Below are 230,042 nucleotides of genomic sequence, written 5' to 3'. Positions count from 1 at the left end.
CGCCGCTACTATCACTCAAACAACCTGCAAGCGACAGCGTCGCAACCGATACCCCACTGACAAGCACCCGTCTTCGATGCATAGAACGAATTACGACTGGACCACTAAATGTATTCTGACAACGTGACAGTTCACTCGAATATAATTACTCCTCGAGCAACTCGTCGCGAAGCATCGGGATGAACGTCCCGATGTCGGTGACCATGCCGATAGCCTGTGCGCTGCCGCGGTCGAGTAACTGTGTAACGGTGGCCGGGTTGATGTCCACGCAGACGGTCTTCGTGGTCGAGGGAAGACAGTTACCGACGGCGACGGAGTGTAACAGCGTCGAGAGCATGAGCACGATATCGGCGTCGTGAGCCTGCTCGCGAATCGCGTCCTGGGCCTCGATTGCGTCGGTGATCGTATCCGGAAGCGGACCGTCGTCACGGATCGAGCCGGCGAGGACGAACGGGACGTCGTTGTCGATACACTCGTACATCACGCCCTCGTCGACGATTCCCTCGTCGACGGCGGCCTCGATGCTGCCGAGGCGAGCGATCTCGCTGATCGTGTAGATGTGGTGTTTGTGTCCTTTCCGAGGGTGCTCGAGGCTCTCCGTGTCGACGCCCAGCGAGGTGCCATAGAGGTCCCGCTCTAAGTCGTGTACGGCAAAGCCGTTGCCGGCACTCAGGTTGTCGATGAAGCCCGCACGGACGAGGTCCGCAAGGGCGTCTCGGCCGCCGGAGTGGACGATCGCCGGCCCACAGACGACGAGGACGTTCCCGTCGTTCTCGCGCACCTCGCGCATCTCGTCCGCGATTTCCTCGATCAGCGACGCAGAGGGTCGTTCGCTCGAGACGCCGCCCTGCATGAAGCCAAAGGAACCGCCGCCGTTCCGGGGTCGCTCGGGCGGTTCGACGCGAATGCCCGTCTCGCCGGTGACGACGAGGTCGCCTTCCTCCACGGCGTTGAGCACTTTCGTGAGCACGCGGGTTTTGCCGTCACCGTTTCTCCTATCGTCGGTGTTACCGACTCCCTGCGGATCCGCTGGATCCGCTCTTTCTACAACGAGCGCGCAGTCCATCTCCGGATCCTCGATTTCGACCCACTCGCCGTCGACGCGCACGTACGTCGGGTGGTTCGTCGTCGAGTAGAAATCGACCGGGACGACGCCGTCTTCGGGAGCGTTCTCGAGCGTCGCATCCCGCGGATCGGCGACGGTCGCTCCTTGTTGATTGAGTTCGTGGAGAATCGCTCGCAAGTCCTCTTCGGACTCGGCCATGACTCGCATCCGGCAGTACGTCTCGGCGTGTTTGTGACGGCCAACTTCGAAGTCTTCGACCTCGAACTCACCGCCCATATCCATCACGACCCCGAAACACATGCCCATCGTCCCCGAGTCGATGATGTGCCCCTCGAGTTCGACGGTTCGCGCAACTGTCATTGCTATGGCGTTGGCGACCGGGGACCGTGAATGTGTGCGTTATCGACCGGGTCTCTCGGAGGTTCTGAACCCGAGACAGATCTAATTCCCTACTCGTCGCTCAACGGCTGGCAACTCGTTCTCGAGCGAACAGTCACGACCGTTCGGAACAACGCCTATGCGAGTGTATCCCATACTCGAGCGTATGACGAGTGGATCAATTACTGCCGGGCAGTCTCGCTGTCGACGATGCGGGTTCGAAGCACCTGGTGGCGACGAGGCTTGGCGACGAATCGACGTACCGAAACTGGGCCGAATGACTCAGTGTCCCGACTGTGAGAGCACGGACGTCATCACGAGTCGGTAGCACGAACCGAACTCGAGTGAGGACCGTCGAGTGGGGACCGACGACTCGCACCCGGCGAACGCACAACAGACTCTTGGGTGACTCGTCCGTAGTCCCCTCCTATGGAACACGAGACAGACGAAACCCCTCGAGAGGGCACCGACCTCCCCACGAGCGACGAGGAGTGGCGCGAGGAACTCGACGACGAGGAGTATCGAATCCTGCGAGAAGCCGGAACCGAGCCCGCGTTCAGCGGCGAGTACGTCGACCACAAAGACGACGGAAGCTACGTCTGTGCCGGCTGTGGGGCCGAACTGTTCGACTCCGAGACGAAGTTCGACTCCGGCTGTGGCTGGCCGAGTTTCTACGATACGGACACCGACCGCGTCGAAACTCGACTCGACACCAGCCACGGGATGCGCCGCACCGAAGTGCTGTGTGCCGAATGCGGCGGCCACCTCGGCCACGTCTTCGAGGACGGCCCCGAACCGACCGGCAAGCGCTACTGTATCAACTCCGCCGCCCTCGACTTCGACGAGTAAGACGGCCGTCCGAATCCGCCGCTGTGAATGCTCGGACGACGAGGACGAATGTACAGGCACCATCGTTCTTCTATTCACTGGCACACGTTCGTCCATGTCTAACGAACGATCAGCTGCGTCCGACCTCCGGCAGGGGATCACCGTCGAAATCGTGCAGGGCGATCAGGACGTCGAATCCGAAGATCGAGAGTCCCTCATCGGGGAAGTGGCGACCGTCTACGAAGACGACCCGAAGGGATTACAGGTCGAACTGAAAAACGGCGTCGTCGGGCACGTCCAGTCGGTCGTCCACGACGAATAGTACGCGGTACCGTTCTCGCATCGATTACGTATCGGCTCCGTCAAGCGCCCGATTACGTATCGGCTCCATCAAGCACCCCTTCCCCCAATTCGTGTGTTCTCTCCGCAGTCATATACACCAGGCCCCGATGCCGGCCAAACCACTATCCGCGACGCCGCCGATATCGAGACATGGCCGACTCGAGTCTCCTCTCGCTCGCCGGCGACGTCGCTGCCGTCTCCCGCGAACGCCAGATCAGCGTCAAGTCCGCCGGGCTGGCTTACCACGCGTTCAACACCCTCGTTCCGCTGGTCATCCTCGCGCTCGTCGGTGCCACGCTCACGGATTCGCTCGAGCCGCTGGTCTCGACGTTCGAGTCAGCGGCCGGCCTCGACGGTATCGTGACCGACGGCGGACTCGAGGAGGCGGCCGGCAACAGCGGCGACAGGATACGGGCTGCGATTCTCGCACTCCTCATTTTGCTGTGGAGCGCTGCTCGCTTGTTTCAGGCAGTCAACAGCGCGTTTACGGACGTCTACGGCTCTCGGAAGGACGAATCGTACGTGAACACGGCGACGACGGTAACGCTCGTCACGGTGCTCAACGCGGCGCTCGTGACGGCGACGGTCGCGCTGGCCGTCGCGTTGGTCAGCGTCGTCGGAATCAGTCTCTCGGTTCTACTCGGCGGGGTCGTAGCGACGGCAGCCAGCGCCGTCCTCCTCGCGATTCTCCTCGTGGCCGTCTTCACGCCGATGTACTACCTCTTTCCACAACCGGACGTCGCCGTCGTCGAGGTGCTGCCGGGGGTTGCGTTCGCCGCCCTCTCGTGGACCGCGTTGGCCGTCAGCTTCAGGATATACGTCGCCACCTCCGAGAGCATCGCGCTCTTTGGAATCGCCGGCGCAATCTTGCTCGTCCTCACCTGGGTGTACCTCGGTGGCTTCTGTCTCCTGTTGGGTGCCGTTTTGAACGCCGTCCTCTCCGGCCACGTCGATCCCGACGAGGGCTGGATCCCGATGCAGGCCGTCTGGACGGAGTCGAATCCCTAAATCGGACGCGTTGCACCGCGGTTTTCTGCTGGCTCGAGTGACCCGCCCCCCGACTCCTCGAACGACGTTACACACTTCTCACGCTGAAACAATCCGATGGCTTCTATCATCACGGGGCCCTACGGGTATCGAATGGCAACTGCACGGACACTCGACGACGCCCATCTCCTCGTCGTCGAGTCGGCAGACGACCGGGCCGAGGGGCGCTCGCCCACCCTCTCGGATCGACTCTCAGTCGGGGGCGAGGGCGCGACCGACGCCGACTCCTCGGAACCGAGCGCAGCGCAACTCGCGGGAGCCCTCACGACGGCCTCGAGCGTAGAGACGGCGCTCGAGACCCTCGAGACGGATTCGATCGACTGCGTGGTGAGCGCGCAGTCGCTCACCGACGGGACCGGAACCGAACTCGTCGAACGCGTTCGCGAGCGTGACGTCGCACTCCCGTTCGTACTCGCGCCCCGCGACGGCGACGAGGTACTCGCGAGCGAAGCGATCACTGCAGGCGTCACGGAGTACGTCCCGGCTGCGGACTCGAGTAAGCCCCTTACCGAGACGCTCGAGCGAGCGCTCGAACAGGGAGACGACTGCAGACACGCTCGCGTGCAGGCTCGACAGTTTCGAGCCGTGTTCAACGATCCGGAGACGTACGCGTGGGTCGTCGATCGCGATGGTAACATCTGCCAAGCGAACGACCGCGCGCTCGAGACCGTTCACGGGGGCGACGATGCCACCTGCGGAGGGCAGTTCGCGGCGCTTCCGTGGTGGGACGCCGCCGACTCGGGAGGCGAGTCGATCCGAACGGCGATCGACACGGCGGCGGCCGGCACGGTCGCACACCGCGAACTCACGCTGGCGCAGGGGCCTCCACTCGAGGCCGACACCGAAAGCGCCGCGGAGCGCACCGTTCCACGGACGCTCGAGGTGACGGTCAGACCGGTTCGAGACGAATCGGGGACCGTCGTCTCCGTCCTCGCACAGGTGACCGACGTCACTGATCGGGCGCGACTCGAGCAGGAGGTCCGCGAATCGGAGGAACTCCACCGGGTGACGCTCAACAACATGACCGACACCGTCTTGATCACGGACGACTCCGGCGAGTTCACCTACGTCTGTCCGAACGTCCACTTCATCTTCGGCTACTCGGACGACGAAATCCACGAAATGGGCTCGATCGACGACCTCCTCGGGCCGGAGCTCTTCGACCGCGAGGAACTCGAGTCGGAGGGCGTGTTGACCAACATCGAGTGTACGGCGACCGACCGCGCGGGCCGGGAGCACACGCTGTTAGTCAACGTTCGTACCGTCTCGATTCAGGGCGGAACGACCCTCTATAGCTGTCGTGACGTGACGAAGCGAAAGCGCCGCGAGGAGGCCCTGACGGCGCTTCACCGAACGACGCGACAACTGTTGTACGCCGAGAGCGAACGCGAGATTGCCGAAATCGTCGTCGACGACGCGACGGACGTACTCGACCTCGAGAACACCGGGGCGTACCTGTTCGATACCGACGAAAACGTGCTCAGTCCGGCGGCCGCATCGCCAGCGATGAAGCGAAATCACGGTCCTCTGCCGGAGCGGCGAGCGGCGGACGGCAGCCTCGCGGGACAGGTGTTCGTCGACGGCGACGCGACGTTTTTCCCCGACGTCCACGACGCATCGGCCGTCTCGAACCCGGCGACTGATCTCACAAGCGTCGGTCTCGTCCCGCTCGGTGACCACGGCGTTTTCGTCGTCGGCTCACCCGACGCCGACGCGTTCGACGACGTGACTCGAGAACTGACCGATCTGCTCGCGACGACGGCCGAGGCCGCACTCGATCGAGTGCGCCGAGAACAGACGCTCCGAGAGCGTGACCGCGAACTCAAACAGCAAAACCGGAAACTCTCCCGACTCAATCAGGTCAACGAGATCATCCGCGAGATTGACACGGCGCTCGTCCGAGCGGAGACGCGCGAGGAAATCGAAGCCGCCGTCTGCGAGCGACTCACGTCCGCCGATCGGTTCTCCTTCGCCTGGATTGGGACGACGGACGTCACGGGAGAGCGCCTCGAGACGAACACGCACGGCGGGACGGGCCGCGGGCGTGACTACCTGGACAGTATCCCACACACCCTTTCGGAGACGAGTGAGCCTGCTGCTCGAACCGCCGCGACGAACGACGTCACGGTCGTTTCGAACGTTGCGGAGCGTCTACGCGATGAACCGTGGCGCTCCGAAGCGCTCTCTCGAGAGTACCAATCCGTCGCGGGCGTCCCGCTGGCCTACGACGAGTTCACCTACGGCGTGTTGACCGTCTACGCAGACGAACCGGACGCGTTCGAGGGCGTCATCCGCTCCGTGCTGATCGAACTGGGCGAAACGATCGCGTCCGCAATCGCCGCCGTCGAACGCAAACAGGCCCTGCTGACCGACTCTCGGACTCGCCTCGAGTTCGAGGTGATCGACGACAGCTTCATCTTTACCAGACTCGCGACGCGTGCGGAGTGTACGCTCTCCTTCGACGGCGGCATTCAGCTTCACGAAGACGGCGCAGCCGTGTTCGCCACCGTCGAGGGAGCGCCCGCCACCGACGTCGTCGACGCGGCCGCGGATCTCGTCGCCGTCGAAGATATCCAGCACCTCGGTGACGGTGAGGATGTCGACGACCCCGCGTCGGGCGAGACTGTCCTCATCAACCTCGCACCACCGTTTTTGGCCCTCCAGCTTGCAGACCACGGCGTCGTCTTACGAAGCGTCGAGGCGACGCCGACTGACACACACGTCGTCGTCGACGTCCCCCGAACCGTCGACGCCAGCGAGAGCATCGACATCGTCTCGAACGCGTTCTCGGACGTTTCACTCGTCGCCAAGCGAACCGTCGACCGGACGACTGCACGCACCCTTCGCGCTCAACTCCTCGAGCGACTGACGGACCGCCAACTCGAGGTCGTCCAACTAGCGTATTACGGCGGCTACTTCGAGTCGCCGCGAGAGCGTTCGGGCGAGGAAATCGCCACGACGCTCGAGATTTCGCCGGCTGCGTTCTACCGCCACATTCGGACGATTCAGCGGAAACTGTTCACCATTCTGTTCGACGAAATCGGCCTTCCGGCAAAAACGACGGCGCCCGTTGAATAGTGAACGTCTGTCCGATCCCCGACGCTAGTTATCTGATGGATACCACTATCCTAATATCCCTATTATTCCTAAATGGAGAAACCTTCGTCACATGAAAGACATTCGTTTCAACCCTGAGGACGAATCGACCTACGAGTGTTTCAACTGTGGGACGCTCGTTCGGACGACAGCGCCCGCCCAGTGTCCCGACTGCGGGACGGACATGCGTAATCGACGGACGCCAATCGAGTAATCACCGCTTCTTGTATGGCCCCAGAACTCACACCAGATGAATCTTCGACGAACCGACAGGTGACCGACGACGAACCCGAAACCGCACTCGAGACCGCGCGTCTTCAACTCGAGCGTGCCGCGACACACCTCGATATCGGCGACTCCGTCATCGAGCGTCTCAAACACCCGGCAAAAGTCCACGAGGTCACCATTCCACTCGAGCGTGACGACGGGTCGGTCGACGTTTACACCGGCTACCGGGCCCAACACGACAGCGTCCGCGGCCCGTACAAGGGCGGCCTTCGTTATCACCCCGGCGTCACTCGAGACGAGTGCGTCGGCCTGTCGATGTGGATGACCTGGAAGTGCGCCGTCATGGACCTCCCCTTCGGTGGCGCGAAAGGTGGGGTCGTCGTCGATCCGAAGTCGCTCTCGACGGACGAAACCGAACGCCTGACTCGCCGATTCATGCAAGAAATTCGGCCGGTTGTGGGGCCGACGACGGACATTCCGGCACCGGACATGGGAACGGATCCCGCGACGATGGCCTGGTTGATGGACGCCTACAGCATGCAGGAAGGCGAGACCATCCCGGGCGTCGTCACCGGAAAACCACCCGTTATCGGTGGCTCGGCGGGTCGCGAGGAGGCTCCTGGACGGAGCGTCGCTATCGTCACCCGCGAAACCTGTCAGTACTACGATCGCCCGTTAGCGGACGTGACGGTCGCCGTCCAGGGCTTTGGCAGCGTCGGTGCGAACGCCGCCCGATTGCTCGACGAGTGGGGAGCGACCGTCGTCGCCGTCAGCGACGTCAACGGTGGCGTCCACGACCCCGATGGAATCGACGTCGAGACCATCCCGTCACACGATGAGGAGCCAGAGGCCGTCACCCGATACGCCGAATCCGCCGCTGGCACGGGCTCGCTGACCCGACTGTCGAACGCGGACCTGCTCGAGCTCGACGTCGACGTGTTGATTCCGGCTGCCGTCGGGAACGTCATCACCGACGAGAACGCGGCAGCGATCGACGCGGACATCGTCATCGAAGGCGCGAACGGCCCGACGACGTTCGGCGCAGACGCCATCCTCGAGGAACGCGGTATCCCCGTGATTCCCGATATCCTCGCTAACGCCGGCGGCGTCACCGTCAGCTACTTCGAGTGGCTCCAGGACATCAACCGCCGAACGTGGTCACTCGAGCGCGTGCACGAAGAACTCGAGACGGAGATGGTCGACGCCTGGACCGGTTTGCGAGAGACGGTGGACGAACGCGACGTCAGTTGGCGTGACGCGGCGTACATCGTCGCGCTCTCTCGCGTCGCAGCGGCCCACGACGCACGCGGGTTGTGGCCCTGATCGAGCGCGTTTACGATTTTCACGTCGACGAGTCCGTGTTTTATTCGAGGTACCCGATCGCCTCCTCGTCGCTCACCTGATCGAACACGCGATAGTACTGTCCGACGGCACGAAACGACTGTGGCGTCTCGAGGGCGATCACCTCGTCCGCTTCGTCTCGGAGGTCGTCGACGCCACGGGGTGAGCCGACCGGCACTGCGAGTACGACGGACGCTGCGTCGCTCGCTTGCACCTGTCGAAGGCAAGCCGTTGCAGTCGCACCCGTTGCAACGCCGTCGTCGACGACGATCACTCGCTTTCCCTCGAGATCCGGCAATCCCTCGATCTCTCGATATCGATCCGCTTTCTCGCTCGCGTTCGCCGCCTCCCGTTCCCGAACGGTCTCGAGGTACTCGTTACCGACCGAAAGTCGCCCGAGGAGGTCGTCGTTGTACCAGACGCTGCCGTCGCTCGCGACGGCACCGATCGCCAACTCCGGATTGCTCGGCGCACCCATCTTCCGGGCGACGACCACGTCGAGGTCGGCATCCAGTGCGTCCGCGACCGGTCTGGCGACGGGGAGTGCACCGCGGGGAATTCCGAGGACGATATCGGCCTCGAGCCCGCGGGACTCGAGTTCGGCAGCGAGTCGCTCGCCCGCGTCGGTTCTGTCGGCGAACATGGCTCTAGTTACGCGGCCGATCACCTATGTTTTGGTGTAGCATACGACGGGACGGTGGTATAACGGATCCGCGGTGGCGACTCGAGAATTTGTGGGTATACCCGTCCAAACCAGAACTCGCCTGCCGAAGGGCTACCTCGCGGGGCTTTCGACGTGTCGTATGAGCAGACTCCAGCGAACGCTGTCGAATATTTCAGAAGAGACCGGCACCGACAACGGGCGCGTGGGCATCGTTGCGGGGGCGACCGAGTATCCGAATCAGCCCGCGCTGGTCGGGCGCGCAGCGCTCCGAAGCGGGTCCGATCACGTCCGAGCGTTCGTGCCCGATCCGATATACGAAATCGTCGCGAGTCACGACCCGAACCTGCTCGTCGACCGATACGCGGGCGAACAGTTCGAACAGACCGCCGTCGAACGCACTCGCGAGATGTGTGAGTGGGCCGACGCCCTCGTCGTCGGGCCCGGACTCGTCGACGCCGAACCGGTCGCCGTTCGGGAGGTGATCGACACCGTCGACATCCCGATTGTCGTCGACGCCCTCGCCATCGAACCCGCACTCGAGGTGGACCTCTCGAATTCGATTCTCACGCCGAGCGGGTCGGAAGACGACCCGATTCGGGAGGAGTACGGCTCGCTCGAGGCGTTTTCGACGGAAACGGGTGCCGTGTTGACGTTGACCGGCGACACCGACGAAATCGTTGCAAACGGGGACCGCATCCGCAACGAGACGGGGACGTCGGCGCTGACGGTCGCCGGAACCGGGGATACGCTGGCCGGAATCACCGCGTCGCTGCTCGGACAGGGGGCTGATCGCAGCGACGCCGCGGAATTGGGCGCGTGGGTCCTCGGCAAGAGCGGCGAGTTAGCCACCGCCGAGTACGGCCCGGGCGTGCTCGCGACCGACGTCATCGACCGCATTCCGGACACGATTCGGTAATTCGAGAGCGGCGAGCCTATTCGAGCGAGGATCTGTTGTGTCACGGCCCGCATCTGTCGCGTTCACCGTCCTCGAATCGGGGAAACGAGTATCAGGCACTCGGCCGTTACTTCGAACGAGATGTCCGACTCGAGTACACGGCCGGCCGAACACGCGGACGACGAAATCTCACACCCACTCTTCGCGAAACTCTACGACGTCCTTCCCCAGTCGATTCTGTTCGAACCCCACCGCGAGTACCTCGCTCGCGACCTCTCGGGTCGCGTCCTCGAACTCGGCTGCGGGACGGGCGACATGTTTCCGTCCATCGTCGAACACGCGACTGCCTCCCTCGAGTATCACGCGATCGAACCCGACCCACATATGCGTAAACGTGCCCGCAAACGGGCGGGTGAAACTGGTCTCGCGGTCGACCTTCGCGGCGCTCGTGCCGAGTCACTCCCCTATCCCGACGACTACTTCGACGTCGTGATCGCCAGCCTCGTCTTCTGTACGATTCAGGATCCAGACGCTGCACTCGAGGAAGCCCTGCGAGTGCTCGAACCTGGCGGCGAGTTTCGCTTTCTCGAGCACGTCCACGCCGACGGCTGGCGAGGGTCCGGCCAGGAACTGCTCAACCCACTCTGGGCACACACCGCGGGCGGCTGTCAGCTCACGCGCGAAACGATCCCTCGGTTCGTCTCCCACGAAGCGGTTACCGTCGAGGAAATCGAGCGACTCGACCTCGGTTTCTTCCCGGTCGCCCCGTTCATTCGCGGAACGCTTCGTCGAAAACGAGGGAGTACGCTTGAGTAGGGTTCTCGGTGACTGTCTCGAGTGACTCCCCCACCCGTCGTTCACCACCCGGAACCTGCAGGTGCAACCGTTTCCCGCCAGTCCCTTCAAGCGTAATATATGTCCGAACCGGACCGAGAACCAACGGAAAAGCCCACCACCTCACAGGAGGAAGCCGAGGCGGAAGGGCACTGGATGGCCCGATACGGGATCGGGATCGCCGTCGTCTCGATCTTCACGTTACTGTTGATCGTCATCGCGGCGATGCAGTTTACCGGCGTCGTCGACGTGTTCGCACCGATCGCCGACACCGAAGGCCAACAGTGGGGCGTCTTCTTCGTCCTCGCACTGATCGTGCTCATCGTCGGTGGCTGGAGCTGGAAGGCGATCATCAGCTAAGCACAGCCTCTCTCAGCCCTTTTTTCAGCGTTAGTGTTCTTCAGCCTCGAGAACCTCTCGGTCGCGAATCCACGCGTCCGAACCGAACTTCCGATCCGCTAAGTCGCGCGCTGCCTCGATTTCGCTAGATCGCCACGTCCCTTCTTCGGCCCCACACCACTCGGCCAGTGCCGTCGCGAGCGCGTCGACAGCCGCGTCGCGATCGATACCGACCTCGTCCCGAATGCTCGTAACTCGCTCGTCGAACGCGCCCGTCTCGAGGTCCGTGTCGAACACTCCGACGTGGTGGTCGCTCTCGAGGTCGTAACTGATCGATCCGTGCTGGATGACGACATCTCGCTGGCGATACTGGGCATTGCCGCTGATTTTCTTCGCGTCTGCACCGGTACTCGCCGGCGCAACGACGTCGTGAGCCGGGTTGATGTCCCGGAGGTAACAGGAGGGCTGGTAGATCGACGGCTGTTCGGCGCTCGCGAAGTCCGCGTCGACACCCATCCGTCTGAGTCCCTCGAGAATCGGTTCGCAAAACAGTTCGTAACACGCCATCAGATCGCCGGGGACCTCCGCTGCGGGCGCGACGATCGTGTAGGAAATATCTGCGTCGCGATCGTGGTAGATCCCGCCGCCACCCGTCTGTCGTCGAGTGACGTCGATCCCATTTCGCTCGCAGTACTCCCAGTCTACCGTCTCCGGGTCCTGTCGATAGCCAAGCGAGAGCGTACTTGGCTCCCACGAGTAGACGCGAACGGTTCGGAGGTCGTCCTCGAGGGCAGTTCGTGCGGCCACCTCTTCGACGGCCATCTGGAGTGGTCCCTCACGCGGATCATCCCGGATTAGCCGCCAATTTTCCTCGGCGAGGTCGCTCATACTACGGTACTCGCGAGCGAGCGAGTTAGGAATTGCGACGAGCGGTGCTGTCCGGCCGGCGTTCGTAACGCACTGATAGTCGGAGGCCGAGTCGCATTTAATATCTTCATATTTGGTTTATCGGTGTGGTCCGTCGGCAGACTATTCGACTCGAAGCCGCCCTTAAAGGGCGAGAGATGGTCGAATGCACACGACCGGCAGAAAAATCGAACGCGCTCGGGCTCGCACTCGAGGGCCACGTCACGACGCTTTTACGTACTCGCCGGCTATCAGGCGGATATGGTCCGGAACGTTGCCGGTCTTCTACCGGAACTCGAGGCCGAAGACTACTATCTCCTCTCTGGGGTCGAACAGGGAATGCGCTTTTCCGAGTGGGTCCAACGGGGGAAGCTACCGAAGTTCGCGAATCTAACCGAAGAGGAAGTCGACTATCGACTCGAGCGCTGTCTCAAACGGGGGTTAGTCGAGAAGAAGACGATCCAGTACGAGGGGTACACGCTCCAGTTCGAGGGCTACGATACCCTCGCCTTACGTGCACTCGTCGAACGCGATACGATCAGCGAGTTCGGTGCGCCACTGGGCGTCGGCAAGGAAAGTGACGTCTACGAGGTCAAATCCTACAAACCACACGCGCTGAAGTATCACCGCGAGGGCTACACGAACTTCCGCGAGGTGCACAAAGAACGCGATTACACGTCGGACAACGACCACGTCTCCTGGATGTACACCGCGCGCAAGGCCGCCGAGCGAGAGTACGGTATCCTCGAGGAACTCTATCCTGACGTCTCGGTTCCACGTCCCATCGATCAGAACCGTCACGCAATCGTGATGGAGAAGATGGACGGCGTCGAGCTTTCCCAGACGAAACTCGAGACTGATCAGGTACTCGGCGTCCTCGACTTACTCCTCTCCGAAGTTGCCAACGCGTACGCGAACGGGTACGTCCACGCGGACATGAGCGAGTACAACGTCTTCGTCAGCGAAGAGGGCGTGAAAATCTTCGACTGGCCACAGGCCGTTCCGACCGACCACGAAAATGCAGCCGAGTTTCTCCGACGCGACTTGCGTAATATTGTCGGATACTTCCGACGGAAGTACCCTCAGCACGTTCCAGACGATATCGCTACCGACGAACTGGCTGAGTCGGTCGCCGACGAATCGTTCGTGACGGTGACCAATCTCGGCGCGTAAACGAAGAAAAACGAGCCATCACTGCCCTGATCGAGCCACGCACCCCGACGTTGACATTCGACGGCTCTCGGTGGCTGAATTTGGTTTCGAAACGAGTACTCGAGCGGTGTCTTCGACCGCGACGGGACGGTCATCACAGTGTCTTCTCGTGACGGGGATATCGACGAGGAGACAAAGGGGAAGTGGTGACGAGTGCCCTATCAACGGCTAGAGTAGCCACTGCACGTCAGTGTACACCAGGTCGCTGGACACGTCGACGATCAGGCGTACATGGGTTCAGGTATTCTTCTCGCCGTTCCGATCGTGAGTCTACGACAGTTTTCTCGAAGGCGACCCTGCATTGTTGTGCTGTTGGTGACGTGCCTGAGCCAATCTGTGTCTTGTTGGTCCGCCAATTTAGACTATAGATGATTTCACCCATGAGAGGGGCTGCACGGCGAGGTTTGTAGCGATAGAATATCGGCTGGTCAGCCAACATAAATCATATAATGCAATATGGAATCGAGGGACACTACACGTTCGGAGGGACGAGTGTACAAAACGATACGTGATTTACACTAGCGCTGTTAGCTACGGCTCAAACTATGACACCACTCCCCCAACAATCACATGTTGAACGTACTACCGGGTCGAATGCGGAACCTCTGTCTCTCACCTCACCTGTCGCACATCTTCTCGACAGATATCGTTCAGTCGTACCCCTACAGCCGGTTTTGCGAGGAATTTAGTTTCTTTACAGTAAGGAGTCTGCTCATATTCCCTGTGATGTCAACCGTATCAGACGCGAAATGAAGAGCACGCGTGGTGACTGTCGTCGGACCCCCACCAGGGCTACAAACCCCACAGAATCCGTTACGTGGGTAGATGCAAGCATTATCGGTCTGAGGCTGGGCGGAAGTCTCTCCACCGTAGGTTCATCTGTGCCGTCATCAATTTCTACGGGAAACAGATGCGAGTCACGTGAATCTTACGGCTGGTGTCCAAAGGTGAACGGAGTTATGCGACTCGTTCTATGACAGGGGGTATTCAATTTACCTCTCCAACCTTTGGTATTATATTGTTTCATTTGAATCGATCATTAAATGTCTAGTAAGAAACTGGCTAAGGAAGATGCGACGGAAGTCCTCTTCGTGAAAGAGGCATTAGGCAATGATCCTACCTTCGGTGTTAACGTGGAACGCCTGCTGCACCATCCAGAAATGGGCTGGGTACTATTTGAATTTCTGAAACTCGGCGGACCGTTTTCTGATCCACCATACAAATGGAGGGACCGACTCGACATTCATGCAAGCCACCCGAACAATTATTGGCACAAAAACGGACGAAAGTTCGTGTCGCTGTGGCAGCTGACAAAAGCACTTGACGGCGTGCTCTTTCTCGTGAACTACTCGGTAAGAGAGGCTGAATCAGAAGACGGTGTACCGGACGATTGTATCCCCCAGCCCTATATCCGAATTCCCCCAGGAACCGACGAGGAGGAGAAAGTTTACTACTACATTGCGAAAGATAAGGGAGCTCACGTCATACAAGTCAACGACATTGACCTCAGCGCTGATTTCGATGATTACCATGCTGAACCCATCGATACACAGCCAATTCCAGAATCAGAGAACGGGATGGATTGGGATGAGTTTAGCACGTGGTTCCGGAAGATCAACCGCGAAAGTAGTAGTGACCCTCGAGACGTCATTAATCTCCGCTGAGGACTTTAGAGGACTTCCTCGATGATCTCTCTCTCGTGTGAATTCGATATTTGTTCAGTATCCCATTGCGAGACAGCGTTGGCTGTTGAGTCCACTACGGTTTCGATTTCGTCCCAGTACTGTTCTGGACTGCCGTTCCGGTTGGCGAACTGTTCAGTATAGAACTGGTTAAACAATTCCTGAAGCCGTTTAGTCTCTGCCCCTTCGCCTCCGACAGTAGTACACCAACGGTTGATCGTTTCTGAGTGGATGTCTAAGTACAGAGAGCTGAGAATTGCGTTCAGACTGGTCTGTAGGGTTGTTATTTGTTCTGAAAGATCCCGGTTGGAGTCGTGGTTCAGTTGTTTGGCTAGCGTAAGTGCCCACGCGAGATGTGCTACTGGGGTTTCGATGTTAGAGGGAACCGCTGGGATCGGGATCGGTTTAGAGTACTGCCCGTCCATCACCCGTGCACTCTCCGTTGTTTCTGAGAAAATTGCTTTCTGTAGGTAGTAGGAGGCACACGGGTGGTTGAGTGCTGCGTATACGAATGCGACCTCCTCCGGACTGCTGTCTGCGAGGGGCACATTTACGAGCTTCTCCGTACCCACTACCTCTCCATTTGCGTCGATCCACGCCCGGAGTCGGGTGCCACGGAGTACCTTCAACATGACGCGAGGAACGGCGTACTCGGTAACGGAGTCCTGGTAGTCACTGAGGTCCTTGTGCCAGATATCCTCCAAGTAGAACTCCTGAACCCACGGGTTTTTGTTGATGTAGTGGTCGTCGCCATCGGCCAACTTCTTTTTCTTGCTATCCGGGATGTACAACTGCCTCGTCGTGTCTTCGGTAGACATTACGTCGCCAAGACGACGGTCGTGAGAGCGCAGCCGTTCCAGAACGTCGTTCTGATCGTCGGTTATCGGTCGGAAAATGATGGTTTTCGAGTCCATCATAAATTCCTGGTCCACCCACCCAAGGTGGACTGGCTGGTTCGCAGTCGTACTTCGAAGGTCTCTACTCCGGTGTACAGTTGGGACACTTGTCCGGCCATTGCTGCCGAGAGTATTGACTATGGCAATGGTTTCGAGATTCACTCCGACGAACCCGAGTCCGACATCGAAGACATGCTTGAATTCGGTTTCTTCCAGCAGTCGTTCCCGAATGTCGGACCACGAACTGTAGAAGGCTATGCTCTTGTTGACGATGTAAGAGATGACTCCCTGTTCATGCACGAGGTCCAGTGCTCGTTCGTAGAACCACTCACAGGAGTCGTTCGTCCCTTGGCATTCGTAGTTAGCCTCGTTCTTCAACAAGGGTTCCTCTTCCGGGCTCACGGACGCCCCGTAGGGTGGATTGCTGATGATGACGTCGAACCCGCCGTCTTTCATGAACACGAGCGGGAATTCGAGCGGCCAGTGGCACGCATCCAGTTTGTCTTCTCGGAAGTCTTGTCCGGCGTACTCCCGTTCGATGAGAACACTCCAATCGTCTGGGTCTGAGAAGTGCTCCCGGAGTTGGTCGAAGATGTTCTCGACATCCTGCTTATTGAGTGTCGGGCTGTCCAACCGTGCCTTGTATTTGTACGTGGTGAACTCCTGACTTTCCAAATATTCGTCAACGGATTCGGGTATCCCGTCCGGGATTTTGATGCTGAGTGTCGTGGAGGATTGTGGGGCCGCATTCAGACTGTCCCATGCTGCACTCACGTCATCAACGTGATCAGAAATCGAGAGACGATTGTTGTTCGAATCGCTCTGAGCTCCTGCGTACCACGTATCGAGATCTTCTTTCAGGTCGTCGTGGCGACGTTCGAGCTTACGCTTCGTCTCTTTCTCGGGGTCAGTAGCTTCTCTATAGTCACGAACATCTTCCCCATATTGCCGTAGTTGGTTCTCCATCGTAGAAGAACCCAAAGTGTGCTGTTTCCCGGTTGCTGTAGCGGTTTCAGTGAACCCGAGCAGGCTGTTTCCGGTTCGGATGTTGAACGTGATGTCCGGCAAGGGTGGGATCTCGTCACGTTCGTCTACGGGTGCCCCTTCGGTTGTTGCTACTGGAGTCGCGCTTATCAGCCACAGCCACAGCCGTAGCTTACAGATTTCCGTTGCCCCCTCTAGGATGTCTACACCGAAGATGTTCTGAGCGATGATCTGTCGCCGGAGTACGTACTCATCGGTGTTAGGTCGGCACATCGACCGCCACCCGAACAGCGTGTTCGCTACTGCGAGAGCAAATGAGCCGCTCCCGACCGCGGGATCACACACTTTCAACTCTTGTAGCTTCAAATCTAGGTACTCCAAGACTTCCGGGGAGGCTTCGTAAGCCTCGTAAAGGACGTCGAAGCCGTCCTTCTGGTTAGATTCAACTGTCTCGGTTTGGTTCTCACCAGCCCGGTACAGGTCGTCAGGATTGAGGGCTGTCGGTGCTTTTCCTTCGTCGAGGTCTTCGTCAATCTTCTCCAGTAGGCCTTCCCACAGCGCACGGCGGGCTTTGAAGTCGGTTATGTCCTCACCGGTGTAGTACGCACCGACCTCACTGTTACCCTCGGAGAGCAGGTCGTTTCGCTCGGAAGCGTCTAAATCACTAAGCCGGACGTCATCGCCTACTTTACTCACCGAAATGACGAACTTCTCGTAGATGTACCCCAAGACGGCCGGGGTGAGGTTTCCGACGGTGTCTGCTTCATCTTCGTCTGTCCCCTCTAGTCCGTCCAGAAGCCAGTTGTACTCGTTGAGTTCGCTGATTAGTGCGTCCCAGTCAAAGTCTTCTACGACGAGTTCTTCATCCTCGAAGACGATGGTTCCGTCCGTAGTGGTGAGGTCCTGCGGCTGGAAGATCCCGCCGTTTAGGTACGGGACGTAGAGCCAGTAGGAACCGGTGAATTTGACGTCGTTGGTGTTTCGGGAGTTCAGTCGGTCGAAGAAGATGGTTTGGAGGAGCGTCCAGAAGTCATCGTGCTCGTCCACGAGCGTATTGAACACGCGGTCCGTTTTCCTTGGAACCATCTCCTTGGAATCGTTCACGGGGATAACGACGCCGCGTTCAACGAGGAAGTAGAGGAAAATCAAGCGGTCGATGATTCGTTGAGCGGAAAGGAGCTCCTCTTGCTTACTGAGCGTGTATCCGCTCTTAGTGGTGAGAGAACTTGCAAGGTTGGAGCGGTGGTCCCAGAGTTCTCGGTAGAAGCGGTCAACAACGTCCTTGTAGTCGAAAAGGACGTTGATGTCTCCAGAGACCTGTTCCAGTTTATCGAGTTTATTTCCTGCCGATGTACCGGTGTGGATGTTGGGGTTGTAGATGAACTGGAAGTTCCCCCGGGACGCACGGAATACTTGAACACGGTTGGTTTTCGGGTCAAAGAACCAGAAGTACTGCAGACGGGTTCTCCGCTTCAGTTCCTGCGCGATTTTCTTCGGCGTATCCTGGGGGACATCTGCCATCGGGAACTCGAAGTACGCGATCCGTACAGAGCCCTCAATACTGAATCGGTACTTGACATCGTGATCAGAGTCGTACGCGACGGTATCCGATGTAGGTTCCTCGAAGTACCCCGCACTCACCAAGTATTCATACCCATAATCACCGCCGACGTTTTCCGTAGGTGTCGCGTCCAGCGTATTCGAATAGCTCATTTCGCTAGTCATTGTTCTGGTATTCGATGACAGCCTTCACTTCGCTTTCTCCGGACTTGCCCGCCCCTTTCTCGGACATTTGAATAATTGTTTGCCATTCTGGTGAGTTGCGAATTTCGTTGTTCGGGTTCGCCGTCCAACTGTAATCCTCTTCTTGAATCGACGTTAGGTTGTCCACCAGGCTATTTCGTTGGGGGGACTGTGTACGTGTCTACTTCCAATCGTCCCCGGACAGCACTTAGTGTCTCTATCATTTCTTCGTCAGAAATCAGACCCGTTTTGGGTGGAACTTACGTTCGGTGATAACCCGGAAATCAACCAAGTCCCGTTTGATGAACTGTCGAAGAACTTTGATTGCTTCGTCATCGTACTCAATGACCTGATCGGTGACAAGAGAGAGCAAGATTGATTTCGTTGGGTTGGAGGTTTCTGGCCCCATTACAACCCTGATGGGTGCCTCAGTCCCCCAGTCTGGATATTCGATTTGACTGATGGCGTCCGTCTCAATCAATTCTTGAAAGGAGTCTGCGATCGTTTCAAATCCGGAGAAAAAGAGAAATCCCGTTCCAATATCCATTCGGAAACTGTTCGAACGGTCTTCCTCAATTGCCTTCTTCAGGTAGTGTTCAAAGACATCTTGGACACTGCCCTCCTTCTCATCCGTTAACAAGCCAGCATTGTTATCGATAACCCGGTTTCCAATATCCCTCATCGGTTCTCTTGCTCTTTTAGAAGTGACTTGATGACTGAATCAAGTGACGTGTGGTCTTCTTCGTCTTTGATTTCTTCCAGACGTTTTTTCGTCCACTCTTGGACTTTAATCGTTGGCATGAGTGTGAGATTGGAGGACCATTCCATAAATGTATTGTCGAGGTGTCATTCCAGTTCCTCGAGAGTATACCAGTAGTACACTTATGTGCCTCCCTTAGTTGTCCCCTCGACATTTATTACAAATTAAATAATTAGAAGGGAAAAGCGACAAATTATCATTCCTGGTGCCTGTGCCGGATAAATATTGGAAACTTGTAATGTGGTCTGTGCCGGGTGGCAGTTCATGCGTTGAAACGGCCTGCGTCCGAAGCGTTCGATAATTACGGTCGATTCAGTTTCGCTGACCGATTAGACCCGTTGGTGACGATGCTTGACTTCCTGACGTCAGCGTTGGTGCTGCTATTCTGTGATAGTGGGCTCGAACCGCTTGATTTCCGTGTTTTCCTGACTCTCGTTAGCGACGCGTATTTCGTTCTTACCGGCCATTCCTTGCTTTCTTATCAACTTCCATCAGTGATCTACGGATTCAGTGAGTTTCCTCCTGGCTGCGGGTTGAGGTCGACCACTACAAGCAATATTGTCAGCTAACTGGTTGTCCAGATTCTCCCCTCCGAACGTATCGGGATGCGCCGAGAACGGTTACTCGGCGTCGCTACTCGGTGCGATATCGATGTCGTCGAATGTCGCGAACGTTCCAGATTCGGTGTGTTCTATCGCCGCGAGCGCATCGACGTATCCTGCACCGACGGATTCGGCTGTGTAGGACTCGTGTCGTTGTTCGTCCGCGGTCGCCTCGAGCGTCACGAGAACGTCCATCGGATCGGGTGGCTCGTCGCCGTGTTCGATTGCCGCGTCGTAGACTAACGCGGCACAGCCAGCGGTGACGGGACAGGACATGCTAGTTCCGGACATTGGGCCGTAGTAGAGGTCTTCGTCTGGCTCGACGATGTTTAGCGGATCCACCGGGTTGAGCGTGCTCACCACGTCCTCACCCTTCGCGGTGACGCCGGTGCGGTAGAGACCTAGCGGACCGTCGATCTCGTCTTCGGGAACGTCGTCGAAGCGTTGCGTGAGGTTTTCGTATGCGAGCTCACGGTCGTGGTTGTCTTCGTCGAACGAGCCGTCTTGTGGTCGTCCGCGCGAAGAAAAGTCCGCGACGGCTTCCTCGTCGTCGGTTGCCCCAACGCCAAGGACGTGTGGTGCCTTCGCGAACTGGCTCAACGCCCCGTGGTCGGGGCCGTCGTTGCCCGCGGAGAACACCGGAAGGATCCCCGCGTCGTGAGCGTGCCACGTTGCAACGTTCGTCGGATCGTCGGGAACGAATGGTCGATCGTCTTCGACCGTCCCGTAGGAGTTCGAAATGACCTGGATATCGTGTTCCCCATCGCGCTGCCGGCTGAGAAGGTCGTCGTACGCTGCCACGACGAATACCATCAGGAGGCCAGCCAGCCCGGTCGAATACACCGTCAGATCGGCGTCCGGTGCCATCCCCGCGTACTCGCCGTCGCTCTTGCCACCGGTCGCGCCGACACTGCCGGCACAGTGCGTCCCGTGACCACTGCGATCGGTATCGAGGCTCCCGAGTTCTTCCCACCAGAGCGGTTCGTCCTGTACCTCGGGGATTCCGATGTATCGGTAGTTCGCTTCGAGATTGGCCTCGAGGTCCGAATGCGCACCATCGATACCCGAATCGATGATCGCGACGTGAACGTTCTCGCCGGTATAGCCCGTCTCGAGTCCGTCACCCGCCTGTACCGCGTCCGTGTCAGTGTCGCTCCGGGCATCGTCATTGTGGTACTCGAGTTCGTAATTCGAGGAGATGTATCGGACCTCGTCCCACTCGGCGACGAGTTCGATGAGTGATCCCGGTAGTTCAGCGTACGCGATCGGGAGGACGTCGAAGCCGATCGAGAGTTCCACATCGAGGGCCTCGAGACGGGTAACGTTCTCGTTTGACTCGAAGACGACGAGTACCTCCTGGAGTATCTCGCTACCGAGATCGAGGTCGTCGTCGACGAGCGTGTCACCGACGGCGGTGAGTCCCTCCAGTGCATCGCCGAGATTGAGGGCTGTTCCCGTGGCGGAGAGTGCAACGCTACCGGTAACTCCGGTACCGATTCCTGTGAGTACTGTACGTCGAGTTCGTCGATTGGTTGAGTCGTCGGGTTGCATCGTATCCCGTATCGCCTCCCTTGTTGTGACTTGGTAACTATTGTCTCAGTAACTAGTTTCAGACTGTACAAATCGGAACCGAGAACGTTCAGTTTTCGTCATCGGTTTCGAACTCGTTCTACTCGTGGTCGGTGGCTGTTCCGCCAGTATCGATGTGAGCACTACCGTTTTCGGAATTCGCGTTCTGACTGTCGACAGTAATCAACCACTGTCTCCGGCGAGCGTACTCGCTAGATCACTCCTTTGGTACGCGTACCGATAAGTAACCACTATCGACGAGTGATCAGTTTAATCCACCGTGGGGGCGTACGTCATAACATGGGTGTCAATAACATGCACACAACCGACGGTATCGGTACCTGGGGTGGTGGGTTCATTGGTGGCCTGGTTGCCGGAATCGCGATGGGACTTGTACTCCACTTCGGCGCGAACTTGGTCGAATTACTGGGTGGGCTTATTCCAGGAACGGGTGTGGCAGTCGCGGTCGGCTGGACCGTTCACCTGACGCTCAGCGTCGTCTTTGGACTGCTGTTCGCCGCTGTCGCCTCGAGGCCGATGGTGCAAGAACAGGTGACCACGTTCACCGACTACGTGATCGGGGGCTTACTCTTCGGGGCAGTCCTCGGTCTCTTTGCCGGGGGGCTCTTGTTTCCAGTCGCAATGCAGGGTGCCGGTATCGCGGCGTTTCCCCTTCCGTTCCTGCCAGTTCCGGGCGTCGCTGGAGAGTTGCTTAGTGCGCTCGTGTTTGCACTCGGTCACCTCGTTTACGGGTTGGTACTGGGCGCTGTGTTTGCGACGATCAACGGCGTCGCACCAGTTGGACTGCACAAGCGAGTCCCACTGGTACGTTGAACGGTTTATCGACACGTGCGGTGTGAGTCTCGGTGAATCCGTTCGCGGAGTTCGAAGCCCTTATACTCGAGAGTTGGCTACCAACACGTAGTCTCGCTGAGTCGCGGGCATCAGTGGGCACCTGTTCGGCGGTCGACGCCACCACAGGTCGGGATGTGATCCGCGGGGAATCGGCCCCGGTCGGGATTGAACCAGGAAACGCCCGCGGTGAATACCAATGGCAAAAAGCTTCTATTCCCACATCAAGGACGCGTGGAAAGACCCCGACGACGGCAAACTCGGCGAACTGCAGTGGCAGCGAAAACAGGAGTGGCGCGATCAGGGCGCAATCGAGCGCATCGATCGACCGACGCGCCTCGACAAGGCTCGAGAGCTCGGTTACAAGGCCAAACAGGGCATCATCGTGGTTCGCGTCTCGGTTCGGAAAGGGACGGCTCGCAAAGAGCGTTTCACCGCCGGCCGCCGAACGAAACGCCAGGGTGTCAACCGTATCGGACGGCGCAAGAACATCCAGCGTATCGGTGAGGAACGCGTCTCGCGAAAGTACCCCAACCTGCGCGTGCTCAACAGCTACTGGGTTGGCGAAGACGGCTCCCAGAAGTGGTTCGAAGCGATCCTCGTCGATCCGAACCACCCGGCGATCGAAAACGACGACGACCTCAACTGGATCTGTGGCAACAGCCACCAGAACCGTGCCTTCCGTGGCCTGACCAACGCGGGCAAGGCAAACCGCGGACTCAACAACCGTGGCACGGGTGCCGAGAAGGTCCGTCCGTCGAACAACGGCGGCAAGGGTCGCGGCAAGTAACGCCGTCGAGATTCCAGACTACTGCAGATTTCGTTTTTCGGACTCGAGAACGAATCAGCTTCGGCGAGATCCACCCGTAGCGAAACGAACGTATTCGACCGAAAGTGTCGAGTGTCGAAATGAACCCGAGGCTTATCTTGATGGACGGTCTATTTCTGGACACATGGCACAACATGTCCTCGTTCCCGTAGACGACTCGAATCGCTCGATGCAGGCACTCGAGTTTGCCTGTCGGGAGTATCCTGACGCCACGATCACGGCGTTGCACGTCCTCGACCCGGGTGATTTCTACGCCGCGACGGGGATCGAAGGCGGTGCGATGGCAAACTACGACGAGATCCAACAACATCACGAAACGCAAGCAGAGAACCTCTTAGAGCAAGCCCAAACGCAGGCGAGAGAGTACGGCGTCGATATCGAGACGGATCAGGTTATCGGCGGCATTTCCCGATCGATCGTCGAGTACGCCGACGAACACGACGTCGACCACGTCGCCGTCGGAAGCCACGGACGAACGGGTGCGAGTCGAATTCTCCTCGGAAGCGTCGCAGAAAAGGTTGCTCGTCGCTCACCGGTTCCAGTCACGATCGTCCGATAACACCGAATCCACCTACCGTTCGCGTCCTCTCTCCTAACGGACTCGAGGCGAGGTCGTACGCCTCGTTATGCGGAAATCGTTTGGCTTTCTCGTTCGGATTCCGAAGAGCGCATGTCCAGATCGGCACGCAGTGCTTCGATCGCGTCTTCGGGATCGGTTTCGGAGTTGAAGACCCGGTCGAAGCCCATCTCTCGGAAGTGTTTTCGAGTGTTCTCGAAGTCGTCCTGACCGACAGCGAGGTTGCCTCCGATGTAGGTCGTGACGTCTTCGAGTCCGGCGTCGACGATCTGCTGGTGAAAGCCCTCACAGTCCTGTTTCGCGTGACCGTAGAGTGAGGAGACGAGTACAGCCTCTGCGTCGTGCTTGGTCGCGGCATCGACGAAATCCTCTTGGGACGTTTGCACGCCGAGGTTGACGACGTCGAATCCGGCCGCCTCAAACGCTCGTTCTAAGATGGTAATTCCGACGACGTGGGCGTCGGACCCGATCACGCCGAGGATGACTGTCTTCGTCATGGTCGTACTCCTACCGAAGACGGGGACCACCATAAACCTAATGATTAATAATGTGCTAGCCGTTCGCACACTTCCCGTTCACGGTCGAAACGAGAACCAACGGTAATTCGACGGCGACCGAGACTCATGGCCCTGAATTGGCGGCCGCCGGTCGATTCGGGGTAACGATACGCGACGGCGTCGGTCAGTAGACGGTGGTCAGGGCACCGACTGGCGCATCAGTTTGCTCGCGTGCGCGTTGCATTCCTTCTTCACCCGCTGCGATGAGTGCGAACACGCCGGCGGCGTCGGCGTCGGCAGTCTCGACGATATCGAGCAACAGCTCTTGTGTCTCACCCGAGCGGATGAGGTCGTCGACGACGAGCACCGCGTCACCGTCGTCGATCGCGGATTCGGGGAGATAGTAGGTGAGTTCGATTCCGGATTGTAGGCGCTCTCGAGCCTCGATGAACTCCTCGACGGCGGTCTCCTTTCGCTTTTTCGCGTAGACACACCGAGTTCCGTAGTAGCTCGCGAGCGACGCAGCGAGCGTAATTCCGTCCGTTGCGGCCGTGAGAACCACGTCGGGTCGCTCGAAGTCGAACCCGTTGGCGACGACGGGGGCGACGAGGTCGAGAAACGGTTGATCGAAGACTGCGGCGGAGTTATCCACGTAGCCTTCGTCGTCGACGCGAATACGCGCCTCGAGTTCCCCACTCAGGGCTTCGTGGCCGAGTTCTTCGACGACGTCTCGTGCGCGTTCGGTTCCCGGAAGGACGTGGCCGTTGACGTAGCGGTTGAGATCTCCCGCCGGAAGCCCCGTCGTCTCGGCGAGTTCGTCGTAGGTTCGCGTCTCTTTCAACATTCGCAAGACATCGACAGCCCGCAACTGGAGGGCGGCCTTCTCAGCTCGGTTCATACTAGGTATGCACGATGCTGCAACTATGGGTATTTCGATCGAATCGTCCGCTCAGATCCTCACGTATGTGGTGTGTTCACTCGTGGACGGTTCGTTGTCCGGTAGAATCGGTATCGCTTCTTACTGAGAGCGTGAGTCGCGTCAGGGCATCCGTACGGCCGGTGAGCGTTTCACCGCAGTAGCGAACGGTCACATCGTGTTGGCGGACGTCTTACTCCTGCAGAAAGTCCGGTTCCGTCCGCTGCTCGTCGCGCTCGCTCTCGAGATGGGCTCTGAATTCCTCGATTTCGACGTCGTACTCCTGATCCTCGAAGCGATCCCGGACCGAGATGTTGCCGTCTTCTTCCTCGTTGTCGCCGACGATGATCTGATAGGGGACGCGGTCGTCGTGGGCCGCACGGATCTTGCGCTCGAGCGTGCTATCGCGGCCGTCGACTTCGACGCGGAAGTCGTCGAACTCGTTCGCGACTCGGTGGGCGTAGCCGAGGTTATTGTCCGAAATCGGGAGCACGCGAACCTGCTCGGGTGCGAGCCACAGCGGGAACCGTCCCTCGTAGTGCTCGATGAGCATCATGAAGAAGCGCTCGTAGCTGCCGTAGAGCGCGCGGTGGATCATGACGGGTTGGTGTTCCTCGTTGTCCTCGCCGACGTAGTCGAGGTCGAAGCGCTCGGGCATGTTGAAGTCGAGTTGGACCGTCGGGCCGTCCCACGAACGACCGATCGCGTCCTCGAACGCGAAGTCGATCTTCGGGCCGTAGAACGCGCCGTCACCCTCTTCGATCTCGTACTCCTGATTGCGCGCCTCGAGGACGTTCTCGAGTTGTTCCTCCGCGCGCTCCCAGATTTCGTCGCTGCCGACGGATTTCTCGGGGCGCGTCGCGAGCGCCATCTCGTAGTCGAGGTCGAACGTCTCTAAGACGTCCGTGATCATGTCCATGATCTGTTCGACTTCGCTGCGGATCTGGTTGGGACGGATGAACAGGTGGCCGTCGTCGATCGTAAAGGCCCAGACGCGCGAGAGGCCCGACAGCTCTCCGCGCTGTTCTTTTCGATACACTTTGCCGTTCTCGGCGTAGCGAATCGGTAGATCACGGTACGACCAGGATTGGTCCTGGAAGATCGCGGCGTGACCGGGGCAGTTCATCGGCTTCAGGCCGAATTCGTCGTCGCCGACGTCGAAGATGAACATGTCGTCGGCGTAGTTCTCGTAGTGACCAGAGCGGTGCCAGAGATCCGTCTTGAAAACGTGGGGCGTCTCGACGTAATCGTAGCCCGCGTCCTGGTTGAGTTCCTCGACGAAGTCCTCGAGTTCCTTCAGGACCGTCTTTCCCGGCGGGTGATAGAGCGGAAGGCCGGGGCCGGTCACGTCCTGAATCGAGAAGAGGTTCATCTCGTTACCGATGCGGCGGTGATCTCGCTTTTCGGCTTCTTCCTTGCGCTCGACGAACTCCTCGAGGTCGCTTTCGTCCTCGAAGGCCGTCCCGTAGATTCGCGTCTGCATCGTGTTCTCCTCGTCGCCGCGCCAGTACGCGCCGGCGATCTCGAGCAGTTTTACGACGCCGATTTCGCCGGTCGAGTCGACGTGCGGGCCGGCACAGAGGTCCTCCCACTCGCCCTGTTTGTAGAACGAGACGGTGTCGTTCTCGTCGGCGAACTCAGAGAGGAGTTCGAGTTTGTACGGTTCGTCGGCGAGTCGTTCCTCGGCCTCCTCGATCGAGACGTCCTCGCGTTCGATCTCGTAGTCTTTCGCGATGATCTCCTCGATCTCTCGCTCGAGGTCTGCGAGGTCTTCTTCGTCGATCTCGAGGTTGTCGAAGTCGTAGTAAAAGCCCTCGTCAGTCGGCGGGCCGATGGCCAGTTTGACCTCGTCTTCGTCGTACAGGCGTTCGACTGCCTGTGCGAGGCAGTGCGACGCCGAGTGACGCATGACCTCGAGGGCCTCCTCGCTTCCCTCGGTGACGATCTCGAGTTCGACGCCGTCGTAGACGGGTGCTTCCTTGGCGACGAGGTCGCCGTCGAGTTTCCCGGCGACCGTGTCGCGGCCGAGACCGGGACCGATCTCGTAGGCGCAGTCCTCGACCGTGGCGTCGGATGCGACGGCGAGTTCCGAGCCGTCTGGCAGTACGACCGTAATCTGTTCTTGGGAGTGGGAATCTGATTCTGACATTGGTATGGCTATCGCTGGGTGGTGAACTTCACAGAGAAGTTCGGTCGAGCGTCCGCGGGTACCGCTCGACTGTGAATCCGGCGTGACACAGCGAGCAGCAGGTGGGAGTTAGAAGCGGGCGAGAGCCCCTGTAAAGCGGACACCTACCATCGTAGCTACGAGTTGTCTCGAGCGGGATAAAAGCGTTGTGATGGTCTACGAGTCGACGTTTCGGACCGATACTCGTTTTTCGCCTCGTGACTCACTGGGGTGTATGATGGTAAACGCCGTGCTCTTCGATCTCGACGACACGTTGTATCCATACTCGCCCTGCCGGGATGCGGGCCTCGAGGCGGCCCGCAAAACCGCCCGCAAGTTAGGCTACGACTTCGACCGCGAGTCGTTCGACGAGTTCTACCAGACCGGACGCCTCGAGGTCAAACGCGAACTCTCGGGAACGGCGGCCACCCACGAGCGGTTCATCTACTTCAAGCGCGCGCTCGAGGAACGTACCGACGAATCGAGACCTAGTGACGCCCTGGCGCTCGGTGACGCGTTCTGGGAGTCCTACCTCGAGGAGATGGCGCTCTTCCCCGGCGTCGAGGAGACCCTCGAGACGCTGCAGTCGGCGGGAATCGACGTCGCTATCACGACCAACCTGACGACTCGAATTCAGCTCGCGAAGGTCGAGAAACTGGGACTCGAGCCGTACATCGACCTCCTGCTCACGTCCGAGGAGACGGGCCGGGAGAAGCCGGGATCGGTCATGTTCACCTTGCCGCTGGCCCGACTCGACCGTCGCGCCTCGGAGGCAGTGATGGTCGGCGACGACGTCCGAGCGGACATCGTCGGCGCGAACGCGGTCGGCCTCGAGACGGTACTGTGGAACGCCGACCCGGACGAATCGCTCGAGGGACGACGAGCGCCCGACCACAGGATAGATGCGTTCGAAGAGCTAACGGAGGTAGTACTGTGATTCTCGAGTCCGAGCGCCGACAGGTCGTCGAACACGCCGCTGAACTGGCCGAACTGACCCCCGCACGAACCGGGAATCTGAGCGTGCGTGAGGGTACTGACGGCGACGCCTTCGCAATCACGCCGACTGGGGTTCCCTACGACAGTTTTGACGCCACGGAGACGCCGGTCGTCGGCGTCGACGGTGAGCAACGCGACGGCGAGATGGCCCCCAGCAGCGAGGTCCCGATGCACAGCGCGATCTACCGACGGGAGGACGTGGGTGCGATCGTTCACACCCACTCGCCGTGGTCGACGGCGCTGGCGACCGCTCACCAGCCGCTACCGCCGATTCACTACATGATCGTCGCGGTCGGGAAACGGGTTCCCGTCGCCGAGTACGCCCCCTACGGAACCGACCAACTGGCCGAAAATATCGTCGAAGCCATGTCGGCGGCCGACTCGACCGCCGCGTTCATCGAAAACCATGGGTTGGTCGTCACCGCGCCGGATCTCGAGACCGCCCTCGAGAACACCCACCACGTCGAGAGTCTGGCACGACTGTACCTCGAGATCAGATCGGCGAGCCTCGAGCCCCGAACTTTGACCGACGAGCAACTCGAGACGGTCCTCGAGCAGTTCGAATCGTACGGGCAGTAACGGACGACGGCAAAGACGACAATTCGGTGGCGAGGATTCAGCCGCTTACTCACCTACTCGCTTACTCACTTACTCAGTCTCGATCCGCCAACAACTCGCTCGCCGTCACCAGCGACTCCATCTCGACATCGGCGGCTTCGACGTTCTCGCGACCGCCTTCTTCGCGGTCGACGACGACCAGTGCACGCTCGACGGTCGCACCCGCTTCTCGGAGCGCGTCGATGGCGTCGACGAGGCTCGTCCCCGTCGTCACGATGTCCTCGAGTACGACGACCTCTTCGCCGTCCTCGAGTCGTCCCTCGACGAGGTTGCCGGTGCCGTACTCTTTGCGCTGCTTGCGCGCGATGACGTAGGGAACTCCCGCTGCGACGCTCGTCGCTGCGGCGAGCGGAACGGCACCGAGTGCGACGCCGGCGAGTTTGTCGTCGTCGTCGACGCGCTCGGCGAAGGCTTCGGCGACGGTCTCGAGGCAGTCCGGGTCGGTCTCGAAGAGGTACTTGTCGACGTAGTACTCGCTCGTGTCTCCGTGGGCGAGGTCGAACTCGCCGAACTGGACGGCGTCTGCCTCGCGTAAGGCGTCGATGAGTGCCTGGTTCGTCATTGCTCGAAGGGCCGTTCCGCACCGAAATAAACGGTGTGGAACTCGCCGTCACCCTGAGTCCGGAGTATGCGGTGCGTTTCTACTCGCTCGAGCGTGACGCGGGTCGTCTCGCGAGGATATCTTTTTGTCGTCGTCGATGAAAATAGTGGGTTATGACACCATCTCGCGCACCGGAACCACACCCGAACATCAAGGCGTTCCTCGAAATGTACAACTCCCTCGACACGCCGGAGTTCACCGAGGTTTCACCACAGGAGGCTCGAGAGATGTTCGAGAAACTCCGCGTCGGCGGCGACCCCGTCTGCACGCTCGAGTCGGTCGACGACCGAACGATCGACGGACCCGATGGAGCGATCGACGTTCGGATTTACGAACCCGGACCGAGTGAAGGCGGACGCAATGGGCCTGAAGACGGCGACCGGCCACTGATCATGTACTTCCACGGCGGCGGCTGGGTCATCGGCAGTATCGACACGCACGATGACACCTGCCGAAAACTCGCGACGGAGACGGGGTATCCGGTCGTCAGCGTCGACTACCGACTCGCACCCGAACACCCGTTCCCGGCGGGTCTCACGGACTGTTACGCGGCGCTCGAGTGGGCGGTGGACGCAGCGCCGGCTCTCGGTGCCGATCCGGAGCGACTCGTACTGGCTGGCGACAGCGCGGGCGGGAATCTGGCGGCGGCGACGGCACTTCTCTCGCGGGACCGCGGCGGCCCCGACGTCGCCTATCAACTGCTGGTTTACCCCGGAACGGGCGACGTCACCAAGACGGCGGCCTACACCGAGAACGGCGAGGACTACTTCCTTACCACCGACGACATGACCTGGTTTCGCGAACACTACTTCGAGCACGAAATCGACCAAGGGAACGTCTACGCGATGCCACGCCTCGCGAACGATCTCTCCGGACTGCCGCCGGCGACGGTCGTCACGGCCGGCTTCGATCCGCTGCGCGACGACGGTGCGGCCTACGCCGACCGACTCGAGGAGGCGGGCGTCCCTGTCACCTATCGCAACTACGACGACATGATCCACGGCTTCTTCGGCATGATTTCGGATCCCGTCAACCTCGATCAGGCCCACGCGGCGTACGACGACGCCGTCGGTGACCTTCGCAGAAAGCTCGAGTAATCGACCGGTCGTCTCCGAACGTGCGATCTGGACTGGCGCTCAGAACACGATCTACGCTGGCTACCGACGCACGGTCCGATCCATCTACCCCGTGAGGTCCATATCGGGATTCCACGCGACTTCCCAGAGGAAGTCGTCGGGATCTGCGAAGTATCCCGAGTACCCGCCCCAATCGGTCTCGCGGGCGGGTTTACGGATCGTCGCCCCTGCGTCGCTCGCGTCCTCGAGGACGGTATCGACGTCCCGTTTCGACTCGACGTTGTGTGCGATGCTCATTCCTCGAAACCCGTCCCCGTCGGCGCAAACGGAGGCGTCCTCGGCGAGTGCAGTTCGCGGATACAACGCGAGCCACGCACCGGCGGTTTTGAAGAACGTCACGTCTCCGTCCGACTCGTACTCCGGTAACCCGAGACCGTCCCTGTAAAACTGCGTCGACGCTTCGAGGTCCGTCACGCCCAACGTGAGCATGCTGATTCGGGGATCCATGTGAGTCTATCACGCGGAGCGAACGCAAAAAGGAGTGGCCGACCTATCGGGCTGCCCATCCCCCGAGCGAAGCCAAAAACGTCTAACGACGGCCGTTCCTCGACACGCACATGCACGTTTCTATCGTCGGCAGCGGCTACGTCGGAACGACCGTCGCCGCCTGCCTCGCGGACCTCGGTCACGAGGTCGTTAACGTCGAAATCGACGAGGAGATCGTCGAGACGATCAACGCCGGCGAGGCCCCGATCCACGAGTCCGGACTCGAGGAGCGAATCGCCAAACACGCGGGCGAGAACCTGCGGGCGACGACCGACTACGACGCGGTCTGTGAGACTGACGTCACCTTCCTCTGTCTCCCGACGCCACAGGCCGACGACGGGAGCCTCGACCTGGCGATCATGCAAGCCGGGGCCGAATCGCTCGGCCGTGCACTCGCCGCGAAGGACGACGACCACCTCGTCGTGGTCAAGAGCACCGTTTTGCCCGGTACGACCGAGGACCTCGTCGGCCCGGTTCTCGAAGATCACGCCGAAACGGCAGTCGGCGAGGGCATCGAACTCGCCATGAATCCCGAGTTTCTCCGGATGGGAACGGCAGTCGAGGACTTCCTCGAGCCCGACAAGGTGGTCGTCGGAGCGACGAACGAGCCAGCCCGAGCGACGCTTCGCGAACTGTACGCCCCGATTCTCGAGCGCGAGGATACCGACCTCGTCGAGACCGACATCAGCGAAGCCGAACTCATCAAGTACGCGAACAACGCCTTCCTCGCGTCGAAAGTCTCGCTCGTGAACGAACTCGGAAACATCGCCAAGGCCTACGGCGCGGACGCCTACGAGGTGCTCGAGGCGGTCGGACTCGACGACCGGATTTCGGCCCAGTTCATGCGCTCGGGGCTCGGCTGGGGTGGCTCGTGTTTCCCGAAAGACGTCGCCGCCTTGCGCGCGGGGGCACGCGAACAGGAGTACGAACCGGAACTACTCGATGCCGTCGTCGCGGTCAACGACGCCCAGCCGAGACGGCTCGTCGACCTCCTCGAGCAGCACGTCTCGGGTGAAGCCGACGGTTCGCTCGAGGGGTCCCGAATCGCCGTATTGGGACTCTCGTTCAAGCCGGGAACCGACGACGTTCGGAAGTCGCGCGCGTTAGACGTCATCGAGACGCTACACGAGCGTGACGCCACCGTCGTCGCGTACGACCCGGTTGCAGTCGAGAACGTCCGTCCAGAGTACCCTTCCGTCGAGTTCGCCGGGTCTGGGAGTGACGCACTCGAGGGCGCAGACGGGGCTGTCGTGGCGACAGATTGGCCGGAGTTCGACGAGCTATCGTTCGAGGAAATGGCCCAGCGAATCGTCGTCGATGGGCGGCGAATCGATATCGACGAGTCGACGCTCGAGGCGTACGAAGGCCTGACCTGGTAATCTAGCGATCGAGATAGATCATCTTTCGCGACTTTCCACTCGAGAACTCGATCAGTATACTTTTGCAGTCACGGGGCAGAATACCTGCCGATGGATGATGATGCGGTTCGCGCGGGTCCGAATATCTCCGTGGGCGACGGCGAGGTTATCGCCATGACTCAGGAAACGCGCGACATCAGCACCGATGAGGTCTGTATCCTCATCCCGACGCTCGACGAGGCGGCCACGATCGGTGACGTCATCGACGGTTTTCACGACGAGGGATACACGAACGTCTTCGTCGTCGACGGCGACTCGAACGACGAAACGTGTGAGATCGCTCGCGACCGCGGCGCACACGTCCTCGTCCAGTCCGGCAACGGAAAGGGACAGGCCGTCCGCGAGGCGCTCGAGTACATCAACGTCCCCTACGTATTGATGCTCGACGGCGACGGCACGTACGACCCCGCCGACGCGGATCGCATGCTCGAGCCACTCTCACGGGGCTACGATCACGTGATCGGCAACCGTTTTGCGGACATGGACGACGACGCGATGAAGGCCCTGAACGGCTTCGGCAACCGGGTGATCAACAAGTCGTTTCGGTTCGTCCACGGGGCCGATTACGACGATATCCTCTCGGGGTACCGCGCGTTCACCGTCGACTCGTTCGAACGACTCTCGCTCGACTCGGACGGGTTTACGATCGAGACCGAACTCGCCGTCGAGTGCGTCAAACACGGCGTCGAGACGACGGTCGTCCCGGTCAGTTACGGCGCCAGGCCCGACGAATCGGAGACGAACCTTCACCCGGTCAAAGACGGCGGGACGATCATCGTCGCGCTCTACTCGCTCGCCAAGACGAACAACCCGCTATTCTACTTCGGAAGCCTCGGTATCGGCGGAATCGCCTCCGGTGGCATCATCGCGACGTACGTCCTCTGGCGATGGGTCCAATACGGCATCGGTCACGAAATCCTCGCGATGGTCTCGGCGGCCGCGGTGTTGTTAGGCGTGCAACTGCTCATGTTCGGCGTCCTCTCGGACATGCTCGTCACGCTCCATCGCGAACAACGCCGTCGCCTCGAGCAGATCACTCGCCGGAGCAGACAGCACGAGGACGACTAATATCCTGACAGTGTCCGACGGACCGTATCCAACGAACGCGTATCGCGTCTGAAGGTCTCGGTGCTGAACGTGGGCAAAAGGGTGGCGAAGAACGAGGTCACAGACGAATCGGCTACCCGTTCGAACGCAGCCTCTGAAAGTATTTCACAGAACGACCTCGAGTATCCTCGGAACGTCCTCGAGAGCCCTCAGAACGGAAGCATCGAGCGCATCTGTTGAAACATGCCACCGGAGTTGTTCTCTCGGTACTCCTCGAAGGGGCCGTGGAGTTCGTTGAGTAGTTCCTGGCGCGAGCGGAACTCTCCGGTCTCTACTCGGTCGAGCATTTCGCCGAGGGCGACGGTGTTGCCGTGGACGTCGTAGGCGATTTGTTCGTGACCGAGTTCCGCAGCGACGTCGTCTTTCGTCGCCGGAAACGAGAGGTCAGCGTATCTGAGTTGTGCGTCTACAGCAGCGATACCGAACTCGACGCTCTCGGGTTCGTCGTCGTCTCCGTTCGACGGTGGCCGGACTCCCATACGTAGGGGTAGCGAGTCCGCAAGCAAAACCGCTACGAAGACTGACGCGACTGTCACTGCTCCAGTACGCTCTCGCGTCGAGGTTCAGCCTCGAGTGTCGACACGCCTTTGGCGACGGCCACGGAGTATCCGACTATGACCGACTACACGACGGTGTCGATCCCGAAGGACCTCGCTGATCGCGTCGAAGACACGATCGAAGGAACCAGCTTTCAGAGCACGAGCGACCTCACGCGATTCTTGCTTCGCAGCATCGTCATCCAACACCAGAAACAGGGCGAACTCACGGAAGCCGAGTTCGAAGAGATCACCGAACAACTGCGCGGATTAGGCTACCTCGAGTGAGCGAGAATCGCGTTCGGGCGAGTCCGTTTTGCATGTAAGCCACCCGTTTATCCGAAGCGAGGGGACTAGGGTCGCCTGGAGGTCGAACCCGCATGCCACACATTCCTGATTTCCCTACTCGATCGAACGAGGACGACGAACGAGAGGAATCGAACCGTGGAAGCATCATCGACCAGCTAATCGGTGACGGGCCGTCGACGCCGAGTGGGTGAGCAGACACGGTCGTCCGCGTTGGCCGAAGATGTGCGTCGAGACTCGACTCTCCTATTTTCTGCCCACTCACCCGCCCAGCGACTGCTCCGGCGGATGTGCGTCGAGGACCTCGAGTGGCTGTCGATCGCCACGCCGGTCGAAGGCGGCGAACGTCCGTTCGCCGTACTCCCAGGGCGGAACGGCGACGAAGACGACTTCGGCGAGGTCGTCTCGTTTGGTTACCTCGAGTTCGCGAACTGGGTGCGAGACGAACCGGCCCTGAAACTGTCTCGCCGGTGTCGAGAGATCGACGCCGAAAACGGCGTTGACCGCGTTTCCCAGATTGGGGAGCATGAAGTCCGTGAATACGGGCGTCTCGGGTGGGAGTCCGTCGGCACCCTCGAGTTCGCCTGCCGGAGTGATGGAGACACCCGTCGTCACGCGATCCGGATCGGCGTCGCTCGCCAGATCGAGCAGTACGTCGACCAGTGCCCGCGTGATGTAAACCACATCGAACGTACACGCCGGTCGTAGTTAGCTGTGTTCCCTCACCCTGAAAACGGGCCGAGTCGCCAGAGTACCTCCACGGCGAGTCGCGGGGTGCGCCGACGCGAGGTCGAAAGTGCCGCCTCGAGCGCACCCGCTGCGTCCGTCGTAATGCCAGCTCCGTGACCCACGAGGATCCGTTCCGGTGAGAATCGCTCGAGTGGGTCTCTCGGCGGAACGAGTCGACGCATCGGATGAACGCCCAGACGCTCGGAACCGGCGAGGAAGTACGACGACGCGCCGACGGATTCGGGGACGACGAGCGTGCCTTCCTCGCGGTCGTACAACGCGGCTTCCTGCCAGAATCGGCTGTCGACGAGTTTGTACGCCTCGATACCGGTATCCGAAAGTTCGTCGGAGAAGCGAGCGACCGGTGCGTCGAGGTCTTCGGTGACACCGTCGAAGAACCGGGGAAGGTAGACGGGAACGTTGTGCCGATTCGCGATCGCCTCGGCGTCTCGCGTGTGTCGATCGAGCAAGACGACCACACCGGTGACGTCGCCGAGTTCTGCGAGCAGATTATCGACTCCCGGCGCGTCGACGGGGTCGATAACCCAGACGTCGCCATCTTTCTCGAGGGCGTGACTCGCCCGTTTCATCTGCTCTTCGGGGTGGGCAATCCAGCCGATACCACCGTCGAAGCGGTCGATCTCCTGAATCTCGCTCGCGTGCTCGTCGACGCGGAAGGTCATACCGTCGATACGGTCGTTTTGGCCATAAACGTACGTGCCCTCGGCGACGCTTCTATGACACTGTCTGATGTACTCCTGCCTACATGCTCACTGGCCTGTCCTGGCTCGCCCTCGAGGTCAAGTACCTCGAGCGAGCGCGGCCGTTCTACGAGGAGACGCTGGGATTGACACTCGAGGGGGAAACCGACTCGGAGTTGCGATTTCGATCGGGGCCAACCGATCTCGTTCTCAGACGACCGGATAGCGTTCCTCGGGGCGGATTGCACACCCACTACGCCTTCTCGATTCCGAGCGAGGAGTACGACGACTGGTGGGAGCAACTGAGCGAGAATCACGACCTCGAGGAAGCCCAGTTCGGGCCGAGTCGGTCGTTGTACCTGTACGATCCGGATGGCAACTGCGTCGAGTTGGGCCAACAGTCCGTGGACGGGCCGGGGATCGACGGCATCTTCGAAGTCGTCCTCGAAGTCGACGACCTCGAGCGATCGGCCGACCTGTACGGCGAATTAGGCTTCGAGACCGTCGACGTGGGTGACGATCGAAAACGCATTCGGATGGACGGGCCGATGGCCCTCGAGTTGTGGGAGCCACACCTCGGTATCGCGGACGCGAGAGGCGGCGTTCACGTGGACCTCGGCTTCGAAACCGACGATCTAGACGCGCTATGCGAGGTCGTCGAGGATCGCGTTTGCTCGCTCGAGCGAGCGTCCGAAACGACCGCTATCGTTCGAGATCCGGATGGTCACGTACTGACGCTCACGGACTCCTGAGGGCGGAATAGGGGCCCTCTAACGGCCGTAAACGGGATTATCGTCATATCCCGCCGAGTGCAAGCCAGCCGTTTATCGACTGCAGCGCTGTCGGCTCACACGGAGTCATGAGCATCGATTCAACCCAATCCCTCTTCGTGTCCGGCCTGCAACACGCGTACTACACCGAACAACGACTCCTCGACGCGCTCGAGGAACTCGAGACTTCCTCCTCGAACGAGGAACTGCAGAGCGGCTTCGCCGAGCACCGCGAGGAAACCCAGATCCACATCGACCGCATCGAGGACGTCTTCGAGCAACTCGACGCGGACGCCGAGGCGAAAGAAGACCCCGTTGTCGAAGGCATGATCGAGGCCCACGAGGAGTTCATGGACCAAGATCCGAGCGAGCAAGCCATCGACCGGTTCAACATCGCCGCGGGCCAAAAGTCAGAGCACTACGAGATCGCCGTCTACGGCAACCTCATCCCGATGGCCGACCAGATCGGGATGGACGACGCAGCCGAAACCTTAGAGCAGACGCTTCGCGAAGAACAGGACGAACTTGAGACGCTCTCGGAGATAGGCGAACAATTCGACTACGAGGAACTCGAGGCTGCGGGATAGCGCCCACAGCGGCGTACCAGCATTTGCTTTTTCGGCAGTGGTCGGATTAGAGACGGTCCGTACTGACGTCGACACCTGGCGGCGTTACGAGCAAGAAGCCACGAAAGTGCACGAGGTTCCCACCGGATTCTTTCACGTCGCGAGCGAAGCCGGCGGCCAGATCGTTGACGTTCCCGTCGACGTTGAGGACGAGGACGTTTCCTTTGGATATCGCTTCGATCCACTCGTCGGGGTCCGTCGTCCCATCGAGCACCCCGAGGATGATACTCCCCTCGAGGTCGAGTTCTTCGTCGATGTGTTCCTCGACCGTTCGAAGGTCGAGGTCGAAATCGCTCATACCGGGTGGGTCGAACCGGGACGAGAAAAACGTTCGCCTCCACCCGTTTGCGCTACGGTCTGCCATACTGATGGTCGTGGTACACAGCACGGTGTCTCTCGGGAAACGGGTGATCAAAAGTCTCCGCTCTCCGTTCTGAGCGCAAGCGCTCTTGGTTCACTCGCGAAGATTGTGAGTGGGTCCCGCAGATACCGCCGGGTACTGAACGGCTAATTCTGGGGAAACTCCTTGTGGAAACCCCGGAATTCGGTACGGTGGGCTTCCTCGTCCGAGAGGATCGAGACGGCGACGTCTTCGGTAACGGGGTCGTTCGCGTCCGACGCGGCCTCGTGGAGCGCTCGATAGGTCTCGATCGCGTCGTCTTCGGCCTCGAGTACCCCTTCAATGACCGACTGCACGTCGGTGGTGTCTTCGGGTGGCTGCAGACCCGACTGACTCGCCTCGAACGCGTCCGAACCGGGCGGCGAGTGCTCGAGTTGTTTCAACCGCTCGCCGAGCATCCGCGCGTGCTCGAGTTCCTCCTGAACGTCCTCCTCGAGGCTCTCTTTGACCTCCTCGGCGTGGACGCCGTCGAGGACGATGGCGTTCGTCAGGTAGTTCATCACGGTCTCGAGTTCGTCGACGTACGCCTCCGTCAGGAGGTCGGTGATCTCGTCGGTCGTCATACCGGCGAGGCTACCACGAGGAGCACCAAAGTCGGGACACCCGCGCGTGCGTGTTCGATCGAACGGCGAGCAATACGTTCGCTCCATACACTCTTGTCTCTCCCCACTCTACCGAACACGCATGCGCGACCTCGACGACACTGACCTCGAGATTCTCGAGTTACTATTCGCGGACGCGAGACGACCCTACAACGAGATCGCAGATCGGGTCGATCTCACGCCGCCGGCCGTCTCGGATCGTATTTCGCGACTCGAGGAACAGGGCGTTATCCGCGGGTTCACGATCGATGTCGATCGAGAGAAACTTCGGGACGACGTGCCCGTGTTGGTCGAACTCGAGGCCACCCCGGACGCGGTCGACGATGTCTACGCGGCCGCGAGCGAGTTGCCGGGCGTCGACACCGTCTTCGAGGGAATGGACGGGCGCATCATCGTTCACGCGACGGTCCCTGACTCGAGGGTTCGCCCGTGGCTCGAGTCCGAACTCGACTTCGCGTTACTCTCGGGGTACGACGTGACGCTCCTCGCTCGCTCGGGTCGTTTCACTGGGCTCTCGGCGTCGGGATTCTCACTCGAGTGCGTCGTCTGTGGTAAGCAGGTCAGTGGCGACGGCGTGACGACGACGGTCGACGGCGACGTGAAGACGTTCTGTTGTCCCTCCTGTGAAGCGCGCTACCTCGAGGAGTACGAATCCCATCGCGAGGCTCTCGAGCAGGGGTAGACGGTGGCCAGGGGTTCTCGACTAGTGTGGTGTCGTCGTCTATCCGCGACCGATCGGTGTCGACTCGTCCGAAGTGCGTCGTCGAAGTTGACGATCGGTGAATTATCTGTCCCCAATCTCGGATCTGAACTACTTCGGACGTATTCTTCTACGCGATCTGATCAACTGTCCACACCAGTGCGCGCGCCAGCGCTCGCTCGCGGAAATCAACGACGAGTTCGCCGACTCGAGCCTGGATTCACCCCGTTCTCGAAGGGATGATAATATTCGTTGGGTGCTTTCAATAGAATATTAGGACATCGATGTCTTGCGGTTTTCGTTCACAGCGACTCGAGCGATCGTGTGAGCGATCTGTCGAACCACGGTGACAGCACCAGAGTTATATACCTCGTCGCACGTCGGTTTCAGATACAATGTCTTCACAAGACAACCCGTCCTCTGACACCAGTCAGGGGGGTCGAGTTCTTCCAGGGCACGTTAGATTCCACTGACGAAATAGAGTCAGCACGTGTTTTCGATACGACCCTCCGGGACGGCGAACAGTCACCCGGTACTTCGTTCTCCTACGACGACAAACGGCAGATCGCGTCCATTCTGGACGATATGGGCACCCACGTCATCGAGGCAGGGTTCCCGGTCAACTCGGACGCCGAGTTCGAGGCCGTTCGTGATATCGCGTCATCGACCCAGACGACGACCTGCGGGTTAGCCCGTGTCGTCGACGGGGACATCGAAGCCGCACTCGATTCCGGCGTCGAAATGGTTCACACGTTCGTGAGCACCAGCGACGTTCAGATCGAGGATTCGATGCACGCGACACGGGAGGAAGTAGCACAGCGCGCAGTCGACTCCGTCGAACGCATCGTCGAGTCGGGAACGACCTGCATGTTCTCGCCGATGGATGCGACGCGGACGGACGAAGAGTTCCTGCTCGAAGTGATCGAAGCGGTCACTGAGGCAGGCGTCGACTGGATCAACATTCCGGACACCTGTGGCGTCGCCACCCCCGGTCGGTTCCGGGCCATGATCGAGAAGGTCTCTGCCCACACCGACGCGCGGATCGACGTCCACACTCACGACGACTTCGGACTGGCCACCGCAAACGCGCTGGCCGGCATCGAAGCCGGCGCGGACCAGGCGCAGGTGTCGGTCAACTCGATCGGCGAGCGGGCCGGAAACGCCGCCTACGAGGAGTACGTGATGGCCGTCGAGTCGCTCTACCAGACCGATACTGGAATCGACACGACGCGCATCACCGAACTCTCCGACATCGTCGAAGAGAAGAGTGCAATGGGAACGCCGGGCAACAAGCCCATCGTCGGCGACAACGCGTTCTCCCACGAGAGCGGGATTCACGCCGCGGGCGTGATCGAAAACTCGGACACGTTCGAACCCGGCGTCATGACGCCGGAGATGGTCGGTGCCGAACGCAAGCTCGTCATGGGCAAACACACCGGCACCCACTCGGTTCGCGAACGACTTCGCGAGCGCGGGTTCGCCCCGTCCGACGAGCAAGTCACGGCGGTCACTCGCCGAGTCAAAGATTACGGCGCTGAAAAGCGCCGGGTAACGGTGGACGACTTAGAGCGATTCGCCGAAGAAGCTGGCGTCGACCGCCAGAGCGAGGAGGAAGAGGAGGTGCGCATCTGAGGCATGTCCACTACGTTTGCTACCGGCCGCGAGCCTCTGCTGTGGCGCTCAAGCGGACGCGAAGCGAGTCACAACTACGGGCGGCGTCGCTCGACTCGCAAGCATTATGTTCCTCGAGCGAGCTACAGTATCAATAATGACGGTTGGCACACTCGATTCGGTTCATCCGCACGCAGACGCGGAGAGTGTGCACGCCCCGATTCGTATTGTAGGGGCGACTCTGCCCCTATTCTAGTACCTCGTCGATTCGGTTCGGAATTGGTCGCATCGGATTCACAGCGACACGCAACACAACAGATGACAGCAGAGCAGACACCGAACGCACGATCGGTGGGCCCCTCCACCGCGGCGGGAGGTAATCGATGAGCGAACGAGCAACCAAAATACCCCCAGCAGAGACGGAAGCACAGTCCGACGATCACCCCACTGAAGGGACACAGACGGAACCACCCGAGGAGGCCGACTCCGACGCCGAAGCGGCTGCGGAGACGACGCCCGAACCCGTGACGACCGGGGCGCAGGCGGTCGTTCGCGCCCTCGAGAACGCGGGCGTCGAGTACGCTTTCGGCGTGCAAGGTGGTGCGATCATGCCCGTCTACGACGCCCTGTACGATTCGGACATCTACCACGTGACGATGGCCCACGAACAGGGAGCCTCGCACGCGGCCGACGCTTACGGTATCGTCTCGGGCGAGCCGGGCGTCTGTCTGGCCACCTCTGGGCCCGGCGCGACGAACCTCGTGACGGGCATCGCGGACGCCGATATGGACTCGGATCCGATGCTCGCGCTGACGGGACAGGTTCCGACGGAGTTCGTCGGTAACGACGCGTTCCAGGAGACCGACACGACGGGCGTCACGACGCCGGTCACGAAGGACAACACGTTCTCGTCGGATCCGGATCTCGTCGGGAGCGACGTGAGCGAGGCGTTCGCGCTCGCCCGCGAAGGACGACCCGGGCCGACGCTGGTCGACCTGCCCAAGGACGTCACGAAAGCCGAGACTGACCGCGAACCCGATGCGCCGAAGACGCCCGACACCTACGAGGTCCAGACGAACGCGGATTCGGCCATCGTCGAGGCCGCAGCAGACCGCCTCGAGTCCGCGAACCGACCCGTGATGCTTCTGGGCGGCGGCGTCATCAAGGGCGAGGCCAGCGAGGTCTGTCGCGAGTTCGCGATCGAACACGAGATTCCAGTCGTCACGACGATGCCCGGAATCGGGGCGTTCCCCGAGGATCACGAACTCTCGATGGAGATGGCCGGCATGCACGGCACCGGCTACGCCAACATGGCGATTACGCACTGTGACACCATGCTGGCGATCGGAACCCGATTCGACGACCGCTTGACCGGCGGCATCGACACGTTCGCGCCCGACGCGGAGATCATCCACGTCGACATCGATCCCGCGGAGATTTCGAAGAACATCCACGCGGATTATCCGCTGATCGGGGACGCAGAAACCGTCGTCGAGCAACTGGCCGACGCCGTCCAGGCCTCACCACAGGCCAAAAAGTGGCGCGCACAGTGTCAGCAGTGGAAATCCGACTACTCGATGGCCTACGACGCACCCGAGGACGAACCGGTTCAACCGGAGTTCGTCGTCGAAGCGTTAGACGAGGCCACCGACGACGACACCATCGTCACCACCGGCGTCGGTCAACACCAGATGTGGGCCTGCCAGTACTGGACCTACACCGAGCCTCGAACGTGGGTCTCGAGTCACGGTCTCGGGACGATGGGGTACGGACTGCCAGCCGCCATCGGCGCGCGACTCGCAGCCGACGACGAGCAGACGGTCGTCTGTATCGACGGCGACGGCTCGTTCCTGATGACGATGCAGGGGCTCTCCGTGGCCGTTCGCGAGAACCTCGACATTACGGTCGCCGTGCTCAACAACGAGTACATCGGGATGGTTCGACAGTGGCAAGACGCCTTCTTCGAGGGCCGTCACTCCGCGTCGAACTACAACTGGATGCCCGAGTTCGACAAACTCGCCGAAGCGTTCGGCGCGGCCGGCTTCCGAATCGACGACTACGACGAAGTCGCCGACACGATCGAGGAGGCCATCGCGTACGACGGTCCGTCCGTGATCGACGTCCACATCGATCCGCAGGCGAACGTCTACCCGATGGTTCCGGCCGGCGGGGACAACGGTCAGTTCGCGCTGACGGAGGACCAACTATGAAACGGGGTCTCGACGGCCCGACCCCGGAGGAACGACCGACACCGGCCGGCCGGCGGAACAAACAGGGCATTCGTATCGACCCCGAAGTCGAGGCCAAACGCGAGCCCCGACGCACCGTCATCTCGGCGCTGGTCGAACACGAGCCCGGCGTGCTTTCCGACGTCTCGGGATTGTTCTCGAGGCGGCAGTTCAACATCGAGAGTCTGACCGTCGGGCCCACTGAGGATGAAGACGAGAACCGTGCTCGAATCACGGTCGTCGTCGAGGAGCCCGATCCCGGTATCGATCAGATCAAAAAACAGCTGCGAAAGCTCGTGCCGGTGATCGCCGTGCGCGAACTCGAGCCCGACGCGATGCGCCGGGAACTCGCGTTGATCAAGGTCAACGCCGAGCGTCCGGATCAGGTCGCCGCCGTCGCAGATATGTACGGCGCGAAGACGGTCGACTCGAGTCCCGAATCAGCCACGTTCGAGGTGACGGGTGCGCGCCAGAAGATCGACGCGGCGATCGAGACGTTCACCCAATTTGGAATCCGCGAGATTTCTCGGACGGGGATGACGGCGTTGGCACGGGGCACGGACGACACGGCTGCGGCCAGTTCGACGGTATTGACCGCCGACGAGGCGAACCAACAACCGAACACACAACCACAAACTGATGACTGACGAATTCACCACCGACATCTACTACGACGACGACGCAGACGTATCGACGCTCGACGACGAGACCGTGGCCGTGCTGGGATACGGCAGCCAGGGACACGCACACGCACTCAACCTTCACGAGAGCGGTATCGACGTGGTCGTCGGCCTGCGCGAGGACTCCTCTTCGCGCTCGGCCGCTGAAGCGGACGGCCTCGAGGTCGTGACGCCGGTCGAGGCGGCTTCGCGAGCGAGCGTGGTTTCGATGCTCGTTCCTGACACGGTCCAGCCTCACGTCTACGAACAGATTCAGGACGAACTCGAGTCCGGCGACACGCTCCAGTTCGCACACGGGTTCAACATCCACTACAACCAGATTCAGCCCGACGAAGACATCGACGTGACGATGATCGCGCCGAAGTCGCCGGGCCACCTCGTCCGCCGGAACTACGAGAACGGCGAGGGGACGCCGGGACTGCTCGCGGTCTATCAGGACGCGACCGGAAACGCGACGGAACGGGCACTGGCCTACGCGAAAGGAATTGGCTGTGCCCGTGCGGGCGTCGTCGAAACGACGTTCCGCGAGGAAACTGAGACGGACCTCTTCGGCGAGCAGGCCGTTCTCTGTGGCGGCATCGCCGAACTGATCAAGGTCGGCTACGAGACGCTGGTCGACGCCGGCTACAGCGAGGAGATGGCCTACTTCGAGTGCATGAACGAGATGAAGCTCATCGTCGACCTGATGTACGAAGGCGGCCTCGGCGCGATGTGGGATTCGGTCTCCGACACCGCGGAGTACGGTGGGCTCACCCGCGGCGATGCCGTCATCGACGATCACGCTCGAGAGAACATGGAAGAAGTCCTCGAGCAGGTCCAAAACGGTGAGTTCGCTACCGAGTGGATTGCCGAGAACCAGGCGAACCGACCGGTCTACACGCAACTCAACCAGGCCGAGAAGGACCACGAGATCGAAGAAGTCGGCGAGCGACTGCGCGATCTGTTCGCGTGGGCCGATGAAGACACTGAAACGGACGACGAAGACGAGTCCGTTCGCGTGCAGGCGGACGACTAGGGACTCGAGAACTGCGTTACAAGATCAGGAGACGACAATAACATGAGCCAGAACGAGCACACGGATGCGATGGCCGACGTCAGCCACACGAATCCCTATACGGGGAAGACGGCCGGCCAACTGTTCAGCCGAGGACCGATCGTCGCTGCAGATGGTGGCGAACCGGCTGCGACGCCGTCGGATTCGACCGACGAAGAAGAGACAGCGGACGAGCACGAACAGACGATGAAAGACGTAACACATACGCCGCCCCAACACGCCGACGACGCGAATCGCGTCTTCGAGCGTGGGCGCAACCCAACCGTAGAGGACGAGGAATGAGCGACGGAACACTGTACGACAAGGTCTGGGATCACCACAAGGTAACGACGCTGCCGACCGGACAGGACCAGCTGTTCGTCGGCTTGCACCTCATCCACGAGGTTACGAGTCCGCAGGCGTTCGGGATGCTCCGCGAGCGCGACCTCGAGGTCGCCTACCCGGAACTCACCCACGCGACGGTCGACCACATTATTCCGACAGCCGATCAGTCTCGTCCCTACGAAGAGGACGCGGCCGAAGAGATGATGAGCGAACTCGAGGAGAACGTCCGCGAGGCCGGCATCGAGTTCTCGGACCCGAACAGCGGCGATCAGGGGATCGTCCACGTTGTCGGTCCGGAGCAGGGCCTAACCCAACCCGGCAAAACGATCGTCTGTGGCGACAGCCACACCTCGACGCACGGCGCGTTCGGCGCGCTCGCGTTCGGGATCGGGACCAGCCAGATTCGGGACGTGCTCGCGACGGGCACCCTCGCCTTCGAGAAGCAGAAGGTCCGCAAGATCCAGATCGACGGCGAACTCGGCGACGGCGTCGAGGCGAAGGACGTCATCCTCGAGATCATCAGCCGACTGGGCACCGAAGGCGGCGTCGGCTACGTCTACGAGTACGCCGGCGAGGCGATCGAGAACCTCGGGATGGAGGGACGGATGTCGATCTGTAACATGTCGATCGAAGGCGGTGCACGCGCGGGCTACGTCAACCCCGACGAGACCACCTACGAGTGGCTCGAAGAGACCGACTATTTCCAGGAGAACCCCGAGGAGTTCGAGGAACTCAAACCCTACTGGGAGTCGATCGCGAGCGACGAGGACGCCGACTACGACGACGTCGTCCACATCGACGCGGACGAACTCGAGCCGGTCGTCACCTGGGGGACGACACCCGGCCAGGGAATCGGTATCACGGACCCGATTCCAGCGCCCGAGGACTTGCCCGCGGACAAGGAGGCCACGGCCGAACGCGCACAGGAACACATGCGCGTCGAACCCGGCGAAACGATGGCGGGCTACGACATCGACGTCGCCTTCCTCGGTTCCTGTACGAACGCTCGCCTGCCCGACCTGCGCCGCGCAGCCGAAATCGTCGAGGGTCGCCAGGTCGACGACGACGTCCGCGCGCTGGTCGTCCCCGGCAGCCAGCGCGTCCAGGAGACCGCCGAGAAGGAGGGGCTGAAGGACACCTTCGAGGAGGCCGGCTTCGAGTGGCGAAACGCCGGCTGTTCGATGTGTCTGGGTATGAACGAAGACCAACTCGAGGGCGACGAGGCCTGTGCCTCCTCCTCGAATCGCAACTTCGTCGGCCGGCAGGGCAGCAAGGACGGACGCACCGTCTTGATGAACCCGCGAATGGTCGCCGCGGCGGCGATCAACGGGGAAGTCTCTGACGTGCGCGACTTGAAGGGGGTGCAGACGGCATGACTGGAACTGACGAGGTCGACATTCCGGAAGTCGAGGCCGTCTCCGGCCCGGGCGTCCCGATTCGGGGCAACGACATCGACACCGACCAGATCATCCCCGCGCGGTTCATGAAGGTCGTCACGTTCGACGGACTCGGCGAGTTCGCGTTCTTCGACGTCCGGTTCGACGACGACGACAACCAGAAAGACCACCCATTCAACGAAGAGCGGTATCAGGACTCCTCGGTGATGGTCGTGAACTCGAACTTCGGCTGTGGCTCCTCGAGAGAGCACGCTCCCCAGGCCCTGATGCGCTGGGGAATCGACGCAATCATCGGCGAGAGCTTCGCCGAGATTTTCGCGGGCAACTGTCTGGCACTCGGCATTCCGACCGTAACCGCAGACAGCGAAACGATCGAGGAACTTCAGGCGTGGGTCGATGCGAATCCCGACGGTGAGATCGATATCGACGTGGAGGCCGAGGAGGTCACCTATGGCGAAGAGACGATCGACGTCACCGTCGACGACGCCCAGCGCAAGGCCCTCGTCGAGGGCGTCTGGGATACAACGGCGCTGATGAAGTCCAACGCCGGTGCGGTCCGCGAGAAGGCACGGGAGTTGCCGTACGTCACCGACGACGCGATCCCGGAAGCCGAATAGATTCGAGCGACGGACTCGATACGCGCTCGAGTTCGTTCATACTTTCCTTTTCACCGCTGTTGTCGTCCGCTCGAGACGCCTCGAGGTGGTGTGCACCTGCTCGAGACTGTCTCCAGTTCACTCGAGCGAGAGCGTCTCGAGCGTCACGATCTGTGGTAACACGCCGGAACCGGCAGAACGAGACACCCACCGACATCGATTTCGGCCGACCGACGAAATAGCGCGTGTGTCTCGGAACGCTGATATCACGTTGTTCCTGTCGTTGGCCGTTCTCTGGGGACTCTCCTTCCCGGCGATTTCGGTCGGTCTCGAGTCGCTCCCGCCGCTGCTCTTCGCCGCCGTGCGCTACGATATCGCAGCGGTGTTGTTGCTCACCGTGGCCGTCTTTCGCGTCGAGGACTGGTGGCCGTCTGCGCGAAACGATCTGGCGGCAATCGTCGGCGGCGGAATCTTCCTCGTCGCGGGCAACGGACTCCTCTTTCTCGGCCAGCAGACCGTTCCGAGCGGCGTCGCCGCGATCCTACAGGGGCTCGTACCGATCGTCACCGCGCTGTGGGCGATCCCGTTGCTCGGTGAACGCCTCTCGGGAGTCGGCGCCGCCGGCGCTGCAGTCGGCTTTCTGGGCGTCGGATTGATCGTCCAGCCCGATCCCGGCAATCTGCTGGCGGGCGATACGGCCGCGCGGCTGCTCGTCGTCGGACAGGTCTGTAGCGTCGCACTCGGCGGCGTCCTGATCCAGCGCGCCGGCCCGACGCTGCCACAGCTCCCGCTGGTCGGCTGGTCGATGCTCGTCGGTGCCGTCGTCCTCCACGTCGTGAGTTTGGGCGCAGGCGAGTTCCCCAGCACTGACGTGCTCGATGCGGCGTCGCTCGGCGCACTACTCTACCTAGGCGTCTTCGCGACCGCCGTCGCATTCGTGATCTATTTCTCGATCCTCGAGACCTACGGCGCGTTCGAGGCGGCGCTGATCGGCTATCTGGTGCCTATCGTGGCGACGGTCGCCGGCGTTGTCTTGCTCGGCGAGGAGATCAGCGCGCTGACGATCGGCGGCTTCGCGCTGGTCGCCGTCGGCTTCGTCCTGCTCAAGCGGCGTGCGATCGCAGCGGCGATGGGACTCGCGAGCGGCCACGGATACGCTTGAGCGTCGTGTCGTCGATAGTCACCTCGGTAGCGCTCACGATAGCGCGCTTGTCTCTTCTCGTCCGAACGTCGAGCGGTTCTTCACTCGAGTTCGGATCGCGGTATCGATACCCTCTTTTCGACCCCCGCGAGATGGTTGCACATGACTCACGAAATCGCCGTCATTCCGGGCGACGGAATCGGGCAGGAAGTCACGCCAGCCGCCGTCGAAGTACTCGAGGCACTCGAGATCGACTTCGAGTTCGTCGAGGCCGACGCGGGCGACGCGTTGAAAGAAGAGACCGGCGAAGCGCTGCCACAGGAGACCTACGACCTCGCGGCGTCGGCTGATGCGACACTATTTGGTGCGGCTGGCGAAACGGCTGCGGACGTCATCCTCCCGCTTCGGGATGCCGTGGACTCGTTCGTCAACATTCGCCCGGCGAAGGCGTATCCGGGGATCGACGCCGTCCGCCCCGAAACGGATCTCGTCTTCCTGCGTGAGAACACTGAGGGCGTCTACGCGGGTCACGAAGACCGACTCACCGAGGACGTCGCGACGCTGACGCGCGTCGTCACCGAGTCAGCCTCTGCGGAACTCGGCGAGTTCGCTTGCGAGTACGTGTCGGAGTCCGACGACCACGACGGCTTCACCATCGTTCACAAGGCGAACGTCATGCGAGAGACGGACGGCGTGTTCCGGGATACCATCAAATCCGTCGCCGACGAGAACAGCGTCGAGACCGACGAAGTGCTGATGGACGCCTTCGCGACGCGCGTCTGTCTCGACCCAGCACAGTTCGACGTGATCGCCTGTCCGAACCTCGCGGGCGACGTGCTCTCGGACCTCGCCGCCGGCCTCGTCGGTGGCCTCGGCTTGCTCCCCTCGGCGAACGTCGGCTCCGAGCGCGGCCTGTTCGAACCAGTCCACGGCACTGCACCCGACATCGCCGGCGAGGGCGTCGCGAACCCGGCCGCGACGATCATCTCGGCCGCGATGATGCTCGAGTTCCTGGGCTACGACGAGGACGCCGACGCGGTTCACGAAGCCGTCGAAGCGACGCTCGAGGAGGGGCCGCGGACGCCAGATCTCGGCGGCGACGCGTCGACCGACGACGTGACGGGCGCGATCATCGAGCGACTGTAGTCGGTTGGTTCGCGTTTCGATCTGTTGGATTGGTTCTCTTTCCTGACTCGTCGCTCGCTCACGACGGATAGCAAAGCAAGCAGGGTAGGGAGGGTGGGGCAGGGTGTTTCGGAGGTATCAACAGTGAAGTCACTGCGTCGTCTCTATGGTGATACTTCAACCAATGACGAGCGCGAACTTCGGTCGGATCGTCGAGGGCGAACCGCTCTTTGGAGCCTGTCGACCCGGCCACCTCGGGGGCGACCTCGAGCAGTGGCGCGAGATTCTCCGGACTCGGGACGTCTCCGGCGTCGTCTGTTTGCTCTCCGAGCGCGAGGCGGGTCGGTGGGGGTGTCCGGCGGCGTACGACGATGCATTCGAAACCGCCCACGTTCCGATTCGAGACCGTCATCTCCCCGATCTCGAGCGCCTCGAGCGCGCCGTCGATATCCTCGGCCGGCAAACGGCTGCAGGTGAGAACGTCGCGATTCACTGCAACGCTGGCCTCGGCCGGACGGGGGTCGTCGCCGCCGGATGGCTGGTCGGTGATCGAGGATACGCACCCGAGGCCGCGCTCGAGGCCGTCGAGACCAGACCGTGGCCACGGGCACCCAGAGAGGCGATTCGGGACGGAAACGCGACCGAAGCCGAACTGGTCGACTTACTCGACCGGCTGTAAAGACCAGCGCTCTGCCGGACGGAACGTTATCAGGGGGCACGTGGTATCGCGGGTATGACACGAACGCGAGACGATACCCTCGAGGGGGTTGCCTCACGCAGCGTCACTACCGACCGTCTCGAGACGCACTATCTCGAGTCGGGTGGGGGAACTGGATCCGGCGGAACAGCGAGCAAACACGGAGGAGCGAACAGCGCTCCGACAGTCGTCTTCCTCCACGGAAACGTCTCATCCTCTCGATTTTTCGAAGACATTCTGGTTTCGCTACCGGAACGGTATCGAGCGATCGCGCCGGATTTGCGAGGCTACGGCGATTCTGAGACGAAGTCGGTCGACGCCACCAACGGGTTAGGCGATTTCGGGGCCGACCTTCGAGCGTTGGTTTCGGAACTCGACCTCGAGACCCCGTTCACGCTCGTCGGCTGGTCCAACGGCGGCGGCGTCGCGATGCGATACGCGATCGACAATCCCGAGGCGGTGGACTCGCTCGTGCTCGTCAATCCCCTCTCGCCGTACGGGTTCGGTGGAACGAAAGGCACGGACGGAACGCCCTGTTTCGATGACTTCGCTGGCTGTGGTGGGGGACTCGGAAACGACGCCTTCGTCGGGGGGCTCGCAGATCGGGATCGAAGCGAAGGCGGCGAAGCCTCGCCCAGAAAGATTCTGCGGACGTACTACGTCGCTCCGAGTCACACGTTCGATTCCGAACGCGAGGAGTCGTACCTGACGGGCATGCTCGATACCGTCACCGGCGAGGAAAACTACCCCGGGAACGCGACGACGAGCGAGAACTGGCCCGGCGTCGCCCCAGGTGAAACCGGCGTGAACAACGCCATCTCGCCGAAGTACTGCTCGCTCGAGGAGATCACCGAAATCGACCCTGACGAGAAACCACCCGTGCTCTGGCTGCGCGGCGATTCGGACCAGATCGTCTCGAACGAGTCGCTGTTCGACGTGGGAACGCTCGGACAGATGGGCCAGTTGCCCGACTGGCCCGGCGAGGACGTGTTCCCACCCCAACCGATGGTCGAGCAGACGCGCGCCGTCCTCGAGGCGTACGCGGACGCCGGCGGCGAGTTCGAGGAGGTCGTTTTCGGGAAAACGGGCCACGCGCCACAGATCGAGGTTCCCGGCGACTTCCTGAATCGCCTCGAGTCGGTGCTTTCGGGGTGAGCCGAGCGGGCAAAGTCAGGCGTCGGTCGCCTCGAGCGACCAGTCGCCGTCGGCTTCGACGTTGATCCAGACGGTTCCGCCCGCACTGAACGATCGCGAACTGTCGAAGGATCCCGTGTCGCTCACGATCGATTCGCTACCGCCGTCCGCGTTGTAGCCGTCGACGAGGAACTCGCCGTCGCCGTCGTGTGCCACCTCGAGTCGGACGTCGTCTTCGGCCCAGATCGGACCGACGAACGACGAGCCGGTTCCGCTCGCTTCGACGCCGAGTTCGTCGAGGTCGTCCGCGTGAACTTCCGGTTGGGAGAGGTCGATGGTCCACTCGCCGTCGGCCTCGACCTCGAGGTCGTAGGAGCCCTCCTCGATCGCCGCGATGGACTCGCCGGCTGTGTTTCCGTCGGTGGTCACCAGCGTCACGTCGCTTCCCGCGCCACTCGCCACGAGTTCCACGACGAACTCGTCGTCACCGTCGTGCGTGAAGCTCGCGGACGCGATACCCTCCTCGAGGTCGACACCCGATTCGGTCGCCGAGCCGGTGTCGTCGAACTCGTAGGCCTGGCCCTCCTCGAGAATGGTTCCCTCTGGCCGGCCGTCGTCGTGGTCTTCGTCCGCCTCGTCGCTCTCGTACGTTCCGTCGACGAGATCCGAGGGCGTGATGACGTCGAGTCCGCGGTGTTCGATGTGATTGAGCAGGTGCTCGAAGTCGTCGAGGGACATCCGATTCTCGTCGACGTCGACGTCTTCCTCGTCCACGATTCGCGGAACCTCCATGACGGTCAGCTGGTTGTACTGATCGGCGAGGTTGATGTGTCGGCGAACGCCGTTGTGAAGCGCTGGTCCCCAGATGAGCGGAATCGTGTGCATGCCCGTCGGCGGGACGCCGCTCGGACAGGAGCCAAAGAGAAAGGCCGAGTCGTGTACGTCTCTGGCAACCTCGACGGTCGTCTCGTCCATTCGGTCGTCAGGCACGAACAGGTGTCTCGCGCCGTCTTCGAAGCCGTTGTCCTCGAGCAAGTCGCGATTCGTCTCGAGAACGTCCCGCTGGCGATCCTCGGGCATTTCGGGCAGCGGGGTCGAAATTTGGGGATGCGAGCAGATGTCCCAACCCCGGTCCTGGAGGTCCTGTAACTCCTCGAGGCCCATTCGGCCGTCCGCATCGATCTGGTCGGGACTCATCGGCACGGCGGCCGTCCAGTCGCGCTCTTCGAGCATCTCCGCGGCGATATCGTAGTGTGAGTCGTGGCCGCCGTAGAATGCGAGGATGGCTTTCCCGTTGTCGGCCGCCTCCGTCCGTCGGAGGTCGTCGACGAGCATCCGCGTCTCGCCGTCTTCCGAACCGACTGCGATGACGTTGATCCGACTGACATTCGAGAGATCGGGTTCGCCCTCGGGTTTGTGCTCGTAGCCACAGTCGAGGCGGAACCAGCCCTCGTAGCCGTCCGGAACCGTTCTGACGGTGTTGAGACGCGCGTCTCGATCCGGCGCGAGGAATTCGACGACGATCTGGTCTGCCGCTTCCGGCTTCACGGCCAGCGAGACGTCCCACTCCTCGAGATCGATCCCGTCGAGGCGCATGTCGATTCTGGCCTCGCGACCGTCGCTCTCGACGACGGCCGCCTGTGAACCGATTCGCGCCTCATCCTCGGCCGCCGAGAGTTCGCTGTTCTGTGGGAACCACTCGTCGAGATTCTCGAAATCGGAGAGCTGTTCGCCCGCCTCGATCGCGGGCCACTGTGCGGAGCCATCGCCGCTCGAGTCGCTCTCTGAGTCGTCAGACCCCTCGTCGTCTGCGTCGTCACCGGACCCCTCGTCGGACAATATGTCCGTGCACCCTGCAAGCGCGGCCGACGCCACGCCGACTGTGCTCAAGAGCCATCGTCGCGACGGGCCGCGTGAGTCGTGTTCCTTGTTCATGCTATCCGTACCTCTTCGCTGCGGTCACGGCTACTTGTTAATAGAGTGGATAAATCGCTCCCCATCCAAAACCGCCGCGCACGCCCGCGTTCGCGGGACTTATTGGTTCGATAACTAACCGTTTCACTCCGTTCGACGGCCGTGAACTGAACGAAAATTTCTCGCTCGCGACACTCACCAGCGACTCAGCAAATCTCCTCAGACGACGTCGAGCGTCGATCGGTCGGCACCGGCGAGTTCGACGACCGCGTCGGCCTCGAGCAGGTGACACTCACCCGGAACGACGAGTAAGTGCAGCGGGTCGCCGAACTCCCGCGTCGCGAGGTCGCTCATCGTCCCCGCTTCGACGAGCGGGTCCGGGCTTCCGGCGCGTGCCACGACGACGCCGACGAGGTCCGGGTACTCCTCGGCGAGGAGTTCCGCGCCGATATCCGCGGTCATGTACTCGTCTTCGTCCGCTCGCTCGTCTCCAACCTTGTCGTCAGCACGCGTCGCGTGCTGACTCCTGGTTGGGTCGTATCCCACCTTGATGTCGAGATAGACCACGGTGTGGAGGCCATCCTCGCGGTTGTCGTCGATGGTGTCGGTCACGCTCGCCGGGAGGCCGTCGGCTCCGTGGGCGTAGGGAAAGGGGAGCGTCGTCGCCTTGCCGAAGCGGTAGTTTTGCAACCCGGTGAGCGAACTCGTCGCCGTCTGGGCCGTGATGCCGTGGATAACCCGCGTCTCGATGCCCCGTTCGTGAGCGCGCAGCCGGAGGTCGACGTGGGTCGTCGAGATCATCGTATCGCCAGCAGTGAGGAAGGCAACGTCCTCGGTTTCGGCCTGCTCGAGGATGTCTTCCGGGTGTTGCTCGACTCCGGCCCGGTCGCGAACCTCGATATCGACGCCGTGGTTGGACTCGAGGTCGGCGACGGTTGTCCCGATCAATTTACTGGTGTAGAACTCCGCGTAGGCCCGGTCGGCGTTGCGCAGTGCCTCTTGGCCCTCGACGGTGATCGATCGCTCGTCGTAGAGGCCGAGGCCGATGAAGGTGAGCATGCGTTGGTGTAGTGAGAGTGGCGGGAATACGCTTTCGAGACGGGTATCGAATGCTGGCCTGAAGTGACATGCTAACCGATCGTCACAGTGAAATGTGCGACGTCGAGTCCGGGCCGTCGTCATCGTTGATCCCGCCCTCGTGTGCGAACGTCACGTCGTCGTCAGTGAGAAAGATCGTCCCGTCGGTGTGGACCGTAATATCGACCGCAGGGAGCGTCGTGTCGGCCGCTTCGCCGTTGTCACAGTGACCCGAACAGGAGTCGAACATCGACCCGTGGCGGGGACAAACGATCTGCCCGTTACGAATCGGTGCGCCACGGCCGGTATCGAATCGTTGGGATTCGTGCGTACAGCGGTTGACCCAGGCCTCGACCCCATCTTCACAGGGAACGAGAATCACCTCTTCTTCGTCGCCGAACCGGTCGCTCACCGTGAACAGCCACGAGCCCTCCTCGTGGACCGTGTCGACGGTCGTGAGTTGCTCCATGTCAGTGACTATCGCCGGCTACCTGAAAACTGTTCACGGAACGAACCGGCGGCGAGTCCTCGAGTCCAAAAACGTCACCGTTACGGCGGCCCGTCGGAGAGTAGCGGTATGGAAGTGCCGTGCGTCCGTGTCCCGCGCGAGGAAGGCGAAGCGACGCGTCGCCAACTGGCGGAGGCGGACCTGATCGACGACGAGTACGAGATCTCGGTCGCGGAGGGTGACCTCTACGTTCCGGTCGTCGATCCCGAAGCCGTTTCCGACGACCTCGAGGTCGTCTCCCGGCCTGTCTCCGAACGCGAGACGCAGACGACGCCCGCTGATCTGCTGGGATTCGAACCATCGTACGAACGACTCGGAACCGCAGCCTTGCTCGACGAGGACGACGGCGAGCGCGCTCGAGCGATCGCAGACGCCGTCGTCGAGTCGGATCTCCCCCTCGAGACGGTGGTGAACAAGGCCTCGAAGGTCAAAGGCGAGACGCGAGTGCGCGACTGGGATCTCCTCGCCGGCGAGGATACGACGGTCGTTCACCGCGAGTACGGCTGTGAGTTCGCGCTAGATCTCTCGGACGTCTACTTCTCGCCACGACTCGCGACCGAGCGTCATCGAGTCGCCGAGCAAGTCGGCGAGATTCAACGCGCTTCGGATAGTGAGAACGTGGAGACGCATGAACGGGCCGTCGACATGTTCGCCGGCGTCGGGCCGTTCGTGATTCCCTTCGCCAAACGCGGCGCGGAGTGCGTCGGCGTCGATATCAACGAGACCGCGATCGAGTACCTGCGCGAGAACGCGCGCCGGAACGGCGTCGAGGATCGCGTGACGGCGATCTGTGAGGACGTGCGCGAGGTCGCAGCCGAGTACGAGAACTGGGCCGACCGCCTCGTCATGAACCTCCCCCACAGCGCGGACGACTTTCTCGAGTCCGCCATTACCCTCGCGAGCGACGACTGCGTCATCCACTACTACGATATTCAGCACGAAGACGACCCGTTCGGGCCGGGCGAGCGAGCGATCCGCGAGGCAGCCGAACCCAAGTACGAGGTCAGCGTCGAGACGGAGCGCGTCGTTCGCTCCTACGCGCCACACGAACTCAACGTCTGTCTCGACGTCCGACTCGAGCGATAATCGGACTCGAGTCCGAGCGCGGGAACCGATCGCACGACAGCGCCGATTCGCAATCCTTATGGCTGACTTCGGCCCTACGATAGAATGCGCGTTAGTGTCGAGGCGACGACGCCGATGCGTGGCACGCGAACGCGCCGGTGTAGCTCAGACTGGCAGAGCGAATCCTTCGTAAGGATTAGGTCGAGGGTTCAAATCCCTCCACCGGCTTACTTCTGGCGAACAAATACGTGAGCGGAAGCACGTTCTGGTGGGATGTGAGCACGTTCTGGTGGATTTGAATTAGAGTACGAGCGAGCAACGCGATCGAAGTGGACGCAGTTTACAATCCTCCACCGATGTTCTTTCAGGGAACCAGTACGCGGGCCGGAAGAACGGTTTGACGAATTTGAATCGGGGGACAACATCGCATCACCCATCGTTTACAATTTCATCATCGCCGAATCGATCGAATGACTCGCTGTCGGAGTTCGGTGCCGGGCACTCTCGAGTGCGTGGTAGCACCGTTTGAACCGAGACCCCATCGATCCGACTCGCTCCGGTTTGGTGTCGAAACGGCCTACCCGCCTAGAGGACCACTCGAGGAGTCGAATTGTCTTCGATCGAGTATTAGCATTTTATCACACCATTTATCTATGGTGTTATGGTTATGTGGCCGGGTCGAATAGGTCGCTCAAATGGGTGACCACGTCGGGCAAGAAAGCAGTGCTAAGACCGGTCGATCTGCCCTGACGAGCCGAGGAACGACCGGTCTGGATCACGACGATTACGACGATCACGACGATCTCGAGTTCGCCTGTGAGCACGATCACGCCCGCTCGACCGATCACTACGCATTCATCTACGACAACGACGACGGTATCGACCAGTTGACGCTGGCAGCGTCGTTCGTTCGTCAGGGACTCGAGCGAGGCGAACGGTGTCTGTACGTCGCAGACGATAACTCGAGGGCAGATGTCCTCGCGGCGATGCGATCCAATGGCATCGACGTGGACGACGCCCTCGAGTCCGGATCGCTGTCCCTGCTCACGCCGGCCGAGATGTACAGTCAGGATGGCGAGTTCGACCCGGAGGCGATGCTCGAGTTCTGGGAGGAGACGCTCGCGGAATCGAAGGCGGACGGATTTACGGGTCTGCGGGCAACCGCAGAGATGACGTGGGCAGTGGGTGAACGGGCGAGTGACGAGGCGCTGGTCGAGTACGAGGCGTTGCTCAACCCGCTCTATCGGAACGAGGAGTACACCGTGTTGTGCCAGTACAACCGCGACGAGTTTTCGGACGCGGTCGTCGAGGACGTCCTCGAGACACACCCATACATCGCTCTCGAGGACGGCGTTTCTGAGAACGTCCACTACGAGCCACCCGACGCCGACGAAGACGAGACTGCCGTCGATCAGATGCTCGAGACGGCCGCGGAACGGACCAAGACGAAATCAGCGCTCCGATCGCACAAACGGTATCTTCGGGAACTCTACGAGGCGACTGCGAACGACACGAAATCGTTCGGGGAAACCGTCGAACAGTTCCTCGAACTCGGCTGTAAGCGATTCGGCGTCGAGATCGGTTTTTTCGCCCGGATCCACGACGACGAGTTCGAAATTCTTCACGCACGCGGTTCTCACGAGCACATCCAGCAGGGGTCTCGAGACGCGCTCGAGCGTTCCTATTGCCAGGCAGTCGTCGACTCCTCCGATCCGATCTGTACTGTCGACGCGCCTGCCGAGGAGTGGAACGACGACCTGGCGTACGAAACGTACGGACTGGATTGTTACATCGGAACGCAGATAGACGTTCGCGGGACGCCGTACGGCACCCTTTGCTTCGCGTCGACGTCGCCCCGCGAGCACTCGTTTGGCGAGGACGAAGTGACGTTCCTGGAGTTGATGGGCGAGTGGATCACTACCGAACTCGAGCGCGAGGATCGTGAGCGAGCACAGCGAAAACTGTACGAAATCGCGGCTGACACGGAACAGACGTTCGACGAGAAGATACAGTCGATGTTCGAACTCGGCTGTGATCGATTCGACATGGAGTTTGCCGGAATCGCGACCGTCGATCCGAATACGGATCGACTCGAGGTGGAGGTCACGAACGGTGGCCACGAGAGAATCGTCCCGGGGGCGCAGCTCCCACTTTCGGAAACGTACTGTCAGAAGACGGCGACCGTCGAGGAGACGTGTGCGGTCGTCGACCCGGTCGAGCGTGGGTTCGCGGACACGCTGACCTACGACCGATTCGATATCCAAGCGTATCTCGGGACGTACCTCGAACTCGAGGGCGAACCGGACAGAACGTTCTGGTTCGGCTCGAGCGAACCTCGCACTAGTGACTTCACAGAGTCCGAGCGGACGTTTCATCACTTGATGGGTCAGTGGGTGACGTACGAACTCGAACGACAACGGTACGAACGAAACCTCGAGCGAACGGTCGAACAACTCAGACGGTCGAACGATCGATTGAAACAGTTCGCGTACGCGGCCTCACACGACCTTCGAGAGCCGTTGCGGATGATCTCGAGTTACCTGCAGTTGCTCGAGAATCGCTACGGTGACGAACTCGACGAGGACGCCCACGAGTTCATCGGATTCGCGGTCGACGGTGCCGATCGAATGCGGGCGATGGTCGACGATCTGCTCGCGTTTTTGCGGGTCGAGCAGGCGGAGGGTTCGTTCGAGACCGTCGATTGTAACACCGTCGTCGAACGGGCGCTCAACGACCTGCAGGTCCAGATCAACGATCGCGAGGCGAGGATCACCGTCGATCCGTTGCCGCTCGTCGAGGGTGACCCCGAGCAACTCGAGCAACTGTTCCAGAACCTCGTTTCGAACGCGATCAAGTACAGCGGGGACGGCGAATCGAGAGTGGATATCACGGCGACCCAGCGCTCGGAGTGGTGGGAGATCGCGATTAGCGACAACGGAATCGGAATCGAGTCCGAGCAGACCGACCGGATCTTCGAGGTGTTCAGACGACTCCACCAGAACGACGAGTATCCGGGAACCGGAATCGGGCTCTCGTTATGTCAGAAGATCGTCGATAATCATGGCGGGGACATCTGGGTCGAATCAGAGCCCGGAGTCGGGTCGACGTTCTTCGTGACGCTGCCCTCGAACACGACCGATTGAGCACCCAGCGAAGAACTGGATGGTATCCGTCTGGTCGTCGGTGGTCGTCTCGACTTCGGCCACAGTCCGCTGCGGGCGGACGGGAACCATTTACGCCGCTTCGACTCGAAGTGGCCGACTATGAACGAGAGCTATCGCGACGCGCCCGATTGTGATCGAGTCACCACGGTGGTCGGCAGATGACGGAAACGCTCGTCGTCGTCGGAGGCGACGCAGCAGGCATGTCCGCCGCAAGTAAGGCCAAACGAGACGACCCTGATCTCGAGGTCGTCGTCTTCGAAAAGGGTGAGTGGGTCTCCTACGGCGCGTGCGGGTTGCCCTACTACGTCAAAGGGGAAATTCAATCGCTCGAGTCGCTCGTCTCGGTGACGCCCGAGGAGTTCAGAGAGCAACGCGATATCGACCTTCGGACGGGCCACGAGGTCATCTCGGTCGATCCGGACGAGCGAACGGTTACGGCCAAATCGGAGTCGGAGACGGTCGTTCAGTCGTACGATCACCTGTTGCTGGCGACCGGTGCGGAGCCAGTGATGCCGGATATCGAGGGCACAGAACGAGAGGGCGTCTACACGCTCGGGTCGATGAGCGACGGCAAGGAACTGCGCGAGTACGTCGCCCGCGCCCGCGACGGCGAGACGTTCTCGCAACCAGATCGCGGCCCAGCCTGTCAGTATCTCGAGGACTGTACCGGCCCCATCGGGATCGTCGGCGGTGGGTACATCGGCCTCGAGATGGCCGAGGCGTTGGCCGAACACGAGTTCGAGGTTCACCTCTTTCAGCGCGGCGAGCGCGTGCTGACCCAATTTAGCGAGCAGACGAGCGAGACGGTGGCGACGCACCTTCGAGAACAGGACGTCGTGGTTCACCTCGAGAGCGACGTTCGCGAACTGGCTGGCGGTAACGGTGGCGGTGGCGGTGACGGTAACGGTGGAGGCGACGGTGAAGACGGCACGGGGGAGGTCGATTCCGTCGTCACGGACGACGAGTCGGTCTCCGTCGACATGGTTCTGGTCGGGACTGGCGTAACGCCACGGACCGCACTCGCCGAGGCGGCCGGGATCGAGTGCGGCGAGACGGGGGCAATCGCGACGGACGCCTACTGCGAGACGAACGTCGGCGACGTCTATGCGGCAGGCGATTGTGCCGAAGCGACCCACACCGTCACCGGTGAGCCGGCTTACGTTCCCCTGGCGCTCACCGCGAATCGCCACGGCCGGGCGGTTGGCCAGACCGTCACGGGAACGCCAACGGAAGGTGGCTCCATCGCGGGAACGGCCGCCGTCAAGACGTTCGACATCGAGGCGGCTCGGACCGGCATTTTGGACCACGACGATGCGCGAGCAGCCGGATTCGACCCGGTTACGGAGACTGTCGACGCGAAATCTCGCGCGGGTTACTACCCCGAGGGCGGCACCGTCACCGTCACATTGTGTGCGGATCGCGACTCCGGACGCGTCCTCGGCGCGAGTCTCGTCAGCGAGTACGGGGAAGGCGCGGTTCATCGCAGTCACGCCATCGTCGGCGCACTCGAGGAAGGGGCGACCGTCTTCGACCTCGAGAACTACGACCTCGCGTACGCGCCGCCCTTCAATACGACGTGGGATCCGGTGCTCGTCGCCGCGAAGGTGCTCTCGGGAACGATCCGGGACGCCTGAGCGCTATCGCGGCGTACGTATTTGGTGGTCGACGTTCAACGGGGCGTATGCACGCAACAGGGACGGTCGAACGGATTTTCACCGCTCCGGAGGCTGAAGCCGAGATGTGCGAGCGCCGCGAGGTCGACGCCGTCGAAGCAAGTGGCTTGCGGGGGGATCGATACTTCAGCGAGATCGAGACGGGAACGTTCGTCAGTTGGGACGCTGACGAGCAACGACCGGACGGCTACGACCTCACGCTGATCGAACAGGAAGCCCTCGAGGCGATCGAACGAGAAGCGGACATCGACCTCGAACCCGGCGACCACCGACGCAACATCGAGACCAGCGGAACGCCGCTCAACCACCTCGTCGGCGAACGATTTCGGGTCGGAGACGTCGTCTGCGTGGGTGACCGACTCTGTGAACCGTGTGGCTTCCTCGAGCGTCACACCGAAAATGGGGTGGAAGCCGCCCTAACCCACCGCGGTGGGCTTCGGGCCGACGTTCTCGAGGGTGGGACCATCAGGGCTGGCGCGGAAATTTCTTTGCTCGAGTGAGGCTCAGATGACCGCGGACAGTCCGAATCCGACGGCGACCGCGAGGGCGACGTAGTCCGTTCGGGAAAACGAGAGCGGCGGCAGCGTCGGATTCCAGGCGAAACAGCGTGCCTGCATGGCGAGTGCGAGCCTGTCCGCGCGGTCGAACGCCCACGTGAGCCCGAGAATTCCGAGCGTGCTGGCGCGGTCGACGACGCGTCGTTGTCCGCCCAGTCGGGCCGCCATGGCGTCGCGGATCGTTCGGAGGTCGCCTCGGATGACCGGCAGGAATCGAAAGACGAGCGAGACGCCGATTCCGAGTATCTGGCCCGGTTTTCCGGGAATCGTGCGTTGAATTGCCGCTCGAGAGGCTCGGACCGGCGTCGAACGGATGTAGGCGGCACTGACGAGCAAGATGAGGAGCACCCGGTAGCTCGCTCGAGCCGAGTCGTTGGCGTCTGCGAGATCGAACCACGGCGAGCCGAGGGTGAGGCCAGCGATTAGCGGCGCGAGTACCAGAAAGACCAGCGCGAACCGATAGGCGGAGAGCGCCTCGAGGACGGGGACGCGAGCGACGAGCAGAATAATCGCCGTCACGACACTCAGCGCGAGCAGTGCGCGCAGGCTGGTGTGAGCCAGCGCGGTCGCTGCGAATCCGATCTGGACGGCCAGTTTGGACCGCGGATCGAGTCGGTGGGCGAACGTGTCGTCGGGGTCGTAGGTGAGCATCGGAGTGAGTACGGTGACTGAGCGAACTTACCGATCGGGAACGCGCACCTCGAGTGCGGCGAGGTCCGCGAGTGCAGCGTCGGGGTGGCCGTCCACGACAACCCGGCCGTCGCGCATGGCGACGATTCGGTCGGCGAGTTCGCGCACGTCCCGCAGGTCGTGGGTCGCGAGCAGGACGCCCGTCCCGTCGTCGACGAGCGACTCGAGGCGAGCGAGCACGGATCGGCGGGCGGGTGCGTCGAGGCCAGTAAACGGTTCGTCGAGGACGAGGTGAGTCGGATTCATCGCGAGTGCGCCCGCGATGGCGACGCGTGATTGCTCGCCGCCCGAGAGGTGCTCGATCCGTTCGTCTTCGCGACCGCCGAGGTTGACCGCCTCGAGTGCACCCTCGACCCGGCGATCGATCTCCTCGCGCGAGAGGCCGAGATTTTCGGGGCCGAAGGCGACGTCGGCACCGACCGTCGCGGCGACGAACTGATCCCGCGGGTGTTGAAAGACCATGCCGACGCTCGAGCGGGCACCGATCAGGTCGTCTTCGACGGGCGTTCCGTCGACGAGCACGGTGCCCGACTCCGGGGACAGGAGGCCGTTGCAGTGACGCAAGAGCGTCGTCTTGCCGCTGCCGTTGGCTCCCGCGAGGACGACGAACGTCCCGTCGTCGATCGATAGCGAGACGTCAGAGAGGACGGTGACGTCGTCGAAGGCGTGGGAGACGGAGTCGAATTCGATCATTGTGGTCTCGTGTACTGCGTTCTCGTTTTCGTGTGCCCCGTCACGATTGAATCGGCTCGAGGCGGCCACTTCTGACGATGGCAATCGCAGCGGCCATCTTGAGTAGCTCTCCGGGGACGAAAAAGAGCACGAAGGTGACGATCGCTTCCCAGGCCTCGAGTTCCAAGAGCCAGGCCGCGTAGGCGGCACCCATCGCGTAGATGAGAACCGTCGCGGCGACGAGTGCGACGATCACGGTCGGTAGCGCCACGGCGGCCGGATCGCGCAGGCTCGTCCCGCGGTGGACGATCAGTCCGATCAGGGCGGTGGCGAGTGGATACGACCAGAGGAAGCCCCCCGTCTGGCCGAACAACGTTCCGAGACCGGCCTCGAGCCCCGAGAAGACCGGCAATCCGATCGCCCCTGCGGTGAGGTACAAGAGGATCGAAATCGTCCCCCAGACCGGCCCCAGAACGAGGCCAGCGAGGAAGACGAACAGTACCTGCAAGGTGACTGGCGCTGGCGACAGCGGCAACGGAATCGCGATCGGAGCGACGGCACCGAGCAACGCGGCGAGTACCGCCGCTCGAGCGAACTGACGAACCACGTCGCCCTCGACGAGGTCCACCGAAGCCTGTTCAGTTTCCATGGCCGTCCTCTCTCGTAAACCAAGTTCAACACTTCGGTTTCCGAGATGTGTGATCGGTGAAATTCTGTCGTCTCGAGTCCGATCCAGGTGGTCGAATAGCCACTTGAAAGACACCAATTCCCGTCGACACGTGTCTGGTGGGAGTACTGTCACGAGCCCCTCGACGACTGTTATCAGTCTCCCTCGGATGTGCTTTTTCGAGTGATTTCGGCTGTCTCGGGGGCCGTAATGGGCGATTGTGCCAGCCACCTAACTGAAACGACCGGGGTAGCTTAAGCACGCGTTCGCCACGCTGTCAGAGAACCAGGGTAGAGTGTGACAATGAGAGACGATCACGGGTTCGATGGGGCGCATCGGGAGCGACAGCCGCGACAGCCGGAGCCGACGGGCGCTGGGTTCGCGAGCGGGACAGCGGGGAGACTCGAGCCATGACTGGTGAGCGAGGTGTGGCAGGGGCGGTGCTCGTCGTCGCGTTTTTGATGGTGACGAGCGTGCTGGCGATGCCCGTCATCAGCGGCAGTGTGTCGCCGTTTGCAGACGGTGAAGCCGCCGACAGTTCGGATGCTGGAGCGATCGACGCTGACGCCGGTGACCTGACGGCGACACCGACATCGTTCGCACAGGACGACACAGACGACCCCGTCGAAATCGACGGTGTCGACGAGACGGACGACACTGACGATGGAGCTGAGACGGACGATGGAGACGACGCCGATGATGGGGACGACATCGACACCGACGCCGACGATGACGCCGTCGAGGACGGCATCGACGAAGGCGTCGAACTGGCCCAATCGCAGGGCGTCGAGGTGAGTCAAGAACAGCGAGACGCCGCACTCGAGGCGGCGAGCGAGTCGGCGGCCCAACATCAAGACGCCGAGGCCGAACAGGTCCAGGAGGCGGCGAAAGGTGCGGTTCACGGCTCGCTAATGCAAGAACAGCGGGTCGACGTCGAGCAGATTCAGGCTGCCGTCGGCGGGTCGACCGACGGCGCGCTCGCCCAACACCAGACGGTCGAGGCGAGCCAGATGCAGGCGGCGACGTGGGGTGCGACACACGGCGCGCTCGCACAAGAACAGCGTGTTGCCGTCGAACAGATTCAGGTCGCGACCTTCGGCGGCGCTGCCGGTGCCGCCGCCGAGGCCGGCGAGAAGGAAATTGACGAGAAGCCCAAGATACAGGAAGCCGCACAGGGTGCCTCTTATGGCGTCCTCGAGCAACATCAACAGCTCACGGCCGAACAGCGCCAGCAGGTCACGCTCGAGCACGTCCAACACGCCGCGGCGGGGGCGTCGGCGGGTGCGCTCGACGGCTCGACCGAAACGGCGCTCGAGCAGGATCAGCGGATCGACGTCGAGCAAGAACAACGCGTGGACATCAAGCAAGTCCAGAAGGCCGCGACGGGCGGCGCGAAGGGCGCACTCGTCCAGCAACAGGAGGTGAGCGTCGAGCAGACCCAATCCGCGGCCCATGGCGCGAGCGCGGGCGCGTTGAAGCAGGTGCAGACGGTGAGCGTCGAGCAGGTCCAGCGGGTCTCGATCACGCAGATTCAGGAAGCCTCCTTCGGTGGGGCGAAGGGATCGATCTCCCAGAGTCAGGAGGCGACCGTCGAGCAGGTCCAGGCCGCGGCTGACGGGGCTGCGGGCGGCGTCCTCGTCCAGCAACAGGAGGTGTCGATTTCGCAGTTGCAGTATGCTGCGGTCGGTGCCGCCGAAGGGTCGATCGAAGGCGCGATACAGGAGCAAGTCGTCGAAGTCGAGCAGATTCAGGCCGCGGCGTTCGGTGCGGGCGAGGGCGCGGTCGTCCAACAACAGGTCGTCGACGTCACGCAGGTCCAGAAACTCGCGACCGGCAGCGCGAGCGGCGTTCTGGTCCAACACCAGGAGGCGACCGTCGAACAGCTACAGATCGCCGCGAGCAGCGCCTGCCAGGAGACTGCGAAGGTCGTCCAGTACCAACAGATCAGCATCACGCAACTGCAGGTGCTCACGCAGGACACGGCGAGCGACGCGACCGCATACGCCATCGCCGAAGGAATCGACGACGGCGTCGAACTCGCCCAGTACGTCGAGATCGAACTCGAGCAACGAATCGAAGTGATCGACGAACTCGAGGGCGAGGCATCGATCACCTTCGCCGATCAAGAGCGCGAGGACGGCGAACGCGTCGTCGTCGACAGCGTCGAACTCTCCGAAGGCGGCTTCGTCGCGATCTACGCCGGCGATTCGGTGGCCGATCCGGACGCCGTCCTCGGCGTCTCGGAGTTCCTCGAGTCCGGCGAGCACGCGGACGTCGAAATCGACCTCGAGGAGCCACTCGAGGACGACCAGACGCTCGTCGCGGTGGCTCACCACGATACCACCGACGACGGCTCGTTCGAGTACGCGGCGTCTGACGGCGTGGAGGACGAACCGTACGTGACGCCGAACGGCGCGCCGGTGCTCGACACGGCACTCGTGACGGTCGAGGAGGTCGACGATCCGGATCCCGAGGCCGTTCTCGAGGTGAGCGATCAGACGGGTGACGGCGAGACGCTCGTCGTCGACGAGGCAGGCGCTGACACGGACTTCGCCGTCACGGCCGAGTACGACGACGAACAGGTCGAGAGCGAACGCTTCGACGCGAACGACACGCAGACCGACTTCGCGCTCGCGCTCGAGCCACCGATCGAGAACGACACCATCGTCGACGTGGCCGTCGTCGACGACGAGGGCGAGGAACTCGCCACCGACTCGATCGAGTACGAACTCGAGGATGAGCCACCCGACCCCGACCCCGAGGCGACTCTCGAGGTGAGCGACCAGACGGGCGAGGGTGACTCGCTCGTGGTCGACGAAGCGAGCGCCGACGTTCCGTTCGCACTCACCGTGAGCGACGACGACGGCGAGCAACTGGGTGAAAGCGAGGCGTTCGAGGCGAACGACTCCGTCGGTCCAGAATCGATCGACCTCGAGCCACCGCTCGAGGAGGACGCCACGCTCGAGGTCGCTCTCGAGGCGGCCGACGGTGCAGACGATGACGAAGAGGCTGCGGACACCGACCTCGAGACGGATACGGAAACGGAGACGGCTGACGACGAGACAGACGATAACGAAACTGACGACGGCGTCCTCGCGTCCGAAACGGTCGAGTACACCGTCGACGACGACACGGAGCCGTTCGAGGCGACGTTCGTCGACTGCACGCAAGCCGAGGTGACCGGCTCGTTCGAGGACGGCGATACGATTATCGTCGCGACCTCGTTCTACGAGTCGAGTGGCATTGGAAACACGCTCGGCGAGTACGCGATCACGGTCGGCGAGGACACCGAAGAACCGCTCGAGGGCACGATCACCTACGAAACCGGCGACGAGTTCACCGTCGAGGAGACGGCAGACGGTGCGACCGTGACGGTCCCCGAAGGTGACTTCGGCGCGGCGATTACGGGCTTCTCCTCGCCAGATGCGGTGCCGGGCGAGATCAACCACCCGAACCCCGACGCGAGCGAGTGCGTCGAAGAGGTCCGACCCGATCTGCCAGACCTCACCGTCGAAGACACCGAAGCGAACGACGACAGTATCGCGGTGACGTTCGGCTACGAGAATCCAAACGACGGCGAACTCATCGTCGGCAGCGAGTTCCTCGAGGGAACGACCGACGACGAACCGCCAAGCGAACTCGAGCCCGGAACGGAGACGTTCACGGTCGAGTGGACGCCCGAAGACGACGACGAGCGACTCGTCTGGGGCGTCGACATGAGCATCTACGACTACGACGAGGACGCAGTCGAGCCCGCCGCGACGGATCCAGCGGGCGAGATTGCACCCGATGACCCCGAGGAAGCCGAGTTCGACGTGGAGATCGTCGACACGAACGATCCCGTCGAACCGGGTGAGCCACTCGAGATCGACGCCGCGATCGAAAACGTGGGCGACGATGCGGGTGAACAGGAGATCGAACTGGCACTCGAGGACGAACCCGTCGACGCGACCGACCTCGAACTCGAGCCAGAGGAGGGTGAGGAGGTGACGCTTTCGGCCGAGACCGACGATCTCGAAGCCGGTGAGTACGCTGTGACGGTTTCGAGCGACGACGACGCCGACGAGACGACGATAACGGTCGAGGAACCCGGCGAAGCCGAATTCGGTGTGGAGATCGTCGACACGAACGACCCTGTCGAACCGGGTGAGCCACTCGAGGTTACTGCCACCGTCGAGAACGTCGGCGACGCCGAGGACACCCAGAACATCGAACTGGCGCTCGAGGGCGACCTGGTCGACGAAACCGACCTCTCACTCGAGCCAGAGGACGGCGAAGAAGTGACCCTCACGGCCGAGACGGCCGATCTCGAGGCTGGCGAGTACACCGCGTCTGTCGCGAGCGAGGACGACACGGACGCCACGACGGTCGTGGTCGACGAACCCGGCGAAGCCGAGTTCGCCGTGAGTTCGCTCGAGGCACCCGAAACCGGTGAGCCCGGAGAGACTATCGACGTGAGTGCGACCATCGAGAACGTCGGCGACGATGCCGGCAGCCAGACGGTGACCTACAGCGTCGACGGTGACACGATCGACGAGCAGCCACTCGAACTCGAGGAAGGCGCGTCGGAGACGGTCGCGTTCCAATCGACGCTCCCCGAAGGCGAGTCGACGCACGCGGTGGCCACCGAAGACGACGAAGCGTCGGTGACGATCGAAGCGATCGACGACACTGACGAGGGGGTGCCTGAGGAAGATGAGGTACCGGATGAGGAGCTTCCGGACGAGGTGCCAGAAGACGAGGTCGGTCCACCGGAGGAAGTGCCGCCGGATGGCGTGCCGGGCGAGGAACCGGATGATGACGGTCCGCCGATCGATGTGCCGGATGACGACGTGCCGGATGACGACGTGCCGGATGACGACGGACCAGACGACGGACCACCGGATGATGTACCGACCGACGACGGACCGCCTGAAGACGTCCCACCTATCGATCCACCAGCGGAACCAGAATCGCCCGACACGGCAGACGACCCTGCGCCCGCCGAATCTCTCGGCTAACTCGTCGCCGTTGATTCTTCAGGTTCGAATTCGGAGTGGTGGCGCAGGCGAACATACTGACGAGTATCATCGTCCAGTAGCGAGGGCCACTCAACTGAGTGGGCGCTTGGCTGTTCTAGTCAAAACCGAGTGAAAAGTGCTTTCGAGTACGTCACGTAGCTGCGATCGAACGCTAATTCAGTGCTGGTGACCCGTCGCTTCGCCGTAGGTCACGCCGAATCGCTCCTCGAAGAGGTCCATGATACGCTGCTCCTGGGCCTCGAGTTCCTCGTCTGCGCCCTCACCGTGGTGGACGATGTGATGGGCGCGACTGGCGAAGGAGAGGAGCATCACGTCGCCGACGGTTTCGGCGTCAGACTGGTCGCCTTCGGCGACGAGATCGACGAGTCCGGACGGAATAGTCACGTCGTCGGTACTGTCGTCGGCGCTGATTTCGAACGTCGTCGTCTCGATATCGTCGGACATACCCCTATCGTCGGCAAGCGTCCCTAAAGATGCTGTGGCTTGCGACGGCGACGCCCGTGTTCACGCGTTCTCGCCGGTGAGTTCCGCACGTCTCTCAGACGAATCACAACAGACGAGATCACCAACTCACGGTGACTCGCGTCACTGCTCGGACGCCGCGGCCTGTCGTACCGTGTCCCAGCGTCCCTTCGACTCGAGTTCGGCCTGTAACTGCTCGGCGTACTCCTGTGTGAGCGATTCGGCCGCTCGCTCCTGTTCGGCGTGTGAGTTGTCGTCGCCATCGCCGCCGAGGCCGAGTGCACCGACAATCGAGTCGAGAATGCCACCACTCGAGGAGCCTCCTTGCTGACCGCCGGGGCCGCCGCCCATCGCACCCATCCCCGTCGGAATGTTCTCGAGTTCGGGGATGATCTGCTCGACGTTCTCCGTGTTGGCGACGATTCGGGCGTTCTCGGGATCTGTTGGCTGTTCGATTTCGAACTCCGTCGCGGTCATGATCAGACTCCACTGTTGGTTGCTAAAGCGAGAGTCTGCGATCCGCGAGGAGAACTCCTGATCGACGGTCATGCGCGCGCCGACGATCTGATCCGTCCACGAGGTGTCACTCATGGGATCCGATTAGACGGGTAACTGTATCAGGGTTTTCATCACTCGTAACGTGCCATCGCCGGGTAATTGCGACGTCAGATGACCCTCGCGTGGGGCGGCGTGGAGCCGTTACTCGAGTCGCTGTGACGTCTCGGCGTATCGACGTGAGAGTTCGACGTATCGGTCGGCCGTCGCCTCGAGGTGCGGATCGTCGATTTCGGTCTTTGTCTCTGCTGGGGAACCGGCGACGAGCGTCTTCGGTGGGATTTCAGTGCCCTCAGTGACGACGCTGCCTGCGGCGACGACGGCACCTTCGCCGACGTGTGCGCCGTCCAGGACGACCGCGTTCATGCCGACCAACGCGCGTTCGCCGACGGTCGCGTCGTGGACGATTGCGCTGTGGCCGACCGTCGAGTAGGCCTCGAGTTCGGCGTCTTCGTGGAGAACGGCGTTGTCCTGTACGTTCGCCCCTTCGCCGACGACGATCCGTCCGTGATCGCCCCGAAGCGTCGTGTTTGGCCAGACGCTCGCGTCCTCCTCGACAACGACGTTCCCGATGACGACTGCCGCCTCGTCGACGTACGCCGAGTCGGCAATCTGTGGTTCCACTCCGTCGAATGATCGTCTCATACCTGCCCGTGACTCGAGAATCGTCTTGAACCTGCTCATCATCGCCCGCATCGAACAGGGTTCAGCCCACGAGAGTGTTCGACTGGCGTGAGTTCCAACATGCTTTGGCAGTAGCGCTTTTACTACGACCCCAGTATTCGTAAGTGCCGACGACGTCCCGTCTTCAAAAACGGCATCTCGTCGTCGTGAACGCATCCCAACGCACCCAACCCAAGACCCCACTCCACCACTGGGGAATTCGACAACCGCTTCGTTTCACCACTTCCGTCCCACCCCTACCCCTTTCGACAGTCACCATCCGTTAGCGACGGTGAGAGCCAGTGTCCTCACTCGTCTGGCAGTCGGTCTGAGAGCCGATCGAATCGCTCTTGTGCCGTCTCTTTACGTTGCTCCTCGAGTTCCGGGCGATACCGTAACTCTCCCAGCGCATCATCCGCGTCCGCGAGTTCGACGTCGAAGACGGCACCCTCGTGGCGTCCGTCTTCGGGAAGCCGAGCGCACTCGAGCGTGTACTCGTCGACGACGGTTTCGTCTGCCTCGAGGAGGAGTACGGCTGTCGTTCCGTCGACGATTCGATCCACGACTGCGAGATCGACGTCGGTCATGGTGCGATGGTAGGCGCGACTGCCCTATCAACTAGTGGGCTCGACTCGACAGCCGACGGCTGGTCCGATTCGATAGCCGTCGACCGATCCAATATCGAGGATATCGGCTGTAAGGAGTCCGAACTATCGACTGCATCGTGTTTGAGATCGAGAAGGGCCGCAGGATCCGTCGACTCGTTGTGCTCGGCGCTCGTCGAGAGCGAGGCGTCGTCGCCCTCACTCGAGACGACGACATCGCCGTGGACGCCGGTCCAGTACGTCTCGATACCGCGATCGGCGAAGCTCTCGAGCACCTCGTCGTGTGGGTGGCCGTACTGCGACTCGAGGTCGCTCGAGACGACCGCGACGTCCGGTTCGACCTCATCGAGGAACGGCTCCGTCGAGGACGTCGAGGAGCCGTGATGGCCGGCCTGATACGCGTCGACGTCGAGCGAGTCGCCGTGCTCGTCGACCATGCGTTCTTCGGCGTCGTCTTCGGCGTCGCCGGTCGTCAGATACCCGAACTCGTCGAATTCAATGTGGAGCGCGATGCTGTTGTAGTGAAGGTCGTCGCCGCTTGATTCCTCGGGCGGGTTCAACACGGTCGCTTCGAGCGCCTCACCCTCGAGTCCCAGTGTGTGGCCCTCGGAGACCTCGAATAGCTGCACGTCGTACGCTTCGATCGCGTCGAGGTAGTCGTCGTAGGTCGCACTCGAGTGGACGACGCCCGAGTCGTAGGCTGCGCCGACGCCGTCGCCGTGTTCTTCGACGTGTTCGATCACGGCCGCGTGGCCACCGATGTGGTCGGCGTGTGCGTGTGTGGCGACGAGGTGGTCGATTCGGTCGATATTCTCTTCGTCGAGGTACTCGATAACGCCGTCGCCGTCCTGTCGCCAGTCACCCGTGTCGATCAAAATCGTCTCGTTCGCCGGCGTTTCCAGCAGCGTCGCATCAGCCTGTCCGACGTCGATGTGGTGAATCTCGAGTTCGCCCTCGAGTTCCGGTTCGGTCTCGTCGCTCTCGTTCCCGGCCCCGAATCCACCGAGACACCCCGAAAGGACAACGAGTGCCCCCACCGACACGATCAACAGCACCCGTCCCCGTGACATACGTGTTCTCTGGAAGCCGTGCAATATGTGGCTTGGGTTCGTTTATTCCACTCGCCGGACAGGAGAAGTCTGATGCGTCCTCGTTCCTCAGGCGGCGTCGCCTCGGATACTCGTCTCTGCGTGAAGGTCCGATTTCAACGCATCGTGAACTTTACACAGTTCGTTCGCGCGCTCGATAATCTCCGATCCCGTCTCGTCGTCGATCGAGGCTTCGACGCTGATGTCGAAGGAAATCGACTCGAGTTTGTCGTCGTCGTTGAGGTCACCCGTCGTCTCAATTTCGATCCGACCGAGGTCGTCGACGCCGCGTTGTTGGCCACCGACTCGGAGTGCAGGAACGTAGCAGGTTCCGTACGCAGAGAGCAGCGTCTCGAGCGTGTCCGGTGACTCCTCACCGTTCGGGTCGATCGTCGCCTCGAAATCGCGTACTTCGTTCGTCGCGGCGAATCCGTCGTCTGATACTGTCGTGACTTGTTTTGCCATCCCATTCGGTGGGTCGACAGCGAGCCGTGTAAACGTTGTTCACGCGTCGCAACACGTTTCCGAGAGCAATGGTCGGCTCGAAATCGACCTGCACGACTGATTCGACGATCACTCACGTCGGTGCTGAACGACGCAGAACGAAGAGCGGTTCGCGGGCAAACCGCTGTCGCCGATCGAGCGGAGAAGTCTGGTTCTCGAGGGTGAACGATACGTCTAGTTCCCGATCGTGACCGACTCGTCTCCCTCGAGTACGACGACCTCCGCGTCGCTGCCTGCGTCGGAAACTGCCTGCTCGAAGTCCGCCGGGTCCTGTTCGATCGGCGGGAACGTGTCGTAGTGTTGTGGCACTGCGGTGTCGACGTCGAGCCAGTCGACGGCGATTCCGGCCTGCGTGGGCCCCATGGTGAAGTGATCGCCGATGGGGACGATGGCGGCGTCCGGCTCGAGGTGCTCGCCGATGACGTCGCGCATCTCGCTCATGAGGCTAGTGTCGCCGGCGTTGTACAGCGTGGTCGCCTCCGAGTCGGCTACTGTTGGATCGGCGTCCGAGATCACGAATCCGGCGGGCATCCCGCCGCTCGCGTCGTTCTCGGTCATGATGCCGTTCGTGTGATCCGCACGGACCATCGTGACGAACGCGTCGCCACACTCGACGGTTCCCCCGAGGTTCATCCCCATCCCGCCGACGGCGTCCTCGAAGCCGAACTCCTCCTGACAGTAGGAAACGAGTTCGGGCGTCGCGACCAGCGTCGCCTCGGCAAACTCGCCGGCGTGGGCGATGTGGTCTGCGTGGCCGTGTGTCAACAGGACGTAATCGGGAGTCTCGAGGTCCGACGGATCGAGATCCGTCTTGGGGTTGTCGAAAAACGGGTCGATCAGCAGCTCCGTTTCTCCGACCGTAACGTGCCACGTCGAGTGGCCGTACCAGGTGAGCTCCATAGCGGGTCATTCGTTGGGTTGAGTGGAACTTAAAGGTAGCCGAGCGTGGTCCTCACGGGAGTCGAACCATCGATGGCGATGCCGTGTCGTTTTTTACCCGGAGTACGTACGACGACCATGCTCACCCTCTCGCTCGAGGAGTTCATGGTAGAGTTGAACGAAGGATCGATCAAGAACGTCGGCCCGACGAACAAGTCGGCGACCGTCAAACTGTTCGAGGTCGAAGACGCAGAGGCCCGAGAGTTCGGCGATAAACGCGTCAAACTCGTCTTCGAAGACGCTGACGGAAACGAAGTGCAAGTCTCGCTCTTTCCCGAAGACGTTCACAAAATCGTCCGCGACGTCGAGGCGCTCGAGGACGACTCGCCGGTGTTCGAGTAACACCGTCTCTCGGTTCGACGCGGACGTACAATACAGTCTACGTGTTTCGTTCAGACGCTCGAATATCCGAGCGCATTTCGACAACCGTTTTAGGGCGAAACTGCTTGGTTCGAGTAGATGGGTAACTGTATCATCTGTGGCACACCCGTTGACGGCGAAATCTGCGAGAGTCACGAGGAGGATGCTGTCTTCGAATTTGACGGCAACTCCCCTGCAGACCTCTCTCCCGGCCGGTATTACCGGGGAACCGTCGACGGCTACGCCGACTTCGGTGTCTTCATCGACATCGGAGATCACGTCACCGGATTGTTGCATAGAAGCGAACTAGACAAACGTCTCGAAAGTCTCGATTGGGAGGCTGGCGACGACGTCTACGTGCAGGTCCTCAGCGTTCGGGACAACGACAACGTCGACCTCGGCTGGTCGATCCGCCAGCGAGAACGAGAGTTCCGCGGCAAACTAATCGACACGGGATCCACCGAGACGCTCCCCGAAGACGACGAGAGCGAGCAGACCGAATCGACTGACGACGCCGACACATCGAACACCGACACCGCCGCATCCACCAGCGACTCCGATGCGAGCACGACCGATGGCGGCGCGAAACCCTCAGCCGGCGATCTCCAGGCTGCTGTCGACGAGACGAGTCAAGCGGACAACAGTACCAGCGCACCGGACGCGTCCGAAACCGTCTCGAACGCAAGCGGCTCCGTTGCAACCGAAAGCGCCGCCGCATCGACACCAGCGACCGACGACATCGCTGACGCCGACTCCGAAGTCGAGGCGGAAGCCGACGCCGAACCAGCCCTGAACCGAACGACCGTCGATTCGATCGACGATCAGGTCGGTAGCGTGGTCCGCCTCGAGGGCGAGATCACCGGCGTTCGCCAGACGAGCGGTCCGACCGTCTTCGAACTCCGCGACGAAACGGCGACCGTCGAGTGCGCCGCGTTCGAAGAAGCCGGCGTTCGTGCGTACCCTGACGTCTCGACCGACGACGCCGTCGCACTCGAGGGCGAAGTCGAGCGCCACTACGGCGACTTGCAGGTCGAAACCGAGACGCTCGAGGTCCTCTCGGGTGACGAATCTGAGACGGTTCGCGAGCGACTCGAGGAGGCGATCGAATCCGAAGCGCGACCCGCCGAGGTTTCGTTGCTCGCCGCACACGATCCCGTCGAGGCCGTCGAAGACGAACTCGTCGACGCCGCGACGGCGATCCGCCGAGCCGTCATGGAAGCGCGCCCTGTCATCGTTCGCCACGGCGCGACCGCCGACGGCTACGTTGCAGGCGCAGCGATCGAACGCGCCGTCTTGCCGCTGATCCGCGAGAAGCACACTCGCGAAGACGCCGAGTATCACTACTTCGAACGCCGACCGCTCGACGGCCGCGTCTACGACATGAACGCCGCCACGGACGACGTGACGTCCATGCTCGAAGCCCGCGACCGCCACGACGAGCAACTGCCGCTCGTCGTCTTGGTCGACGCTGGCTCGACCGCGGAATCCGTCGACGGCTACGATATGCTCTCGCTGTACGACGCGGAGACGATCGTCGTCGACGACAGTCGTGCCGACGCGGAGATCACCGACGCCGTCTCGACGGCCGTCACGCCGTCGCTCGCCGGCGTCTCCGTCGATGACCTCACCTCGAGCGCACTCGCCGCAAACGTCGCGGCACACGTTAACGACGACGTTCGCGACGACCTCGAGCACCTCCCTGCCGTCAGTTACTGGGAGGAGACCCCCGACGTGTACACCGACCTCGCGAGCGAGGCCGGCTACGACGAAACCGGCATCTCCGAACGCCGCGAAGCCGTCTCGCTCGAGGCGTTCTACCAGTCCTATAAGGACAAGCGCGAACTCGTAATCGACTTGCTATTCGAAGACGGTGGGGTTGGCGACGCACCTGGCGACGGCGACCTCGCAGCACACGTCTCCGAGCAGTTCCGTGCGAAACTCGAGACCGAACTCGAGACGGCCCAGGAGAACCTCACGGTTCGCGGGCAAAACGGCGTGACGATCACGCTGCTCGATACGGACGCGTTCACGCACCGCTATAACTTCCCGACGACGGTCTTGCTCCTCGACGAACTCCACCGTCAAGAGCGCGACCGCGCCGACTCGCCGTTCGTTACGCTCGGTCTCGGCGACGACGAACTACACGTCCGGACGACTGAGACGATCGACGTCCGCGAACTCGGCGAAGCGATCGAATCCGTCGCACCCGATGCGGGCGTTTCCGTCATCGGCGGTCAGGACGGCCACGTTGAATTCCTCCCCGGCGAACGCGATTCGGTCCGCGACGCTGCACTCGACGCACTCGGCGAAGCGCTCGCGTAACTTGCGCTAGTCGAACGCGCGCCAGTCCCGTTCCTCACCGCTCTACGCCTTCGATAGTGGCGATGCTCTCACTGATGAGACACTGAGTTGCCTGTTCGCACGCCCAACTTCTCGAACCGTTCGCCCCACCGAGGGACCCGTTGTGGCGTGCGTTTTGCACCCACAACAATTTCTTTATTCAGAGTAATTCGTAAAACTCGCGGGAAGTACAGGCAGTGTAGTTACCACCGCGAGTATCCACGAGCGAAGCGAGTGGTTTACCGCCGAAGCGGACGCAGTCCGCGAAGGCGGCCTTTTTAGCGTAGATTTTTGGAGGAGCGGTGAGCGAGCAACGCGAGCGAACCCGACGAGAAAAAGGTACGTGTGCACATGGAGTGACCGAATTGCCCCGATTCGGTTTCGGGTTCGATTCTGAATACCGAAATCGGGCTACTATCTACTGGTAACGTCGACGCCTTCGTCCCCACGCGAGCCAACACTCAATTATACTAGTTAGTTATAATATCGGTCCGGGGCTATACACACGCGAGATGGGATTCAGCGAGCAGCTTCTCGAGGACGGGACACACATCTGGGACGCACAGAAAGACCATCCCTTCGTTCGGGAACTCGCGGCGGGGACGCTCGAGGAATCGGCGTTCAAACACTGGGTGAGACAGGATTATCGGTACCTGCTCGATTACGCGCGGCTGTTCTCGATCGCTGGCGCGAAAGCCACTGACGAGGAGACGATGACGCACCTCCTCGGGGTGGCTCACGAGGTGCTCGAGGACGAAATGGACCTCCATCGCGAGTTCGCCGCCGACTACGGGATTTCTCAGGACGAACTCGAGGCCGTCGAGAAAGCGCCGACCTGCGTCGCGTACACGAGTTTTCTCGTCCGAACGGCCTACGAGGGCTCGATCGCTGAGATCGCAGCGGCGCTGTATCCGTGCATGCAGGGCTACCTCGACGTTGGCGACCATATGGCCGACCTCGCGACTGAAGAACACCGCTATACCCCGTTCATCGAACTGTACACGAGCGAGGAGTTTCGCGAGGCGACCGCGTGGTGTCGGGAGTTCGTCGACCACTGCGGCGAGGCGTATCCCGGCGAACACGACACCATGCGGGAGGCGTTCCTGACGAGCGCCAAACTCGAGTACCGATTTTGGGAGATGGCGTACACGCTCGAGGGCTGGGATCTCTAAGAGGCTGTTCGGTCAGTCGATCGAGACCTCGAGCTCGAGCATTCCGAGGTACGGTGGTGCGCCGCCGCCGTTCTGGCGCAACTCGGTCGCAGTCGAGCCGATGTAGTCGTAAAACTCCGAGGCGGTCTGGGGGATGATCGGTGTGCCGTCGTCGCGTTTGAGGTACGCTGGGGCGTCGGTTCGCTGGATTCGATCGACGCGTTCCTCCCAGTCGCTGCCGGCGTAACAGAAGACGCCGAACGAGAATCTGCCGGCCGCGAGGGCGTCTTGTTTCGTCTGGAAGTGTGTCGCCTCCTCGGTCTTGTACTCCTCGTCGCTCACCCACGCGAGCGCGGAGACGCCGTCGGTCTGTAAGAGGTAGAGGTCCCACGCGAGCTGGGCGTCGAAGACACCCCAGGTGTTTCGCGGCCCGATCGTGTTGACTTCGACGCTGAACGCCGGTCGGCTTCGATTCGGTTCGTGGACGAACGTCGCGTCGTACCCCGGCGCACGAATCCCGCGGTCGTGATAGACGATGCCGTCGAGGGGCACGTCGACCTCGAGTTGGTCGACGATCTCGCGGACCGAAAAGGCTCCCTCGTCCTCTAAGTGGTCGACGAACGTCGGAAACTTGGAGACGCGATCCCACGGTCGATCGGCCGACTGACTCATGGCACCTGCCCTCCGATGTGGTGGGTCCCAGACGGTGTCGGTGTCCTCGCTCGTCTGGTTCCATCGTCGGTCGTCACGCTCATACCATCAGCAAGGTGTCCGGCGGGGATTAGCCTTTCCGACTGCGAGCCCCGCTCGCCACGGTGGAGCGACACGTCTTTTTGACCGCGCGGGGCAGGGTATAGGTATGGATCCAAAGCGGGAGCTTACCAGCGTCGACCTCGCCGCCCTCGTCGGAGAGTTCGGAACCTACGAGGGAGCGAAGGTCGACAAGGCCTATCTCTACGGCGACGACCTGCTTCGCCTCAAGATGCGGGACTTCGATCGCGGGCGCATCGAACTCATCATCGAAGTCGGCGAGATCAAGCGCGCGCATACAGTCGCCCCCGAACGGGTGCCAGACGCCCCGGGCCGACCACCCCAGTTCGCGATGATGCTCCGAAATCGGCTCTCGGGGGCCGACTTCGCCGGCGTCGAACAGTTCGAATTCGACCGCATCCTCGAGTTCGTCTTCGAGCGCGAGGACGGGACGACGCGTATCATCGTCGAACTGTTCGGACAGGGGAACGTCGCCGTCACCGATGGCGAGTACGAGGTGATCGACTGTCTCGAGACCGTGCGACTCAAGTCCCGGACGGTGGTTCCAGGCTCGCGCTACGAGTTCCCCGACAGCAGGACGAACCCGCTCACCGTTCCTCGAGAGGCGTTCGACCGCGAGATGGAGGAGTCGGATACGGACGTCGTTCGAACCCTTGCGACGCAACTGAACTTCGGCGGACTCTACGCCGAAGAGGTCTGCACCCGTGCAGGCATCGAGAAAGGGATGGACATCGACGACGCCGACGAGGACGACTACGACCGCCTCTACGAGGCGATCGAGCGACTCGCACTGGACCTCCGAAATAGCAACTTCGAGCCGCGCATGTACTTCGCGGACGAGGGGGGAGACGAGCAAGATGGTGACTCCGAAGGTGGAGACGGCGACGGAGACGACGCTACCGACGCGAGTCCGGATCGCGTCGTCGACGCCACGCCGTTCCCGCTCGAGGAACACGTCGAACTGGCCGCCGAGCCCTACGATTCCTTCCTCGCCGCCCTCGACGACTACTTCTTCCGGCTCGAACTCGCCGACGAGCAGGAACCGGACCCGACCGATCAGCGTCCGGATTTCGAGGAGGAGATCGCCAAGTACGAACGGATTATCGACCAACAGCAAGGGGCAATCGACGGCTTCGAGCAGGAAGCCGACGCGCTCCGCGAGCAGGCCGAATCGCTGTACGCCGAGTACGGACTGATCGACGACATCCTCTCGACAATTCAGGACGCCCGCTCGCAGGATCGCCCGTGGGACGAGATCGAATCCCGCTTCGAGGAGGGTGCCGAGCGCGGGATCGACGCCGCACAAGCGGTCGTCGACGTCGACGGCAGCGAGGGCACGGTAACGATCGAGGTCGACGGCGAGTACGTCGATCTCGAGTCGGGCCGGGGCGTCGAGCAAAACGCAGACCGCCTCTACACCGAAGCCAAGCGCGTCGAGGAGAAAAAGGAGGGCGCGCTGGCCGCCATCGAAGACACTCGTGAGGATCTCGAGGACGCGAAAGCCCGCCGCGAGCGCTGGGAGGCGGACGACGGCGAGGACGAAACCGAGGAGACGGACGAGGAAGAGCGTGAGGATCGAGAGTGGCTCTCGATGCCTTCCGTTCCGATCCGTGAGAACGAGCCCTGGTACGATCGGTTCCGCTGGTTCCACACCAGCGACGGCTACCTCGTTATCGGCGGCCGAAACGCAGACCAGAACGAGGAACTGGTGAAGAAGTACTTAGAGCCCGGCGACACGGTGTTCCACACGCAGGCCCACGGCGGACCGGTCACCGTTCTCAAGGCGACGGATCCGAGCGAAGCGTCCTCCTCGGATATCGAACTTCCCGACTCGAGCCTCGAGGAGGCTGCCCAGTTCGCCGTCTCCTACGCGTCGGTCTGGAAGGACGGCCGCTATGCGGGCGACGTGTACGCCGTCGACTCCGATCAAGTCACCAAGACGCCCGAGAGCGGCGAGTATCTGGAAAAGGGCGGCTTCGCGATCCGCGGCGATCGAACCTACTACGACGACACGCCAGTCGACGTCGCCGTCGGCATCCAGTGTGAGCCCTACACCCGCGTCATCGGCGGCCCGTCGTCGGCGATCGAAGACCAAGCGGCGACCACGATTTCACTCGAGCCGGGTCGCTACGCCCAGGCCGACGCGGCCAAGCGGGTGTACCGACAGTTCCGCGAGCGATTCGAAGACGAATCGTTCGTCCGCAAAATTGCGAGTCCGGATCGGATTCAACACTTCATGCCGCCGGGTGGCAGTCGGATCGCCGAGGAGTAACCGCTGCAAAACGGGTTCTTCCGGCTTCGGGGGGTCTCCTTCGGCTACAGGGTGTTTTGGGCTTTGAGGCCTCCTGTCGCCTACAGGGTTGTTTTGGGCCTCGAGGTTCCTTCCGTCCACGAGGCCTGTGAGGGAATAGGGACGACGCGATGGGGCGATAAGTATGATGCAAGAGCAGGGCACGCTCATTTACTCGGCGCAACCGATGGAGGCAGTAGACGTCTTATGTCCGAGCAACAGCAGGGAAGACTCGAGGGATCGGTTTCGCTAATTACTGGCGGAGCGAACGGCATCGGTCGCGCGACCGCAGAACGCTTTCTGGAAGAAGGCGCAGTAGTCGTCGTCGGCGACATCGAAGAACCCGATTCGTACGAGGAGGGTGAGGTAGACTACGTCGAGTTGGACGTGAGCAGTCAGGACGACTGGGAGGACGCAATCACCCACATCGACGACGAGTACGGAGAGTTGGACGTGTTGTTCAACAACGCGGGTATCATCTCCTACGACTCGATCACGGAGATCGATGTAGAGACGTGGGAGCGAGACGTCAGCGTCAACCAGACCGGCGTGATGCTCGGCATGAAATATAGCGTCCCGCTCATGCGCGAAAGCGGCGGCGGATCGATCATCAACAGTTCCTCGATTTGGGGGAACGTCGGTGCCGAAGGGACGGCCGCCTACCAGGCGACGAAAGGCGCGGTTCGCAACATGTCCAAAAACGCAGCGATCACGTACGTCGACGACGACATCCGCGTGAATTCGCTTCACCCGGGGCCGATCGATACGCCGCTCATGCAAGCCCAAGACGATGCGATCAACGAGGAAGTCATCGAGGCGACACCGATGGGGCGCATGGCAGAGCCACGTGAGGTCGCCAACGCCGTGTTGTTCGCCGCGAGCGACGAATCGAGTTTCATGACTGGTTCGGAACTCGTTATCGACGGCGGGTATCTCGCCCAGTAACAACTCCGCCGTGCGTTCCTGCCCGCAGTGGCCACCACAGCGTCTCACGACGACGCGGTTCGATCGACCGCGACGACGTGGGCGTCCTCGGGGGCGAACCCGACGACGACGTCTCCGGAGAGCGGATCCGGAGTCCGGACGAGCAGTTCCTGGCCGGGCCACTCGAGGTGCACCCGCGTCGTCTCGCCGAGGAACTCCGCGCTCTCGACGCTCGCCGTCGTCGCGTTTTCCCCGCTCGAGGCTCCTCGTCCAGCCCCGACCTGCAGGTTTTCTGGACGGACACAGAACGTGATCGTGTCTCCGGTCTCGACTTCGCACTCGAGATCGATCGCGAGCGTCTCGGCACCGACCTCGAGCGTCGCCCGTTCGCCCTCGAGTGAGCGGACGGCTCCCTCGAAGACGTTGTTGTCACCGATGAATTCGGCGACGAAGCGCGTTTCGGGCCGACGGTAGATCTCGCGAGGGGTCGCGACCTGTTCGGGTGCGCCAGCATTCATCACGGCGACCCGATCGGAGATTGCGAGCGCTTCCTCCTGATCGTGGGTCACGTAGATCGTCGTAATCCCGAGTTCCGACTGGATCTCCTTGACCTGCAACCGGAGGCGTTCGCGCAGTCGTGCGTCGAGCGCGCTCATCGGCTCGTCGAGCAAGAGGACGTCGGGACCGGGAGCTAACGCGCGAGCGATCGCCACCCGCTGTTGTTGGCCACCGGAGAGTTGGTCCGGCTCTCGGTCGCCCATTCCCTCGAGGTCGATCAACTCGAGAAGCTCCGTCACTCGCTGGTCGTCGGAGACGCCCCCTGGCGGGTCTGCGAATTTGAGCCCGTACGCGATGTTTTCGGCGACGGTCATGTGCGGGAACAGCGCGTAGTTCTGGAAGACGACGCCGACGTCGCGACCTTCGGGTGGCACGCCGGTTACGTCCGTTCCGCCAAAGCGGATCGTCCCGCCCGAGAGCGTCTCGAAGCCGGCGATCGATCGAAGTGTTGTCGTCTTGCCACAGCCCGAGGGTCCGACGAGCGTGAAGAACTCGCCCTCGCGAACGGCGAGTGACACGTCGTCGACGGCCGTCGTCTCGCCGTAGCGTTTGGACACGCCCTCGAGTTCCAGCGCGATCGGTGCGTCCGCGGAGGGACGCGGCTGGTCGCTCGCCCTCGCAGTGCACTGATCCTCGAAACGAGATTCTTCAGAGGCCAACGTGATCACCTGCGAGTCGGTCGATGACGACGAAACTCACGCTCGTGACGACGAGCAAGACGACACCCATAGCGGTTGCCGGTCCGAGCCGACGGCCGATGAACCGTTCGATCGCGACTGGCATGGTGTACTGGTCGGTCCCCGTCGCGAGGACGACCGTCGAGGAGAACTCGCCCATCGAGATGGCGACGGCGAACGCCGCACCCGCGACGATCCCCGGCCAGACGAGGGGAAGTTCGATGTCGAGCAGCGCTCGCGTCCGGGACGCGCCGAGAGCCCGCGCAGACTCGATCAACGACCGGTCGATCGACTCGAGGCCGGGTGCGACCGTCCGGACGACGAAGGGATAACACGCCACGGCGTGGGCGGCAACGATGGCGAGCGAGCCGGCGACCGTGAGCCGAATGCTCCCGATCTCGATTCCGAAGACGGGCCCGCGAAGCAGACCGATTCCAACGATGACCCCCGAGACCGCGAGCGGTGCCATGAGGAGCGCGTCGACGAGTTTTCGCCCGCGATAGCGACGCGTCGTCAGGACGGAGATGACGACGCCCATCGGCACCGCGAGTGCAAGCGCGCCCGCGGCGAAGAGCAGCGAGTTCACGATCGCCTCTCCGGGTTGAACCTGAAACGCCGCGCCCGTCGCCTGACGCTCGAGGAGGAATCGGTAGTTCTCGAGCGTGAATCCGTTGGGCCCGTTCACGCTCGTGTAGATCATGCTCGCGATCGGGAAGACGAAGACGACCAGCGCGACGACGGCGTAGACGCCGATTCCGAGTCGCGGCAGGATTTCGCGGGGAGTGATCGTCGGCGGCGCGAGGGGGCGTCGCGGAAGGGGGCGAATGCCCCGCGAGCGAACGACGTGATTCGCCTCGTAGCGAAGGTAGGCGTAGAGGATCCCCAGCGAGATGGCGAGTTCGACGATCGCCAGCGCGGCCGCCTCGGCGTAGTTCAGGTCCTGAATCAGCTGGTAGACGAACACCTCGACCGTCGCGAGTTGGAACCCGCCCAGTGCGAGGACGATTGGGAACGTGCCGAACGTAAAGACGAACGTGAGTGCAGCCCCCATCAGGATGGCGGGATACAGCTGCGGTGCGACGATATCTCGGAACGCCCGCGTCGGACTCGCGCCGAGGCTGCGCGCGGTCTCGATCGCGCTCGCGTCGACGGACTCCCAGGCCGCCGTCGTCACCCGCGCGACGAGGGGCGCGTTGTAGAAGGCGTGGGCGATCACAATCGCCTCGAGCGAGAACATGAGGTCGACCGGGCCGAGGCCAAAGATGTCGAGGACGCCGTTGAGCGTTCCATTCTGCCCGAACGTCGCGACGAAGCCGATCGCGACCATGATCGAGGGGATCACGAAGGGAAGGATCGTGAGCGAGCGAAGCAGTCGGCGGCCGCGGAACTCGTAGCGCGCGAGGACGTACGCCGCGGGCAATCCGAGTGCGACGCTGAGGAGCGTCGAGAGAAACGCCTGATAGGCCGTGAAGCCGACGATTCCGAACCGCCGGTCGCTCGAGAGGAGGTCCCGGCCGACCTCGATCGGCGACTCGAAGGCGAACAGGCGAGCGAGATCACCGAAGTAAAACGGGTCGCGCAGGAGGTCGGCGAAGACGGAAAGCGTGAGTGCCCCTTCGACGACGATGGACTCGACGAAAACGGTCGCAACCGGGTAGTAGAACAACACCAGCAACAACAGGGCCGTCCCGACGCCGAAGACGGCGATCGCTCGACGCTCGAGGCGATCACTGATCCGGCTCGAGACGGGGCGTTCGTCGCTCATGCGTGGTTGGTGGGCGAATTAGGCGCGTTGCTCGCGCCCGCCGTTACGCGGGGGGTCGTCGCGAGAGAGGTACGAAGCCAGATCGGACGTCGTCGGTCACAATCGGATTCCGCGAACCCAACGGCTATCCGGCGCTCGTGTGAACGCAGAGCCATGTCGGTATTCGCATTGCTTCGCGTGACGCCAGTAACGGAAGACGACATCACCGCGGACGTCGCCGCGGCGATCGACGCACTCGAGGACCACGACGTCGAGTACGAGACGACACCGATGGCGACGATTCTCGAGGGCGACGACGTTCGCGAACTCTTCGCAGCCTGTGCGTCGGCCCACGAAGCCGTCGAGACGGCCGAGATCCAGACGCTCGTCCAGGTCGAGGAGAAACGAGACACGGAGTTGAGCACCGACGACAAGATCGACGCCGTCGAAGGCGAACTCGGACGCGACGCGCGCAGCCAACGGGAGTGACCCCGGTATCGACGGCGATACGGGGTTCGTGCTGGCACGTCAGAACCCACCCGCGACCTCGCGTTCCCACTCGTCGAGCCACGTCGAGAGGTTGCCCTCGAGTTCGTCGTAATCGAAGAAGACGACCTCCTCGGGTTCGATCATGTACTCCTCGATCTCTTCGGGGAGTTCGGTCTCCTCGTTGACGGGCCCGGTAACGTTTCGTTCAGCGATGACGGACTGGACCTCTGGCTCGAGGATGAAGTCCATGAACTCGTGTGCGAGGTCGTCGTCCGTCCCGTCCGCGAAGCGGGCCATTCCGGCCATGTTCGCGTAGCCCTGATCGTGGAGCGTCGCGACCTGGTGTTTCTCGAGGTCGTTTCCGTCCCGGCTCGCGTAGACGCGGTCGTCGGTGTAGGACACGACGACGGGGATCTCCTCTTCTTCGAACTGCGTGTAGACCTCGCCCCACTCGTCTAAGACCCGCGCATCGTTGTCCATCAGGTCGTTCCAGTACTCGAGGTAGCCATCCTCACCGAAGTGATCGACGGTCCAGAGGAAGAACAGGAGTCCGGTCGTCGAACTGTTTGGGTTCGACATCGCGAGATCGCCCTCGTACTCACTCGAAAGCAAGTCGTCGAACGTCTCGGGTTCCGAGACGTTGCGGCCGTCGTAGACGATGCCGCAGTGGCTGTGAAACGTCGGAATCGCTCGATCCTCCGGATCGAAGTAGAACTCGTCGTCGATATCCTCGGCGTTCGAGAGGACGCTCTCGTCCGTACTCGTGAAGAGGTCTCCCTCGAGTTGCTCGTCGGCCTGCACGAGGTTCTGCGGGCGAACCCCGAGGTAGAGTTCCGGTTCGACTTCGCTGCCGTCGTTGTGGCGTTCGACGTAGTACGTGAGTTCCTGATCTGGCGTGTGCCACTCGAATTCGACGTCGTGGCGTGATTCGAACTCGTCTTTGATCCACTCGCCGGGACTGTCACTCGGCGCGTCGACGAAGGACGTGTACGTTCCGACGGTGAACACGTCGTCGTCGGATCCCATGTCAGTTACCGAACAACCAGCGAGGCCTGCGGTGGCGAGAGCCGCTCCTGTCGAGAGAACCGTTCGTCGTCTCATTACCGGGTAATCTCATCCGGTGGTACGTAAGGGCCGCGCTTCTCGGTCGAAACCATTCACTCCGTCGACATCTCTACCCGTCCGTTCTCGGGTATCGATTCAGTCGGCTCCGAGAGGTTCAACCGGCCGGTTTCTGCCGCCGTCCGGAGGGCGTAGAACCCTCGAGAGTCGGGCACCCGCTCGAGTACCTCGTCGTCGATTGCCCCGTACCAGGCGAGGGGATGGCGGGTCGGGTCGTTCCACGCCGACCGGGGGGCGAGAAACGGCGGGAGCCAGTCACCGTCACGTTCACTGAACTGACGCACGGGCGTGTGTCTGAGCAACGAGAGGCAGCGATCGAATGGGGAAAGCGACCGATCAGTCTCTCTCGCACGCCGTTCGGAAACGTCGGTGGCGTTTCGATACGTTTCGGCCGCGAGCGACACGTGTGCCCCCTTCTCGCGGCGACGCTCGAGTGGCACCTGCTCCCACGCGCGGACGTATACCGGATCCCACAGCGGAAGCCACCAGTCCACGCCGGCGTCCTCGTAGGCTCGAAGGTCGCCGTTCGTGAACGTCGACATCCGCCCGCGCCACTCCCAGCGTTCGTACCCCGCGGCCAGACTCGCGGGGTCGGTGAGCTGTTCGGGTCGTCGACCGCCGAGTACTCCCCGTCGAATCCGCTCGAGCGCGGCCTCCCGAAACGCGTCGTCGTCCCACTCCCAGAGGCTGTAGTGGGTCTCGAGAACGTACTCAGTGAGCGCCTCGAGCGAGGCTTCGATACGGGATTCCGGTTCGGAATCGGGCCCTAACTCGGATTCGGACTCACCGTCGGGTCCGCCGGTCGCCGAAACACACCCGCCGCTGCGTCCGGTTCGTCCGCGACGCTGCTCTCCCTCGAAGACGGGGAGGCGCTCGCTCGGCGTCGCGACGGTGTGGCCGGGACAGTACAGCGCATCCTGGGGAATGCGCCCGCGCTCGAGCAGTTGCCGGAGGGCCGGCCACTCGGCGAGAAACGGGAGGGCGTCGCCGCCGAACGCGCGCTCGCGGTAGCGAACGCCACTCGAGGCGTGGTACCACTCGCGCCACGTGGCCTCGTCGTAGGGGAGGAACTCCCACTGAATCCCCAATCGCGAGGCGACCTCCCGGCTCACTTCGACGTCCGGATGGCCCGACCGACCGAACGTGAATCCGATCACCTCTCTGTCGCGGGCGACGAGCGACGAGGCCAGCAGCCGCGAGTCGTAGCCTCCCGACAGGGGGAGGACGACCGGTCGGTCGCCAGCGACGCGTTCGAGTCTGTCGAGGGCCGTCTCGAGTGCGGTCTCGAGTCGCGACTCCGGATCTTCGGCCCTGGCGGCGTCAGCCGGTTCCGTCGGCCAGTACTCGCGGTACGTTCGTCTCGTGACGTCCCCGTCCTCGAGCCCGACGACCTCGCCGGGTTGGGTCGCGAACACCGACTGCCAGATCGTCTCCGAACCGGTGACGTAGCGCGTCACGAGGAACTCGTTCTCGGTGACCGGGTCGCGTTCGGCCTCGATCGCATCGCGGACGACGCCTCCGCGATCGGAGACGATCGTTCCTGCCGCGTCGTAGTACAGCGGAATCGATCTGGCACCGTCTGCAACGAGTATCGTCACGTCTGGCGTCCTCACGACGGCGGCGTAGAACCCTTCGAGCGTCGCTGCTGCGTCCGCGATATCCTCGGACACGGACTCGAGGGGATCCGCTGATTCCGCACGCCCGACTGCGTCGTGGAACTGTCTCGCCAACGCCTCGCCCTCGAGTAGTGACTCCTCGGCGAACGCCCGGCCGCGAACCGAAATTCCATCCTCGTGCGTCCAGCCGTCTCCGCACAGCCGCGTCTGCATAGTCGTGCTTTCGCCGACGGGTATTTAGCAACGGCGGCTGGCGGTAGCGACAGTTGCACCTGCCGGCCCCAACCCTACACCGCCGACTATGGATCTCCCGGGCATGGTCGATATCGACACCGACACGGAATCCGACCTCGAGCTAGGGAAGGCCACTATCGTCTACGAGACGGCGACCGGCGACCTCGAGCGAGCCACCGTCGACAACGATCACATCGCCTACTTCCAGGGCCACTGGCTGTTCGCCTACGGCACGGATTCGGACGGTAACGATGTCGTTCGCCGGGTACCCAGAGAGCGCGTCCGTCTCGTCGAACGCTCCGTCGAGGAGATCGAAGAGCGATTCGAGACGGCCGTCGACGAGGCAAAGGGGAAACTCGAGAATCTGGTCGACTGAGCAGGGTACGTCCAGGTTCGACGGTGATCAGAGTCGCTCGAGCACTGTTCGGTGGGGGTCGTGCAAATAGAGGTCGACGTCAGTATCTCCGGAATCACCCGCTGTCCCCCGCCTTCAACACCTACTGAACAGCTGCGACGATCGCATCCAACTCGTCTTTTCGGAACGATGACGGGGCTTCCTCTGGATTCACTTTCGCTACGAGACCGATTTTCCACAGGATCCCCGCCCTCATTTCTGCTTTCGGAGGCAGACGCCCGCTCGTCTCAATCTCGTACCCAACCGCATCACAAACTGCGGCTAGGTCCTCTTTCGTGAACGGTGCCGATCGCTCTCGTTCAAACCGACCTACCGCGACCCTGATTTCGTTTCGACGTTCATCGACGGTTCGTGCCATACGTGCCTCGACACACACAGACACCGTCTTTGTTCCGGTCAGAAACCGTGTGCCGACAGCACTTCGGAATCAACGGGTGCCTTCAGTAGACCTTCACTAATGGTCCTCGAGATCGACGTGCTGGATACGACGGAGACACGCTGAACGGGGCTGTTGTTCGTTCCACACCCAAGCCAGCGTATCAACCGTCAGTGAAATCGCGGACTGATCGACGACCATCCACGACGCGCTGTCCTCTCTGACAGTCAGTAATGGTCGAAGGATGACACCTATATGTGCTATGTTAACGTATATAGGGTCGCCTCTGAACAGGCAGGGGTACGAGGGATCATGACTACAAAACTCACTCCAAAAGGAGGAATCCTGCGGAGAACAGTTCTCAAAGCCAGCGCGGTCGCGGCGGGGGCGGTCGCTCTGAGCGGGACAACGGCCGGGGACGAGCACGACGTGGACGACGACGAGAACGATGAAGCGGCCGAGGTAGACGAACCTGATGGTTTCGAGGTCGAGATCATCCAGGAACACGCGTCGTTCGCCGATAGCGTGGCCGCGGCGTTCGAGGTGACCTACGACGACGTCGACGAACCGATCGTCGTCGACCTCGAGGACGCCTCGACCGTCATCCTCGCCGAGGCGACGTGGGAGGAAGACGCGGAGTCCGGGTGGCACCGCCACCCAGGGATGTCGATCGTCCGAATGATCGAGGGCGAGATCGAGCACACGATGGAGGACGACTGCGTCTCGCGGACGTACTCGGCGGGCGACGCGTGGATCGACCCCGGTCACGTCCACAAGGCGGACAGCGAGGAGGGCGCGCTCGCACACGTTACCTTCCTCGGGATCCCCGACGGCGAACCCGCGACGGAGTGGGTCGAGGCGGTCGAGTGCTAACAGCCTGCACTCTATCGCTGGCGTTCGTCGGTCGAACCACAGTTTGTGCCCCGTTCGCGCTGTCTATTATCACAGCTTATCAACGGAAGACGCTACTCGGGAGGACTCTCAGCGGTCACGAGGCACCTGTCGTGTACAGCGGTGCAGTCTGACAAAATCACGGATGGGGACAGTATCGCCGTCCGAACGGGTCGTCTCTACCGCTGCTCCTCGAGGTCTGCACGCTGATGGCGGTCGACCTCGTCAGCCCAGTAGGCTTCCGACTCGTCGTAGGACGCCCCGAGGGCGATCAGGAACCCGGTGATCGCTGTCACGACGGCGATTGCACCGATGGCGACGACGGCGAGTGGGAGTACCGACCCAGGGAGAACCTGTGCCGAGGTCAGCAGCGAGACTGCCGTGACGGCGGCGATAAGCGCGAGCAGTCGACCGAAGCGGCCGGTATCGAGACCGGACGCATCGGTTTCGGTATCGGCTTCCCCAACGGTGTCGATATCGGCGTCAGAATCACTGGTACTGCCCAGTAGTTCGTTCAACACGCCGCTGTACTCGCTGTCGCTCGAGACGTTACCCAGCGAGTGAACTGAGTGAGCGACCCACAGCCCTGCGGTGAAGTTGAACAAGGCGACGAACGAGACGAGGCCGACCTGTCCGCCGACGACCAGCGCTGCGAGCACCGCGTTCACGAAGGCGAGCACCATGACCGCGTGAATGGCGAGGGATCGAGTGCCGAAGTCTTCGAAGAACGTGATGTGAGCGAGTCTCATACGTTCGCCTCGGTTCCGAATGGGGAAGTCTCACACGCCTGACTGTGCCATACTGTGCCAAACGCGATTGTCGCGGGGGCCGATACGAACGCTCGAGCGTGCCCGACTCGTCGCGGAATCGACCGCAGTCGACGCCCGCTCGAGGGATCGCAGCCCACTTACCCGTCCTCCTCGAATCGCCGCCCATGCAGATTAAAGACCGGGAGCAGGTCGAAGGCGGGCGCGAGCGGGTGACGGTCGTCCCCGAGAGCGTCGACGATCTCTGGCACCTGCAGTACGTCTTAGAGCCCGGCGACCGCGTTGCAGGCGATACGACCCGGCGCATCCAGCGCAACGACGAGCAGATGCGCGACACGGGCGGCGAACGCGAACCCATGTGGGTGGCTATCGCTGTCGACGACGTCGAGTTCCACAAGTTCGCCAACCGACTGCGCGTCGGCGGCGAGATCGTCGCCTGCTCGCGCGAGGACCAACTGGGCTTTCACCACACGCTCAACGTCGAAGAGCGCGAGGAACTTTCGATCGAGAAGCGCTTCAAACCCGATCAGGAAGCCCGACTCGAGGAGGCCGAGGAAGCGACCGAGAACCCCGACGTCGCCATCGCCACCGTCGAGGAAGGACAGGCCCACGTCCACACGGTCGCCCAGTACGGCACCGAAGAGCGAGCGACGATCACCGGCCCGACCGGCAAAGGCGAGTACGCCCGCGAACGCTCGGAACTGTTCTCGGAACTCGGCGATGTCCTGAAGCGCCAGGACGCCGACGCGATTATCCTCGCCGGCCCCGGCTTCACCAAGCAGGACGCACGGAAGTACCTCGAGGACAACCACCACGAGGTCGCCGAGAAGATCACGATGGTCGATACGGCGGCCGTCGGCGACCGCGGGGTCCACGAGGTGCTCAAGCGCGGTGCCGTCGCTGACGTCCAACAGGAGACGCGCATCGAGAGCGAGGCCGAGTACATCGACGAACTCACCCAGCGAATGGCCGACGGGGCCAAGGCCGCTTACGGACCGGATCAGGTCCAACAAGCCGCCGAATTCGGCGCGATCGAGCGACTGCTCGTCCTCGACGACCGATTGCAAAAAGAACGCGGGCCGGACGGCGAGTGGGCCATCAGCGTCGACGAGATCGTCCGCACGACCGAACAGAAAGGCGGCGACGTTACCGTCTTCTCGAGCGAGTTTCCACCCGGCCAGCAGCTATCGAATCTGGGCGGGATCGCGGCACTCTTGCGATATCGACTCGAGTGAGTCGTTCACCCGTCGAAAAGTTCGTCCGGACGGATTATGGGAACGACGACTCGATGTCGTCGCTCGCCTCGAGTAGTTGAATCAGGACATCGGCGAACAGCGAGCCAGCGCTCCAGATCGCGGTCTCGCTGCCGTCGTTGTCGACGACGCTCAACAGGAGACTATTGTCGTCGATGACGACGATCCGGCCCGAACGGTCGTCGCTCTCGCGCCGAGACGGCGGCAACGTGGTCGTGATTCTCTCGGTATCCTCGAACATCTCCCGTACTTCGTCGGTTCGGCTGATTACGATTACCGAGACGCCAGCCGCGGCCCGCTCTTGGATCGTTTCTTCGATCGCATCGGTGACGAATCCCGGCAGTCGCGTCCCGAAGATGATCCGCTCTTCGGCCTGCGAGAGGAGATCGACCGACCGGTTGTTGATCCGCTCTCGACTCCGGACGGTCCAGATATCCTCCTGGGTTTCTTCGGTCGTCGGCTCCTGTTTGACCGAGTCGACGTACTCGAACGCGCGCTCTTGTTCGCGCTCGAACCGGTTTCGGAGCGTCTCCTGTGCTTCCTCGATGCTGACCGGTCGATAGCGAATCGGGCTCGATTGTTGGACCTCGAGTAAGCCCCGTTCCTCGAGGCTTTCGGCCACGCTATAGACCTGTGAGCGAGGGACGTCGGTAGTGTTAGCGACGTCGCGTGCAGTGCCAGACCCGAGCTGGTGAAGTGCGATGAACACTTTGGATTCGTAGCTCGTGAGTCCGAGTCGTTCGAACGCGTCGATGGCCTCGCTCTCGTCGATCGTCACTCGTTGGTCCCTCGTTGGTCGTCGGAATCGGCTGTGGAAACCGTTTCGGTTTCGGTTCCGGTTTCGGTTCCGGTTCCGGTTTCAGTTTCGGTGTCAGTGTCGGTATCCTCATCGGTCGTCGTTCCGCCGTCGCTTGCAGTCGGCGCTCGTGACGTCGATCCGGCGGTGTCGAACGAGACTTCGGGGCCGAAGTATCGCGTCCAGAGGATCAACAGGGTCGGCAACACGATCACGCTCGCGAGGAACGAGTACGTGATCGTCAACCCAGTGATGATCCCGAACTGCTGGAGCGCCGGGAAGATCGCGAAGGCGAGCGTCCCGAAGCCACCGACCGTCGTCGCAGCGCTACCGAGCAACGCGCCGCCGGTTCCGCTTACGGTCGTGTGCATCGCCGACCAGGCGTTGCCCTGTCGCTCTAACTCGAGCGTGTATCGAGCACTGATGTGGATGCTGTAGGCGACTCCGAGCCCGATCGTGAGGCTGGTGATCATCCCCGTCAACACGTTGAACGGGATGTCGAGCAGGTACATCGTGCCGAGGATCCAGCTGACCGCGAACGCAACCGGGATTAGGGTTACCGTCCCGAGGGTCGCGCTGTTCCCGGTGAGCCAGTAGGCTGCCGTCAGGAACCCGAAGACGGCCACGAGCGTGATCAGCAGGCTCTGAAGCACCGTGTCGAGCAGGTCTTGCTCGACGATGTGGTTGACGATCGGATCGCCCGTTGCGATTGCGTTCAATTCGCCATCACCGGCGTCGAGATTGCGCTCGTCACCCGTTCCGCTGGCGTCAATCGTGCTCGCGATCGCTCGCAACTCGTCGGTCGTCTCGTCGAAGCCGGCGTCACCCTGCACGCCGACGATTAGCTGTGCGGCCTCGTACTCGCCGTCGTCGGTTCGGTGGATGACGTTGCTCGCTTCCTCTTCGTGCTCTTCGAACAGTTCGTCATAGAGTTCCTCGACGTTTTCGTCGGGGACGCCGTCACCGGTCGTATCCGCTTCGGTGAACGAGTCGTTGAACGAGTCGTTCTCGTCGGAATCGTTGTCCGAGTCGTTATCGTCGAAGTCGAACGAGTCGTCCTCACCGTCGTCTTCAGCGGCTGCGTCTTCCATTACGGTAAGCGGATCTTCGACGTCCGCATCGCCGTTTGGCAGCGTGTAGACGATATCACTCTCGGCTGCCTCGTCTTGTGCGTCGGCGAACTCCTGTAGGGTGTCGTCGTCGGTTATATCACCCTCAATTAAGATTTGGGCCTCGCTATCTTCGCGCTGGAAGTTCTCGTTGACGAACTCGAGGTCGTCAGCGGCCTGGTACTCACTCGGAGCCATGTCGCCGGGGAGGTTCTCGGTCCAGCCAGGTGGACTCTCAGCGAGGAAGTCTTCTTCCTCGAAACTGGTGTCGACCTGACTCGCGCCGTAGACGCCCCCAGCGGTGAGCAACAGGGCGGCAACGATGATGACGATCGGAATCCGTCGTGCTGCCGTCGAACCGACCGTCAAGACGTTGGTGAATCGGCCCTCACCGGTCCCGAACGCTCGCTTGCGTCGGCTCCACCCACGGGACTCGAGGAACGAGTCGATCTCGACTTTGAGCGCGGGGATCAGTCCGCCGAAGACGATCAAGGCGGCGAGGATCCCGACGGAACTGACGACGCCGAACTCCTGAATCGGGCCGATCGGGCTCACGAGATTCGCGAGGAAGCCGATGGCGGTGGTTGCGGTCACCCAGACGAGAGCGACTCCGACGCCTGCCAGCGCGATGGTCATCGATCCGCGGACCGTATCGTCTACACCTTCTTTTTCACGTTGCTCTCGATGGCGCATGAAGACGTGTATCGCGTAGTCGATCGAGAGCCCGATCAGGAGGACCGGGACGGCAATCATCATCTGGTTGAACGCGATCCCGGCCCAGCCCATGAAGCCGAACGTCCAGACTAACACCGCGATGATGCCGGCGACACCTAACACGATGTCGAGCGGGTCGCGGTAGGCGACTGCCAGTGCCGTGACGACGAACAGTAAGGCGAGTGGGCCGACGATCGCGAGACTGTCGTCCATCGAGTTCTCGATTTCGTCCGTCAGGACGCCCCCACCGAAGACGAGGTACTCTTGTTCGTCGTCCTCTGCGAGGTCGCGCAGATCGAGTTGGCTATCGAGGGCGTCGTCTCCGCTGCCGTCCATATCCTCACCACCCATCATATCGCCCATTTCGGACTCCTGGGTGATCATCGTCATCCGGGCATCCGCCTCGAGTGCACCCGGCTCGTAATCCGTCGACATGAAGTCCAATGCCGGCGCACTGTCCGTCTCGTCGTCCTCCGTCATCGCCTCCTCGATCGCCTCTTCGTACTCCTCGTCATCGAGGTCCTCGAGCGCCTCGATCTGTTCTTCGAGCGTTGGATCGAGGTCCTCGAGTGCTTCGGCGTCATCCTCGAGGGCGTCAGCGTCCTCCTCGAGTTCGTCACCGCGCTCCTCGAGTTCGTCACCGCGCTCTTCGAGTTCCTCTTCGCGTTCCTCGAGTTCGTCGCCGTCTTCCTCGAGCGTCTCTCCTCTGGACTCGAGCGAACTACCCTGGCTCTCGAGTTCTTCGAACTCTTCGGCGAAGACTCCCGCAGTTCCCTGTTCAAATGTTTGTTCCAGTGAAGGCAAGTTGACGAGGTTAGATTGAGTTTCTTGAATGTTGGAGCTGAGACCTTCAAACTCTTCCTCGCTTACATCGGTGTCTTGAACGGCATCTTCTGAGATTTGATCAATATCATCTTGAATCTCGTCACGCTCCTCATCTGACTCTGCATTTTCATACTCTTCCTGAAGTCCTTCAATTTCAGTTAATGAATCAGTGAGGATTGCTTGATATTGCTCGTCGTCAGTAACCTCCTCAACTCCTTGGTATGTGAGTTCCAACTCCGTCTGGTTATCGACAATATTGCGAACGTCCTCTACTGAGGAGGTGAACAGGCCTTGTTGATTCTCATCGAGATTAGCGTCGTCAATAGCAGTTGATTGATTTTCTTCAATCAGTTCTTCTTGTTCTTGTGGATCACCGACTCCAGTTTGCTCCGCTACTGTCTGATCCGCTTGCAGATCTGCTATATTTCCAAGCGTAGTGTTCAGTGTTTCAGTGTTCTCTTCGAGTTCTGCTTGATCCTCTTCGAGCGAAGCAGAATCGCTCTCGAGGCTGTCAGCGCGTGACTCGAGGTCTTCAGCGTCTTCCTCGAGTTCGTCACCCATCTCCTCGAGTTCGTCGCCTTCCTCCTCGAGTTCGTCTTGGCGTTCCTCGAGGTCGTCAGCCTGGTCCTCGAGATCGTCGATCATCTCGTCGGAGATGACGGAGATTGCGACTAAGTTTTCGACACCCATGATGGGGTCGTCGTCGACGAGCGTGTCGTTGATCGACTCGTTATCGTGAATGTCCTGTTGGAACTCGAGAGAACTGATCAACGACTCCTGTGCAATGACGTTGTCACCTTTGGCGATCAACTGCACCGACGTCGTATTCTCGTCGTCATCTTCGACGACGAAGTTGTCGTTGATGTCCTCGAGTGCCTCCGCTTCGTCGGATTCGCTCTCGAATTGATCGAGCGACGAATCGTCGTCGACCATCGGCATCCCGGCACCCGCGAGCGTCGTCACGAGAAGCAGTGCGACGATAACGATCTTGGAGTGTCCGGTGACGATATCCGCAATCCGGTTGGGGAGACTCATCCACCCACCTCTGTGAAACACGTCAGCTGAATACAGGGAACCATTTTGTTGTTATGATCCTACAAACTACCGCTATAAACTTGTTCGGATCTCTGCATCAGGGTGTGTTTAATTACCATAGGTAGGGGTCGTGATGGTATCACTCCCTGGTTTTGCTGAAATACGATTCAAAACCGACTGTTCGTGCTATTTTAGTCAAACGAGTCGCCTGCTTCCTGTTTCGACTGAGACGTGTGAACGGTTCGCTGACCGAACGTGACCAACTGTCAGTCGATAGAGATCGTTTTGAGATCCGATGCGAAGCGGACGTCGCCGTCGTAGTGGGCACCAATCGACTCGAGCATCTCGTCGTGGCGACCGTCCGTGTGCGGGTAGAGGTGTGTCAGGTAGACGCGACCGATTTCGCGGCCAGCCAGAGCTTTGCCGAGCGTCTCCGGCGTCGGGTGGTTCGAGACGTCGACGTCGTCGGGGAACGAACAGTCGTGTGCGAGGATCGCCGATCCTTCGGCGAAGTTCGCGAGCCCGGAGAACGCTTCGGTGTCGCCGCTGAATGTGAACAGATCGCCAAAGCGGTAGGCCAGACACGGCAGCGAGTGGCGGGTTTCGTACGCCGAGACGTCGAACCCGGCGACCGAAAACTCGCCGGGAACGATCTCCCGTACCTGCAAATCAAGTTTGCCTTGCATGTACTCGTGGACGTTCAGGAGGTCGTCGAGCAACGATTTCGTTCCCTGCGGGCCGACGACCTCGAGGTGTTCTTCGCCGGCCAGCCAGCGAGCTTTCATGAGCGGGAGCAGATCCGCGACGTGATCCAGGTGGTGGTGTGTCAGGAGGACGCTCGAGACGCTCTCGTAGCCGACGCCGGATTGCTGGAGTCGATGAAGCACACCGGAGCCACAGTCGACGAGAAGGGTTCTTCCGTCTTCCTGGACGAGAATGCCAGTCTGAAACCGTTCGCCCGTCGGCATCGCACTGCCGCTTCCGAGAAAGGTGACGCGCATACTGGCCTTTCGGACGGCCGCTCCGATAAGGCTAGCTGCTTCGACCGCGAGTTCGGGGGGCGCTCAAGCACTCTTGCTCCAGAGCTATTACCACCCCGCCACTCCTCACAGACGGTATGCGAGCAGCAGTACTCGAGGCCTACGGTGAGCACCTGTCCATCGAGTCGGTCGCCGAACCGGAGCTAGACCCCCACGGCGTGATCGTCGACGTCGAGGCCTGTGGCATCTGTCGAAGCGACTGGCACGCCTGGCAGGGCCACGGCGAGTGGGCCGACGACCAGGTCCCGATCGGCCAGATTCTGGGCCACGAACCCGCCGGACGCGTCGCGCGAGTCGGAGCGCGAGTCAACACGCTCGAGGTCGGCGAGCGCGTTGCCGTTCCGTTCAACCTCGGCGAGGGATCGTGCTACCAGTGTCGAAACGGCCACGGAAACGTTTGCGAGGACGGCTATGCGCTCGGATTCGAATCGAGCGCCCCCGGTGCATTCGCGGAGCAGATCCACGTTCCACACGCCGATTTCAACGTCGTGACGCTGCCGGATGGTGTCTCCGCGGAGGCCGTCGCGGCCCTAGGGTGTCGGTACGTGACGGCGTTTCACGCGCTCGCTCACCGGGCCGATATCGACGCGGGGGACTGGGTGGCCGTCCACGGCTGTGGCGGCCTCGGATTGGCCGGCGTCCAAATTGCGAGCGCGCTCGGCGCGCGGGTGATCGCCGTTGATGTTCGCGAGGAACCACTGTCGATGGCGAGTGACCTCGGCGCGGCGGAAACGATCGACGCGTCGGCACTCGAGGACGGAGCCACGGATGGGCCGGCTTCGGTTCCGGCTGCAATCGAAGAGAGCACAGCACACGGGGCACACGTCTCCGTCGATGCACTCGGGCGTGCCGAGACGTGTCGAAACAGCCTCGAGTGTCTTCGGATCCGAGGCACGCACGTCCAGATCGGGTTGACGACGGCTGCTGAGCGAGGTGAGGTATCCCTACCAATCGACGACGTGACGCGCTGGGACGTTACTATCGTCGGGTCCCGGGGAATGCCGCCCTCGCGCTACGACGAACTCCTTCGGATGATCGACGCGAGCATCCTTGAGCCCGAACGGCTGGTCACTCGCCGCGTCGCCCTCGAAGAGGTCTCCGAGCGACTCGCGGCGATGACGGACTACGAAACTCGGGGCGTCGAAGTCGTCACGTCGTTTTGAACGATCACGCACGCAGCAGTGTCCCTGGTTTCGAGAGGTATACGAGGTGTTTTCGATATCGAGCCCGTAGCTACTCACATGGCCTCGCTCGAGTACTACGACAAGCTCCTGTTGGCCATCGCGGGCAGTCTGGCCCTCGGGGTCGCGATCGGTGTCGTAACGTCCGTCGCGATCTCGACGGGTGTCGCCGGCGGCTCCGTCGTAGCGACGGTGTTCGTCTACGAGGCGATGTTTCGGAATCCACCGAGTCCGGTCACGTCCGCGCAGGTCAAGGTCGCGGCGGTCGTCTGGCACGCGTTTCTGGTGATCGCCATCGTCGCTGCGTTGCTCTGAAGTGCGACTCACACCGGACTCGAGACGGCAGTTGCGACGGAAGGACGCGGGCCGGGTGTACGCTCGGCCACCGGTAGACGCCGACCGCCGCAGTTCGTTCGACCCTCTTGCGCACGCGATCCTCGCGCCATCACTTTCACTACGGTGGGCAAACCCTCTTACACGCCGCCCCCCGAGACGAGGACAATGAGTCGAACCGACGGCCGCGAGTTGCCGGTCGGTGACGACGCCCTCCCTTTCGACCCCGACGATGTCGTCATCGAGGACCACGACGTCTTCGATCGCCTCGAGCCAGCGGTCCAAGAGTGGTGGCTCGAGGAGTTCGGGGAGTTCGTCCCCGAAAATGACGGCTTCTTCACGCCGCCCCAACGAGGGGCGATTCCGAAGATTCACGACGGGACCAACACCTTGATCTGTGCGCCAACTGGCAGCGGGAAGACGCTGGCCAGTTTCTGTTCGATCATCGACGAACTGTACCGGCGGGACAGAGAGTCTGCTGACGGCCTCGAGAACTCCGTCTACTGTCTGTACGTCTCGCCGCTCAAATCCCTCGCGAACGATATCCACCGAAATCTCGAGGTTCCTCTCGAGGGAATCGAGTCGATCATCGAGGGACGAGACGACGACGCGGAGATGGGCGAGATTCGCCACGCGATTCGCCACGGTGACACGACGTCTTACGAACGCCAGCAGATGCTCGAGGAGACGCCACACATCCTCAACACGACACCCGAGACGCTCGCGATTCTCCTCAACTCGCCGAAATTCCGCGAGAAACTCCGCACTATCGAGTACGTCATCGTCGACGAGATCCACGCGCTGGCGTCGGGGAAACGTGGAACCCACCTTTCGGTGAGCCTCGAGCGACTCGAGGCACTGGCCGACGACGAGATCACTCGAATCGGGTGCTCGGCAACTATCGACCCGCTCTCGGAGGTCGCGGAATTTCTGGTCGGTTGTGACGACCCGCGAGTCGGTAACGGTGATGGCGAGGGTGACAGTGATACTGCTGACGAAGCTACTGCTGACGGAGACGGTCCCGTTCACCGTCCCTACGAGATCGTCGACGCCCGCTTTGCGCGCGAGTTCGACGTGGAACTCGAGTGTCCGACGGACGACCTGATCAACACGTCCCGAGAGGTGGTCCAGGAGCGATTCTACCGACTGCTCCACGAGCACATTCAAGAACACACGAACACGATCGTTTTCACGAACACCCGATCCGGTGCCGAACGAGTCCTGCACAATCTCCGCGAGACCTTCTCCGACTACGACGAAGCGAACTCCGGCTGTCACCACGGTAGTCTCTCGAAGGAGGTCAGACAGGACGTCGAAGCGCGACTCAAAACGGGCGAACTCGACGTGGTGACGACCTCGACGAGCCTCGAGTTGGGAATCGACATGCCCCACGTCGACCTCGTCGTGCAGGTCGGTTCGCCCAAATCGGTCGCCTCGTTGCTCCAGCGCGTCGGTCGTGCAGGCCACCGCGTCGGCCAGACCGTGACCGGCCGGGTGATCGCCCTCGACCGGGACGAACTCCTCGAGTGTGCGGTAATGCTCCAGACGGCCGAGGCGGGATTCGTCGACTCGGTGTCGATCCCCGAGAACGCACACGACGTCGCCGCCCAGCACGTCTACGGGATGGCTATCGCCGAGATCCGTCCCGAAACCGAAGTCAAGTCGATTCTACGGCGCGCGTACCCGTATCGAAACTACGACGACGAAAAGTGGCAGTCCCTCGTCAGGTACCTCACCGCCGAATACGGCGGTCTCGAGGATCGCAACGTCTACGCAAAAATTTGGCGCGACGAGAACGATCCACCCGACGGCGAACACCACTACGAAAAGTATCCCGTCGGCGAGACGCTGATCGGTAAGCGAGGCCGATTAGCGCGCGTCATCTACATGACCAACATCGGCACCATTCCGGACTCGTTCACCTGCGAGGTGTTCACCCGCGCCGGCGACGAATGGGTCGGCCAACTCGACGAGAACTACCTCGATACGCTCGAGAAAGGCGACGTCTTCGTCCTCGGCGGCGACCACTTCGAGTACCGGTACCGACGCGGCTCGAAGGTGTACGTCGACCACACGAGCGCGCGACCGACCGTCCCCTCCTGGTTCTCCGAACGACTGCCGCTCTCGCCCGACCTCGGCCGGAAGATGCTCACCTTCCAGGAGACCCTGCTCGAGCACTACGGGGACGGTGGGCCCCCTCGAGTCCGCGCGTGGCTTCGCGACCTCCCTCTCGACGACGACAGCGTCCGCGCGCTCGCCCGACTCTTCGAACACCAACTCAGATACGCCGGACCTGAAAGCATTAGCACGAGCGAGCGCCTCGCTATCGAAGTCGTCCGCGACCGTGATGAGTACGAGCGCCACTACTACGTCCACTCGCTGTACGGCAGGCAGTTCAACGACGGCTTCTCGCGCCTGCTCGCCTACCGCTGTGCACAGGAGGCGACCGCCAACGTTCGCGTCGCCGTCGCCGACAACGGCTTCGTCCTCTCGATGCCGCTCAACCGGAAAGTCGACATCGAGGGCATCATCGACGACCTCGCGGCCGATGCCGTTCGCGAGGATCTGCGAGCGTCGCTCGCTGACACCGACCTCCTCCAGCGATACTTCCGCATCAACGCGACGCGTGCGCTGATGATCCTCAAACGGTACAAGGGCTACGAGAAATCGGCTAGCGAACAACAAGTCTCGAGTGAGATGCTCCTCGGTTTCGCGACAGACCTCGAGAACTTCGCCGTCATCGAAGAGACCTACCGTGAAATCCTCGAAGACAAACTCGACGTGGAAATGATCGAGTCGGTCGTCGCTGCGCTCGAGTCCGGAGACCTCTCCGTCGAGCGCCACCTCTTCGATTCACCCTCACCTCGGGCGTTCGGTCTGGCGACGCTGTCGGCGAGTGACGTCGTCCTGGCAGAAGACGAGAGCGCCGCGTTGCAGGCGTTTCACGACCACGTACTCGAGGAAATCGGCGAACAGTCGTTGCCCGACATTGCGACCGGCTCGAGTGACGAATAGTCGACATATCGGTAGTTCGCCACGTCTTCTGATCGCCGCCGAGGCCGTTCTATTTCAGTCACCGTGTCTAGGCGCGATCCGTTTGTCCGCTTAACAGCGGTAGCGTTCTCCCAAACAACCTTTATCTTGGAAACGAAACGGGGAGTACGTTGTCGCGGGGACTGCGAAACAGCGCCACTCAGTGTCGGAGTATCGGCAGATGCTTGCCGTTCTCACCTGAGTACGACGTGACCGGAGTTTCCGACCCGACTTCCCACGGGCATACGACGCACTTCGAACGCGAAAACTATACCCACTATGACAGATACTGAACCACCGAATTGGGACTTCAAGGACCGTGACATTGCTATCCTCTGTGAACTCTCGGACGACCCCCAACTCTCCTCGAGGGAGTTGACGTCCGTCCTCAAAGAGGAGTACGATATCGACGTCTCACACGTCACCGTCAGCGAATCGATTCGTCGGATGCGTGACGAAGGCGTGTTTCGGGAGGCGATCATCCCGAACGAAGAGTACTACACCTTCGCGCTCTTCGAGTTCAAGTTCAACACCGAACACTTCGCCGAGGGCTGGCGAGATGCGATGGAGTACATCGAGAGCGATAAGCACACGCTGTTTTTCTTCCTCTCTGACGGCGAGTACCAGTGGAAGACGGTCATGATGTTTCGTGGCCGACAGGAGGTCTCGAAGTGGATCCACGACTGCTACAAAGAACACGGGGACGTCATCGCGAACATCCGAAACTCGTCGGTCCACAACGTGTTGAAGTTCCAGACTGATCCGCAAATCTACAAAGACTTACGCGGCGAGTAAAGCGACTCGCCTACGAGTCCGTCTCGCCGTTCGGTCGAAACAGCCGATACGTCGTGCGTCCGACGGCCGCTTCTCCGTCGGCACCGCTAACGGAAACCTGCGTCACGCCTGTCGACCCACCGACACGAACGACTTCCGCGTCGGCGCGCAACGTCCCCGTTGCCGGGCGAAGGTACGAGACGTTGAGATCCGTCGTCGTCAGGTGCGTCTCGTTCGGTTTATCGAACGTCGTCCGGAGCGCGAACGCACTCGAGGTGTCGATCAACGTCGCGACGATGCCGCCGTGGACCGGGTCGTAGCCGTCGTTTCCGACCGGGTTCTCGAAGTCTTCGTCGCGTTCGATCGTCAGGACTGCACGACCGTCAGCGAGGTGCTCCGCGTCGATATCGAGCCACGAGAGGTAACCGTGGCGCTCGACGAACGATCGCCACTCGGGCCAACCGGTCGCGTCGTCCAGTGTGGTCATGTGTTACTTCCCTTCGAACTCGGGTTCTCGGTCTTCGGCGAACGCCATCGTCCCTTCGAGAACGTCTTCCGTGCTCGTGAGCAGGCCAAAGCCTTGACTCTCCATCGCGAGTGCGGCGTCGATACTGGCGTCCTGGCCCTCGTTCATGACCTGTTTGGCGATCTTGAGTGCGATCGGCGGGCCGCCGGCGAGGTCGGAGACGAACTCCTCGACGGTGTCGTCGAACGCCTCGCGGTCGACGGCGCGGTTGATCAGGCCCCACTCCTCGGCGCGCTCGGCGTCGATGTGGGTGCCACGGAAGACCAGTTCCTTCGCACGCGTCTCGCCGAGGATGCGCGTGAGTCGCTGCGTCCCACCGGCGCCGGGAATCAATCCGAGGTTGATCTCGGGTGCACCGAACTCGGAGCGGTCGGTCGCGACGCGAAGGTCACAGGCTAACGCGAGTTCGAGGCCGCCGCCGAGACAGAAGCCATCGATCTTGGCGAGGACGGGCCGTGGGAACTCGTTGACCGTCTCGAAGGCCTGGGAGACATCCATCAGGTCCGTCGGGTTCGCACTCGAGAACCCGCTGACGTCGGCACCGGCCGAAAAGGCGCGGTCGCCTGCGCCTTCGATCGTCGCACAGCGAACCTCGTCTGTGTCGACGCTCGAGAACAGGTCGTCGACTTCGGAGAGGAGGTCCTCCGAGAGTGCGTTCATGCGCGACGGTCGATCGAGTTCGACCTCCAGGACACCGTCTGCGAGTTCGACGTTGATGTTGTGATAGGAGTCGAAGCCACCGTCGTCGGCGTCGTACTCATAGAAGCCTTCGCCGGCGTCCTCGCCGGTCTTCCCGTCCTCGACGAGTTCTTCGAGGTAGGGGTGTGGCTCGAATCGATCGGAGCCGGTCTCCTCGTAGAGGGTCTCGAGTTTCTCGAGGACTTCGTCGAGCCCGATCTTGTCGGCGCGTCGGCAGATCCCTTCGGGGAAGCCGAGACCGAGTTGGACGCCGGTGTCAACTTCTTCGGGTTTGGCGACGTCCTCGCCGACGAGGAACGCCGCGCGGTTGATCATGCGTGCTTCGACGCGCAGCCAGTCGAAGCCGCCCGCGTCGTCGGGCTGGTAGTCCGCGCCGTCGCCGTCTTCGTAGTCGTAGAATCCTTTTCCGGTTTTCTGGCCGAGTTCTTCGGCCTCGACTTTCTCCTCGGTGATCGACGGAATGGGCGAGCCACCCTCCTTGCGGACGTGGTAGCCGACGTCGATGCCGGTCAGGTCGGCGAGTTCGAACGGCCCCATCGGGTAGCCCCGCTCGTGGGACATCGTGGCGTCGGCCTGTCGAATGTCGGCTTCGCCTTCCGAGACCATGAACGCCGGTTCGCCGCCGAATGGGCCGACGATAGTGTTGACGACGAAGCCGCGAACGTCCTTGCGGACGTAAATCGGCGTCTTGGCGATCGATTCGACCCACTCGTAGCCCGCTTCGGCCGCCTCGTCGCTCGTGTCGTTGCCGTAGATGACCTCGACGAGGTCCATCTTGACCGGCGGGTTGAAAAAGTGCAAGCCGAGGACGCGTTCGGAGGTGTCGACGACCTCCGCGATGTCCGAAATCGGCAGACTCGAGGTGTTCGTCGCGAGCAGCGTATCCCCGTCACAGAACTCCTCTAAGTCGGTGAAGATGTCGTGTTTCAAGTCGAGGTTCTCCGGTGCGGCCTCGATCACGAGGTCGGCGTCGGAGACGGCCGTCTCGAGGTCGGTCGTCGTGTCGATGCGCGAGAGGACGTCGTCGGCGGACTCGTCGATCAGTTCCTTCTCCTCGAGTTTCTCGAGGCTCCAGGCAATCGACTCGTAGCCGTCGTCGACGAACTCGTCTTTGATGTCGCGCATCGTGACGTCGTAGCCGGCCATCGCGGTCACTTCGGTAATTCCGTGCCCCATGTTGCCCGCGCCTAGGACGGCGACGCGGTCGATGCTGTCCAGTGACATGGACGGGAGGTCTACCGGCACCGTCTTAATACCACCGACACCGCTTTAGCAATGTTAAGCGTTTACTATTCGTACTGACTGTTCGTTCGTCGGCTCCCAGAGGATATAAACTTCGGTAATTGACGAAAGAGTTTCCGCCGCTGACGGGAGGGTGACCGGTCGTTAGACTTCGGTGTACTCGTAGACGTCACCCGAGTCATCGAAGGCATGAATCGTCAACGGATCGTCACCACGTGGCCCCATTCCGGGCGAGTACTCGGGCATTCCCGGTGCGGCGATACCCTCGATGTCGTCGTCATCGTCTTCGTACGCTTCTTCGACCGCCTCGAGTGGGACGTGCCCTTCGACGACGTAGTCGCCGAACTCGACGGTGTGACAGCTCTCGGCATCGCTGGGAACGCCTAACTCCTGCTTGACTGCCCCAGGATCCTCCGTTTCCTCGAGTTGGACCTCGAACCCGTTGTCCTCGAGGTATTCGACGTACTCCGCACAACAGCCACAGTTCGGATCGTGATGCTGGACAACCGAATCGACGGGAAGCGAGCCAGACCACTCCCAGTCGTCGATATCGCTCGAGCCACCGAGATCGAAACAGCCAGCGAGTCCGACCGCTGCGAGCGCCGACCCCGAGGCGCACAGTTTTCGCCGCGTCAGTTCCATAGCTGAATGTACTGGCTCAGCCACAAGATTCTGTCGACATGGTGGTTGATTTTGACACCCATGCTAGCCGACAAATAGCGACTGGCAGAACTGTACAGCCCACTGGGTCCACATCTGAAGCAGGATCGCCCAAACGGCCTACAACCGGTTCACAGTCGCTTGCTCACGTACGGGCCGTCCTGATGATAGCCGAGTTTGTTCCGGTAGTACTCTCGAGCCCCGATTCCCGAGATCACGCTCAGCTTATCGTAGCCGGCGTCGGCGGCCAGTTCCTCGGCGCGTTCCATCAGGCGTCGACCGTATCCCTTGTGCTGGTGCTGGTCGGTCTCGCCCTCGTCGCCCATGGTGACCTCGCTGCCGTACACGTGGAGTTCACGCACTAACGCCGCGTTCTCGAGTTCCGGGCGGACGGGTGTATTCGGGAACCGGAGCCGGCAAAAGCCGATCAGGAGGTCCTGCTCGAAGTCCTCGAACGAGATGAAGTGTTCCGTGCCACCACTGGCGTCGTAGGTCATGACGTCGAGGTCGATTTCGTCGGGTTCGGCGTCGTTCATCCCGACCTCGCGACAGCGGATGCACTCGCAGTTCCAGTCGTGGCCATCCATCTTCTGTCGCGCGAGCTGTCGGAGGTTCGACTTCCAGACGCCGGCGTCGATGAAGTCCGCGGGAATGTCTCGCTGAACGCGTTGGAGTCGCGTATAGCGCGGAATCATGTCCTTGATCTCGGCGACCAACTCGGCGGCTTCCTCGTTTTCGAGCGGGTCGTACTTGCCCTTGTGCCACCAGTCGTAGGTCGCCGTACCACGGACGATCAGCGTCGGATAGATCTTTAGGTAGTCCGGCTTCCACTGCTCTTCCTCGAAAATGCGCCGGAAGTCCTCGAGACACATCTCTTTGGACATGCCGGGCTGGCCGGGCATCATGTGGAAGCCGACTTTGAACGCCGAATCCCGCAGTCGCCGGTTGGCGTCGATCGACGCCTGCGCGCCGTGGCCGCGGTGCATCTCGCGGTTGATCCGCTCGAAGGTGGTCTGGACGCCGACCTCGACTTTCGTCCCGCCGAGATCGAGCATTCGGTCGATCTGTTCGGGATCGCACCAGTCGGGTTTCGTCTCGAAGGTCGTCCCGATGTTTCGGATCTCGTTCGTCTCGTTTTCGGCGATGACGTCCTCGAGATACGTCCACTCGTACTCCTCGGGGTCCTCGGCGAAGCTCACACCCTCCGCTGGCTCGGGTTCCTTGTCGACATCGTAGTCGTTCATCGCCTCGAGCGCGCGCTTGACGAACCACTCTTGATAGTCGTGGCTCCGGGCGGTCATCGTCCCGCCCATCAGGATAAGTTCGACCTTGTCGATGGGGTGGCCGATCTCGCGCAGTTGCTCGAGTCGCAGCGTCACCTGGCCGTAGGGATCGTAGTCGTTCTGGACGCCGCGAGCGGCGGCGGGTTCGTTGCCCGTGTAGCTCTGGGAGGAGGAAAACTCCGAATCCGGTCCGCCGGGGCAGTAGAGACACTTTCCGTGGGGACAGCGCTCGGGGGAGGTCATGATCGCGACTGGGGAGACACCCGAGGCCGTTCGAACCGGCTTGCGCTGGAGCACGGCTTCGAGTTCTTCGCGTCGCTCCTGTGGCGCGTAGTCGAGAATCTCGGAGTTTTTGGGCACTTTCGGTGCCGAGAACTCCGAACAGGCCTCGAGTTTGGCCTTCTCGACTTCGTCGCGCTCGAGATTGCCCGCGAGGATTCGCTCGACGAGCGTTTCACAGACCCGTTCGAACGCTTCGGTCTCGGTCGGTTCGGGCGTGTCGGTACTCACTACCCCGTTTTCGGGGCTGTCGGCGAATAAGCGTGTCGGAGTGTCCTCTCGCGCTCTCCGCTACCCCCGCGTGGATTCGATACGCCCCTCGAGTGTGGCAAATCTACACACAGACACGCACACGCTGCCACAGAGTAGCTGGGCCGTTCCCGCACTCGCTTCGCTCGCGCGAACGAGGGAGGGCAGGCCTGCGTTGTGGATGCGATATAGGGCCGAGTGGAGTGAAGGGGCTGCGGGCCTTCGGAGTACTCTCGGATCTCACTCGATGACGTATCACAGAGCGACCGACGCTCGCATTCTCGAGTCTCGTCCGTTCAGGTTTCGTACTCGAAATCTCGATCCTGGGTAGTACCCTCATCACGGTCGCCTGCTCCCGTTCGATCGGGTGGCTCTGTCGTCGATCCTCGCCACTGCTCGACGTCCTCGAGCGTCTCCGTCTCGAGTAAGCGCTCGAGTTTGCGTTCGAACTGCTCGTCGGTCAACTCGCCGGCGGCGTATCGGGTCCGGAGGGTCTCGAGGGCTTCGCGGTTGTCCTGTTTCGGCGTCGTTTCGAGCGCGGTGTGACGATCCGCCGCTTCGGGTGCGTCGCTCGAGTCCGATTCCTCGCGTTCCCGCTCGTCCCTGGACTCGCTTCCCCACCAGCCGTCCCACCACTCCGCTTTGTCCGCTTCGTCGCCGAACAACAGCGCGACCAGCGGGACGACGGCGACGTAACCGACGAGGAGGACGACGAGCCATAGGTTTCCGCCGACTCCCGCGAACATCAACCCTAGCCACAGGGCCGTGACGACCATCGAGGTGATCTCCGTGATGTTCTCACGGATTCGAGTCGCCGGATCGTCACTCATGGATGATACTTCTCGGGCGAAGACGAAAGTTGTTTCTTCCGATTACAGCGGTTCCTCTCCCTCGATAATCCGCTTCGCGCGCGCGGCGAGTGCCGGGACGCGCTCTTCCATCTTCGGGTACATCGGATTGTCGCTGTTGCCCTCGAGGTAGCGCCGGAAGAACATCTCGCCGAGGCCCGCGAGTTTGTAGACGGCGAGCGTCCGGTAGAATCGTTCGTGCTCGAACTCGAGGCCGGTAAGTTCCTCCCAGCGGTCGACGAGGTCGACACGACTCGAGTACCCCTCGCGTTCCATGAATCGGGTCGTCAGTTCGGGAATCGATGGCTCGGGGTCCTTCTCGTCGCGCCAGTAAGAGAGCATCCACCCCAGATCGGCCTGCGGATCGCCGAGGGTGGCCATCTCCCAGTCGAAGACAGCATTGAGTTCGGGAGGCGTGGCGGGGGCGAACATGACGTTGTCGAGTTTGTAGTCGCCGTGAACGAGCGTGTGGGGGTGGTCGTCGGGGACGTTGTCACGGAGCCAGTCGCCAACCTCGTGAAGGTCTGGGACCTCGCGCTCGTCTTCGGTGACGTCGAACGCCCACGAAAGCTGTTTCCCCCAGCGGTCGACCTGTCGCTGCGTGTAGCCTTCCGGGCGGCCGAACTCGCCGAGGCCGATTTCCTCGTAGTCGAGTCGGTGGATCTTCGCCAGTGTGTCGACGAGTTCCTCGCCGATTCGCTCGCGGTAGTCAGGGGCGGCGAAGCGCTCGGGTTCGCCCTCCCGGAGCACGTCACCCTCGAGGCGCTCCATGACGTAGAAATCGCTGCCGATGATATCGTGGTCTTCACAGCTGAGAACCGGCGTCGGGACCGGGACGTCTGTTTCCGCGACCGCGGCCATGACGCGATACTCGCGGATCACGTCGTGGGCCGTATCGGCCGTTTCACCCGGCGGCGGACGTCGGATGACCAACTCGCGGTCGCCCCACGTCACGAAGAGCGTCTCGTTCGAGTGTCCTTCCTGGTGCCGTTCGACGTCGTATTCGTCTGCCTCACCGAGGTGCTCCGCTAAGTGCGCGGCGAGTGCATCCTCGTCGACGAGGCGTTCGTAGTAGTTTTCGCTCATGGATGGGTTTCGAAACCGACGCTCGAGGCGGGATGGTCGTCGCCATCGGTTCTCGAACGTTGGTCGTTGGTCGACACGATGTTGTACAGGACTATTACTCCTTTCCTTAACGAAGATAGTTGTGGCTCGCCTACTATTTTACATCGTATGTGGGGTTGTAGTTAGCTAGTCACACGGTCCGTGATCGTCGAAATACGTGGTCTCAGGCAGTTTTGGTCCGGAATATGGGTGTGTCCGGCGACCGACAAACCCAACCTTTCGCTCGGTTCGGAGTAATCCACCTTCCACCGCCGCTGACCCTGCCACGGTATACATTCAGTCACACGGCTGCTGACTCGTTTCCAAACGTTTTTACGCAAGTCTGACTAACTGGTTAGTCAGATAGTGAGTGAGTTTCGAGCGATGACTGCTGTGCGTTCTACAGGCTGTTCACACGAGAAATCCGGACGATCGAAATCAGATTCCATTCTGCAGGCGGTCAGGAGGTGACGCCGTGAGTTCGAGTGGTGGCCTCTCTCAGCGCTGGCGTGAGACGATGAGTGCTGAGAACCCGAGCCAAGCCGTGGTAGTCGGCGCAGTTATCCTGAGTACGTTCTTCGTTGGCTTCGGCGGCGGCGTGATCTTTCCCATCCTCCCGAACCTGGGCCAGGTTCTGGGAATCTCACCGCTGCTCGTCGGGATCATCCTGAGTGCGAATCGGTTCTCGAGGCTGTTCGCGAACGCCCCCGCGGGCGTACTCGTCGACCGAATCGGCACCCGAACGCCGTTCGTCGTCGGGATGATTATCCAGGCCGGTGCGACGTTCGGGTACGTCGTCGCGATGATCGCGGCCCACCCCTCGATGTGGTTCGTTCCGGACGTTCCCGAAGGCTGGTTCCTCGGGTCTCGGATCATCTGGGGCGTCGGGAGCGCGGCCGTCTTCGCAACGGCGTACACGATCGCCGCGGACGTCAGCGAGGACGACTCTCGAGGCGCGAGCATGGGCCTCATTCGCGGTGGCGTGCTCTTTGGATTCCCGAGCGGTGTTGTCATCGGCGGCGTCATCAGCGAAGTGTCGACGACGGTCACGGCGTTCGCCGTCGCGACGCTCTTCGCGGTGGTAGCGAGCGTGATCGCCTACGTCACGATTCCTGAGACCCACGTCAGCGGGGACGGTCATCGATCGGTTTCGCTGACGGACATCGATACCACCCTTCCCTCGCTGACGGTTGGCTTCGTGAACTTCGCCGTCTTGTTCGCCTACATCGGCGCGTTGTTCGCGACGCTCGTGCTCTTTTTGGACCACAACAATCTCGGCGTGTTCGGGTTCGACGCGCAGGGCTCGTCGGGGATCTTTATGGCGATCACGGTCGTCGCTGCGGGCCTGTTCATGTTCGTTGGCGGCCACGTTAGCGACCGGACCGAGTCGCGGGTTCCGACGCTCCTGTTTTTCCTCGGGACGACGTTCGTCGGCTTCATCATGCTCGCGCTGGCCGACTCGATCGTGACGTTGACGGTCGCCTGTCTCCTCATCGGTGCCGGACAGGGTGGAACGAGTGGTCCGCTCATGGCGCTCCTCGCCGACCTCACGCCCGACGAGCGAATGGGACGGGCTGTCGGAACGAACAACGTCCTTGGCGACATCGGCGGCGGACTCGGTCCGATCGTCTCGCTCCCGCTCGTCGAACAGTTCGGCTTCCTGCCGATCTACGTCGTCTGCGCCGTCCTCCCACTCCTCGCGAGTGTGATCCTCCTCGCGGGCGTCCACCGAGAGACTGGACAGTACATGCCACGAGTCGACCTCCGCGATGATTCGTGCGCGCCGGGCTCAGCGTCGGATCATGCCGACTGAGAATCCGAGTACACCGACGCTCTCCGTTAATCCTCGCCGGCGTTTCCGTCCGCTTTGGACCCGGAATCGAGTTCGTCCGGACAGTAGAGCCAGTGTTCGAGAATCGCGTCGAGACTCGAGCGCGTCACTTCCGCGACGTCGTCTCGCTCGAGGGTAACCTGGTAGATCCGCGCGCCGTTGATGCTCGCGAGCAACAGCGTCGCGACCTGCTCCGGATCGACGTCGCGAAAGATTCCCTGTTCGATTCCCGCTTCGACGATGGCGACGACGGTCGCTTTGACGGTTTCGTGGTTTCGGCTCAATTGGCGGCGGAACTCCTCGTTGTGTGGCGCTTCCGAGCGAATCTCGAGCATCGCCGTCGTGAGTTCCCAGTGGTCGAATCTGCCGCGTTCTGGCGGCCCGAACAGCAGCGTCTCGATCAGCGCCTCGAGTCGTTCCGCCGGATCCGCGCCGTCGACGGCGATGTTCTCTTGAAACGCCGAGAGTAGGTACTCGAGAAACGAGACGAGCAGATCCTGTTTGGTGTCGTAGTGGTAGTGTAAGACCCCTTTCGTCTTGTCGAACTCGTCGGCGATGGCCTGCATCGTCAGGTTGGCGTAGCCGTGATTGCACAGCGCTCGATAGGTCGCCCGCATGATCGCCTCCTCGGTGTCGACGGGCGGGTCGTCGCTGTTTGCCCCCATATTAGTTCGTTCGTCGCAAAATATCCCAAAAAGCGTTTGGGTATCGGCCGTACGGGCACTCACCTCCGCAGCCGGTACCGACCTCGGGAGTGACGACGCGTTCCGTAGATGCTCGGCCCGTCGGCCTCGACGGTAGCTGTCCGTCCCGTCGTTCTCGATGTTAGACGCCCGGCTCAGTATCCTCGACGATCTCGAGGACCGCAGTGAGGTCGTCGATCCGATAGGAGACGGCCGGCCCGTCTTCGGCACCGAACGCGATCCCGTTGATGCCAACGTCGGCGGCCCCTTTCACGTCGTGATCGTAGCGATCACCGATCATGAGCGACCGTTCCGGAACCGCTCCGGCCTTCTCGAGTGCCGTCTCGAACATCGCGGGATCGGGTTTCGTCCGGCCGACCTCCTCGGAGGTCGTGATCGAGTCGAACGACTCGCGAACGCCGAAGCGCTCGAGCATTTGCTTGCCGGCGTCGTCGTCGACGTCGCTCAGAACCCCGACGTGGACGTCGCGTCGAGCGAGTTCGTGAATCGTCTCGACAGCGCCCGGAATCGGTTCGATCGAGGACGCGACGTGCTCGTCGAACGCGGGTTCCCAGCGCTCGCGCGGGATATCCTCGTCGACGAGGGCGTCGACGCCCGTCGCGTAGGCCTCGCGGGCCGACTGAAACTCGGTCCCCTCGCGCTCGCGGAACTGATTTCCGACGGCCGTCCGCCACGCGTCGACGGCGTCCTCGACCACCATCTCGAGGTCGTGTTCTTCGACGAGTTCCGCGACGAACGCGGCGTGTGCGCCCTGGACGGACTCGAGGTCGAGGATGACGCCGCCGATGTCCCAGAAGACGGCGTCCCACTCGGTCGCGTCAGTGCCGGATGCGCCGCTGCTGTCGCCGTCGTCGGCGAATCCGTCGCCACTCATCGCTCTGCCCTCCGTACCTTCGAGCGATCGACCTCGTCGACGCTCGCACAGCCCGAGAGGCCGACCGTCAGGTCGACGTCAGCCAGCAGGTTCTCGAGGACCGCTCGAACGCCGTCCTCGCCGCCGATACCGAGCCCCAGCGCGTAGGGTCGACCGAGCAACACCGCGTCGGCACCGAGCGCGACGGCTTGGAAGACGTCACTCCCCCGACGAATGCCGCTGTCGAACAGGACGGGGACGTCCTCGCCGTCGTCGGTCGCGTCCTCGACGGCGTCGACCACGTCCGGAAGCGCATCGAGCGCGGGAATCGCTCCGTCGACCTGTCGGCCGCCGTGGTTCGAGACGATCAGGCCGTCGACGCCGCGCTCGACGGCCTCGCGGGCGTCCTCGGGATGGAGGAGGCCTTTGACGAGGACCGGGAGGTCCGTCTGTTCGTCCAGCCACTCGAGGTCGTCCCAGGTGAGCGAGGCGTCGCCGAAACACTCGCTCCAGGACTCGATGGACGCCTCCGGGTCGGCCCACGGATCGTCGGCCTCGAGTCGGTCGCGAAAGGCGGGATCTTCGAAGTAGTTCTTCAGTCCCAGGCCCTGCAGGAAGGGGAGGTAGCCGAGTTCGATGTCGCGCTCGCGCCACCCCATCTTCGGCGTGTCGAGCGTGGCGACGACGGCCTCGTAGCCCGCCGCTTCGGCTCGCTCGAGGAAGCTGGCCGCAACCGACCGGTCGGAACTCCAGTAGAGCTGGAACCAGCCCGGACTGTCGCCGAGTTCGTCCGCCACCTCCTCGAACGTGAAAGAGGAGACGGAGCTCAGGATCATCGGGATCTCGAACTCGCTCGCCGCGCGGGCGACGGCGAGTTCGGCCTCGTCGTGGAGGATTCCCTGCACGCCGATGGGCGCGAGCATGACCGGAGCGGGATACTCGCGCCCGAAGAGTTCGACCGAGAGGTCGCGACTCGAGACGTCGCGCATCATTCGGGGAACGATCTGCCACTCGTCGAACGCCCGGTCGTTGGCCCGCACCGTCGACTCCGATCCCGCGCCCCCGGCGACGTAGGCGAACGCCTCGTCGCTCAGTTCCTCGCGGGCGCGCTCGACGAGGTCTTCGTAGGCGACCGGGAACTCGGGGGTCCGAGCCTCGAGCATTCCCTTCCGGTAGACATCCTGTTGGCGCTTCGGTCCGTACTGTGGGGTCTCTGATGGATTATCGTCTGTCATGGATCCCTCGGCGACGGATCGTCGACGCCGAGAGTCGGCGCGAGCCCGTCGCCGTCCGTGCGTCTGTGCCAGCGATTGCCACTCACTTAATCCTACGCTCTTCGGTAGTGATGCCCATCTTTATTAACAGTGTCTCCATATACTCGGCCGCATCTAACAATGGTAACAAACTGGCTGCAGTTCGCGGGTGACCACGCGTGAGTACCGCACAGTTCAGCGTCGACGGCGACGTCGCCATTATCACCGGTTCTTCGAGCGGAATCGGGAAGGGAATCGCCGAACGCTTCGCTGCCGACGGCGTCGACGTCGTCGTCTGTTCGCGCGAACAGGAGAACGTCGACCCCGTCGCCGAGGCGATCAACGAGAGCGAACGCCCCGGAACGGCGCTGGCACTCGAGTGTGACGTGACCGAGCGCGAGGCTGTCGACGCGCTCGTCGAGACGACCGTCGAGGAGTTCGGCGGCATCGACATTCTGGTCAACAACGCCGGTGCGTCGTTCATGGCCGACTTCGACGACATTTCCGAGAACGGCTGGAAGACCATCGTCGACATCAACCTCAACGGAACGTACAACTGCACGCACGCGGCGGCGGAACACCTCAAAGACGAGGGCGGCTCGGTCATCAACTTCGCGAGCGTCGCCGGCCAGCGCGGTTCGCCCCTGATGAGTCCCTACGGCGCGTCCAAGGCGGGGGTCGTTAACATGACGACGACGCTCTCCTACGAGTGGGCCGACGACGACGTCCGCGTCAACTGTATCGCCCCCGGTTTCGTCGCGACGCCCGGCGTCGAGAGTCAGATGGGTGTCTCCGCCGACAACATCGACCGCGAGGAGGTCGCTCGCCGAATCGGCACCGTCGAGGAAGTCGCCGACGTCACGCAGTTCCTCGCGAGCCCCGCCTCGTCGTACATCGTCGGCGAGACGATTACCGTCCAGGGCGTCCCACAGATCAGCGAAGAGCGCGACGTCTGAGCCACGGAGCGGGTGGGTCTCGCTCGGCTGACTCGAGGCGAGACAACTCCAATTCTGTCGTCGGCAATTCCCATACAGCCAAAAGGGGGCGGCTCATCTGTGAGTGATGATGACTGACAGAGATGTCCACTTGCCCGTGGCCGCTCAGCCGACGGTCGACTCGATCGTCGAATACACCCAGCGCGCAGAGGATGGCGGATACGACTGTGCGTGGCTTCCCGAAACGTGGGGACGAGACGCCGTTACCGTCCTAACCGCGATGGCCGAGCGAACCGAGACGATCGACATCGGCCCGAGCATCCTCAACACCTATTCGCGTACGCCGGCGCTGTTGGGTCAGACTGCGGCGACCTTACAGGAGGCTTCAGACGGGAGATTCCGACTCGGACTCGGTCCGAGTGGCCCCGTCGTCATCGAAAACTGGCACGGTGTCGAGTACGGCAATCCGCTCCGTCGAACCCGCGAAACCGTCGACATCGTCCGAGAGGTGCTCTCCGGCGAACCGGTCGACTACGACGGCGACGAGTTCCAACTGTCGGGCTTTCGCCTGCGCTGTGAGGCGCCGGACCCCGCCCCGCCGATCGAAGTCACCGGAATGGGTCCCAAAGCCGTCGAACTCGCCGGCCGGTTCGCCGACGGCTGGCACGGCATCATGCTCACGCCCGAGGGGACCGCAGAGCGAATCGAGGACATCGAACGGGGCGCGAAACTGGGCGACCGCGATCCCGACGACGTGCACGTCACCGCCGGCGTCACCTGCTGTGCCCTAGACGACGCCGAACAGGCCCGCGAACTCACCCGCCAGCACGTCGCCTTCTACGTCGGCGGAATGGGAACGTTCTACCGAGACGCCCTCGAGCGCCAGGGCTACGACGAGGCCGTCGACATCCACGACGCCTGGCAGGCGGGCGAACGCGAGCGCGCCCTCGAGTTACTCGGCGACGACCTGCTCGACGACCTCTGTGCAGCGGGGAGTCCTGAAACCGTGCGCGAGCAACTCGAGCGCTACGAAGCCGTCGACGGAATCGACGCCGTCGCCGTGAGTTTCCCGCGCGGTGCAGACGAAGACCAGATCTCCGAGACGATGGACGCCGTCGCGCCGAACGCGTCCTAACTGTACGCAGCGTTTGCTGGCCGAGTCGTCGTGGCCTCGAGCGCATCGCGGCCGTCACCTCGTTGTTTTTCCACTGTGCGTGCCCGTAGTTCCTCAGTCTGCAGTGACGTCTGATCTCGAGTTATCAGTATTTCCGACAGAATCAAAACACGTGGGTGTGAGGATCACGGACGAATGACAGCGACGTCCACGACGACACCGACACGGCACACGACCTCGAGTACGACGCTAACGCGTTCGATCGCGGCGATGACGCACCTTCTCGCGCTCGTGACGTGGATCGTCGGGCCGCTGATCGTCATGTGGCTCTCGCGAAGCGAGTACGTCAGCGAACACGCAAAAGACGCCCTCAACTGGCAACTGACCGTCGGCATCGTCGGATACCTCGCGGCGGCGCTCGTCGCCCTCACGGTCGTCACCGGCGATTCGACTCCTGTGCTCTGGAGTTCCGTCCTCGCGGTGGTCGTCCTCGGTGGCAACCTCCTGTTCTGTGTCGTCGCAGCGATCACGGCGATCCGTGGCGACCACTGGGAGTACCCGGTCGCGATTCGCGTCGTCGAAACGCCGACCGTCTCGCGGACGTTCTAACTGTATTTGTATTCGACCTCCCGAGTCGATGAATCGAACTGACGAACGCAGAATTGGTATTCGATACACTAAAGAAACTAACAGTTCTCGAGTCGACACAGAACATGTTCAGTGGGCAACAACATCCCGTGCTCGATCCCGAGATTCTCGAGGCGATCGTCGAGTCGATACCGGCGTGGCTCGGGGTCTTGCTCGTCCCGACGACGTACATCGGGAGCGTCTTCGTCATCGTACCGCTGATAATTCTTGCATACTGGTGGGCGCCGGATCGGTTCGGTGTCTGGATCCCCGCGTTCTTCGCGTACTACGGGCTAATGGCGAGCATCAAGTCACTTAACTCAGCAACCCGACCGGACATCGACCCGGCCGTCGGGCCAGAACTGTTTCCGGCCATCTTCTCGACCTGGTACGGCCACGCGACGGCGATCTCCTCGACGAGTTTTCCGAGTGGTAACGCGATGGTTCCGGCGGTGATCATCGGGTTGATGATCGTCGACCTTCGCATCAGTACACTCCCGCGTCGGGCACTCGTCGGCGGCTTCGCAATCGCCTTCGTCGGTTTCACCCGTCTCGGACTCGGCGTTCACTACCCGATCGACGTCGTCGGCGGCATCGCGTTGGGACTCGCCGTGCTCGGCGTCGTCCTGTGCTGTCGTCGCCACCTCGAGAACGACGTGACGGCGGTGTTCACGCTCGCGATCGTCCTCGCGCTCGCCAGCGTCTGGCTCCGAAGCGGCGGGACGGGCGTCCCAACGTGGGAGGGGATTCAGGGATCCAACCGCGTGCTCGCCTTCGGTGGGGCAGTCGGCGGACTCCTCGCCTGGCAGTGGGGAGAACGCTCGAGGTGGCGGTTTTCGACTTCACGTCTCGGTACCGTCGGTTCGTTCGCGGGCGTACTAGCCATCGTCGGCCTGACGTACGCGATTCACCTGTCGATCACGCATCCGCTCGTCTCGATGCTATGGGCCGGCGTCGTCTTCGGCGGCGTCATCGTCTTGCCACACGTCGTCCTGACTCGAGACGACGTGTTGGTGCCACTCGGCGTGACGAGCGCGTAGGGTGCGCCGTTTTTCCGTACTGTTTTTCGTCGGGTAGGCGCTCAAGTCGCTCAGTGCCCACGAGGGACAGCCGAACCCGACAACTACAAACCCCAGATCGTCCCAGTACCGCTATGCCCGGCAAGGTGAGTCCGGACGATCTACTCGCGCACGTCTTCGAGCGCACGGGGACTGCACGAGACGACGAGACGGTGCTTCAGGGACCCGCAGACGGGGAAGACGCTGCGGCGATTGCACTGCCAGAGTGCGACGAGACGCTCGTCGTCAGTTCGGATCCGATTTCGCTCGCAGCGGAGAGCGTCGGTACGCTGGCGGTTCCGGTGGCGTCGAACGATGTCGCCGCCTCCGGGGCCGACCCTCGGTGGCTCACGGCCGTTATCATGCTTCCCGGCGAGAACGAGTCGCTCGAGGCCATCACGCGAGATCTCGATAGCGCCGCAACGGAGGTTGGGGCCTCGATCGTCGGCGGCCACTCGGAGTACGTCGACCAACTCGAGCGCCCGCTCGTCTCGCTGACGGCGATCGGTACGGCCGACTCGTTCGTCCCGACTGGTGGGGCTGAACCCGGCGACACGGTCCTCATCACGAAGGCGGCGGGAATCGAAGGGACAGCAATTCTCGCGACCGACTTCGGCGACGAACTCGCGGTCGATGAGGGCGTCGTCGACAGCGCAGCCACGTTCGTCGAGGAGATCAGCGTCCTCCCCGATTCGCGAGCGATTCGAGCGTGGACGAGCGCGATGCACGACCCGACCGAAGGCGGCGTCGCTGCCGGCTTGCTCGAGGTCGCCCGCGCGTCGGACGTGCGCCTCGAGATCGATCGAGACGCCGTCCCGATTCGGGAGGAAACCCAGCAATTGTGTGCAGCAGCCGACGTCGACCCACTGCGAATTTTCGGATCGGGTGCCTTACTCGCAACCGTTCCGGACGCTGCGGTCGACGACTGCCTCGAGGCGCTCGCCGAGCGAGGGATCGACGGCGCGGCAATCGGTACGGTTCGGGACGGCCAGCCAGCCCTCGAACTCGGCGAGGAGACGATCACTGAGCCGATCCAGGACGATCTCTATCCGCTCTGGGAGCGAGCAGACACCGACGAATAGCGCTCGGGCGACGGTCGTCGATTTCGTAGACGGGGTGGGACTCCGTTTTCCGTGAATGGGCATACGAGTGCTATCCACAGGAATGCTCTACTTCACCAATCCGTGACGGTCAAATTTCTCTAAACGAGAGAATTTTCAACTAAAGTGACAATATATGGAAGCATTTACACGTCGTTCGAATATATTCTGAATAGAATGGAATCGACTTCCAACGCGACTGCAGAACTCCGTACACGCATTCGCCAGCAGGAAGTCGTCGCCGAACTTGGACAGCAGGCACTCGAGACGCGCGATATCGACCAGTTGCTATCGGAAACGTTGCGTGCAGTGACCGAGACACTCGAGACGGACTATGGGGAGATTCTCGAGTTTCGCCCGGAGAACGACGCGTTAGTCCTTCACAGCGGGTACGGGTGGGATGGTTTCGACGTCGGTGCGAGTATTCCTACCGGTGTCGACTCGCAAGCGGGGTATACGCTGCTCTCCGAACATCCGATTATCGTCGACGATTTGCAGGCTGAGGATCGATTTTCCGAACCGGCGTTACTCGCAGACCACGACGTTTCCGCCGGCGTGAGCGTAATTATCGGATCGATCGACTCTCCGTGGGGCGTTCTCGGCGTCTACACCGACGACACGTGTGAGTTCACCGAACACGACGCGAACTTCCTCCAGAGCGTCGCGAACGTCATCGGGACGGCCATCGAAACCGAACATACGCGACGTGAACTCGAGGAGAGCTACGGGCGCATCTCCGACGGATTCCTCGCAATCGACGAGGAGTGGACGTTCACCTACCTCAACGACCGCGCCAACCAGTTGATCAATCCCGAGGATCGCACGCTCGTCGGTCGGTCAGTGTGTGCGGCCGTTCCCGACGCCATCGCCAGCCAGTTCACCGAACACTTCGAGCGAGCGATGTACGAGCAAGAGACCGTCTCTTTCGAGGGCTACTACCCTGCCCCGCTCGAGCGATGGTTCGAGATTCGTGCGTACCCCTCAGACACCGGCATCTCCGTCTACTTTCGCGACATCTCCGAGCGAAAGCGTCGTGAGCGAGAGCGTGAACTGTTTCGGACACTTCTCGATTACTCGAACGACGGCCTGCTCGTCATCGATCCGCAGACGGCCCGATTCCTCGACGTCAACGAGACGGCCTGTCGACGACTCGGCTACGATCGAGACGAACTCCTCGAGATGACGGTGCCGGAGATGGAACACCTATTCGAGGATATCGACGACTGGCAATCCCACGTCAGCGACGTCAAAGCAGATGGATCGATGACGATCACCGGTGAACACGTCCGAAAGGACGGGACAACGTACCCCGCGGAGGTCAACATCGCACACGTCGAATTGGACCAGCCGTACATGATCGGAATCGCCCGAGACATCACCGAACGTCGCGAGCGCCAACGGGAACTCGAGGCCTCGAACGAGCGACTCGAGCAGTTCGCCTACGCTGCCTCACACGACCTCCAGGAACCGTTGCGGATGGTCTCGAGTTACCTCCAACTCGTCGAGAGTCGCTACGCCGACGAACTCGACGACGACGGCGAGGAGTTCATCGAGTACGCGATAAACGGCTCGGATCGAATGCGTGAGATGATCGATGGCTTACTCGAGTACTCGCGCGTCGAAACACGTGGCAACCCGTTCGAACCGGTGGCTCTCGAGTGTTTACTCGGCGACGTCCTCGAAGATCTGTCCGTACAAATCGAGGAGACGGACGCCGAGATCACGACGGGGCAGTTACCCCGCGTATCCGGGGACGCCAGTCAGTTGCGCCAGGTCTTTCAGAATTTGGTGGGGAACGCGTTGACGTACGCTGGCCCGGAGCGACCACGCGTCCACGTCAGCGCAGAGCGAACGGGGGCGACGTGGACGGTTGCGGTCCGCGATCAGGGAATCGGAATCGACCCCGACGATCTTGAGCGCGTCTTCGAAGTGTTCGAACGGCTCCACAGCCACGAGGAGCACCCTGGAACCGGTATCGGACTGGCGATCTGCCGTCGGATCGTCGAACGACACGACGGGGAAATCTGGGTCGACTCGGAGCCAGGGGCTGGGTCGACGTTTTCGGTGACGCTGCCTGCGGTCGAGCCAGACGGCTAAAAACGGGTTGGCGTCACACCATCTGCTGTAGCGAAACGATTCGGGACAGCGGTCCGCTGTGTCGACTTCGACGAACGTGCACCTCAGGATCCGTCAGCGACGCCGCCTCGAGTCGACCCGAAAAGCAGCGTCGAAAGTCGACCGACGACGGCCGGAGCGACGACGATCCAGCCGACGAGCGCCGCGTAGAGGACGACGAGTCCCGGCGTGAACGTTACCAGCGATTCGACGATGAGGAAGACGAGGGCGACCCCGCCGCCGACGGCGACGAGTGCGACGCCCTCGAGTCGCGAGTGAAGCCGCGGCAGTCGGTCGATCCAGCACGTCGCGAGCAGGCCGCCGATAGCACTGCCGAGTGCGAGAACGGCGTAGGGACTCGCGTCAGTGACGTAAACGGCAGGTGCCGAGAGGACGACGGCGAGGCCGAAGCCGACCGTCGGAATGCCGCGACTAATTCGGTTCATCGCGACGATGAAGGCGATGCCGAGTATCGCACCGACGATCACGTCGCCGAGGTAGTGGACGCCCAACACGACTCGTGAAAGCGAGACGGCGACGACGAGCGTGACGACGCCGAGGACGATCCACGGATCACGCAGACGGTCGTAGGCGACGGCGAGACCCCCGTAGACGACCATCGACGCGAAGGCGTGCCCGCTCGGGAAGCCGTATCCCTCGACCTCGAGAGAGGTGAGCATGATATCTTCGGGCGGGCGGGGGATTCCGAGTACCGTCTCGAGGGTCAGGATGAAGCCGAGGCCGGCGACGCCGTAGCTGATGACGAGTGCGCTCCGGCGGCGGTTGCCCCACCAGAACACGATGGCGAGGACAATCAACAACGGAGTCGGGCTCCCGAGTTCGGTGATCGCGACGACGAGATCCGCGTACGACGACGGAACCTCCTCGCGGATCAGCGCACTCTCGTCCTCGAGACGCATTACGTGAGGACTGGTCGCTCGAGATACATATATCTAGGTTACGGCGGAGGTGCGAGTGACGGCGTCACGGACGGTGAGAGCGTGGGCGGCCGCCACGCGAAAAGATGCGACCTCGACACACGAAGAGACGGAACTCGTCACGCGAAGGGATTGGCATCGACACACGAAGCTGTGAACGGCCGTCGCGGTCAGTCGTCGACTGCTATCTCGGCGATCACGGCTTCGTCGTCGAACACGAGCGACAGCGTTTCTCCCTCGGGAACGTCTTCGATGGTGACGACGTCGCCGACTGTTATCGAGTCCGTCTCGAACGAAACGTCGTGCGTGTCGCCGCCGACAATGGCGGTGAGCGAGTCCGTCTCGAGTTCGTCGCCACCCTCGTGGGCGAATTCGACGGTGTACGTCCCCTCCCCGTCGCTCTCGTGGGAACTATCGAAATAGACTTCTGGCGTGCTTATTTCGTTCTCCCCACCGAGCGATTCGCCGATAGCGACTGCCGTTACGTCGTCCTCGCCACGCTCGACCCTCTCGAGGTCGGCATCGGCGACGATCGCTCTCTCACTCGCTGTCGACAGTGAGACGGTGTCGTGGAAGATACCCTCCTCGAGTTCGTCGAACGAGAACGATTGCTCGTCGATTTCTTCGCCGTCTTCGGACGTAAACGCGTTCCACGCTTCGTCCGCCACGAACGCCTCGTTCGCGAAGACGTGGTGGGTAAACCCGTCGTCGTACGCCGGTGCGACGTAGACGGCACGCGCGTCGGTCGCCAACTCACGAGTAATGGAGACGTCTTCTTCACCAGACAACTCGACCTCGAGGACGAATTCGACGTCGGGATCAGGATATTCGATTCGTTGCTCGTCTTCGTCGACGGTGATATCGTCGTCGACGAACGCCGGATAGTCGACCGTTCCGTCGTCGGTGACGGCACCAGCTCGTTCGGAGTCGCTACCGCCCGAATCGGAATCATCGTCCCCGGTGTCGTCACTCGAGGCGGATAATTCGTCGAGACAGCCCGCGAGCGTCCCGACCGTCGCACATCCGGTTGCGAGCAGGAGGCGTCGTCTCGTCTGTTCGCTCATTGTTCGAAGATACACTCAAGATAAAATGAATGTTCTGATAGTCGAACTATTCGTCCGACCACCCTCACGCGTTCGCCCACTCGAGCAATCGGCTGTAGACCGGATCCGTCGCGAGTGCGTTCGGGTCACCGACGAGCACGAGTGCTCGTTTCGGACGCGTCAGCGCGACGTTGATCCGGCGATAATCTTCGAAGATCGGCCCCTCGAGCGTGCCGGTCGCGGTGAACGAGACGATGATGATCTCCTGACTCGAGCCCTGGAAACGGTCGACGGTGTCGACGGTGACGTCGTCGGGAACGTGCGAAGAGATTTCGGACACCTGCGCTCGGAAGGGGGCGATAACGCCGATATCGTCTCGCTCGAGTCCGGCGGCTTCGTAGGTCTCGATCAGGTCGACGATTCGGGCTGCCTCCTCGCTGTCGGTGTACTGGCTGGAATCGCCGTCGACGTCGACGAACGAGACTGGGTCCTGCAGGTCCTCGGGGAGGGCGTCGCGGGACACGCCCGCGAGGTCGTCGAGCGTCCGCGCCGCGACCGCCGGTTCGGCGGGACGAAGCTTCCCGTCGTAGAACTCCCTCGAGGCGAACGCCTGAATTCGCTGGTTCATTCGGTACTGGCGGTCGAGCATCACGCCGGCGTCCGGATGGCAGTTGACGAGTCGTTCGAACAGCGACTCGGTGAGGTCGTTTTCGGCTCTCACGACGGGTGGCAACTGCTCGTGATCGCCGACGAGGACGAACCGCTCGGCGAGGTTGATCGCCGCGCAGGTTCCCGGCTCCGTCAACTGGGCCGCCTCGTCGACCAGCGCGGCGTCGAACGCCTGCTCTTTCATCACTCGAGAGCCACACGTCGCCGTCGTCGCCGCGACGACCTGCGCGTTCTGGAGCGTCTCGACCCGGTCTTCCGGGTCCCCTGCTCGCTCGAGGCGGTAGGGTTGCATGTCCTCGCGAACGCCGCTCTCGCTGCCGACGCGAACGACACGATCCGCGTCGATCTCGCCGTGATTCTCGAGTTGCTCGAGGAGGGCCTCGAGGGCGTTGTCCACCGCCCGGTTCGTGAACGCCGAGAGCAGGACGCGTTCGCCGCGTTCGACCATCGCGCGGATCGCTCGAGCGATGGTGTACGTTTTCCCCGTGCCCGGCGGGCCGTGGATCAACGCGCAGTCTCGCGCGCCGACGGCTTTCGTGACGGCCTCGTTCTGGGCTGCGTTGTTGTCGATGAAGATTTCGGATACGGTGTCAAACTCCGGGTCGGTACGACCGAAGAGTACGTCTTTGCGACGTTCAGTGCCCTTCAAGAGCGCGTCGTGCATCGCCGCGAGCAGTCGGTCGGTGGTGAGTTCGGAGGGGTAGACGTCGAGTCGTGTGACCTCGACGGGTTCGTCGGCCGTGAGCACGACCTCCTCGTCTAGTCGTTCGATCGTCGCCAGTTCCGAATTTCCCCGCACCGGATGGCCGTCGCTCGCGAGGACGAAGTCGCCCTCTCGGATCTTCGAGTTCGCCCCGCTCGTCCGCTTCGCTCGCAGTTCCCAGCGACCTTCCTCGAGCGGGCGTTTTTCCACGAACTCGAGGTCGATCAGCGCGCGGTCGTCGTCGGCCCGTTCCTGGGCGTCTTGCTCCCAGAGTTTGGCGTACTCGTGGTGGACCTCTCGACGTTCTTCCTCGATCGCGCGGTAGAATCGCTCGAAGTACTCGCGTTCGTCCGCGGGGATCGGCTGGCCGATCTGACCGGCTTTGGACTCCTGATCGAGTCGCCCCGAGACGACCATGCAGGTGTCCTGTTCGAAACAGTACTCACACTTCGCCGAGCCCTCGTAGCCCGTCGGCACGTCGCCAGCAATCTCCATCGCCGCGAGTTCGTTTCGCAACCGGACGACGAACTTCAGGAGGCCGCCGCCCATCGAGAAGTCCTTCGCGGGGGTGAGGTCGCCCGTCTCCTCGTTTCGGTCGAGCGCGGAGTTCTTGGTGTAGAGCAAGGTTCCCGTATCCACGTTCCCGCCGTGTTCTTCGAGCATGAGCGCGTAGCAGGCGGCCTGCACCTTGTCCTTGAATCTGGGCTCTTTCTTCAGGTTCTTGCCAGTCTTGAGTTCGACGGGGGCGCCCCGCCGGACGGCGTCTGCGCGCCCGCGAATGCCGAACGTCTCACTGATGAGTAATTGCTCGGATCGCCAGCTACTCTCCGCGGGCGAAAACTCGCGCGTCGAGTCGTCGTCCGCCGTCGCTTCGCTATCGTCCTCAGTGAGGCGACCCTGCTCGAGCCAGCCTTCGATCGCCTGTGCGTTCTCTCGGACGTCCTCGGCGACCCCCTCGGCCGTCTCGCCGAGCAAGCCGAGTTCGAGACCGCGTTCCTCGACGCGGGCGTCGATGGACTCCTCGAGGTCCCGTCCCCGAAGCAGGTCGCCGAAGACCTCGTGGACGAGCGTCCCCTTGACGACGGGATAGTTGAGCGGAACGCCCGAGAGCTTGTTCAGGTAGTAGAGTCGGGGGCACTCGACCCAGTTGCGAATCGCCGTCACGTTCACCAGAAAGGTCGGCTCGACGACGACGTAGGAGTCGCCGGTCGTCGCGTAGCGCGTCTCGCCCTGGTACTCCTCTTCTTTCGCGTTCGTGACGAGGAGTTCCATCCCGGGTTCGACGTACTCGGCCGACTCGGTCCACTTGTTCCACAGCGTCACCGTTGTCGTCTCGTACTCGGGTTGCTGGTCGCTCGCGGCTTCGGCTTCGGACTCCTCACCCTCGAGTCGGAGAGGCACTTCGGCGAGGTCGCTCTCGCCGTAGCTCGTCGATACCGTCCTGACTTCGACCTCTCCGGCGACGGTTCCGCGTACGTACACGAGTGGTCATCACGGCCGAGCCATCAAAAACGCTATCGGTCGCGTGCGAGGTGGGTCGGTGTTACAGGAGAGTCATCACTCGAGACGTCTCCGGACCGCACCCTCGAGTTCGCGCCGGACCTGTCGGGCGACCGGGCGTGGGTCGTCCAGATGGAGGTAATCGAAGTCCGGCACCTCGTAGCACGAGTGCAGGATTTCGCTCGCGCGACTCGAGAGCGAGGGTCGTTCGACCAGCGGGGAGTCCTCGCGGACGACGCTCACGAGGTGCTCGAGTTCGCCGTAGAGGTAGTGCGTGCCGACGCCGGTCTCGTAGCCCGGTTCGATCAGGTCCTGGCGGCCGAGCGCCACGTCCCAGTACCACGCGGGGAAGTCGGCACCCGCGCGAGTCGCACACGCGAGTGACTGCCACATCCGCGGGTTGATCTCGACGATGGAGAACTCGCCCGTCTCCGCATCTTGGACGTACTCGATACAGGCGAGGCCGTGCCACTCGAGTTCGTCGAGAATTGCCAGACCCGCCTCCTCGAGGGCCGGAATATCGACTGACTGTCTGAAGACGCCGCCGCTGCCGGTGTAGGAGTCACCGCGAAGCTGTTTGTGCTGGAACGTCCCGACCGCCTCGCCGCGGTCGTAGAGGGCCCCGAAGAGGTACTCCTCGCCCTCGACGTACTCCTGGACGATCGGTTCGTGGTGCATCGTCTCGCGAAGCGCGTCGACGTCCGGTTCTTCGCCGGCCGAGACGTGCTCGACTGATTTGGCGATCTTCGAGTCCGCAAACGAGAAGTCGTCGAGGTACTCGTCGGTGAGCAGGTTGTAGCGAGATTTGACGATTCGGTCGCCGCACCAGTCTTCGACATCGCCGAGCAGTTTCGTGTCCGGGATCGCTACGTTTGCCCGGTCTGCGGCCTCCGCGAGCCGCTTTCGGTCGTGGACGTTACGCAGTTTCTCGAGGTCGGGAACGACAACGTCGACGTGGCGTTCGAACTCATCGGCGTACTTCGAGAGGATGTAGGGGTCGTGGGGTCGGTGTGGGACGATCGTTCGAACGTCCGGTCGAGCCGCGAGCCCCAAGAGGGCGTCTTTGTACGCCGTGATGTCACTCGGCGGCGGAACGAGCACCGATTCGTCGCAGTGGCGCGAGACGGTGACGCTCAGCGATTGGTCGTCGACCGCGGCGATGGTGTGAACGCCCTTTGCGGAGAGCGACCTGATCGACGCGTACCCGTGTGGGTAGCGCGAGGCGGTGACGACGACGGCGGGGCGATCGTTACGCAACGGAGACCACCTCGGGTTTGAGACAGCGCCCGCACTGATCGTGAAAGTCGTCTACTGGGTCACTCGTCTGATTTTCGAGGACGTGTTCCGTAACGGGCATCGTCAGGACGGTCAACAGCGTATAGAGTTCGCCGACGCGCTCTTCACCCCGTTGATGGGCGTGGTAGAGGTCGGAAACCGCGTGTGGATCGAGGCCGGGCAGCTCCTCGAGCAGGTCGTCGTTCGACTCGAGAACGTCGCCCGCGAAGTCGAACGAGCGAAGCAATTCGGCGTCGTCCAGCCACGGGCCGTTCGTCAGGTAGGGAGCCGGCGGCGACTGACGAGAGACGTGTTTCTGGTAGAACGCACGCAGGTGTTCGCCGACGTACGACTTCGCGAACGGCTGAGAGAGTGCCATGCCGGTACTCGCGTGTGGAATCGTCGCCAGCGACGGATCGAGGCGCTCGATCGCTTGCCCGACGAGATCCCGGCGGAGTCGGTAGCGAATCGGCACCGACAGCGAGAGGTCGAGCAACCGATTGTCGAGGAACGGTGACCGGTAGGGAAGCGTTCGCCGAAGGCCAGTGTGAAAGCGCATATCGTCGTCGTTCGACAGCGGGTAGCAGTTGCCGTAGTAGACGAGTTCCTCGAGCGAGTCGTAGGTGACGCCGTGGTGGACGACCGTCTCGCCGTCCCGGTAGATGTTCGCCTCGAGCACCGAGCGAAGGTCGGTCGGCATTTGGTGGCCGTCGTGGGCGTCCTCGAGTAAGAGGTCGATGTAGTCGTCGATGGTCTCGACCGATCGCTCGGTCGGGATCGTCATCGATCCCAGCGGGCCAAGTGATACTTCTGGAGACGGGATTCCGTAGTTGCCAAAGAGGGAATCGGCGTACAGCCCTGAGAGCACCCCATCGACCCGACCGGTCAACTCGGTGTTGAACCCGCTCGTGTATGGCTGGGTGAACCAGCCGTTGAACGAACCCGCACACCGGTTTCGCTCGAGCGAGCCGATGCGATACTCGGCGCCGCGCTCGAGGAGTTCGAATTCGACGTCCGCTTCGAGGGCGACTCGTTCGGCGACCTGCGCCTCACGGTTCATCCAGTCGTTCATGTGATACGCCGTCGCGTCGTCGAGAGCAGCCAGAACGAGTCGCGAGTCGCTGCCACCCGAGAGCAACACGCCGTAGTCGCGGTTGTCGCGAGTCCACTCGTCGACGATCGTCTGGAATCGGCTGGCGAGTTCGTCGACGAACCACTCGACGGATTCGTCGCGCGGCCGGTAGCGCGGCCGCCAGTACTGGTCGGTTCGCATCGAGCCGTCTTCGAGCGAAATCGTCGTAACCGTTCCCGGCTCGAGTTTTTCGATGCCCGTAAACGGCGTTTTCACGCCGAACGTTCGCCGGAAGGCGAGGTACTCGTGGAGATACGGCGCGTCGAACTCGGTCTCGACGTCCGGATGGAAGGGCAGAAACTGGATGTTACTCGAGAACACGAACGTTCCGTCGGTCGATTGGGTCCAATAGAGTGGAACCGTCCCGAACCGGTCGGTACAGAGCGCGAGTTCTCGACGAGCTTCGTCGTAGACGATCGCTGTGAAATTCCCGTTGAATCCGCTCAACGCGTCAAACCCGCGACGGTCGTAGTGTGACACGCAAAACTCCGCGGGCGTCACGTCTTCGGGGCGAGTCACGTACCCACCGAGGTGGTGCCCAGCGGCGGATCGGTCGTATCCGTAGATGTCGCCGATCACCCAGCATCGAATCGTGTCGTCGCCAGTTCCGGTTGCGACGGATCGATTGGCCGTCCGACACCCCTGTGGCGCGGTCGTGATTGCGACGTCTTCGGTCTCGTAGTGGACGCCTGCGTCGGACGAGAGCCACTCCTCGAGAAGGCCCGCTGGTGACGATCCGTCGACGCATACCACCCCGTGAGTGTTCCCCATTTTCACTCACCTCCACCCGAGGTAGGACGGACGTGTTCGGTCGATCCCTTTCACAGACGTTCTCTGTGGGAGCACCATCATGACTCGATGAAAGTGAGAGCAGCCAATTATTATACGTTCGATAGCACTCGAGTGATCGTCGAATGCGGTGAATTTAGTCAAAACGAGTGTTCTCGCAAATGCGCAACTCCCGCTACAATTCCTGAGCCTCGAAACATGTGCAAACCCCGGAGTTTCTCCGTGAGAATGATAACTGCCGTTCCCGACACGGAAATGTGGCTAACGAGTGCGAAACGAGTCGCCGATTGTACGCCACAAAACTGTCTATGCATCTGTAAGTTATATGGGGGAGCGTATCTGGCCGACGAATAGCTCTGATTTTATGTTAATTTACGCACGTCGGGCGACCTCGAGTGATGACTTTACTACACGAGGTTCGTCGCTTCTCGGGCACCGCTGGCGCACGTTCGAGCGGCTGACGTTCGGTGGCTCCGTTCTCGTCGGCCCAATCGGCGTCGATTGAGCGCCATTACTCTGTTTCACTCGCCGAACAATTCGTGATTACTCGAGACGGAAGGCGACGGGAACCGTAACAGTCGCCGACGTTTTTGCACGCATGCCGCCAGTTGGAACCCACCATGAGTGACTCGAATCGGGACGACGGTGATTCTCGACCGACAGCAGACGCCGGTTCGGAACCGGATCACCGGGACGAGACTGCTGGTCCCGAGCAGCCGCCGTCTCCCTCCGACACCGACTCGGGAACGGGTGTCGGCGACCGTGACGATACCGGTCGCGACCCGCGCGACGAGACGACCCAAATTGCGAACGAAGAACGACGACGCAAGGTTTCGGTCATCAGCGCTCTCGTCGCCGCCATCGGTGTCTGGGTCGCTCTCTCGGTGATCGCCATCTACGACGTGTCGGCGGCGTCGTTCTGGAACAACGTGCTCGTCGGCAGCGTCGTCTTTCTCGCCGGCGCGTACAACTATTACCGCGTCGTCAACGATATCCCACTCAGCGTCGGCATCTCGGGGCTCGTCGCGTTGCTCGGCATCTGGCTGATCGTCTCGCCCGCACTCCTCGAGATGCCGGTCGGACTCGGGCTAACCGAAAGTCCGTTCTGGAGCACGCTCGCCTCCGGTCTGCTCATCGCCGCGTTAGCCGGGTACAACGCCTACGACGCCCGTGACGCCCGACGCGTCGCAACCGAATCCGAGTCGCCACGAGCCTGAACAGCCACACCGAACTTACCGCGCTGAGCGACGCACCGTCTCGAGTTCGGCCTCGAGTCGTCGACGGCGGTACTCGGCGGCGTGGTGTCCGAGCGCGGTGACGGCGAAGGCGATCATCACGACGGCGAAGGCGAGCGAGACGGTCGGGGAGACGCCGTTGACGTAGCTATTGCCGAGTTGGCCGAGTGCGAGAGCCAGCGGTCCGAGTGTGAGAAGTGAGCTTTGAGCTGGTGTCTCCCAGAATAGTTCGACGAGCGTGAATGATCGCCTGGTGGACATGGTCAATTGTCGGTTATCCGTGCTGGGAAGAGCGTCGATGTATCCCTTTTGGTTCGAAAGTATCGGTTGGAACGTTGCGCTGGGGAGGGCGTTCAACTCGCAGACCCGGGTACCGTATGCGACTCGCCTATCCGACGAAACGGTGTGAAACGGTTCCGACACGCCACACTACGTTCGTGAAACAGTTTCGACACGACGGAATGGGCGCTGAAACGGTTTCCGTCCGCCGTCGGCCGCGTCGTTCGTCGGTACCGATACGTTCATTCGCTCCGGGATACTACAGCCGCCTATGCGGATTCGCGAGTGGAAAGACGTGCTTGCGGACGTCACGGACCGAGACGTCGACGCCGAACACTGGCGGGCGGTCGCGGGCGACCGAGCCGGCGGCGTCGGCGAAGACATGTATCTCGCACACCCTCGAGCCGGCGTGTTCTTCCTCAAAACGTACGCGAAAAACCCGTATCAGGTTCGGGGCGTCGGAACGCGAGTCGCTCGCAGCCTTGACGACGAAATCGGCTCGTTCCTCCCACAGGAGGACGCGGGTGGCCGCTTTGCCGTCCAGTCGCCTCCCGAAGACGAGTCCCACGCCGAGACGGTTTCGAAACGCCTCGAGACCGTTCTCGAGACCCACGCGGACGCCCCGACGCGGCCACAGGACCTCTTCGACGACGTCATGGACGCCCTCGAGAGCCCGGCGTTCGGGCCGATGGCGTACGATCAGTACGACCGTCCGGACGAACTCGAGGAACTCGGTGACTGCTTCGAGGAGGCTGACGAATTACTGAACGCGGAACTCGACGACCTCATCGAGACCGACGAGGTCGACCGCGGCTTCATGTGAGTTTCACCGGGCCTCCTGCGGTTACACGAGGGTTCCTGCGGCTACACGAGGGTTCATGGGTTATATCTGGATTCCCGCGGTTACGTCTGGGTTCCCACGATTACGTCAGGGTTCCCGCGACTACATCAGGTCTCCCGTACCCCGACCCGAGGGATTGGTCTCGAGGGAGGGCAGGTCTCCCGTTTCTGCGAGCGTTTTGAACCGCCGGAGCGACGTTCCGACAAGTGATTCAGGGACGACGCCGAGTCGCTGCATCACGGCGTTTCCGAGTTGGCCTCCCGGTGGGTCGTACCGAACCTCGAGGGAGACCTCAGTCCCTCGGTCGTCGGGTGCAGACCGAAAGCGGACTGTCGCCTCGTAGGGAATCGGTGCGCCCGACAGCGATTGCCAGGTCAGTCGACTCCGCGGCTGTTCGTCGACGAGTCGGGAGTCCCACTCGAACCGGCGACCGAAGGGGGCGTCGACCTGCCAGCGGTGTCGGTCGCTGTTCTCCTCATCCGGCTGAGATACCTCCGCGAACGCGCCGACGATCCGAGACAGTTGCTCGGGATCACGCCAGTAGGACTCGAGTTCCTCGGCCGGTTTCCCGACCGTGATCGAGCGCTCGACGGTCGGCTCTCGCCCCCTCGGGTCGGCCGTCCGCTCGTCGTGCGTCGGTGTCGTCTCCGGGTGAACGGGTGCGGATTCTCCTTCACGCTCGAGGCTTCGCGACGGACGGCTGCGCCCGGTCACGGCGCGATAGAGCAGGAGTCCGCCAGCGCCAGTCGTGAGCGCGCTGGTGAGCGAACGTCGCGTGAGGCCGTGCCAGAGGAGCGCGCCGCCTGCTGTCGCGCTCGCGATGCGCTCTCGTCGGCCGAGACCTCGGTTTGTGCCGGTTGCTGGTCGGTCGTCGCTCCTCGAGTGGGCGTCCGTCTGCGTGTTCGTTGGGGATGTCATCGTTCGAAGTGGCCGCTGGGGAGGTTGGCTGTGGGAAACGCCAGGAGTGCATCACTGCGTCGCGTCGCCGTGGTAGGCGTATACTCCGGTGCACTCGCTCATTGGATGTATGGGCTGCACGTGCAACGCTCGCCGTGAGGTCGGGGAGCAAACCGTCAGGCGGGCACGACCTGCGTACGCGTCCGGTGGGCATTTGCGGCCGCAGGTTGTCACTCCCGCCATGAGCGACGAACCGACGGCCGTCGTCCGCGACTATTACGAGGCCCTTCGAACCGGCGACCCACTCGAGGCGTACTTCGAGGAGGACAAATCGACCGTCAAATTCGGTATCAGCGAGGCGTTGTTCGGCTACGAGGAGGTGAGCGAAGCGCTCCGAAGCCAAACCGAGACGACCGCGGAGTGGTCCGTCGAGAGCGACCACCTCGTGGTTACGACCCACACGGATGCGGCGACGTTCGCAGACGAGGTGACGATGGCCTGGACGGACACGGAAAGCGGTGAACGCCGGCGATTCGAAACGCGCTGGAGCGGATCGCTCGTCCATCACCCTTCTGCGGAGTCGAGTGGGGGACCGGAGTGGCTGTTCAACACGATGCACGTCAGCACGGCCGACACCGTATGACGCCCGACGCAGACGGACTCGAGTCCACTGCTGGAGAGCGCGCAGCTGCATCTGACGCCGTCGATGGGGACAACCAGTGGAACACAGCCGAGCACGAATGCGTCCGTGCGAGTTCACAGACACAACTCTCCGATCGACTCAAAGGCGCGTTCGTCCTGCTCGTCGGGCTCTCGAGTGCCACGATGGCGCTCCAGGGAGGCGCGTCCGCGCTCTCGATCGGATTGGCGACGATCATCGGACTCGTCGCCGGAGCCGCGTTACTGTGGTATCTGCAGACGATTTTTGACTAACCGAACGCCGTCTCGAGTAGAGTGTGCAGTCAGCCGATCGATAGCTGACTGACGGTCGTCGTACTCGCCTGGCTAGGAATCGCTCCGCTCGCGGGAGTCAGCGGCTTCGGCTGGGCACTGCTCGTCTCGAGTCTATTCCTCGTCTCGGCGCTCGCACATCGCTATCGCGAACAGGCGATCGAACTGGACGAGTCTCCTACGTCACCGGAACACTCCTGAAACCGAAAAGAGGGAGGACCGATAGCGCGAACGGCGTCGTCACCGATCGACGCGCTGGAGCCACAGCGTCGGATCGTCGAGTTCGGTTTGCGTCGGTAACTGTGCTGGGCTCTCCCAGACGACGCTCGCCGTCTCGAGGTCGGCGCTCTCGACGACGGTCTCGAAGAAGTTCTTTCCGCGCTCGTACTGTCGCTCTTTGAGGCCAAGCCCGAGCAGTCGACGAAACAGTTGCTGAAGCGGGCCACGACCCTGCCGTCGCGCGTCGAGTTTTCGACGCAGATCCGCGTACTCGTCGTCGAAGGCGTGATCCATCAGCAGTTCCGCGTAGCCCTCGACGACCGTCATCGCGGCGTCGAGATCCCGGAACGCAGCGCGATCAAACGAGCCCTCCGTGAGCGTCGCGATGCCGGCTTCCATCCGCGACTCGAGGTGATCGGAGAGCCACGGCGCGGCGCCGAACTCCGCGGCGTGGGTCACTTCGTGGAAGGCGATCCAGCGGCGGAATCGGTCGGGGTCGACGTCCAACTTCTGGGCAGCCTTCAGGATGTTCGGTCTGACGAAGTACAGCGCGTGGTCGTCTTCGGGCGTCTCTGCGAGGAGCAGCGGATCGTACTGTCCGAGAACGTTCCGGCCAAGAAAGGCCAGAAGGACGGTCATCGTGCCCGTGTTGATCGTTCGGGCGACGCCGGGGAACGTGCCCGGAGGGACTTGCTGCTCGAGCGTTCCCATCACGCGTTCGAAGGTCGCGATGTTGGCGTCGATCCAGTGGTGGCGATTCTGGATCTCGACGGTGTCGGGCACGTCGAACTCGACGTTCGCCACCGTTCGCACGGCGTCTCGCGCCTCTCGCACGTCGCGAGCGTAGGCCTCGCGCTCGCCCGTCTCGAGCTCGAGCGAGCCGGGGTCGGTCACCGCCTTCGCGGCGTCGGCGGCCGACTCCCAATCGATGACGTCATCGCCGGATGCCCCGGCAACGGTCCGGGCGCTACGATAGAGGTTCACGAATACCGGATACGGGAAGCACGCGCAAAAGCGTTCGGCTGAGCGGGGTCGGTTCGCGCGTGATATGGGTCAGTTGACAATAACGTCCGGCTGTTCTTCTTCCTCGAGTTCTGGCTCGTCGTCACCGCGGAACTTCTTTGCGGCGACGCCCGCCGCGACGAGGACGACGAGGGCGACCAGTGCGCCAATGGCTTTTCCACCCGAGCCGTCTTCCGCTTCGGCGTCCGAAGCTTCGTCCGTGGCGTCGGCTGTCTCGTACTCCGACTCCGCCTCTGCGTCGTCGTCACTCGAGTCGAACGGAAGGGCGCTATCGATCGTTCCGAGTCCGAACTGGGTGTCTCCGTCAAGATGCAACTCGATGAGGGTAAATTTCTTCTCTCCCATGAGCGAGGGCTCAACGAGCGGGCACTTAGCCGTTGGGTTGGGTGTGTCGCCGAAGCGATGCAGTAGACGATCGGTCGTGGAATCAACGACTTCGTGGCAGACGGGTGCCACTATCGGTGTGCTACTCACTGGCGAAATCGAGCGATCACCGCCGTCCAAACCGGTCGTTGCGGACGCAGGACCGGTACGATTAAGTGTCCATCACCTGCGGTCTGTTATATGAGTGGACGACCGCTTGACGTCCTCGAGGCGTCGCTCGGCGACCGTGTGACGGTACGACTCAAGAGTGGCGACGAGTACGTCGGCGACCTCGCCGGCTACGATCAACACATGAATCTCGTCCTCGAGGACGTAACAATCCCGCTCGAGGGCGACACTGGCGAGACGTCGCCGGCCGAAGACACAACCATTATACGCGGCGATAACGTCGTTTCGATCACTCCATGACTGGTGCAGGAACCCCGAGCCAAGGAAAGAAGAACAAGACGACGCATACGAAGTGCCGTCGCTGCGGAGAGAAGTCGTATCACACCAAGAAGAAGGTCTGCTCGTCGTGTGGCTTTGGCAAATCGGCCAAACGCCGCGAGTACGAGTGGCAGTCGAAGACCGGCGACCACTAACGACGACTGACGCTTTTGGCGGTCTTCATCTCCTGCTTTCGGTGAATTCGAGTGACGACGCCTGCTTTCACGTCGGTACTCGCCCGCGCCCGCCGGTGATCACCTCTCTTCCGTCGATGAACACCCATTTGTTCAGCGCCGCGAACACTCGAGTATGGAACTGACGGACGCATTTCTCGGCCTCGAGTGTCTCGAGTGTGGATCGATCCACGACGGCCCCGACGTGCAGGCGTGTCCCGACTGCGGCGGGGCGCTCGACCCGGCCTACGACTACGACGCCATCGACGTGAGTCGCGAAACATTCGAGTCCCGACCGTTCGACTCGCAGTGGCGCTACGAAGAACTGCTCCCGTTCTCGCGTTCGTCCGCGGTGACGATGAACGAAGGGGCGACCGCGCTCGTTCCCTGTCCCTCCCTCGCGGACGAACTGGGCGTCGACTCCGTCTACCTCAAAGACGAGGGCCGAAATCCGACGGGATCGACGATGGACCGCGGCCAATCGCTCGCCGTCACTGCTGGCGCCGGTCGCGACGCGAACGACGTCGCACTGGCCTCGACGGGCAACGGCGGACAGTCGGCCGCTGCCTACGCCGGTCGGGCCGGCCTCGAGTCACACACCTACGTCCCCTCGCGCTCGAGTTTCTCGAACAAGGCGATGATCAACGTCCACGGCGGCGACATGAACGTCGTCGGTGGCCGCTACGACGACGCCGTCGGTGCCTTCGAGGAAGCGTGTAACGAACACGACGGCTGGTACTCTCTCCAGGCGTTCGACAACCCCTACCGCCACGAGGGCGCGAAGACGACGCTGTACGAACTCGTCGAGCAACTCGAGTGGTCGGTCCCCGACGTCGTCTGTTATCCGACCGGCCTCGGCCTCGGTCTCACGGGGGCGTACAAAGCCGCGACCGAACTCCGCGAACTCGGTCTCGTCGACGAACTCCCGGGCCTCTACGCCGCCCAACCGGCGGGCTGTGCACCCATCGTCGAGGCTAGCGAGGCCGACCGCGAGACGCACGAACCGGTCGAGACGCCAGACACGATCTGTGGCGAACTCGAGATTGCCGATCCGCCGGCGAGTTCACGCGTGCTCGAGGCGCTTGCGGCAACCGACGGCGGCGCAGTGGCCGTCGACGACACGGACATTCTCGAGGCTGGCGTGCAGGTCGCCGCCCACGAGGGTCTCGAGATGGCACCGAGTCCGGCCACGGCAGCCGCTGGCGTCTGGCAACTCGCCGAAAACGGCGCGTTCGACGGCGACGAGACGGTCGTCATCGTGAACACGACTGCCGGAAACAAGGAAGGCGACGTGTTGCGCAGTCACCTGATGAGTCAGGGAATCTAATTCTGCGGTCAGTCGTCGTCAGCGTTATCGGTAGGCTCTCGGTCGAACTCTCGTCGGGCAGATTCCTCGAGTGAGTCGACGTTCGTTTCGTCGACGACGTCGATGGAGACGCCGGCCTCCATTCCCCGCGTTCGGTTTGCGTCGCCGAATCCGGCGCTCAGGACGCGTGTGAGGGCGTCTTCGACGTCTTCTTCGAGGACGGTGATGCGATCGGATTCGACTTCGATGACGAATCCCGTCGTGATGTTCGGTGAGGTCGGCAAGAACAATACTTCGCGGCCGTCGTCGGTCGTTTTGCCGGTTTTGAACGCCGTCATTCGCAGCCCGTTCCACGTCTCGAGTTTGACGGGCGTCTGGAGTGATTCCTGTTCGCCAAAAGCAGTTTCGGCGGCCATCTTCGAGGCGTTGTAGACGACTCGCATAACAGGGACGCGGTTCGCAACGTTGTCGACGACCCGTTCGAAGAGGCCGCCGACGGCGGTTCGCATGAGGTAGCCGACGGAAAAGGTGAGGATGGTAAAGACGGTCAACGCGACGACGACGCGAAGGAACTGCGCGAGTTGCTCGCGTGACTGCTGGGCCTGTCCGGAGTCACCGGGAATCAGTGGCTCGAGGGCTTCTGCCTCGAGGATGAGTCCGGGTGTAATCCCGGCGATGAAGCCGTAGAGCCAGTAAATAACGTAGAGGGTGACGAGAATGGGGCCGAGGACGATCAGCCCACTCGCGAAATCCCGCTTCCACGAAGCCATGTACGCAGACTCACACCAAGGGCTAATGAGCCCTTCCCTTTAGCGTCCGACAATGGCCCGGAGGGCGAACCAGAGGTTTTCCTTCCGTTCCGTGACCCGTCGATAGAAGTACGACGACCACCGATCTCCGAAGGGGACGTACTGATAAACGGGATACTCACGGGCAAGCTCTTCCTGAGTGTCTTCGCGAACGCCCATGAGCAACTGGAGTTCGAACTCGGTGCCATACTCCTCGTGGAGCGAAATCGCGTAGTCGATCATCGCCGGATCGTGACTACCGACGGCGATTCCGCCGTCGAAGTGCTCGAAGGCGTACTCGAGCAACCTTCTGTACTCCTCGTTAACCCGCGTCGAATCCTGATAGGCGACGTCCGTTGGTTCGTCGTAGGCACCTTTGACGAAGCGGACCTTACCCGGCACGTCGGCGAGGCGTTCGACGTCCTCGCGGGTGCGTTTCAGATTCGCCTGAACGCAGAGGCCGAGGCGGGGATTCTCGTTATTGCCGTACTCGTTCGCGAGCGATTCGAACGCATCGAGCGTCGTATCGGTCGTCGTGTGGTCTTCCATGTCGATCCAGACGAAGCCGTCGTGTTCGACCGCGGCCTCGACGACGGTCTCGAGTTCGTCGCGAAAGACCTCTTCGCCAAGGCTGAGGCCGAGTTGCGTCGGCTTGACGGAGAGACAGGCCTCGAGATCGGCCCGAGCGATGTCTTCGAGCAGCGTGCGATACGTCTCGACGTCGGCGCGGACGTCCGCGCGGTCGTCGTAGTGTTCACCGAGCAGGTTGACGATGGCGCGGACGTTTCGGTCGTCGAGCCGTCGCACGTGCTCGAGGGCCGTCGCGGGGGACTCCCCGGCGACGAACCGATTCGCGATCGGCGGGATCATACCCGTCCCTTCGGTCGCGGATTATAAGGAATTTTGTTCCGTCTCGTGTATTGATCTGTTCATCGAGCGCCTACATTCGGCACAAATCATCGGTTCTTCGGCGACTGTCTTCGACGTTCGTTTACAACCCAGACTCGTGGCCACCACCTCGTGCTCGAGTTCAAACCTGTAATCAAAATCCGTATACACACTTCATGGATATTGTGGACAAATTATTAGTGCCTGTTTCACCTCGGGTCACGTATGACGGCAGGACCGCCGATAGACGAGATTCACTTCGACGACGCACCGAACGTCGACAACGTCCCGGGACCGAACACGCAGGCGTTACTCGAGAAACAGGCGGATATCGACAGTAGCGCGGTTGCCTATCCCAACGACATTCCAATCGCCTTCGAGGAGGGCAAAGGAGCGACCGTTCGGGACGCCGACGGCAACACCTACATCGACCTCTTCGCCGGTATCGGCGTGCTCAACGTCGGCCACTCGAACCCCTACGTGCTCGAGGCCGTCCACGAGCAAGCCGACAAGTTCGTCCACACGGTCGACTTCCCGACGGACGCGCGACTCGAGTTGATCGAGAAACTCGACGAAATCGCCCCGGAGGGGTTACAGGGCAACAACCGCGTCGTCTTCGGTGGCCCGACGGGCAGCGACGCCATCGAGGCCTCGATCAAGCTCTCGAAGTACAACTCTGAGGGTGACGGCCTCATCGCCTTCCGCGGCTCCTATCACGGCGCGACGACGGGTGCGATGAGCGTCACCTCGAACACGAAGCTGAAGAAACACTACGCGCCGTTGCTCTCCGACGTCGTTCACGCGCCCTACCCCTATCCGTTCCGAGACGGGAAGTCGCCCGAAGCGTCGGTCGACCACGCCCTCGAGGAGGTCCAGGCTATTCTCGAGGATCCATACGGTGGCCTCGCGAACCCGGCCGGAATCATCGTCGAACCGATTCAGGGAGAGGGCGGCATCGTCACCCCGCCGGCGGGCTTCCTGCAGGGCTTGCGCGACCTCGCCGACGACAACGACGTGACGCTCGTCTTCGACGAGATTCAGACCGGTCTCGGGCGCACCGGCGAGTGGTGGGCCAGCGACTGGGAGGGCGTCACGCCTGACGCGATGACCTCGGCGAAAGCACTGGGCGGCGTCGGTTTCCCGCTCTCGGCGACGATGTACAAAGAAGAACTCGACACCTGGGGTTCGGGAGACCACGCCGGAACCTACCGCGGCCACGTCGTCGGCATGCGTGCCGGTACTCGCGCCATCGAGTACATCCAGGACCACGACCTCCTCGCGCACGCTCGAGACCTCGGCGAGTACATTCAGGACCGACTGCTCGAGGCGGCGGACGAGACCGACCACCTCGCAGACGTGCGTGGAAAGGGACTGTTCATCGGGGCCGAGTTCGTCGACAGCGACGGCAACCCGGGCGACGACATTGTCGACGCGATTCAACAGTACTGTTTCGAACACGGCGTCCTCATCTGGACGGCCGGCCGTCACGGCAACATCCTGCGAATCATCCCGCCCCTCGTGCTCACCCGCGATCTGGCGGAGACGGCCCTGGATATCGTCCTTGAGGCGATCGATCACGCCGTCGAAGTCGAGGCCTGAGCACCGACGACTCGCGAGCGCGCGACCGACCGTTTGCCGACTGAGACGCGAATCACAATTCCATGTCCGACACGGAACCCATCGAAACTGACGGCGCACCGAGCAACGACAACCCATACTCCCAGGGCGTACTGGCCGGCGACACCCTCTACGTCTCGGGCTACGGCCCCGCCGATCCCGAGACGGGCGACGTCGTGGAAGGGGACATTCAGGCCCAGACCGACCGCGTCCTCGAGAACATCGCGAGCGTGGTCGAGGAAGCCGGCGGCGACGGCCTCGCGGACGTCGTCAAAGTCACCGTCTACCTGACCGACCTCGCGGACTACAAGCGGGTCAACGAGGCTTACGGCGAGAAATTCGGCGAGGCACCGCCTGCCCGCGTCTGCGTCGAGGTCTCGAGGCTTCCCGAAAACGTTCGTGTCGAACTGGACGCGACGGCGTACCTCGGCTGACTCGCTCACCGATCTCACCGGTATCTCCACGTTTCCGAGTCTTCTCCGCGTATTCGAGTATCGAGTACGATTAAGTGGGGTCCGTTCCTATCACCGCCAAGAATGTCCCACGACGTACGCACTGGGCTGTCGGAACTCCGTCGGGAGTTTCACCGCCATCCCGAACCCGGCTGGCGCGAGTTTCGGACGACCGACCGAATCGTCGCGGAACTCGAGCAGATCGGCGTCGACGAGATCGCCGTTGGCCGGGAGTGTCTCGCGAGCGACGCGCGGATGGCCGTTCCTGGCGAGGAAGAGATCGAGCCGTGGGCCGAGCGAGCCCGCGAGGCCGGCGTTCGGGACGAGATCCTCGAGTTGACAGCCGACGGCCACACGGGCGTCGTCGCGGTCCTCGAGTGCGGTGGTGGCCCCTCGGTCGGCCTCCGGGTCGATATGGACGCGACGGCGATCCCGGAGTCGACGGAGGGCGGCCACCGGCCGGCAGACGAGGGCTTTCGGTCGGAACACGACGGGTACATGCACGCCTGCGGGCACGACGCCCACATCACGATGGGATTGGGAACGCTCGAGGCGGTCAAAAACAGCGACTTCGAGGGAACGTTCACGGTGTTCTTCCAGCCCGCCGAGGAGATTTCGGGTGGTGGCAAGGCGATGGCCGAAGGCGGCTATCTCGAGGGAATCGACGACCTCTTCGCCGTTCACCTCGGATTGGGCCACCCCACGGGAACCGTCGTCGCCGGCGTCGAAAAACCGCTGGCGATGGCCCACATCACCGCCACGTTCGAGGGTGCGAGTGCCCACGCCGGCACGGCCCCGAACGAAGGGGCGAACGCCATGCAGGCGCTCGCGACGGCGATTCAAAACGGCTACGCGATTCCTCGACACAACGACGGCATGACGCGCGTGAACTTCGGTTCCGTCGAGGGCGGCACCGCGAGCAACGTCATCGCCGAGGAGATCACCCTCGAAGGCGAAGTTCGCGGGGAGACGACGGCGCTGATGGAGTACACGCGAACCGAACTCGAGCGCGTCTGTTACGCCGCCGCGGAGATGCACGACTGTGACGTGACGCCGCGCGTAATCAGCGAGTCGCCGAGCGTCGACAGCGACCCCGAACTTCGGGACCTCGTCGGCTCCGTCGCGCGACGAACCGACGGCGTCGATCGCGTCGTCGATACCGCAGAACTGGGTGCGAGCGAGGACGCGACGTACCTGATGGAACGCGTCCAGGAGTCGGGCGGCCTCGCGACATACGTTCTCGTCGGCACCGACCACCCGACGAACCACCAGACGCCGACGTTCGACGTCGACGAGGAGAGTCTCGAGATCGGCGTTTCAGTGCTTACGGAGGCCGCCCTCGAGTGCGAACGCCACCGATCGTGATCCGATCAGTGCCACAGACGCACCGGAGTGAAGGGCGGGTGACTCGCAGTAACTCGAGACATGTGGATCGAAACACATGTTCAGTAGATCAGAAACGTTAATTCGCGCGATACCCGTGTGTCCTGTATGAGCCAGGATGACGTGCCGGCGTCACTGCAGACGGCAGCCGATGCGGATCGACCGCGTGGGATTCTCACACCGTCCGATCGTGATTTTCTTCTCGGGCGGAAGACGGATTACACCGATCACTCGAAAAAGCAAAAGCGAAACCGCATTCGCCGGCGCGTTCGCAACGCGGTTCTCGATTTCAGTATCCTCTTCGAGTACCTCGAGGAACGGGATCGACAGACTGTCTTCGACCCGGACGACGACGAACGAGATGCCTATACGCAGGGGATTACGGATATGCTCGCCTTCCTCCATCTGGGGACGATGGGCTATCATACGCCCTTTAAAGACATGCTCTCGGAGGGTGTCGGGCAGGCCGAACAGCGACTGGCGGGGTCGAACTACCGAATGGTCAACGTCGAGTTCAACGTCGAACCCGTCGGCCAGATCGACGTCGACGAAGTGGTCGAAAAACTCGAGAACGAGGAGTTCGCCCAGCTCACCGACGAGGAACTCCGCGCGTTCGTCAGGCTGCTAACGATGTCCGAGGAGTTTTCCCCCGAGTCGGCCCGCGAGCAGATCAAAGATCGCGTCGACGAGTACACGAATCAGGTCAACGAGAGTGCCGACGCTCGCGACGGGAACCTCGAGGAACTCACGAACTGAGTCGCATGGGCGAGACGGATCTGTTTTCGAAAAACCGCGATCATCGTTTCCACGAGCCGTACTCGGAAAACCGCAATTCGCCACGAGTACGGCCGATGAAATCGTAAAGACGGCACGCACCCACCTACTTTTTGGTATTCGGTCGCTTTTTTCCGACCAGTGAATCGACCGTCCAGTTATTTCTATCATCGAGTCAATGTCAGTGGCGGATTTGAATAAACGACATCTGTGTATGTCGGTTACAAAAAGAAAATATTTATGCGGGAGACTCACGTTTGCTTCGGTATGCCATCACGCAGCATGGTTGCTGTTGACCGTGATCAGGGCAGCTACCGAGTGAATTGGGGAGTACTCGAGGGGGGTGACGTGTCATGAGCAGTGAAGAGCGAGGTGCGGTGGGTCGGTTCGTCGACGAACTCGATCCCGTCGTCTTCGTCTTCGGTGCGTTGCTTTCGGTGGGGGTGATCGCCGCGTTTTTCATCGATCAAGACGCCGTCGCGAGCGCGATCGATGCTGCGGAAGCCGAGATGCTCAGCTACCTGAGTTGGGCACTGTTGGTGATCGTCTTCCTGATCGTCCTGTTCTTACTGTTCTTGATCGTCGGCCCGTGGGGGAAGATCAAACTCGGGGACGAGGATCCCGAGTACAGCTTCCTTTCGTTTTTCGCGATGTTGTACTCGGCTGGATTCGCCGCCGGCGTCGTCTTCTGGGGTCCGACTGAAGGGTTGTTCTACTACGACGACCCGAATCCGCTATTCGGAGCCGAGGGCGGCTCCGCCGAAGCGATTCCGCTCGCGATTCAACAGACGCTGTTCCACTGGGCGCTGCCCCAACTCGCGGTGTTTACCATCATGGGCATCGCGATCGGTTACTTCGCGTACAACTACGATAAGGTCCCGTTGCGGGTCTCCTCGGCGCTCACGCCGATCCTCGGCAAGGAGAATCTCGACGGGCCGGCGGCGAAGGTCATCGACATTTTGGCCGTCTTCGCGACGATCGGTGGCGTCGCGACCTCGCTCGGCTTCATCGGGAGCCAGTTCGTCAGCGGGCTGGATTACCAGTGGGGGATCAGCATGGGCGATACCGGCATCTTGCTCGTGGTCACGACCATGACCATCCTCTTTACGATCTCGATGGTGCTCGGGATCGACAAGGGGATTCGTCGGCTGTCGAACTTCAACATGATCCTGTTCGTCGCGTTAATGCTCGTCACGTTTATCGTCGGTCCGACGATGTTCCTCCTCTTGCTCGGCTCGCAAGCCATGGGCGGGATGATCGGCGATTTCGTCTCGATGAGCCTCTACACTGGAGCCGGAACCGGAGAGGGTGGGACCGGATGGGTCGAAGACTGGACGGTCTTCTACTGGGCGTGGGCGCTCTCGTGGTCGCCGTTCGCTGGCCTGTTCATCGCCCGTATTTCGAAGGGCCGAACCGTTCGCGAAGTCGCATTTACGGGCATCGTCGCCACGTCCGCTGCGACCATCCCGTGGTTCACGTTCGTCGGCGGCACCGCCGTGTGGGCACAACACAACGGCATCGCCGACTTCGGTGAGGTGCTGGCAGGTGAGGCAGGCGCGGAAGTGTCCGGATTCATCCTGTTCGACGCGCTTTCGTTCTCGGTCGCTGGCATAACCATTCCGATCGGGTCGGCGCTGATCATCGGCTTCCTGATCCTGGTCACGTCGTTCTTCGTCACCTCCGCCGACTCCTCTACGCTCGCCGTCTCGATGATGACCACCGGCGGTAAAGCGTCACCGTCGACGATCAACCGCCTCTTCTGGGGCGTCGTCCTCGGACTGACCGCCGCGATCCTCATGATTCTCGGCGGTGACGAGGGAGCCGGCGCACTCGAGCAAGCAGTCGTCATTACGGGCGCACCGTTCGCGTTCGTCTGTCTGCTCGCCTTATTCGCACTCGTCCACGACTTCAGCACTACGAAGGGTCGAGTCCTGCTCCAAGAGAAGACGGTGCTCTTTGGCTCGAGTTCCACGCGAACCGACGACGAGCCGACGGCGTCACCGGAACCGGGAGACGACGACTAACGACGAACCTCGGCGGTATTCGATTTTCGTATTCGTGCGTCGATTTTCGAGTTTGGCTGTTTCTCGAGCACCGTGGCCCAGAGCGAGGGCGGAACTCACCGAGTCGCCGACTATCGTGCCCATCTATAACAACATTTAATGGATGACGTACACATATTCTGTGTATGGATAGGGATACTGCGGAACCGGACGTGGGTGCCTTCCCCGGCCCCAACGCCCGCGAATGGGTCGACTACCACGGGGAACACGCCGCACCCAGCGAGTACTCCCACGAGTTCGTCTGGGACGTGACTCGCGAGGCCGACGGCCCCTTCGTCGCCGACGTCGACGGAAACGTCTTGCTCGATTTCACCTGTCACATCGGCGCGGCACCCCTCGGCTACAACAACCCGAAAGTCACCGAGAAACTCCGCGAGTTCGACCTCGTCGAACCGATGAAGATCGCCGGCCAGGACATGTACTTCGGTGCCGGCCCAACCCCCGAGGAGTCGTCGGTTCCGGGCTCGAGTCACCTAATGGAGAAGTTGATCGAGGTCTCGAGTCAGTACGGCATGGACACGGTCTTCCTCTCAAACTCCGGTGCGGAGGCGATGGAGAACGCGATGAAAGTCACGCACGACTACCGGGCACCGGCGAAGTACGGCGTCTCGTTCGAGGGGAGCTTTCACGGCCGAACGCTCGGCACGCTCTCGATCACCAAATCCAAGGAAGTCTTCACGCGACACTACCCCGAGATCAGCGGCATCGAGACGATTCCTTTCTGTGCCGACCGCGCGTGTGACGCCGGAAGCTGTGACTGTGGCTTTTTCGCGGGCGGCGGCTCACAACTCCGAAACTCGCTCTCGCCCGAAGGCGGCCACATCAACCCCGACGAAATCGCGTTTCTCACCCTCGAGCCGATTCAGGGCGTCGGCGGCTATCGCTTCCCGAGCGAGACATTCATGCAGGAAATCGCGGACGTGACCGACGAGTACGACATCCCGCTCGTCGTCGACGAGATCCAATCAGGCGTCGGCCGGACGGGCGAAATCTGGGCGTCTGATCACTATCCCATCGAACCGGACGTCATCGCGAGCGCGAAGGCGCTGCGCGTCGGTGCCACCATCTCCCGGTCGGACCTCTTCCCCAGCGAGAAGAACCGACTCGGCTCGACCTTCGGCGGCGGCGACCTCCTCGGCTCGATGATGGGCGCGTTCACGCTTGAGGCCATCGAGGAGTACGACCTGCTCGAAAACGCCACGACGCGGGGCGAACACGCGAAGGAGTTGCTCCGGGACGATTCGCCCGAGTACGTCGAAGACGTGCGCGGCAAGGGCCTCATGCTCGCCGTCGAGTTCGACTCGCCCGGGCGACGAGACGCCGTCGTCGAGGAATCGCTCGAGCGCGGCCTCCTGACGCTTGGCTGTGGCAAGCAGACGATCCGCCTCCTGCCGCCGCTGGACTCGAGCGAGCGCGAAATCGAACTCGGGATCGGGATCTTCCTCGAGGCAATCGAAGCGGCTGGCGCGAGCGCGAAAGCGGCCTGAGGGACGGCGACAGCAACGGCGACGGCGTTCGGTTTTCTTCGAGCAAGTGGTTACTGCTCAGCCGCGATTTGCCTCACGTCGATTTGTTCGTGAGAAATAACCTCCGAACGAAACGGGGAGTTATTATACTGTTGACTATTTTGTGTTGATATGAGTCGGCGGAAACTGATCGTCCTCGCGTGCGTGCTGGGTGTCGTGCTCCTCGCGGGGTGTTTTGGCCCTTCGGAGGGAGAACTGGACGGCGACATGTCCGAAGACGAGTTCGACGCATTTCTCGAGGACCGCGAGGCGGCCGAACAGGAACTCGAGACGCACACGATGAGCATGGAGATGGACGTCTCGGTGGACGACGGACCGAGTACCGGGATGAGCGTCGACAGTGCCATCAACGATACGGCGACGGAAGGCTGGGCCGAGTACGACATGGCTGGCACCACTGGACCCGGTCAGCCCTCGAATTTCGAGGCGTACTTCGACGACGTGTTCATGTACATGGACAGCGGCGAGGACGAGTGGGAACGTCTCCGACTCGACGACCTCGAGGACGACACCACGGAGGAGTTCTGGGACGTGAACGAGACGACGGCGACCGAGGAGCACTATTACTACGGCGACGTCTCCGTCGAGGACGACGGCGACACGGTTTCCGTTACCACCGAACTCGAGGGCGACGAGATGGAAGCCGCGGTGGAAGAATCAGGTGAGGACGTTTCCGGACTTCAGGGATGGGGGAGCGCCTCGTTCGACGACGTAACGATCGAAGAGGAAGTCGACGCGGAGACGAATCTGCCCCTCACCGTCGACATGGAGGGCGAGATCAGCGAGGATGACGACACCGCGACGTTCTCGATGCAAAGTGAGTACGACGACCACGACGAGGACGTCGATGCGGAGATTCCGGACGACGTCCGGGACAAAGCGGAGGATGCGGGCGGTATTCACCATCCGATGACGTGAACTACCCCGATCACGTGAATTCATCTCGCTGTGGGTAGTGTGTTCGTCGATCGATCCGTGTTGGTAACTCGAGGGAGCGTGTGGTCTCGCCGTGGCTCCTCGAGTGTTCAAGGTGTGAATCTCCCCATCGTTCGATACAAATCGAGCACGCGACGCTCGAGTCGCAGTGTAGTGTCTCACGCATTCGTCAACTTGCCAGACTTCACGACAGCGATGAAGAAGGCGAAACTCGCCCCGGCGATCAGTGCAACGCTCCCAAGCGCGACGTTGTCCAAACGGATGAAGCCAACGACTCCGAGGGAGAGGAGAATCACCAGTAGCGTCCAATCTACCCAGGAAACGTCCCCCTCCCGATAATTCGACTGGAAGATAGCTCGTTTCATAGTCTCTCTGACACGCTGCAGTTTCATATATCATCCCCACACACTCCAGAATATTTTTGTCAAAATGGTCTCGATCAGCGGGGAGTAAGCACTCGAGGTGGTTACTCCAGCGAGTGCTCGAGCACCGACACGCCGTCCGTTCCGTCTAGTTCATCGAGCACCCCTTCCAGATGCGCTTTCCCACTGCCCTCGAGCCCCAGCGTTACGGGAACCCGATTCGGCTCGTCGCTGGGTCCGCGACGGGCGCGCTCGAGCACGTCGAGTTCGGCCCCTTCGGATTCGACGGTCTCGACCACGCGACCGACGGTGGTCGGCCAGCCCGAAACGGCCACTCGAGCGTCGACGTAGCGCTCGAGTTCGTGCAGTCCCGTTCGAGTCAGTTCGGCGTGTTCGGTGAGGTTCACGTTGCCCCCCGAGACGATCACACCGACGTGTTCGCCCTCGAGATCAAGCCCGGCCGACTCCGAGAGTGTGGCCGCCAGCGGGGCCGCACCAGCGCTTTCGACGACCGTCTTCGCCCGCTCGGCCAACAGGGTGACGGCGGTGGCGATCTCGCGGTCGCTGACGCTCACTACGTCGTCGACGACCTCGCGAGCGTTCGCGAAAGTGGTCTCGAGTAGTCGGGTGTCTGCGATGCCTTCCGCGACGGTGTCTACGCCCTCGAGTTCGTGAATCGCGTCGTTCTCGAGCGACGGCTTCGCGTGGAACGCACCCTCGGGCTGGACCCCGACGACCCGAATGTCGGGGTCGTGAGCCTTCAACACGGTGCCGATTCCTGAGATGAGCCCGCCACCACCGATCGCAACGAGGACGGTGTCGATCTCGGAATACTGCTCGAGCAACTCGAATCCGATCGTTCCCTGTCCCGCGATGATGGCCTCGTCGTCGAAGGGGTGGACGAACGTCTCGCCCGTCTCGTCGGCTCGCTCGAGGGCGTACTCGTAGGATCGTTCGTAGATGTCGCCCTCGACGACGACTTCGGCTCCGTAGCCCCGAGTCGCTTCGATTTTGGCGGCGGGGGTGACCTCCGGCACGACGATGGTGGTCTCGATATCGAGCAACTGGCCGGCCAGCGCGACTCCCTGTGCGTGGTTGCCCGCACTCGAGGAGATAACGCCGACCTCGCGCTCCGCGGGCGAGAGCTGAGCCATCGTGTTGTACGCGCCGCGAATCTTGAACGAGCCCGTTCGCTGGACGTTCTCGAGTTTGAGCCCGACGGAGGCGGCCCCGCTCAGGTCGGCGAACGTGGTGGACGTGTCGAGGGGTGTTCGATGAACGACCTCGTCGATTCGATCGCGTGCGGCCTCGACATCGTCGACGGTGACTCGGTGGTCCCTCATCGTTCGTCCTCTCGTTCGCTCCTGTTTCGTTCGTTGCCATTTCGCTCGTTCCCCTCTGGCTCGTTCCGCTCTCGTCCGCCTTCCGTCTCGTCGACCTGCGGAACCGGATGCCGGCGCTCGAGTTCTCGAATGGTCTCGACGAGCACGTCGACACCGTGTGCGAGGCTCGCCTCGTCGACGTCGAACGTCGGCGTGTGGTGGTTCGTCGGGTGGTCGGTGCCGACGATCAGGTACGTCGCGAGGCCGCCCTCGCGCTGGACGCGCTCCATCAGGAAGGTCGCGTCCTCGCTGGCTCCGAAGTCCGCGGCGGGCACGACGGACTCGGTTCCGGGCACGTCGGTTGCAACCTCGCTGAGGAGGGCCTGTAACTCGGGGTCGCTGTCGGCTCGAGGCGATTCGCTGACGACCTCGACGTCGGCCCGACAGCCGTGCATGGTCGCTGCAGATTCGACGGCCCGCTCGAGGCGGTCCTTCATGTATTCCATGAGTTCGGTCGTCTCACCACGCGCTTCGGCCTCCATGTGGGCTCGTTCGGCGATGACGTTGCTCGCGGAGCCCGCCTCCGCGTAGCCGACGTTGACTCGAGTCATCCCGTCGCGGTGGCGCGGAATCCCGTAGGCGTTTCCGATCGCCGTCCCCATCGCGTGCATGGCGTTGTCGCCCTCGTTGGGCTCCTTTCCGGCGTGTGCGGAGGTGCCGTGGATCGTCGCGTCGACGTGACACATCGCGAGTGGTTTCTCGATTCCAGCGACGACTTCGCCCGTCGGGTGATCGAGCCCGACGTGGACGGCGAGTAGGTAATCCAAATCGTCCGCGAACTCGCTTTTCGCCATCGGGCAGCCTCCGCCGCTCACCTCCTCTGCGGGCTGGAAGAAGACCACCAGTCGTCCCGAGAAGTCACCACTCTCAGCGATTGCCTCGAGGACGGCGAGCCCCCAGGTCATGTGTACGTCGTGGCCACAGGCGTGCATCGTGCCGTCGATTTCCGACCGAAAGCCCTCGGCGGCTGGCTCGTGGTCCTCGCTGGTCGATTCTTCGATGAACAGCCCATCGATGTCGACGCGTAATCCGATCGTTGGACCCACACCGCGCTCGAGGACGGCGATAGCTCCGGTGTTGCCACCGGCCATCGACTCGAGCAGAGCAGGGTCCGCGCCGCGCTCGCGAGCCCCCTCGATCCACGGCTCGAGGTCGCCCTCGGGGACGGCCATTCGGTCGGCGGGGTCGTAGGCGTCCGGACCGACTGCCAGTTCGTCGACGCCGATGGATTGGATTTCCTCGACGAGTTGGGCAGTCGTGGTGAACTCTCGCCACGCGGGTTCCGGGTGGCGGTGTAAACTCCGTCGGAGGGACACGAGGCGGTCCCGTATCGGCTCGGTCATGTCAGTAACTGACGTGTCCGACGACCTTAATTGTACACAATCAGTGTTAACGGCGGCTACACAAAAAGGGATAAGAGAGTCGATGACAACCGTAGGGTATAGATGCGTTGCACCGGCGATAACCCAGTGTAACGCGCGAACGCACTATGAGCACGAACCCAGATATCGTCGTTCTCCGAGAGGGGACGGAAGGACTGTCGATGGAATCGTACGCCGAAACCCTCCGGGAACAACTGCCAGAACGCACCGTCGCACTCGCACGAACGCCCGCCGACGAGCGAGAACTCGTCCCGCGGGCGCAGGTCGTCACCGGAATCTCGATCGACGAATCGCTCCTCGAGTCCGCCGACCGACTCGAGTTGTTCGCGTGTATCTTCGCCGGAACGGACCACCTCCCGATGGACGCGCTCGCAGACCGCGGCGTCACCGTCACGAACGCGGGCGGTATCCACGCCCCCGGCATCGCCGAGCAGTCGATCGCCAACATGCTCGTATTTGCGCGCAATCTCCACGAGGGCTGGCGACGCAAGCAACACAACGAGTGGCGTCACTTCCAGTCGCGGGAGTTCACCGACAGCACGGTCACCGTCGTCGGCCTCGGCTCGATTGGCCAGGAGATCGTCACCCGACTCGAGGGCTTTGGCGTCGAGACCATCGGCATTCGCTACACGCCGGAGAAGGGCGGCCCGACCGACGAGGTGCTCGGATTCGAGGAGGCTGATATTCACGAAGCCTTCTCGCGCAGCGAGTACGTCGTCCTCGCGTGTCCGCTCAACGACTTGACCCGGAACCTCGTCGACGCGGACGCGCTGGCCACGCTGCCGACCGACGCCGTTCTCGTCAACGCCGCCCGCGGCGGAATCGTCGACACCGACGCGCTCCTCTCGGCGCTGCAGGTAAACGGCATCCGCGGTGCGGCCCTCGACGTCACCGACCCTGAACCGCTGCCGAACGACCACGAACTCTGGGACCTCGAGAACTGCCTCATCACGCCCCACACGGGCGGCCACACGCCCAAACACTGGGATCGACTTGCCGACATCGTCGCGCACAACGTCGACGCGCTCGAGGCGGACGATGGAAGTACCCTCGAGAACATCGTCTACCAGCCCGACCTTTGACCATGGCCACTGACAATTCGCCGACCACGACCGACCACAGCGATCAGACGGAGACGCCCTCGGAGACCGACCTCGGCCCACCGTCGGATCCACGAGAGGAGGACCCCGCAGCGGACGCTCGAGCCGAATACGATTACGTCGCCGGCGACATCGACCGCCCGGCGCTCGTCTCGGCGCTTCGGGAACGTATCGACGGCGAAGTCAGGTTCGACGAACAGACGCGACGACTGTACGCGACCGACGCCAGCGCCTACGAACTGACGCCCATCGGGGTCGTCCTCCCACGCTCGAGCGACGACGTCGCGAGCGTCGTCAGCTACTGTGCGGAACACGAGATCCCAGTCTTGCCCCGCGGGGGCGGCACCAGCCTCGCCGGACAGGCCGTGAACGAGGCCGTCGTCCTCGATTTCACGACCCACATGGGGGAGTTGCACAGCGTCGACCCCAACGAGCGGCGGGCGACGGCCCAGGCCGGCGCAGTCCTCGAGAATGTTAACGACGAACTCGCTCCTCACGACCTGAAGTTCGCGCCGGATCCCGCCGCGGGCAACCGGAGCACGATCGGCGGCGCAATCGGCAACAACTCGACGGGCGCACACTCCCTGCAGTACGGCAAGACCGACGCCTACGTCGAGGCGTGTGAGGTCGTCCTCGCCGACGGCTCGGTCGAAGAATTCGGCGAGCTCACCGTCGCCGAACTCCGCGAACAGGCAGACCCGGACGGCGGACTCCTCGAGCGGATCTACGACTCCCTTCGGCGAGTAATCGACGAGGAAGCGGAGTCGATTCAGGCGGTGTTCCCACAGCTCAAACGGAACGTTTCGGGATACAATCTCGATCGACTCGTCGCGGAGGCCTACGGCGAGCCCAGCGCGTTCGACGAGAACACCGACGATGAGATCGAACTCGACGCCGACGCCGGCCCGGATCCCGACGCGACCGTCAACCTCGCGCGGGTGTTCGCGGGCAGCGAGGGAACGCTCGGCGTCGTCACGGAAGCGACCGTCTCGCTCGAGCCGGTGCCGGAGACTACGTCGGTCGCCTTGTTGACCTACCACGACCTGCTCGAGGCGATGGCCGACGTGGACACGATCGTTCGAACGCACGACCCGGCGGCCATCGAAGCCATCGACGACGTGTTGATCGACCTCGCGGAGAACACCGAGGAGTTCGCCCCCGTCGCCGAACAACTGCCCGCGGGAACCGAGACGGCGTTGCTCGTCGAGTTCTACGCCGAGAGCGACGACGACGGCCGCGAACAGGTCGCGGACCTGCTGGCCGACCGACTGCCCGACGAAGATGTTCCGGATCCGACAGCTGACGCCGAGGACGCGGACGAGGAGGGGAACGTCACCGAATCCGGACGCAAGGACGATCCGGTTCGGGCGTTCGACGCGCTCGAGGCCCACGACGAGGCCGGGAAGGCCGAACTCTGGAAGCTGCGAAAGAGCGCGGCCCCGATCCTCCTCTCGCGAACCTCCGACGCGAAGCACATCTCGTTCATCGAGGACACGGCCGTGCCGACGGAGAACCTCGCGGACTACGTGGCGGACTTCCAGGACGTCCTCGAGGAGTACGACACGTTCGCCAGCTTCTACGCCCACGCGGGGCCGGGGTGTATGCACATGCGCCCGCTCGTCGACACGAAGTCGGAGGCTGGCCTCGAGGAGTTCGAGGCCCTCTCGGACGCCGTCACCGACCTCGTCGTCGAGTACGGCGGCAGCGTTTCGGGCGAACACGGGGACGGCCGCGCTCGCACCCAGTGGAATCACAAACTCTACGGCGACGACGTCTGGGACCTCTTTCGCGACCTCAAGACGGCGTTCGACCCCGATTGGCTCCTGAATCCGGGGAACGTCTGTGGCGACCACGCCATGACCGAACACCTGCGCTTCGATCCCGACTACGCCTTCGATTCGGGCCTCGAGCCGGCGCTGAACTGGGAGAACGAGAACGGATTCCAGGGAATGGTCGAACTCTGTCACGGCTGTGCTGGCTGTCGCGGCGACCAGGAGACGACCGGCGGCGTGATGTGTCCGACCTACCGCGCAGCAGAAGAGGAGAGCCTGAGCACCCGCGGCCGGGCGAACATGCTCCGGGGCGCGATGAGTGGCGAACTCGACGCCGACGCCACCGACGAGGAATTCCTGACCGAGGTGATGGACCTCTGTATCGGCTGCAAGGGCTGCGCTCGAGACTGTCCCAGCGAAGTCGACATGGCGAAGCTCAAAGCCGAAGTCGAACACGCCGCCCACCAGCGAAACGGGGCGAGTCTCCGGGCTCGAGTGTTCGCGAACATCAACCGGTTGAACGCACTCGGCTCTACGCTCGCGCCGCTGTCGAACTGGGCGGCGTCGCTCCCCGGATCGGGATTCCTCGCCGAGAAGACGCTCGGAATCGCTCGCGAACGCGACCTGCCGACGTTCGCGAACGAGAGCTTCGAAGACTGGTTCGACGCCCGCGGTGGCTCCCGAATTCCACTCGAGGAGGCCGACCGTAAGGTCCTGCTCTTTCCCGACACGTACACGAACTACAACCACCCGCGGGCCGGGAAGGCGACCGTGCAGGTCCTCGAGACGGCCGGCGTTCACGTTCGGATTCCCGACGGCGTGACCTCGACGGGCCGACCGGCACACTCGAAGGGCTTTCTCGACGTCTCTCGAGAGCGCGCCCGGACGAACGTCGAGGCCCTCGCGCCCGAACTCGCGGACGGCTGGGAAGTCGTCCTCGTCGAGCCATCCGACGCCGTCATGCTCCAGTCGGACTACCTCGACCTCCTCTCGGGTCCCGACGTGGAACGCCTCGCGGCGAACACCTACGGCGCGCTCGAGTATCTCGAGCGATTCGATCTGGCGGCTGGACTGCCAACCGCGGACGCCACCGACCTCGACGAACGGCTGACCTACCACGGCCACTGCCACCAGAAAGCGACGAAGAACGACGGCCACGCGGCCAGCGTGCTCGAGACCGTCGGCTACGAAGTCGACGCGCTCGATTCGGGTTGCTGTGGCATGGCCGGTTCCTTCGGCTACGAGGCCGAACACTACTCGCTGAGTCAGGCGATCGGTGAGGTGCTCTTCGATCAGGTGGACTCGAGCGACGGCGAGACGGTCGTCGCCCCGGGTGCCTCCTGTCGGTCACAATTGGCGGAATACGACGGTTGTAACGACCCGCCGCATCCGATCGAGAAGGTGGCCGCGGCTCTGTCGGCGTAACGACGGGTGCTGAGTTCCGTCGGTCAGTATGATCGCCGGCCATCGTCGGGTTATTTTTCGAGGGGTCTCGAAGCGGAGTTCATGGAACGGCAACCAGCGACGCGAGGAGGACAGCGATGAAGCTCACCGGGATCGATCACTTCGTGCTTACGGTGGAGGACGTCGAGGCGACGTGTGCGTTCTACGAGGACCTAGGTGCTGAGATCGTAACCTTCGGTGACGATCGCAAAGCGCTCCGATTCGGCGAGCAGAAGATCAACCTCCACCCGATCGACAACGACGTTGACATCGTCGCGAGGGAACCGACGCCCGGCGGGGGCGACTGCTGTCTGGTGACCGAGACGCCCATCGAGGATGTCGAGCGCCGACTTCGGGAGCGAGACGTCGAGATCGTCATGGGCCCGGTCGAACGGACGGGAGCCGTCGGTCCGATTACGTCGGTGTACGTTCGAGATCCTGACGGAAATCTAATCGAGATCGGGCGCTACGACGACTGATCGATCGGAATACGTTGGTGAGAGGCAGTGCACCCAACGTGTGAAAATCGAATGTGTCGACTACCGCGCACTACGGCCAGAGCCCGCGTTTGGCCTTCGCCTCGGCGATCCGTGACAGTGCAACGACGTAGGCGGCGTCGCGCCACGTCAGATTCTGTTTCTCGACTTCCTCGCGGATGTCCGCCCAGGCGGCGAGCATCTTGTCCTCGAGTTCGGCGTTGACCTCGTCGAGCGTCCACTGGCGACGGTTGATGTCCTGAAGCCACTCGAAGTAGCTGACGGTGACGCCGCCGGCGTTGGCGAGAATGTCGGGGATAACCGTAATATCGCGTTCCTCGAGGATGGTGTCAGCGGCGAACGTCGTCGGGCCGTTCGCGCCCTCGACGACGATGTCGGCCTCGATGGCGTCGGCGTTGTCCGCGGTGATCACGTTCCCGACGGCGGCGGGGATCAATACATCGACATCGAGTTCGAGCACGTCCTCGTTGGCGATCGTTTCCGGAGCGTCTTGCTCGAGGACGGCCTCCGGCTCCTCGTCGTGGGTTGGAATGTCGTGGGTGTCGAGACCCGCGGGATCGTGGATGGCTCCGTTGACGTCGCTGACGGCGACGACGGTCGCTCCCCAGTCCTCGAGCAAGCGGGCGGCGTTCGCGCCGACGCTGCCGAAACCCTGGACGGCGACGGTGGTGTCCGAAACGTTGCGGTCCTCGTAGTCGATAGCTTCTCGCGTCGCGATCGCAGTGGATCGTCCGGGTGCTTCCTCGCGGCCGTAAGAGCCGCCGACGACGGGTGGTTTGCCGGTGACGACACCCGGGATGGTCTCGCCCTGTTGCATCGAGTAGGCGTCCATGAACCAGGCCATCGTCTGGGCATCGGTGCCCATATCGGGTGCTGGCACGTCTTTCGTGGGCCCGACGTCGTCGCGTAACTCTTCGGCAAACCGACGCGTGAGCCGTTCGGTCTCGCCTTCGGTCAGCGATTTCGGATCGACGGAGATACCGCCTTTACCGCCCCCGAATGGGAGGTCCATGACGGCGCACTTCCAGGTCATCCACATCGAGAGGCCGATGCACTCCTCGGCGTTCACCTCGGGGTGGTAGCGAAGGCCGCCCTTGTACGGCCCGCGCACGTCGTCGTGTTGGGCTCGATAGCCCGTGAACACGTCGACGGAGCCGTCCTCGCGCTCGAGTGGAACCGAAACGCGTGAAACCCGTGTCGGGTGTTTGAGTCGCTCGATGACGCCAGGATCGACGTCGACGTGTGCGGCCGCACGCTCGAGTTGGCGGCGTGCGGTAACCAATGCTGAATCGAGGTCGCTCTCTGCCGTTGGTTCGGTCTCGTGTGTTGTTGACGAAGTCATTGTGGGAGTGCGATCAGTATAGCGGTCCGTTAGGGATGGGTTACGCGCGGAACAGCTTTCGCGGGAAGTCTGCGAGCGTCTCCGCACCACTGGACGTGATGCGGAACGTCTCGCTCAGTTCCATCCCGATGTCTTCCGTCCAGATGCCGGGGATCATGTGGAACGTCATGTTCTCCTCGAGGACGGTCTCGTCGCCGGGGCGGATGCTCGCGGTGTGTTCGCCCCAGTCCGGCGGGTAGCCCAGTCCCATCGAGTAGCCGATTCGGTCCTCCTTTTCGATGTCGTACTTGGCGATGGTGTCGCGCCAGGCCTTTTCGACGGTCTCGCAGGTGACACCAGGCTCGGCAGCGTCGAGTGCGGCGTCGACGGCTTCGACGACGACATCGGCGGTGTGCTCGAGTTCTGCTGGTGGCTCACCGACGAACGTCGTCCGTGCGAGCGGCGAGTGATACCGGTGGCGACAGCCCGAGAGTTCGATGATAACCGGGTCGCCGTCCTCGAATTCTCGGTCCGTCCAGGTCAGGTGCGGGGTTCCGGTGTGCTCGCCCGAGGGCATCAGCGGAACGATCGACGGATAGTCACCGCCGTACTCGTCGGTGCCGGTGATCAGCGCCTCGTAAATCGCAGCGGCGGCTTCGTACTCCGGAACGCCGGCTTCGATGGCGTCTAATCCCGCTTGCATGGCGTTTTCCGAAATCCGGGCAGCCTGGCGCATGTACTCGAGTTCCTGGTCGGATTTTTTGACCCGGACCCAGCCGACGAGGAGCGTCGCGTCCTCGAACTCGGCCTCGGGAAGGTTTTGTTGGAGACGGGTATACGACTTGGCGGTGAAATAGTAAGCGTCCATCTCGAGACCGATTCGTCCGTCCGCGACCTCGAGGTCTTCTAAGACACCGGCGACGTAGTCCATCGGGTGGAGGTCGTGCGGAGAGTGAACGTGATCGTCGCTGTAGGCGCGGATATTCGGTTCAGAGAGAGTGGTCGTCGCCCGCGCGCCGTCGGCGTCCATCTGTCGGCCGACCCAGACGGGTTCCTCGTGCTCGAGGGTGACGATGACCGCCTGATGAACGTAGAACGACCAGCCGTCGTACCCCGTCAGGTAGTTCATATTGGCCGGATCGGCGACGACGATCGCGTCGAGGTCCTCCTCGCGCAATCGATCTCTCGTTCGGCTCAGTCGGCGCTCGTACGCTGCTTCGTCGAAGACAGCTCGTGACATGATAACAGGCCCTCTACGAGAACGATCGATCAGCAGTGCTAAAACTTTTTCGTGTACGTAGTTCACAGATACTGTGTATATCCTGTCGGTGAGCGACACGTCGCCGGACGCGAATGGGCGCAATCGGCTTTCGTCTGGCAACGCACTGTCCAGTCTGCAACCCAAAACACCGCCCGTTAAGAGACGGGGGTTCATTGGCGCGGATATGGCACTACTCGAGACGATCGTGATCGCGTTCTGGGCGATGTTGCCCGCCTACGTTCCGAACAATATTGCCGTCCTGGCGGGTGGCGGTCGACCGATCGACGGCGGTCGGACCATGGGTGGCAGCCGACTTCTCGGCGACGGAAAGACCTGGCGCGGCACGGCAGCGGGCACGACTGCTGGGCTCGCACTCGCGGGCGTACTGACGCTCGCCGCCGACGACGTGAGTGGCGCGCTCGGTGTCGACGTCCCGGAATTCACCCTGCTCGCGGCACTCGGACTCGCGGGCGGGGCGATGCTCGGCGACATCCTCGCGTCGTTTCTCAAACGTCGATCGGGACGCGAACGCGGCGCGATGTTCCCCGGACTCGACCAACTCGACTTCGTCGTCGTCTCGCTTCCGCTGACGGCGCTTCTGGCGAACGAGTGGTTCTTTACGTGGTTTACGTGGGACGTTATCGCGGTCGTCGTCGTGCTCACGCCGATCCTGCACGTGACGACGAACATGATCGCCTACCAACTCGGCTTGAAAAACGAACCCTGGTAACGCCACGAACCTCAACTCAGATACGGGACGTGAAGCGGGATATTCCGCTCGACCGTCGACCGGAATCGCGCAGAGAGTGCGAGCAACGTGAGGAAGTAAACGCCCGCTCCGAACCCGACGAGCGATACGACGATGAACGCGTTGTGCTCGACGATGGCGGTCGTTTCGACGGTCTCGAGTGCGCCGTAGACGACGACGCCCATCACCAGAGCGGCTGTAATTTGGCGTCCGATTTCGCCGAACGGCGTCCGGAAATCGACCAGTCTCGAGAGCGTGACATAGGCCAGAATCGTCGCGACGGCGACCGACGCGATACTCGCGATCGCTGCTCCCTCGAGACCGAATCGCGGGATGAGCACGACGTTCAGCCCCGCGTTGAGTACGATGAAGACCGCATTGATCCGGAACGCGAGGTCGGGTCGATCGATCCCGTTGAGGCCGTTCATTAGTTGCTTCTGATAGGAGTACAGTGTCGTCGCGACGATGAGCAGTGCGAGGACAGTCGCCCCGTCGACGAATTCCGGACCGTATAGCTCGAGGAGACGATCGGCGAGCAGTGTCCCGCCGACGATGCCCGGAATTGCAATGAGTCCGGTGAACGCGAGTGAATCCTCGACGAGGCCGGAGACGGCTTCTCGAGCGTTTTGGGCGGAAGTATGGCTAATTTCGGGAAACATCGTGGAACTCACGGCCCCCCCGAAGATATCGAGGAACTTCGCGATGGACCACGCAACGGAGTAGACACCGACGAGTGCCGACTGCGCGAAGACGCCGAGGAGGAGGATGTCGACCTCGTTGAACGTCCGGGACTTGAGCGACCCGAGCCACGAGAACTTCGCGTAGTCGAAGAGGCTCACGAAGTGACGTTTACTCGGCATCGATGGTTGGGTGGAGACCCAGTACAGGCCGACGATGCCGACGATGATCCCACCGAGGGCGTAGCCCACGAGCATCCCGAGGAGTCCGTAGCCGGCGATGACGAGCACGATCTGAATGAGGCTCTGGCCGCCGATTTTGACTGGCTCGAGCACCCCCTCGATGTGGACCTTTCGTTCCCCTTTGAGCGTCTTGTCGATCGTCCTGTAAAACAGCTTGATGAAGAGTAACGCGACGACGAACCAGACGACAGAGAGGGCGACGTAGTGATCGAACTCGGCGATGTAGGACTCGAGAATTGGTTGTGCGACAATGACTGCAAGAGAGAGGCAAACGGCGAATCCGGTGATCCACACGAGCGCGGCCGAAAGATACGCTCCCTGTTCTCGCCCTTCGCTGATCCGCTTCGTCGTCGCCTGACCGACACCGAACTCACCGGCCAAAATGAGCCAACTGACTACCGTGAGTACCAGGGTATAGACGCCCAGAACTTCTGCGCCGAGTTCTCGAGCGAAATAGAGCGTAGCGACGAAGCCGAGGGCAGACCCGAGGAGTTTAGAGAGAAAGACGATAAGAGAAGTTTGTCCAATATTCATGCGCAGTGGTGTCTATTCAACGAACGTTTAGAGTGTGGATTTAGGTACTTTTCTATTATTCCTGTAGCTTCACTTTAGACTACATAGCACACATTGTCTAATATCGGTTATATCTGCTATTGATTCTCGAAATGGTATGAAAATCATTCTATTCGAATTGACAAACCGAACTCACATCAAGGATATATGACTTTCGAACACCCTCGTGGGCTGAATCGATTGAGATAAATTTCCCATCCCGACTCCACCGGGGATGAAGGTCACACCGATACCCACCATCAAACTCGAATGGGGCTAAAAAATTCCCCAATTTGATACTCCGGCTGTTGTATATGTTGTAGAGCCAAAGCGTCCGTTTGCGGGTTCGGTCAGGATACGTATCGGTGACGACCCACTCGCCATCTGGTGACAACGTCGGATGACCATCGCCGTAACCGGAAAGTCCTTCTACGTAGTCGATCTCTCCACTTTCAGTATCTACGATGTGATAGCCACGACCGTGGGCCTTGGACCCTCCCCAGAGAAACAATCGCTTTGTATCTAGCCAACAGTAATGTGAGACGTACTCGTTCTCTAACAAGAGACGTCGCTTACCGAACCGATTCGAAACTAACAATCGCGTCTGGCGTTGCCCGTCGTCTACCCATCTGTGTAGAAATGCGAACTGATCGCCATCGGGTGCGTAGAGCCCATGATGAATATAATGATACTCAGAGTCGACTGCTGTTTCTACTTCACTGATCAAGGATCTAAAGGAAACGATCAACTCTGTATTCCCATCACGATCAATGCGGACTATGCCATCTTCGGCCGGAGTAGCTAACTCAGATCCATCGTCAGTTCCGTAGCCGTAGGCAGGACTGTTGTGATCCAGTCGACGGTAATTGATAGATAGGAAGTCCTCACCAGTCGGATTCATCGCTTGCATCGGTTGCTGATATCGATCGAGTTCCTCACCATCAGTATTAACGATCCGCGCCACAGCGTTACCGTTCTCGATATCGTTGAATATGAGCGCGTCTTTCTGTGTCGGGTGCCAACGTGTTCGAGCACCCTGCTGATAGTTCCAGGCATCAGTCGATGCGATACGTTCGGAACCGTCCTTGCCAAGCACGGAAATTGAGACGGTACCACTCGATTCATCTAGTTCGTGAACAACGTACTGGGTCTGGTCTTCGTTCCAAGGACAAACATCGTAGAAGCCCACAAAGAACTCGTCGAGAGTTCCGTCCTCGGCCCCGAACCACGTAGGCGCTGTATGAAGGGGTACATCGTCGTGAAGTTTATATTTAAAATCTCTATTTGCAAACAGGAGATAACTCGCTCGCTGATAGGTAGTTTCGACTGCTCCCTTTATTCGTGGAAAGTCGTTGAGGTAATGACCTACTGCTTGTTCAAGTCTATTGTATCCGCTCATAGTTCACAAGTGTTTGAAAAAATAGAGGTGAGTGATCCATCAAACTTTTCGTGAGTAGCTAAGACCAGAACTGGGATTGCATCGACACCGAGAATCTTCGAAATCGACAATCTATGACGGCCCTCGCAGTTATACAAGACGTCCCCATCACGGCCAACAGTCACCGTAACTTCATGGAGGGGATGACCGTTTAATTTTCGCTGAGACCGATAGCCATGTTCAGACATTCTATCGTGGAGCCAGTCGAGTTTCTGACACCTATTCATCGCCAACTCTTCCGCTTCCTCGTCATTCCATCCTCGTTTACAAAACCGATCACGGAGCTGTTGATAATAAACTGTTTTTTTCCAGTCTTGATCATCGACAAAGTGTTGGTGAGCACCACGATACAAAAGAAGTTGTGAAAACTGAGGTGAATCTTTATCCCACGATCCGAAACAAGAGTCGCCATATTCGACTTCTTTAGCGTATGATACCGACTTCCACTCTGACTCACGGGGTTTGAAGTGGGGGAAATAATCGAGATGTCCATCTTCCCGGCGTTCGTATTTTCCAGTTAACCCTGTGATATCTTTTGGCGAAATCCACACGGGTGTAATCGTCTCTGTGTTGTAGCGCCGACGGAGACATAGCATTTGACCTCGGTAGTACCCAGGTGAACCCTCGAGAAGATTAGCTACCGATCGTTCAGTGTGATCCACTACTACACCTGCTGTTTCAAATACTCCTTTGTCGTCAAGATGACGGACAAGCTTTCGAATTTTAATTTCCATCGACATATATAATATCTAAACTATCTATTTATGGTTTAATAAATTGAATTATCTGATTTCATCACAATCCATTATGTCTTGACCACGAGTCTCTGTGTCGATAATTGATTGTCAAAGGTATAAATTTGCCTTCTAGTAAAGAATAGGGAGTAATTGTCGTATCGGTACTGTATAGTCGGGTACCTCCTCAGCTGGCGTTCGACAATCGAGCGCTCAATTTGGCCGATTATGGTTATAGTGATGGTTGATGGATAGGAACTCGCGCTGAAGCGCTAGCGCGCGAGTGAGTTATTAGCCAGCGAGTGTGATTATGCTGTTAAAACCGGTGAGTTTCCATAACCGGTCGGATTTGATGGTTTCAATAGGTGTGGCCTCCATCCACAGTGGAGTCCTAATGAGCAAGTGGTGTCTATTGATTCAACTCACAGAAATACACGATTGACATATATTCTTGGCGTTGGTGATGTCCTAGGAGATCTACCCAACAATCCGCATTGAATTACTTACGTATTTTCTTGAACAATTGATGGTACCCATCAGCCACTCTTTCCCAACTATACTTTTTAGCAATGGTCTGAAGATTACGGCCGTATGTGTCCCTCATTTCACTATTCGAAGAGAGTTTATTGAGTTCTGCCGAGATTGAATTTGGGTCTGGCTCGACAAAAGCAAGCTCCTCGTCATTGTACCACCGCTCAAGTTCACCCGGCCGGACAATTGCAGGAATACCTGCAGCGCCATATTCTTTCAACTTGAGCGGTTGCTCAGCGTCTTTGAAGCAAAACCCGACGTCGGCCTGGTCAAGGAAGCCTGGCATCAATTGATACGGAAAAGCCCCCGGAAAATGTGCGTTTTCTATATCTGTTGTTCGCTGTTGCACCTCGCTTTCCAGTGGCCCTTCACCAAGAAATACGAATTCCCAGTCGGGAGTTACTTCTGCTGTATCGAGAATATTCCTTATTAAATAGCTCGGTGAGAGAACCCCGATATAGATTGCTATTGGCTTTTCGGGGTCAACAGTATTTTCTGTTAGGATTTTTTTAGCTTTCTCGATTACTTCTTCATCGGGGTCTGCAAATGCGTCGTAATTAACCGCATTTGGGAGTTTGACTGCATCGTTGATATTGCGTTTGAGGGCCTTTTGATGGGTTGATTCGTAAACGAACACAGTCGCATCAGCGCGTTGGAGGACTTTCCACTCGTACCACTCAAAAAAACGGAAAAGTGGTTCGGGTAGATAATTGATATCAGAGATAGGGTCACTAACATCTCCTAAAAATGGTTTGCGGAGTATTTGAGAAAGAGGATATCCAATATAGAGTCCGACACGAACATTTCCAGCGATCACATCGTAGTCGTTAGTTACAGCCTTCTTGATTGCACTGACAGCATCGAATCCAGTTGCATCGCATATGTCGATATCATATCCGCGTTCTCGAAGCTTTTCAGCGATACGCTCTCGGCGAACGCTAATATTATCACCTTTTGAGGGACGAAGCCAGAGTATCCTCATTGTCTGAACGACTTTTTATCACTTATTAACCTTTTCCAAGGAGAATGACCCTCTCAGATATCAGATAAATGGAAAGAAGTGTGGCAGGTATGTTCTCCGGATTAAATATATACTTCGAATGTGTATATGGTGAATAGTCTACATATCTACGTATGTGGCCGTAAGCTGACCAATAGTGTTTAAAAACTGTATGACGTAGTGGCATTATGGACGATCAGGACGTGATAGATTACTTCACCTCCCACCTTTCTTCTACAGATTACACAGCAAGTGCAACGAGTCAGTCACTCGAGCAAGTTGCACCACTTGTATCATCCTTAGCCAAACACCGAGGAGAAATTAATACAATCCTCGAGCTTGGAGTCGGCTACGGTGGATTGAGTGGGGCGCTCGCTGATATTCTTAACTGTAGTTCTGTCCACGGAATTGATGTAGATAAAGAACGTCTCAAGGTCGCAGAAAAAAGAGGCGTTGAAACTTACAATCTCGATCTCGAATCGGACCCATATCCATTCAAAGATGGCGAAGTGGATCTTGTCCTTTCGTTCGGTGTCTTCGAACATCTTAGATACTTCGACCACCCCCTCGAGGAATCGTATCGAATCCTCAGCCAGGATGGACATATGCTTCATTCGGTTCCAAACTTGGCAAGTTGGGTAAACCGAGTCGCCCTATTATTTGGGAAGCAACCTCGGGACGTCGAAATTTCACGAAACCGTGCGTTTGGAATCTCTGAATTCTATTCAGATACCGATTTCCTCAATCACGTACACTCTCCTACTCATGATGCTTTCTTGGAACTATTGGATTATCATGGATTCAGTGTTGACGAAGTGACTGGAATATACCCTTACCAGAACAAATGGTATGTCGAATTAGTAGATAGGATCACGTCTTTCCGTCCCAGTCTTTCCCGCCGAATTATCGTATTGGGTGCGAAGAAAAACCCTTAAATCTAGAGTCGAGTCCTGCATTTTCTCGGTTATCTCGTTACTCTCCAAAAAGCAGTTCGTACACGTACCCACTTCCCACAGCCCCAGTAAACACGAACAACATGACGAATTGCACGAATCCAGCCAAAGATGGGGACATGGCTAGTGACCGAAGCCGCCGGGGAACGAAACCACCGAGCAACTGCTGTAAATACGCCGTCTCTGAATCCTTCGAACCCGTCTCCCGACGCTCGAGTCGACGTTTCGATCGGCCCTGTTCGAACGCTCGAGCGAGGAGCCAGCGGAGTTTCGTTCGGTGTTCGAATACCTTGTGAGCGACGATAGCGTCGGGGTTGTAGACGACGCCGCGCCCGTAGCGGCGCTGGAGTCGGGTGCCGATTTCGGCCCCCTCTGAGTGGCTGTAGGAGTCGGCGTCGGGACCGAGTTCGGGGTCGAACCCGCCGAGATTCACGAAGACGTCACGGCGAAAGGAGATGTTTGATTCGAACGTGTTTCGAATTTCGTCGCCGCTCGAGGCGAATCCCGGGTACGTGACGCCGATCAGCCAGTAGAACTCTTCGGGGAGGACCGCTGGCTTTCCGGCGATCCAATCGGCGGTCATTTTTCCGCCAGCGGCGATCGCATCGGTTTGCTCGTATGTTTTTACCAGCTTCTCGATCCAGGTCGGCACTGCCGTAGCGTCGTCGTCGATGAACGCGACAACGTCCCCCGTCGCCAATTCGGCTCCTCGAGTGCGACTGTACGAGACGCCCCTGTTTTCGTCGTTGCAGTAAGCCGAAACGGCTGCGTTGTCTCCGAAGTCCGATCGAAACCGATCGAATACCTCGCGGTTTCCGTCGACGACGACTATAATCTCGATCTGGTCGTATGTTTGAGAGAGGAGACTGTCGATACACTCCGAGAAGTCGCCGTATCGATCCATCGCGTACGTGCAGGCGACGACGGAAACCTTCATTCGGCTCTCGTTTACTGTGAGCGGCGAATAAGCCTTTTCCTTCGCCCAGCGACGGTAATTCTTAGCTGTCTTCGGATAGTGAAGCGAGGCGATAACGAGTTGGAGAACGTTCTCGTCAGGTGGTTGTTCGACCTGCCAAACAAAAGTTGAGTGGCATATGACAAGGCTTATTCTTGACTTGTGTCTGGTGGAAGCTAATGAGTACGGATACCGAACACGTCGAAGAGGGTGCTGCGGCCTCGCCCTCCCTCCTCGAGACGTGGCGCGATTGGTATCACCTGCCGCTTATCGGCGTTGTGATACTGTTTATGTTCGTGACACGAGTGCTGTCGTACGGGAATTTCATCACCGACGACGGTCGGCCAGCGTTGAACGCCGTCGACTCGTGGTACCACTGGCGGACCGTCGAGTGGACGGCCGAAAACTACCCGAATACGATGCCCTACGAGATCTGGACAGGGTTTCCGACGGGGAACTACGCCGGTCAGTTCGGGACTTTGTTCGATCAGATTATCGTGACCATCGCGATGATCGTCGGTCTCGGTGATCCGTCCTCAAGCACGCTCTACTCCGTCGCACTGCTCACCGTGCCGGCGATGGCGGCACTCGTCGCGATTCCGGTCTTCTACATGGGTCGTCGACTCGGCGGTACGGTCGGTGGGCTCGTGTCGATCGCAGTCCTCGCGCTCGCACCAGGGACGTTCTTCTATCGGTCGACGGTCGGTCAGCTTCAACACCACGTTGCAGAGGTGCTGTTCATGGCACTCGCTGTCCTCTCGATGATGGTCGCGCTCCGTGTCGCTGAGCGCGAACAGCCGATTTACGAACTCGTCGCCGACAAGGACTGGGACGCGCTCCGGGAACCGGCGAAGTACAGCGCCCTCGCCGGTGTAGCACTCAGCTTGTATCTCTGGGTGTGGCCGCCTGGCGTCGTCCTCGTCGGTATCTTCGCCGTCTTCTTCACCGTTCAGCTCTGTCTCGATTACGTTCGTGGAACGTCGCCCGACCACCTCGCGTTCGTCGGTGCGATCAGCATGGCGATTCCCGCGCTCTTCATGCTCGTGATGATCGAGGAAGTTTCGCTGGGAAGTACGACCAGTTTCGGCCTCCTGCAGCCGATTGCTGCTGCCCTCGTCGCATTCGGTTGTCTGTTCATGGCCGGACTCGCTCGAGTCTGGAACAACCGGAATATCGACCGACGCTACTATCCGGCGGCGATCGGCGGATTGCTCCTCGGTGCATTCGTCGTGATGTGGCTCGCACTGCCGGATCTCTACGATACGTTCGTCGGCAACCTCACGGGGCGGCTCCTTCCGCTCGATCCATCTGACACGGGCCTCACCGTCTCGGAAGTCCAGCCGCCGGACGACTTCAACGCCCACGTCTTCGGCGAGTTCGGTGCGGCGTTTTACACGATGCTCGCCGGGCTCGCGTTCCTCGTCGCGCGGCCGTTCCTGGGGCGTGAGTTCCGTGCCGAGTACACGCTCGTCATCATCTGGTCGCTGTTCCTGATCAGCATGACGGCGACACAGGTCCGATTTAGCTACTATCTCGTGCTCGCAGTTGCCGTCGTCAACGCGATCTTCGTCGCCGACGTCGTTCGATTCTTCGACCTCGACATCCGCGGCGGCGTCGATTCGCTCCGCCAGGTCGAGACGTACCAGATTATCGTGCTCGTGTTAGTCGCGATGTTAGTGTTCGTTCCGCTGCTCACGCCGATGGCCGGCGGTGCGACCGCCTGGCAACAGGGTCAACACATGGGGCCACACCACGAGGCGATGACCTGGGAAGAGTCGAACCACTGGCTCGCCGAAAATACCCCCGAACCGGGTAACTGGGGCGAAGACGAGAATGCGGACCAACTCGACTACATGGGGACCTACGAGTATCCGGAGGACGGTGACTACGACTATCCGGCTGGCTCCTACGGCGTCATGTCGTGGTGGGACTACGGACATCTGATCACGACGCAGGGTGAACGGATGCCACACTCGAACCCGTTCCAGCAACACGCCGACTCGTCGTCGGCGTTCCTGACGGCCGAATCTGAGGATCGTGGTGAGTTAGTCCTCGATACGATCGCCGCTGGCGAAAACCCGACCGACCTCACCGACGAGGAACTCGAGACCTACGCCGAGGAGGCCGGTGACGAGGAGATGCGCTACGTCATGATCGACAGCGCGATGGCGAGTAGCAAGTTCAACGCCATTTCACAGTGGTCTGGTCCGGACTACGGCTACTACATGACGCCGCCGGATCACGACACCGATGAGCACCTCAACGTCGAGGACCTTCAGGAAGACTTCGACGAAGCACCGTTCCACGAGACGATGCTCGCACAGTTGTACTACGACGATGCGGACGGCATGGAACACTACCGCGCTGTCCACGAGAGCGAGGAGACGCCGCCGATGCTCCTCGGCACCACCGCCGAGGTGTACAACAGTCAGGTCATCGATCCACAGGCTGAAGCCGCCCAGGACCTCGAGGAGATGGGATACTCGGACGGTGACGTGATCCACATCGATGACGGCGAACTCGCACCGCCTGGTGAGGGTCAGCCGTCGATGACGATGGGCCCGATGACCGAAGCCGAAATCACTCAGATTCAGCAGGATCCGATGAACGAACTGGTCGACCTGCAAGCTGGCGTGCCGGTCCAAACGTTCGAGCGCGTCGACGGTGCGACCCTCTCCGGCGAAGTCGACGACGAAGACGAACTGCTCGGCGACAACGCGACGGCGACCGTCGACGTCGACCTCGAGACGAACGCCGATCGGACGTTCACGTACACGCAAGAAGTGGACGTCGACGACGACGGCTCCTTCGAACTGACGGTGCCGTACGCGACAGACAACGAACTCGGCGTCGAAGACGGCTACACCGACAGCGACGTGATGGCGACCGGCGACTACAACGTCTCGGTCGGCGAATTTGGAGAGGACGGCTACGAGACGCAGACCGAAGTGCCAGAAGAGGCCGTCGTCCACGGCGAGACGGTCACGCTCGAGGACTTCGAACAGACCGAACTCGAGGAGCCAGCGGAAGAAGATGACGAGGTCGACGACGAGCAAATCGACGAGGACGAGATGGAAGACGAACTCGAGATCGATGAGGACGAACTCGAAGACGAGATGGCTGACGCCGAGGACGATGGCGACGGTGCTGGCGAAGATCCCGCCGAGTAGGGATTACCACGTTTTGGCCGCTCGCCGGTTTCTGTACCTGGTTCTGATTCATCGGGCAGCGACCGAACTGTCGGCGGTGTCGTGGCTGTCACGATGCAGTCTGCTACAAAAGTAAGAAGGCTTTTGCACGCATCCGAAATACCCTCGAGTAATGCGGGAGCTTCTCGCCATCTATCTCAAGGGGTTTTCGATGGGGACGGCCGACGTCGTTCCGGGCGTCTCGGGCGCAACGATCGCGTTGATCGTCGGCATCTACGATCGATTGATTCAGGCGATTACGGCGATCGACCCGAGAGCGTTCCAGCCTGCGTTGAATCCAACCGATCCCGAGGCTCGTGCGGAGGTTCGGACGGCACTCGAGCGGATGGACGTCGTGTTCTTGCTCGCACTGGGACTCGGTATTTCGACGGCGATCGTGGTCCTCTCTCGAGTGATGCACGTCGCGGCGACGACGTATCCGGTGCCGACGTACGGCTTTTTCTTCGGCCTGATCGCCGCGTCGGCGATCGTCCTCTACAGACAGATCGATCGCTGGACGCGCGAGCGGATCTTCGTCTCGGCCGTTGCCATCGCAATCGCCTTTTTCGTCACGGGAGTGACGACGGGAGACGTCTCTCACGGGCCGTTGATGGTGTTCGTCGCCGGTGCGGTCGCGATCTGTGCGATGGTGTTGCCGGGCGTCTCAGGGGCGTTCTTCCTCCTGATTCTCGGCCAGTACGAGTACATGACGGGCGTTTTGAGCGAGTTCGTCGACGGCGTCCTCGGATTGGCGACCGGGAACGCACTCGCCCCCGTAATCGAGTCCGGCACGGTCGTCTCGATTTTCGGCGTCGGAGCGGTGATCGGTCTGTTCACGATGGCACACATCGTTGGGTACGCTCTGGAACGCTATCGAGCCGCGACGCTGGCCTTTCTGGTGAGTCTGATGGTCGGCGCGCTCCGGTTACCGGTCGAAGAAGTGGGCGGAAACCTCGGTGAAACACCCCTCGGGACGCCTGCAGTCGCCATCGTCGCAGCCGCAATCGGCGTCGGTGCCGTCCTGTTCGTCGATCGGTACACCGACGACCTCGAATACTGAGGGCCAATCGCTAACGACGACTGAGGGCCAATCGCCAATAACGACTGAGGACCACTCGAGTACTGAGAGAAAATCGGTGACTTCGGGCTAATCGGTGAGCCCTACTCCGTGAGTTCTTCGAACGCAATCGTCGGAAACCGTGGAACGACGGCACTGGGACGACGGCCGCTTCCCGTCGCTTCCAACGGCACCCGTTCGATAATTCCCTGATCGGCGAGTTCGTAGATGAATCGTTTGACCGTTCCCCTCGTCAGCTCCGAACGCTCGGCGATCTCCGTCGCGACGGCTCGAATCGGCTGCTCTTCGGAGTCGACGGTGACGAAATCGGCGAGCACTTGCTGGCGCGTCTCCGAGAGCGTGAGCACGCGATCCAAGTGGACACTCTCGTCAGGGACGTCGGCTCGAGCCGTCTCGAGGTGCTCGGGTTCGATTCGGTCGCTGCCTTCCTCGGTCGCGAGGCTGGCGGCGCTGAACAAGACCGCGAGCGCGTCGTGTGCGTTGCCATCCGCCCATATCGCAACGTCTCGAATCGTTTGATGATCGAGGCTGCCCGCCGCGAGGCCGGTCGAGACGCGGTCGGTTAGCACGTCGACGAGTTCGTGTTGTCGGTACGCTGGGACGGTGACGATTGGCTGGTCGTCCGTCCATTCGTCTGGTGGCTCCTGCCCGACCGCGACGGTCGAGACGCTGTCGGCGAGGGGCTCGAGTAACTCGCGAACGCGGCCGTAGGAGAGGGTTTGGGGTTCGTCGTGGTGATCGATTGCGACGATGGCTTTGCGGTCCGGTCGCGAGAGCCGCTCGGCGAGTCGATCCCGTAAATCGGCAGTTCCGACGCCGCTCTCGGGGACGTGGTTGTTCGAGACGACGGAGAGGACCGTTCGATAGAACGCGAAATCGCTCTCGACGCGCCGGCCGTCGACATGGATAAACCACGTTACCGGCTTCGAACTCGCGGCTCGCGTCGTCGTGCCGATCGCTCGAGTGGGTTCGCCGAGGCGTTCGTTGAGTGCACCGAAGAGCGCCGTGACGATCGCTGTCGTTCCGGATCCTGACGGGCCGACGACGGCGACTGGAGGTGGCAACTCGCCGTCGAAGACTGCCTCGAGTGCGTCGAGTAGCTGTTCTAACACGGGGCCGCGCCCGATCGGGTCCGGTCGGTGGACGACGGGGCTCAGTTGGTCGTGGTCGACGACGACAGCCCGTCCCTGTCGAGCCGACCGTCGTCGAGCGATTCGTTCCTCCAGATCCATCTCCTACTTCCCCTTGCGTTTGCGCTCTAGGCCATCACTGTCTGTTCCCACCAGCGCGGCCTCGAGCACCTCGAGCGTGTGTTTAATCTCGTAACCGGTGCCGTGGCCCATCTGCATTGAGCAGGTCGGGCACTCGGTGAGTCCGGTTTCGGCGTTCGAGTCCTCCATGTGTTCGAACATCTCCTCGCCGATTTTCATGGACGTCTCGTAGTTCTCTTCTTTCCACCCGTACGTGCCGGAGATTCCCGAACAGGAGTCGCCGACGTCGTGGGCATCGATGCCGTCAATCGCGTCGAGCACTGCTATCGTCTGTCCATCGAGTCCCTGGTTACGTGAATGACACGGTGCGTGATAGGCGAAATCGTCGTACTCATCGCCGACCGAGGTCCCCTCGAGTTCGGCCCGTAGATCCTCGTGAACGCGGAGGTACTCGACGGCGTCCCAGGTGTTCGAGGCGACGTCCTCGGTTCCATCGAAGTCGAACAGTTCGGGATACTCCTGGCGAAGCGACATCGAACAGGAGCTACAGGAGGCGATCACGTCCGCGCCGTCCTCGATGGCACTGGCGAGTTCGCGAACGTTCGTCTCGGCCGCGCGACGGGCGTCCTCGAGCATGCCGTTTGCGAACATCGGCGTGCCCGAACAGTCCTGTTCGGGCACCACGATCTCGTAGCCAAAGTGCTCGTAGACGCGGACGAGGGCTTTCGCGACCTCGGGCGTGTTGTAGTTCGAGTAACAGCCGTGGAAGTACGCGATTCGCTTGTCCTCGCTTTCGACTCGTGGCCCCCCTCGCTTTGCCCACCACTCGCGGAACGTCTCCGTGGCGAACTCCGGTAACTCCCGTTCGCTCGTGATGCCGAGAGTCTTCTCGCCCAGCCACTGCGTGATCGAAAGCCCCATCACGAAATTCGCCGTGCGGGGGAACATCGACGCCAGCGGGGCGAGACTCCGGTAGTTCGCGAGCATCCGGTTCCGGACGTACTCCCGAGAGAATTTGCTCATGTTCTCCTCGACGTACTCCCCTCGAGCCGTGTTGTGCATCTGTGAGAGGGGCACTTCGGAGGGGCAAGCGCTATCACAGCGCATGCAGTTCGAACACTTCATCACGGAGTCGTCGATGTCGTGGTCGTCCTGGCGCTTGAGTCGCCACTGCTCTGGCCCCTGGAACTTCGGTCCGGGGAACTCGTCGTCGACCTTCGCGACCGGACAGTTCGTGTCACACGTCGAGCACTTGTAACAGTCGTCCGCGCCCGGCCGGAGGTCCATCTCTTCGGCCTCCGGAAAGACCTGAATCGGTTCGAACTCGTCGTTTCCTGGCTGCTCGTCGCTCGGTTGTTCTGCGTTGCTCATGAGATCGAAATCACCACAGTCGGTTGCTCGCGTTCGAGACGGTCGCTCGAGTCGGCACGTCGGCGTCGGGTCTGGCTGTGATCGCGTCGCGATACGGGTTTTTGATCGGTCATCGTGTCGCCTCCTCTCCGGCCCGCGTGCCGGCGACGTAGCCCGTCGCGAGCGAGACGCCCGCGCCGGATTTCTCCGCGGCGTAGTCGTAGCCCCCCAGAACGGACCCAGCGGCTCGCAGATTCTCGAATTCGGGCTCGCCGTTGGGGTCGAGCGGGCGAAGCTCCCGGTCGGGGGAGAGACCGAACGCGGCGAAGGGCTGTTCGCCGAAGGCGTCGTCGACGAACCAGTCGTAGCGGTCCTCGGCGTGTGGAACGTGACAGTCGAAGATTGGCTCCGACACCTGCTCGCGGTCGGACTCGATTCCCTTCCCGACCAGTCCGCCGGTGGCCAGCACGTACTGGTCGGCTCGGTGGGGAATCTCGGCTCCGTGGCGGTCGACGACGACGTGATCGATGCGCCAGCCCCTGTCGTCGTCTCCGTCTGTCGTCTCGTACTCGACTACCGGTACGCCCGAGGTGACGCGAACACCAGCGTCCTCGAGCGCGTCGTACAGTCGCTCCTCGAGTCGCATTCCGGGCAGACTCGGAGGACCCATCGGGACCTCGAAGACGTCGACGCCGAGTTCGTCCGAGAGTGCGTTTCGGACCTCGTCGGCGTGTTCGTCGCCCAGCACGGCCGGGAACCCGACGCGCGGTTCGTCCTCGAGGTGACCCTCCACAGCAGTAACGAGCGCCGTTCGCGCGCCTGTCTCGCCACTTTCCGTCGATACCGTCTCGTCGTGATCGAGCAGGTGCGCGTAGCGCGTCACTTTGGCGTCGTCGCGGACGATGCCGGGGAACGAGAGCGTCACCCCGCGCGCCTCGAAGGGAGCACCCGCGGCCTCGAGGTGGCTCGCGGCGAGTGGGGCGTCGAAGTCCGGGAGCGTCTCGAAGCCGACGAGGAGGGTCTCTCGAGGGTCGCTCGCCAGCCCCTCGGCCGTCGAGACTGGATAGCGAGCGGTCGGTTTGACCGTCCCACCGTGGGTCGGGACGAGCGCGTTGGCGTCAGTGTGTCCACCCGCGTAGGCGTCGCCCGCGATTTCGTCGAAAAAGGCGAGCGCGTCGCGGACGGCCTGACTCCCCACGCGTTCGTAGGGATGGCCCTCGGGCAGGTCCTCGAGTGCGTCGAAGGGGTCGACGAGCGGCGCGTTCGCGTCGTCACCCGGCGCGTAGCCCAAAATATCGATCAGGCCGCTCGCGTGTCGCAGCGTGCTCTGTTTGTACGTGACGAGGCGGACTCGAGCGTCCTTCGCAGACGCCGCGGCCGCAAGCGCAGCCGTCGTGCCTGCGAGGCCGCCGCCGATTACGAGGACGTCGTCTTCGATGGCCATCTAGGCACCTCCGTCGAATCGGGCGTAGTCGACCCCAATCGATGCGTCGGCGGGATCCCGGTCTCGGTTCATCGTCGTCGCGTGGAGGGCGTAGTTGAGCATGGCCTGGGAGAGCTGTTCACCCCAGAGGGCGTGGCGCTCGCCCTTCCAGCGCTCCTGAAAGAGTTCGTCGAGTGCGGCCCGTACCGTCGCCTCGTCGTAGGTGGGGTGGAGTTCGTTCGCCATGTTCTGACAGCAAAAGCCGCCCTGACAGTTCCCCATCGAGGCGCGCGTGCGAATGCGAACGGCGTTCAGATCCGAACCCGACTGCTCGATCGCGTCACAGATCTCGGCCCGCGTAACGCCCTCGCACTGGCAGATGACCGGGTTCGCCTCGTTCGTCTCGAGGACCTCCTGTGCCCGACTGCCGAGTCGCTGCGTGCTTCGGCGAGCGACCGGTGATCGAAGCCCGAACTGGTCCATCCCGGCCTCGAGCGTTTCGATGTTCTCGCTCCCGGGGAGTGGCTCCTCGGCGGTCGCACACGACGCGCTGACGCCCAGTTTCGCACAGACGTGGTTCGAGATTTCCTCGGCCATCGCCCGGTAGGTCGTGAATTTGCCGCCGACGATGCTCGACATGCCCGAAACGCCGTCGCGCTCGGCGTGATCGAGCAGGAAGAAGTCTCGCGTGATGTCCGTTGGGTCCGTCGTTCCCGTTCCCGGCGGTTCGTACAGCGGACGAACGCCCCAGAACGAACGGATCGTCCGGGCCTCCTCGAGAATCGGGACGAGTTCCGAGAGGGTGTCGATCATCTGGTCGACCTCCCACTGTTCTTCGGGGTAGTCGTCCGGGTCCGAGACTTCCTCGTCCGTCGTGCCGAGAATCGCCGTCGTCTCGTGGGGAACGATTATGTCGGCGTCGCCTTTCGGCCGACAGCGGTTGATGACGGTGTCGACTTGCCGGACGTTCATGATGGTCATGACGCCCTTCGAGGGCCGAACCGCGACGTCGAGGTCGGCCATCGCTCCGATCTGGCCCGCCCACGCGCCCGTCGCGTTGACGACGTACTCGGCGGTGATCTCCTCGGTCGCTCCGGCGCTATTGTGCGTTCGCTTCCCGGGCCCTGACTCGTGGCGAACTGTAACGCCGTAGATGTCGTCGCCCTCACGCAGCAGGTCGATCACCTCGGCGTGAGTCTCGATGCGCGCGCCGTGATTTTGCGCGTCGAGTGCGTTCGCGACGCAGAGGCGGAACGGATCGACCGCGCCGTCGGGAACCTCAATCGCGCGCGAGATGTCGTCCGCGAGGTAGGGTTCGACCTCGCGGGCCTCGCGCCCCGAGAGCACCCGCGCGGGGATTCCACAGTCGCGACAGCCCTCGAGTTTCTCCTGAAAGTACTCGTCGGGATCCTCGGGTCGTTGGACGAACAAGCCACTGGTTTCCTCGACGCAGTGGCTCGCAACGTCTCGCAAAATTTCGTTCTCCTCGATACACTCGGTCGCACTGGCCTGATCGGAGACGGCGTATCGCCCGCCGCTGTGTAAGAGGCCGTGCATGCGGCCAGTCGTCCCGTCTGTCAGGGTCCCGCGCTCGAGGAGGGTGACCTCGAGGCCGCGCATCGCCAGATCTCGGGCGATACCACAGCCAGTCGAGCCACCGCCGAGCACGAGGACCTCGGTGTCGTCTGCCATCCCTTCGTTCGACTCTAGGTACCCCGATTCATTATTTTATCGACGCTCCTCGAACAGCCATAACATACAGCCGGGGACGGGATTCGACCGTCGAAAGTACTCGAATCGGGGCAACGCCGACACGTATTGGACTTCGCGACTGTTCGTTGGAACGGAGAATACGCTATTTTGGAGCCCTCTCGAGCAGGTCTCGATTTCTCGCAGTCGTAATGGTCAGCAACTTTTATAATGAACGTCGATATTGTTTACCAGTATCACGCGACCAGCAGTAAAATCATCGCGTGGCGACACCGAAGGGGTGAATACCAGTGACAGAAACCACATACGTCGGAGCGGTAGACCAGGGGACGACCGGCACGCGCTTTATCGTGTTCGATCACAGCGGGCAGGTTGTCGCGAATGCATACGAAACGCACGAACAGATCTATCCCGAACCGGGCTGGGTCGAACACGACCCGATGGAGATCTGGGAGAATACGAAAGCCGTCATCACGCAGGCGCTCGGGCAGGCCGGCATCAGTCCCGAGCAACTCGAGGCGATCGGCGTCACGAATCAGCGCGAGACGACGCTGCTGTGGAACGCCGATTCGGGCAAGCCCGTTCACAACGCCATCGTCTGGCAAGATCGGCGAACCACAGAACGCGTCGAAGCACTCGAGGAAGACGGGATGGTCGAGACGATCCGCGAGAAGACCGGGCTCGAGGCCGACGCCTACTTCTCGGCGACGAAAGCCGAGTGGTTGCTCGAGAACGCCGACCCGATCAAGATGGAACGCTCGCGTCCGGACGACATCCGCGACCGCGCGGAACGCGGCGACGTGCTCTTCGGCACGATCGACTCGTGGCTGATCTACAACCTCACGGGCAACCACATCACCGAGGTCACGAACGCCTCGCGGACGATGCTCTACAACATCCACGACCTCGAGTGGGACGACGACCTCCTCTCGGAGTTCGACATTCCCCGCGAGATGCTCCCCGAGGTTCGGCCCTCGAGCGACGACGATACGTACGGCTCGACGCACCCCGAAGGGTTCCTCGAGGCCGAAATTCCCGTCGCGGGCGCACTCGGCGATCAGCAGGCGGCCCTGTTCGGTCAGACCTGTTTCGACGCCGGCGACGCCAAGAACACCTACGGCACGGGCTCGTTCTTCCTGATGAACACCGGCAACGAAGCCGTCGAGAGCGACCACGGTCTGTTGACGACGATCGGTTTCCAGCGCTCCGGTGAACCCGCCCAGTACGCCCTCGAGGGATCGATATTCATCACCGGCGCGGCAGTCGAGTGGCTCGAGGACGTTTCGCTTATCGACAACCCGGCGCAGACGGCCGAACTGGCCCGAAGCGTCGATTCGACGGACGGCGTCTACGTCGTGCCCGCCTTTACGGGCCTCGGAGCTCCCCACTGGGATCAACGCGCCCGCGGGACCATCGTCGGGATGACCCGCGGCACGAAGAAAGAACACATCGTTCGCGCGACGCTCGAGTCGATCGCCTACCAGACACGAGACGTGGCGGAGGCGATGGTTGCCGATTCGGGCATCGAGATGCGTTCGCTGAAAGTCGACGGCGGCGCGGTCAAGAACAACTACCTCTGTCAGCTTCAGTCGGACATCATCGGCTCGGAGATCGTCAGGCCGGTCGTCGACGAGACGACGGCGCTCGGCTCGGCATACGCGGCCGGGCTCGCGGTGAACTACTGGGACGACGTCGACAGCCTGCGGAACAACTGGCAGGTCGACCGCGAGTTCGACCCCGAGATGGATAGCGACACGGCGGACGCGCGCTACGGGCGCTGGCAGGACGCCGTCGACCGATCGCTCGGGTGGGCTAACGACGGTGACGCAGAATGATCGAGGCGCTCACCGACCTCGCGTACATCATCGCTGCACTCGCCGGCGGCGCGTTCGGCGCGGCAATCGGTCCGCTTCCCGCATTCGTCTTCACCGGCTTCATGGTGATCGCCGGCGAGGCGTCCGCGATCGCCGGCGGGGGCGGCGCGATTACGAACGAGATCGCGTTCGGCCCGGCCTTTTCCCCCGCAGTGAGCTTCGCCGGTGGTGTGGCCGCGACGGCCTACGCCGCGAAGAAAGGGTATATGGACGGCTTCGAAGACGACTATCATCAGGCGAAAAACATCGCGCAAGCGCTCGGAACGAAACCCGACGTGCTCGTCGTCGGTGCGCTCTTCGGCGTCCTCGGCTACTGGTTGACCGTCGCGTCGGAGGGGCTTGGAATGCCCTACGATCCTATCGCGATGGGGGTCGTCCTCTCGGCGATTTTCCACCGACTCATCCTGGGATACAGCATCATCGGGAAGGTTCGAGGAAGCGGTATCCTCGACATGAGCCCCTTCGAACGCGGGGAACGCCGCACGTCTGCGGACGGCGGATCGAAAGTCGTCGACTCGAACGCCGCGACGGACGAGACACCCGAAGGTGGCGACGCCATCACGCCCGACAAAAAAGACGGAGTCGATGAGGCGAGCGCTGGTCGGTTCACCGTCGAACCGTGGCTTCCCCACCAGTACAAGTGGGGTCACGTTGCCACGCTCGGGCTCTTCGTCGGCATCCTCGGTGCGTGGATTGCGATCATGACGGAGAGTGCGTTCCTCGGATTCGGGATCAGCGCCGCGTCGCTGTTGTTCCTCAACCTCGGTATCGAGAAGGTTCCCGTTACTCACCACATCACGCTGCCCGCTGGCACCGCCGCAATGGCAGTCTACGACTTCGGTGGTAGCGACTTCTACGACACGGACCTCGTTAGTTACCAGGAAGGTGCGATATTGGCTGCCCAGTCCGCGGAAGTCGCGCTCGTCATCGGTCTCGTCTTCGGCGTGATCTGTGCCGTATTCGCCGAACTGTTCCAGCGGATCTTCTACGCCCACGGCGACACGCACGTGGACCCGCCCGCCGCAGCGATCGTGTTCGGAACGTTCCTAGTCGCGTTGCTGTACGTCGTAGGAGTCTTCCCGCACACGGTTTGGGTTCCGTGGTTCTGATCGCAAGCTCCTGACTTCTTCTCGCTTTCGGTAGATATTGCTTACTCGAGTCTCGTGCCGGGACCCGTCCGCTTTAGGCTACCCCACGCCCACAAGCAAGTATGACAACCGATCCGCCGCTCGTGCTCGATATCGACGGCACGCTGACCCGTCCCGAGGGCTGGGGAATCGATCCGCGCATCTTCGACCCGATCCGAGACTGGGAGGCACCCGTCGTCATCGCCACCGGGAAGGCCTTCCCCTACCCCGTCGCGCTCTGTCACTTCGCCGGCATTCCCGAACTCGTTGTGGCCGAAAACGGCGGCGTCGTCTACACCGGCGACGACGTCTTCTTCACCGCCGACCGGGAGGCTGCACAGGCCGTCGTCGAAGACTACCGTGCGGCCGGCTACTCGCCCGGCTGGGGCGAGGAGAATACGGTCAACCGCTGGCGCGAGACCGAAGTTGCAGTCAATCTTGACCAGCCCCTCGAGCCGCTGCGCGAGATCGCAGCCAGCCACGGACTCGAAGTCGTCGACACCGGCTACGCCTACCACGTCAAGGCCACCGAACCGAACAAAGGCGACGGCCTCGAGACGATCGCCGAACACGTCGGGATCGACCTCGAGACGGCTGTCGCGGTGGGCGACTCGGTCAACGACGTCTCGACGTTCGAGGCCGTCGATCGGAGCTTCGCCGTGAACAACGCCGACGAACTGGCGCGAGCGGCGGCAGACGAGGTCCTTGAGGCAAGTCACGCGGATGGAACCTTGGCGGTGCTCGAGCGAGTGGGCCGGGCCGTCTAGGAGGTACTCAGAACGCTTTTCTTCTGGACGACGAACTACGACGTATGGTCGTCGATATCCTCGTCACCGTGTTTGGCTCCGTGACGACGGTCGCGCTCTTCGTCGTGGCCTACTGGGACGCCTCGCGCGTGGACATCTCGAGGCCGGTGTTCTGGGCGGTCGTCGTCGCGGCTCCCTTCGCGGTCGGCGTCTGGTTGTATCTCTTCGTCCCGGCAGCGCCGATGACGGGCGTCATCATGACCGCGAACACGGGGCTGGTGTTGTACGGCTTCGAACGCGAAATCGTTTCCGAGGACGAGGAACCCGCCGAACCGGGAGAACTGCCTCACGACTGACGCGTAACCGTTTGATTTCGAGCGACTCGAGCATCGATTCACAGCGAAGACACCACACGGCTTTTGACTGCGCCCGTTCAAGCGAGGACAACATGAGTAACTCCGCCGAGACGGGCGTCGATTCTGGGACCGACGCCAAGGAAGGAGAAGACGACGGGGCGATGCAGGTCTCGAGCCCGGACTATCACAGCGAGAATCACACGGCCGCCCAGACGTGTGGGTGGACGGCGAATGCCCTTCGTGGCGAGGGGAAGTGTTACAAGTACATCTACTACGGCATCGAGTCCCATCGGTGCATCCAGATGACGCCGGTCGTCCGGTGTAACGAGCGCTGCGTCTTCTGCTGGCGGGACCATCAGGGCCACTCCTACGAGATGGACGGCGTTGAGTGGGACGACCCCGAAGCCGTCGTCGATGCCTCTATCGACCTGCAAAAGCGTCTCCTCTCGGGCTTCGGCGGCAACGACGAGGTTCCCCGTGAAGTCTTCGAGCAGTCGATGGAGCCACGCCACGTCGCGATTTCGCTCGACGGCGAACCGACGCTCTACCCCTACCTGCCCGAACTGATCGACGCGTTCCACGACCGAGACATCACGACCTTTCTCGTCTCGAATGGCACCCGTCCCGAGATGCTCCGGGAGTGCGACCCGACCCAACTGTACGTCAGCGTCGACGCACCCGAACGCCACACCTTCGACGAGGTCGTCGGCGCGATGGAAGACGACGCGTGGGACAAGTTACTCGAGACGATGAACGTGCTCGCCGAGAAGGACGAGACACGAACCGTCCTCCGGACGACGCTCGTCAAAGGCGAGAACATGCACCACCCGGACTGGTACGCTGGCTTCTACCAGCAGGCTGATCCGGACTTTATCGAACTCAAGGCCTACATGCACGTCGGCCACTCCCAGGGGCGTCTCGACCGGTCGGCGATGCCCGACCACGAGGAGGTCCTCGAGTTCGCCGAGGACGTCAAATCCTACATGCCCGAGTTCACCGAGTGTCGCGGCGTTCCGGAGTCTCGCGTCGCCTTGCTCGCGAAACAAAAAGACACCTGGGTGCCAAAACTGAAGAAGGGAAGTGAGTTCTGGGAGCGAGATCCGGTCGTCGGCGACTGAACCGCTCGAGTTGCGAATCTGTCCATCTCGGTCGAGTTGTGGATCGGTTCAATCCGCCCCGCCACTTTCGGAAACGCCGTTTGGCTCTCTGACACCGCCACGACCGATGGCTTTTTCACCCGCATCCACGACGATGAAGTACTGACGCGGCGTCTCGACGTCACTTACCTTCACAATTCTGTTACGCATGCCACATTCGGTATGCTTTTAGGGTCGTGTCTCAAACCAAGTGGTATGTCAATTACCGCCGCGGCTGCCGTCGGGCACGACGAACTCGCCGTGCTCAAACTGCTCGCCCTCGAGGGGGGTCTCGAAGGCGACGTCAAGATCTCCTGTTCTCACCTCGCAGATCGATTAGACGCCTCGAATCAGACCGCCTCGCGACGCCTCCAGCGCCTCGAGAGCGAGGGATTACTCGAGCGCGATACGGTCAGTGACGGCCAGTGGGTGGCAATCACCGACGACGGTGAACAGACGCTCCACGGCGAGTACGAGGATTACCGTCGCATCTTCGAGACGGACTCCGAGATCGAACTCGACGGCACCGTCACCAGCGGCATGGGCGAGGGCCGCCACTACATCTCGCTGTCGGGCTACATGCGCCAATTCGAGGACCGACTCGGCTACGAGCCCTTCCCCGGCACGCTGAACGTCGACCTTCGCGAGGACAGCGTCCGCCGACGCAGTGCAATCACCTCGCTCGAGCCGGTTCCGATCGACGGCTGGGAGGACGACGAACGGACGTACGGGCCTGCCGTCTGCCATCGTGCGACCATCGAGACGGCGACGGGCGAGCGCTACGAGGACGCCCACATCATCGCCCCGGAACGAACGCACCACGACGAGGACCAACTCGAGGTGATTGCCCCGGAGAAACTCCGCGAGGAACTCGGTCTCGAGGACGACGATCACGTCACCGTCTACGTGGGTGATCGACGATGACTGGCCACCACGCCGGGCCTCGCTCGAATGCGGGTGCAGACGGTGAGACGAACCCGGCGGTGACGACGGGGACCGTCGACGACGCGCTCGAGTCCCTTCGTGCCGGTGAGCCGGTGCTCGTACACGACGCAGCCGACCGCGAGGGCGAGACGGACCTGATCTACCACGCCGATAGCGTGACGCCGGAGGCGGTGGCTCGGATGCGAAACGACGCTGGCGGCCTCGTCTGCGTCGCGCTCGGCCACGAGACGGCGGACGCGTTCGACCTGCCGTTTTACACCGACGCGATCGATCACCCGGCCGCTGGCGACCACGAACTCGGCTACGACGAGCGCTCGTCGTTCTCGCTGACGGTCAACCACCGAGACACCTTCACCGGCATTACGGACGCCGATCGGTCGCTGACGATCCGCTCACTCGGCGAGGCGGCGGCGGCACCGACGGCGACCGACTTCGCCGAGACGTTTCGGGTCCCCGGCCACGTCCACCTGCTCAAAGCCGCACCCGACCTCCTCGAGCAGCGAGCGGGCCACACCGAACTGGGCGTCGCACTCGCCGACGCTGCCGGCCTCTCGTCCGCCGTCGTTGTCTGTGAGATGCTCGACGACGAAACCGGCGAGGCGCGAACCCCGGCCGACGCTCGAGCGTACGCCGAGCGCCACGGGTTCACCTATCTCGAGGGTCGTGACGTTCTCGACCGATTAGCATAGAACTGGTTTTCGCCGATTTCTGGTCGTCACTACTCGCTACTCGAATACTGGTTATTACTATCAGTCGTCGGAGCCGTTCCCGGAATTTCCTCTGTCCTCGGAGCTATTCTCGAGGTCGCGTCCGCCGTCGGACGTAATTTGACTCTCGGTGTACCCAACGGGGCCGCTTCGATAGACGGCATAGAGGATGAGTACGGCGATTGTAAAGTCAACGCTGTGCTCGACGAGGTGATGCAGTGTCATCGGTAACAGGCCGAAGACGGTCCCCAGCCCGATGAGTGATCGACCGACGAGCAGCCCCAACACGACCGTAATGAGGAGGTATCGCGTCGATCGGCGTCGAGAGTAGGCGACGACGCCGACACAAAAGAGGATCGTCGTCCCGATGACGGCGAGGACGATCACGGCGAGTAACACTGGAGCCAGCTGTGGATCCAACCACGCGATATCGAACGGGCTCGAGTGGTTCATCTACACAATTTTACATCGCGTCGGTGGGTATCTATGCTCTTCGGTCGACTCTGTGACTCGACGAGTGAGGGCTCGAGCAACCACCAGGAAGGTACGTCCGTTGTTCTTACTTGTCGGGAACGATCAAAAGGCGTTATCACCGTTGCTGTGCTAGCTGGTGATACGATCGACTCCCTGAAACAGGATTGGAAACGGACACAACTCTCGATTTCAATGAACTCCACTCGTCGACAGATTAGCACACACGTACACGAACACGCCGGCATTCACTTCAACGAACTCGTCAGACAGTCCGGATTCGCACCGGGGCAAGTGCAGTATCACATTCGACGACTCACCGACGCGGGCGACCTCGTCCGAGAGGAGTGGTACGGCCAGACACACTACTACCCGCCACAGTACGACGAGTGGGAGCGCGCGACCCTCGCACTGTTTCGCCGCGAGACGACGCGAGCAGTCGTCGTCTACCTCATCGAACACGAGCCGTCACGTCCGGAAGCCGTCGCCGAGGACCTCGACATCGCTCGCAGCACGCTCGAGTACCACCTCGATCACTTACTCGAGCAGGATGTCGTCGAGAAGCGCTACGATTCGCGAAATCGGGTCTCGCTCACACTCTCGAATCGGGAGCAAACCGCACCGTTGCTCTCCGAAGTGACGCCGACGGTTCCCGACCGACTGGTCGATCGGTTCACGCGACTCGTCGATAGCTTGCTCGAGACCCCGTCGTAAGAAGGCCTGTTTTAGATCATCTACGTTTGCTCGGCGACAGTAGCGATAGTCGATTCGACGATCGAACCATAATTTCGGCTACTGCACCAGAAGCACAAATGTGGCTGTCTACAAAGGGTCGCCCATGGCTCGACAGATGGATCGACGACGATACGTTCAATTGGCAAGTACCGGTCTCATCGTCGGTATTGCAGGCTGTACGAGTGGTGACGATGACGACGGTGAAGACGACGACTCAGGCGGTGACGACGGACACGATCACGACGACAACGGGGAGTCTGGCGGCGAGGAAAGCGAGGGACTCGCGTTCGCGTTCGGACCGACCGAGGTCGCGATCATCGATCCTGCGGACGGCGACGTGGTCGACGAAATCACGGACGATATCGACGACAATAGCTGGGGCGACGCGAAGATTACGACCGATCTCTCGGAGATTTACGTTATCGAGGAGTCACTCGATCAGGTGCTGGTAATCGACACCGAGGCTCGAGAAATCGTCGCGGAAGTCGACATCGGCCCCGACGCGACGCACATGTATCACCCAAACGATGACGAGATGTGGGCCCACTCGGACGACGAAGGCGCGTTTTACGTGATCGATACGAACGATCACCAAGTTATCGAGACCGTCCAGTCCGGGATGGACGACGAAGGCCACGGCAAGTTACTCTACCACGAGGACTTCGGCTCGATGGGGTACGCCACGAACGTCAACGATCCGGGTGCGCCGGTGATCGATCTGGACGAGTACGAGCGAAGCGACTTCATCGAGTTCGACGACGCCGACGAAGGAACTCACTACAAGGCCTACAGCCCGCAGACGGGACTGGCCTACTTCGAGTACGGCGACCAGACGGTCGTCGTCGACACCGACGACAACGACGTCGTCGACGAACTCGAGTTAGCGGGCGGCATGTACCTCACGCCCGACGAGGAACTGATGGGCGTCCTCGACGGCGACGATATTCGGTTCCTCGACGCGACGAGCGAGGACAGTGAGGAGGTCGGTTCGGTCTCCGTCGAGGGCGGCCCCGACGCGTTGCGCTACTACGACGGTGACGACGGACTCTACGCCTTTACGGCGAACACGATGAACGACGAGTCGGCCGTCATCGACGTCGAGGAGTTCGAGGTCGTCGATCACGTAGAGATCGGCGAAATCGAGCGACCGGAGGACGCCGATCACCTCCACCGATCCGGCGTCGCTGGCGACGAGTACTTCTTCACGCCCGCGCCGGCGGACGGCTTCGTCGCCGTCGTCGACATGGCCGAACAGGAGGTCGCGGAGGTCGATGTCGAAGACGGCGTCGATACGATACAGTACGTCGGCGACTCGGGCGTCGGCTACACTGGACAGATCCGGTAGCCGATGCGTTCGAACGAGTCCGCTCTCCACGACCACCGCACGCAATCTCGAGCCAAGAGAGGTCTCACCGTGCTCGCGATCGCGTTCGTCGTCGCGCTCGTCCTGGCGAGTGTCGCGACCCCAGTTGCCGCCCACGCGTACCTCAGCGAAACCGACCCCGAAAACGGCGAGCAACTCGAGTCCGCACCCGACGACATCACGCTCACGTTCTCCGGTGATGGCGTCCAAAACGCCGACATCAGTATCGTCGGACCCGACGGCGAGGATGTCAGCGGGGACGCCGAGATCGATCCCGACGATACGCAACTTGTCGACGTTCCATTCGAGACCGAAGACGACGCCGAAGGCATGTACACCGTCGAGTGGGAAGTCCTCGCCGACGACGGACACACCACCTCGGGCACGTTCTTCTTCAGCGTCGGCGACGAACCGCTCGATCGTGACTCGGTCCTCGAGACCTACGAGGACGAGGACGAGGTCGACGAATCGGTTCCGCCGCTCGAGAGCGCGGCGAGAGGACTGTTGCTCGTCTCGCTCGTCGGCCTCGTCGGTGCCCCGGTGACGGCTGCGATGGCAGTCTACCCGGTCGCCGACCGCGCCGGAGTATCGAAGCGAGCCGTCGATGACCGCCTCACCACCCTCCTCGCCGTGCTGGCAGCGGGGGTGCTCACGGCCGTCGCCCTCCTTGGTTACGTTCAGGCGACCTCGATTGGCTCGCCGTCGCTCGAGACGTTCGGCGAGTTCCTCGGGATGCCACTCGGTCAGGCGTGGCTCGTTCAGGCCGTCCTGGCGCTCGGCCTCGCCGTCGTTCTCGGGAGTGCCGTTGCAGGGAAGGTCCCGCGCTCGGTCTGGCTTGGGGGGACGTTCGTCGGCGCAATCGGCGTCGGCGGTGCGCTCAGCTGGACGAGTCACTCCGCAACGGCAATCGATCGCCTGCAGGGGACGGCCGTCGACTTCGCACACATCGCTGGCGCGGGGCTGTGGCTGGGCGGATTGGTCGTCCTCGCGCTGGTCGTCCCCGCCATGCTTCGTGACGCGCCCCCCGCGGATCGATCTGCACTCGCCGCCGGCACGATTCGGCGCTACTCGCTGCTCGCACTCGCCGGCGTGACGCTCGCCGGCGCGACCGGCCTCGCGCTCGCGGCGTGGCACGTGCCCGATCTCGAGGCGATCGGGGCGACCTTCTACGGGACGGTGCTCACCGCGAAGACGCTCCTGGTGATCGTCGCGCTCGGACTCGGCGGACTCACTCGGTTCGTCTTCCTTCGCCGACTCGAGTCCGACGGTGGCCGGAGCCGATTCGGATTCCTCGATCGATTCGGCGGGGGAGACGCCGGCGGGACAGATGCCGAGGTCCGCGAAGACGGCGGCCGCTCGTCGAATTCTACCGGCGCAATTTCGGCGTTCACTCGCACGGTCCGACTCGAGGTCGGCGTGATCGTCCTCGTCTTGCTCCTCACGGGACTGCTCACCTCCGTCCCGACGGCCGCCGTTGTCGGCGACGACGACGGTCCCGAGACGGCGACGATCGAACGCGAAGGCGACGTCGACCTCGAGTTGACGGCGATTCCAGCGGCGACCGACACCGGCGGCGACGACCGAATCCACGTCCAACAGGACGATCCGGTCGTCTTCGAAGTCACATTCCTGGACGACGGCGGGGAACCGGTCGAATCGGACCAGACCGTCCGGTTGACCGCAGACGGTGAGGACACGTTCGACGTCGACCTCGAGCAGAACGACGACGGCACGTACTCGACCGTCCAGCCGTTCCCGTCCGACGGTGACTGGGAACTCCGAATCACGGGCGAGCCGGACGGCGCGTTCGTCAGCGAGTGGGTCGACGTCTACGTCTCACCGGGTGACGATGCCGACGGTGAGCATGACGATGAGGGTCACGATCACGGGGACCACGACCACGGCGACGAAGCGGATTATTCGGCGTTCGCGACGCTATTGCAGTTCGGAGCTGTCGCGATCGGTGTCGTCGGCTCCGTCGCCGTAACGATGGAAGCGCTTCGCTTCCGAGGTCGGTCCGAGTAACGACTGTCGGATCTCTTCGGAACCACCCTTTCCATCTCCCCGCTGAAACTCCTGGCCTCCGATCGCGAAATCGCGAACACTTACTACGTTGGCTTTCAACACTCTCGATCATGGGATTCGACGAGATGGATGTCGACACGATCTGGATGGATGGCGAGTATGTCGACTGGGACGACGCGCAGATACACGTCCTCACACACGGACTTCACTACGGGAGCGGCGTCTTCGAGGGGGCACGCTGTTACGACACTGAGGAAGGGCCAGCGATCTTTCGCTGGGAGGAACACTTAGAGCGGCTCTTTCAGTCAGCAAAGCCCTACGAGATGGACATCGATCACTCGAAAGAAGAACTGACAGAGGCAACGAAAACCCTCATCCGCCAGCAGGACCTCGAGTCGTGTTACATCCGTCCGGTTGCATTCTACGGCTACAACTCACTCGGCGTGAGCCCCGAAGATTGCCCGACGAAGACGGCGATCGCCGTCTGGCCGTGGGGCGCGTACCTCGGCGAGGAGGCCCTCGAGGAAGGGATCGACGTGATGATTTCCTCGTGGCGAAAGCACGCCTCGAGTCAGATTCCGACGAACGCGAAGACGAACGGGCTCTACGTCAACAGCATGCTCGCGGGCGAGGAAGCCCGACGAAACGGCTACGCGGAAGCGATCGTCCTGAATAAGGAAGGAAACGTCGCGGAAGGCCCCGGCGAGAACGTCTTCCTCGTCCGCGACGACGAGATTTACACGCCCGGCCTCTCGGAGTCGATCCTCGACGGCATCACCCGGGATACGGTGATCACGCTCGCGGAGGACCTCGGCTACACCGTCCACGACACCGTCTCGATCTCTCGAGGCGAACTCAACACGGCCGACGAACTGTTCTTCACCGGCTCCGCAGCCGAAGTGACGCCGATCCGAAAAGTCGACAACGTCGTCATCGGTGACGGCTCGCGCGGTCCCGTGACCGAGGACATTCAACAGAAGTTCTTCGACGTCGTCGAGCGCAAGACCGACGAGTACGACGAGTGGTTCGACTACGTCTGAACGCTCTCACGCTCGGTTCTCGAATACTGTCTTCGAAGTGTTCACTTTCGTAGCGTTTTTGCCGGTTGTCGGGAAACGACGGGTATGACTACCTGCCCCTGGGACGATTGGAACCACGTTCTGAAGATCGATCCCGACAAGGACCTTCCCGAGGGCGTCACGTACGGCGATCTCTGTGCGACTGGAACCGACGCGATCGAAGTCGGCGGTACCATGGGTATCACCGAGGAGAACATGGAAGCCGTCGTCGACGCCTGCGCCGAACACGACGTGCCGCTCTATCAGGAACCCTCGAGTCCGGACGTCGTCATCGACAACCGGGCGCTCGAGGGCTACCTCATTCCGACCGTACTCAACGCCGGCTCTCCCTTCTGGATCACGGGCGCACACAAGGAGTGGGTCCGTCTCGACGGCGACATGGACTGGGACCGGACGTGGACGGAAGCCTACATCGTGATGAACCCCGACGCCGACGTCGCGACGTACACCGAAGCCGACTGCGACCTCAGCGCCGAAGATGTCGCCGCCTACGCCACAGTCGCGGAACGAATGTTCGGCCAGGAACTCGTCTACCTCGAGTACTCCGGCACGTTCGGTGACGAGGACATCGTCGAAGCCGCGAGCGAAGCGACCGACGAGTCGACGCTGTTCTATGGTGGCGGCATTCACGATTACGATTCCGCGGCGACGATGGCCACACACGCCGACGTGATCGTCGTTGGCGACCTCGCACACGACGAGGGCGTCGGTGCCGTTCGCGAGACGGTCGAAGCAGCGCGAGACGCATAACGCGAGGTCCAATTCTCCCCGCAATCAGTAATCGCCGTTCACGAGCGACTGGAGGTGGGGTAATACTTCGGTGACGTCCTCACGGATCACCACCTCGGCACTGCTATCGACCGGCGTCGACTCGAGGTTGACGATGCCGACCGTCGCGCCGTTCGACGCGGCGATTCGGGGGAGCGACGCCGCGGGTTCGACGACCAGCGACGACCCGATTGCGAGGAACACGTCGCTCTCTCGAGCCAGTGTGCGGGCTTGCTGGATGACTGCTCCCGGCAACTGTTCGCCAAAGAGGACGACGTCGGGTTTGTAGACGCCGCCACAGTCACACGTCGGCGGTAGTTCGCCGTCTGCCGCGCGCTCGAAAACCGGATCGCCGTCGATTCGCTTTCCACAGTCAGTACACCGCACTCGTTGGGAGTTGCCGTGTAACTCGAGGAGCGTCTGCTCGGCCGTTCCGGTCGTCGCGTCGTCCGTCGCCGCCACGTCGTCTGTCACCGCTACGTCGTCCGTCGACGACGCATCGTCTCTCACCGACTCGAGTGCATCCGCGTGAAGCCCGTCCGTGTTTTGCGTGAGGATGGCCTCGAGGTGTCCGTCCAGCCCCATCGACGCTAGCGCTTCGTGGGCTGCGTTTGGTTCGTACTCACCGCCGAATAGCTCTCGCTGGAGGTCGACGCGGTCGTCCCAGAATCCCTCCGGATCCCGCTGAAATCGTCCGTAAGCGAACTGTCCTTCGTCGAACTTCTCCCAAACGCCGTCGTCGCCGCGAAACGTGGGAACGCCCGACGGTGCGGAGATTCCCGCGCCCGTGAACGCGACGGCCGTCGCGTCGCGGTCGATTTGCTCGGCGAGTTCCTCGAGGTCGTTCATATCGAATGATTGGGCCGAAGGATCAAAACTCGTCGTGGTAGGGACTTCTCACACCGTGTGCTCGGCAGGCGTCGACGGTTCACGACTCTCACGTCGTGGGCTGTATTTCGACCGCGAACGATTGCGCTTAAGTCCCGCCTACGTGAATCGGGTGGTATGCAGGATAGAATTCACACTGCGGACGCCGAGCCGGGCGACGACGCGACCGTCGCTGGCTGGGTACACGAGATTCGTGACCTGGGCGGAATCGCCTTCCTGATTCTCCGGGACAGCTCGGGCAAGATTCAGATCAAGTTCGAAAAGGACGAGATGGACGAAGAGTTGGTCGAAACTGGCCTCAGCGTCTCTCGAGAGAGCGTCGTGAAGGTCTCCGGTGCAGTCGAAGAAGAGCCACGCGCACCGACGGGCGTCGAGGTCACGCCCGAGGAACTCGAGGTCGTCGCTCCTGCCGAACCCGAACTCCCACTCGATCCGTCCGGAAAGGTCGACGCGGAACTCTCGACGCGACTCGACAACCGGACGCTCGACCTCCGGAAAGACGAGGTTCAGGCAGTGTTCGAGATCCGCGCCGAAATCCTCCGCGCGGTCCGCGAGCAGTTCCGCGCGTTCGACTGTACGGAGATCAACACGCCGAAGATCGTTGCGACGGGGACCGAGGGTGGCACGGAACTGTTCCCAATCACCTACTTCGGCGAGGAGGCGTTCATGAACCAGTCGCCACAGCTGTTCAAACAGCTCATCGCCGGGTCGAACGTCGAGCGCGTCTTCGAGATCGGTCCGATCTTCCGCGCCGAAGAGCACAACACGCCGCGACACCTGAACGAAGCGACCTCGATCGACTTCGAGGGCGCCTTTTGCGACCAGAACGACGCGATGGACGTCGTCGAGGGCGTCGTCACGGCAGCCTACGAGGCTATCGTCGAGAACTGCCAGGACGAACTCGAGGCACTCGGTCTCGCCGCGGAGTTCGAGGTTCCGGACGAGGCGTTCCCACGTCTTAGCTACGAGGAAGCCATCGAGCGCATCAACGCGACGGGCGAACTCGACGAGCAACTCGTCTGGGGCGACGACCTGCCAACGGAAGGCGAGAAGGCACTCGGCGACGACGTCGGTGGCCACTACTTCATCACCGACTGGCCGAGCGAGATCAAGCCGTTCTACATCAAAGATCACGATGACGACGAGCAACTCTCGACCGGCTTCGACCTGATGCACCCGCGGATGGAACTCGTCTCGGGCGGCCAGCGTGAGCACCGACACGAGAAGCTCATCGAAGGCTTCGAGCAGCAGGGACTCGACCCGGAACAGTTCGAGTACTACACGAAAATGTTCAAGTACGGCATGCCGCCACACGCCGGCTTTGGACTCGGTGGCGAACGCCTCGTCATGACGATTCTCGGATTGGACAACATCCGAGAAGCAGTGCTCTTCCCGCGGGATCGTCAACGTCTGAGTCCGTAGACGAAGACGTTGAGAGCTGGCAAGTCGTTGCGAGCGTTATCGAGCAACGTCTTGCGAGACCGGCAGCGACTCAGTCCGTAGGACTGGTCGCTGACCGTTGAGTGGGTGCTCGTGGGATCTTTGATCCCGCGTTGTTCCCGAGAGATCGCCAGCGTTTGTCGCCGTAGACGAGGACGCGACCGGTGGGAGCGTCCTCAAAACTGCGAGCGGGAGCGCAGCGACACGCGAGCGGCGGCAAATCTGGGGGTTAGCGAGACGAACGGTGCGTAACTCTCCTTTCACTCGAACGACGAACACGAACGGCGAAGTCGTGAGCGAAGTGAGTTTACCGAACCGTCTGTTGTCTATCGAGTCATGTTACTGTTCAAAAACATTAACGTCGTATTCAGCGGATTCGATTGACCTATTATTCGTTGACGAGCAGAATCTTGCCCTGGAAGTCACCTGATTCGCCCAATCGATGTGCGTCAGTGACGTCTTCGAAGGCGAATCGCTCGTCAATGTGCGGTTCGACGACGCCGTCGTCGACCAGCGTCGCGATATCCGCGAGTTCGTCTCCGATCCGCTCCTGTCGCTCGCCGAGTAACACGGGGAGGATCACAAGCACGACGCCGAGCTCGAGCGACCGTTCGTGCATCGCCGAGATGTCCTGCGTCGAGCTCGATTCCGTCGTTACCACGGTTCCGAACGGCCCCACGGCGTCGAAGGCCGTCTGGAGATGGTCGTCGCCGATCGGATCGAAGACGACGTCGAAGCCGTCGCCGCCAGCGTGTTTCTCGACGTACGACTCGACGTCGGTCTCGGTGTAGTCGACCGTCGCGTCGGCACCGAACTCGTCGGCGAGAGCGCGTTTTTCTTCGCTCGAGGCCGTCGCGGTCACGTTGGCCCCGAACCAGTCGGCTAACTGGACGCCGATGTGCCCGACGCCGCCGGTCGCGCCGTAGACGAGCACCTCGTCGCCGAGGAAGACGGTCGTCTTGTCGACGAGCATCTCCCAGGCGGTGAGCGCGACGACTGGCAACGCCGCTGCGTCCTCGAGCGGGATCGACTCCGGCGCGTGGGCGAACGTCCCGACGTGGCCGACGACGTAATCCGCGAGCGAGCCCTGCTGGCCCGCGCCGCCGGGCATGCCGTACACCTCGTCGCCTTCGTCGAAGCGCGTGACGTTCGCGCCGACTTCGTCGACGACGCCCGACACGTCGCAGTGGAGCGTCGCGGGGAGTTCCGGCGCGAAATGGGGAATGGCTCCCTGTCGAATCTTGTAATCGACGGGATTGACGCTCGAGGCGACGACCTCGACGCGAACCTCGTCCGGATCAGGTTCGGGAACGTCGATGGTCGTCTCCGTGAGTACGTCCGGTTCTCCGTATTCTTCGATCACGTGGGATGTCATCTCGGAAGGCATACCGATTCAACAGTCGGTCGCCGACGGGGAATATGCGGCGGTTTCGGGGATCGGTGTGGGTGATTACTGAGACCGACGACGCCTACTCGACGCGAGCCACTCGAGACGAGTTCGGTGAAATAAGCTCACGATACGCCGGCTCGTTCACGGTAACTGAGAGCCAAATAATCACCCTATACAACGAAGAGTTCTACCAGGATGTCCACACCGAAGAGTTCGAAGACGGTGAAGTACGTGACCAGCTTACACCCACGGACCAAGACGTGCAATTGTTTGACGCAGACCTTACCGGCGGCACGACTGTTCTCGGCCACGCTACTGGATCCCTTACCGATGGTGAACTTACTGTCGGAGGGGATTTCAGTGGTCTGCGTAGCCGACTGGAAAATCAAATGGAGAACGTGCTTGCGCCGGCGATTACTATCTACACCAACGGAGACAACTCCTCCACGTACGAGCTGATTGCTGATATCGAAGATGACGAGGGAAGTGGTCAGTTTGCGGGATCGTATGAACTCACTGATGAAGAACTCGAAGCTCTCAGAAGTGGCGAACTCACCGTCGAAATCTCGACCGAAGACCATCCAGATGGTGCCGCTACTGATGAATTTGTGCCACGATAATTGGCACTTTCACGCGAGATGCAGATTCTCTGATTGAGGAGGATCATCCGGAAAACGATTCTGAATCTTTTTCGTAAAGTTCCCACATCGGGATTTTCGCCTGCCACGAGCGTGCTCGAGGAGGCGTGGCGACAACGAAAACATGACGAGAACGACTGTGAGCGCCTATCTGGGTTGCAAAACTGCGGTGACGGAAGATGGATCGTGACTCGAGTAATCGGGATTATCCCCACCAGCCACCGCCGTTGCCCGGCGCTTCGCCGTGGTCTGCACCCTCGCCGTCGACGATTGCGGCGGCGAGGTCTTCGCCAACCACGTCGTCGCCGAGGAAGCCCATGTGGCTGCTGACGCTGTCAGTGACGTCGATGTCCGCGTACGTCTCGGCCACCTCGTCGCAATCGGAGCCCTGGGCCCCCAGCGCGTTCCCGGTGAGGCCTCCGTAGGCAGCACCGACCGTCGAGTCGTTTTCGGAGTGGTAGTTTCGAACCTCGCCGGCGTTGTTCGCGATGCCGTCGTACCAACTGTCGCTGAAGACGCCACTCACGTCACAGACCTCATCGCCGTCTGCAGCAGCACCGAGGGGTGCCACCGTTTCGATTTCGTACCCATCCTCGAGGGCGTTGATCGTCTCGAGGACGGCCCGACCGCCCAGCGAGTGGCCGACGAGGCGAATACTCCCGCCGCCGTCGTCGTAGAAGTCCTGGGCGAGGTCGGCGACGGTTTCGCCGACTTCTTCCGTCTCGTTCGTCGCGCCGATGAAGTTAATGGTGGTCGCGTCCCACTCGATGCCGACGTAGGCGTCGGGTTCGTAGCCGCCGTCCTCGAGGGCTTCGGCGACGTCGGCTGCTTGACTCGCGACGGTCGAGTCGCCGAACCAGCCGTGGATGAAGACGAACAGTTCGTCTTCGACTGGAAGCGGATCGGGGTCGGACGAGGACCAGAGACTATCGCTGACCTCGATGACGTCGATATCGTACGAGGACACGGCGGATGCTGAACCCGTCGAGGCGGCGAGACCTGCTGTCCCAGCGAGTGCGACACCGGTTCCTTTGAGCATTGCGCGGCGATCAGGACTGAACGATTCGTCGTCTGTATTCTGCTTGTTGTTGTCTCCCATGCTACAACTGTCCGTCTCACGATGGACCGATATTCATTTCCACTCACTACAAAGGCCATTTATATTTAATATTTTCAGATACCATTGGTAATACGAGTCCAACTGCGCTACTCCGTTCATGGCACGTCTCGGATGAGTGGCTACTAACTTCGAAGGAGAAAGGAAGCGCCATCGGTCGCTCGAGGACCAAACTGCCTGAGAATCGGTTGTAACGATCGTATTCGAGAGCAGGAGCGTCTCGTTCGTCAGAGCCAACCCCAGCCACCGTCGTCATCGTCGACATCCACGCCGGCGGCCTCGGCGAGGTCAGCACCGACCGCCTCGTCTCCGAGGAAGCCCATGTGGCTGCCGACGCTGTCGGTCACGTCGACGTCCGTGTAGGTATCTGCCGTGTCGTCCGGACAGCCCGACCCGTCAGTTCCGAGTGCAGCGCCGCCGATACCGCCGTAGGCTGCGCCGACCGTCGAGTCATCCTCGGAGTGATAGTTCCGCACGTCGGCGGCGTTGTCCGCGATACCGTCGTACCAGTTGTCACCGAACAGTCCACCTCCGCCTTCACAAACCATTTCGCCGTCCGCTGCTGCCCCGAGTGGGGCGACGGTTTCGACTTCGTACCCGTCGTCAATGTGATTGACCGTCTCGAGGACGACGCGGCCGCCCAACGAGTGACCAACCAAGCGCACGTCACCGCCGCCGTCGTCGTAAAACTCCTCGAGCATTTCAGCGACCGTCTCGCCGACGTCCTCGGTCTCGTTCTCTGCGCCGATGAAGTTGATCGTAGTTGCGTCCCACTCGATGGCGACGTACTCGTCGGCTTCGTAGCCGACATCCGCCATCGAGGTTGCAACGTCGGAGGCCTGGCTCGAGACGGTCGTGTCACCGAACCAGCCGTGAGCGAAGATGAACACTTCGTCGCCGACGGGAATCGATGGCGTCGAGCCGCTGCCGAAGACGCTCCCACCAACGTCGAGCACCTCGATATCGAACGTCGAAACGGCGCTCGCCGTACTCGAGGACGCTGCTAATCCAGTCATTCCGACGATTGCCGCGCCGGTTCCTCTGAGCATCGTCCGTCGGTTCGTCGCCGTCGATTCGTTCGTTGATCGTCCGTGTAGTGTGTCTTTCTCTGACATCGCCAACTGAGTTCTCCAACGCTATCTGCATCATTATATTCCCTCAGAAGTGAATGTATTTAACTACCCAGTGTATCGAATTTCGTCTTGGCCTCCGTTCGGGAAGTTCAGAATCGACGCTCGCGTCAGCGAACGGTTGCGACGGTTCACCGGTCGATGCCAGCGAGTCGTACTCCGAGACGAATCTGTACTGTTAAATCATCCGAGTCGCAAGACCAGCCAATGCGCGAGGAGGCAACGGCGTTCGTCCCGGGGCATATAACGGGCTTTTTCAGCGCTCATCCGGCGTCGGATCCGACGACTGCGGGTTCGAGAGGAGCCGGTTTGACACTCACCGACGGCGTCGATGTGACCGTCGAACCCGCAGCCGACGACACGTCGACGGTCGTTCTCGACGGTGAGACGATCACGGTCGAGCCCGTCGAAACCGTCCTCGAGACGCTCGAGGTTACGGCTCACATCGAAGCAGAATCGGAGATTCCACTCGGCTCCGGCTTTGGTGTCTCGGGCGCACTGGCACTCGGGACAGCGCTAGCTGCGAATCACGTCTTCGACCGACAGTTATCTCGAAACGAACTGGTAACGATCGCACACGGCGCGGAAGTACAGGCAGAGACTGGCCTGGGCGATGTCGTCGCGCAGGCATACGGTGGCATTCCGATTCGGTTAGAGCCGGGCGGGCCGCTCGTCAACAAACTGGATGCCATTCCATCGCGAGCGCGCGTCGAGTACGTCACGTTTGGGGAACTCTCGACGGCTGAGGTGCTCTCGGCAGACACCGACCAGCTTTCGGCCGCTGGCAAACAGGCCCTCTCGAACGTCGTCGAGGAGCCGACGCTCCTGTCGTTCATGTACGCCTCGAGATCGTTCGCCCGCGAGGCGGAGTTGCTCACAGAGACGGTCGCTGATGTAATCGGCGACGTCACCGACGCCGATGGGCAAGCGTCGATGGCGATGCTCGGCGAATCTGTCTTCGCGCTCGGGACTGGCCTCTCCGATGCGGGCTACGAACCGAACGTCTGTGCGACGCATCCAGCAGGCGCATTCCTCAAGTAAACTGGCAGCCGGGATCGTGAGTCACCATCGCTCTGGTTATTCACACTAACTGATTGTAATCCAACTCTCTCGTGCGTGTCGACGAGTTCGATAATTGTGTATTCCTACCTGTTTTCCGCTATCAATTATCTGATTCCCCCCTATCGGATGGTAGACGTCTCAGAACGACCTTTTTCTCGATCGATTGGGTACTCTCAATGACTGATTGAACCGACACAATTCATGTAAGTATTCTTGAAATTGGCCAGAGCTTTATTATGGTGGGTTTCACTTATCAGTTCAAGTTTGTAAATGCATCGACAAGTGGGGTCAATCAAAAGCTGTTTCGGCTGTATGAACACTACGTCGGCGAACCCGACTCGAGTACTGACGTGTACGGGTACTGGCTGTTCATTTTCGGCTACGTACTCGGTGGTGCGGGGCTCGTGGCGTTCATCATCAGCTACGGTGGGGCTGGTGATTCCTACACGCTCATTCGTGCGTCGGGAGTCACGGCGGCGACCGGACTGGCGTTTTGTCTGTTCGGCATCGTCCTCATGTTGCCGGTCAGGCGAATCGGGATTTACGTGAGTGCTATCGGGCTACTGGTCGCGTTGGCTGGCGTCGTCTTTTTCGGGTGGGCGTATCCCAACAATTGGCGGGAACTCGGAACGGACTACAGCGTCCAGGTTATTGCCGTCTACACGGCCGGTGTCGGCCTGATCGCAGGCGTTACCGCGCTCGTACCGATTCTCACCGGGCGAAAAGGGATGTTCGTCGACGAAAAAGAGACCGACGATCCGGAGATTCTGACCGGCGATGCGATGGAAGGTGCACAGTTCGCCGTCTTCCGCGACGAAAACGGCGACTGGCAGTGGAACGTCCTTCACCTCGAGGCGCTCGCGACGAGCGACGAGAGCGCGGTTACGCGACCAGATGCGACGGAGAGCATCGAACGCGTCCAGTCCCAGATTAGCTCCGCAGGGCTGATGGAACTCACGACGTCCGCGTTCCGACTGTTCGAGGATCGCGAGGGCAACTGGCAGTGGACGCTCGCACGCGACGACGGGAGCGTCGTCGGCTCGAGCACCGGCGAATTCGACGAGCGCGATGGCGCCGAAAACTCCGTAAGTTTCCTCAAAGACCGCGGCCCGGATGCCGACGTTATCGAAATCGAGGGAGCCGCGTTCACGTACGCCGAAGATCGAGATCAGTGGGTCTGGCAACTCGTCGACGACGACCGAACACCACTGGCCTCGAGCGAGGATCGCTACGAATCCCAGGAACGTGCCGAGGAGGCCGCCCAGACGTTCGCCGAACGCTTCGACCGCGCACGCGTGCTCGACATCGAACACGTCGGCGTCGAACTGCTCGAGAGCGAGGAGACGTGGACGTGGCGATTCGTCGACGACGCGGACGAGGTCGTCGCCAACGCCTCCGACAGCTTCGATACGCGCCGTGACGCCGAAGAGGCGTCCGAAGCGCTCTTGCCCGAACTCGATTCGGCGTCGGTCACCGTCGCCGGCGAAGCAACCTACGAACTGTACGAATCCGGCTCGACGTGGCGCTGGCGACTCGTCGACGAAACCGAACACGTCGTCGCCCGAAACCCGACCGATATTACCGAACGTTCGCCAGTCGAATCGAGTGCCGACGAGTTCAGCGCGCAGGCGCTCGAGGCCGAGACGGTCGAGATCGACGCTGCGGAGTACGAGGTCTACCCCGCAGCGTCCACGACCACGCCCGACGAACCGGGAGACGACCTTCCGACGACCGTCGAGGAGGAACCGACAGCCCAGACCGACGGCGGAACGACGCTCGAGTACAACGACGAGACCGGACCGAATTGGCACTGGCGGCTCGTGACGGACGACCGCGAGATCGTCGCCGGAAGTACCGAACCGCATCCGAACGCGAACACGGCGGCCGATGCGATTCGCCGCGTTCGCGAGCAGGCCAGTGAGGCGGACCTCATCGAATTCGAACACGCGGCGTTCCAGGTCTACGAAGCCGACTCCGGCGAGTGGCGCTGGCGGCTCATCGACGAAGACGGCAACGTCCTCGCAGACAGCGGCCAAGAGCACACCTCTCGAGGCGAAGCCGCAGAGGCGATGATGACGCTCAAAGAGCAGGCACCCGACGCCGAGTTACTGGAAATCGAGACCGCCGCGTTCGAACTGTTCGTCAACGAAGACGACGAGTGGGGCTGGCGGCTGATCGACGAAGCTGGCAAACTCGTCGCCGAGGATCCAGCAACGCACCCGACGCGGGGCGCTGCCCGGCAGGCGATGAATCGCTTGCTCGAGCACCTCGAGTCCGACATTCGAACGATGGACCGGGCGATCTTCCAGACGTATGCCGAAGACGAGTGGCACTGGCGATTCGTCTTGCCGTCGGGCGAAACCGTCGCGGAAGGAGGCGAAGCACATCCGACTCGAGACGAACTCGTCGACAGTCTCGGGGACGTTCGAGAGTCGGCCGCATCGGCACACCGCCACGCGGTCGGCGACGTCGCCGTACAGTTGTACGACAACGGCGGCTGGAGCTGGCGACTGCTCGATCGTGACCGCGAGGAAATCGCCGATTCGACCGTCACCTACGACTCTCGAGTGGCTGCGAAAGACGCTGCTGAGGGTCTCAAATCCCATGCTGGCGATGCACCGATCTTCACGATCGAAGACGCGGTAATTCGTCTGGACGGCAGCGAGGACTGGACGTGGGAACTCGTCGACACCGACCGCGACGTGAGCGCGAGTGCAGTCGACACTGCCTCGTCCAAAGATGCGGTCCTCGGAAACGTCGAAGACGTTCGACAACTCGCACCGAAAGCCGGTCGCGTCGACTTCGACGTCGCGTCGTTCGAACTCGTGGCCGACGACGAAGACCACTGGCGCTGGCGGCTCATCGACGAGGACGGTCGAACGATCGCCACCGCCGCAGAGACACACGAGTCGAGCGAGGCCGCTCGAGGCGCACTCGAGGACGTCCGCCCGCTGATCGAGGAAGCGAGCATCCTCGAGATCGACAGCGTCTCCTTCGAACTCCACACAGCGGACGACGGCTGGGTCTGGCAGCTGGTCGACGAGTACGGCGCGACGATGGCCGAGAGCACCCAACACTACGAGAACCGCACGGACGCCCGCGAAGCGATGAACGACGTGAAATCGCACGCGCCAGAGGGCTGGATCACCTTCACCGAGTGAGCGAGCGGGCTCGATTCGCAACGGAGATTTTCGAGTGTCTGGGCTGTTTTGACGTGGTTTCCACCCGAGAGTCAAACGTGCTGTGAGCGACCGACACTGCCCCCGAGTCACGACGCCCGAGTCGACGAATCCGTTTTCCAGGGCGGTCAGGACTTTTCACCCAGCAGGTGAATGTTCGGTCGATGAAGTCGATGCGTGTCGAACTCGAGTACACGCCGGAGACGATTCCACCGATCCACGAGGGGATCTGCGAATCGGACGCGCTCGATCGCGAACTCGTCGTCGGGGGACAGGCCGTCGACGGTGTCGAAACGATCACGTCGTTCGTATACGGCGAGCCAGCGGCGTACGAACCGCTCCTGTCGAATCTCGAATCGGTGCTCGAGTACGATGTGACGCCGGCTACCGAGGGATTCTTCTTGTACCTGCGGCGGGAACTCGGGTCGGACGGGTTGTCGCTGCTGTCGTCGCTATCACAGGATACCGTCGTGGTCGTTCCACCGATCGAAATTCGGTCGGATCGGACGATTCGACTGACGCTGGTCGGCCATCCGTCGGGTCTCGAGCAGTTGGTGAGCACGGTTCCGGATGGCATTCGTCTGGACGTTCGCTGGGTGAGCACCGACGTGACGGTGAACGGGTCATCGGTCTCTGATCGACAGCGGACGGCACTGCAGACTGCGTGGGACGTCGGCTTCTATGAGGTGCCACGCGAGGCTGGAATCGAAGCCGTCGCCGACGAACTCGAGTGTGCCGTTTCGACCGCCTCGGAGCTCCTGCGTCGAGGCGAAGCACACGCCGTCGAGCGCGTGCTCGAAGACCGTCCGTGACGTGTCGGCGTTCGACTCGGTTCAGCCGCCAGTCGACTGATTCCTCTTCTCACAGACGCTCGTGTACGTACAGCCGCCGTTGTAGGTTGCCACGATAGCACACTCGTCGAAGACCGTCGCGAGCGCCTCGATGACGGATTCGTCCGGATTCCAGTTCGCGTACCACTGGAGAAAGCGGCGGATGACGGGGTTGAACACGCGTGTGGGGCCGTCAGGAACCGGCCGAACGTCGAAGACGACGAACCGACTGTTTGGTGTGAGCGCGCGGTAGATTGTCTCGGCCGTGTCGCGAATGTCTGCCATGACGCTCATGGAGAGCGTCGCGATAGCCTCGTCGAACGGTGCGTCGAATTCGGCCCTCGCTGCGTCGGCCCGACGAACCTCGACGTTTTCCCATCCGTGTTCCTCGACGCGTTTGCGCGCCTTCACGACCATCTCCGGACTGTAGTCGACGGCCACGAGTTCGCCGTCGGGCCCAATCTCGTTTCGCAGTCGTTCGAAATTGACGCCGGGGCCACAGCCGATATCGAGGATGCGGTCTCCCGGCTGTAACTCGAGGCGATCCATCGCGTCCTCACGCATCGGTTCGAAGTCCCGCTCGCTCAGCGTGTACCAGTCGCTCCACCGATCCCAGACGGTCCGACTTCGCTCGAGATGGGCCGCATACTCGTCGTCGCCAGCGGTGAGTGATTTGCTTGCGTCGCTCGCTTTCCGTTCTCGATGCTCACTGGGCATAGTGTACGTCGTGTGAATCGAGAGGAGTACGTTCGGACGAAGTCTATCGGTGGTTTATACGGTGCTCCTGTGGAAGTTCGCTCGAGGATCGACCGGGCCGTTTTTTATCGACGGTCTCCAGTGATCGATCGTGACCGACTACGACACCGTCTCCGCCGACGTCGAGCACGAAGAGGAGATCCCCGAGGACCACCCGAGATACCAGGACCTGCTCACGCGCCACCGAATCGAGCGCGGTGTCGAGAAGGGGATCACGCACCTCCAGGGGATGCACGCCGAAGGGCGAGGCAGCGCGTTCGATTACTTACTCGGCGAGGAGACGATTCCCAGTGCGGACGACGCGGAACGAGCGGCCGCGGCCCACCTCCTGTTGGCCGACGACCCGGTCCTCTCAATCAACGGCAACGTCGCCGCGTTGGTTCCCGGCGAGATGGTCGAGTTAGCCGACGCGACAGGGGCCGACCTCGAGGTCAACCTCTTCAACCGGACGCCGGAGCGAATCGGCGCGATCACGGCTCACCTCCGCGAACACGGTGCCGAGGACGTAAAGGGACTCGAGGCCGACGCTCGAATCCCGAATCTGGACCACCAGCGCGCGAAAGTCGACGAAGACGGAATCTACGCGGCCGACGTCGTACTCGTTCCCCTCGAGGACGGCGACCGCGCGGAAGCGTTGAACGAGATGGACAAGACCGAGATCGTCATCGACCTCAACCCGCTCTCGCGTTCGCCACAGGTTGCAGACGTCCCGATCGTCGACAACATCATTCGCGCGGTTCCGAACATGACCGAGCACGCGAACGCGTTGACCGACGCCGAGGAGGCGGAACTTCGGACGGTCGTCGAGGAGTTCGACCGCGAGCGCGCGCTCGAGAACGCAGAAGAGCGCATCCGGAACGGGGAACTGTAAGTGACACCGTGATTGGTAGTCCGAGTCGGTAGCTCTCAGTCCGAGTTGGCGGAGACGGCCGGTTCGAGTTAGAATTCGTCGGTGATCGTCGGCGAGACGGCGTCGCGACCGTCACGATCGATGACGCGATTCCGATCTGCGTCGACGAACGGTAGTCGCGATCGAATCGACGCGAGCGTTTCTTCGATTTGGTAGTACGACAACGAGAAGTACTCGCTCAGCCGTCGGGACAGCGAGTCGTCGATTTCGTACCCAATTCCGTCGGAGCCGTTGAGACACTCCTCGTCGTAGTTGATCAGCCACCGACGTGCCAGTTCGACCCCTTTCTCGGCGTCGTAGCCGCGAGCGACGTAGTGCTTGTATGGGTGGCGGATCCACGAACACTCCCAGTGGGCGTAGACGTCGACCTTCTCGGCGTTTTCGATCTCGTGGAGGACGATGTGCAGTTGCATATCGGCGAGGGGCGACTCCCGCCAGACCCACGATCCCTCGGAGGTGTTGCCGTCCATGCGTACCTTTAATGATGCGATCGGATTACGCGAGAAGCCGAGTTTCTCGAGAACGTCCTCGAGGTGCTCCTCCGAACAACGCGTCGTCAGCGCGTACTCCTCGGCCGTGGTATGGCTGACGGCGTAGCCGTCGAAGGTTCCCTTGAGCAGGTAGTGTATCTGTGGCCACGTGCTCCGACGGATGCCGTTGACAAAGTCCTCTCTGAGACCCATGGGCTTGTCTGTAGGAAGCCAGCTATCGACAAGTATGTTCGGCAGGCATTCAGCTACGGATGGGTGTCTCGGTGCTCGGCCGTCTCGAGCGAGCGCATTCAGCGGGTATAAATCCCTCCTCGCGTTTCGATTCACACATGGATGCCTACGACCTGATCACGCGAAACGCCGAGGAGGTCGTTACCGACGAAGAGGTCCGCGAACTCGCGGCTGACGCCGAGGGGAAGCGAGCCTACGTCGGCTACGAACCCTCCGGCGTGTTGCACCTGGGCCATCTCCTGACGGCCAACAAGCTCATCGACCTCCAGGACGCCGGGATGGAGGTCGTCGTCTTGCTCGCCGACGTTCACGCCTACCTCAACGGGAAGGGATCGTTCGAGGAGATTCGTGACACCGCCGAACAGATGAAAGCCCAGTTCGTCGCCTACGGACTCGACGAGGACAACACCGAGTTCGTCTACGGTTCGGAGTTCCAACTCGAGGACGACTACACGCTCGACCTCCACGAACTCGAACTCTCGACGACGATGAACCGAGCCCAGCGTGCGATGGCCGAACTACAGTCCGGAGAGACAGCGAAGGTCAGCCACCTCGTCTACCCGTTGATGCAGTGTCTGGACATCGAGTACCTCGACCTCGACCTCGCCGTCGGCGGCCTCGACCAGCGCAAGGTCCACATGCTCGCCCGCGAGGAACTGCCCGAACTGGGCTACGATGCCCCGACGTGCCTGCACACACCCATCGTCGCCGATCTCACCAGCGGCGAGGGCAAGATGTCCTCGAGCGAAGGGATCACCATCTCGATGGAAGACTCGAGTGCGGACCTCGAAGACAAGGTCAACTCCGCGTTCTGTCCGCCAGAGCGGGACCCCGAGGGCGATCTCGAGAACCCCGTCCTCGAACTCTTCGAGTACCACGTCTTCCCGCGATTCGAGGCCGTCGTCGTCGAACGACCCGAGAAGTACGGCGGCGACCTCACCTACGAGGAGTATGAGGTACTCGCCGAGGACTTAGAGTCCGGCGAACTTCACCCCGCCGACGCAAAGGGCACGCTCGCGACGTACCTCGACGAACTGATCGCGCCGGGGCGGGAGAAGCTGCTCGAGATTCGGGACTGATCGGTCGGCCGGCTGCCCGATCGACCGATCGACTACCCGACCGACTGGGCCGCTCTTTGTTGCACAGCCTGCGTGTCAGAATTTCGGCGATGGGTTGAGGCTCGTCCGACGTGAGGGTAGGGTATGTCGTTTCACCTTACACCGGAGCAGGAAGCCATCCGCGACGCGGTTCGGACGTTCGGCTCCGAGGAGATCCGGCCTGTCGCGGCGGAGTACGAAGCCGACCAGCGGTATCCTGCAGATCTGCTGTCGGACGCGGCCGACCTCGACCTCGTCGCGCCCCACGTCCCGGAGTCGTACGGCGGGGCCGGGATGGACGCGATTTCAACGGCCATCGTCACCGAGCAACTATGGCGCGCCGATCCCGGCGTCGGCGGCTCGATCGCCGCGGCCGATTTCGGGACCGGGATGCTCCTCGAGTACGGTGACGAGTGGATGTGCGAGGAGTGGCTGCCGAAGGTGACGGCCGGAGAGACGCCGATCGCGACCGGAATCTCGGAACCCGCACATGGTTCGAACGTGGCCGGGATGGAAACCCGTGCTGAAAAGGATGGGAATGAATGGGTGATCGACGGCCAGAAGATGTGGATCACGAACGGCACCGTTGCGGACGTGGCGATCATCATGGCCAAAACCTCGCCGGAGCAGGGTCACGGCGGGATCACCGCGTTTCTCACCCCGACCGACGTCGACGGCTACGACGCGACGCGGATCACGAACAAGCTGGGGATCAAGGCGCAAGACACCGCCGAGATCGTGCTGGACGACCTTCGCGTTCCGGAGAAAAACGTCGTCGGCGAGGTCGATAGGGGGTTCTACCAGCTGATGGAGTTCTTCGCGCCCGCTCGAGTCGACGTCGCCGCGCAGGCGACCGGGGTAGCCCAGGCGGCGCTCGAGGAGGCGATCTCGTACGCAAACGAGCGCGAGCAGTTCGATCAGCCGATCGCGGAGTTTCAGGGGATTCGGCACAAACTCGCCGAGATGGCGACGAGCGTGGAGGCCGGTCGGTCGTTGGCGTATCGCGCGGCGGCGAGCCTCGAGTCAGGCGACACCGATCGGGCGACGCGACTCGCCTCGATGGCGAAGCTGTTCGCGAGCGAACGTGCGGTCGAGGTCACCGACGAGGCGCTGCAGGTTCACGGAGGCGCGGGCTACGTCACGGACCATCCGGTCGAGCGGTTCTACCGGGACGCTCGCGTCACGAAGATCTACGACGGGACGAGCGAGATTCAGAAGGGGATCATCGCCGATCAGTTGCTCTAGGCGAGGCTATCCGTCTCCGTTTCTGCAAGCGTACTGGTGACGCAGATACGCTGCTCGCGCTGGCAGCGATGATTGCCACGTTGCTCACGGATCACTTCGTTCCCCGTTCGCACCCTCGAGGCGCTCACTCCATTCACGCCTCGCACTCCCCAGCCGATTCGCTCAGTCGCAATGCTCCCTCACTCATCCTCGCGCAATTTTGAACGGCGTCTCACTCGGCTCGTAGCTCGCTTCGCTCGCGACTCGATTACGTTCGCCGCCGTTCAGCGCGCGCCACCGCACGTGGTTCGATTGGCTTCGAATCCCGCCGATTGAAGTACGAGCGCGCCCCTCTCGAGTCCATGACCACGAACGAGACGCGACGCGCCATCCTCGAGTCACTCGGCGACGGGCCCGTGTCGGGGCCCCAGTTGGCCGACTCGCTCGACATCTCGCGGGCCGCCGTCTGGAAGCAGATCGACGCGCTCCGGGACGCCGGCTTCGAGATCGAAAGCGGCCCCGGCGGATACGAACTCACCGACGTGACTGCGTACAACGCTCCCGCCATCGAGTACGGACTCGAGGCGGCCGTTTCTCTCGAGTATCACGACTCGATCGGGAGCACGAACGACCGTGCGCGCGAGTTGGCCGCCGAAGGGGCGACGGACGTCGCCGTCCTAGCCGACGAACAGGTCGGCGGCCGTGGTCGCCTCGAGCGCGCGTGGTCGGCACCGTCGGGCGGCGTCTGGCTCAGCCTGCTCACGCGACCGGAGATTACGCCCGCACAGGCACCGCTGTACACGCTCGCGGCATCGGTGGCGACGGCTCGAGCGGCCCGCGAAGCCGGGGTCGACGCCCGGATCAAGTGGCCGAACGACGTCGTCGTTCCCGTCGACGAGGACGGCGACTACCGAAAGCTCGCGGGCATCCTCACTGAGATGGAAGGGGAGATGGACCGCGTCGAGTGGATCGCCGTCGGCATCGGCGTCAATGCAAACATCGATGCCGCCGACCTCCCCGAAACGGCGACGACGATTCGCGAGGAAGCCGGCGACGTTGACCGACGACGGTTCGTTCAACGCCTACTCGAGGAGTTAGCGGAGTACCGAACCGACCTGGAGGGCGTGGTTCCAGCCTGGCGTGAGTTGGCGCTCACGCTCGGCCAGCGGGTGCGCGTGGACCGACCGTCGGGGGAACTCGTCGGCGACGCGGTGGATATCACCGACTCGGGTGCCCTCGTGGTGAAAACGGCGGACGGCAACGAAACGGTCGCTGCCGGCGACTGTGAGCATTTACGTCCCGTCTGAGGAGCCGCTTTGGGGACTCGAGAAAATCGACTTATGTGTCGAAACACTCACTCGACGGCGAGCGACGGCTGTTCTGGTTGTTCGCCCGATTCGGACGGATCGACCTGTACGGTCAATACGGGGACGGGGGCGCGCCGGACGACTCGTTCCGTCACGCTGCCGAGCAGGAGTCTGTCGATGCCGCCACGGCCGTGGGTCCCCATCACCACGAGGTCACACCGATCCGGCTGAGCCTGCTCGACGATGACGCGACTCGGCGACCCCTCGAGGACCAGCGTTTCGACCTCGACACCGTCGGGGGCTAGTTCCTTTACTCGGCGGACGGCTGCTTCCCCTTCGTCGCGGAGGGCCCCGCTGACTCCCTCCAGGGCGGTCTCCATGGGCAGTCCCCCATAGCCCGCGACGCTGACGACGTAAATCGCCCGGACCGTCGCGTCGTGGACCTGTGCCAACTCGAACGCGTACTCGAGTGCGCGTTCGACTTCGGGCGATCCGTCAGTCGGAACGAGGATGCAGTCGTACATGCTATATGTGAACATATAGCTCCCGATAGTATAATAACGTTGTTGTGGTGTCGAGAGACCCTCACTCGAGCGAATAGAACGGAATTTCCGTCAGAAATCGGGGGACGGAATCGATCTCACGTGTCGAGGAGAATCTCTCGAACGTCGTCGACGCCCGCTCGGCGGACCACGGCCCGAACGGGGTCGCGCGCCCCCGCGAGATTGTGCGAGTCGCCGTCGAGAATCGTCAGGCGAGCGCGTCGGCCCGGTTCGAGGAGTCCGTACTCGAGGCCGGCGATTTCGGCCCCGTTGATTGTCGCCATCCGAAGGATTTCAGTGGCTGTCAGCTCCGAGCACTTCGACAGAAACGCCATCTCACGGAACATCGACGGCGAGTTTAACATCACATTGTCCGTGCCGAGGGCGAGTGTCGTCCGTTCGTTCAGCTCCGTGTACGGCGAGAGGCCGACGTCCGTGACAACGTTCGAGCGGGGACAGACGACGACCGGCACCGCTTGCTCTGCGATGCGCTCGAGGTGATCTCGCTCGGGATGGACCACGTGGACCAGAAACTCTGGCTCGAGGTCGAGGGCGGGATCGATGTCGCTCGCGTCGACTTCGCCCGCGTGAATGCCGAAGGGTTTGTCGGCCTCTCGGGTTGCCGCTCGTTCGTCGCCGAACTCCGCGTCGTTCGCTCCGCTCGCGCCGAAGCCGTCGCCCGCGTGCATGGCGTCGATCGAGCCGCGAGCGAACGACAGTGCGTCGATCGGAAGGCCGTCTGCAGCCTGCTCGAGGTGGCGGACGCCCTCGACACCGCCCTCTCGGAAATCCAGACAGGCAGCGGTCCCTGAGCGCTGCATGAACTGCAGGGACCGACGCATCGCGTCGACGAGTTCCTCGGGTGAGGCCTGTCGGAGCAATCGGTGTTTCAGTCCGTCCGGCGGCGCGACCAGTTCCTCGAGCGAGAGTCCACCACCCGCCTCTTTTGCGATCGAGTCGCCGATGTGCGTGTGGGCGTTGACGAACGACGGCAGGATAATGTCCGAACTGTCGATAGCCGTCTCCTCGATGGCTTCGATGCGACCGTCGTCGTCGATTACGATTCGGCCCTCGATCGGCTCGAACTCGCGGCCCCGAAGAATCGTCCCCGTTCGTTCCATACTCGTCTCTTCCGTCGTCTGCGCCTTCAACGATTCGGGCTACGTTCGTCGGTCACCGATCCGAGTTATGGCCGCCGTCCCAGCCTGCGACGGCGACACACGCATGGCACTGTGGCGCATACCCGGACTAATGAACCAGATCGAGGTCTTCGAAGAGATCGACGCCCCGCCCGACGTCGTCTGGGACGTTCTCCTCGAGTTCGACAGCTACCCCGAGTGGAACCCGTTTGTGCGCGCGATCGACGGAACGCCGAGCGAAGGCGAGCGACTCCGCGTCCGGATCGAACCCCCCGGCGCTCGAGCGATGACGTTCACGCCGGAAGTCGTCGCCGTCGAAGAGAATCGACGGCTCGTCTGGCTCGGCCGACTGGTCGTCCCCTTCGCCTTCGACGGCTACCACGAGTTCCACCTCGAGCCGATCGACGACGGCGAGCGAACGCGGTTGTTACACCGCGAAACGTTCCGGGGTGCACTCGTTCCGGTGTTGTTAGACGCCGACGCGATCGAAGCCGGCTTCGGGGCGATGAACGCGGCCGTCAAGGCGCGTTCGGAGGCAAGAGCCAGCACAGCAGAATAATTTGCTCGACAGGGGAATGCAGTTCTTACAGTAGCTCCTGAATGTCCCCTAACCCCTCGATTTCGTACGTTGGCACGCGCTCGAGTTCGTACTCTCGTCGGTGCGCCCGCCGGATAAACGCGACGTCGACTCCCGCCGCATCCGCTGCGGCGACATCGACCCAGCTATCGCCGACGTAGAGGGCGTCGTCGGCCTCGAGATCCGCGAGCGCTCGCTCGAGGTAGTGTGGCGTGGGTTTCTTGCGCTCGATTCCCTCGAGGCTCGGTTCGCGGCCGTACCAGATTTCGAACGAGTCGAGGCCGTAGTGGTCGACGATGTTGCCGATCGTCTCGTGTTGGTTGTTGCTGACGATCCCTGTCGGCGTCTCGAGGTCCTCGAGGGCGTCGATATCGTCGTAGAGTCGCTTTCGGCCCGCTTCGATCTCCCCCAGTTGGGCGGCGATCGCCGCCTCTTCGCGAGCAGACCAGAGGGTTCGCGGATCGACGTCGTGTGCGTCCGCGATGGTCTGGAGCGAGTCGACGCTGGGGCTCAACAGCGTCTCGCGGTGGTGATCCGGTGGCTCGCGCACGCCGACCGCGTCGAACGCCTCGTCCATCGCCTCGAGCAGTGCGCTGCGGTCCGTCGGTGTCGTCAGTACGCCGTCGTTGTCGAACACGACCGCGTCGTATGCCGTCGCCATCTGCGTACGTCTCCCTACGACGCCGACGAAGTTCTGCCTTTCCCCATTGTCTACGAGTCGAGACGGTCGAATCGAACCGAATCGAATCGAATGCGGACTCCGCTGTTCGGTCACCCCCGCCATCCGTAGGTTCAAATACTGGCGGGCGGCCAGACCCCGTGATGGACCGTCCGAGCCAGGCCGGCGCTCGTTCACGGACCGACGCCGTGGACGTCTCGCGAACGCGGAGGGGAGTCGATGGGGCATAGAGCACTCGTCGCCTATCGACGACCGGACCAGCGCTACGATATCAGGTACAGCCACTGGGGCGGCGAGCGGGTCGCGCTCGGCGAGCAGATCACGGCCGAGACGCCGCTGGCCGACGGCTCGATCAACCCCGAAATGGTCGGCCACGCAGTTTCCCGCGACCGCATTCTGAGCGCCTATCTTGACCCCTGTACGTACGAGCGACTGGTCCTCGTCGCACCGGGGGAAGACTACCGCACCACCACGTACCGAGTCTGTTGGCTCGAGTGGGCCGTCAGCCACGGCGGGTGTCGCGGCGGGATCGTCGCCGTGGACACGCTCGCTGTCGACGAACGGGTTCGGATCTGGTTTCAGGCGACGAAAACGACGCTCGCGGATATCGTCGAGATGGGTGCGCTCTCTCGTCGCGCCGCACAGACGTACCTCGAGGCTCGAGTCTGTGAGGAAGAAGACGGGAGAGCGTACACGTACGGCGAAGGAGGTGTCGACGGTGGAGAGTACGCCTCGCCGCCGGATCGACGACCCGAAGAAGAGACCAGATTGTCGGACCGAGAAGACGTCCGCGATTGGTGGTGATTACTCGCTCTCGCTCCAGCGCGCGTCGGCCAGGGTTCGCTGGACGACGTCGTTTCCGACGGCTTCCGCGAGGGTCTCGAATCCGGCGCGTTCACCCCTCCCGTCTGCGTTCGCGACCAATCGAGAGACGATGAACTCCGGCGTCGAACGGCCGACGGTGTCGAATCGCGGCTGGTAATCGACTTCCAACTCGAGGTCTGGGTTCAACCCCTCCGCGAAGATGCCGTCCACGCGGGCCGTCGGCGGCAGCGGCTCCAAATCGTCCGCGAGGTGCGTGACGAAGACGCCGAGCGCGTTCCGGTCGACCGACAGCGTGACGAGGCCGTGAAGCAACTCGGCCGCGCTGCCGGGTTCGGTGATCGCCTCGAACTCGTCGACCAACATCAGCGTCTTTCCCTCTGTCGCCAGTGGCGGCACGATCGACTTCAGGGTCGCCTCGAGCACACCGGCGTTGAAACTCGCGTGTCTGCGGTGGAAGACAAGCGAGTCGACGGGCGTCACCTCCGCGCGTTCGGCGGGGACGGGTAACCCCATCGTCGCCAGTAAGACGACCTGGCACAGCGTCTCGAGCAGGGTCGTCTTCCCGCCGCTGTTGGCTCCAGTGAGGACGGTGACGCGTTCCTCGCCTGGAACGGCGTTGACGTCTGCCGACACGTCGGTCACGGCGTGTTCGCCGAGCGCGTAGGTGACAGATTGGACCGACTCATCGTCGTTCGCAGCGATGGTCAGGTTCTGGGCCTGTACGACGGACACCGCGCCGTCTCCTTCGACGAACGCCGGGCGGGTGCAGTTGTACGCGAGTGCGAACCGAGCCAACGAGAGGTGCAAGGCGATCTCGTCGACCGCGCCAACGGCCTGGTCGGTCGCGTCACTGGTCTCCTCGAGCGTTTCCTCGAGGTCGCTCGCGACCGTCGCTTCGCGTTCGTCGATCGCACTCGTGAGATCGCTTCGAAGCGTTCGGAGGGTGCTCCCGACGAAATCCGTCGCGTCCGTCGCGTCGGCAGGCATCGCGTCGTGGACCTGCTCGATCGTCACGCCAGTCTCGCTCAAGAGATGATCCTCGAAGGACTCGCGGAACTGCCCGACGTCGCGCACGCCGTCCGAACGGAGTTCCTCGATCAGTTCGAGGGCGTTCGCGTCCATATCTTCGATCGCACCCAGTGCATCGCGGAGTCGATCGAGTTCGTCGTCGACGTCCGATTGCACCCGCTGTCGGTCGCCGTCGAACGACGCGAGCGCGTCGGCAGCGTCCTCGAGTCGCTCTCGCTCGAGTTCAGCGATGGTCGCGAACGGCCCGGAGTCGACCCCTGCCTCGAGCAAGGCTAATGCCGTCTCGACGGCGGCGCGTTCGCTCTCGTTTCGCTCGTCGTAGCGTTCGTAGGCGTCGAGAACGGCGTCGCGGTCCTCGTCGGTGAGTGCCCCCCAGGCGTTCCGGGCCGCGAGTACGTCGTCCAGTCGGTCGTCCATGGCCTCCTGTGAGGTGAGCGGCGTCAGCACGCGGATTCGGTCGGCCGCTCGTCGCGTGACGGCGTGTTCGACGGCAAGGTCGAGTACTTCCTTGTACGCGGAGCGAGCATCGCGCGTCGCTAGCATCTCCATTCCGTCGCCGCCCGTCGCCCGACGCAGAATGCGCGTCGCACGACCGCGAGCGAGTCCCGCATTCGAGAGCGCGCGCACGTCACCGCCCTCGATGGCCTGCATCGCTCGCTCGGCACCCAACTCCTCGACTAGCGTCTCCCGGGTCTTCGGCCCGACACCCCAGTACTCCTCGAGTCGCATACGTGGTGCACTCGGGGCAACCGTCTTGAAACTGTGTTATCAGTCGACCAGAAGCGTTGCTCGACAGACGCACGCGTTCTCGCCTGAAAGCCGAGATCCGTACGTCGAGTGGCAGTCTGTTGGCGCTTATGTTCAAGAACGTGTATAATACCGTGAGGTGGGGGACTGTCGGAAGGCACAAACACGGGGATTTTTATCGACTGGATCGCCTACACACATCCATGACTGATGGGCGGGGCGAAACTCCCCGGCGAACAGGAATGACCGAAAAGTGCGGCGTCGTCGGCGTCTCACTCGACGGTCGAGACGCGGCACGACCGTTGTACTACGGACTCTATGCACTCCAGCACCGCGGCCAGGAGTCCGCCGGAATCGTCACGCACGACGGCTTCCAGCAACACAGCCACGTCGACATGGGACTGGTGGGCGAGGTGTTCGACGAGGACGACCTCGACGTTCTCAACGGCGCGACCGGGATCGGTCACGTCCGGTATCCGACTGCCGGCTCGGTCGACTCCTCGTGTGCCCAACCCTTCTCCGTCTCGTTCAAGAGCGGCTCGCTCGGGCTCTCACACAACGGCAACCTCGTCAACGCCGACGAGATCCGCGACGAACTCGCCGCCGTCGGCCACGCCTTTACGAGCGACGGTGACACCGAAGTGATCGCCCACGACCTCGCGCGCAACTTACTCGAGGAGGACCTCGTCCGCGCGGTCAAGCGCACAATGGGGCGGATCCACGGCTCTTACGCCCTCGCGATCAGCCACGACGACACGATACTCGGCGTGCGCGATCCGCAGGGTAACCGCCCGCTGTGTATCGGCGAACTCGAGGACGGCTACATGCTCGCCTCTGAGTCGGCCGCGATCGATACGCTCGACGGCGACCTCGTTCGCGACGTGCGACCCGGTGAACTCGTCGTCTTGCGAGAGGACGGCGATGGCTTCGACTCCTACCAACTCGTCGAGGAGGACAACACCGCCCACTGCTTTTTCGAACACGTCTACTTCGCGCGCCCGGACAGCGTCATCGACGAGACGCTGGTCTACGAGGCGCGCCGAAACCTCGGCCGCAAGCTCTGGGAGGAAAGCGGCGTCGAGAGCGACGTCGTGATGCCCGTCCCCGACTCCGGACGGGCGTTCGCCTCGGGGTACGCCGACGCCGCGAGCGAGACGACGGCTGACGGCGACCTGCGCGAGGAAAGCGATAACGGCGTCGAGTTCGCAGAAGGGCTGATGAAAAACCGCTACGTCGGACGGACGTTCATCATGCCGACTCAGGGCGAACGCGAGCGCGCGGTTCGTCTCAAACTCAACCCAATCAAATCGACGATCGAAGGCAAGACGGTCACCGTCATCGACGACAGTATCGTCCGTGGCACTACCTCGACACAACTCGTGCAACTGCTCAAAGATTGCGGGGCCGAGAAAGTCCACGTCCGAATCGGTGCACCCGAAATCGTCGCTCCCTGTTACATGGGAATCAACATGGCCACCCGCGAGGAACTCATCGCCTCGGACAAATCGACGACGGAGATTCGCGACACCATCAACGCGGACAGTCTCGCGTACCTCTCGACCGACGCCGTCGCGGAAGTGCTCGGCAACGACCGAATCGATCTCTGCCTGGGCTGTGTGACCGGGGAGTACCCCTACGACATCGACGGCGAGGCGACCGACCGAGACGTCACGCGGCCCGAACTCGAGGGCCGAACGATGCACGCGGACGACTGACCTCGGTCGTTACCAGATGCCGGGAACGAGTCGGTACGGCGTCCGGTTCGCGTACGCGGCGTATCGCTCACCGAGCGTCTCGCGCAAGGCTCGTTCTTCGACGCGAATTCGATAGCCGTAGCCCGCGATCCCGGCGAGGAGGGCGACGGCGATGCTCAGCCAGTTTCCGACGGTGATCCCGACGCCGACCAGCGACAGCAGCGCGCCTGTGTACGAAGGGTGGCGAACCCACCGATACGGACCGGAATCGACCACCTCGTCCGCCGCGTCGACGCGCACCTCGAGGTCGAACCCGTCTCCGAGCGTGCGAACAGCGTACTGTCTGAGGACGACGCCGAGCAGGATCGCCCCTACTCCGAGCCAGAATGCAACGGTCGGCGCAGGAACGCTGAGGCTGGGGGCTATCTGCGAGAGCAGGACGGCCGCGAGGACGCCTCCAACGACGGCTGCGCCGATCGCGTACTTCGAGCCCTGATCTCTCGAGTCGTCGGCCGTTCCGCGGTGAGCGAAGGCGATAGACCAGTCCGAAACGATCCAAACACCGATGGCGGCGAGGAGGGCGACCGTTGACAGCAGTTCCGAACCGATCTCGGGGAGCATACGACACGATTCTCCGCGACCCGCATAAGTGTTGTATCACTGACTCGACGAGTGGAGCAACTAGGCCTTCTCGGCGAGGCCGCGCTCGGTGTGAGTGCTGGGGACAGTCTCGAGCGACACGGCTGGAGAGCAATTGCAGGCCGATTCACTCGAGTATGAGAACGAGCGCGTTCAGTACACGACGTGCAAGAGGATGTAGACGACAATTCCCAGCGAGAACGAGACGAGCCACAGCGACGCCGCGTACCGACCGAAACGGGCGTGGCTCGTCCGCGGAAGTTCCTCGATCGGGTACGCCGAGGCGAGTAACAGCGCGTAGTACACCAGCGGAATGCAGACGATCGCAAGGAGGATGTGAACCGCGAGGATTGGGAGGTAGACGAACTGGTAGACGATGTCGGGGCCCGGGAACGGCTGTGCCCCGCCGGTCGCGACCAGCCGGTAGAGATAGAGCGTGAGAAAGCTCGCGAACAGCCCGAACGAGCCAAGCATCGCGAGTCGGTGTCTGGCGACGTTCCCGCGACGAATCGCTCGCCACCCGAGCGTGATCGTCCCGATTGCGGCCCCACTAATCGCGACGTTGACGTGGGGAATCGCGTCGAGAACCCACTCGGGGGCCGCCGGAACCGTCGAGGGCGGCACTCGCCCACCCGCAGCCGCGAAGACGACCGCGAGCGAGACGACGCTCAAAATCGCCGTGAGCGGAGCCACGCGCTCTCGAGAAACGTATTCCATACATCGACCTTCGAGCGAGACGGGTTAGTGGTTACTGTCCCACTCGAGTCAATTCCATTCGAGTACACGTTCCGGTACTGATCCGAACTGATCACACGACAGCGCTGGCACTGTTCGGTGTAGTTTTCCTCAGAAGTTATGCGTGGGTGATGTCCGCGAAGGGAAATCACCTGCATCGTTGTGCTCGGCGGTAACCCGCCTCGCAATTGGTGGACATCGTCCACCCGTGCGATGCGTGGGACCGGATTCGAACCGGCGGACCCCTACGGGACAGCGCCCTCAACGCTGCGCCGTTGGCCTGGCTTGGCTACCCACGCTCGCTGTGTCTTTCTGCACTCAATCGTATCCAGTGTGATTATAAAAGCCCTTTCCTTTGTCCCCATGCCTGCGCCGGGGTCACACGCAACTGGCTGGTCTCGAGGCGGTGATTTGAAATGCGACAGGTGCCAAAGGATACCATGGCTAAGTATTCGACCGGTTCCGCATCGGGCGGCAGCGGGACGAACTGCGAACTCTGTGGTGCCGAGAGCGACTCGCTTCGACGTGCGAGCGTCGCCGGGGCCGAACTCGAGGTCTGTTCGGAGTGTGCGCCACACGACGACACCCAGAAGCAATCGTCCTCCCGTCGGCGCAGCGGACAACAAAGCGGGGGAAGCGGCCGCTCGAACGACGAACCGAGTCGGAAGCAAAAGGCCGCCCAGAACGTCGCCAAGGCGAATCCCGTCTGGGACGGCGATTCCGAGCACTGGGAGAAAGAGGGCACGAACTACGACGACGACCCACTTCCCTATCTCGTCACCGACTACGGCGAGACGCTCACCGAAGCGCGACAGGACGCCGGCCTCCAGCGCGACGAACTTGCCGAGGAACTCGGCGCTCGCGAAAAAGACCTCCTCGCAGTCGAGCAAGGTCGGGCGACGCAAGCCGGCGTCGGCGGCCGCTTGATCGACGCACTCGAGGAGTATCTCGACGTCTCGCTCGCAGAATAACCCTGGCATCGACTAGTTGAGCCGTCTTCGAACCCGATATACTCGAGCGAGTCGGCAGTCAGACTTTTGATGGCTGCAGAGAGAGTCCCTCTAATGATCGGACAACGGGCCGCTCGAGAGCCCTACACCACGCGATTCGAAACCGAAGTGACGGCCATCGACGGCCGACGTGTCTGGCTCGAGACGAGTTTTTTCTACGCGGCGAGCGACGGGCAGCCAGCGGATCGCGGAACCATTGGCGGAGTCTCCGTCGACGACGTGCGCACGGTCGACGGCGAGCACGTCCACGTCCTCGAGACGGAGCCGTCCTTTCGGACCGGCCATCACGTCCTCTGTTCGATCGACTGGTCGTTTCGCATGTACTGTATGCGCGCTCACACGGCCAGTCACATCTGCTACGGCGCGGCGAGACGCGTCCTCGAGCCAGCCGAGGCGACCTACGTCGGCCACGAAATCGGCGAGGAAACGGTGGGTCTCGACCTCGAGACGGGGTCGATCGACGACGAGGCGCTGATCGAACTGGACGCGTCGATCAACCGCGTCGTCTGGGAATCGAGGCCGGTGTCGTGGGACGACGTGTCGATCGAAGACGCCCGCGAGCGCGAGGAAATTACCTTCGACGAGGAGCGAACGGCGGCCGCCGTCGAGAGCGGCCGCGTTCGGACCGTGACGATCGGTAACCGTGACGAATCGGGCAACGGAAACGGCTCGTCCTTCGCTGACACGCGCCGCTCGTGGGACGTGACCGCCTGCGACGGAACCCACGTCCGGAACACGCGCGAAGTCGGACCGGTGACGGTCGTCGGCCGGACGACTCGAGACGACGGCTCGAGCCGAATCGAACTAGCGGTCGGTCCCGCGGCGATCGAACGTCGAGCGGCCGAAAAGCGCGCCGTCCTGGCGGTCACGGACGAACTCGGTGTCGATCTCGATCGCGTTCCACGGACGATCGACAGACTGGACGCCTCGAGTGAGCAACCCTCACCGAGAGACTGACGCGTCCAGTCACAGACGGCCGTCGTCACTCGTCTTTCCACTCGCCGGGTTCTTCGCCGTATATTTCCCCTTTTGCTCGCCGGCTGTGGGGCCACCACGCGATGATGCATATTCCGAGATAGAATACACCGAGTGCCGCCGCAACGATCAGGCCGTGGACTCCGGGTAACTCCGCGGCCTCCGTCCACTGCGTCTCCGGCGTGAACAGGGTCACCTTCGCGATCCACGAGACACCGAGGACGACGAAGAGGAGTACATATATCCGGCTGAGACGCCGAGAGAGGGCTTCCCAGGCCGTTACTTTGAACGTCGGATACCGAAGGTCTTCGCTCAATTCCTCGCGCCAGTGTGCGTGTTCGACGCCGACGGGCTGAAGCGCGTTCGCGAAGACATTTTCCTGGAAAAAGCGGACTCGAGCCCGGTACATGTCGTAGAATCGGTACCGCCTCACCTCGAACGAGAGGAAGACGCTGAGGACGAGAATGCCGACGAGGAGCAAGTACGCAGGCATATCGGGGCTCGAGAAGACGACCGAAAGCAAGGCGGCGAGCACCGTAATCGCCCAGTTCGTCGTCTGGTCGATCCGATCCTGCGAGGTCGTCGATTGCGCCACCTCTCCTCGGTAGTAGTGGGGAAGCGCCCCGATGAGTGTTTCAGGATCTTCCGCGATTTCGGCTCCGATCTCTTGATCCGATCGCTCGAGTGGGCTCTCTTCGTGTTCGTCCTCGCTCATGGCACGCGCTACACGAACCTGCTGTAAAGTACTACACCAGTCACAAGACGTTTCACTGGCGTCACGTCACGACGAAATACCGGTCTTTGCACCCACTTCCGTCGACCCCGTCCGTGTCACCTGCGGGTGAAACCTATTACTACTGTGCGAGTGACTGTTGAGGTATGGGGATCGATTACTCGCAGCTGCGTGATCCAAACGCCGAGTATACGATGCGGGATCTCTCGGCGGAGACGATGGGGGTCACGCGAGAACGTGGTCAGGATCGAGACGTCGTGATCACGGATGTACAGACGACGATGGTCGACGGCAACTTCCCGTGGACGCTGGTTCGAATCTACACCGACGCGGGTATCGTCGGCACCGGCGAGGCCTACTGGGGCGCAGGCGCACCGGAACTAATCGAACGAATGAGCTCCTTCCTAGAAGGCGAGAATCCGCTCGATATCGACCGACTTACGGAACACCTCTTCCAGAAGATGTCCGGCGAAGGATCGATCGGGGGCGTCACCGTCACCGCCATCGCGGGGATCGAAGTCGCGTTACACGATCTCGTCGGGAAGATTCTCGAGGTGCCAGCCTACCAGTTACTCGGTGGAAAGTACAGAGACGAGGTTCGGGTCTACTGTGATTGTCACACCGAAGACGAGGCGGATCCCGTCGCCTGTGCCGACGAAGCCGAACGCGTCGTCGAGGAACTGGGCTACGATGCGCTCAAATTCGACCTCGACGTGCCCTCGGGCCACGAGAAAGATCGAGCGAACCGACACCTTCGGCGTCCCGAAATCGACCACAAAGCGTCGATTGTCGAGGCGATCACCGAACGCGTCGGCCACCGCGCCGACGTCGCCTTCGACTGCCACTGGACGTTTTCAGCCGACAGCGCGAAGCGCCTGGCAAACCGCCTCGAGGAGTACAACGTCTGGTGGCTCGAGGATCCCGTGCCACCCGAAAACCACGACGTGCAGCGGGAGGTCACACAGAGTACGACGACGCCGATCACCGTCGGCGAAAACGTCTATCGAACCCACGGCCAGCGTCGACTCATCGAAGAACAGGCTGTCGACATCATCGCCCCCGATATGCCCAAGGTCGGCGGCATGCGCGAGACGCGGAAGATCGCCGATCTGGCCGATCTCTACTACGTTCCCGTCGCGATGCACAACGTCGCGTCACCCGTCGCGACGATGGGGAGCGTCCACGTCGGAGCGGCGATTTCGAACGCCCTCGCCGTCGAGTTCCACTCTTACGAACTCGAGTGGTGGGGCGATCTCGTCGAAGAGGACGTCATCGAGGACGGCTACATCGAAGTTCCGGAGCAACCCGGCCTCGGGGTCACGCTGGATATGGACGTCGTCGCGGAGCAGATGGTCGACGGCGAGGAACTCTTCGACGAAGCCTGATCGAGACAGGTTGTAGGGGCCACTTTACGTCGGCCTGTCAGCGCGGAACTACTCGAGTCCGATGTGCCAGTTTTGGGCGCACCAACTAGTGTCGTTCAGCGACGAACGCACTGGTGATCAGCAAAATTGTGAGGACCGTGACTTCGAACGAGACGTATCCGCCGAGCCACAATAGGACTGCGAGAAGGTTGAAACTCAAGCCGATCAGTGGAAAGTGATCGACGACACCCTCGAGCGCTCGAGTGAGATCGTGTGCGATGGGACTCTCTGTCACCCACTGATCGTCGGCATTTTTTGGGGTTCGGGCATCTGTCGGCGCGAGAAACCTCGTGCCACAGCGTCGACAGCAGATGTGCTGTTCCGAAAACGGCTGGGGATAGTCTGCTGGGCAGTTCGGACAGAGGATGCGTTCGGGAACGTGTTGTGGGACCGCCTGTTCTGACATTCTCGTTGATTGTCTGCAAATCCGACCCCTTTGGCATAAACTTTCTCGCTTTTCCAGCCGTGATGGATTCGCGTCTTCGCTGTCGAAGCACCGAACATCGTCGAGAGCAAGCGAGTACGCCCTGAACACGTCGCTTACGACTCGGACGACTCGCTTCGCCGAAAGAGCGTTTCGACGTTTCCAGGATCGAAATCGGCAGGTGTCACGTCGCCGTCGCTCTCGAGGGCCCGAGCGAGGTACGTGACGCTGTTGAGGAGTCCGAGGTGTGAAAACGCCTGCGGGAAGTTACCGAGTAACTGATCATTTTCCGGGTCGATCTTTTCGGAGTACAAGCCGAGCGGACTCGCCCGCTCGAGGACGTTTTCGAAGTACTCTCGGGCTTGCTCGAGTCGATTCGAGAGAACCAATGCGTCGATGAGCCAGAACGAACAGAGGAAGAACGCTTTCTCCTCGTCGCGACGGATGTCGCTGTCGACGAACCGGACGACGAGGCCGTCGTCGGTCGTCAGTCGGTCGATAACGGCGTCAATTGTCGCCTGCACGCGGTCGTCTTCCGGCGGGAGGAACTCGTAGATCGGTAACAAGAGCGCCGTCGCGTCGAGGGCCTCGTCACTCTCGAAGTGTTGGGTAAAACTCGAGGCCCGTTCGCTATAGCCGCGGGCTTCGATGGCCTCTCGGACGGCGTCGCGCTCCTCGCGCCACGTCTCGAGGGGCGCCTCGAGATCGTTTTCGGTCGCGAGTGCGATTCCTCGATCGAGCGCAACCCAACACAGCAGTTTCGAGTGCAAGAAGTGTCGCCGTTCGTCGCGGAACTCCCAGATACCGGCATCGCGCTCGTCCCAGTGCTCGCAGACGTACTTGACAATGTCGCAAAGTGCGTCCCACTCCTCGTTGGTGACCATCGCCTCGGAATCGAACTGAATCGTCTCGTAGACGGCCTGAACGATCGTGCCGTACACGTCGAGTTGCTGTTGTGGCGCGGCCGCGTTGCCGATTCGAACCGGTCCCGTTTCGCGATAGCCTTCGAGGTGCTCGAGCGTTTGCTCGGAGAGGGCGTCACCGGTGTCGCCGTGGAGGCCGTAGACGGGATTGATTTCGGCTGGATCGGTCTGGGCGATGTCCGAAAACCACTCGAAGTACTCCCGCGCTTCCTGTTCGTGACCGGTGTCGTGAAGCGCTTGTACGGTAAACTTCGCGTCCCGAATCCAGTTGTAGCGGTAGTCCCAGGTCCGTGGCTCACCGATAGCTTCTGGAACCGACGTCGTCGCTGCAGCGGGAATCGCACCCGTTTCGTGGTGGATCAAGACCTTCAACGCGAGTTCCGAACGGATCACCATCTCGTGCCACCGTTCGGGCATCGATTCGGGCGCACCATCGCGGTGGCTGAGCCACTCGCGCCAGTAGCGTTTCGTCTCGTCGAGCGCTTGCTGGTGGTCGACCGATGCCAGTGGCTCCGTTGCGCCGTACTGGACGCCAGTCCAACACGAGTCGCCCGCCTTGAGCGAAACTGTCGCTTCCGTGTTCGTCTCGGACGCACGGAACTCGAGGGCGTCGTCGAGGGCGTCCCCGGTGTACAAGAAGAGTTGCTCCGGGTCAGCAGAGTCGGCGTCGACGCCGTCCTCGCCGGCCGTGGCCAATACGCCGTTTTCGACCCGTTCGAGCGTCGGGTCCGTCCGCGCGTAGTCGAATCGGGGAGCGAACTCGAGTTCGAGGTCGACGGTTCCTCGATCGCACTCGAGTCGGCGGTAGATCGCCTGCTGTGTGGATTCCGACGACTCTCGCCCGTCGGCTCGAATCGGCATGAAATCGACGACCGTCGCCTGTCCGCTCGTCGTCTCGAACGTCGTCTCGAGAACGTTCGTTCGGTCGACGTACCGATGGCTCGATTCGTGGGGGTCGGTCGGTCGGACGGCGAAGTGACCGCCCCGGTCGGCATCGAGGAGTCGAGCGAAGACGCTCGGCGACTCGAGGTGTGGGAAGCAACACCAATCGATCGATCCCCGTCTACTGACGAGCGCACAGCGGTCGTCGTTGCCGATAATGCCGTAGTCTCGAAGTGGTGGGTACGTCATGGGCGAAAACTGACTTTGTATCTGTCCCTCACTGGAAATCGTCAATAAGTATTGGCCAGCAGCGTCCGGGTTGCCGGTCGTTTCACCTCGAATCACTCGAGACTGTCTCGTCAGGGCTGGATCGAAGTCGAATACTCGACCTACCCATGTGAACCTGTGCCGTGCTTCCCAAGGGAACCTGTGCCGAACTCCCCAAGGGTGCCTGTGCCGGGGCGCGTTTTATTCCGCTCCCCGGGGAGGAACGCGGCATGTCGTCAGATCAGTCGCGGCTTGCTCGTCGCCAGGTACTGAAACGCTGTGGAGGCGTTAGCGTAACTCTTCTCGGAGTCGCTGCGGGCAGTGGAACCGGCGCTGCAGCATCGAGTATCTCCGAGCAACACTCCACCGCGGTCGCCTCGAGTGTCACGCAGGACGACGGCGACACCGAGAACACCCCTGCAGACGTATACGACGAGTACATCGACGACGTCGTCCTCGTCAACGTCTTCGGTGGCCTCGACGACGAACCGGGTGTACCAGAGGGTGACGGCCCCGAAACACCCGCTGGAATCGGTTCGGGATTCGTCGTCGACGACGCTGTCGTCACGAACCACCACGTTGTCCGCGAGGCCGAAACGGTCGAACTCCAGTTTCGTGACGAGCAGTGGCGAACGGCCGACGTCGTCGGAACAGATATTCACAGCGACCTCGCCGCGCTCGAGGTCGACGATCTCCCCGAGGAAACTGAGGGGATCACGCTCGCCGAAGACGAGCCGACGGTCGGCGAGGAGGTCCTCGCACTCGGGAACCCACTCGGTCTCGACGCGTCGATTTCCCAGGGGATCGTCAGCGGCGTCAATCGCTCGCTGCCGAGCCCAACTGGGTTTTCCATTCCGGCGGCGATTCAGACGGACGCACCGGTCAACCCCGGAAACAGCGGCGGCCCGCTCGTCGACCTCTCGGGCGACGCCGTGGGCGTCGTCTTCGCCGGTGCGGGCCAGACGATCGGTTTTGCAATCTCCGCCGCGCTCGCGAATCGAGTCGTGCCGTCTCTCCTCGAGGACGGTTCCTACGATCACCCGTATCTCGGCGTGAGCGTCGCCCCCGTCAGTCCGATCGTCGCCGAGGCGAACGACCTCGAGGACGCACGCGGCGTCATGGTCGTCGGGACGGTGTCGGACGGGCCTGCCGCCGATGTTTTCGAAACAGCGGAGCCCGGTCCCACCGTCGACGGCGTCCCCGTTCCCGTCGACGGTGACGTCATCGTCGCGATCGACGACACCGAAATTCCCTCACAAGAACGACTCTCCTCCACGCTGGCACTCGAGACGGAACCCGACGAGACGATTACGATCGACGTCCTCCGAGACGGAGACGAGGAAACGGTCGAACTCACACTCGAGGAACGGCCGAGTGAAACCGATTTCTAACGAGCGTGGTGTTAGATCGAACGGGATGCGTTTGGGTGAGCGACTTGCAACTGAAGAGAGGGAACGGGTGGTGTGTCGAAATGGAGTGACGTAAGATAGATTGACAGTCACTTCATATGGAACCTTCTCGAAAAACCACAAGACGGCAGCGATTTTGAAGAAGTTTGGATTTGGAAACAACTGCGAGTAGCTTAAACGAATTACCTCAAAACGTGGAGACGATTTCTACCGTCGACGTCACGAAACCGTTACACACGAGCACGGTCCACGAGGTGGGTAAGAACCTATTGGTGCTGACAAGTTCGTTCAATTTCACCCGGGAACTGGTTTTTATGCGGGGTCCATTTGTAGACCCACTCCCCTATGGAGTGGATTACTGATGCGATGTGTGAACTGTAGGAAGAATGCTGGCTACAACCGTGCCGTGATCGAACTGTTCAGCGGCGTCGAAATCGGGGGACTCTGTATGAACTGTGAGCGAGACGAGTTCGGACGACACTTCGACAGCTCGACGGACGCTGATCGGTGTTGTTCGCTTTGCAACCGGGACGGACAGGTGCAGTTCCCGCGGTACGTCCCGGAGACGCACGTCCGCGATGGGGACCTCGTCGTCGAGTCGTCGATCGAAACCGGCGACGCCGTCCCCTGTCTCTGTGACGAGCACTTTCACGAACTGCTCGAGGAGCCATCCCAACCTCGCTCTGTGACACTCTGAGGCGAGAGGTCAGAACGCACGCAGACCGAGTGTCGAAACGTCGTCACTGACCCAGCGTCTCAGAGCGTCCCTCCCGACGCAGTGACTCAGCCTGCTTCTCGAAGTCGACAAACACCCACTACTGACAGGGCCGGCCCGTCGCTCACTCGTCCGCCGTGGATTCCTCCGTCGCCTCTGGGTTGTCTTCGAGGTCCTCGAGGTCCTCAGCGTCTTCTCTCGGTGCGTTTTGCGTACCGAGGTCGTCGTCACCCTCGGCCTGGGCCGACTCCTGATCGACTCGCTCGAGTTCTTCTTCGATTTCGGCTTCTCGCTCCGCTTCGTACTCGTCTGCGCGGTCGGTATCGTCTTCAGCCATGGGGCGACGTTGACGCTCGAGGGGGTTGGGAGACGGGCCGTCACGTGCAACCTCGAGTCGTATTCGTCGGCCGAACTGTCTTCGGACACGAAAGACAGATAAAAGATGCCGCGCTGTGAACAGATAGACATGGACGTTCCGTACGACCTGACCTCGTACGTTCGGGTGTTAAAGATGGCAACGACACCCACGACTGAGGAGTTCCTTCAGGTATCAAAGATCGCTGGTGCAGGCATTTTGCTGGTCGGATTGATGGGCTTCCTCATCGGGGGAATCATGCTGTTCTTACCCGCGGGCGGTGGTCTCTGATGGGTATCTTCGCGGTCAAAACGACGGCGAGTCAAGAACGCACTGTCGCAGATATGATTATCAACCGCGAAGAGCCCGAAGTCCACGCCGCCCTCGCCCCGGATTCACTCACCTCCTACGTGATGGTCGAAGCCGAAGGCGACGCCGTCTTGAATCGGGTGCTCGAGGACATTCCCCACGCCCGGAGCATCGTTCCGGGTGAATCCGACATTTCGGAAGTCGAGCACTTCCTCTCGCCGAAGCCGGACGTCGAGGGAATCGCCGAAGGAGACATCGTCGAACTCATCGCCGGCCCGTTCAAAGGCGAGAAGGCACAGGTCCAGCGTATCGACGAAGGCAAAGACCAGGTCACGGTCGAACTGTACGAGGCGACGGTTCCGATTCCGGTGACGGTTCGGGGCGACCAGATCCGCGTGCTGGATTCCGACGAACGGTAGTGAGTCGGTTTGCTCGGCGCTTCGCGCCGAGAGAGTTTTATACTAAATTTTGCAAGGAGCGGTGAGCGAACGCCGTGAGCGAACTCGACGCAGTAAAATTTAGGAGTGCAACGGTTCCGATTCCGGTGACGGTTCGGGGCGACCAGATCCGCGTGCTGGATTCCGACGAACGGTAGTGAGTCGGTTTGCTCGGTGTGAGCGATACGTGGGACGAGCGAAGCGAGTGCCTCGAAAAGCGAACGGGGAGAGACGACCCGTGACGAGTGCGGACGGATACAACTCGAGGCGAAAATGGGTTTTTGTGGCAGCTACTGACTCCTGACTGTGGTGTGCGCCGAGGAAAACCGTTGCAGCCGAAGCCTGCGAAAACCGTCGGATTCGCAAGAGACTCGAGGGCAGGTGTGGGCCGTTACAGTTGCTGGACGATCGCTTGCATGTCGGCGACGTCCTCGATTTCCGTGAGGAGTTCCTCGCGCGTCCGGACGTCTTCTGAGTCAGCGCCGTACGCGCGAACGTACTCGGCTCGGCTGTGTTCGGTAAACACGTGTCGAATCGCGAGGTAGCCGTCCGGAACGACCGTTCCACAGACTTTACACTCCTGTCGGGTGTGTTCCGTCGCCTGATGGACGACCGTCGATTCGACTTCTTCGAACGTCTCACCACAGCCCTCGATTCCGCATTCCCAAGCCATGTACTCTCAGTGTCAGTATCGAGTGGCCGCCCTAATGATCCTTTCGCAGCGAAATTCGCGGAATCCAGACTGTGCCAGCCAGTCAGAATGGACGAGGCCGGGACCCAATACCGACGAGTGTGAGTGTCGTGTGCCGGCGGTACTACCGGGTGGCAACTAAATCAGAATTCATAACTCATCACTCCAAGAAGCAGGTGACGTGAGCGAGGGTACAGCGACTCGAGTCGATTGCCACGTGAAGGTCCTCGACGAACGAATCGTCGAGCGAGCGATCGCTGCTAACCTCGACGCGATCGTCTACGCTCCCCATTTCACTCGGCTGCCGGAGATTCGACGCACGGCCGCCGCCTACTCGAGCGAGGAGTTAACGGTCGTTCCCGGACGGGAGGTGTTCACCGGTTCCTGGCGGAATCGCAAACACGTGCTCGCGATCGGTCTCGAGGAGCCGGTTCCGGATTTTATCCCGCTCGAGACGGCGATGGCGGAGTTCGACCGACAGGAGGCCGCCGTGTTGGTTCCACATCCCGAGTTTGCGACGGTGAGTCTGAACGAGTCGGACCTCGAGCGCTTCGAGGACGTCATCGACGCGCTCGAAATTTTCAACCCAAAGCATCTTCCCTCGCACAATCGACGTGCACGCGAACTCGCTGAGCAGATTTCGTGTGCACCGTTTACCTCGTCGTACGCGCATTTGCCGGGGACGGTCGGCGTGGCACACACTGAATTCGACGCGGAGATCACCGACGAATCCGATCTCGTCAACGCGCTCAAAGAGTCCGTTTCTCGTCGCGTCGTCCATCAGAACGGTCGCCGGCGCTGGCAGGCGACGGCCGGTGAACTCGCCCACCTCGGCTACGAAAACACGTGGAAGAAGATCGACCGACTCTTTCTCTCGGGAACCGAGCCGACACACCCCGATCACATCGCGTACGACGGTCGCTTCGACGACGTCGCGGTTTACTGAGTCGTCCGTTCTCACTCGGTGTCCGTAGATAGTTCCGAGAGTGTCGCTTGCACCCGATCCCAGTGACTGCCCCGCCAGAAGTGTTGTTGACACGACCGACAGCGCCAGAGTGGCGTCTCCTCAGCGTCTGGCGCGTACTCCGGTGTCGATTCACCTCGGCCAACTCGCTCGAGTGAGCCGTTGCACCGACTGCAGACGGCAGGCTCGGCGGGTAGCGTGAGTTCGACCCCGGCCGCCGTGAGTTCCCGTAGCTGATCCTCGACGTCGAGCGACTCGAGGAGGATCGCCCCCCTCGGTTCGTCCGTCGGGCGGGCGGCCCGATTCGCGAGTTCGACGTCTCTCGTGACCAGCGTGCGCCCCTCGTTCCGGCCGAGCGCGAGCAACTCGTCGTCAGCCTCGAGCTCACGGTCGCCGGCGTAGACGGTGTCGTAGTTACACATTCGAAGGTAGCTCACGAGTCCGCCACACATGACGTCGAGAAGGAATTGCACTGTCGAGAAGCGAGTAATAGCGTTCAGTGGAGGAACTCGCGAACGTCGTCGAGCTCCCACGTGTTGAGCACGTCCGCCGGTTCGGCCCAGCCCCGACGAGCGGTGTGGACGCCCCAGCGCATGTACTCGAGCGTCGATGGCTGGTGGGCGTCTGTGTTGACCGAAATCGGCGCGCCTTCCTCGAGTGCGGCCTGTACGGCGCTGCCCCAGAGGTCGAGCCGTCGGGGATTGGCGTTGATCTCGAGGGCCGTGTCGTGGTCGGCCGCGGCCCGGGCGAGTTCGCGCGCGTCGAAGTCGAGCCCGGATCGCTCGTTGAGCATTCGGCCGCTCGGGTGGCCGATGACGTCGATCGCCGGATTCTCGATAGCAGTTACGAGACGGTCGGTCGCCGTCGGTGCGTCCTGATCGAGCGCACTGTGTGGCGAGGCGACGATCACATCCAGTGCGTCGATGGCTGCTTCGGAGAGTCCGATCTCTCCGTCGGCGTCGATGTTCGCCTCGATTCCCGCGAAGACTTCGATCTCGCTTGCCGCTGCGACCTCGCGGATCTGCTCGACTTGCTCGAGGATTTCGGTGTCTGAAAGGCCCATATCGCCGACGATTCCGGGGCCCTCGGCGTGGTCGGCGACGCCGTAGTAGTCGTACCCCATCTCCGCGGCGGCGTCGACCATCGCTTCGATCGACGTGTTCCCATCGGACCACTCGGTGTGCGTGTGGAAGTCTCCGCGGACGTCCTCGCGCGTGATGAGGTCGGGCAACGCGTCGGCTTCGGCGGCGGCGATCTCGCCGCGATCCTCGCGGAGTTCCGGCGGAATCAACGGCAACCCGAGCGCGTCGTACATGCTCGCTTCGGTCTCGCCAGCCACGCGCTCGCCGACGCGCTGGCCCGCATCGGGATCGTCGACGCTCGAGACGTCGAACGCGCCGTACTCGTTGAGCTTCATCTCGCGGTCGATCGCATAGTTGCGAAGCCGGACGTTGTGGTCCTTGCTCCCCGTAAAGTACTGCAGCGCCGAGCCGAACTCTTCGGGGACGACGACCCGCAGGTCGACGCGAATCTCGCCGACCCGAACGCTCGCCTTGTCGGGGCCGGACTCGATCTCGCTGTCGACTGAGTTCCAATTCAAGAAGGACTCGACCACATCCTCGTTTTCGTCCGTGCCGACGAGTACGTCCACGTCGCCGATCGTCTCGCGCCAGCGCCGGATCGACCCGGCGACCTCACAGCGTTCGACCGTCTCGAGCGACTCGAGAAACGCGAGCACGTCGTCGGCGAGCGGCCGTGCTTCGCCGAGTAACTGTCGTTGGCCGACTTCTCTGGCGAATTCAATGTTGTCGCGGATGTTCTCCTCGGTCTTCGGGCCGAAGCCGCTGACTTCCTGTATCTCGCCTGCCTCGGCCGCCTCCTCGAGATCGTCGAGCGTTTCGATGCCGAGTTCCCGATAGAGCTTCCCCGCCGTCTTGGGTCCGACACCTTCGATTCGCGTGATGTCGGCGATGTCGATCGGGAGGTCGGCGCGCAGTTCTTCGAGTTCTTCTATGTCGCCGGTTTCGACGTACTCGACGACCTTCGAGGAGATGGCGTCGCCGACGCCGTCGATCTCCTCGAGAATCCCCTCGTTACCGTCTTCAATGTGGCCGGCGATCGGGACGGGGTGGGCGCGGATGTTCTCGGCCGCCCGGCGGTACGCCCGCGGTTTGTACTCGACGTCGTCGGCCTCGAGCAGGTCGGCGAACTCCTCGAAGCGGCCGGCGATTTCGGCGTTGGTCGCCACTATCGTCCCCTCCGTGAGGAGCCGCCGTCATCGTCGCCGAGGGCCTTCTTCAGGAAGGACATCCAGCGCTTTCGGTCGGCGGCTTGCTTGGTCTTTTGCTCGCGCTCGAGGTCGGTCGGACCGAGGCTCTCGAGGGCGTTCAACGCGCGATCGATCCCGATGATGCTCTGGGCGAGTTGTTCGCCCTCCTCGCGGGAGATGTCGCCCTCCTCGATGGCCTCGAGGCGTTCGACGCGCTCGCGGCGGAGGTTCTTCTTCGCTCGCTCGACGCGGTCGCGCTCGCCGGCGGGGATCGTCTCGCGGCGCTTGATCTCGAAGACGAACGTCCGGAGGTCGATCTCCTCGCCCTGGACGGTGATCGTCTCCGGGATGTCCGCGCCGACGGTCGCCCCCTCGCGCTCGACTCGCTCGAGGAGTTGCTTTCGCTCGTACAGTTTCATAGTACGGAGTAAGTTCTCAATTATCAAAAATGTGGCTAGCGTCGCGTTTGACTCGAATGCGATGACTACGGCACTCTTCCAAGAAAATATTTGTATTCATATCTATGGGAACATATTGCTGCATTCGAGGTATCTAAGTATTTTCGCGATATGAATGAGAATATGGTGAACATTCCAACTGGATACAGTGGTGAAATATCGATCGAAACCAGTGCAACTTTCGTAGCACTGGCCGTTTCTATGGTGCTCCTCGTATTGGAATTCATCCTTGATGGGGTTTCATTCACGGGTATTATAGGGAGTCTCGGAATGGGTATTATTATCGGAATAGGATACTACCTTGGTCTTCGTCGGCGGACAAAAACAACAACTTCCGAAGCGTAACTCTCAATCCCCAGTGCGGCTTGGTCACGGTCTGGGGCACCCTAAGCGACAATAATCAATCGTGTGTCGTACTATGGGATGAAAAAGACAATCACGAACGGTTGAACGCTCCCATCGCATTTTTTGGGAGATCATACAAAAGTGAGAGTATGCAAACAATTATGGTCCAGAACGCATACACTGCAAATCCGCCAATACCTATTCTATCTATCAATCCCGATGGAGAAATGAACAAGGCAACAGTTAGTGCCATGCAGATTAATCCAGAGATCAGTACGAACATCGATCCGTACACTCTAACGGCATTTCTCATACTTGTATATTATTAGATAAACCTAAGTATTTTACGATAAATAGTGTTAGAGTATAGAAGGATATATTTGATAGAAAGAAATGGGATTTTGAGAGATGTATATAAGATAACTATCTACTTTGGTGGAGAAATATCGATCCTGATCAGACGTACATATTAGTCTGGTTACTCAGGTTGGTATGACCTTCTCATACTGGAACACCATCATTAGTGAAATATCAAAAATTCATACTTAATCCGGGTTCGAATATATTAAGGGCCCAATGAAACTTATTTATAAATATTTGTATACAAGAAACTATGCCCTACATACTATAATTCAAATTGTATTCTCTAATATATTCTAATGTATGGTTAGAAAGAAACCAGACAGGCGAAGTATGCTGAAAAGTATCGGCGTGGGAGTTAGTTCGATAGCATCGATATCGGTGTCAGCGGCGGCACTCGAAGGAGACGAGGATGATCCGATTACGATCCTCGAAGGTGGCAATAAAAGATCGGTCGCTCGAGAGCTAGAACAGACAGAACAGTACGGTTCATTAGCAAGAAAAGCGGAAGAACGGGGACAGCGAATCGTCCTGTCGGCTACGAACATCGACGCTGCTCGAGTTGAGAACGATGACTTCAAACGAGAAGTGGTTAGTTACGATCTCCTTGATACCGATGAGGGGGTTGATGCTGCGATTATTATCGCGCGTGATCTAAAGACATCAGCAGTCGAATTCGCACAACTTGACTACTACCATACCAACTCCGACGGTGTATTAACCGAAATCGAACGGTTCGAAGCAGCTACCGACGTAGAGCGAACCCAAGAAGGGAAAACAACGCCGGAAGAAGGCATCAAGTTGACAACGCACGAGGTTGATCCAGCGGTATTTGCACAGTTCTCTGCTGCT

At 61.7% G+C, this 230,042-nt stretch carries 209 protein-coding genes, 2 tRNA genes and 1 pseudogene (2 of these 212 cut by a window edge); 115 read left to right on the top strand and 97 right to left on the bottom strand.

The window, feature by feature from the left end:
- Both BLW62_RS11940 and BLW62_RS11935 read right to left on the bottom strand, forming a co-directional pair.
- Positions 1–82, bottom strand: partial view of a hypothetical protein gene (locus BLW62_RS11940; RefSeq protein ID WP_139305410.1) — the start only. It extends 923 nt beyond the left edge of the window; the window shows 82 of its 1,005 coding nt (coding positions 1–82); the start codon lies at positions 80–82; its stop codon lies off the left edge, out of view.
- Between the two features lie 63 nt (positions 83–145).
- Positions 146–1,426 (bottom strand): ornithine cyclodeaminase, nickel-pincer nucleotide-dependent, encoded by a 1,281-nt coding sequence (locus tag BLW62_RS11935; RefSeq protein WP_090507248.1) that lies wholly within the window; start codon positions 1,424–1,426, stop codon positions 146–148.
- 447 nt (positions 1,427–1,873) lie between these two features.
- Between BLW62_RS11935 and msrB the strand changes: the two genes are divergently transcribed.
- The 6 genes from msrB to gdhB (BLW62_RS11910) all read left to right on the top strand — a co-directional run bounded on the left by msrB (position 1,874) and on the right by gdhB (BLW62_RS11910) (position 8,308).
- Complete coding sequence (gene msrB / locus BLW62_RS11930) at positions 1,874–2,293, top strand: peptide-methionine (R)-S-oxide reductase MsrB (RefSeq protein ID WP_090507247.1); 420 nt, start codon at positions 1,874–1,876, stop codon at positions 2,291–2,293.
- A gap of 94 nt (positions 2,294–2,387) precedes the next feature.
- On the top strand, positions 2,388–2,594 hold the full coding sequence (locus BLW62_RS11925) for a DUF2196 domain-containing protein (RefSeq protein WP_090507246.1): 207 nt from the start codon (positions 2,388–2,390) through the stop codon (positions 2,592–2,594).
- A 170-nt stretch (positions 2,595–2,764) separates the two neighbouring features.
- Positions 2,765–3,622, top strand: a complete 858-nt coding sequence (locus BLW62_RS11920) for a YihY/virulence factor BrkB family protein (RefSeq protein ID WP_090507245.1) — start codon at positions 2,765–2,767, stop codon at positions 3,620–3,622.
- 132 nt (positions 3,623–3,754) lie between these two features.
- Positions 3,755–6,739: a bacterio-opsin activator domain-containing protein gene (locus tag BLW62_RS11915; RefSeq protein WP_090507590.1), complete on the top strand. Its 2,985-nt coding sequence runs from the start codon at positions 3,755–3,757 to the stop codon at positions 6,737–6,739.
- 91 nt (positions 6,740–6,830) lie between these two features.
- Positions 6,831–6,971, top strand: a complete 141-nt coding sequence (locus BLW62_RS18355; protein WP_139305409.1) for a rubrerythrin-like domain-containing protein — start codon at positions 6,831–6,833, stop codon at positions 6,969–6,971.
- Positions 6,972–6,985: 14 nt separating this feature from the next.
- Positions 6,986–8,308 (top strand): glutamate dehydrogenase GdhB, encoded by a 1,323-nt coding sequence (gene gdhB, locus BLW62_RS11910; protein ID WP_090507244.1) that lies wholly within the window; start codon positions 6,986–6,988, stop codon positions 8,306–8,308.
- Between the two features lie 40 nt (positions 8,309–8,348).
- Here the strand turns inward: gdhB (BLW62_RS11910) and BLW62_RS11905 are convergent, their stop codons facing one another.
- Complete coding sequence (locus BLW62_RS11905) at positions 8,349–8,969, bottom strand: phosphoribosyltransferase (RefSeq protein ID WP_090507243.1); 621 nt, start codon at positions 8,967–8,969, stop codon at positions 8,349–8,351.
- Positions 8,970–9,129: 160 nt separating this feature from the next.
- On the opposite strand from BLW62_RS11905, the gene BLW62_RS11900 reads away from it, so the two are divergent.
- The 3 genes from BLW62_RS11900 (at position 9,130) to BLW62_RS11890 (ending at position 11,079) form a co-directional block, all read left to right on the top strand.
- Entirely contained in the window at positions 9,130–9,906 is a 777-nt protein-coding gene (locus tag BLW62_RS11900) for an NAD(P)H-hydrate dehydratase (protein WP_090507242.1), read from the top strand.
- Between the two features lie 120 nt (positions 9,907–10,026).
- On the top strand, positions 10,027–10,701 hold the full coding sequence (locus BLW62_RS11895) for a class I SAM-dependent methyltransferase (protein ID WP_090507241.1): 675 nt from the start codon (positions 10,027–10,029) through the stop codon (positions 10,699–10,701).
- Between the two features lie 99 nt (positions 10,702–10,800).
- The gene (locus BLW62_RS11890; protein WP_090507240.1) at positions 10,801–11,079 is read left to right on the top strand and encodes a hypothetical protein; all 279 of its coding nucleotides are present in this window, start codon (positions 10,801–10,803) and stop codon (positions 11,077–11,079) included.
- 30 nt (positions 11,080–11,109) lie between these two features.
- On the opposite strand, the gene BLW62_RS11885 is transcribed toward BLW62_RS11890, so the two are convergent.
- Positions 11,110–11,946 carry a lipoate--protein ligase family protein gene (locus BLW62_RS11885; protein WP_090507239.1) on the bottom strand — a complete coding sequence of 279 codons (837 nt, stop codon included), beginning with the start codon at positions 11,944–11,946 and terminating at the stop codon, positions 11,110–11,112.
- A 279-nt stretch (positions 11,947–12,225) separates the two neighbouring features.
- Here BLW62_RS11885 and BLW62_RS11880 point away from each other — a divergent pair, with 279 nt between their 5' ends.
- Together BLW62_RS11880 and BLW62_RS11875 are read left to right on the top strand one after the other, a co-directional pair.
- Positions 12,226–13,137, top strand: a complete 912-nt coding sequence (locus BLW62_RS11880) for a serine/threonine-protein kinase RIO2 (RefSeq protein ID WP_090507238.1) — start codon at positions 12,226–12,228, stop codon at positions 13,135–13,137.
- A gap of 1,082 nt (positions 13,138–14,219) precedes the next feature.
- Positions 14,220–14,840, top strand: a complete 621-nt coding sequence (locus tag BLW62_RS11875; protein WP_090507237.1) for a hypothetical protein — start codon at positions 14,220–14,222, stop codon at positions 14,838–14,840.
- A 5-nt stretch (positions 14,841–14,845) separates the two neighbouring features.
- Here BLW62_RS11875 and BLW62_RS11870 read toward each other — a convergent pair whose 3' ends face one another.
- The 3 genes from BLW62_RS11870 to BLW62_RS11855 form a co-directional block, all read right to left on the bottom strand.
- Complete coding sequence (locus tag BLW62_RS11870; protein WP_090507236.1) at positions 14,846–18,463, bottom strand: Eco57I restriction-modification methylase domain-containing protein; 3,618 nt, start codon at positions 18,461–18,463, stop codon at positions 14,846–14,848.
- A 256-nt stretch (positions 18,464–18,719) separates the two neighbouring features.
- Positions 18,720–19,163: a phospholipase D-like domain-containing protein gene (locus BLW62_RS11865; protein ID WP_175459733.1), complete on the bottom strand. Its 444-nt coding sequence runs from the start codon at positions 19,161–19,163 to the stop codon at positions 18,720–18,722.
- Positions 19,164–19,861: 698 nt separating this feature from the next.
- Positions 19,862–21,394 (bottom strand): S8 family peptidase, encoded by a 1,533-nt coding sequence (locus BLW62_RS11855; protein WP_090507234.1) that lies wholly within the window; start codon positions 21,392–21,394, stop codon positions 19,862–19,864.
- A gap of 318 nt (positions 21,395–21,712) precedes the next feature.
- Here BLW62_RS11855 and BLW62_RS11850 point away from each other — a divergent pair, with 318 nt between their 5' ends.
- The 3 genes from BLW62_RS11850 to BLW62_RS11840 all read left to right on the top strand — a co-directional run bounded on the left by BLW62_RS11850 (position 21,713) and on the right by BLW62_RS11840 (position 23,652).
- Positions 21,713–22,246 (top strand): hypothetical protein, encoded by a 534-nt coding sequence (locus BLW62_RS11850; RefSeq protein ID WP_090507233.1) that lies wholly within the window; start codon positions 21,713–21,715, stop codon positions 22,244–22,246.
- Positions 22,247–22,463: 217 nt separating this feature from the next.
- On the top strand, positions 22,464–23,054 hold the full coding sequence (locus tag BLW62_RS11845) for a 50S ribosomal protein L15e (protein ID WP_076580938.1): 591 nt from the start codon (positions 22,464–22,466) through the stop codon (positions 23,052–23,054).
- Between the two features lie 163 nt (positions 23,055–23,217).
- Positions 23,218–23,652 carry a universal stress protein gene (locus BLW62_RS11840; protein WP_090507232.1) on the top strand — a complete coding sequence of 145 codons (435 nt, stop codon included), beginning with the start codon at positions 23,218–23,220 and terminating at the stop codon, positions 23,650–23,652.
- 65 nt (positions 23,653–23,717) lie between these two features.
- Here BLW62_RS11840 and glmS read toward each other — a convergent pair whose 3' ends face one another.
- From glmS to thrS, 3 genes are all read right to left on the bottom strand, one after another.
- Complete coding sequence (gene glmS, locus BLW62_RS11835; protein WP_090507231.1) at positions 23,718–24,167, bottom strand: methylaspartate mutase subunit S; 450 nt, start codon at positions 24,165–24,167, stop codon at positions 23,718–23,720.
- A gap of 184 nt (positions 24,168–24,351) precedes the next feature.
- The gene (locus BLW62_RS11830; protein ID WP_090507230.1) at positions 24,352–25,065 is read right to left on the bottom strand and encodes a phosphoribosyltransferase family protein; all 714 of its coding nucleotides are present in this window, start codon (positions 25,063–25,065) and stop codon (positions 24,352–24,354) included.
- A gap of 211 nt (positions 25,066–25,276) precedes the next feature.
- Positions 25,277–27,232 (bottom strand): threonine--tRNA ligase, encoded by a 1,956-nt coding sequence (gene thrS, locus BLW62_RS11825; RefSeq protein WP_090507229.1) that lies wholly within the window; start codon positions 27,230–27,232, stop codon positions 25,277–25,279.
- A 253-nt stretch (positions 27,233–27,485) separates the two neighbouring features.
- On the opposite strand from thrS, the gene BLW62_RS11820 reads away from it, so the two are divergent.
- Both BLW62_RS11820 and BLW62_RS11815 read left to right on the top strand, forming a co-directional pair.
- The gene (locus BLW62_RS11820) at positions 27,486–28,187 is read left to right on the top strand and encodes an HAD family hydrolase (RefSeq protein WP_090507589.1); all 702 of its coding nucleotides are present in this window, start codon (positions 27,486–27,488) and stop codon (positions 28,185–28,187) included.
- On the top strand, positions 28,184–28,825 hold the full coding sequence (locus BLW62_RS11815) for a class II aldolase/adducin family protein (RefSeq protein ID WP_090507228.1): 642 nt from the start codon (positions 28,184–28,186) through the stop codon (positions 28,823–28,825). The genes BLW62_RS11820 and BLW62_RS11815 overlap by 4 nt, the downstream gene beginning before the upstream one ends.
- Before the next feature lie 73 nt (positions 28,826–28,898).
- Here BLW62_RS11815 and pyrE read toward each other — a convergent pair whose 3' ends face one another.
- On the bottom strand, positions 28,899–29,426 hold the full coding sequence (gene pyrE / locus BLW62_RS11810) for an orotate phosphoribosyltransferase (RefSeq protein WP_090507227.1): 528 nt from the start codon (positions 29,424–29,426) through the stop codon (positions 28,899–28,901).
- Between the two features lie 152 nt (positions 29,427–29,578).
- Between pyrE and BLW62_RS11805 the strand changes: the two genes are divergently transcribed.
- Positions 29,579–30,562, top strand: a complete 984-nt coding sequence (locus BLW62_RS11805; protein ID WP_090507226.1) for an alpha/beta hydrolase — start codon at positions 29,579–29,581, stop codon at positions 30,560–30,562.
- A gap of 84 nt (positions 30,563–30,646) precedes the next feature.
- Here BLW62_RS11805 and BLW62_RS11800 read toward each other — a convergent pair whose 3' ends face one another.
- Entirely contained in the window at positions 30,647–31,048 is a 402-nt protein-coding gene (locus BLW62_RS11800) for a VOC family protein (RefSeq protein WP_090507225.1), read from the bottom strand.
- A 110-nt stretch (positions 31,049–31,158) separates the two neighbouring features.
- Between BLW62_RS11800 and aglM the strand changes: the two genes are divergently transcribed.
- Together aglM and aglJ are read left to right on the top strand one after the other, a co-directional pair.
- The gene (gene aglM, locus BLW62_RS11795) at positions 31,159–32,466 is read left to right on the top strand and encodes a UDP-glucose 6-dehydrogenase AglM (RefSeq protein ID WP_090507224.1); all 1,308 of its coding nucleotides are present in this window, start codon (positions 31,159–31,161) and stop codon (positions 32,464–32,466) included.
- Between the two features lie 90 nt (positions 32,467–32,556).
- Positions 32,557–33,573, top strand: a complete 1,017-nt coding sequence (gene aglJ, locus BLW62_RS11790) for an S-layer glycoprotein N-glycosyltransferase AglJ (protein ID WP_090507223.1) — start codon at positions 32,557–32,559, stop codon at positions 33,571–33,573.
- Between the two features lie 188 nt (positions 33,574–33,761).
- Here the strand turns inward: aglJ and BLW62_RS11785 are convergent, their stop codons facing one another.
- Positions 33,762–34,091: a DUF5789 family protein gene (locus tag BLW62_RS11785; RefSeq protein ID WP_090507222.1), complete on the bottom strand. Its 330-nt coding sequence runs from the start codon at positions 34,089–34,091 to the stop codon at positions 33,762–33,764.
- Between the two features lie 135 nt (positions 34,092–34,226).
- On the opposite strand from BLW62_RS11785, the gene BLW62_RS11780 reads away from it, so the two are divergent.
- Positions 34,227–34,436, top strand: coding sequence for a ribbon-helix-helix domain-containing protein (locus BLW62_RS11780; RefSeq protein WP_090507221.1), 210 nt, complete (start codon positions 34,227–34,229; stop codon positions 34,434–34,436).
- Between the two features lie 279 nt (positions 34,437–34,715).
- On the opposite strand, the gene BLW62_RS11775 is transcribed toward BLW62_RS11780, so the two are convergent.
- Together BLW62_RS11775 and BLW62_RS11770 are read right to left on the bottom strand one after the other, a co-directional pair.
- Positions 34,716–35,138 carry a JAB/MPN domain protein-containing protein gene (locus tag BLW62_RS11775; protein WP_090507220.1) on the bottom strand — a complete coding sequence of 141 codons (423 nt, stop codon included), beginning with the start codon at positions 35,136–35,138 and terminating at the stop codon, positions 34,716–34,718.
- Positions 35,139–35,176: 38 nt separating this feature from the next.
- Positions 35,177–35,866, bottom strand: a complete 690-nt coding sequence (locus BLW62_RS11770) for a hypothetical protein (RefSeq protein WP_090507219.1) — start codon at positions 35,864–35,866, stop codon at positions 35,177–35,179.
- Positions 35,867–35,949: 83 nt separating this feature from the next.
- Between BLW62_RS11770 and BLW62_RS11765 the strand changes: the two genes are divergently transcribed.
- Together BLW62_RS11765 and BLW62_RS11760 are read left to right on the top strand one after the other, a co-directional pair.
- Positions 35,950–36,636, top strand: coding sequence for a VOC family protein (locus tag BLW62_RS11765; RefSeq protein ID WP_090507218.1), 687 nt, complete (start codon positions 35,950–35,952; stop codon positions 36,634–36,636).
- A gap of 107 nt (positions 36,637–36,743) precedes the next feature.
- Positions 36,744–37,241, top strand: coding sequence for a YciE/YciF ferroxidase family protein (locus BLW62_RS11760; protein ID WP_090507217.1), 498 nt, complete (start codon positions 36,744–36,746; stop codon positions 37,239–37,241).
- A 46-nt stretch (positions 37,242–37,287) separates the two neighbouring features.
- On the opposite strand, the gene BLW62_RS11755 is transcribed toward BLW62_RS11760, so the two are convergent.
- A complete protein-coding gene (locus BLW62_RS11755; RefSeq protein ID WP_090507216.1) occupies positions 37,288–37,578 on the bottom strand; it encodes a DUF5779 family protein in 291 nt (96 codons plus the stop codon).
- Positions 37,579–37,787: 209 nt separating this feature from the next.
- Positions 37,788–38,243 carry a ferritin-like domain-containing protein gene (locus BLW62_RS11750; protein WP_090507215.1) on the bottom strand — a complete coding sequence of 152 codons (456 nt, stop codon included), beginning with the start codon at positions 38,241–38,243 and terminating at the stop codon, positions 37,788–37,790.
- Positions 38,244–38,364: 121 nt separating this feature from the next.
- Here BLW62_RS11750 and BLW62_RS11745 point away from each other — a divergent pair, with 121 nt between their 5' ends.
- The 12 genes from BLW62_RS11745 to BLW62_RS11690 all read left to right on the top strand — a co-directional run bounded on the left by BLW62_RS11745 (position 38,365) and on the right by BLW62_RS11690 (position 50,990).
- Entirely contained in the window at positions 38,365–38,964 is a 600-nt protein-coding gene (locus BLW62_RS11745) for a winged helix-turn-helix transcriptional regulator (protein ID WP_090507214.1), read from the top strand.
- Positions 38,965–39,372: 408 nt separating this feature from the next.
- The gene (locus BLW62_RS11740) at positions 39,373–40,614 is read left to right on the top strand and encodes a LeuA family protein (protein WP_170872003.1); all 1,242 of its coding nucleotides are present in this window, start codon (positions 39,373–39,375) and stop codon (positions 40,612–40,614) included.
- 362 nt (positions 40,615–40,976) lie between these two features.
- The gene (gene ilvB, locus BLW62_RS11735) at positions 40,977–42,803 is read left to right on the top strand and encodes a biosynthetic-type acetolactate synthase large subunit (protein WP_090507213.1); all 1,827 of its coding nucleotides are present in this window, start codon (positions 40,977–40,979) and stop codon (positions 42,801–42,803) included.
- The gene (gene ilvN, locus BLW62_RS11730) at positions 42,800–43,468 is read left to right on the top strand and encodes an acetolactate synthase small subunit (protein ID WP_090507212.1); all 669 of its coding nucleotides are present in this window, start codon (positions 42,800–42,802) and stop codon (positions 43,466–43,468) included. Before ilvB ends, ilvN begins: the two co-directional genes overlap by 4 nt.
- Entirely contained in the window at positions 43,461–44,516 is a 1,056-nt protein-coding gene (ilvC, locus tag BLW62_RS11725; protein ID WP_090507211.1) for a ketol-acid reductoisomerase, read from the top strand. The genes ilvN and ilvC overlap by 8 nt, the downstream gene beginning before the upstream one ends.
- Positions 44,517–44,558: 42 nt before the next feature.
- Entirely contained in the window at positions 44,559–44,837 is a 279-nt protein-coding gene (locus BLW62_RS11720; protein WP_090507210.1) for a DUF7989 family protein, read from the top strand.
- Positions 44,834–46,255 carry a 3-isopropylmalate dehydratase large subunit gene (gene leuC / locus BLW62_RS11715; protein WP_090507209.1) on the top strand — a complete coding sequence of 474 codons (1,422 nt, stop codon included), beginning with the start codon at positions 44,834–44,836 and terminating at the stop codon, positions 46,253–46,255. The genes BLW62_RS11720 and leuC overlap by 4 nt, the downstream gene beginning before the upstream one ends.
- Positions 46,252–46,893 (top strand): 3-isopropylmalate dehydratase small subunit, encoded by a 642-nt coding sequence (gene leuD / locus BLW62_RS11710; RefSeq protein ID WP_090507208.1) that lies wholly within the window; start codon positions 46,252–46,254, stop codon positions 46,891–46,893. Before leuC ends, leuD begins: the two co-directional genes overlap by 4 nt.
- A 226-nt stretch (positions 46,894–47,119) precedes the next feature.
- The gene (locus BLW62_RS11705; protein ID WP_090507588.1) at positions 47,120–48,034 is read left to right on the top strand and encodes a DMT family transporter; all 915 of its coding nucleotides are present in this window, start codon (positions 47,120–47,122) and stop codon (positions 48,032–48,034) included.
- 141 nt (positions 48,035–48,175) lie between these two features.
- Positions 48,176–49,159 (top strand): isocitrate/isopropylmalate dehydrogenase family protein, encoded by a 984-nt coding sequence (locus BLW62_RS11700; RefSeq protein WP_090507207.1) that lies wholly within the window; start codon positions 48,176–48,178, stop codon positions 49,157–49,159.
- Between the two features lie 163 nt (positions 49,160–49,322).
- The gene (locus BLW62_RS11695; RefSeq protein WP_090507206.1) at positions 49,323–49,817 is read left to right on the top strand and encodes a protein-tyrosine phosphatase family protein; all 495 of its coding nucleotides are present in this window, start codon (positions 49,323–49,325) and stop codon (positions 49,815–49,817) included.
- 54 nt (positions 49,818–49,871) lie between these two features.
- Complete coding sequence (locus BLW62_RS11690) at positions 49,872–50,990, top strand: alpha/beta fold hydrolase (RefSeq protein ID WP_090507205.1); 1,119 nt, start codon at positions 49,872–49,874, stop codon at positions 50,988–50,990.
- Positions 50,991–51,005: 15 nt separating this feature from the next.
- On the opposite strand, the gene BLW62_RS11685 is transcribed toward BLW62_RS11690, so the two are convergent.
- The 3 genes from BLW62_RS11685 to BLW62_RS11675 form a co-directional block, all read right to left on the bottom strand.
- Positions 51,006–52,904 (bottom strand): polysaccharide deacetylase family protein, encoded by a 1,899-nt coding sequence (locus BLW62_RS11685; protein ID WP_090507204.1) that lies wholly within the window; start codon positions 52,902–52,904, stop codon positions 51,006–51,008.
- Between the two features lie 198 nt (positions 52,905–53,102).
- Positions 53,103–53,942 (bottom strand): diphthine synthase, encoded by an 840-nt coding sequence (gene dph5, locus BLW62_RS11680; protein WP_090507203.1) that lies wholly within the window; start codon positions 53,940–53,942, stop codon positions 53,103–53,105.
- An 82-nt stretch (positions 53,943–54,024) separates the two neighbouring features.
- The gene (locus BLW62_RS11675) at positions 54,025–54,429 is read right to left on the bottom strand and encodes a Rieske (2Fe-2S) protein (RefSeq protein ID WP_090507202.1); all 405 of its coding nucleotides are present in this window, start codon (positions 54,427–54,429) and stop codon (positions 54,025–54,027) included.
- 108 nt (positions 54,430–54,537) lie between these two features.
- Between BLW62_RS11675 and BLW62_RS11670 the strand changes: the two genes are divergently transcribed.
- From BLW62_RS11670 to BLW62_RS11650, 5 genes are all read left to right on the top strand, one after another.
- Positions 54,538–55,554 (top strand): class I SAM-dependent methyltransferase, encoded by a 1,017-nt coding sequence (locus BLW62_RS11670; protein WP_090507201.1) that lies wholly within the window; start codon positions 54,538–54,540, stop codon positions 55,552–55,554.
- A gap of 133 nt (positions 55,555–55,687) precedes the next feature.
- Positions 55,688–55,761, top strand: a tRNA-Thr gene (locus BLW62_RS11665).
- 467 nt (positions 55,762–56,228) lie between these two features.
- Positions 56,229–58,676: an MEDS domain-containing protein gene (locus BLW62_RS11660; protein WP_090507200.1), complete on the top strand. Its 2,448-nt coding sequence runs from the start codon at positions 56,229–56,231 to the stop codon at positions 58,674–58,676.
- Positions 58,677–58,855: 179 nt separating this feature from the next.
- Positions 58,856–60,331, top strand: coding sequence for an FAD-dependent oxidoreductase (locus tag BLW62_RS11655; protein ID WP_090507199.1), 1,476 nt, complete (start codon positions 58,856–58,858; stop codon positions 60,329–60,331).
- A gap of 47 nt (positions 60,332–60,378) precedes the next feature.
- Complete coding sequence (locus BLW62_RS11650) at positions 60,379–60,870, top strand: MOSC domain-containing protein (RefSeq protein WP_090507198.1); 492 nt, start codon at positions 60,379–60,381, stop codon at positions 60,868–60,870.
- Between the two features lie 3 nt (positions 60,871–60,873).
- On the opposite strand, the gene BLW62_RS11645 is transcribed toward BLW62_RS11650, so the two are convergent.
- From BLW62_RS11645 to BLW62_RS11635, 3 genes are read right to left on the bottom strand one after another with little or no spacing between them, the layout of a single operon-like run.
- The gene (locus BLW62_RS11645) at positions 60,874–61,578 is read right to left on the bottom strand and encodes an energy-coupling factor transporter transmembrane component T family protein (RefSeq protein WP_090507197.1); all 705 of its coding nucleotides are present in this window, start codon (positions 61,576–61,578) and stop codon (positions 60,874–60,876) included.
- Positions 61,579–61,605: 27 nt separating this feature from the next.
- Positions 61,606–62,310 carry an energy-coupling factor ABC transporter ATP-binding protein gene (locus BLW62_RS11640; protein ID WP_090507587.1) on the bottom strand — a complete coding sequence of 235 codons (705 nt, stop codon included), beginning with the start codon at positions 62,308–62,310 and terminating at the stop codon, positions 61,606–61,608.
- Positions 62,311–62,350: 40 nt separating this feature from the next.
- Complete coding sequence (locus tag BLW62_RS11635) at positions 62,351–62,938, bottom strand: biotin transporter BioY (RefSeq protein ID WP_090507196.1); 588 nt, start codon at positions 62,936–62,938, stop codon at positions 62,351–62,353.
- A gap of 428 nt (positions 62,939–63,366) precedes the next feature.
- Between BLW62_RS11635 and BLW62_RS11630 the strand changes: the two genes are divergently transcribed.
- On the top strand, positions 63,367–67,956 hold the full coding sequence (locus BLW62_RS11630) for a DUF7282 domain-containing protein (RefSeq protein WP_090507195.1): 4,590 nt from the start codon (positions 63,367–63,369) through the stop codon (positions 67,954–67,956).
- A gap of 177 nt (positions 67,957–68,133) precedes the next feature.
- Here the strand turns inward: BLW62_RS11630 and BLW62_RS11625 are convergent, their stop codons facing one another.
- From BLW62_RS11625 to BLW62_RS11595, 7 genes are all read right to left on the bottom strand, one after another.
- Complete coding sequence (locus BLW62_RS11625) at positions 68,134–68,421, bottom strand: DUF7545 family protein (protein WP_076580827.1); 288 nt, start codon at positions 68,419–68,421, stop codon at positions 68,134–68,136.
- A 141-nt stretch (positions 68,422–68,562) separates the two neighbouring features.
- The gene (locus BLW62_RS11620; RefSeq protein WP_090507194.1) at positions 68,563–69,030 is read right to left on the bottom strand and encodes a DUF5799 family protein; all 468 of its coding nucleotides are present in this window, start codon (positions 69,028–69,030) and stop codon (positions 68,563–68,565) included.
- 108 nt (positions 69,031–69,138) lie between these two features.
- Positions 69,139–69,639: a gamma carbonic anhydrase family protein gene (locus tag BLW62_RS11615; protein WP_090507586.1), complete on the bottom strand. Its 501-nt coding sequence runs from the start codon at positions 69,637–69,639 to the stop codon at positions 69,139–69,141.
- A 326-nt stretch (positions 69,640–69,965) separates the two neighbouring features.
- The gene (locus BLW62_RS11610) at positions 69,966–70,244 is read right to left on the bottom strand and encodes a DUF3006 domain-containing protein (protein WP_090507193.1); all 279 of its coding nucleotides are present in this window, start codon (positions 70,242–70,244) and stop codon (positions 69,966–69,968) included.
- Entirely contained in the window at positions 70,241–71,332 is a 1,092-nt protein-coding gene (locus BLW62_RS11605) for a ComEC/Rec2 family competence protein (protein ID WP_090507192.1), read from the bottom strand. The genes BLW62_RS11610 and BLW62_RS11605 overlap by 4 nt, the downstream gene beginning before the upstream one ends.
- An 87-nt stretch (positions 71,333–71,419) precedes the next feature.
- Positions 71,420–71,815, bottom strand: coding sequence for an OsmC family protein (locus BLW62_RS11600; RefSeq protein WP_090507191.1), 396 nt, complete (start codon positions 71,813–71,815; stop codon positions 71,420–71,422).
- A gap of 213 nt (positions 71,816–72,028) precedes the next feature.
- Positions 72,029–72,754: a metal-dependent hydrolase gene (locus BLW62_RS11595; RefSeq protein WP_090507190.1), complete on the bottom strand. Its 726-nt coding sequence runs from the start codon at positions 72,752–72,754 to the stop codon at positions 72,029–72,031.
- A 117-nt stretch (positions 72,755–72,871) separates the two neighbouring features.
- Between BLW62_RS11595 and BLW62_RS11590 the strand changes: the two genes are divergently transcribed.
- The 3 genes from BLW62_RS11590 to tenA all read left to right on the top strand — a co-directional run bounded on the left by BLW62_RS11590 (position 72,872) and on the right by tenA (position 76,665).
- On the top strand, positions 72,872–73,135 hold the full coding sequence (locus BLW62_RS11590; protein WP_076580815.1) for a hypothetical protein: 264 nt from the start codon (positions 72,872–72,874) through the stop codon (positions 73,133–73,135).
- Positions 73,136–73,252: 117 nt separating this feature from the next.
- Positions 73,253–75,475: an OB-fold nucleic acid binding domain-containing protein gene (locus tag BLW62_RS11585; protein ID WP_090507189.1), complete on the top strand. Its 2,223-nt coding sequence runs from the start codon at positions 73,253–73,255 to the stop codon at positions 75,473–75,475.
- 530 nt (positions 75,476–76,005) lie between these two features.
- On the top strand, positions 76,006–76,665 hold the full coding sequence (tenA, locus tag BLW62_RS11580; protein WP_090507188.1) for a thiaminase II: 660 nt from the start codon (positions 76,006–76,008) through the stop codon (positions 76,663–76,665).
- A gap of 12 nt (positions 76,666–76,677) precedes the next feature.
- Here tenA and BLW62_RS11575 read toward each other — a convergent pair whose 3' ends face one another.
- Entirely contained in the window at positions 76,678–77,316 is a 639-nt protein-coding gene (locus BLW62_RS11575) for a hypothetical protein (protein WP_076580809.1), read from the bottom strand.
- Between the two features lie 187 nt (positions 77,317–77,503).
- Here BLW62_RS11575 and rqcH point away from each other — a divergent pair, with 187 nt between their 5' ends.
- Complete coding sequence (rqcH, locus tag BLW62_RS11570) at positions 77,504–79,687, top strand: ribosome rescue protein RqcH (RefSeq protein WP_090507187.1); 2,184 nt, start codon at positions 77,504–77,506, stop codon at positions 79,685–79,687.
- 225 nt (positions 79,688–79,912) lie between these two features.
- A complete protein-coding gene (locus BLW62_RS11565; RefSeq protein WP_090507186.1) occupies positions 79,913–80,650 on the top strand; it encodes an SDR family NAD(P)-dependent oxidoreductase in 738 nt (245 codons plus the stop codon).
- 44 nt (positions 80,651–80,694) lie between these two features.
- Here the strand turns inward: BLW62_RS11565 and BLW62_RS11560 are convergent, their stop codons facing one another.
- Entirely contained in the window at positions 80,695–81,846 is a 1,152-nt protein-coding gene (locus BLW62_RS11560) for an ABC transporter ATP-binding protein (RefSeq protein ID WP_090507585.1), read from the bottom strand.
- Positions 81,836–83,629 (bottom strand): ABC transporter permease, encoded by a 1,794-nt coding sequence (locus BLW62_RS11555; protein ID WP_090507185.1) that lies wholly within the window; start codon positions 83,627–83,629, stop codon positions 81,836–81,838. The genes BLW62_RS11560 and BLW62_RS11555 overlap by 11 nt, the downstream gene beginning before the upstream one ends.
- 153 nt (positions 83,630–83,782) lie before the next feature.
- Between BLW62_RS11555 and BLW62_RS11550 the strand changes: the two genes are divergently transcribed.
- Positions 83,783–84,097 carry a thiamine-binding protein gene (locus BLW62_RS11550; protein ID WP_076580799.1) on the top strand — a complete coding sequence of 105 codons (315 nt, stop codon included), beginning with the start codon at positions 83,783–83,785 and terminating at the stop codon, positions 84,095–84,097.
- Positions 84,098–84,136: 39 nt separating this feature from the next.
- Here BLW62_RS11550 and BLW62_RS11545 read toward each other — a convergent pair whose 3' ends face one another.
- Positions 84,137–85,198, bottom strand: a complete 1,062-nt coding sequence (locus BLW62_RS11545) for a thiamine ABC transporter substrate-binding protein (RefSeq protein ID WP_090507184.1) — start codon at positions 85,196–85,198, stop codon at positions 84,137–84,139.
- A 56-nt stretch (positions 85,199–85,254) separates the two neighbouring features.
- Positions 85,255–87,048 (bottom strand): asparagine synthase-related protein, encoded by a 1,794-nt coding sequence (locus BLW62_RS11540; RefSeq protein ID WP_090507183.1) that lies wholly within the window; start codon positions 87,046–87,048, stop codon positions 85,255–85,257.
- Positions 87,049–87,151: 103 nt separating this feature from the next.
- Between BLW62_RS11540 and BLW62_RS11535 the strand changes: the two genes are divergently transcribed.
- Positions 87,152–87,445 carry a hypothetical protein gene (locus BLW62_RS11535; RefSeq protein WP_076580793.1) on the top strand — a complete coding sequence of 98 codons (294 nt, stop codon included), beginning with the start codon at positions 87,152–87,154 and terminating at the stop codon, positions 87,443–87,445.
- A gap of 121 nt (positions 87,446–87,566) precedes the next feature.
- Here the strand turns inward: BLW62_RS11535 and BLW62_RS11530 are convergent, their stop codons facing one another.
- Positions 87,567–87,842, bottom strand: a complete 276-nt coding sequence (locus BLW62_RS11530) for a hypothetical protein (protein ID WP_090507182.1) — start codon at positions 87,840–87,842, stop codon at positions 87,567–87,569.
- A 330-nt stretch (positions 87,843–88,172) separates the two neighbouring features.
- Here BLW62_RS11530 and BLW62_RS11525 point away from each other — a divergent pair, with 330 nt between their 5' ends.
- On the top strand, positions 88,173–88,733 hold the full coding sequence (locus tag BLW62_RS11525) for a cupin domain-containing protein (protein WP_090507181.1): 561 nt from the start codon (positions 88,173–88,175) through the stop codon (positions 88,731–88,733).
- A 197-nt stretch (positions 88,734–88,930) separates the two neighbouring features.
- Here the strand turns inward: BLW62_RS11525 and BLW62_RS11520 are convergent, their stop codons facing one another.
- On the bottom strand, positions 88,931–89,500 hold the full coding sequence (locus BLW62_RS11520) for a hypothetical protein (RefSeq protein WP_090507180.1): 570 nt from the start codon (positions 89,498–89,500) through the stop codon (positions 88,931–88,933).
- A 185-nt stretch (positions 89,501–89,685) separates the two neighbouring features.
- Here BLW62_RS11520 and BLW62_RS11515 point away from each other — a divergent pair, with 185 nt between their 5' ends.
- Positions 89,686–90,753, top strand: a complete 1,068-nt coding sequence (locus BLW62_RS11515) for an mRNA surveillance protein pelota (protein WP_090507179.1) — start codon at positions 89,686–89,688, stop codon at positions 90,751–90,753.
- 34 nt (positions 90,754–90,787) lie between these two features.
- Here BLW62_RS11515 and BLW62_RS11510 read toward each other — a convergent pair whose 3' ends face one another.
- From BLW62_RS11510 to BLW62_RS11500, 3 genes are all read right to left on the bottom strand, one after another.
- On the bottom strand, positions 90,788–91,549 hold the full coding sequence (locus BLW62_RS11510) for a TrmB family transcriptional regulator (protein WP_090507178.1): 762 nt from the start codon (positions 91,547–91,549) through the stop codon (positions 90,788–90,790).
- Positions 91,546–95,250 (bottom strand): efflux RND transporter permease subunit, encoded by a 3,705-nt coding sequence (locus tag BLW62_RS11505; protein WP_090507177.1) that lies wholly within the window; start codon positions 95,248–95,250, stop codon positions 91,546–91,548. The genes BLW62_RS11510 and BLW62_RS11505 overlap by 4 nt, the downstream gene beginning before the upstream one ends.
- Positions 95,251–95,516: 266 nt before the next feature.
- Entirely contained in the window at positions 95,517–96,251 is a 735-nt protein-coding gene (locus tag BLW62_RS11500; protein ID WP_090507176.1) for an MBL fold metallo-hydrolase, read from the bottom strand.
- Positions 96,252–96,367: 116 nt separating this feature from the next.
- On the opposite strand from BLW62_RS11500, the gene BLW62_RS11495 reads away from it, so the two are divergent.
- The 4 genes from BLW62_RS11495 to BLW62_RS11480 all read left to right on the top strand — a co-directional run bounded on the left by BLW62_RS11495 (position 96,368) and on the right by BLW62_RS11480 (position 101,632).
- The gene (locus BLW62_RS11495) at positions 96,368–97,453 is read left to right on the top strand and encodes a zinc-dependent alcohol dehydrogenase family protein (RefSeq protein ID WP_090507175.1); all 1,086 of its coding nucleotides are present in this window, start codon (positions 96,368–96,370) and stop codon (positions 97,451–97,453) included.
- A 78-nt stretch (positions 97,454–97,531) separates the two neighbouring features.
- Complete coding sequence (locus BLW62_RS11490) at positions 97,532–97,786, top strand: DUF8015 family protein (RefSeq protein ID WP_090507174.1); 255 nt, start codon at positions 97,532–97,534, stop codon at positions 97,784–97,786.
- A gap of 186 nt (positions 97,787–97,972) precedes the next feature.
- On the top strand, positions 97,973–100,819 hold the full coding sequence (locus BLW62_RS11485; RefSeq protein ID WP_090507173.1) for an ATP-dependent helicase: 2,847 nt from the start codon (positions 97,973–97,975) through the stop codon (positions 100,817–100,819).
- Between the two features lie 297 nt (positions 100,820–101,116).
- Positions 101,117–101,632 (top strand): winged helix-turn-helix domain-containing protein, encoded by a 516-nt coding sequence (locus BLW62_RS11480; RefSeq protein WP_090507172.1) that lies wholly within the window; start codon positions 101,117–101,119, stop codon positions 101,630–101,632.
- A gap of 10 nt (positions 101,633–101,642) precedes the next feature.
- Here BLW62_RS11480 and BLW62_RS11475 read toward each other — a convergent pair whose 3' ends face one another.
- The 6 genes from BLW62_RS11475 to BLW62_RS11450 form a co-directional block, all read right to left on the bottom strand.
- Positions 101,643–102,098, bottom strand: a complete 456-nt coding sequence (locus tag BLW62_RS11475; protein WP_090507171.1) for a PaaI family thioesterase — start codon at positions 102,096–102,098, stop codon at positions 101,643–101,645.
- A 3-nt stretch (positions 102,099–102,101) separates the two neighbouring features.
- Positions 102,102–104,060 (bottom strand): 3-hydroxyacyl-CoA dehydrogenase/enoyl-CoA hydratase family protein, encoded by a 1,959-nt coding sequence (locus BLW62_RS11470; RefSeq protein WP_090507170.1) that lies wholly within the window; start codon positions 104,058–104,060, stop codon positions 102,102–102,104.
- Between the two features lie 162 nt (positions 104,061–104,222).
- Positions 104,223–104,720 (bottom strand): DUF411 domain-containing protein, encoded by a 498-nt coding sequence (locus BLW62_RS11465; protein ID WP_090507169.1) that lies wholly within the window; start codon positions 104,718–104,720, stop codon positions 104,223–104,225.
- A 149-nt stretch (positions 104,721–104,869) separates the two neighbouring features.
- Positions 104,870–106,531 (bottom strand): tRNA uridine(34) 5-carboxymethylaminomethyl modification radical SAM/GNAT enzyme Elp3, encoded by a 1,662-nt coding sequence (locus tag BLW62_RS11460; RefSeq protein ID WP_090507168.1) that lies wholly within the window; start codon positions 106,529–106,531, stop codon positions 104,870–104,872.
- A gap of 314 nt (positions 106,532–106,845) precedes the next feature.
- The gene (locus BLW62_RS11455; protein WP_090507167.1) at positions 106,846–107,379 is read right to left on the bottom strand and encodes an SHOCT domain-containing protein; all 534 of its coding nucleotides are present in this window, start codon (positions 107,377–107,379) and stop codon (positions 106,846–106,848) included.
- A 42-nt stretch (positions 107,380–107,421) separates the two neighbouring features.
- Positions 107,422–108,483 (bottom strand): phosphotransferase family protein, encoded by a 1,062-nt coding sequence (locus BLW62_RS11450; RefSeq protein ID WP_090507166.1) that lies wholly within the window; start codon positions 108,481–108,483, stop codon positions 107,422–107,424.
- Between the two features lie 535 nt (positions 108,484–109,018).
- Here BLW62_RS11450 and BLW62_RS11445 point away from each other — a divergent pair.
- Positions 109,019–110,314, top strand: a complete 1,296-nt coding sequence (locus BLW62_RS11445; protein ID WP_090507165.1) for an MFS transporter — start codon at positions 109,019–109,021, stop codon at positions 110,312–110,314.
- Positions 110,315–110,340: 26 nt separating this feature from the next.
- Here BLW62_RS11445 and BLW62_RS11440 read toward each other — a convergent pair whose 3' ends face one another.
- From BLW62_RS11440 to BLW62_RS11430, 3 genes are all read right to left on the bottom strand, one after another.
- Positions 110,341–110,997: a TetR/AcrR family transcriptional regulator gene (locus BLW62_RS11440; RefSeq protein WP_090507164.1), complete on the bottom strand. Its 657-nt coding sequence runs from the start codon at positions 110,995–110,997 to the stop codon at positions 110,341–110,343.
- A 160-nt stretch (positions 110,998–111,157) separates the two neighbouring features.
- A complete protein-coding gene (locus BLW62_RS11435; RefSeq protein WP_090507163.1) occupies positions 111,158–111,910 on the bottom strand; it encodes an HAD family hydrolase in 753 nt (250 codons plus the stop codon).
- The gene (locus BLW62_RS11430; RefSeq protein WP_090507162.1) at positions 111,907–113,124 is read right to left on the bottom strand and encodes a lactate 2-monooxygenase; all 1,218 of its coding nucleotides are present in this window, start codon (positions 113,122–113,124) and stop codon (positions 111,907–111,909) included. Before BLW62_RS11430 ends, BLW62_RS11435 begins: the two co-directional genes overlap by 4 nt.
- A 197-nt stretch (positions 113,125–113,321) precedes the next feature.
- On the opposite strand from BLW62_RS11430, the gene BLW62_RS11425 reads away from it, so the two are divergent.
- The 6 genes from BLW62_RS11425 (at position 113,322) to BLW62_RS11400 (ending at position 120,073) form a co-directional block, all read left to right on the top strand.
- Positions 113,322–114,098, top strand: a complete 777-nt coding sequence (locus BLW62_RS11425; protein ID WP_090507161.1) for an SDR family NAD(P)-dependent oxidoreductase — start codon at positions 113,322–113,324, stop codon at positions 114,096–114,098.
- 109 nt (positions 114,099–114,207) lie between these two features.
- Positions 114,208–115,212, top strand: coding sequence for a TIGR04024 family LLM class F420-dependent oxidoreductase (locus BLW62_RS11420; protein ID WP_090507584.1), 1,005 nt, complete (start codon positions 114,208–114,210; stop codon positions 115,210–115,212).
- 174 nt (positions 115,213–115,386) lie between these two features.
- Positions 115,387–115,800 (top strand): DUF4870 domain-containing protein, encoded by a 414-nt coding sequence (locus BLW62_RS11415; RefSeq protein WP_090507160.1) that lies wholly within the window; start codon positions 115,387–115,389, stop codon positions 115,798–115,800.
- Positions 115,801–115,904: 104 nt separating this feature from the next.
- Entirely contained in the window at positions 115,905–116,858 is a 954-nt protein-coding gene (locus BLW62_RS11410; protein ID WP_090507159.1) for a phosphatase PAP2 family protein, read from the top strand.
- A 113-nt stretch (positions 116,859–116,971) separates the two neighbouring features.
- Positions 116,972–117,958, top strand: coding sequence for an AIR synthase family protein (locus BLW62_RS11405; protein ID WP_090507158.1), 987 nt, complete (start codon positions 116,972–116,974; stop codon positions 117,956–117,958).
- 195 nt (positions 117,959–118,153) lie between these two features.
- On the top strand, positions 118,154–120,073 hold the full coding sequence (locus BLW62_RS11400; protein ID WP_090507157.1) for an ATP-binding protein: 1,920 nt from the start codon (positions 118,154–118,156) through the stop codon (positions 120,071–120,073).
- A gap of 83 nt (positions 120,074–120,156) precedes the next feature.
- Here BLW62_RS11400 and BLW62_RS11395 read toward each other — a convergent pair whose 3' ends face one another.
- The 5 genes from BLW62_RS11395 to BLW62_RS11375 all read right to left on the bottom strand — a co-directional run bounded on the left by BLW62_RS11395 (position 120,157) and on the right by BLW62_RS11375 (position 128,122).
- Entirely contained in the window at positions 120,157–121,011 is an 855-nt protein-coding gene (locus BLW62_RS11395; RefSeq protein WP_090507156.1) for a phosphatase PAP2 family protein, read from the bottom strand.
- Between the two features lie 188 nt (positions 121,012–121,199).
- Positions 121,200–122,093, bottom strand: coding sequence for a hypothetical protein (locus BLW62_RS11390; RefSeq protein ID WP_090507155.1), 894 nt, complete (start codon positions 122,091–122,093; stop codon positions 121,200–121,202).
- 64 nt (positions 122,094–122,157) lie between these two features.
- Entirely contained in the window at positions 122,158–124,926 is a 2,769-nt protein-coding gene (locus BLW62_RS11385; protein WP_090507154.1) for an AAA domain-containing protein, read from the bottom strand.
- Positions 124,927–125,001: 75 nt separating this feature from the next.
- Complete coding sequence (locus tag BLW62_RS11380; RefSeq protein WP_090507153.1) at positions 125,002–126,201, bottom strand: carboxylate--amine ligase; 1,200 nt, start codon at positions 126,199–126,201, stop codon at positions 125,002–125,004.
- A complete protein-coding gene (locus BLW62_RS11375) occupies positions 126,194–128,122 on the bottom strand; it encodes an asparagine synthase-related protein (protein WP_090507152.1) in 1,929 nt (642 codons plus the stop codon). The genes BLW62_RS11380 and BLW62_RS11375 overlap by 8 nt, the downstream gene beginning before the upstream one ends.
- Before the next feature lie 638 nt (positions 128,123–128,760).
- Between BLW62_RS11375 and BLW62_RS11370 the strand changes: the two genes are divergently transcribed.
- On the top strand, positions 128,761–129,357 hold the full coding sequence (locus tag BLW62_RS11370; RefSeq protein WP_090507151.1) for an SPW repeat domain-containing protein: 597 nt from the start codon (positions 128,761–128,763) through the stop codon (positions 129,355–129,357).
- Positions 129,358–129,372: 15 nt separating this feature from the next.
- Here BLW62_RS11370 and BLW62_RS11365 read toward each other — a convergent pair whose 3' ends face one another.
- Positions 129,373–129,636 (bottom strand): hypothetical protein, encoded by a 264-nt coding sequence (locus BLW62_RS11365; protein WP_090507150.1) that lies wholly within the window; start codon positions 129,634–129,636, stop codon positions 129,373–129,375.
- A 289-nt stretch (positions 129,637–129,925) separates the two neighbouring features.
- On the opposite strand from BLW62_RS11365, the gene BLW62_RS11360 reads away from it, so the two are divergent.
- Positions 129,926–130,477 carry a hypothetical protein gene (locus BLW62_RS11360; protein ID WP_090507149.1) on the top strand — a complete coding sequence of 184 codons (552 nt, stop codon included), beginning with the start codon at positions 129,926–129,928 and terminating at the stop codon, positions 130,475–130,477.
- Positions 130,478–130,597: 120 nt separating this feature from the next.
- Here the strand turns inward: BLW62_RS11360 and BLW62_RS11355 are convergent, their stop codons facing one another.
- Positions 130,598–131,413 carry an SRPBCC family protein gene (locus BLW62_RS11355; RefSeq protein ID WP_090507148.1) on the bottom strand — a complete coding sequence of 272 codons (816 nt, stop codon included), beginning with the start codon at positions 131,411–131,413 and terminating at the stop codon, positions 130,598–130,600.
- 220 nt (positions 131,414–131,633) lie between these two features.
- On the opposite strand from BLW62_RS11355, the gene BLW62_RS11350 reads away from it, so the two are divergent.
- Complete coding sequence (locus tag BLW62_RS11350) at positions 131,634–132,035, top strand: AtzH-like domain-containing protein (RefSeq protein ID WP_090507147.1); 402 nt, start codon at positions 131,634–131,636, stop codon at positions 132,033–132,035.
- Positions 132,036–132,145: 110 nt separating this feature from the next.
- Positions 132,146–132,325 (top strand): annotated as a pseudogene (locus BLW62_RS19220) (hypothetical protein); the annotation flags it as partial.
- 258 nt (positions 132,326–132,583) lie between these two features.
- Here BLW62_RS19220 and BLW62_RS11340 read toward each other — a convergent pair.
- Positions 132,584–133,546 carry a zinc-dependent metalloprotease gene (locus BLW62_RS11340; RefSeq protein WP_090507145.1) on the bottom strand — a complete coding sequence of 321 codons (963 nt, stop codon included), beginning with the start codon at positions 133,544–133,546 and terminating at the stop codon, positions 132,584–132,586.
- Positions 133,547–133,615: 69 nt separating this feature from the next.
- On the bottom strand, positions 133,616–133,930 hold the full coding sequence (locus BLW62_RS11335) for a hypothetical protein (RefSeq protein ID WP_090507144.1): 315 nt from the start codon (positions 133,928–133,930) through the stop codon (positions 133,616–133,618).
- Positions 133,931–134,149: 219 nt separating this feature from the next.
- Here BLW62_RS11335 and BLW62_RS11330 point away from each other — a divergent pair, with 219 nt between their 5' ends.
- The 3 genes from BLW62_RS11330 (at position 134,150) to BLW62_RS11320 (ending at position 135,895) form a co-directional block, all read left to right on the top strand.
- Entirely contained in the window at positions 134,150–134,377 is a 228-nt protein-coding gene (locus tag BLW62_RS11330) for an LSM domain-containing protein (RefSeq protein WP_076580714.1), read from the top strand.
- Entirely contained in the window at positions 134,374–134,550 is a 177-nt protein-coding gene (locus BLW62_RS11325) for a 50S ribosomal protein L37e (RefSeq protein WP_076580712.1), read from the top strand. Before BLW62_RS11330 ends, BLW62_RS11325 begins: the two co-directional genes overlap by 4 nt.
- 154 nt (positions 134,551–134,704) lie before the next feature.
- Positions 134,705–135,895, top strand: coding sequence for a threonine synthase (locus tag BLW62_RS11320; protein ID WP_090507143.1), 1,191 nt, complete (start codon positions 134,705–134,707; stop codon positions 135,893–135,895).
- 8 nt (positions 135,896–135,903) lie between these two features.
- Here the strand turns inward: BLW62_RS11320 and BLW62_RS11315 are convergent, their stop codons facing one another.
- Both BLW62_RS11315 and BLW62_RS11310 read right to left on the bottom strand, forming a co-directional pair.
- Entirely contained in the window at positions 135,904–136,644 is a 741-nt protein-coding gene (locus tag BLW62_RS11315) for a DUF502 domain-containing protein (protein WP_090507142.1), read from the bottom strand.
- A gap of 39 nt (positions 136,645–136,683) precedes the next feature.
- On the bottom strand, positions 136,684–137,532 hold the full coding sequence (locus BLW62_RS11310; protein ID WP_090507141.1) for a proline dehydrogenase family protein: 849 nt from the start codon (positions 137,530–137,532) through the stop codon (positions 136,684–136,686).
- Positions 137,533–137,775: 243 nt separating this feature from the next.
- On the opposite strand from BLW62_RS11310, the gene BLW62_RS11305 reads away from it, so the two are divergent.
- The 7 genes from BLW62_RS11305 (at position 137,776) to BLW62_RS11275 (ending at position 146,283) form a co-directional block, all read left to right on the top strand.
- The gene (locus BLW62_RS11305; protein WP_090507140.1) at positions 137,776–139,149 is read left to right on the top strand and encodes an aspartate aminotransferase family protein; all 1,374 of its coding nucleotides are present in this window, start codon (positions 137,776–137,778) and stop codon (positions 139,147–139,149) included.
- A gap of 62 nt (positions 139,150–139,211) precedes the next feature.
- Positions 139,212–139,601, top strand: a complete 390-nt coding sequence (locus BLW62_RS11300; RefSeq protein ID WP_090507139.1) for a Rid family detoxifying hydrolase — start codon at positions 139,212–139,214, stop codon at positions 139,599–139,601.
- A 102-nt stretch (positions 139,602–139,703) separates the two neighbouring features.
- Complete coding sequence (locus BLW62_RS11295; protein WP_090507138.1) at positions 139,704–140,984, top strand: amidohydrolase; 1,281 nt, start codon at positions 139,704–139,706, stop codon at positions 140,982–140,984.
- Positions 140,985–141,110: 126 nt separating this feature from the next.
- Positions 141,111–141,758 (top strand): DUF8102 family protein, encoded by a 648-nt coding sequence (locus BLW62_RS11290; RefSeq protein ID WP_090507137.1) that lies wholly within the window; start codon positions 141,111–141,113, stop codon positions 141,756–141,758.
- Positions 141,759–142,129: 371 nt separating this feature from the next.
- A complete protein-coding gene (locus BLW62_RS11285) occupies positions 142,130–143,800 on the top strand; it encodes a BCCT family transporter (protein WP_090507136.1) in 1,671 nt (556 codons plus the stop codon).
- A 164-nt stretch (positions 143,801–143,964) separates the two neighbouring features.
- Positions 143,965–145,326 (top strand): aminotransferase class III-fold pyridoxal phosphate-dependent enzyme, encoded by a 1,362-nt coding sequence (locus BLW62_RS11280; RefSeq protein WP_090507135.1) that lies wholly within the window; start codon positions 143,965–143,967, stop codon positions 145,324–145,326.
- Between the two features lie 150 nt (positions 145,327–145,476).
- Complete coding sequence (locus tag BLW62_RS11275; RefSeq protein WP_090507134.1) at positions 145,477–146,283, top strand: DUF6612 family protein; 807 nt, start codon at positions 145,477–145,479, stop codon at positions 146,281–146,283.
- Positions 146,284–146,459: 176 nt separating this feature from the next.
- Here the strand turns inward: BLW62_RS11275 and BLW62_RS11270 are convergent, their stop codons facing one another.
- The 3 genes from BLW62_RS11270 to BLW62_RS11260 form a co-directional block, all read right to left on the bottom strand.
- Positions 146,460–146,666 carry a hypothetical protein gene (locus BLW62_RS11270; protein WP_139305408.1) on the bottom strand — a complete coding sequence of 69 codons (207 nt, stop codon included), beginning with the start codon at positions 146,664–146,666 and terminating at the stop codon, positions 146,460–146,462.
- Between the two features lie 101 nt (positions 146,667–146,767).
- Positions 146,768–148,006, bottom strand: a complete 1,239-nt coding sequence (gene ilvA / locus BLW62_RS11265) for a threonine ammonia-lyase (protein ID WP_090507132.1) — start codon at positions 148,004–148,006, stop codon at positions 146,768–146,770.
- Positions 148,003–149,388: an amidohydrolase gene (locus BLW62_RS11260; RefSeq protein WP_090507131.1), complete on the bottom strand. Its 1,386-nt coding sequence runs from the start codon at positions 149,386–149,388 to the stop codon at positions 148,003–148,005. The genes ilvA and BLW62_RS11260 overlap by 4 nt, the downstream gene beginning before the upstream one ends.
- A gap of 146 nt (positions 149,389–149,534) precedes the next feature.
- Between BLW62_RS11260 and BLW62_RS11255 the strand changes: the two genes are divergently transcribed.
- From BLW62_RS11255 to BLW62_RS11245, 3 genes are all read left to right on the top strand, one after another.
- A complete protein-coding gene (locus BLW62_RS11255; RefSeq protein ID WP_090507130.1) occupies positions 149,535–150,509 on the top strand; it encodes a D-2-hydroxyacid dehydrogenase in 975 nt (324 codons plus the stop codon).
- Between the two features lie 2 nt (positions 150,510–150,511).
- On the top strand, positions 150,512–153,724 hold the full coding sequence (locus BLW62_RS11250; RefSeq protein WP_090507129.1) for an FAD-binding and (Fe-S)-binding domain-containing protein: 3,213 nt from the start codon (positions 150,512–150,514) through the stop codon (positions 153,722–153,724).
- A gap of 116 nt (positions 153,725–153,840) precedes the next feature.
- A complete protein-coding gene (locus BLW62_RS11245; protein WP_090507128.1) occupies positions 153,841–154,221 on the top strand; it encodes a VOC family protein in 381 nt (126 codons plus the stop codon).
- Positions 154,222–154,291: 70 nt separating this feature from the next.
- Here the strand turns inward: BLW62_RS11245 and gdhB (BLW62_RS11240) are convergent, their stop codons facing one another.
- Entirely contained in the window at positions 154,292–155,581 is a 1,290-nt protein-coding gene (gene gdhB / locus BLW62_RS11240) for a glutamate dehydrogenase GdhB (RefSeq protein WP_090507127.1), read from the bottom strand.
- A 40-nt stretch (positions 155,582–155,621) separates the two neighbouring features.
- On the bottom strand, positions 155,622–156,800 hold the full coding sequence (locus BLW62_RS11235) for a M24 family metallopeptidase (protein ID WP_090507126.1): 1,179 nt from the start codon (positions 156,798–156,800) through the stop codon (positions 155,622–155,624).
- Between the two features lie 205 nt (positions 156,801–157,005).
- Between BLW62_RS11235 and BLW62_RS11230 the strand changes: the two genes are divergently transcribed.
- Positions 157,006–157,551: a CDP-2,3-bis-(O-geranylgeranyl)-sn-glycerol synthase gene (locus tag BLW62_RS11230; RefSeq protein ID WP_090507125.1), complete on the top strand. Its 546-nt coding sequence runs from the start codon at positions 157,006–157,008 to the stop codon at positions 157,549–157,551.
- An 11-nt stretch (positions 157,552–157,562) separates the two neighbouring features.
- On the opposite strand, the gene BLW62_RS11225 is transcribed toward BLW62_RS11230, so the two are convergent.
- The 4 genes from BLW62_RS11225 to BLW62_RS11210 all read right to left on the bottom strand — a co-directional run bounded on the left by BLW62_RS11225 (position 157,563) and on the right by BLW62_RS11210 (position 162,726).
- On the bottom strand, positions 157,563–159,023 hold the full coding sequence (locus BLW62_RS11225) for an oligosaccharide flippase family protein (protein WP_090507124.1): 1,461 nt from the start codon (positions 159,021–159,023) through the stop codon (positions 157,563–157,565).
- Positions 159,024–159,171: 148 nt separating this feature from the next.
- Positions 159,172–160,440 (bottom strand): TolB-like translocation protein, encoded by a 1,269-nt coding sequence (locus BLW62_RS11220; RefSeq protein WP_090507123.1) that lies wholly within the window; start codon positions 160,438–160,440, stop codon positions 159,172–159,174.
- A complete protein-coding gene (locus tag BLW62_RS18350; protein ID WP_139305407.1) occupies positions 160,437–161,213 on the bottom strand; it encodes a hypothetical protein in 777 nt (258 codons plus the stop codon). Before BLW62_RS18350 ends, BLW62_RS11220 begins: the two co-directional genes overlap by 4 nt.
- 499 nt (positions 161,214–161,712) lie before the next feature.
- Positions 161,713–162,726, bottom strand: coding sequence for a glycosyltransferase family 4 protein (locus tag BLW62_RS11210; protein ID WP_090507121.1), 1,014 nt, complete (start codon positions 162,724–162,726; stop codon positions 161,713–161,715).
- 206 nt (positions 162,727–162,932) lie between these two features.
- Between BLW62_RS11210 and BLW62_RS11205 the strand changes: the two genes are divergently transcribed.
- A complete protein-coding gene (locus tag BLW62_RS11205; protein WP_090507120.1) occupies positions 162,933–163,679 on the top strand; it encodes a class I SAM-dependent methyltransferase in 747 nt (248 codons plus the stop codon).
- Positions 163,680–163,716: 37 nt separating this feature from the next.
- On the opposite strand, the gene aglG is transcribed toward BLW62_RS11205, so the two are convergent.
- Positions 163,717–164,634 (bottom strand): glucosyl-dolichyl phosphate glucuronosyltransferase, encoded by a 918-nt coding sequence (gene aglG, locus BLW62_RS11200; protein ID WP_090507119.1) that lies wholly within the window; start codon positions 164,632–164,634, stop codon positions 163,717–163,719.
- A gap of 197 nt (positions 164,635–164,831) precedes the next feature.
- Here aglG and BLW62_RS11195 point away from each other — a divergent pair, with 197 nt between their 5' ends.
- Both BLW62_RS11195 and BLW62_RS11190 read left to right on the top strand, forming a co-directional pair.
- Positions 164,832–167,822 carry an oligosaccharyl transferase, archaeosortase A system-associated gene (locus tag BLW62_RS11195; RefSeq protein ID WP_090507118.1) on the top strand — a complete coding sequence of 997 codons (2,991 nt, stop codon included), beginning with the start codon at positions 164,832–164,834 and terminating at the stop codon, positions 167,820–167,822.
- A gap of 151 nt (positions 167,823–167,973) precedes the next feature.
- Positions 167,974–168,900, top strand: coding sequence for a DUF368 domain-containing protein (locus BLW62_RS11190; protein ID WP_090507117.1), 927 nt, complete (start codon positions 167,974–167,976; stop codon positions 168,898–168,900).
- A 101-nt stretch (positions 168,901–169,001) separates the two neighbouring features.
- Here BLW62_RS11190 and BLW62_RS11185 read toward each other — a convergent pair whose 3' ends face one another.
- The 4 genes from BLW62_RS11185 to glpA form a co-directional block, all read right to left on the bottom strand.
- Positions 169,002–170,150, bottom strand: a complete 1,149-nt coding sequence (locus BLW62_RS11185) for a Cdc6/Cdc18 family protein (protein ID WP_090507116.1) — start codon at positions 170,148–170,150, stop codon at positions 169,002–169,004.
- A gap of 3 nt (positions 170,151–170,153) precedes the next feature.
- On the bottom strand, positions 170,154–171,500 hold the full coding sequence (locus tag BLW62_RS11180) for an anaerobic glycerol-3-phosphate dehydrogenase subunit C (protein ID WP_090507115.1): 1,347 nt from the start codon (positions 171,498–171,500) through the stop codon (positions 170,154–170,156).
- A gap of 109 nt (positions 171,501–171,609) precedes the next feature.
- Complete coding sequence (gene glpB, locus BLW62_RS11175) at positions 171,610–172,923, bottom strand: glycerol-3-phosphate dehydrogenase subunit GlpB (RefSeq protein WP_090507114.1); 1,314 nt, start codon at positions 172,921–172,923, stop codon at positions 171,610–171,612.
- Positions 172,924–174,594, bottom strand: coding sequence for an anaerobic glycerol-3-phosphate dehydrogenase subunit GlpA (gene glpA, locus BLW62_RS11170; RefSeq protein ID WP_090507113.1), 1,671 nt, complete (start codon positions 174,592–174,594; stop codon positions 172,924–172,926).
- A gap of 308 nt (positions 174,595–174,902) precedes the next feature.
- Here glpA and glpK point away from each other — a divergent pair, with 308 nt between their 5' ends.
- From glpK to twy1, 5 genes are all read left to right on the top strand, one after another.
- On the top strand, positions 174,903–176,447 hold the full coding sequence (gene glpK, locus BLW62_RS11165) for a glycerol kinase GlpK (RefSeq protein WP_090507112.1): 1,545 nt from the start codon (positions 174,903–174,905) through the stop codon (positions 176,445–176,447).
- Complete coding sequence (locus BLW62_RS11160; protein WP_090507111.1) at positions 176,444–177,595, top strand: DUF7973 family transport facilitator; 1,152 nt, start codon at positions 176,444–176,446, stop codon at positions 177,593–177,595. Before glpK ends, BLW62_RS11160 begins: the two co-directional genes overlap by 4 nt.
- Positions 177,596–177,696: 101 nt before the next feature.
- Positions 177,697–178,380, top strand: coding sequence for an HAD-IIB family hydrolase (locus BLW62_RS11155; RefSeq protein WP_090507110.1), 684 nt, complete (start codon positions 177,697–177,699; stop codon positions 178,378–178,380).
- A gap of 44 nt (positions 178,381–178,424) precedes the next feature.
- Positions 178,425–178,715: a hypothetical protein gene (locus BLW62_RS11150; RefSeq protein WP_090507109.1), complete on the top strand. Its 291-nt coding sequence runs from the start codon at positions 178,425–178,427 to the stop codon at positions 178,713–178,715.
- 92 nt (positions 178,716–178,807) lie between these two features.
- Positions 178,808–179,833, top strand: coding sequence for a 4-demethylwyosine synthase TYW1 (gene twy1, locus BLW62_RS11145; protein ID WP_090507108.1), 1,026 nt, complete (start codon positions 178,808–178,810; stop codon positions 179,831–179,833).
- Between the two features lie 48 nt (positions 179,834–179,881).
- Here the strand turns inward: twy1 and BLW62_RS19110 are convergent, their stop codons facing one another.
- Complete coding sequence (locus BLW62_RS19110) at positions 179,882–180,007, bottom strand: hypothetical protein (protein WP_281246646.1); 126 nt, start codon at positions 180,005–180,007, stop codon at positions 179,882–179,884.
- Between the two features lie 60 nt (positions 180,008–180,067).
- On the opposite strand from BLW62_RS19110, the gene BLW62_RS11140 reads away from it, so the two are divergent.
- Together BLW62_RS11140 and ribB are read left to right on the top strand one after the other, a co-directional pair.
- Positions 180,068–180,775 (top strand): DUF120 domain-containing protein, encoded by a 708-nt coding sequence (locus tag BLW62_RS11140; protein ID WP_090507107.1) that lies wholly within the window; start codon positions 180,068–180,070, stop codon positions 180,773–180,775.
- A complete protein-coding gene (gene ribB, locus BLW62_RS11135; RefSeq protein WP_090507106.1) occupies positions 180,772–181,485 on the top strand; it encodes a 3,4-dihydroxy-2-butanone-4-phosphate synthase in 714 nt (237 codons plus the stop codon). Before BLW62_RS11140 ends, ribB begins: the two co-directional genes overlap by 4 nt.
- 60 nt (positions 181,486–181,545) lie before the next feature.
- On the opposite strand, the gene BLW62_RS11130 is transcribed toward ribB, so the two are convergent.
- On the bottom strand, positions 181,546–181,956 hold the full coding sequence (locus BLW62_RS11130; RefSeq protein ID WP_245726715.1) for a DUF7471 family protein: 411 nt from the start codon (positions 181,954–181,956) through the stop codon (positions 181,546–181,548).
- A gap of 213 nt (positions 181,957–182,169) precedes the next feature.
- Here BLW62_RS11130 and BLW62_RS11125 point away from each other — a divergent pair, with 213 nt between their 5' ends.
- From BLW62_RS11125 to BLW62_RS11105, 5 genes are all read left to right on the top strand, one after another.
- On the top strand, positions 182,170–182,688 hold the full coding sequence (locus tag BLW62_RS11125; protein ID WP_090507583.1) for a winged helix-turn-helix transcriptional regulator: 519 nt from the start codon (positions 182,170–182,172) through the stop codon (positions 182,686–182,688).
- Positions 182,689–182,812: 124 nt separating this feature from the next.
- Positions 182,813–184,054, top strand: a complete 1,242-nt coding sequence (locus BLW62_RS11120; protein WP_090507105.1) for a beta-propeller fold lactonase family protein — start codon at positions 182,813–182,815, stop codon at positions 184,052–184,054.
- Between the two features lie 3 nt (positions 184,055–184,057).
- On the top strand, positions 184,058–186,097 hold the full coding sequence (locus BLW62_RS11115; RefSeq protein ID WP_090507104.1) for a copper resistance CopC/CopD family protein: 2,040 nt from the start codon (positions 184,058–184,060) through the stop codon (positions 186,095–186,097).
- 110 nt (positions 186,098–186,207) lie between these two features.
- On the top strand, positions 186,208–187,137 hold the full coding sequence (locus BLW62_RS11110) for a branched-chain amino acid transaminase (RefSeq protein ID WP_090507103.1): 930 nt from the start codon (positions 186,208–186,210) through the stop codon (positions 187,135–187,137).
- Between the two features lie 84 nt (positions 187,138–187,221).
- Positions 187,222–187,926 (top strand): phosphoglycerol geranylgeranyltransferase, encoded by a 705-nt coding sequence (locus BLW62_RS11105; protein WP_090507102.1) that lies wholly within the window; start codon positions 187,222–187,224, stop codon positions 187,924–187,926.
- A gap of 24 nt (positions 187,927–187,950) precedes the next feature.
- On the opposite strand, the gene BLW62_RS11100 is transcribed toward BLW62_RS11105, so the two are convergent.
- Complete coding sequence (locus BLW62_RS11100; protein ID WP_090507101.1) at positions 187,951–188,793, bottom strand: SIR2 family NAD-dependent protein deacylase; 843 nt, start codon at positions 188,791–188,793, stop codon at positions 187,951–187,953.
- Positions 188,794–188,949: 156 nt separating this feature from the next.
- On the opposite strand from BLW62_RS11100, the gene aspS reads away from it, so the two are divergent.
- A complete protein-coding gene (gene aspS / locus BLW62_RS11095) occupies positions 188,950–190,254 on the top strand; it encodes an aspartate--tRNA(Asn) ligase (RefSeq protein ID WP_076580620.1) in 1,305 nt (434 codons plus the stop codon).
- Positions 190,255–190,660: 406 nt separating this feature from the next.
- Here aspS and BLW62_RS11090 read toward each other — a convergent pair whose 3' ends face one another.
- Positions 190,661–191,659, bottom strand: a complete 999-nt coding sequence (locus BLW62_RS11090) for a zinc-binding dehydrogenase (protein WP_090507100.1) — start codon at positions 191,657–191,659, stop codon at positions 190,661–190,663.
- A gap of 59 nt (positions 191,660–191,718) precedes the next feature.
- Between BLW62_RS11090 and BLW62_RS11085 the strand changes: the two genes are divergently transcribed.
- Positions 191,719–192,282 carry a CHRD domain-containing protein gene (locus BLW62_RS11085; RefSeq protein WP_139305406.1) on the top strand — a complete coding sequence of 188 codons (564 nt, stop codon included), beginning with the start codon at positions 191,719–191,721 and terminating at the stop codon, positions 192,280–192,282.
- Positions 192,283–192,505: 223 nt separating this feature from the next.
- Here the strand turns inward: BLW62_RS11085 and BLW62_RS11080 are convergent, their stop codons facing one another.
- On the bottom strand, positions 192,506–193,399 hold the full coding sequence (locus BLW62_RS11080; RefSeq protein WP_090507098.1) for an alpha/beta hydrolase: 894 nt from the start codon (positions 193,397–193,399) through the stop codon (positions 192,506–192,508).
- A 245-nt stretch (positions 193,400–193,644) separates the two neighbouring features.
- A complete protein-coding gene (locus BLW62_RS11075; RefSeq protein ID WP_090507097.1) occupies positions 193,645–194,532 on the bottom strand; it encodes a lipase/acyltransferase domain-containing protein in 888 nt (295 codons plus the stop codon).
- A gap of 222 nt (positions 194,533–194,754) precedes the next feature.
- On the opposite strand from BLW62_RS11075, the gene BLW62_RS11070 reads away from it, so the two are divergent.
- The 3 genes from BLW62_RS11070 to BLW62_RS11060 all read left to right on the top strand — a co-directional run bounded on the left by BLW62_RS11070 (position 194,755) and on the right by BLW62_RS11060 (position 199,600).
- Positions 194,755–195,588 (top strand): pantoate kinase, encoded by an 834-nt coding sequence (locus BLW62_RS11070; RefSeq protein ID WP_090507096.1) that lies wholly within the window; start codon positions 194,755–194,757, stop codon positions 195,586–195,588.
- A gap of 257 nt (positions 195,589–195,845) precedes the next feature.
- Positions 195,846–198,770 carry a YegP family protein gene (locus BLW62_RS11065; protein ID WP_090507095.1) on the top strand — a complete coding sequence of 975 codons (2,925 nt, stop codon included), beginning with the start codon at positions 195,846–195,848 and terminating at the stop codon, positions 198,768–198,770.
- Between the two features lie 182 nt (positions 198,771–198,952).
- Positions 198,953–199,600, top strand: a complete 648-nt coding sequence (locus BLW62_RS11060) for a helix-turn-helix domain-containing protein (RefSeq protein WP_090507094.1) — start codon at positions 198,953–198,955, stop codon at positions 199,598–199,600.
- A 21-nt stretch (positions 199,601–199,621) separates the two neighbouring features.
- Here BLW62_RS11060 and BLW62_RS11055 read toward each other — a convergent pair whose 3' ends face one another.
- On the bottom strand, positions 199,622–200,335 hold the full coding sequence (locus BLW62_RS11055) for a class I SAM-dependent methyltransferase (protein WP_090507093.1): 714 nt from the start codon (positions 200,333–200,335) through the stop codon (positions 199,622–199,624).
- A 130-nt stretch (positions 200,336–200,465) separates the two neighbouring features.
- Between BLW62_RS11055 and BLW62_RS11050 the strand changes: the two genes are divergently transcribed.
- Positions 200,466–201,245 carry a 4-phosphopantoate--beta-alanine ligase gene (locus BLW62_RS11050; RefSeq protein WP_090507092.1) on the top strand — a complete coding sequence of 260 codons (780 nt, stop codon included), beginning with the start codon at positions 200,466–200,468 and terminating at the stop codon, positions 201,243–201,245.
- A gap of 68 nt (positions 201,246–201,313) precedes the next feature.
- On the opposite strand, the gene BLW62_RS11045 is transcribed toward BLW62_RS11050, so the two are convergent.
- A complete protein-coding gene (locus BLW62_RS11045) occupies positions 201,314–201,967 on the bottom strand; it encodes a hypothetical protein (protein ID WP_090507091.1) in 654 nt (217 codons plus the stop codon).
- A gap of 137 nt (positions 201,968–202,104) precedes the next feature.
- Here BLW62_RS11045 and BLW62_RS11040 point away from each other — a divergent pair, with 137 nt between their 5' ends.
- The 3 genes from BLW62_RS11040 to BLW62_RS11030 all read left to right on the top strand — a co-directional run bounded on the left by BLW62_RS11040 (position 202,105) and on the right by BLW62_RS11030 (position 205,634).
- Positions 202,105–203,085 (top strand): tyrosine--tRNA ligase, encoded by a 981-nt coding sequence (locus BLW62_RS11040; RefSeq protein ID WP_090507090.1) that lies wholly within the window; start codon positions 202,105–202,107, stop codon positions 203,083–203,085.
- Between the two features lie 123 nt (positions 203,086–203,208).
- Positions 203,209–204,348 carry an acyl-CoA dehydrogenase family protein gene (locus BLW62_RS11035; protein ID WP_090507089.1) on the top strand — a complete coding sequence of 380 codons (1,140 nt, stop codon included), beginning with the start codon at positions 203,209–203,211 and terminating at the stop codon, positions 204,346–204,348.
- Positions 204,349–204,689: 341 nt separating this feature from the next.
- A complete protein-coding gene (locus BLW62_RS11030) occupies positions 204,690–205,634 on the top strand; it encodes a biotin--[acetyl-CoA-carboxylase] ligase (RefSeq protein ID WP_090507088.1) in 945 nt (314 codons plus the stop codon).
- 47 nt (positions 205,635–205,681) lie between these two features.
- Here BLW62_RS11030 and BLW62_RS11025 read toward each other — a convergent pair whose 3' ends face one another.
- Entirely contained in the window at positions 205,682–206,158 is a 477-nt protein-coding gene (locus BLW62_RS11025) for a universal stress protein (protein ID WP_090507087.1), read from the bottom strand.
- Positions 206,159–206,274: 116 nt separating this feature from the next.
- Positions 206,275–207,297, bottom strand: coding sequence for an amidohydrolase family protein (locus tag BLW62_RS11020; protein WP_090507086.1), 1,023 nt, complete (start codon positions 207,295–207,297; stop codon positions 206,275–206,277).
- 130 nt (positions 207,298–207,427) lie between these two features.
- Between BLW62_RS11020 and BLW62_RS11015 the strand changes: the two genes are divergently transcribed.
- On the top strand, positions 207,428–207,874 hold the full coding sequence (locus BLW62_RS11015; protein WP_090507582.1) for an SRPBCC domain-containing protein: 447 nt from the start codon (positions 207,428–207,430) through the stop codon (positions 207,872–207,874).
- A 25-nt stretch (positions 207,875–207,899) separates the two neighbouring features.
- Here BLW62_RS11015 and BLW62_RS11010 read toward each other — a convergent pair whose 3' ends face one another.
- Complete coding sequence (locus BLW62_RS11010; RefSeq protein ID WP_090507085.1) at positions 207,900–208,553, bottom strand: HAD family hydrolase; 654 nt, start codon at positions 208,551–208,553, stop codon at positions 207,900–207,902.
- A gap of 237 nt (positions 208,554–208,790) precedes the next feature.
- Here BLW62_RS11010 and BLW62_RS11005 point away from each other — a divergent pair, with 237 nt between their 5' ends.
- Positions 208,791–209,375: a DUF6735 family protein gene (locus BLW62_RS11005; protein WP_090507084.1), complete on the top strand. Its 585-nt coding sequence runs from the start codon at positions 208,791–208,793 to the stop codon at positions 209,373–209,375.
- Here BLW62_RS11005 and BLW62_RS11000 read toward each other — a convergent pair whose 3' ends face one another.
- The gene (locus BLW62_RS11000) at positions 209,376–211,154 is read right to left on the bottom strand and encodes a MutS-related protein (RefSeq protein WP_090507083.1); all 1,779 of its coding nucleotides are present in this window, start codon (positions 211,152–211,154) and stop codon (positions 209,376–209,378) included. It lies immediately after the preceding gene.
- A 260-nt stretch (positions 211,155–211,414) separates the two neighbouring features.
- On the opposite strand from BLW62_RS11000, the gene purF reads away from it, so the two are divergent.
- Positions 211,415–212,887 carry an amidophosphoribosyltransferase gene (gene purF / locus BLW62_RS10995; protein WP_090507082.1) on the top strand — a complete coding sequence of 491 codons (1,473 nt, stop codon included), beginning with the start codon at positions 211,415–211,417 and terminating at the stop codon, positions 212,885–212,887.
- Between the two features lie 9 nt (positions 212,888–212,896).
- On the opposite strand, the gene BLW62_RS10990 is transcribed toward purF, so the two are convergent.
- The 3 genes from BLW62_RS10990 to BLW62_RS10980 form a co-directional block, all read right to left on the bottom strand.
- On the bottom strand, positions 212,897–213,487 hold the full coding sequence (locus tag BLW62_RS10990) for a methyltransferase family protein (RefSeq protein ID WP_090507081.1): 591 nt from the start codon (positions 213,485–213,487) through the stop codon (positions 212,897–212,899).
- 171 nt (positions 213,488–213,658) lie between these two features.
- Positions 213,659–214,222, bottom strand: a complete 564-nt coding sequence (locus BLW62_RS10985) for a DUF420 domain-containing protein (RefSeq protein ID WP_090507080.1) — start codon at positions 214,220–214,222, stop codon at positions 213,659–213,661.
- A gap of 232 nt (positions 214,223–214,454) precedes the next feature.
- Positions 214,455–214,539: transfer RNA gene (locus BLW62_RS10980), tRNA-Leu, on the bottom strand.
- A gap of 141 nt (positions 214,540–214,680) precedes the next feature.
- Between BLW62_RS10980 and BLW62_RS10975 the strand changes: the two genes are divergently transcribed.
- Both BLW62_RS10975 and BLW62_RS10970 read left to right on the top strand, forming a co-directional pair.
- Positions 214,681–215,211 (top strand): helix-turn-helix domain-containing protein, encoded by a 531-nt coding sequence (locus BLW62_RS10975; protein ID WP_090507581.1) that lies wholly within the window; start codon positions 214,681–214,683, stop codon positions 215,209–215,211.
- Positions 215,212–215,304: 93 nt separating this feature from the next.
- Positions 215,305–216,207 carry an alanyl-tRNA editing protein gene (locus BLW62_RS10970; RefSeq protein WP_090507079.1) on the top strand — a complete coding sequence of 301 codons (903 nt, stop codon included), beginning with the start codon at positions 215,305–215,307 and terminating at the stop codon, positions 216,205–216,207.
- Positions 216,208–216,232: 25 nt separating this feature from the next.
- Here BLW62_RS10970 and BLW62_RS10965 read toward each other — a convergent pair whose 3' ends face one another.
- The gene (locus BLW62_RS10965) at positions 216,233–216,940 is read right to left on the bottom strand and encodes a DUF2270 domain-containing protein (RefSeq protein ID WP_090507078.1); all 708 of its coding nucleotides are present in this window, start codon (positions 216,938–216,940) and stop codon (positions 216,233–216,235) included.
- Positions 216,941–217,104: 164 nt separating this feature from the next.
- Here BLW62_RS10965 and BLW62_RS10960 point away from each other — a divergent pair, with 164 nt between their 5' ends.
- Positions 217,105–218,343, top strand: a complete 1,239-nt coding sequence (locus BLW62_RS10960; RefSeq protein WP_090507077.1) for a mandelate racemase/muconate lactonizing enzyme family protein — start codon at positions 217,105–217,107, stop codon at positions 218,341–218,343.
- Between the two features lie 85 nt (positions 218,344–218,428).
- Here BLW62_RS10960 and BLW62_RS10955 read toward each other — a convergent pair whose 3' ends face one another.
- Entirely contained in the window at positions 218,429–218,788 is a 360-nt protein-coding gene (locus tag BLW62_RS10955) for a hypothetical protein (RefSeq protein ID WP_090507076.1), read from the bottom strand.
- 134 nt (positions 218,789–218,922) lie between these two features.
- The gene (locus BLW62_RS10950; RefSeq protein WP_090507580.1) at positions 218,923–220,860 is read right to left on the bottom strand and encodes a glycoside hydrolase family 15 protein; all 1,938 of its coding nucleotides are present in this window, start codon (positions 220,858–220,860) and stop codon (positions 218,923–218,925) included.
- Between the two features lie 248 nt (positions 220,861–221,108).
- Here BLW62_RS10950 and BLW62_RS10945 point away from each other — a divergent pair, with 248 nt between their 5' ends.
- Entirely contained in the window at positions 221,109–222,269 is a 1,161-nt protein-coding gene (locus tag BLW62_RS10945) for a S1C family serine protease (RefSeq protein WP_090507579.1), read from the top strand.
- A gap of 379 nt (positions 222,270–222,648) precedes the next feature.
- Positions 222,649–222,984, top strand: coding sequence for a hypothetical protein (locus tag BLW62_RS10940; RefSeq protein ID WP_090507075.1), 336 nt, complete (start codon positions 222,649–222,651; stop codon positions 222,982–222,984).
- 142 nt (positions 222,985–223,126) lie between these two features.
- Here the strand turns inward: BLW62_RS10940 and BLW62_RS10935 are convergent, their stop codons facing one another.
- Positions 223,127–223,339, bottom strand: coding sequence for a hypothetical protein (locus BLW62_RS10935; RefSeq protein ID WP_090507074.1), 213 nt, complete (start codon positions 223,337–223,339; stop codon positions 223,127–223,129).
- Between the two features lie 129 nt (positions 223,340–223,468).
- Here BLW62_RS10935 and BLW62_RS10930 point away from each other — a divergent pair, with 129 nt between their 5' ends.
- Together BLW62_RS10930 and BLW62_RS10925 are read left to right on the top strand one after the other, a co-directional pair.
- Entirely contained in the window at positions 223,469–223,648 is a 180-nt protein-coding gene (locus BLW62_RS10930) for a protein translocase SEC61 complex subunit gamma (protein ID WP_076581678.1), read from the top strand.
- Positions 223,648–224,085, top strand: a complete 438-nt coding sequence (locus BLW62_RS10925) for a transcription elongation factor Spt5 (RefSeq protein WP_090507073.1) — start codon at positions 223,648–223,650, stop codon at positions 224,083–224,085. The genes BLW62_RS10930 and BLW62_RS10925 overlap by 1 nt, the downstream gene beginning before the upstream one ends.
- A 409-nt stretch (positions 224,086–224,494) precedes the next feature.
- On the opposite strand, the gene BLW62_RS10920 is transcribed toward BLW62_RS10925, so the two are convergent.
- Positions 224,495–224,776 (bottom strand): DUF7565 family protein, encoded by a 282-nt coding sequence (locus BLW62_RS10920; protein ID WP_076580553.1) that lies wholly within the window; start codon positions 224,774–224,776, stop codon positions 224,495–224,497.
- A gap of 199 nt (positions 224,777–224,975) precedes the next feature.
- Between BLW62_RS10920 and BLW62_RS10915 the strand changes: the two genes are divergently transcribed.
- Positions 224,976–225,740 carry a PHP-associated domain-containing protein gene (locus BLW62_RS10915; protein WP_090507072.1) on the top strand — a complete coding sequence of 255 codons (765 nt, stop codon included), beginning with the start codon at positions 224,976–224,978 and terminating at the stop codon, positions 225,738–225,740.
- A gap of 11 nt (positions 225,741–225,751) precedes the next feature.
- Here BLW62_RS10915 and BLW62_RS10910 read toward each other — a convergent pair whose 3' ends face one another.
- From BLW62_RS10910 to BLW62_RS10900, 3 genes are read right to left on the bottom strand one after another with little or no spacing between them, the layout of a single operon-like run.
- Positions 225,752–226,231 (bottom strand): Mut7-C RNAse domain-containing protein, encoded by a 480-nt coding sequence (locus tag BLW62_RS10910; protein ID WP_090507071.1) that lies wholly within the window; start codon positions 226,229–226,231, stop codon positions 225,752–225,754.
- A 23-nt stretch (positions 226,232–226,254) separates the two neighbouring features.
- Positions 226,255–228,006, bottom strand: coding sequence for a DNA polymerase/3'-5' exonuclease PolX (gene polX / locus BLW62_RS10905; RefSeq protein ID WP_090507070.1), 1,752 nt, complete (start codon positions 228,004–228,006; stop codon positions 226,255–226,257).
- A complete protein-coding gene (locus BLW62_RS10900; RefSeq protein WP_090507069.1) occupies positions 228,006–228,446 on the bottom strand; it encodes a DUF5788 family protein in 441 nt (146 codons plus the stop codon). The genes polX and BLW62_RS10900 overlap by 1 nt, the downstream gene beginning before the upstream one ends.
- Positions 228,447–228,608: 162 nt before the next feature.
- Here BLW62_RS10900 and BLW62_RS18340 point away from each other — a divergent pair, with 162 nt between their 5' ends.
- Together BLW62_RS18340 and BLW62_RS10895 are read left to right on the top strand one after the other, a co-directional pair.
- Positions 228,609–228,830 carry a hypothetical protein gene (locus tag BLW62_RS18340; protein ID WP_139305405.1) on the top strand — a complete coding sequence of 74 codons (222 nt, stop codon included), beginning with the start codon at positions 228,609–228,611 and terminating at the stop codon, positions 228,828–228,830.
- 693 nt (positions 228,831–229,523) lie between these two features.
- Positions 229,524–230,042 carry the 5' portion of a halocin C8-like domain-containing protein gene (locus BLW62_RS10895; RefSeq protein ID WP_175459731.1) on the top strand. It continues 351 nt past the right edge of the window, so the window shows 519 of its 870 coding nt (coding positions 1–519); the start codon lies at positions 229,524–229,526; the stop codon falls past the right edge of the window.

The organism is Natronorubrum sediminis, from assembly GCF_900108095.1.
Lineage (GTDB): Archaea > Halobacteriota > Halobacteria > Halobacteriales > Natrialbaceae > Natronorubrum > Natronorubrum sediminis.
This window is presented reverse-complemented; position numbering and strand designations above follow the sequence as displayed.

Bases quoted from the DNA above. Each gene is read 5' to 3' on its own strand.
- BLW62_RS11935 (WP_090507248.1), bottom strand. From the start codon at position 1,426: ATGACAGTTGCGCGAACCGTCGAACTCGAGGGGCACATCATCGACTCG.
- msrB (WP_090507247.1), top strand. From the start codon at position 1,874: ATGGAACACGAGACAGACGAAACCCCTCGAGAGGGCACCGACCTCCCC.
- BLW62_RS11925 (WP_090507246.1), top strand. From the start codon at position 2,388: ATGTCTAACGAACGATCAGCTGCGTCCGACCTCCGGCAGGGGATCACC.
- BLW62_RS11920 (WP_090507245.1), top strand. From the start codon at position 2,765: ATGGCCGACTCGAGTCTCCTCTCGCTCGCCGGCGACGTCGCTGCCGTC.
- BLW62_RS11915 (WP_090507590.1), top strand. From the start codon at position 3,755: ATGGCAACTGCACGGACACTCGACGACGCCCATCTCCTCGTCGTCGAG.
- BLW62_RS18355 (WP_139305409.1), top strand. From the start codon at position 6,831: ATGAAAGACATTCGTTTCAACCCTGAGGACGAATCGACCTACGAGTGT.
- gdhB (WP_090507244.1), top strand. From the start codon at position 6,986: ATGGCCCCAGAACTCACACCAGATGAATCTTCGACGAACCGACAGGTG.
- BLW62_RS11905 (WP_090507243.1), bottom strand. From the start codon at position 8,969: ATGTTCGCCGACAGAACCGACGCGGGCGAGCGACTCGCTGCCGAACTC.
- BLW62_RS11900 (WP_090507242.1), top strand. From the start codon at position 9,130: ATGAGCAGACTCCAGCGAACGCTGTCGAATATTTCAGAAGAGACCGGC.
- BLW62_RS11895 (WP_090507241.1), top strand. From the start codon at position 10,027: ATGTCCGACTCGAGTACACGGCCGGCCGAACACGCGGACGACGAAATC.
- BLW62_RS11890 (WP_090507240.1), top strand. From the start codon at position 10,801: ATGTCCGAACCGGACCGAGAACCAACGGAAAAGCCCACCACCTCACAG.
- BLW62_RS11885 (WP_090507239.1), bottom strand. From the start codon at position 11,946: ATGAGCGACCTCGCCGAGGAAAATTGGCGGCTAATCCGGGATGATCCG.
- BLW62_RS11880 (WP_090507238.1), top strand. From the start codon at position 12,226: ATGGTCCGGAACGTTGCCGGTCTTCTACCGGAACTCGAGGCCGAAGAC.
- BLW62_RS11875 (WP_090507237.1), top strand. From the start codon at position 14,220: ATGTCTAGTAAGAAACTGGCTAAGGAAGATGCGACGGAAGTCCTCTTC.
- BLW62_RS11870 (WP_090507236.1), bottom strand. From the start codon at position 18,463: ATGACTAGCGAAATGAGCTATTCGAATACGCTGGACGCGACACCTACG.
- BLW62_RS11865 (WP_175459733.1), bottom strand. From the start codon at position 19,163: ATGAGGGATATTGGAAACCGGGTTATCGATAACAATGCTGGCTTGTTA.
- BLW62_RS11855 (WP_090507234.1), bottom strand. From the start codon at position 21,394: ATGCAACCCGACGACTCAACCAATCGACGAACTCGACGTACAGTACTC.
- BLW62_RS11850 (WP_090507233.1), top strand. From the start codon at position 21,713: ATGGGTGTCAATAACATGCACACAACCGACGGTATCGGTACCTGGGGT.
- BLW62_RS11845 (WP_076580938.1), top strand. From the start codon at position 22,464: ATGGCAAAAAGCTTCTATTCCCACATCAAGGACGCGTGGAAAGACCCC.
- BLW62_RS11840 (WP_090507232.1), top strand. From the start codon at position 23,218: ATGGCACAACATGTCCTCGTTCCCGTAGACGACTCGAATCGCTCGATG.
- glmS (WP_090507231.1), bottom strand. From the start codon at position 24,167: ATGACGAAGACAGTCATCCTCGGCGTGATCGGGTCCGACGCCCACGTC.
- BLW62_RS11830 (WP_090507230.1), bottom strand. From the start codon at position 25,065: ATGAACCGAGCTGAGAAGGCCGCCCTCCAGTTGCGGGCTGTCGATGTC.
- thrS (WP_090507229.1), bottom strand. From the start codon at position 27,232: ATGTCAGAATCAGATTCCCACTCCCAAGAACAGATTACGGTCGTACTG.
- BLW62_RS11820 (WP_090507589.1), top strand. From the start codon at position 27,486: ATGATGGTAAACGCCGTGCTCTTCGATCTCGACGACACGTTGTATCCA.
- pyrE (WP_090507227.1), bottom strand. From the start codon at position 29,426: ATGACGAACCAGGCACTCATCGACGCCTTACGCGAGGCAGACGCCGTC.
- BLW62_RS11805 (WP_090507226.1), top strand. From the start codon at position 29,579: ATGACACCATCTCGCGCACCGGAACCACACCCGAACATCAAGGCGTTC.
- BLW62_RS11800 (WP_090507225.1), bottom strand. From the start codon at position 31,048: ATGGATCCCCGAATCAGCATGCTCACGTTGGGCGTGACGGACCTCGAA.
- aglM (WP_090507224.1), top strand. From the start codon at position 31,159: ATGCACGTTTCTATCGTCGGCAGCGGCTACGTCGGAACGACCGTCGCC.
- aglJ (WP_090507223.1), top strand. From the start codon at position 32,557: ATGGATGATGATGCGGTTCGCGCGGGTCCGAATATCTCCGTGGGCGAC.
- BLW62_RS11785 (WP_090507222.1), bottom strand. From the start codon at position 34,091: ATGGGAGTCCGGCCACCGTCGAACGGAGACGACGACGAACCCGAGAGC.
- BLW62_RS11780 (WP_090507221.1), top strand. From the start codon at position 34,227: ATGACCGACTACACGACGGTGTCGATCCCGAAGGACCTCGCTGATCGC.
- BLW62_RS11770 (WP_090507219.1), bottom strand. From the start codon at position 35,866: ATGACCTTCCGCGTCGACGAGCACGCGAGCGAGATTCAGGAGATCGAC.
- BLW62_RS11765 (WP_090507218.1), top strand. From the start codon at position 35,950: ATGCTCACTGGCCTGTCCTGGCTCGCCCTCGAGGTCAAGTACCTCGAG.
- BLW62_RS11760 (WP_090507217.1), top strand. From the start codon at position 36,744: ATGAGCATCGATTCAACCCAATCCCTCTTCGTGTCCGGCCTGCAACAC.
- BLW62_RS11755 (WP_090507216.1), bottom strand. From the start codon at position 37,578: ATGAGCGATTTCGACCTCGACCTTCGAACGGTCGAGGAACACATCGAC.
- BLW62_RS11750 (WP_090507215.1), bottom strand. From the start codon at position 38,243: ATGACGACCGACGAGATCACCGACCTCCTGACGGAGGCGTACGTCGAC.
- BLW62_RS11745 (WP_090507214.1), top strand. From the start codon at position 38,365: ATGCGCGACCTCGACGACACTGACCTCGAGATTCTCGAGTTACTATTC.
- ilvB (WP_090507213.1), top strand. From the start codon at position 40,977: ATGAGCGAACGAGCAACCAAAATACCCCCAGCAGAGACGGAAGCACAG.
- ilvN (WP_090507212.1), top strand. From the start codon at position 42,800: ATGAAACGGGGTCTCGACGGCCCGACCCCGGAGGAACGACCGACACCG.
- ilvC (WP_090507211.1), top strand. From the start codon at position 43,461: ATGACTGACGAATTCACCACCGACATCTACTACGACGACGACGCAGAC.
- BLW62_RS11720 (WP_090507210.1), top strand. From the start codon at position 44,559: ATGAGCCAGAACGAGCACACGGATGCGATGGCCGACGTCAGCCACACG.
- leuC (WP_090507209.1), top strand. From the start codon at position 44,834: ATGAGCGACGGAACACTGTACGACAAGGTCTGGGATCACCACAAGGTA.
- leuD (WP_090507208.1), top strand. From the start codon at position 46,252: ATGACTGGAACTGACGAGGTCGACATTCCGGAAGTCGAGGCCGTCTCC.
- BLW62_RS11700 (WP_090507207.1), top strand. From the start codon at position 48,176: ATGACTCACGAAATCGCCGTCATTCCGGGCGACGGAATCGGGCAGGAA.
- BLW62_RS11695 (WP_090507206.1), top strand. From the start codon at position 49,323: ATGACGAGCGCGAACTTCGGTCGGATCGTCGAGGGCGAACCGCTCTTT.
- BLW62_RS11690 (WP_090507205.1), top strand. From the start codon at position 49,872: ATGACACGAACGCGAGACGATACCCTCGAGGGGGTTGCCTCACGCAGC.
- BLW62_RS11685 (WP_090507204.1), bottom strand. From the start codon at position 52,904: ATGAACAAGGAACACGACTCACGCGGCCCGTCGCGACGATGGCTCTTG.
- dph5 (WP_090507203.1), bottom strand. From the start codon at position 53,942: ATGCTCACCTTCATCGGCCTCGGCCTCTACGACGAGCGATCGATCACC.
- BLW62_RS11675 (WP_090507202.1), bottom strand. From the start codon at position 54,429: ATGGAGCAACTCACGACCGTCGACACGGTCCACGAGGAGGGCTCGTGG.
- BLW62_RS11670 (WP_090507201.1), top strand. From the start codon at position 54,538: ATGGAAGTGCCGTGCGTCCGTGTCCCGCGCGAGGAAGGCGAAGCGACG.
- BLW62_RS11660 (WP_090507200.1), top strand. From the start codon at position 56,229: ATGGGTGACCACGTCGGGCAAGAAAGCAGTGCTAAGACCGGTCGATCT.
- BLW62_RS11655 (WP_090507199.1), top strand. From the start codon at position 58,856: ATGACGGAAACGCTCGTCGTCGTCGGAGGCGACGCAGCAGGCATGTCC.
- BLW62_RS11650 (WP_090507198.1), top strand. From the start codon at position 60,379: ATGCACGCAACAGGGACGGTCGAACGGATTTTCACCGCTCCGGAGGCT.
- BLW62_RS11645 (WP_090507197.1), bottom strand. From the start codon at position 61,578: ATGCTCACCTACGACCCCGACGACACGTTCGCCCACCGACTCGATCCG.
- BLW62_RS11640 (WP_090507587.1), bottom strand. From the start codon at position 62,310: ATGATCGAATTCGACTCCGTCTCCCACGCCTTCGACGACGTCACCGTC.
- BLW62_RS11635 (WP_090507196.1), bottom strand. From the start codon at position 62,938: ATGGAAACTGAACAGGCTTCGGTGGACCTCGTCGAGGGCGACGTGGTT.
- BLW62_RS11630 (WP_090507195.1), top strand. From the start codon at position 63,367: ATGACTGGTGAGCGAGGTGTGGCAGGGGCGGTGCTCGTCGTCGCGTTT.
- BLW62_RS11625 (WP_076580827.1), bottom strand. From the start codon at position 68,421: ATGTCCGACGATATCGAGACGACGACGTTCGAAATCAGCGCCGACGAC.
- BLW62_RS11620 (WP_090507194.1), bottom strand. From the start codon at position 69,030: ATGAGTGACACCTCGTGGACGGATCAGATCGTCGGCGCGCGCATGACC.
- BLW62_RS11615 (WP_090507586.1), bottom strand. From the start codon at position 69,639: ATGAGACGATCATTCGACGGAGTGGAACCACAGATTGCCGACTCGGCG.
- BLW62_RS11610 (WP_090507193.1), bottom strand. From the start codon at position 70,244: ATGACCGACGTCGATCTCGCAGTCGTGGATCGAATCGTCGACGGAACG.
- BLW62_RS11605 (WP_090507192.1), bottom strand. From the start codon at position 71,332: ATGTCACGGGGACGGGTGCTGTTGATCGTGTCGGTGGGGGCACTCGTT.
- BLW62_RS11600 (WP_090507191.1), bottom strand. From the start codon at position 71,815: ATGGCAAAACAAGTCACGACAGTATCAGACGACGGATTCGCCGCGACG.
- BLW62_RS11595 (WP_090507190.1), bottom strand. From the start codon at position 72,754: ATGGAGCTCACCTGGTACGGCCACTCGACGTGGCACGTTACGGTCGGA.
- BLW62_RS11590 (WP_076580815.1), top strand. From the start codon at position 72,872: ATGCTCACCCTCTCGCTCGAGGAGTTCATGGTAGAGTTGAACGAAGGA.
- BLW62_RS11585 (WP_090507189.1), top strand. From the start codon at position 73,253: ATGGGTAACTGTATCATCTGTGGCACACCCGTTGACGGCGAAATCTGC.
- tenA (WP_090507188.1), top strand. From the start codon at position 76,006: ATGGGATTCAGCGAGCAGCTTCTCGAGGACGGGACACACATCTGGGAC.
- BLW62_RS11575 (WP_076580809.1), bottom strand. From the start codon at position 77,316: ATGAGTCAGTCGGCCGATCGACCGTGGGATCGCGTCTCCAAGTTTCCG.
- rqcH (WP_090507187.1), top strand. From the start codon at position 77,504: ATGGATCCAAAGCGGGAGCTTACCAGCGTCGACCTCGCCGCCCTCGTC.
- BLW62_RS11565 (WP_090507186.1), top strand. From the start codon at position 79,913: ATGTCCGAGCAACAGCAGGGAAGACTCGAGGGATCGGTTTCGCTAATT.
- BLW62_RS11555 (WP_090507185.1), bottom strand. From the start codon at position 83,629: ATGAGCGACGAACGCCCCGTCTCGAGCCGGATCAGTGATCGCCTCGAG.
- BLW62_RS11550 (WP_076580799.1), top strand. From the start codon at position 83,783: ATGTCGGTATTCGCATTGCTTCGCGTGACGCCAGTAACGGAAGACGAC.
- BLW62_RS11545 (WP_090507184.1), bottom strand. From the start codon at position 85,198: ATGAGACGACGAACGGTTCTCTCGACAGGAGCGGCTCTCGCCACCGCA.
- BLW62_RS11540 (WP_090507183.1), bottom strand. From the start codon at position 87,048: ATGCAGACGCGGCTGTGCGGAGACGGCTGGACGCACGAGGATGGAATT.
- BLW62_RS11535 (WP_076580793.1), top strand. From the start codon at position 87,152: ATGGTCGATATCGACACCGACACGGAATCCGACCTCGAGCTAGGGAAG.
- BLW62_RS11530 (WP_090507182.1), bottom strand. From the start codon at position 87,842: ATGGCACGAACCGTCGATGAACGTCGAAACGAAATCAGGGTCGCGGTA.
- BLW62_RS11525 (WP_090507181.1), top strand. From the start codon at position 88,173: ATGACTACAAAACTCACTCCAAAAGGAGGAATCCTGCGGAGAACAGTT.
- BLW62_RS11520 (WP_090507180.1), bottom strand. From the start codon at position 89,500: ATGAGACTCGCTCACATCACGTTCTTCGAAGACTTCGGCACTCGATCC.
- BLW62_RS11515 (WP_090507179.1), top strand. From the start codon at position 89,686: ATGCAGATTAAAGACCGGGAGCAGGTCGAAGGCGGGCGCGAGCGGGTG.
- BLW62_RS11505 (WP_090507177.1), bottom strand. From the start codon at position 95,250: ATGAGTCTCCCCAACCGGATTGCGGATATCGTCACCGGACACTCCAAG.
- BLW62_RS11500 (WP_090507176.1), bottom strand. From the start codon at position 96,251: ATGCGCGTCACCTTTCTCGGAAGCGGCAGTGCGATGCCGACGGGCGAA.
- BLW62_RS11495 (WP_090507175.1), top strand. From the start codon at position 96,368: ATGCGAGCAGCAGTACTCGAGGCCTACGGTGAGCACCTGTCCATCGAG.
- BLW62_RS11490 (WP_090507174.1), top strand. From the start codon at position 97,532: ATGGCCTCGCTCGAGTACTACGACAAGCTCCTGTTGGCCATCGCGGGC.
- BLW62_RS11485 (WP_090507173.1), top strand. From the start codon at position 97,973: ATGAGTCGAACCGACGGCCGCGAGTTGCCGGTCGGTGACGACGCCCTC.
- BLW62_RS11480 (WP_090507172.1), top strand. From the start codon at position 101,117: ATGACAGATACTGAACCACCGAATTGGGACTTCAAGGACCGTGACATT.
- BLW62_RS11475 (WP_090507171.1), bottom strand. From the start codon at position 102,098: ATGACCACACTGGACGACGCGACCGGTTGGCCCGAGTGGCGATCGTTC.
- BLW62_RS11470 (WP_090507170.1), bottom strand. From the start codon at position 104,060: ATGTCACTGGACAGCATCGACCGCGTCGCCGTCCTAGGCGCGGGCAAC.
- BLW62_RS11465 (WP_090507169.1), bottom strand. From the start codon at position 104,720: ATGGAACTGACGCGGCGAAAACTGTGCGCCTCGGGGTCGGCGCTCGCA.
- BLW62_RS11455 (WP_090507167.1), bottom strand. From the start codon at position 107,379: ATGAGTGACGATCCGGCGACTCGAATCCGTGAGAACATCACGGAGATC.
- BLW62_RS11450 (WP_090507166.1), bottom strand. From the start codon at position 108,483: ATGAGCGAAAACTACTACGAACGCCTCGTCGACGAGGATGCACTCGCC.
- BLW62_RS11445 (WP_090507165.1), top strand. From the start codon at position 109,019: ATGAGTGCTGAGAACCCGAGCCAAGCCGTGGTAGTCGGCGCAGTTATC.
- BLW62_RS11440 (WP_090507164.1), bottom strand. From the start codon at position 110,997: ATGGGGGCAAACAGCGACGACCCGCCCGTCGACACCGAGGAGGCGATC.
- BLW62_RS11435 (WP_090507163.1), bottom strand. From the start codon at position 111,910: ATGAGTGGCGACGGATTCGCCGACGACGGCGACAGCAGCGGCGCATCC.
- BLW62_RS11430 (WP_090507162.1), bottom strand. From the start codon at position 113,124: ATGACAGACGATAATCCATCAGAGACCCCACAGTACGGACCGAAGCGC.
- BLW62_RS11420 (WP_090507584.1), top strand. From the start codon at position 114,208: ATGACTGACAGAGATGTCCACTTGCCCGTGGCCGCTCAGCCGACGGTC.
- BLW62_RS11415 (WP_090507160.1), top strand. From the start codon at position 115,387: ATGACAGCGACGTCCACGACGACACCGACACGGCACACGACCTCGAGT.
- BLW62_RS11410 (WP_090507159.1), top strand. From the start codon at position 115,905: ATGTTCAGTGGGCAACAACATCCCGTGCTCGATCCCGAGATTCTCGAG.
- BLW62_RS11405 (WP_090507158.1), top strand. From the start codon at position 116,972: ATGCCCGGCAAGGTGAGTCCGGACGATCTACTCGCGCACGTCTTCGAG.
- BLW62_RS11400 (WP_090507157.1), top strand. From the start codon at position 118,154: ATGGAATCGACTTCCAACGCGACTGCAGAACTCCGTACACGCATTCGC.
- BLW62_RS11395 (WP_090507156.1), bottom strand. From the start codon at position 121,011: ATGCGTCTCGAGGACGAGAGTGCGCTGATCCGCGAGGAGGTTCCGTCG.
- BLW62_RS11390 (WP_090507155.1), bottom strand. From the start codon at position 122,093: ATGAGCGAACAGACGAGACGACGCCTCCTGCTCGCAACCGGATGTGCG.
- BLW62_RS11375 (WP_090507152.1), bottom strand. From the start codon at position 128,122: ATGGGGAACACTCACGGGGTGGTATGCGTCGACGGATCGTCACCAGCG.
- BLW62_RS11370 (WP_090507151.1), top strand. From the start codon at position 128,761: ATGAGTGACTCGAATCGGGACGACGGTGATTCTCGACCGACAGCAGAC.
- BLW62_RS11365 (WP_090507150.1), bottom strand. From the start codon at position 129,636: ATGTCCACCAGGCGATCATTCACGCTCGTCGAACTATTCTGGGAGACA.
- BLW62_RS11360 (WP_090507149.1), top strand. From the start codon at position 129,926: ATGCGGATTCGCGAGTGGAAAGACGTGCTTGCGGACGTCACGGACCGA.
- BLW62_RS11355 (WP_090507148.1), bottom strand. From the start codon at position 131,413: ATGACATCCCCAACGAACACGCAGACGGACGCCCACTCGAGGAGCGAC.
- BLW62_RS11350 (WP_090507147.1), top strand. From the start codon at position 131,634: ATGAGCGACGAACCGACGGCCGTCGTCCGCGACTATTACGAGGCCCTT.
- BLW62_RS11335 (WP_090507144.1), bottom strand. From the start codon at position 133,930: ATGGGAGAGAAGAAATTTACCCTCATCGAGTTGCATCTTGACGGAGAC.
- BLW62_RS11330 (WP_076580714.1), top strand. From the start codon at position 134,150: ATGAGTGGACGACCGCTTGACGTCCTCGAGGCGTCGCTCGGCGACCGT.
- BLW62_RS11325 (WP_076580712.1), top strand. From the start codon at position 134,374: ATGACTGGTGCAGGAACCCCGAGCCAAGGAAAGAAGAACAAGACGACG.
- BLW62_RS11320 (WP_090507143.1), top strand. From the start codon at position 134,705: ATGGAACTGACGGACGCATTTCTCGGCCTCGAGTGTCTCGAGTGTGGA.
- BLW62_RS11315 (WP_090507142.1), bottom strand. From the start codon at position 136,644: ATGGCTTCGTGGAAGCGGGATTTCGCGAGTGGGCTGATCGTCCTCGGC.
- BLW62_RS11310 (WP_090507141.1), bottom strand. From the start codon at position 137,532: ATGATCCCGCCGATCGCGAATCGGTTCGTCGCCGGGGAGTCCCCCGCG.
- BLW62_RS11305 (WP_090507140.1), top strand. From the start codon at position 137,776: ATGACGGCAGGACCGCCGATAGACGAGATTCACTTCGACGACGCACCG.
- BLW62_RS11300 (WP_090507139.1), top strand. From the start codon at position 139,212: ATGTCCGACACGGAACCCATCGAAACTGACGGCGCACCGAGCAACGAC.
- BLW62_RS11295 (WP_090507138.1), top strand. From the start codon at position 139,704: ATGTCCCACGACGTACGCACTGGGCTGTCGGAACTCCGTCGGGAGTTT.
- BLW62_RS11290 (WP_090507137.1), top strand. From the start codon at position 141,111: ATGAGCCAGGATGACGTGCCGGCGTCACTGCAGACGGCAGCCGATGCG.
- BLW62_RS11285 (WP_090507136.1), top strand. From the start codon at position 142,130: ATGAGCAGTGAAGAGCGAGGTGCGGTGGGTCGGTTCGTCGACGAACTC.
- BLW62_RS11280 (WP_090507135.1), top strand. From the start codon at position 143,965: ATGGATAGGGATACTGCGGAACCGGACGTGGGTGCCTTCCCCGGCCCC.
- BLW62_RS11275 (WP_090507134.1), top strand. From the start codon at position 145,477: ATGAGTCGGCGGAAACTGATCGTCCTCGCGTGCGTGCTGGGTGTCGTG.
- BLW62_RS11270 (WP_139305408.1), bottom strand. From the start codon at position 146,666: ATGAAACGAGCTATCTTCCAGTCGAATTATCGGGAGGGGGACGTTTCC.
- ilvA (WP_090507132.1), bottom strand. From the start codon at position 148,006: ATGAGGGACCACCGAGTCACCGTCGACGATGTCGAGGCCGCACGCGAT.
- BLW62_RS11260 (WP_090507131.1), bottom strand. From the start codon at position 149,388: ATGACCGAGCCGATACGGGACCGCCTCGTGTCCCTCCGACGGAGTTTA.
- BLW62_RS11255 (WP_090507130.1), top strand. From the start codon at position 149,535: ATGAGCACGAACCCAGATATCGTCGTTCTCCGAGAGGGGACGGAAGGA.
- BLW62_RS11250 (WP_090507129.1), top strand. From the start codon at position 150,512: ATGGCCACTGACAATTCGCCGACCACGACCGACCACAGCGATCAGACG.
- BLW62_RS11245 (WP_090507128.1), top strand. From the start codon at position 153,841: ATGAAGCTCACCGGGATCGATCACTTCGTGCTTACGGTGGAGGACGTC.
- gdhB (WP_090507127.1), bottom strand. From the start codon at position 155,581: ATGACTTCGTCAACAACACACGAGACCGAACCAACGGCAGAGAGCGAC.
- BLW62_RS11235 (WP_090507126.1), bottom strand. From the start codon at position 156,800: ATGTCACGAGCTGTCTTCGACGAAGCAGCGTACGAGCGCCGACTGAGC.
- BLW62_RS11230 (WP_090507125.1), top strand. From the start codon at position 157,006: ATGGCACTACTCGAGACGATCGTGATCGCGTTCTGGGCGATGTTGCCC.
- BLW62_RS11225 (WP_090507124.1), bottom strand. From the start codon at position 159,023: ATGAATATTGGACAAACTTCTCTTATCGTCTTTCTCTCTAAACTCCTC.
- BLW62_RS11220 (WP_090507123.1), bottom strand. From the start codon at position 160,440: ATGAGCGGATACAATAGACTTGAACAAGCAGTAGGTCATTACCTCAAC.
- BLW62_RS18350 (WP_139305407.1), bottom strand. From the start codon at position 161,213: ATGGAAATTAAAATTCGAAAGCTTGTCCGTCATCTTGACGACAAAGGA.
- BLW62_RS11210 (WP_090507121.1), bottom strand. From the start codon at position 162,726: ATGAGGATACTCTGGCTTCGTCCCTCAAAAGGTGATAATATTAGCGTT.
- BLW62_RS11205 (WP_090507120.1), top strand. From the start codon at position 162,933: ATGGACGATCAGGACGTGATAGATTACTTCACCTCCCACCTTTCTTCT.
- aglG (WP_090507119.1), bottom strand. From the start codon at position 164,634: ATGAAGGTTTCCGTCGTCGCCTGCACGTACGCGATGGATCGATACGGC.
- BLW62_RS11195 (WP_090507118.1), top strand. From the start codon at position 164,832: ATGAGTACGGATACCGAACACGTCGAAGAGGGTGCTGCGGCCTCGCCC.
- BLW62_RS11190 (WP_090507117.1), top strand. From the start codon at position 167,974: ATGCGGGAGCTTCTCGCCATCTATCTCAAGGGGTTTTCGATGGGGACG.
- BLW62_RS11185 (WP_090507116.1), bottom strand. From the start codon at position 170,150: ATGGATCTGGAGGAACGAATCGCTCGACGACGGTCGGCTCGACAGGGA.
- BLW62_RS11180 (WP_090507115.1), bottom strand. From the start codon at position 171,500: ATGAGCAACGCAGAACAACCGAGCGACGAGCAGCCAGGAAACGACGAG.
- glpB (WP_090507114.1), bottom strand. From the start codon at position 172,923: ATGGCCATCGAAGACGACGTCCTCGTAATCGGCGGCGGCCTCGCAGGC.
- glpA (WP_090507113.1), bottom strand. From the start codon at position 174,594: ATGGCAGACGACACCGAGGTCCTCGTGCTCGGCGGTGGCTCGACTGGC.
- BLW62_RS11160 (WP_090507111.1), top strand. From the start codon at position 176,444: ATGATCGAGGCGCTCACCGACCTCGCGTACATCATCGCTGCACTCGCC.
- BLW62_RS11155 (WP_090507110.1), top strand. From the start codon at position 177,697: ATGACAACCGATCCGCCGCTCGTGCTCGATATCGACGGCACGCTGACC.
- BLW62_RS11150 (WP_090507109.1), top strand. From the start codon at position 178,425: ATGGTCGTCGATATCCTCGTCACCGTGTTTGGCTCCGTGACGACGGTC.
- twy1 (WP_090507108.1), top strand. From the start codon at position 178,808: ATGAGTAACTCCGCCGAGACGGGCGTCGATTCTGGGACCGACGCCAAG.
- BLW62_RS11140 (WP_090507107.1), top strand. From the start codon at position 180,068: ATGTCAATTACCGCCGCGGCTGCCGTCGGGCACGACGAACTCGCCGTG.
- ribB (WP_090507106.1), top strand. From the start codon at position 180,772: ATGACTGGCCACCACGCCGGGCCTCGCTCGAATGCGGGTGCAGACGGT.
- BLW62_RS11130 (WP_245726715.1), bottom strand. From the start codon at position 181,956: ATGAACCACTCGAGCCCGTTCGATATCGCGTGGTTGGATCCACAGCTG.
- BLW62_RS11125 (WP_090507583.1), top strand. From the start codon at position 182,170: ATGAACTCCACTCGTCGACAGATTAGCACACACGTACACGAACACGCC.
- BLW62_RS11120 (WP_090507105.1), top strand. From the start codon at position 182,813: ATGGCTCGACAGATGGATCGACGACGATACGTTCAATTGGCAAGTACC.
- BLW62_RS11115 (WP_090507104.1), top strand. From the start codon at position 184,058: ATGCGTTCGAACGAGTCCGCTCTCCACGACCACCGCACGCAATCTCGA.
- BLW62_RS11110 (WP_090507103.1), top strand. From the start codon at position 186,208: ATGGGATTCGACGAGATGGATGTCGACACGATCTGGATGGATGGCGAG.
- BLW62_RS11105 (WP_090507102.1), top strand. From the start codon at position 187,222: ATGACTACCTGCCCCTGGGACGATTGGAACCACGTTCTGAAGATCGAT.
- BLW62_RS11100 (WP_090507101.1), bottom strand. From the start codon at position 188,793: ATGAACGACCTCGAGGAACTCGCCGAGCAAATCGACCGCGACGCGACG.
- aspS (WP_076580620.1), top strand. From the start codon at position 188,950: ATGCAGGATAGAATTCACACTGCGGACGCCGAGCCGGGCGACGACGCG.
- BLW62_RS11090 (WP_090507100.1), bottom strand. From the start codon at position 191,659: ATGCCTTCCGAGATGACATCCCACGTGATCGAAGAATACGGAGAACCG.
- BLW62_RS11080 (WP_090507098.1), bottom strand. From the start codon at position 193,399: ATGGGAGACAACAACAAGCAGAATACAGACGACGAATCGTTCAGTCCT.
- BLW62_RS11075 (WP_090507097.1), bottom strand. From the start codon at position 194,532: ATGTCAGAGAAAGACACACTACACGGACGATCAACGAACGAATCGACG.
- BLW62_RS11070 (WP_090507096.1), top strand. From the start codon at position 194,755: ATGCGCGAGGAGGCAACGGCGTTCGTCCCGGGGCATATAACGGGCTTT.
- BLW62_RS11065 (WP_090507095.1), top strand. From the start codon at position 195,846: ATGGTGGGTTTCACTTATCAGTTCAAGTTTGTAAATGCATCGACAAGT.
- BLW62_RS11060 (WP_090507094.1), top strand. From the start codon at position 198,953: ATGAAGTCGATGCGTGTCGAACTCGAGTACACGCCGGAGACGATTCCA.
- BLW62_RS11055 (WP_090507093.1), bottom strand. From the start codon at position 200,335: ATGCCCAGTGAGCATCGAGAACGGAAAGCGAGCGACGCAAGCAAATCA.
- BLW62_RS11045 (WP_090507091.1), bottom strand. From the start codon at position 201,967: ATGGGTCTCAGAGAGGACTTTGTCAACGGCATCCGTCGGAGCACGTGG.
- BLW62_RS11040 (WP_090507090.1), top strand. From the start codon at position 202,105: ATGGATGCCTACGACCTGATCACGCGAAACGCCGAGGAGGTCGTTACC.
- BLW62_RS11035 (WP_090507089.1), top strand. From the start codon at position 203,209: ATGTCGTTTCACCTTACACCGGAGCAGGAAGCCATCCGCGACGCGGTT.
- BLW62_RS11030 (WP_090507088.1), top strand. From the start codon at position 204,690: ATGACCACGAACGAGACGCGACGCGCCATCCTCGAGTCACTCGGCGAC.
- BLW62_RS11025 (WP_090507087.1), bottom strand. From the start codon at position 206,158: ATGTACGACTGCATCCTCGTTCCGACTGACGGATCGCCCGAAGTCGAA.
- BLW62_RS11020 (WP_090507086.1), bottom strand. From the start codon at position 207,297: ATGGAACGAACGGGGACGATTCTTCGGGGCCGCGAGTTCGAGCCGATC.
- BLW62_RS11015 (WP_090507582.1), top strand. From the start codon at position 207,428: ATGAACCAGATCGAGGTCTTCGAAGAGATCGACGCCCCGCCCGACGTC.
- BLW62_RS11010 (WP_090507085.1), bottom strand. From the start codon at position 208,553: ATGGCGACGGCATACGACGCGGTCGTGTTCGACAACGACGGCGTACTG.
- BLW62_RS11005 (WP_090507084.1), top strand. From the start codon at position 208,791: ATGGGGCATAGAGCACTCGTCGCCTATCGACGACCGGACCAGCGCTAC.
- BLW62_RS11000 (WP_090507083.1), bottom strand. From the start codon at position 211,154: ATGCGACTCGAGGAGTACTGGGGTGTCGGGCCGAAGACCCGGGAGACG.
- purF (WP_090507082.1), top strand. From the start codon at position 211,415: ATGACCGAAAAGTGCGGCGTCGTCGGCGTCTCACTCGACGGTCGAGAC.
- BLW62_RS10990 (WP_090507081.1), bottom strand. From the start codon at position 213,487: ATGCTCCCCGAGATCGGTTCGGAACTGCTGTCAACGGTCGCCCTCCTC.
- BLW62_RS10985 (WP_090507080.1), bottom strand. From the start codon at position 214,222: ATGGAATACGTTTCTCGAGAGCGCGTGGCTCCGCTCACGGCGATTTTG.
- BLW62_RS10975 (WP_090507581.1), top strand. From the start codon at position 214,681: ATGGCTAAGTATTCGACCGGTTCCGCATCGGGCGGCAGCGGGACGAAC.
- BLW62_RS10970 (WP_090507079.1), top strand. From the start codon at position 215,305: ATGATCGGACAACGGGCCGCTCGAGAGCCCTACACCACGCGATTCGAA.
- BLW62_RS10965 (WP_090507078.1), bottom strand. From the start codon at position 216,940: ATGAGCGAGGACGAACACGAAGAGAGCCCACTCGAGCGATCGGATCAA.
- BLW62_RS10960 (WP_090507077.1), top strand. From the start codon at position 217,105: ATGGGGATCGATTACTCGCAGCTGCGTGATCCAAACGCCGAGTATACG.
- BLW62_RS10955 (WP_090507076.1), bottom strand. From the start codon at position 218,788: ATGTCAGAACAGGCGGTCCCACAACACGTTCCCGAACGCATCCTCTGT.
- BLW62_RS10950 (WP_090507580.1), bottom strand. From the start codon at position 220,860: ATGACGTACCCACCACTTCGAGACTACGGCATTATCGGCAACGACGAC.
- BLW62_RS10945 (WP_090507579.1), top strand. From the start codon at position 221,109: ATGTCGTCAGATCAGTCGCGGCTTGCTCGTCGCCAGGTACTGAAACGC.
- BLW62_RS10940 (WP_090507075.1), top strand. From the start codon at position 222,649: ATGCGATGTGTGAACTGTAGGAAGAATGCTGGCTACAACCGTGCCGTG.
- BLW62_RS10935 (WP_090507074.1), bottom strand. From the start codon at position 223,339: ATGGCTGAAGACGATACCGACCGCGCAGACGAGTACGAAGCGGAGCGA.
- BLW62_RS10930 (WP_076581678.1), top strand. From the start codon at position 223,469: ATGGACGTTCCGTACGACCTGACCTCGTACGTTCGGGTGTTAAAGATG.
- BLW62_RS10925 (WP_090507073.1), top strand. From the start codon at position 223,648: ATGGGTATCTTCGCGGTCAAAACGACGGCGAGTCAAGAACGCACTGTC.
- BLW62_RS10920 (WP_076580553.1), bottom strand. From the start codon at position 224,776: ATGGCTTGGGAATGCGGAATCGAGGGCTGTGGTGAGACGTTCGAAGAA.
- BLW62_RS10900 (WP_090507069.1), bottom strand. From the start codon at position 228,446: ATGAAACTGTACGAGCGAAAGCAACTCCTCGAGCGAGTCGAGCGCGAG.
- BLW62_RS18340 (WP_139305405.1), top strand. From the start codon at position 228,609: ATGGTGAACATTCCAACTGGATACAGTGGTGAAATATCGATCGAAACC.